This is a genomic window from Acidovorax sp. Root568, assembly GCF_001427445.1.
GTDB classification, from domain to species: domain Bacteria; phylum Pseudomonadota; class Gammaproteobacteria; order Burkholderiales; family Burkholderiaceae_C; genus Acidovorax; species Acidovorax delafieldii.
Map to the genome: position 1 here is coordinate 1 of NZ_LMGP01000002.1, position 190,065 is coordinate 190,065.

The 190,065-nt window shown below is 65.1% G+C and carries 162 protein-coding genes; 73 read left to right on the forward strand and 89 right to left on the reverse strand.

The annotated features are described in order from the left end of the window. Positions 1-121: 121 nt before the first annotated feature. From ASD75_RS03435 to surE, 23 genes are all read right to left on the reverse strand, one after another. Positions 122-646 (reverse strand): phosphoribosyltransferase, encoded by a 525-nt coding sequence (locus ASD75_RS03435; RefSeq protein WP_056062011.1) that lies wholly within the window; start codon positions 644-646, stop codon positions 122-124. A 57-nt stretch (positions 647-703) separates the two neighbouring features. Beyond that, the gene (locus ASD75_RS03440; RefSeq protein WP_056743262.1) at positions 704-2,080 is read right to left on the reverse strand and encodes an adenylosuccinate synthase; all 1,377 of its coding nucleotides are present in this window, start codon (positions 2,078-2,080) and stop codon (positions 704-706) included. 27 nt (positions 2,081-2,107) lie between these two features. After that, positions 2,108-3,256: an ATP phosphoribosyltransferase regulatory subunit gene (locus ASD75_RS03445; RefSeq protein WP_056743265.1), complete on the reverse strand. Its 1,149-nt coding sequence runs from the start codon at positions 3,254-3,256 to the stop codon at positions 2,108-2,110. Positions 3,257-3,346: 90 nt separating this feature from the next. Beyond that, positions 3,347-3,529, reverse strand: coding sequence for a DUF2065 domain-containing protein (locus tag ASD75_RS03450; protein ID WP_056062002.1), 183 nt, complete (start codon positions 3,527-3,529; stop codon positions 3,347-3,349). 27 nt (positions 3,530-3,556) lie between these two features. Continuing rightward, complete coding sequence (hflC, locus tag ASD75_RS03455) at positions 3,557-4,465, reverse strand: protease modulator HflC (RefSeq protein WP_056061999.1); 909 nt, start codon at positions 4,463-4,465, stop codon at positions 3,557-3,559. Positions 4,466-4,474: 9 nt separating this feature from the next. Beyond that, the gene (gene hflK / locus ASD75_RS03460; protein ID WP_056743267.1) at positions 4,475-5,845 is read right to left on the reverse strand and encodes an FtsH protease activity modulator HflK; all 1,371 of its coding nucleotides are present in this window, start codon (positions 5,843-5,845) and stop codon (positions 4,475-4,477) included. 53 nt (positions 5,846-5,898) lie between these two features. Further along, entirely contained in the window at positions 5,899-7,044 is a 1,146-nt protein-coding gene (gene hflX, locus ASD75_RS03465; protein WP_200947555.1) for a GTPase HflX, read from the reverse strand. Positions 7,045-7,137: 93 nt separating this feature from the next. Further along, on the reverse strand, positions 7,138-7,392 hold the full coding sequence (gene hfq, locus ASD75_RS03470) for an RNA chaperone Hfq (RefSeq protein ID WP_056743269.1): 255 nt from the start codon (positions 7,390-7,392) through the stop codon (positions 7,138-7,140). 105 nt (positions 7,393-7,497) lie between these two features. Next, complete coding sequence (gene der / locus ASD75_RS03475; protein WP_056062205.1) at positions 7,498-8,841, reverse strand: ribosome biogenesis GTPase Der; 1,344 nt, start codon at positions 8,839-8,841, stop codon at positions 7,498-7,500. A 13-nt stretch (positions 8,842-8,854) separates the two neighbouring features. After that, the gene (gene bamB, locus ASD75_RS23055; protein ID WP_082564873.1) at positions 8,855-10,018 is read right to left on the reverse strand and encodes an outer membrane protein assembly factor BamB; all 1,164 of its coding nucleotides are present in this window, start codon (positions 10,016-10,018) and stop codon (positions 8,855-8,857) included. Positions 10,019-10,020: 2 nt separating this feature from the next. Then, positions 10,021-10,719: a tetratricopeptide repeat protein gene (locus ASD75_RS03480; RefSeq protein ID WP_056743271.1), complete on the reverse strand. Its 699-nt coding sequence runs from the start codon at positions 10,717-10,719 to the stop codon at positions 10,021-10,023. Between the two features lie 14 nt (positions 10,720-10,733). After that, the gene (gene hisS / locus ASD75_RS03485; RefSeq protein ID WP_056061987.1) at positions 10,734-11,996 is read right to left on the reverse strand and encodes a histidine--tRNA ligase; all 1,263 of its coding nucleotides are present in this window, start codon (positions 11,994-11,996) and stop codon (positions 10,734-10,736) included. A 152-nt stretch (positions 11,997-12,148) separates the two neighbouring features. Then, positions 12,149-13,429, reverse strand: a complete 1,281-nt coding sequence (gene ispG, locus ASD75_RS03490) for a flavodoxin-dependent (E)-4-hydroxy-3-methylbut-2-enyl-diphosphate synthase (RefSeq protein ID WP_056061984.1) — start codon at positions 13,427-13,429, stop codon at positions 12,149-12,151. Further along, positions 13,429-14,364, reverse strand: coding sequence for a RodZ domain-containing protein (locus tag ASD75_RS23060; protein ID WP_082564874.1), 936 nt, complete (start codon positions 14,362-14,364; stop codon positions 13,429-13,431). Before ASD75_RS23060 ends, ispG begins: the two co-directional genes overlap by 1 nt. Beyond that, on the reverse strand, positions 14,357-15,190 hold the full coding sequence (gene pilW, locus ASD75_RS03500; protein WP_056061981.1) for a type IV pilus biogenesis/stability protein PilW: 834 nt from the start codon (positions 15,188-15,190) through the stop codon (positions 14,357-14,359). The genes ASD75_RS23060 and pilW overlap by 8 nt, the downstream gene beginning before the upstream one ends. 33 nt (positions 15,191-15,223) lie before the next feature. Beyond that, positions 15,224-16,336 carry a 23S rRNA (adenine(2503)-C(2))-methyltransferase RlmN gene (rlmN, locus tag ASD75_RS03505; protein WP_056743275.1) on the reverse strand — a complete coding sequence of 371 codons (1,113 nt, stop codon included), beginning with the start codon at positions 16,334-16,336 and terminating at the stop codon, positions 15,224-15,226. Positions 16,337-16,426: 90 nt separating this feature from the next. After that, positions 16,427-16,852, reverse strand: a complete 426-nt coding sequence (ndk, locus tag ASD75_RS03510; RefSeq protein WP_008905954.1) for a nucleoside-diphosphate kinase — start codon at positions 16,850-16,852, stop codon at positions 16,427-16,429. A gap of 89 nt (positions 16,853-16,941) precedes the next feature. Then, complete coding sequence (locus ASD75_RS03515; protein ID WP_056743277.1) at positions 16,942-18,510, reverse strand: pseudouridine synthase; 1,569 nt, start codon at positions 18,508-18,510, stop codon at positions 16,942-16,944. Then, positions 18,510-19,259: an SMC-Scp complex subunit ScpB gene (gene scpB, locus ASD75_RS03520; RefSeq protein ID WP_056743279.1), complete on the reverse strand. Its 750-nt coding sequence runs from the start codon at positions 19,257-19,259 to the stop codon at positions 18,510-18,512. The genes ASD75_RS03515 and scpB overlap by 1 nt, the downstream gene beginning before the upstream one ends. A gap of 147 nt (positions 19,260-19,406) precedes the next feature. Next, positions 19,407-20,450 (reverse strand): RluA family pseudouridine synthase, encoded by a 1,044-nt coding sequence (locus ASD75_RS03525; protein ID WP_056743281.1) that lies wholly within the window; start codon positions 20,448-20,450, stop codon positions 19,407-19,409. Positions 20,451-20,455: 5 nt separating this feature from the next. Then, positions 20,456-21,382, reverse strand: coding sequence for a peptidoglycan DD-metalloendopeptidase family protein (locus tag ASD75_RS03530; protein ID WP_056743284.1), 927 nt, complete (start codon positions 21,380-21,382; stop codon positions 20,456-20,458). Between the two features lie 12 nt (positions 21,383-21,394). Beyond that, the gene (locus tag ASD75_RS03535) at positions 21,395-22,177 is read right to left on the reverse strand and encodes a protein-L-isoaspartate(D-aspartate) O-methyltransferase (RefSeq protein WP_056743286.1); all 783 of its coding nucleotides are present in this window, start codon (positions 22,175-22,177) and stop codon (positions 21,395-21,397) included. After that, positions 22,177-22,965 carry a 5'/3'-nucleotidase SurE gene (surE, locus tag ASD75_RS03540; protein WP_056743288.1) on the reverse strand — a complete coding sequence of 263 codons (789 nt, stop codon included), beginning with the start codon at positions 22,963-22,965 and terminating at the stop codon, positions 22,177-22,179. The genes ASD75_RS03535 and surE overlap by 1 nt, the downstream gene beginning before the upstream one ends. 169 nt (positions 22,966-23,134) lie before the next feature. On the opposite strand from surE, the gene ASD75_RS03545 reads away from it, so the two are divergent. The 11 genes from ASD75_RS03545 to ASD75_RS03595 all read left to right on the forward strand — a co-directional run bounded on the left by ASD75_RS03545 (position 23,135) and on the right by ASD75_RS03595 (position 38,119). Then, positions 23,135-24,109 (forward strand): NADPH:quinone oxidoreductase family protein, encoded by a 975-nt coding sequence (locus ASD75_RS03545; RefSeq protein WP_056743289.1) that lies wholly within the window; start codon positions 23,135-23,137, stop codon positions 24,107-24,109. A 158-nt stretch (positions 24,110-24,267) separates the two neighbouring features. Further along, positions 24,268-25,803, forward strand: coding sequence for a diguanylate cyclase (locus ASD75_RS03550; protein WP_056061952.1), 1,536 nt, complete (start codon positions 24,268-24,270; stop codon positions 25,801-25,803). Between the two features lie 142 nt (positions 25,804-25,945). After that, positions 25,946-27,529 carry an alkaline phosphatase gene (locus ASD75_RS03555; RefSeq protein WP_056743291.1) on the forward strand — a complete coding sequence of 528 codons (1,584 nt, stop codon included), beginning with the start codon at positions 25,946-25,948 and terminating at the stop codon, positions 27,527-27,529. Between the two features lie 274 nt (positions 27,530-27,803). Next, complete coding sequence (locus ASD75_RS03560; protein ID WP_056743294.1) at positions 27,804-29,651, forward strand: gamma-glutamyltransferase family protein; 1,848 nt, start codon at positions 27,804-27,806, stop codon at positions 29,649-29,651. A 103-nt stretch (positions 29,652-29,754) separates the two neighbouring features. Beyond that, complete coding sequence (locus ASD75_RS03565; RefSeq protein WP_056743296.1) at positions 29,755-30,783, forward strand: LysR substrate-binding domain-containing protein; 1,029 nt, start codon at positions 29,755-29,757, stop codon at positions 30,781-30,783. Then, a complete protein-coding gene (locus tag ASD75_RS03570; protein ID WP_162251075.1) occupies positions 30,780-31,295 on the forward strand; it encodes a GrpB family protein in 516 nt (171 codons plus the stop codon). Before ASD75_RS03565 ends, ASD75_RS03570 begins: the two co-directional genes overlap by 4 nt. A gap of 51 nt (positions 31,296-31,346) precedes the next feature. Continuing rightward, positions 31,347-31,784 (forward strand): DUF1801 domain-containing protein, encoded by a 438-nt coding sequence (locus ASD75_RS03575; RefSeq protein WP_056743298.1) that lies wholly within the window; start codon positions 31,347-31,349, stop codon positions 31,782-31,784. A gap of 197 nt (positions 31,785-31,981) precedes the next feature. Continuing rightward, a complete protein-coding gene (locus ASD75_RS03580; protein ID WP_200947556.1) occupies positions 31,982-33,550 on the forward strand; it encodes an AMP-binding protein in 1,569 nt (522 codons plus the stop codon). A gap of 170 nt (positions 33,551-33,720) precedes the next feature. Beyond that, a complete protein-coding gene (locus tag ASD75_RS03585; RefSeq protein ID WP_056743300.1) occupies positions 33,721-34,947 on the forward strand; it encodes an acyl-CoA dehydrogenase family protein in 1,227 nt (408 codons plus the stop codon). A gap of 62 nt (positions 34,948-35,009) precedes the next feature. Beyond that, the gene (locus tag ASD75_RS03590; protein WP_056743302.1) at positions 35,010-36,002 is read left to right on the forward strand and encodes a tripartite tricarboxylate transporter substrate binding protein; all 993 of its coding nucleotides are present in this window, start codon (positions 35,010-35,012) and stop codon (positions 36,000-36,002) included. A gap of 143 nt (positions 36,003-36,145) precedes the next feature. Further along, the gene (locus ASD75_RS03595) at positions 36,146-38,119 is read left to right on the forward strand and encodes an alkyl/aryl-sulfatase (RefSeq protein ID WP_056743304.1); all 1,974 of its coding nucleotides are present in this window, start codon (positions 36,146-36,148) and stop codon (positions 38,117-38,119) included. Positions 38,120-38,218: 99 nt separating this feature from the next. Here the strand turns inward: ASD75_RS03595 and ASD75_RS03600 are convergent, their stop codons facing one another. The 4 genes from ASD75_RS03600 to ASD75_RS03615 all read right to left on the reverse strand — a co-directional run bounded on the left by ASD75_RS03600 (position 38,219) and on the right by ASD75_RS03615 (position 42,604). Further along, entirely contained in the window at positions 38,219-40,168 is a 1,950-nt protein-coding gene (locus ASD75_RS03600) for a diguanylate cyclase domain-containing protein (RefSeq protein ID WP_056743306.1), read from the reverse strand. A gap of 79 nt (positions 40,169-40,247) precedes the next feature. Beyond that, positions 40,248-41,003 carry a sulfite exporter TauE/SafE family protein gene (locus ASD75_RS03605; RefSeq protein ID WP_056743307.1) on the reverse strand — a complete coding sequence of 252 codons (756 nt, stop codon included), beginning with the start codon at positions 41,001-41,003 and terminating at the stop codon, positions 40,248-40,250. 183 nt (positions 41,004-41,186) lie between these two features. Beyond that, positions 41,187-41,816, reverse strand: a complete 630-nt coding sequence (locus ASD75_RS03610) for a pyridoxamine 5'-phosphate oxidase family protein (RefSeq protein ID WP_056743484.1) — start codon at positions 41,814-41,816, stop codon at positions 41,187-41,189. 221 nt (positions 41,817-42,037) lie between these two features. Next, complete coding sequence (locus tag ASD75_RS03615) at positions 42,038-42,604, reverse strand: carboxymuconolactone decarboxylase family protein (protein ID WP_056743485.1); 567 nt, start codon at positions 42,602-42,604, stop codon at positions 42,038-42,040. Positions 42,605-42,735: 131 nt separating this feature from the next. Between ASD75_RS03615 and ASD75_RS03620 the strand changes: the two genes are divergently transcribed. Further along, a complete protein-coding gene (locus ASD75_RS03620; protein WP_056743309.1) occupies positions 42,736-43,629 on the forward strand; it encodes an AraC family transcriptional regulator in 894 nt (297 codons plus the stop codon). Positions 43,630-43,791: 162 nt separating this feature from the next. Here the strand turns inward: ASD75_RS03620 and ASD75_RS03625 are convergent, their stop codons facing one another. From ASD75_RS03625 to ASD75_RS03635, 3 genes are all read right to left on the reverse strand, one after another. After that, positions 43,792-45,438, reverse strand: a complete 1,647-nt coding sequence (locus ASD75_RS03625; protein ID WP_056743311.1) for an acyl-CoA synthetase — start codon at positions 45,436-45,438, stop codon at positions 43,792-43,794. A 102-nt stretch (positions 45,439-45,540) separates the two neighbouring features. Beyond that, entirely contained in the window at positions 45,541-47,208 is a 1,668-nt protein-coding gene (locus tag ASD75_RS24230) for a diguanylate cyclase domain-containing protein (RefSeq protein ID WP_304439937.1), read from the reverse strand. A 3-nt stretch (positions 47,209-47,211) separates the two neighbouring features. Further along, positions 47,212-48,246: a PotD/PotF family extracellular solute-binding protein gene (locus ASD75_RS03635; RefSeq protein ID WP_056062189.1), complete on the reverse strand. Its 1,035-nt coding sequence runs from the start codon at positions 48,244-48,246 to the stop codon at positions 47,212-47,214. A gap of 127 nt (positions 48,247-48,373) precedes the next feature. Here ASD75_RS03635 and dnaG point away from each other — a divergent pair, with 127 nt between their 5' ends. From dnaG to ASD75_RS03655, 4 genes are all read left to right on the forward strand, one after another. Further along, the gene (gene dnaG / locus ASD75_RS03640; RefSeq protein WP_056743313.1) at positions 48,374-50,431 is read left to right on the forward strand and encodes a DNA primase; all 2,058 of its coding nucleotides are present in this window, start codon (positions 48,374-48,376) and stop codon (positions 50,429-50,431) included. A gap of 267 nt (positions 50,432-50,698) precedes the next feature. After that, a complete protein-coding gene (gene rpoD, locus ASD75_RS03645) occupies positions 50,699-53,077 on the forward strand; it encodes an RNA polymerase sigma factor RpoD (protein WP_056061911.1) in 2,379 nt (792 codons plus the stop codon). A gap of 335 nt (positions 53,078-53,412) precedes the next feature. Continuing rightward, positions 53,413-54,441, forward strand: a complete 1,029-nt coding sequence (locus ASD75_RS03650; protein WP_056743315.1) for a tripartite tricarboxylate transporter substrate binding protein — start codon at positions 53,413-53,415, stop codon at positions 54,439-54,441. 77 nt (positions 54,442-54,518) lie between these two features. Then, complete coding sequence (locus ASD75_RS03655; RefSeq protein WP_056743317.1) at positions 54,519-56,102, forward strand: methyl-accepting chemotaxis protein; 1,584 nt, start codon at positions 54,519-54,521, stop codon at positions 56,100-56,102. Between the two features lie 203 nt (positions 56,103-56,305). On the opposite strand, the gene ASD75_RS03660 is transcribed toward ASD75_RS03655, so the two are convergent. From ASD75_RS03660 to ASD75_RS03670, 3 genes are all read right to left on the reverse strand, one after another. Further along, entirely contained in the window at positions 56,306-57,316 is a 1,011-nt protein-coding gene (locus ASD75_RS03660; protein WP_056743489.1) for a tripartite tricarboxylate transporter substrate binding protein, read from the reverse strand. A 105-nt stretch (positions 57,317-57,421) separates the two neighbouring features. Continuing rightward, the gene (locus ASD75_RS03665) at positions 57,422-58,636 is read right to left on the reverse strand and encodes a CaiB/BaiF CoA-transferase family protein (RefSeq protein WP_056743319.1); all 1,215 of its coding nucleotides are present in this window, start codon (positions 58,634-58,636) and stop codon (positions 57,422-57,424) included. A gap of 23 nt (positions 58,637-58,659) precedes the next feature. Next, the gene (locus tag ASD75_RS03670; RefSeq protein ID WP_200947557.1) at positions 58,660-59,637 is read right to left on the reverse strand and encodes a hydroxymethylglutaryl-CoA lyase; all 978 of its coding nucleotides are present in this window, start codon (positions 59,635-59,637) and stop codon (positions 58,660-58,662) included. Between the two features lie 118 nt (positions 59,638-59,755). Here ASD75_RS03670 and ASD75_RS03675 point away from each other — a divergent pair, with 118 nt between their 5' ends. From ASD75_RS03675 to ASD75_RS03685, 3 genes are all read left to right on the forward strand, one after another. Continuing rightward, a complete protein-coding gene (locus tag ASD75_RS03675) occupies positions 59,756-60,658 on the forward strand; it encodes a LysR family transcriptional regulator (protein ID WP_056743321.1) in 903 nt (300 codons plus the stop codon). A gap of 205 nt (positions 60,659-60,863) precedes the next feature. Beyond that, a complete protein-coding gene (locus ASD75_RS03680) occupies positions 60,864-61,172 on the forward strand; it encodes a helix-turn-helix domain-containing protein (protein ID WP_015013381.1) in 309 nt (102 codons plus the stop codon). Between the two features lie 155 nt (positions 61,173-61,327). Then, positions 61,328-61,687, forward strand: coding sequence for an FKBP-type peptidyl-prolyl cis-trans isomerase (locus ASD75_RS03685; RefSeq protein ID WP_056061897.1), 360 nt, complete (start codon positions 61,328-61,330; stop codon positions 61,685-61,687). A gap of 143 nt (positions 61,688-61,830) precedes the next feature. Here ASD75_RS03685 and ASD75_RS03690 read toward each other — a convergent pair whose 3' ends face one another. The 4 genes from ASD75_RS03690 to ppsA form a co-directional block, all read right to left on the reverse strand. Then, the gene (locus ASD75_RS03690) at positions 61,831-62,355 is read right to left on the reverse strand and encodes a hypothetical protein (protein WP_056061895.1); all 525 of its coding nucleotides are present in this window, start codon (positions 62,353-62,355) and stop codon (positions 61,831-61,833) included. Positions 62,356-62,479: 124 nt separating this feature from the next. Next, positions 62,480-64,576 (reverse strand): VC_2705 family sodium/solute symporter, encoded by a 2,097-nt coding sequence (locus ASD75_RS03695; protein WP_056743323.1) that lies wholly within the window; start codon positions 64,574-64,576, stop codon positions 62,480-62,482. Continuing rightward, on the reverse strand, positions 64,569-64,913 hold the full coding sequence (locus tag ASD75_RS03700; protein WP_056061890.1) for a DUF4212 domain-containing protein: 345 nt from the start codon (positions 64,911-64,913) through the stop codon (positions 64,569-64,571). Before ASD75_RS03700 ends, ASD75_RS03695 begins: the two co-directional genes overlap by 8 nt. A 67-nt stretch (positions 64,914-64,980) precedes the next feature. Further along, a complete protein-coding gene (gene ppsA, locus ASD75_RS03705) occupies positions 64,981-67,371 on the reverse strand; it encodes a phosphoenolpyruvate synthase (RefSeq protein WP_056061886.1) in 2,391 nt (796 codons plus the stop codon). A 264-nt stretch (positions 67,372-67,635) separates the two neighbouring features. On the opposite strand from ppsA, the gene ASD75_RS03710 reads away from it, so the two are divergent. Continuing rightward, positions 67,636-68,457: a pyruvate, water dikinase regulatory protein gene (locus ASD75_RS03710; RefSeq protein WP_056743325.1), complete on the forward strand. Its 822-nt coding sequence runs from the start codon at positions 67,636-67,638 to the stop codon at positions 68,455-68,457. Positions 68,458-68,628: 171 nt separating this feature from the next. On the opposite strand, the gene ASD75_RS03715 is transcribed toward ASD75_RS03710, so the two are convergent. After that, positions 68,629-69,558 carry a LysR family transcriptional regulator gene (locus ASD75_RS03715; protein ID WP_056743327.1) on the reverse strand — a complete coding sequence of 310 codons (930 nt, stop codon included), beginning with the start codon at positions 69,556-69,558 and terminating at the stop codon, positions 68,629-68,631. Between the two features lie 109 nt (positions 69,559-69,667). On the opposite strand from ASD75_RS03715, the gene ASD75_RS03720 reads away from it, so the two are divergent. Further along, on the forward strand, positions 69,668-70,654 hold the full coding sequence (locus tag ASD75_RS03720; RefSeq protein WP_056743330.1) for a 2Fe-2S iron-sulfur cluster-binding protein: 987 nt from the start codon (positions 69,668-69,670) through the stop codon (positions 70,652-70,654). Positions 70,655-70,832: 178 nt separating this feature from the next. Here the strand turns inward: ASD75_RS03720 and maiA are convergent, their stop codons facing one another. From maiA to ASD75_RS03760, 8 genes are all read right to left on the reverse strand, one after another. Next, positions 70,833-71,471: a maleylacetoacetate isomerase gene (maiA, locus tag ASD75_RS03725; protein ID WP_056743332.1), complete on the reverse strand. Its 639-nt coding sequence runs from the start codon at positions 71,469-71,471 to the stop codon at positions 70,833-70,835. A gap of 26 nt (positions 71,472-71,497) precedes the next feature. Further along, positions 71,498-72,499, reverse strand: a complete 1,002-nt coding sequence (locus ASD75_RS03730) for a tripartite tricarboxylate transporter substrate binding protein (RefSeq protein WP_056743334.1) — start codon at positions 72,497-72,499, stop codon at positions 71,498-71,500. A gap of 53 nt (positions 72,500-72,552) precedes the next feature. Then, the gene (locus ASD75_RS03735) at positions 72,553-73,677 is read right to left on the reverse strand and encodes a cupin domain-containing protein (protein WP_056743336.1); all 1,125 of its coding nucleotides are present in this window, start codon (positions 73,675-73,677) and stop codon (positions 72,553-72,555) included. Between the two features lie 31 nt (positions 73,678-73,708). Then, positions 73,709-74,425: a fumarylacetoacetate hydrolase family protein gene (locus ASD75_RS03740; protein ID WP_056743338.1), complete on the reverse strand. Its 717-nt coding sequence runs from the start codon at positions 74,423-74,425 to the stop codon at positions 73,709-73,711. Between the two features lie 90 nt (positions 74,426-74,515). Next, entirely contained in the window at positions 74,516-75,811 is a 1,296-nt protein-coding gene (locus ASD75_RS03745) for an NAD(P)/FAD-dependent oxidoreductase (protein ID WP_082564875.1), read from the reverse strand. A 20-nt stretch (positions 75,812-75,831) separates the two neighbouring features. Then, complete coding sequence (locus tag ASD75_RS03750) at positions 75,832-76,155, reverse strand: non-heme iron oxygenase ferredoxin subunit (protein WP_082564876.1); 324 nt, start codon at positions 76,153-76,155, stop codon at positions 75,832-75,834. A gap of 9 nt (positions 76,156-76,164) precedes the next feature. Beyond that, positions 76,165-76,638, reverse strand: coding sequence for an aromatic-ring-hydroxylating dioxygenase subunit beta (locus tag ASD75_RS03755; RefSeq protein WP_056743342.1), 474 nt, complete (start codon positions 76,636-76,638; stop codon positions 76,165-76,167). 2 nt (positions 76,639-76,640) lie between these two features. Next, complete coding sequence (locus tag ASD75_RS03760) at positions 76,641-77,966, reverse strand: aromatic ring-hydroxylating dioxygenase subunit alpha (RefSeq protein WP_056743344.1); 1,326 nt, start codon at positions 77,964-77,966, stop codon at positions 76,641-76,643. Between the two features lie 397 nt (positions 77,967-78,363). On the opposite strand from ASD75_RS03760, the gene ASD75_RS03765 reads away from it, so the two are divergent. Both ASD75_RS03765 and ASD75_RS03770 read left to right on the forward strand, forming a co-directional pair. Beyond that, positions 78,364-79,911, forward strand: a complete 1,548-nt coding sequence (locus tag ASD75_RS03765) for an ATP-dependent endonuclease (RefSeq protein WP_235511532.1) — start codon at positions 78,364-78,366, stop codon at positions 79,909-79,911. Beyond that, positions 79,896-80,927: an AAA family ATPase gene (locus ASD75_RS03770; protein WP_056743348.1), complete on the forward strand. Its 1,032-nt coding sequence runs from the start codon at positions 79,896-79,898 to the stop codon at positions 80,925-80,927. Before ASD75_RS03765 ends, ASD75_RS03770 begins: the two co-directional genes overlap by 16 nt. Before the next feature lie 326 nt (positions 80,928-81,253). Here ASD75_RS03770 and ASD75_RS03775 read toward each other — a convergent pair whose 3' ends face one another. The 7 genes from ASD75_RS03775 to ahpC form a co-directional block, all read right to left on the reverse strand. Beyond that, a complete protein-coding gene (locus ASD75_RS03775) occupies positions 81,254-81,652 on the reverse strand; it encodes a hypothetical protein (protein ID WP_056743350.1) in 399 nt (132 codons plus the stop codon). A gap of 72 nt (positions 81,653-81,724) precedes the next feature. Next, a complete protein-coding gene (locus ASD75_RS03780) occupies positions 81,725-84,844 on the reverse strand; it encodes an efflux RND transporter permease subunit (protein ID WP_056743351.1) in 3,120 nt (1,039 codons plus the stop codon). 12 nt (positions 84,845-84,856) lie between these two features. Then, complete coding sequence (locus tag ASD75_RS03785; RefSeq protein ID WP_056743353.1) at positions 84,857-85,978, reverse strand: efflux RND transporter periplasmic adaptor subunit; 1,122 nt, start codon at positions 85,976-85,978, stop codon at positions 84,857-84,859. Then, positions 85,975-86,547, reverse strand: a complete 573-nt coding sequence (locus ASD75_RS03790; RefSeq protein ID WP_056743355.1) for a hypothetical protein — start codon at positions 86,545-86,547, stop codon at positions 85,975-85,977. The genes ASD75_RS03785 and ASD75_RS03790 overlap by 4 nt, the downstream gene beginning before the upstream one ends. Positions 86,548-86,583: 36 nt before the next feature. Next, positions 86,584-87,867 (reverse strand): TolC family protein, encoded by a 1,284-nt coding sequence (locus tag ASD75_RS03795; protein ID WP_056743358.1) that lies wholly within the window; start codon positions 87,865-87,867, stop codon positions 86,584-86,586. A 721-nt stretch (positions 87,868-88,588) separates the two neighbouring features. Continuing rightward, entirely contained in the window at positions 88,589-90,202 is a 1,614-nt protein-coding gene (gene ahpF, locus ASD75_RS03800; protein ID WP_056743360.1) for an alkyl hydroperoxide reductase subunit F, read from the reverse strand. 320 nt (positions 90,203-90,522) lie between these two features. Then, on the reverse strand, positions 90,523-91,098 hold the full coding sequence (gene ahpC, locus ASD75_RS03805) for an alkyl hydroperoxide reductase subunit C (protein WP_056061816.1): 576 nt from the start codon (positions 91,096-91,098) through the stop codon (positions 90,523-90,525). A 284-nt stretch (positions 91,099-91,382) separates the two neighbouring features. Between ahpC and bfr the strand changes: the two genes are divergently transcribed. The 5 genes from bfr (at position 91,383) to ASD75_RS03830 (ending at position 97,119) form a co-directional block, all read left to right on the forward strand. Then, positions 91,383-91,859 carry a bacterioferritin gene (gene bfr / locus ASD75_RS03810; protein ID WP_056743362.1) on the forward strand — a complete coding sequence of 159 codons (477 nt, stop codon included), beginning with the start codon at positions 91,383-91,385 and terminating at the stop codon, positions 91,857-91,859. A gap of 426 nt (positions 91,860-92,285) precedes the next feature. Continuing rightward, positions 92,286-92,594 carry a hypothetical protein gene (locus tag ASD75_RS03815; RefSeq protein ID WP_056743364.1) on the forward strand — a complete coding sequence of 103 codons (309 nt, stop codon included), beginning with the start codon at positions 92,286-92,288 and terminating at the stop codon, positions 92,592-92,594. Continuing rightward, positions 92,591-94,429, forward strand: coding sequence for a PepSY domain-containing protein (locus tag ASD75_RS03820; RefSeq protein ID WP_056743366.1), 1,839 nt, complete (start codon positions 92,591-92,593; stop codon positions 94,427-94,429). Before ASD75_RS03815 ends, ASD75_RS03820 begins: the two co-directional genes overlap by 4 nt. Positions 94,430-94,434: 5 nt before the next feature. After that, positions 94,435-94,767: a DUF3325 domain-containing protein gene (locus tag ASD75_RS03825; protein ID WP_056743494.1), complete on the forward strand. Its 333-nt coding sequence runs from the start codon at positions 94,435-94,437 to the stop codon at positions 94,765-94,767. 177 nt (positions 94,768-94,944) lie between these two features. After that, positions 94,945-97,119, forward strand: a complete 2,175-nt coding sequence (locus tag ASD75_RS03830) for a TonB-dependent siderophore receptor (protein WP_156400940.1) — start codon at positions 94,945-94,947, stop codon at positions 97,117-97,119. 183 nt (positions 97,120-97,302) lie between these two features. On the opposite strand, the gene ASD75_RS03835 is transcribed toward ASD75_RS03830, so the two are convergent. After that, positions 97,303-97,905, reverse strand: a complete 603-nt coding sequence (locus ASD75_RS03835; protein ID WP_056061799.1) for a hypothetical protein — start codon at positions 97,903-97,905, stop codon at positions 97,303-97,305. 51 nt (positions 97,906-97,956) lie between these two features. Continuing rightward, positions 97,957-99,582, reverse strand: a complete 1,626-nt coding sequence (locus ASD75_RS03840) for a methyl-accepting chemotaxis protein (protein WP_056743368.1) — start codon at positions 99,580-99,582, stop codon at positions 97,957-97,959. 372 nt (positions 99,583-99,954) lie between these two features. Between ASD75_RS03840 and ASD75_RS03845 the strand changes: the two genes are divergently transcribed. The 8 genes from ASD75_RS03845 (at position 99,955) to ASD75_RS23080 (ending at position 108,882) form a co-directional block, all read left to right on the forward strand. Continuing rightward, positions 99,955-101,157, forward strand: a complete 1,203-nt coding sequence (locus ASD75_RS03845) for a PepSY domain-containing protein (RefSeq protein ID WP_056743370.1) — start codon at positions 99,955-99,957, stop codon at positions 101,155-101,157. Continuing rightward, positions 101,154-101,378, forward strand: coding sequence for a hypothetical protein (locus tag ASD75_RS03850; RefSeq protein ID WP_056743372.1), 225 nt, complete (start codon positions 101,154-101,156; stop codon positions 101,376-101,378). Before ASD75_RS03845 ends, ASD75_RS03850 begins: the two co-directional genes overlap by 4 nt. 260 nt (positions 101,379-101,638) lie before the next feature. Further along, on the forward strand, positions 101,639-102,388 hold the full coding sequence (locus tag ASD75_RS03855) for a TonB-dependent receptor (RefSeq protein ID WP_056743374.1): 750 nt from the start codon (positions 101,639-101,641) through the stop codon (positions 102,386-102,388). A 78-nt stretch (positions 102,389-102,466) separates the two neighbouring features. After that, entirely contained in the window at positions 102,467-104,650 is a 2,184-nt protein-coding gene (locus ASD75_RS03860) for a TonB-dependent siderophore receptor (protein ID WP_056743376.1), read from the forward strand. A gap of 449 nt (positions 104,651-105,099) precedes the next feature. Next, the gene (locus ASD75_RS03865) at positions 105,100-106,068 is read left to right on the forward strand and encodes a porin (RefSeq protein ID WP_056061777.1); all 969 of its coding nucleotides are present in this window, start codon (positions 105,100-105,102) and stop codon (positions 106,066-106,068) included. Between the two features lie 344 nt (positions 106,069-106,412). Then, positions 106,413-107,264: a glycosyltransferase family A protein gene (locus ASD75_RS23070; RefSeq protein ID WP_082564879.1), complete on the forward strand. Its 852-nt coding sequence runs from the start codon at positions 106,413-106,415 to the stop codon at positions 107,262-107,264. Continuing rightward, positions 107,236-107,661, forward strand: a complete 426-nt coding sequence (locus ASD75_RS24260; protein ID WP_082564880.1) for an FdtA/QdtA family cupin domain-containing protein — start codon at positions 107,236-107,238, stop codon at positions 107,659-107,661. Before ASD75_RS23070 ends, ASD75_RS24260 begins: the two co-directional genes overlap by 29 nt. A 6-nt stretch (positions 107,662-107,667) precedes the next feature. Next, the gene (locus tag ASD75_RS23080; protein WP_082564881.1) at positions 107,668-108,882 is read left to right on the forward strand and encodes an FAD-dependent oxidoreductase; all 1,215 of its coding nucleotides are present in this window, start codon (positions 107,668-107,670) and stop codon (positions 108,880-108,882) included. Between the two features lie 1,031 nt (positions 108,883-109,913). Here the strand turns inward: ASD75_RS23080 and ASD75_RS03870 are convergent. Continuing rightward, positions 109,914-111,350 (reverse strand): NAD-dependent succinate-semialdehyde dehydrogenase, encoded by a 1,437-nt coding sequence (locus tag ASD75_RS03870; RefSeq protein WP_056743379.1) that lies wholly within the window; start codon positions 111,348-111,350, stop codon positions 109,914-109,916. A gap of 88 nt (positions 111,351-111,438) precedes the next feature. Here ASD75_RS03870 and ASD75_RS03875 point away from each other — a divergent pair, with 88 nt between their 5' ends. Continuing rightward, a complete protein-coding gene (locus ASD75_RS03875) occupies positions 111,439-112,611 on the forward strand; it encodes a pyridoxal phosphate-dependent aminotransferase (protein WP_056743386.1) in 1,173 nt (390 codons plus the stop codon). A gap of 908 nt (positions 112,612-113,519) precedes the next feature. On the opposite strand, the gene ASD75_RS03880 is transcribed toward ASD75_RS03875, so the two are convergent. The 4 genes from ASD75_RS03880 to ASD75_RS03895 all read right to left on the reverse strand — a co-directional run bounded on the left by ASD75_RS03880 (position 113,520) and on the right by ASD75_RS03895 (position 121,003). After that, entirely contained in the window at positions 113,520-115,016 is a 1,497-nt protein-coding gene (locus ASD75_RS03880) for an efflux transporter outer membrane subunit (RefSeq protein WP_056743388.1), read from the reverse strand. 109 nt (positions 115,017-115,125) lie between these two features. Next, a complete protein-coding gene (locus ASD75_RS03885; protein WP_056743389.1) occupies positions 115,126-118,359 on the reverse strand; it encodes an efflux RND transporter permease subunit in 3,234 nt (1,077 codons plus the stop codon). A gap of 28 nt (positions 118,360-118,387) precedes the next feature. Continuing rightward, positions 118,388-119,650, reverse strand: coding sequence for an efflux RND transporter periplasmic adaptor subunit (locus ASD75_RS03890; protein WP_056743391.1), 1,263 nt, complete (start codon positions 119,648-119,650; stop codon positions 118,388-118,390). 471 nt (positions 119,651-120,121) lie between these two features. Continuing rightward, complete coding sequence (locus ASD75_RS03895) at positions 120,122-121,003, reverse strand: alpha/beta hydrolase (protein WP_200947558.1); 882 nt, start codon at positions 121,001-121,003, stop codon at positions 120,122-120,124. Between the two features lie 192 nt (positions 121,004-121,195). Between ASD75_RS03895 and ASD75_RS03900 the strand changes: the two genes are divergently transcribed. The 3 genes from ASD75_RS03900 (at position 121,196) to ASD75_RS03910 (ending at position 123,009) form a co-directional block, all read left to right on the forward strand. Then, entirely contained in the window at positions 121,196-122,113 is a 918-nt protein-coding gene (locus ASD75_RS03900) for a LysR family transcriptional regulator (protein ID WP_056743393.1), read from the forward strand. A gap of 108 nt (positions 122,114-122,221) precedes the next feature. Beyond that, positions 122,222-122,503: a VF530 family DNA-binding protein gene (locus tag ASD75_RS03905; RefSeq protein WP_056061753.1), complete on the forward strand. Its 282-nt coding sequence runs from the start codon at positions 122,222-122,224 to the stop codon at positions 122,501-122,503. A gap of 29 nt (positions 122,504-122,532) precedes the next feature. Continuing rightward, positions 122,533-123,009: a hypothetical protein gene (locus tag ASD75_RS03910; RefSeq protein WP_056743395.1), complete on the forward strand. Its 477-nt coding sequence runs from the start codon at positions 122,533-122,535 to the stop codon at positions 123,007-123,009. On the opposite strand, the gene ASD75_RS03915 is transcribed toward ASD75_RS03910, so the two are convergent. The 4 genes from ASD75_RS03915 to ASD75_RS03925 all read right to left on the reverse strand — a co-directional run bounded on the left by ASD75_RS03915 (position 122,975) and on the right by ASD75_RS03925 (position 128,277). After that, positions 122,975-123,934: an alpha-E domain-containing protein gene (locus ASD75_RS03915; RefSeq protein WP_055400923.1), complete on the reverse strand. Its 960-nt coding sequence runs from the start codon at positions 123,932-123,934 to the stop codon at positions 122,975-122,977. The two genes, ASD75_RS03910 and ASD75_RS03915, sit on opposite strands and share 35 nt — an antisense overlap. Next, on the reverse strand, positions 123,928-124,074 hold the full coding sequence (locus ASD75_RS23090) for an alpha-E domain-containing protein (RefSeq protein WP_082564882.1): 147 nt from the start codon (positions 124,072-124,074) through the stop codon (positions 123,928-123,930). The genes ASD75_RS03915 and ASD75_RS23090 overlap by 7 nt, the downstream gene beginning before the upstream one ends. Positions 124,075-124,076: 2 nt before the next feature. Further along, on the reverse strand, positions 124,077-125,624 hold the full coding sequence (locus tag ASD75_RS03920) for a circularly permuted type 2 ATP-grasp protein (protein WP_056743396.1): 1,548 nt from the start codon (positions 125,622-125,624) through the stop codon (positions 124,077-124,079). 85 nt (positions 125,625-125,709) lie between these two features. Then, positions 125,710-128,277: a DNA internalization-related competence protein ComEC/Rec2 gene (locus ASD75_RS03925; protein WP_082564883.1), complete on the reverse strand. Its 2,568-nt coding sequence runs from the start codon at positions 128,275-128,277 to the stop codon at positions 125,710-125,712. Positions 128,278-128,413: 136 nt separating this feature from the next. On the opposite strand from ASD75_RS03925, the gene ASD75_RS03930 reads away from it, so the two are divergent. After that, positions 128,414-128,872, forward strand: coding sequence for a RidA family protein (locus tag ASD75_RS03930; RefSeq protein WP_056743398.1), 459 nt, complete (start codon positions 128,414-128,416; stop codon positions 128,870-128,872). Between the two features lie 119 nt (positions 128,873-128,991). Here ASD75_RS03930 and ASD75_RS03935 read toward each other — a convergent pair whose 3' ends face one another. From ASD75_RS03935 to ASD75_RS03950, 4 genes are all read right to left on the reverse strand, one after another. Continuing rightward, positions 128,992-130,782, reverse strand: coding sequence for a methyl-accepting chemotaxis protein (locus tag ASD75_RS03935; protein WP_056743400.1), 1,791 nt, complete (start codon positions 130,780-130,782; stop codon positions 128,992-128,994). Positions 130,783-131,075: 293 nt separating this feature from the next. Continuing rightward, complete coding sequence (gene parC / locus ASD75_RS03940) at positions 131,076-133,433, reverse strand: DNA topoisomerase IV subunit A (protein WP_056743402.1); 2,358 nt, start codon at positions 133,431-133,433, stop codon at positions 131,076-131,078. After that, positions 133,430-134,278 carry a lytic transglycosylase domain-containing protein gene (locus ASD75_RS03945; protein ID WP_056743404.1) on the reverse strand — a complete coding sequence of 283 codons (849 nt, stop codon included), beginning with the start codon at positions 134,276-134,278 and terminating at the stop codon, positions 133,430-133,432. The genes parC and ASD75_RS03945 overlap by 4 nt, the downstream gene beginning before the upstream one ends. A 25-nt stretch (positions 134,279-134,303) precedes the next feature. Continuing rightward, positions 134,304-136,286, reverse strand: a complete 1,983-nt coding sequence (locus ASD75_RS03950) for a DNA topoisomerase IV subunit B (RefSeq protein WP_056061737.1) — start codon at positions 136,284-136,286, stop codon at positions 134,304-134,306. A gap of 158 nt (positions 136,287-136,444) precedes the next feature. Between ASD75_RS03950 and ASD75_RS03955 the strand changes: the two genes are divergently transcribed. The 6 genes from ASD75_RS03955 to ASD75_RS03975 all read left to right on the forward strand — a co-directional run bounded on the left by ASD75_RS03955 (position 136,445) and on the right by ASD75_RS03975 (position 141,434). After that, entirely contained in the window at positions 136,445-137,662 is a 1,218-nt protein-coding gene (locus tag ASD75_RS03955) for an MFS transporter (protein WP_056743406.1), read from the forward strand. A 19-nt stretch (positions 137,663-137,681) separates the two neighbouring features. Next, positions 137,682-137,837 carry a hypothetical protein gene (locus ASD75_RS23890; protein WP_165836555.1) on the forward strand — a complete coding sequence of 52 codons (156 nt, stop codon included), beginning with the start codon at positions 137,682-137,684 and terminating at the stop codon, positions 137,835-137,837. Between the two features lie 81 nt (positions 137,838-137,918). Next, positions 137,919-138,473, forward strand: coding sequence for a bifunctional 2-polyprenyl-6-hydroxyphenol methylase/3-demethylubiquinol 3-O-methyltransferase UbiG (locus ASD75_RS03960; protein WP_056743407.1), 555 nt, complete (start codon positions 137,919-137,921; stop codon positions 138,471-138,473). Between the two features lie 30 nt (positions 138,474-138,503). Further along, positions 138,504-139,400, forward strand: a complete 897-nt coding sequence (gene dapA, locus ASD75_RS03965) for a 4-hydroxy-tetrahydrodipicolinate synthase (RefSeq protein WP_056743408.1) — start codon at positions 138,504-138,506, stop codon at positions 139,398-139,400. A 47-nt stretch (positions 139,401-139,447) separates the two neighbouring features. Then, a complete protein-coding gene (bamC, locus tag ASD75_RS03970; RefSeq protein WP_082564884.1) occupies positions 139,448-140,545 on the forward strand; it encodes an outer membrane protein assembly factor BamC in 1,098 nt (365 codons plus the stop codon). A gap of 106 nt (positions 140,546-140,651) precedes the next feature. Further along, positions 140,652-141,434 (forward strand): MBL fold metallo-hydrolase, encoded by a 783-nt coding sequence (locus ASD75_RS03975; RefSeq protein ID WP_056743409.1) that lies wholly within the window; start codon positions 140,652-140,654, stop codon positions 141,432-141,434. Between the two features lie 123 nt (positions 141,435-141,557). On the opposite strand, the gene ASD75_RS03980 is transcribed toward ASD75_RS03975, so the two are convergent. From ASD75_RS03980 to ASD75_RS03990, 3 genes are all read right to left on the reverse strand, one after another. Continuing rightward, complete coding sequence (locus tag ASD75_RS03980) at positions 141,558-141,833, reverse strand: hypothetical protein (RefSeq protein WP_082522412.1); 276 nt, start codon at positions 141,831-141,833, stop codon at positions 141,558-141,560. 251 nt (positions 141,834-142,084) lie between these two features. Beyond that, positions 142,085-142,606, reverse strand: a complete 522-nt coding sequence (locus ASD75_RS03985) for a hypothetical protein (protein ID WP_056743414.1) — start codon at positions 142,604-142,606, stop codon at positions 142,085-142,087. Positions 142,607-142,625: 19 nt separating this feature from the next. Then, positions 142,626-143,750: a cupin domain-containing protein gene (locus ASD75_RS03990; RefSeq protein ID WP_056743416.1), complete on the reverse strand. Its 1,125-nt coding sequence runs from the start codon at positions 143,748-143,750 to the stop codon at positions 142,626-142,628. Positions 143,751-143,804: 54 nt separating this feature from the next. Here ASD75_RS03990 and ASD75_RS03995 point away from each other — a divergent pair, with 54 nt between their 5' ends. Further along, a complete protein-coding gene (locus tag ASD75_RS03995; RefSeq protein WP_056061714.1) occupies positions 143,805-144,329 on the forward strand; it encodes a peptidylprolyl isomerase in 525 nt (174 codons plus the stop codon). 70 nt (positions 144,330-144,399) lie between these two features. Here the strand turns inward: ASD75_RS03995 and ASD75_RS04000 are convergent, their stop codons facing one another. The 4 genes from ASD75_RS04000 to coaBC all read right to left on the reverse strand — a co-directional run bounded on the left by ASD75_RS04000 (position 144,400) and on the right by coaBC (position 147,304). Continuing rightward, entirely contained in the window at positions 144,400-144,900 is a 501-nt protein-coding gene (locus tag ASD75_RS04000) for a glycine zipper 2TM domain-containing protein (protein WP_056061711.1), read from the reverse strand. Positions 144,901-145,112: 212 nt separating this feature from the next. Next, positions 145,113-145,559, reverse strand: a complete 447-nt coding sequence (gene dut, locus ASD75_RS04005; RefSeq protein ID WP_015013334.1) for a dUTP diphosphatase — start codon at positions 145,557-145,559, stop codon at positions 145,113-145,115. Next, the gene (locus ASD75_RS24010) at positions 145,556-146,056 is read right to left on the reverse strand and encodes a hypothetical protein (protein ID WP_235511534.1); all 501 of its coding nucleotides are present in this window, start codon (positions 146,054-146,056) and stop codon (positions 145,556-145,558) included. The genes dut and ASD75_RS24010 overlap by 4 nt, the downstream gene beginning before the upstream one ends. Before the next feature lie 24 nt (positions 146,057-146,080). Continuing rightward, positions 146,081-147,304 (reverse strand): bifunctional phosphopantothenoylcysteine decarboxylase/phosphopantothenate--cysteine ligase CoaBC, encoded by a 1,224-nt coding sequence (gene coaBC / locus ASD75_RS04015; RefSeq protein WP_056743418.1) that lies wholly within the window; start codon positions 147,302-147,304, stop codon positions 146,081-146,083. Between the two features lie 91 nt (positions 147,305-147,395). On the opposite strand from coaBC, the gene ASD75_RS04020 reads away from it, so the two are divergent. From ASD75_RS04020 to ASD75_RS04045, 6 genes are all read left to right on the forward strand, one after another. Further along, positions 147,396-149,054, forward strand: a complete 1,659-nt coding sequence (locus ASD75_RS04020) for a CTP synthase (RefSeq protein WP_056743420.1) — start codon at positions 147,396-147,398, stop codon at positions 149,052-149,054. 12 nt (positions 149,055-149,066) lie between these two features. Beyond that, positions 149,067-149,924 carry a 3-deoxy-8-phosphooctulonate synthase gene (gene kdsA, locus ASD75_RS04025; RefSeq protein WP_056743422.1) on the forward strand — a complete coding sequence of 286 codons (858 nt, stop codon included), beginning with the start codon at positions 149,067-149,069 and terminating at the stop codon, positions 149,922-149,924. A 3-nt stretch (positions 149,925-149,927) separates the two neighbouring features. After that, positions 149,928-150,218: a DUF1330 domain-containing protein gene (locus ASD75_RS04030; RefSeq protein ID WP_056743424.1), complete on the forward strand. Its 291-nt coding sequence runs from the start codon at positions 149,928-149,930 to the stop codon at positions 150,216-150,218. Between the two features lie 99 nt (positions 150,219-150,317). Then, on the forward strand, positions 150,318-151,604 hold the full coding sequence (eno, locus tag ASD75_RS04035; RefSeq protein ID WP_056061696.1) for a phosphopyruvate hydratase: 1,287 nt from the start codon (positions 150,318-150,320) through the stop codon (positions 151,602-151,604). 34 nt (positions 151,605-151,638) lie between these two features. Further along, on the forward strand, positions 151,639-151,917 hold the full coding sequence (locus ASD75_RS04040; protein ID WP_056061693.1) for a septum formation initiator family protein: 279 nt from the start codon (positions 151,639-151,641) through the stop codon (positions 151,915-151,917). A gap of 123 nt (positions 151,918-152,040) precedes the next feature. Further along, the gene (locus tag ASD75_RS04045) at positions 152,041-152,559 is read left to right on the forward strand and encodes a hypothetical protein (RefSeq protein ID WP_056743426.1); all 519 of its coding nucleotides are present in this window, start codon (positions 152,041-152,043) and stop codon (positions 152,557-152,559) included. Here ASD75_RS04045 and ASD75_RS04050 read toward each other — a convergent pair. The 3 genes from ASD75_RS04050 to ASD75_RS04060 all read right to left on the reverse strand — a co-directional run bounded on the left by ASD75_RS04050 (position 152,540) and on the right by ASD75_RS04060 (position 154,776). Further along, a complete protein-coding gene (locus tag ASD75_RS04050; protein ID WP_056743428.1) occupies positions 152,540-153,010 on the reverse strand; it encodes a CZB domain-containing protein in 471 nt (156 codons plus the stop codon). The two genes, ASD75_RS04045 and ASD75_RS04050, sit on opposite strands and share 20 nt — an antisense overlap. Before the next feature lie 198 nt (positions 153,011-153,208). Continuing rightward, positions 153,209-154,201 (reverse strand): Hsp33 family molecular chaperone HslO, encoded by a 993-nt coding sequence (locus ASD75_RS04055; RefSeq protein ID WP_056743430.1) that lies wholly within the window; start codon positions 154,199-154,201, stop codon positions 153,209-153,211. Between the two features lie 50 nt (positions 154,202-154,251). After that, positions 154,252-154,776: a gamma carbonic anhydrase family protein gene (locus ASD75_RS04060; protein ID WP_056061680.1), complete on the reverse strand. Its 525-nt coding sequence runs from the start codon at positions 154,774-154,776 to the stop codon at positions 154,252-154,254. A gap of 113 nt (positions 154,777-154,889) precedes the next feature. On the opposite strand from ASD75_RS04060, the gene ASD75_RS04065 reads away from it, so the two are divergent. The 3 genes from ASD75_RS04065 (at position 154,890) to ASD75_RS04075 (ending at position 158,462) form a co-directional block, all read left to right on the forward strand. Then, positions 154,890-155,693: a ferritin-like domain-containing protein gene (locus ASD75_RS04065; RefSeq protein ID WP_056743431.1), complete on the forward strand. Its 804-nt coding sequence runs from the start codon at positions 154,890-154,892 to the stop codon at positions 155,691-155,693. 121 nt (positions 155,694-155,814) lie between these two features. Continuing rightward, positions 155,815-157,080 (forward strand): EAL and HDOD domain-containing protein, encoded by a 1,266-nt coding sequence (locus tag ASD75_RS04070; protein ID WP_056061672.1) that lies wholly within the window; start codon positions 155,815-155,817, stop codon positions 157,078-157,080. 101 nt (positions 157,081-157,181) lie between these two features. Continuing rightward, on the forward strand, positions 157,182-158,462 hold the full coding sequence (locus ASD75_RS04075) for an EAL and HDOD domain-containing protein (RefSeq protein WP_056061670.1): 1,281 nt from the start codon (positions 157,182-157,184) through the stop codon (positions 158,460-158,462). Positions 158,463-158,545: 83 nt separating this feature from the next. Here the strand turns inward: ASD75_RS04075 and ASD75_RS04080 are convergent, their stop codons facing one another. From ASD75_RS04080 to ASD75_RS04095, 4 genes are all read right to left on the reverse strand, one after another. Further along, positions 158,546-159,529 (reverse strand): tripartite tricarboxylate transporter substrate binding protein, encoded by a 984-nt coding sequence (locus ASD75_RS04080; RefSeq protein WP_056743434.1) that lies wholly within the window; start codon positions 159,527-159,529, stop codon positions 158,546-158,548. A gap of 50 nt (positions 159,530-159,579) precedes the next feature. Beyond that, on the reverse strand, positions 159,580-160,542 hold the full coding sequence (locus tag ASD75_RS04085; protein WP_056743435.1) for a tripartite tricarboxylate transporter substrate binding protein: 963 nt from the start codon (positions 160,540-160,542) through the stop codon (positions 159,580-159,582). A gap of 75 nt (positions 160,543-160,617) precedes the next feature. Continuing rightward, positions 160,618-161,517 carry a site-specific tyrosine recombinase XerD gene (gene xerD / locus ASD75_RS04090; RefSeq protein WP_056743437.1) on the reverse strand — a complete coding sequence of 300 codons (900 nt, stop codon included), beginning with the start codon at positions 161,515-161,517 and terminating at the stop codon, positions 160,618-160,620. 88 nt (positions 161,518-161,605) lie between these two features. Beyond that, on the reverse strand, positions 161,606-162,571 hold the full coding sequence (locus ASD75_RS04095) for a tripartite tricarboxylate transporter substrate binding protein BugE (RefSeq protein ID WP_056743439.1): 966 nt from the start codon (positions 162,569-162,571) through the stop codon (positions 161,606-161,608). Positions 162,572-162,758: 187 nt separating this feature from the next. On the opposite strand from ASD75_RS04095, the gene ASD75_RS04100 reads away from it, so the two are divergent. Beyond that, on the forward strand, positions 162,759-163,664 hold the full coding sequence (locus ASD75_RS04100) for an AEC family transporter (RefSeq protein WP_056061656.1): 906 nt from the start codon (positions 162,759-162,761) through the stop codon (positions 163,662-163,664). After that, on the forward strand, positions 163,661-164,308 hold the full coding sequence (locus ASD75_RS04105; protein ID WP_056743441.1) for a GDSL-type esterase/lipase family protein: 648 nt from the start codon (positions 163,661-163,663) through the stop codon (positions 164,306-164,308). Before ASD75_RS04100 ends, ASD75_RS04105 begins: the two co-directional genes overlap by 4 nt. 90 nt (positions 164,309-164,398) lie before the next feature. Here the strand turns inward: ASD75_RS04105 and queG are convergent, their stop codons facing one another. Next, positions 164,399-165,448, reverse strand: coding sequence for a tRNA epoxyqueuosine(34) reductase QueG (gene queG, locus ASD75_RS04110; protein ID WP_056743443.1), 1,050 nt, complete (start codon positions 165,446-165,448; stop codon positions 164,399-164,401). Between the two features lie 12 nt (positions 165,449-165,460). On the opposite strand from queG, the gene tsaE reads away from it, so the two are divergent. From tsaE to ASD75_RS04125, 3 genes are all read left to right on the forward strand, one after another. Next, positions 165,461-165,991: a tRNA (adenosine(37)-N6)-threonylcarbamoyltransferase complex ATPase subunit type 1 TsaE gene (gene tsaE / locus ASD75_RS04115; RefSeq protein WP_056743446.1), complete on the forward strand. Its 531-nt coding sequence runs from the start codon at positions 165,461-165,463 to the stop codon at positions 165,989-165,991. A gap of 6 nt (positions 165,992-165,997) precedes the next feature. Continuing rightward, positions 165,998-167,437, forward strand: coding sequence for an N-acetylmuramoyl-L-alanine amidase (locus tag ASD75_RS04120; RefSeq protein WP_056743447.1), 1,440 nt, complete (start codon positions 165,998-166,000; stop codon positions 167,435-167,437). Between the two features lie 119 nt (positions 167,438-167,556). Further along, positions 167,557-167,898: a cupin domain-containing protein gene (locus ASD75_RS04125; protein WP_056743449.1), complete on the forward strand. Its 342-nt coding sequence runs from the start codon at positions 167,557-167,559 to the stop codon at positions 167,896-167,898. Positions 167,899-167,980: 82 nt separating this feature from the next. Here the strand turns inward: ASD75_RS04125 and ASD75_RS04130 are convergent, their stop codons facing one another. Further along, positions 167,981-169,561: a methyl-accepting chemotaxis protein gene (locus ASD75_RS04130; protein WP_056743451.1), complete on the reverse strand. Its 1,581-nt coding sequence runs from the start codon at positions 169,559-169,561 to the stop codon at positions 167,981-167,983. A gap of 245 nt (positions 169,562-169,806) precedes the next feature. Between ASD75_RS04130 and ASD75_RS04135 the strand changes: the two genes are divergently transcribed. Further along, on the forward strand, positions 169,807-170,046 hold the full coding sequence (locus tag ASD75_RS04135; protein WP_056061634.1) for a glycine zipper 2TM domain-containing protein: 240 nt from the start codon (positions 169,807-169,809) through the stop codon (positions 170,044-170,046). Between the two features lie 113 nt (positions 170,047-170,159). Here ASD75_RS04135 and ASD75_RS04140 read toward each other — a convergent pair whose 3' ends face one another. Then, positions 170,160-170,807 carry a DedA family protein gene (locus tag ASD75_RS04140; protein WP_056061629.1) on the reverse strand — a complete coding sequence of 216 codons (648 nt, stop codon included), beginning with the start codon at positions 170,805-170,807 and terminating at the stop codon, positions 170,160-170,162. A 108-nt stretch (positions 170,808-170,915) separates the two neighbouring features. On the opposite strand from ASD75_RS04140, the gene mutL reads away from it, so the two are divergent. Together mutL and ASD75_RS04150 are read left to right on the forward strand one after the other, a co-directional pair. Beyond that, positions 170,916-172,991 carry a DNA mismatch repair endonuclease MutL gene (gene mutL / locus ASD75_RS04145; protein WP_056743453.1) on the forward strand — a complete coding sequence of 692 codons (2,076 nt, stop codon included), beginning with the start codon at positions 170,916-170,918 and terminating at the stop codon, positions 172,989-172,991. 67 nt (positions 172,992-173,058) lie between these two features. After that, complete coding sequence (locus tag ASD75_RS04150; protein WP_056743455.1) at positions 173,059-173,745, forward strand: hypothetical protein; 687 nt, start codon at positions 173,059-173,061, stop codon at positions 173,743-173,745. Positions 173,746-173,835: 90 nt separating this feature from the next. On the opposite strand, the gene ASD75_RS04155 is transcribed toward ASD75_RS04150, so the two are convergent. Further along, positions 173,836-175,710 (reverse strand): hypothetical protein, encoded by a 1,875-nt coding sequence (locus ASD75_RS04155; protein ID WP_156400941.1) that lies wholly within the window; start codon positions 175,708-175,710, stop codon positions 173,836-173,838. Between the two features lie 382 nt (positions 175,711-176,092). On the opposite strand from ASD75_RS04155, the gene ASD75_RS04160 reads away from it, so the two are divergent. Then, positions 176,093-176,845 carry a methyltransferase domain-containing protein gene (locus ASD75_RS04160; protein ID WP_056743458.1) on the forward strand — a complete coding sequence of 251 codons (753 nt, stop codon included), beginning with the start codon at positions 176,093-176,095 and terminating at the stop codon, positions 176,843-176,845. A 118-nt stretch (positions 176,846-176,963) separates the two neighbouring features. Here ASD75_RS04160 and ASD75_RS04165 read toward each other — a convergent pair whose 3' ends face one another. Beyond that, entirely contained in the window at positions 176,964-178,127 is a 1,164-nt protein-coding gene (locus ASD75_RS04165; protein ID WP_056743461.1) for a glycerophosphodiester phosphodiesterase, read from the reverse strand. Positions 178,128-178,403: 276 nt separating this feature from the next. Here ASD75_RS04165 and gdhA point away from each other — a divergent pair, with 276 nt between their 5' ends. The 3 genes from gdhA (at position 178,404) to ASD75_RS04180 (ending at position 181,974) form a co-directional block, all read left to right on the forward strand. Next, on the forward strand, positions 178,404-179,747 hold the full coding sequence (gene gdhA, locus ASD75_RS04170) for an NADP-specific glutamate dehydrogenase (RefSeq protein WP_056743462.1): 1,344 nt from the start codon (positions 178,404-178,406) through the stop codon (positions 179,745-179,747). A 152-nt stretch (positions 179,748-179,899) separates the two neighbouring features. Further along, a complete protein-coding gene (locus ASD75_RS04175; RefSeq protein WP_056743464.1) occupies positions 179,900-181,033 on the forward strand; it encodes a PilT/PilU family type 4a pilus ATPase in 1,134 nt (377 codons plus the stop codon). Positions 181,034-181,140: 107 nt separating this feature from the next. Then, on the forward strand, positions 181,141-181,974 hold the full coding sequence (locus ASD75_RS04180; protein WP_056743467.1) for an alpha/beta hydrolase: 834 nt from the start codon (positions 181,141-181,143) through the stop codon (positions 181,972-181,974). Positions 181,975-182,011: 37 nt separating this feature from the next. Here ASD75_RS04180 and ASD75_RS04185 read toward each other — a convergent pair whose 3' ends face one another. Continuing rightward, positions 182,012-183,394, reverse strand: coding sequence for a serine hydrolase (locus ASD75_RS04185; protein ID WP_235511535.1), 1,383 nt, complete (start codon positions 183,392-183,394; stop codon positions 182,012-182,014). A 248-nt stretch (positions 183,395-183,642) separates the two neighbouring features. On the opposite strand from ASD75_RS04185, the gene ASD75_RS04190 reads away from it, so the two are divergent. From ASD75_RS04190 to ASD75_RS04200, 3 genes are read left to right on the forward strand one after another with little or no spacing between them, the layout of a single operon-like run. Then, positions 183,643-184,884: a multidrug effflux MFS transporter gene (locus ASD75_RS04190; RefSeq protein WP_056743469.1), complete on the forward strand. Its 1,242-nt coding sequence runs from the start codon at positions 183,643-183,645 to the stop codon at positions 184,882-184,884. Continuing rightward, positions 184,871-185,872, forward strand: coding sequence for a tRNA (adenosine(37)-N6)-dimethylallyltransferase MiaA (gene miaA, locus ASD75_RS04195; RefSeq protein WP_056743508.1), 1,002 nt, complete (start codon positions 184,871-184,873; stop codon positions 185,870-185,872). Before ASD75_RS04190 ends, miaA begins: the two co-directional genes overlap by 14 nt. Continuing rightward, positions 185,869-186,519: an ABC transporter ATP-binding protein gene (locus ASD75_RS04200; RefSeq protein ID WP_056743471.1), complete on the forward strand. Its 651-nt coding sequence runs from the start codon at positions 185,869-185,871 to the stop codon at positions 186,517-186,519. Before miaA ends, ASD75_RS04200 begins: the two co-directional genes overlap by 4 nt. Positions 186,520-186,555: 36 nt before the next feature. Here the strand turns inward: ASD75_RS04200 and ASD75_RS04205 are convergent, their stop codons facing one another. Continuing rightward, entirely contained in the window at positions 186,556-186,984 is a 429-nt protein-coding gene (locus ASD75_RS04205; RefSeq protein WP_056743473.1) for an Hsp20/alpha crystallin family protein, read from the reverse strand. 159 nt (positions 186,985-187,143) lie between these two features. On the opposite strand from ASD75_RS04205, the gene ASD75_RS04210 reads away from it, so the two are divergent. Then, entirely contained in the window at positions 187,144-189,819 is a 2,676-nt protein-coding gene (locus ASD75_RS04210) for an FtsX-like permease family protein (protein WP_056743475.1), read from the forward strand. Positions 189,820-190,065: the final 246 nt, after the last annotated feature.

Below are 190,065 nucleotides of genomic sequence, written 5' to 3' on the forward strand. Positions count from 1 at the left end.
TCATCCGCCGCAGCACCTAAGCACCACCACAAACCACCCCATCAACCCCAACACTTTTGCGCTCAGGTCTCAGTAGCGAAGCCCTCGACTATAGCACGACTTTCAGGGCCGGCAAGAAAAATCAGACTCGCCACTTTTCTAGCAGCTTCTCCGGACTCAGGCTGTCGTAGCCCTCAAAGGGCTGATGGATCCAAGGATTGCTCGGCAAAAACTCCACGGAGTAATCTGGAGAAAACGTCGATAGACCCTTCGTCCAGATCACGGCGCTACGTAGCTCGGTGATGGGCGCGTAGTTGGTCTTAAGCATGTTGATCACCGCGTGCAAGGTGTGCCCTGAATCAGCCAGATCATCGACCAAGAGCACGCGCCCTGCAATTTCACCCTTGGGCGTGGTGATAAAGCGTGCAATATCAAGATGTCCTTGCACCGTTCCTGCCTCGGCACGGTAGGAGCTCGTGGACATGATCGCTAACGGCTTATCAAAGATACGACTGAGAATGTCACCTGGGCGCAACCCACCGCGAGCGAGACAGAGGATGGTGTCGAACGCCCAACCCGACTGATGAACTTTCAGCGCCAACTTTTCGATGAGGCTGTGGTACTCGTCATAGCTGACATAGAGGTGTTTTCCGTCTTCGGTCAACATAGTGGATGATTCCTGAACAATTGGCGTTTACTTGATGGCAGCAGGGCAAACTACAGGTCAGACAGCGACATAAGGATGGCGCATCATGATCGTATGGTCGCGATCAGGACTGGTTGAGATCATGTCGATCGGAACCCCTGTCACTTCTTCGATGCGCTCAAGATAGCGGCGCGCACTTTCGGGTAGTTTGTCGTACTCGGTCACCCCGACGGTGGAATCACTCCAGCCAGGGAGCGTTTCATAAATTGGCGTGCACCGAGCGATGTCCTCTGCGCCCATGGGAAGCAAATCAATACGCTGACCGTCGAGCTCGTAACCCGTGCACAGCAACAACTCGTTCAACCCGTCCAGCACATCCAGCTTGGTGATGCAAAGGCCAGTAAGACCATTGACTTGGGCGCTGCGCTTCAACAAAGCTGCATCAAACCAGCCACAGCGACGGCTACGCCCCGTTGTCACTCCCTTTTCAGCGCCCACCGTACTCATGTGATAACCTGGCGTACCAGGCACTTCCCAATCCAACTCTGTAGGGAAAGGCCCGCCACCCACGCGGGTGCAATACGCCTTGGTGATACCGAGGATGTAATGAAGCATGCCCGGCCCCACGCCAGATCCTGCAGCAGCATTCCCCGCCACGCAGTTACTGGAGGTGACATACGGGTATGTGCCATGGTCTACATCCAGCAGGGTCCCTTGAGCGCCCTCAAACAGAAGGTTCGCACCCGCGCGATTCGCCTCATTCAGCTCACGCGACACATCAGCCATCATGGGCTTCAGCAACTCTGCATGGCGCATGGCTTCGGCGTACACGACATCAAACTGCACCTTACCATCCTGGATGTATGGCTTCAGCGCATCGCCAAAAACGAACTTTGCAGAGCCCAGGTACGTGGTCAATACATGGTTATGCAAATCCAGCAATTCGCGCAGCTTGGAAGCAAATCGCTCGGGGTACTTCAAGTCCTGTACGCGCAAGGCACGGCGGGCAATCTTGTCCTCGTAAGCTGGACCAATGCCACGGCCGGTGGTACCAATCTTCTCAGCCCCCCCCTGCTCTCGGGCCGCCTCACGCGCAACGTCAATTGCCGCGTGGAAAGGCAGGATCAGCGGGCATGCCTCACTGATACGCAGGCGCGAACGAACCTCGACACCGGCTTTCTCAAGCCCCTCAATTTCCTCAAACAACTTCGCTGCAGAAAGTACCACGCCATTGCCGATGTAGCACTTGACCCCAGGGCGCATGATGCCGCTCGGGATCAAATGCAGCGCCGTCTTCACACCATTGATCACCAGTGTGTGGCCAGCGTTGTGCCCCCCCTGGAAACGCACAACCCCTTGAGCGCTCTCCGTCAGCCAATCGACCAACTTGCCTTTGCCTTCGTCGCCCCACTGGGTACCGACCACCACTACGTTGCGACCTTTGGTTGCTTTCATCTCAAACCCAATTCAAATGACAATTGCTCAAACAGCCTGCACGACCCAACGGCCCGCAACCTGAACCAGTTCACGATCACAGTGGAACTCATCCACCTCACTCTCGTGCCCTGGCAAAACACACACCACTGTTTCCCCTGCGGACCGAAGCTCTCCAATCGCTGCATTCACATCCGCAGCCTCGCCCCAGGGAGCACGAATGGCAGCCTTCAGCGCAAGGGGTGGCACCACGCCAACCACCTGCTTGATGTCCAAACTAAATCCCGCCGCAGGACGATTTCGGCCAAACACTGCCCCCACCTCGTCGTACCGGCCGCCGCGCACCAGGGCATCGCTGGCACCGGGCGCATAGATCGCGAAGCGCGCACCGCTGTAGTAGGCATATCCACGCAAATCAGCCAAGTCGAAAGTGACAGAGGCTCCGTCAAGACGCGACGCCAACCACTTCAAATTTGATAGCACTTGAGACACACCAGAAATGCGCTTCAGCGCATTTTCAGCCTCAGCCAGAACAGCAGAGTCTCCATATAGCTGGACAAGAGCGAGAAGGCCTTGCCGAGACTCCTCAGGAAAGCCACGCGTCAAGACTGTCAACTCTCCCGCATCCTTGGCCGCCAAAGCAGAATGAATGCCGCTGAGCAGGTGCGGGCTCACGCTCACACCAGCCAACAGGCTGCGGACGATGCGCACGTCCGCAAGATCAATGGTTGTGTCGCGTACATTGGCAACTCGCAAACACTCCCGAGCTAACTGCAAAGCCTCAAGGTCGGCCTCCAGCCCGGTATGCCCATAGATTTCGGCACCAAACTGAAGAGGCTCGCGGGTGGCATGCGGGCGGTCAGGACGCGTGTGCAACACAGGACCACAGTAGCAAAGACGTGTCACACCTTTGCGATTGAGCAAATGCGCATCAATGCGAGCAACCTGCGGAGTCGTATCAGCTCGCAGCCCCATGGAACGACCAGATAGCTGGTCCACCAGTTTGAAGGTTTGCAGATCCAGCGCTTCGCCAGTGCCCGTAAGGAGAGATTCCAGATGCTCCAACAGCGGGGGCATCACTAACTCGTAACCATAACAGCGGGCTGTATCAAGCAGCCCGCGACGCAATTCTTCGATGTGCCGCGCTTCAGACGGCAAGACATCGGCAATGTGATCCGGAAGGACCCAAGCAGACATGGAGAAAAGGGGAGGCTGTTAAAACCGTGATTCTACCGGGACCGGGCGAGACTCCCCAAGGAATCTCCCAGTCGAGGGGTGTGACAGCGTTCAGAAACAAAGCATCAGAAGACCCGCAGCAAGGGCCAACAATGCGAAAAAGCGTATTTGGCCATCCTGCAATTGAGCGATCTGCGCAACCGTACGTTTCCAGACCTGGGGGGACAAAAAAGGCAAAAAACCCTCAATTACCAGGACCAAGGCAAATGCCGTCCAAAGACTGTCCCACATCATTCACCTCTCACAACCAGCGCCACTTGTTTACTTGCGTGGAGCAACAGGCGCCGATGCAGACGCTGAGCCGCGAAAGACCTTGAAGAAGTCAGAGGACGATGGGTCCAGCACCATCACATCGCTTTTCTTATTGAAACTGCCCTTGTACGCCTCGAGACTGCGATAAAACTGGGCAAATTGAGGATCTTTGCCAAACGCTTCGGCGTAGATGCGGGCCGCTTCCGCATCGCCCTCACCTTTCAGCTTTTGAGCATCCCGATAGGCATTGGCGATTGTGATCTCGCGCTGACGATCTGCGTCTGCACGAATCTTTTCGCCTTCTGCAGCACCTGTAGAGCGCAACTCATTGGCCACGCGCTTTCGCTCCGCTTCCATGCGCCGGTACACAGATTCAGTGATGGCTTCCACGTAATCAACACGGGTAATACGCACATCAACCACATCAACCCCCCAGGGCTTGGAACCACGCACTGTCTCCAAGACTTCGCGCTTGACATCAGCCATCAGCGCTTCGCGTTTGAGTGAGAGCAGCTCTTTCACCGTGCGCTTGTTGATTTCCTCCTGGAAAGCATTGCGAACCACCCGATTGAGCTGCATGGCACCCGCCGTCTCGTCCAGCCCAACGTTGCGAATGTACTCAGTGGGCTCGGAAATGCGCCAGCGCACATACCAGTCGATAACGACACGCTGCTTTTCAGCAGTCAACATGGGCTCGGTGTCCGTGCTGTCCAAGGTCAGCAAACGCTTGTCTATGTAGGTGACGTTCTGAAATGGAGGAGGCAGCTTGAAATTGAGGCCAGGCTCCGTGATCACTTCTTTGATCTGACCCAGCGCATACAACACTCCAAACTGCCGCTGGTCCACAACAAAAAGCATGGAGCTCATGAGAGCAAGCACCACCAGAAGGGTAGATGCAATAAAACCGACTCTGTTCACGAACTACTCCTAGCGGGATTCACGTTCACGGGTGCGGCTGGTGTCGCGCGCGCGAGCGTCATTCGAAAAGGTTGGTGCGGGTGTTGCTGGTGACACCGCTGGAGGCGAGCTGGTGGCCGCAGGGGTATCCAGCGCTCCGGACCCGCTTGCTACCCCTTGCATAATTTTGTCGAGCGGCAGGTACAGCAAATTGGAGCCTTGACGCGACTCCACCAGCACCTTGGTCACGTTGCCATAAATCTGCTGCATCGTGTCCAGATACATACGATCACGGGTTACCTGCGGAGCCTTCTGGTACTCCGCCAAAATAGAAGCAAACCGTTGCGAGTCACCTTGAGCCTGTGCAACGATCCTCGCCTTGTACGCAGCAGCCTCCTCGTTCAGACGAGAGGCAGAGCCCACGGCGCGTGGAATCACATCATTCGCGTAAGCCTGTGCCTCGTTTTTGGCACGCTCGCGCTCCTGTCCAGCTTTGAGGACATCATCAAAGGAGGACTGCACCTGCTCAGGCGGCCGCACACCGCCCTGCTGCAAATTGATGCCAACAACTTCGACGCCAACTTTGTAACGGTCCAATATGGTCTGCATGAGCGCGCGAACGCGAGGCGCAATCTGATCCCGCTCTTCAGCCAATGCCGTGTCCATGCGCATCTTGCCCACCACCTCGCGAACGGCGGTCTCCGCCGCTTGAACCACAGCATCTGAGGGATTCTTGCTTTCGAAAAGCCATGCCCTGGCATCGCTCAGGCGATACTGAACAGCAAACTTGATCTCCACGATGTTTTCGTCTTCGGTCAGCATCGCGGACTCTCTCAAGCCCGTGCTTTTGATGACCGTGTCCCTCCCCACATCAGCGGAGCGAATTTGCGTCACAAAAACGAGCTCATGACGCTCAATTGGGTAAGGCAAGCGCCAGTTAAAACCAGCACCCACTGTGCTTTTGTACTTGCCGAATTGCGTAATGACGGCTTGCTGGCCTTCTTGCACTATGAAGAAACCTGTGCCCATCCAGATCACGAACGCAATGCCAGCAATCAAGCCAACACCCACACCGGCGCTTTTCATATCAGGTTGAAAGCCACCGCCAGCCCCTCCTCCCGGGCCACGGCCAGAACCATTCTTTCCCCCGAACAGACTGCCAAGCTTGCGATTAAGGTCACGCCAGAGCTCGTCGAGATCAGGCGGCTGCTGGCCATTGCTTGGCCGCTGATCCCCACCCCTCTGACCTGCGGGTGACGCTGCAGGTCGATCCTCAGGGCGCACGTTACCGTCCTCCGACTTATCATCCCCGCGACCCCAGCGTGGATCGTTCAGATTGAACATGCCCCGAATACGGTCCGGCAATGAAGCCCAGCGTAGGGTGCGAGTATGAAAATTCATGCGCAAAATCTCTGGTTCTCTGATGGCGTCATTCGATCATGCATTGTGCCCAATCAGGGCAACACATCCGGCAATTCAAGGGCGTCTGCTGGGGTCATATCCTCACGCGTAGCCAGCAACCTATCGGCCAAAGCGCGGCGCAGATCATCAAGACCTTCTCCAGATCGAGCACTTACGAACAGACGGGAAAGCGACTGCCCCCCCACTTCGTATTGGTCTACCAGCAGGGAGGGGCGTCGCTCTTCAGGCAATGCGTCAAGCTTGTTGAACACCAGTATCTGCGGAATATCCGATGCACCAATTTCCATCAACACCCGCTCCACCTGCGCCATCTGCTCCGGGAAATCCGGGTTGGAAGCATCCACCACATGAAGCAGCAGATCTGCATCGACAGCCTCTTGCAGCGTAGCCTGAAAGGCATCCACCAATCCGTGAGGGAGATCCCGGATAAAGCCCACCGTATCGGACAGAGAAACAGATCGCGCCGCATCTGCCAGATACAACTGGCGTGTTGTAGTGTCTAGCGTGGCAAAAAGTTGATCCGCTGCATACGCTCGCGCTTTAACCAGAGCATTAAAAAGCGTGGACTTACCCGCGTTGGTGTATCCAACAAGCGAAATATTGAAGGTATCGCGCCTCTCGCGCTGGCGCCGCTGCGTGGAGCGCTGACGCTTGACCTTGATCAAGCGCTCTCTGGTGCGCTTGATCGCGTCACCAATCATCCGTCGATCCAGCTCGATCTGCTTTTCACCCGGACCGCCCCGGGCACCGATACCGCCAGTCTGGCGCTCCAGGTGAGACCAGCGCCGCACCAGCCGTGTACTCACATACTGCAGCTTGGCGAGCTCAACCTGAAGCTTGCCTTCGTGGCTTCGCGCACGTTGCGCAAAGATCTCCAGAATCAACAGCGTGCGGTCATTGACTGGAAGCTCGATATGACGTTCCAGATTACGCTGCTGCGCGGGGCTGAGTGATTGGTCAAACAGCACCTCCACTGCCCCATGCATCTGGGCCAAGGTGCGAATTTCATCCGCTTTGCCAGAGCCAATAAAGAGTGCCGCGTCCGGCGCTTTCCGCTTGCAAGTAATGCGAGCAACAGGCCGTAAACCCGCCGTCTGGGCGAGCAGTCCCAACTCTTCCAACTCAGCATCGAAGTGAGGGAGACCAAAATCAACGCCCACCAGCAACACCGGCGTCATAGCGGACGAGGATGCAGAAGCCGAACTCAAAGCCAACCACCCTCTCCCTGCTCTACCTCGCTCAGAAAGCGAGCCCCGCTACCAGACAACAACTCAAGAGTTGCTGTTGTCAGCATCAGGGGTTTCTGAGGTAGAGAAATTGACCGCCCGACCTGGAACGATCGTAGAAATCGCGTGTTTGTAAACCATCTGCGTCACAGTATTGCGCAGCAACACCACATACTGGTCGAAAGACTCGATTTGCCCCTGCAGCTTGATCCCGTTGACCAAATAGATGGACACTGGAACATGCTCCCGACGCAATGCGTTAAGGAAGGGGTCTTGCAAAAGCTGGCCTTTATTGCTCACGATATTCTCCGTGTTCAAGTGTTGTTGTAAACCAGCACCTTACCACAGCCAGACGCACGCTCTGGCTTTAACACACATGGCCCCTCGACTGAAGAGCCTTTGTCGTCAGGCCTCGTCTTTGTCCGCAAAAGGATTGTGCGAGGTTTTCATCTCAATGCGCAAAGGGGTCCCCACAAGATCAAACTCCTTGCGGAAGCGCCCTTCCAAGAATCGCTTGTAAGCATCAGTCACGTGCTCCAGCGAGTTACCATGGATCACGATCACGGGCGGATTCATGCCGCCTTGGTGCGCATACCGCATTTTGGGGCGGAACATCCCCGCCCTCTTGGGGCTTTGGAACTGAACTGCCTCCAGCAACAGTCGGGTGAGTACTGGCGTGGACATCTTGCAGGTGGCCGCCCGGTGGGCCTGGGCAATAGATGTCCATAGAGGGCCAAGCCCCTGACGCTTCTTCGCAGAAATGAAGTGCAACGAAGCAAACTTCAGAAACGCTAGCCGCGTCTCAATGGAGCGCTCTAAGAGTTGCCGTTGGTAGTCATCCACAGCATCCCATTTGTTCACCGCCAGAACCACAGCGCGGCCACTCTCCAGAATATAGCCCGCGATATGGGCATCCTGGTCCGTTACCCCCTGGGTGGCATCGAGCAATAACAGCACCACATTTGCGGACTCGATGGCTTGGAGCGTTTTCACTACCGAGAATTTTTCGATAGCCTCAAACACCTTCCCTTTGCGGCGCAGTCCTGCAGTATCCACCAGCTCAAAGCGCTGGCCATTGCGCTCAAAAGGCACAGTGATGGCATCGCGGGTCGTGCCGGGCATATCAAATGCCACCAGTCGCTCTTCGCCAAGCCACGTGTTGATCAGGGTGGACTTACCCACGTTAGGGCGCCCCGCCACGGCAAGCTTGATTACGCCCTTGTCCAACGCCGTATCCGAATCGTCAGGCTCAGGCAGATTGAGCGGCTCCAGCGCAATGTCAACCAAACTGCGTATGCCCTGCCCGTGCGCCGCAGACACAGGATAAACCTCGCCCAGCCCCAGCTCATAGAACTCCGCTAGTTGGACGCCCTGGAGCATGCCCTCCGCTTTGTTGGCGACGAGCACGCAAGGCTTGCCCAAGCGACGCAAGTAATTGGCAATGTCGTGGTCTTGCGCGGAAACACCTGCACGGGCATCCACCACAAAAATCACCACGTCCGCCTCTGCGACGGCCTGCTGCGTTTGTTTGGCCATCTCGCGGTAGATGCCGCTGGAAGCGTCGGGTTCGAAGCCACCGGTATCAATGACGATGTACTCGTGTTTTCCCTGCTTGCCGTTACCGTAGTGCCGGTCACGCGTAAGTCCCGCAAAGTCAGCGACGATAGCGTCACGCGACTTGGTCAGACGGTTGAAGAGCGTGGACTTGCCGACATTCGGACGCCCCACGAGGGCGATAACTGGCTTCATTGAATAAGACCGATCAATCTGGACGGAATCCGTAAATGCCGCCATTGCGGGTAACAACCACCAGGGTATCTGCAGCCACGACTGGGGCAGCAGCGATGGCAGACCCATCTGTCGCCAGCCTGTTCAGGGGCGAACCATCTGTACGGGACAGCAAATGCACCAAACCCGAGTCGTCACCGACGACTACCGAGCGTCCTAGAAGCAGTGGCGCCGTGAGTTTGCGGTATTTAAGTCGATCGATACCCCACAAGCGTGAACCGTCCGCGCGGCGCCACGCGACAAGAGTGCCATTGCTCTCAGAACCAAAAATGGCCTCTGCATCGCCGTGAACGCCTTCTGCTCCGCTAGCAGGCTGCGTCCAGACGGTCGTTCCCCTTGCCGTGTTCACACAACCCACAGCAGCTTGAAAGGATCGAGCGCACACTGTTTCGCCCACACGGCTGGTGCGCCCCACCAACTCGACAAGGCGCTCCACGTCATTGGTGCCCCGTGCGCTGGCAATGGGGGTCTCCCATCGCACACTGCCATTGTCAGGATTCAATCCGACCAAACGGCCTGACAACCCCACCACCAGCGTGTCACCCACAGCGGTCAAGACACCAGCCTGGCGCAATATCAAAGGCTCCCCGGGGCGCTGCTGGGCCCAGAGACGACGGCCTGTCGACAGATCAAAGGCAGACACGGATCGATCTGCCGACAACACGAAAACACGACCGCCTGCAACCAGAGGTGGTGTGAATACCTGAGCAGCGAGCGTCTCACGCCAGCGCTCACGCCCCCCATCAATAACGATCAGTGCATTGTTACGCGAGACCACCGCCGCGAACTTGCCATCGCTACCCACAGCTGCCGACAGAGGTTCAGCCAGCGCTGCTCGCCAGATATCCCCCCCCGTACGCGCATCCAGGGCTGCCACCGCACCATCAGCTGACGCGACGGTCACCACATTGCCAGCAACATGGACCTCCAATGGCAATCCAGCCACATTGCCAAGGCGCGCAGTCCATGCTTGCCGCACGCCCAGAACGGCCACATTGGCTCCGAGGTCGGCAGGCACAGGCTTAGACTTGTCGGCGCTCCACAAAGAACAACCGGCCAACGTGGCAGCCACTAGTGCTACCACCAGACCGCGCACAAAAAATTGGTGCCCTGACCTTGCGTTGATAGGCGACGACATGGTTATTTGGACTCCGCAGGTGTTGCGGTTGAAGAGACAGCAGAAGCCACATTCACACCTTGCAGCGAGACACCCAGCGCGTTCAGCTTGATTTCCACCAAACGGCGGTACTCAACACTGTCTTCGAACCCCTTATATGCCTTGGTGTACTCAGCAATCGCGTCCTGACGCTTGTCCTGGAGCATCAGGACGTCACCCTTGCGGTCCGCCACAACAGAGGAGAATTCCGGCGCGAAACTGCTGGATAGTTGCTTGAGTGCTTCGTCATAGTTCTTTTGATCCATGAGCACACCAGCCAATCGCAACTTGGCCAAGGCCTTGAGGCCCTCGTCTGACGATTGTTCTGCAACCCACATAAGCGCCTCTTTGGCGCCTTCGACATTACCAGTGCCCTGCATGGCCTTGGCGAGGGTCAAGCCTGCCTGCCCAGCTTGGACAGTCCCTGCATATTTAGACTTCAGATCGGCAAAAGCTTGTTCCATGCGGACGTTATCGGCAGACCGCGCAGCCACATCCACAGCATCAAACAACGCAGCCGCCTGGGTGGCCTGCCGGGTTTGCCAGTACTGGTAACCGTTCCAAGCAGCCGCTGCACCTGCAACGACAATGACCACGGAGCTGATCAACGTGCCCCAGGTGTTCCAAAAATGCTTGAGCTGGTCTAGCTGCTCTTGTTCTTCAAGGTCGAGATGATTTGCCATGGAATGTGATTGGGTTAGCGGGTGGATTGTAGGGTGGCCGACCATTGCGCGACCAAGTCCAGCGGGCGCTCGGTTTGCTCACCTGCGCCATCACGCAAGGCTTTGACAGTCACCATGCCACGAGACAGCTCATCATCGCCAAACACCAGCGCGTGCATTGCACCACTGGCATCAGCCTTCTTGAATTGCGATTTCATACTGCCCATGCCCTCCAGCGAAGGGGCCGCGTGCATCTGGACACGAACACCATGTTGGCGCAATTGCTCGACAGTAGCCACAGCCCGAGGTAACGCGGCCGCCGAAGGGACAATGGCATAGACGTCCGGAACCAGCAAAGGGGTGGCACTTTGCTGCTCCTTGAGCAACTCCAGTACCCTTTCGACCCCCAACGCCCAACCCACCGCCGGTGCGGCCTTGCCACCGATTTGTTCGATCAAGTAGTCGTAGCGCCCCCCACCGCAGATCGTGCCCTGCGAGCCCAACTGATCCGTCACAAACTCGAACACAGTGAGGTTGTAGTAGTCCATGCCACGCACCAGGCGAGGATTGACAGTCCAAGCTATCCCGTTGGCATCAAGAATGGCCTTGACGGCATTGAAATGAGCCAAAGACTCCTGACCCAGAAAGTCAATCAAACGAGGCGCTGCTTCCACCAGCGACTGCATCGCGGGATTCTTGGTGTCGAGGATACGCAGAGGGTTGCTGTGCAGCCGCCGACGCGCCTCCTCGTCAAGAGCATCGACGTGCTGTTCCAGATACGCGATCAATGCAGCACGGTGAGCCTTGCGCTCGTCCGGCTGCCCCAAACTGTTGAGTTCGAGACGCACATTCTGCAGGCCAAGGTCGCGCCACAGGGCACTCGCCAGAAGAATCAACTCGGCATCGACCTCGGCACCCGGAAACCCCAGTGCCTCGGCGCCGATCTGGTGAAACTGGCGGTAGCGTCCGCGTTGGGGACGCTCATGACGAAACATGGGGCCCATGTAGTACAGGCGCTTACCGCCGTCGTACAACATGGAGTGCTCTGCAACCGCACGCACCACACCAGCTGTCGCTTCGGGGCGAAGCGTCAGCTGCTCCCCATTGAGACGGTCCTCAAACGAGTACATCTCTTTCTCGACAATGTCGGTGACCTCGCCCAATCCACGTACAAACAACGGTGTGGGTTCGACAATGGGTGTGCGGATATTGCGATAGGCGTAGCGCGCCATCAGGTCGCGCACCTTAGCCTCCAGCCACTCCCAGCGGGCAGATTCCGGAGGCAGGATGTCGTTCATGCCCTTCACCGCAACCAGCTTCTCTGGTTTGGACGAGGGACTGCTTTTTTCGTTACTCACAGCGCTTCTTTTCTATGTCTGGCGGAAATTTACATAAGCTGGACAGACCACCTCCCGAGGCTTTACGGTGCGGGTGGCTGCAGCACTACCGGTCAAGCAGCAGACACCCCGGCGCCAAAACGCTTTTCGATGTACTGCTCGACGATGCGATGGAATTCATTGGCGATATCGTCACCGCGCAGGGTCATTGCCTTCTCGCCATCAATGAAGACAGGGGCGGCAGGCGCCTCACCCGTCCCCGGCAGACTGATTCCAATGTCTGCGTGCTTGCTTTCACCCGGGCCATTGACGATGCAGCCCATAACTGCAACCCGTAGCGATTCCACACCCGGATAACGCACGCGCCACACAGGCATTTGCGCACGCAGGAAATCGTCGATTTGCTTGGCCAGGTCCTGAAAGGTGGTGCTGGTGGTACGGCCACATCCCGGGCAAGCGGTAACGCTGGGCACAAAAACCCGCATGCCCAAGGCCTGCAAGATTTCGGATGCCACAACCACCTCTTGGGTACGCGCCTCGCCGGGCTGGGGTGTCAACGACACACGAATCGTGTCGCCAATACCCTCTTGCAGCAGCACAGACAATGCGGCCGCCGAAGCAACCGTTCCCTTGGTTCCCATACCGGCTTCGGTGAGACCCAGGTGCAAAGCGTAGTCGCAACGGCGTGCCAACTCGCGGTACACCGAAATCAGATCCTGCACTCCGCTGACTTTGCACGACAAGATGATCTGGTTGCCGTCCATCCCCATGGCCTCTGCACGACGTGCAGATTCAATGGCCGATGTGATGAGGGCCTCGTACATGACCTGACGAGCCTCCCATGGATTGCTGCGGCGGCTGTTCGTATCCATCAGCTCAGCCAGCAACTCCTGATCGAGACTGCCCCAGTTGACACCGATGCGCACAGCCTTGTTCCAGCGCATGGCAGCCTCGATCATTTGACCAAATTGCTTATCGCGCTTGTCACCTTTGCCCACATTGCCAGGGTTGATTCGGTACTTGGACAAAGCCTGGGCGCAGTCCGGAAACTCGGTGAGCAGGCGGTGTCCGTTGTAGTGAAAATCGCCCACCAAGGGAACGTTCTCACCCATGCGATCCAGTTGCTCTCGGATGTACGGTACCGCTGCAGCAGCTTCTGGCGTATTAACGGTGATGCGGACAAACTCCGACCCCGCCTGAGCGAGCTCCTTGACCTGAATCGCGGTCCCAATGGCATCGACGGTGTCGGTGTTGGTCATGGACTGCACGCGCACGGGAGCATCCCCCCCCACGGTCACCACACGCGAACCCCAGACAACTTTCGCTTGGCGCGAACGTCTAGGTAAGGGCGAAGCAATCGCCACCGGCCCAAAATCAATCGGGGAGTTTTCCACTATTTCACCTCGAAACGCGCCACGTTTTCACGGGCGACTGCCGTCAGATCAAACGGCTTTCCTCGAACAATCACTTCCGTCGCGTCAGCGCGACCGACAATCACCGCCAGGGGCGTGGGTGCCGACACCGATACCGACTCTCCCGCCGCCAGATTGCGTTGCAACGCCAGTGCACCATTGGCATCGCGAACTTGCACCCATGACGCACCGCGCGCGCGCAGCACCAGGAGACCGGAGGGAGCATCTGCCGCGCCATCAGCGGCCGAAACAGCGCCCGCAGACACGCCACTGCCAGCGGCAGCAGGCGCTGGAGGTGCAGCGGAAGGTGGCGCAGCAGACACAGGCACCGAAGCCGCCGAAGCAGCGGCGGGCGATGCAGAAATAGATGCATCGGCGGGGCGCTCCAACGTTGGTGGCACCACTGCAGGTGCAGGCTCGGAGGCATTGGCCGGCAAAGCATCTGGCACCGCAACGGGCACTGGATCGGAAGAATCCCCTGGCGTGGAATGCCGAGGGACAAAGAACAAAACCACAGCTCCCACCAACAGTGCAAGAACGACCAACACCACCGAACGCGAGCCGGAACCTGAACCCGCGAATGACGCCGAAGAGGACGACGAAGATTTGCCGGCACTACCCTTCACAGGTGCATTGATACCCGCGCTGTCCACAGACAGACGAGGACTTTGACTTTGGGGAAGCAAAGACAAAATGGGCGCTGGGTCAATTTTGAGGGTACGGCAAACACTCGAAGCCAGCGCGCGCACAAATACGGTGTCAGGCAGCACTGTGTAGTTATCTGCCTCCAGGGCTTCCAACTTGCTGACGGGTACTTTCAACGCAACCGCCAGGGCTGCGATGTGCATGCCTGCCGCCTGCCGGGCCTCCTTGAGCAAGCCGCCCGCCGTCACTCCGCTCTCCACCACCTCACTCATTGAAAGCCCCACGTTCGTATGCACCCAGCTCCCTGGAATCCGGGAAGCGCTTGCGCAACTGAGCAGCCAGTTGCCTCATTGCCACGGTGTCGCCCAAAGCCCGCTCCACCTTGATGCCCAGCCACAACGATTCAGAGTTGGCGAAATCGCTGTTGTTGAGCCGTCGAATGTAAAACTGCGCACGCGACAACTCGTTGCGCCGCAGCAAGAGCGCTGCGAGGTGATAACCGACCACCGGATTCGCAGCATCGAATTCATAGGCCTTCAAGAAAGACTGTTCCGCTTCGGGAAACTGTCCCGCCCCTGACTGGCACAGGCCACGGGCCATCCACGTTTTGCCACGCGCTGTATAGGCGGGGTTGGCAATGGCTCGGACAAAATATTGGTCGGCCTCCACGTACTTTTGCTGCTGGCACATCAGCCAGCCATAGTTGTGCAGTACGTTGGAGTCATTTGCCCTTAGCGACAAGGCACGGCGGAAACTGTCTTCGGCCTGTGCATAGTCACTCAGGCGCATGTAAATCAGGCCACGAAGATTGAAAGCATCGGCATAAGAAGGATCTGCAGCCAGCGACTGCTTGACTTCATCCAGTGCGACCGCCGTTTGCCCCAATTCAAAATAGTTGGAGGCCAACTCCAGCCGGATGCGAGCGCGGCGCCGCGACTCAGGCTCATCGGACGGAGTCACCAAGCCTGCATCGGCGTCACTGACTGCAGACGATGCGTTTGTTGCACACCCCTGGAGCGCCCATATGCAAACCACCGCACTGCATGCCGTGAGTGTCCAGCGGCCAATATGCTGCCAGCGTCCAACCATTCCCGCCATGTAGAGCCTCCTTGAAGTTTGCCAACTGCCTGATCAAGTCACCGGTTTGAGCACGATTGTGCGCTGCTTTGCCATGCGTTCTGCGGCCCGGGTACGATCTTTGACATCCCCAGCCAATTGACCGCACGCCGCGTCAATGTCATCACCGCGCGTCTTGCGCACCGTGGTGATAATGCCCGCGTCACTGAGTATCTTGGCAAAGGCCTGCACCTGATTTTGCGGGGACCGCAACAGCCCTGATGCGGGAAACGGATTAAAAGGAATCAGATTGAACTTGCAGCGAATACCACTGCGCTTGACCAACTCGATCAGTTGGCGCGCATGCTCCGTCTGGTCATTGACACCATCAAGCATGCAGTATTCGAACGTGATGAAGTCACGGGGTGCATGCGCCAAATAGCGGTTGCAAGCGTCCAGCAACTCCTCGATCGGATACTTGCGATTGAGCGGAACCAGGTTGTCGCGCAGGGGGTCATTGGGTGCGTGCAGCGACACCGCCAATGCCACGGGACAGTCTTGCGCAAGGCGGTCCATCATGGGCACGACGCCCGATGTAGACACCGTCACGCGGCGGCGCGACAGGCCATACCCGTGATCGTCCAGCATTACTTTGAGCGCAGGTACTAATGCCGAATAGTTTTGCAGCGGCTCCCCCATGCCCATCATGACCACATTCGAGATCACACGGTCTTCAGTCTGCAAGCGCTTGCGCAGGGAGTGCTCTGCAAACCACAGCTGGGCGACGATCTCACCCGTCGTCAGATTGCGACTGAAACCCTGATGGCCTGTAGAACAGAAGCGGCAACCGACAGCGCAGCCCGCCTGCGATGACACACAGAGGGTTCCACGATCATCCTCCGGGATGAACACGGCCTCCACCGCGTTGCCATCACCCACATCAAACAGCCACTTCACAGTGCCGTCCGAGGACACATGCTCTGAAACAACGGGCAGTGACTCGACCTGCGCGCAGCCCTTGAGCTTGTCACGCAAGGCCTTGGCCAAGTCGCTCATGGCGTCGAAATCGCTGGCACCGCGCTGATGAATCCAACGAAACAGCTGGGTGGCGCGGAAGCGCTTTTCCCCCAGCCGCTCGCAAAACGCCGCCAGACCGTCGAGGTCGAATTCCAGCAGATTCGTGCTCATGGTGCCAAACCCACTGGAGACCAGGCATAGCTACCCCCATGACACTGGACTCCCACCAAGGTGGGTGCGGGCATGGGGAGCATCACCATCTCAGCGCGAGTAGATATTCAGGCCGGGGAAGAAGAATGCCACTTCGGCCTGTGCGGTTTCAGCGGCGTCGGAGCCGTGCACAGCGTTAGCGTCGATGCTGTCAGCGAAGTCGGCGCGGATGGTGCCAGCTTCTGCCTTCTTGGGGTCGGTTGCGCCCATGAGTTCACGGTTCTTGAGGATGGCGTTCTCGCCTTCCAAGGCCTGGATCATCACAGGGCCGGAGATCATGAAGTCCACCAGGTCCTTGAAGAAAGGACGCTCTTTGTGCACTGCATAGAACTGCTCGGCTTCCAGGCGCGACAGGTGGGCCATGCGGGCTGCCACGACCTTGAGGCCGGCAGCTTCAAAACGAGCGTATATCTGACCGATGACGTTCTTGGCCACTGCGTCGGGCTTAATGATGGAGAGAGTGCGTTCGATTGCCATGTTGATTTCCTGAATGGTTGTTGCTGTGATTCGTTTGTCCACCGGACAAAGCCCTCGATTCTAACCGGGGAGCGTGAAGGCAGGAGCACTCAGCGCCCACCACCTCCGCGCCGGGGACCGCCGCCACCGGGGCGTCGTTTGTCCTGGCGGTGGCGCGAGAGGCTGTCCATGCCGATGTAGCCCACCGACGTTTTCATCGGATCGGGCTGTGCCGAGCCCCCACGCTGGCGATCTCCCCCTGCAGCGTTGTTGCCACGGGCAGGGCCCTGGCCGCCATCGCGGCGCGGTTTCTGGCCACGGGGGCCACCAGGGGCGGCTGGCTGCGACATGTCCCGACGCGAGCCATCACCGCGTGGTCCACCACGGCCACGGTTGCGCGGCTTGCCATTGCGCCCGCCAGCACCAGCCCCTTCAGGACGTCCCTCAACAGGCTCGGGGTGCCCAGCACCTGCGGCCTGAACCAGTGCGCGGATATCACTCTCGTCCAGTTCCAGCCAGGCTCCGCGCTTGAGGCCGCGCGGCAGCACCATGGCACCGTAGCGGATGCGGATCAGGCGACTGACCGCATGACCCACCGATTCGAGCATGCGGCGTACTTCACGGTTGCGGCCTTCGGAGATGGTGACCCGGTACCAGCAGTTGGAACCCTCTCCACCACCGTCCTCGATGGAGCCAAACGATGCCATGCCGTCATCCAGGCGCACGCCATCCAGCAGTTTTTGTTTTTCCTCGTTGCTCAGAGCACCCAGCACCCGAACGGCGTACTCGCGCTCCAACCCAAAGCGTGGATGCATCAATTTGTTCGCCAGCTCGCCCGAGCTGGTGAACAGCAAGAGCCCCTCCGTGTTCAAGTCCAGGCGTCCTACCGACTGCCACTTGCCCTGCATGAGCCGGGGCAGCTTGCGAAAGACGGTGGGTCGATTCTGGGGATCGTCATGGGTCACGACCTCGCCCACAGGTTTGTGATATGCGATTACGCGCGCCGGAGGGGGGTCGATGCGATAGCGGATCGGCTTGCCGTTGACCTTGACATGATCGCCAAACTGAATGCGCTGTCCGATGTGAGCAGGTTCGTTGTTGACCGAGATCCGCCCCTCCAGGATCAATTGCTCCATCTCCAGCCGCGATCCCAGCCCTGCCTGGGCCAGCACCTTGTGCAGTTTAGGTGTCTCGACCTGCGGCAGCAGCACCCGCTTCTGCGGCACCGCGTCTGCGGAGGCATCTTCTTCGTCGAAACGACCGGAGACTACATCCTCAAACTGATAGCCCTCCACGACAGGGGCAGCTCTGCGCTTGTCGCGCCCTGCCCCATCAGGACGCTGAGGCCGTTCACGAGATTCGCCACGAGGGGGCCTCCCTGCCTGCCGAGTATTGCCCTCGCCGTCGGCTGCCGATACGACCGCCTCAGGAGATATCGAGTCCATGACGACCGCCTGCACCTGGGCCACAGGCACCTCTGGCGCCGCAGCCTCCGACACAGGCACCGAAGTACCGACCTGCATCGCCACCACAGCTTCAGGCACCGCTTCCTCGGCAAGGACAGCTTCCGCCTTTTTGCGAGGAGCCCGCTTGGCAGCCGGCTTTTTGGCAGCGGGCACCGTATCAGCAGCATTCAACCCATGCACTTCGGCCGGATTTTCGGAGGTCGATTCGTTCATCAAGTATTTCCCTGGATACCACCCGGGGTATCAGCATGGTCGTCGTGGAGATCAGTCTCCACATTCTGAAAAAAATCATCCACGGGCCGCTTACCACCCGTATCAGTCACAGCCTCCACAGACTCCACTGGCTCTTGCCCACCGAATTCGTGCGGCAAAACCGCCAGCAGATCAGGCTCACCCCCGATGGCTCCCTGGGCGGCGGCAGCCATGGCTTCCAACACATTCGCATTGCCTGTCGGGTCATCGAGCACCGGCAGTTGGTCCAGAGACTGCAGGCCCATATCGTCCAGAAACTGGCGGGTCGTGGCGAACAACGCCGGGCGCCCCACCGTTTCGCGGTGGCCAATGACCTCCACCCAACCCCGGTCTTCCAACTGTTTGATGATCAGGCTGTTGACCGTCACACCCCGAATGTCCTCGATATCCCCGCGCGTGACCGGTTGCCGGTAGGCAATGATGGCCAGGGTTTCCATGGTGGCCCGGGTGTAGCGCGGCGGTTTTTCGGGATGCAGACGGTCCAGGTATTCACGCATTTCAGGACGGCTCTGGAAGCGCCATCCCGTTGCCACATGTACCAACTCCACCCCACGCTGCGCCCAATCAAGCTGCAGTTCCTGCAACAGCACCTTGAGGGTGTCGGACCCCAGCGCGTCGTTGAACAACACCCGCAGCTCGCGCACGGGCACGGGCTGCTGCGCGCAGATCAACGCAGTTTCGAGGACCCTTTTGGCATCCACCGTGTTCATGGTTCAGCGATTCCTGGAAAAGTGCCACGCGTTGCAACGGGTGTCACATCAACAGCAGGGGCAATCATTGGTGCACCGCGCAATGGCGCTGGTGCGTTGGTAGAGCCCGGCGGGATTCCGGCTGCGGGCTAGGGCCGTCACGGCCGTTCAGGGCGCATTGTAGCCCAGGCCCCATTCTGACAGCGCCCGGCGCATATCGTCGGGTACAGGGGCACGGAACTCCAGAGGATCCCCCGTCACCGGATGCGCAAAAGCCAACCGGTAGGCGTGCAGGGCCTGGCGTTGCAAGGCCCCGACCGGCGCGCCACCGTACAAGGCATCGCCCACCAAAGGATGGCGCAGAGACGCCATGTGCACGCGAATCTGGTGCGTGCGCCCGGTGTGCAAGGTGCACTGCACCCAGCAACCACGCTCGCTTCCCTCCAGACACAGGAAATCCGTGCGGGCGGTTTTGCCAGGGTGTACCGCCAAGTCCACCACCGCCATGCGCAGGCGATTGCGAGGGTCCCGCCCGATGGGGGCATCCACCGAGCGGGTCGCCCCCCCCGTCCAGGCACCATGCGCCATGGCCACGTACTGGCGCTTGACCTTGCGCTCGGCAATCAGCGCCACCAGGGCGTCCATGGTCGCACGGTCCCGGGCGACCACCATAAGACCGCTGGTGTCCTTGTCCAGGCGGTGAACGATACCAGCCCGTGGCACCCGCAGTGCCTTGTCGTCGCGGGCCAGCAGGCCGTTGAGCAGGGTGCCGCTCCAGTTGCCTGGCGCAGGGTGCACAACCAAGCCTGCGGGCTTGTTCACCACCAGCAAGTGCTCGTCTTCGTACACCACATCAATCGCCATGGGCTCAGGCCGGAAGGCCTGGCTTTGGAGGGTGGGCCGCATCTCCAGCACCACCAGGTCACCAGCCTTGACCCGCGCGGCTGCCTTGAGAGCAGGCTTGCCATTGAGGCTGACCAGCCCCTGGGCCAGCAATTGCTGAAGATAGCTGCGGGAGAACTCGGGAACCAGCTCCACCAGCGCACGGTCCAGCCGCTCGGCGTGCTGGCCTGGGCCCATCTGCAACGAGCGCAGCTCGCTGTCCGCGTCGGCCAGGGCTTCCGATTCATCGGCCAGCAGCAGGGAATCGCCCTCCTGCGCTGTCGTCGCCTCAGACGCTTCGGGACCACCGCCCGGCGAGTGATCCGCCATCGGACTCAACGGGATGGCAGATAGCGTATGGGATCGACCGGCTTGCCCTGCCGGCGGATTTCAAAGTGCAGCTTGACGCGGTCTGCGTCGGTGTTGCCCATCTCGGCGATCTTCTGGCCCTTGCGCACCGCCTGGTCTTCCTTGACCAACAGGGTCTGGTTGTGTGCGTAAGCGGTGAGGAACGTGTTGTTGTGCTTCAGGATGACCAGGTTGCCATAGCCGCGCAGACCGGCACCGGCATAGACCACACGGCCATCCGCCGCCGCCAGTACCGGGTCACCTGCCTTGCCGGCAATGTCGAAGCCCTTGTTGCGTGCCTCGTCAAACCCGGCAATCAGCGAACCCGATGCAGGCCAGATGAACGCCAACTCATCCTCGCCCGCTGGCGCTGCCGCAGGTGCCGGCGTGGCTGGCGCCACCGCCACCACCGTGCCCGACGCAGCAGAGGCAGCAGGCTTGGTGCCGCTGGCGGCCGATGCAGGAGCCGCAGCGGGCGTGCTGGCTGGAGCGACGGAGGATGATGTGACCGGGCGTGTCACCACCCCGCTCTCAGAGGCCACAACCGCCGGGGCAGCGGACGGAGGAAGCACGCGCAGCACCTGACCGACTTCGATCAGGTTGGCGTTTTCCAGATTGTTCCAGCGGGCAATGTCTTTCCAGCTTTGCCCAGACTCCAGGCCGATGCGAATCAGGGTATCCCCAGGCTTGACCGTGTAGTAACCCGGCTTGCCGGCGTTTTCCGCACCAGGCAGAGGCTTGATGGGGGTACCCACCACCACGCCCGGCTGTGCTGCGGGCGCTGGGGCAGAAGACGACGAAGAGGTGCCCCGATCTTCCACAGGAGCCTTGTTCATGCGGGTGCCACAGCCGGAGAGCACCAGCCCCGCCATTGCCACGGTAAAACCCACCACAAGACCACGCGATACGAACATAAGCAATTCCCTTTACGCAATCCCCGATTTTAGGGGGACAAAATGCACGGGTTCGAGCACGTTTTGTTTCAATCCGTGCGGGGTTTTGTCGATCACCAGCAACATTTGCTGCCCGCCCGTCAGTGCCATGGGTGCCACCAGACGCCCCCCCACGGCCAATTGATCACACCAGGCCAGGGGCACAGCATCGCCCCCGGCTGCGGCAATGATGGCCGCGTACGGAGCACCTTTGGCATAGCCGAGCATGCCGTCGCCAAACAGCAGGTGCACGTTGGCCAGGCGGAACGGCCGCAAGTTGTCGCGCGCCTTGTCGTGCAGGCCACGCAGGCGCTCCAGCGTGTACACCTCGCGGGCCAGCAGGCTCAGCACTGCAGCCTGGTAGCCGCAGCCCGTCCCAATTTCCAGCACACGCCCCAGCCCGCCATGGCGGGCGCTCTCTGCGCCCAGCAGCAGCTCACACATGCGAGCCACCACGCTGGGCTTGGAGATGGTCTGGCCCAAGCCTATCGGCAGGCTGGTGTCTTCGTAGGCCTGGTTGACCAGGGCACTGTCCACAAACCGGTGGCGCTCCACAGCGCCCATGGCCTGCAGCACAGGGGCCAACGTGATGCCGCCCGCCGCCAGTTTTTGCACCATCCGCGCCCTGACGGCCGACGAATCCAGCCCCACTCCGGCAGGTGTCGCGGCCACCGCCGGCTTCCGCTGTGCGGGGGAAGACGGCGCTACCGCCGGCTTGCCCATAGCGGGGTTACCGGACACCGGCAGCTTGGCCGGAAACCCCGGGCGGCGCTGCATCACGCCCCGGGGGCGGCAGCCGCCCCCGCCGCCAAACGGGCGGCGGTCTGCGCCCAGTAGCCGAGGTTGTCGTGATCGGTCAGATCCACCTTGAGGGGCGTGATGGACACATGGCCCTGGGCCGTGGCATGAAAGTCCGTGCCTTCTGCATCGTCCTTGGCAGCACCGGCACCGCCGATCCAGTACATGGCTTCGCCCCGGGGGCTTTCCTGCACGATGACCCGTTCCGCCGCATGGCGGCGCCCCAGGCGGCACAGCTTGGCCGGGCGCAAGGCCTCCAGCGGCATGTTGGGGATGTTCACATTGAGCAGCCACGGGGTTTCGTTGACCAGTTGCTGCGCACGCATCTGCGCCACCAGTTCACGCGCCTTGGCCGCAGCAGCCTCCAGCTCGGCCCAGCCCTTGTCCACTTGTGAAAAAGCGATGGCCGGAACGCCAAAAAGATATCCCTCCATGGCAGCACCCACCGTGCCGGAATAGATCGTGTCGTCGCCCATGTTGGCGCCATTGTTGATGCCCGATACCACCAGGTCGGGCCGGTAGCCCAGCAAGCCAGTCAGAGCGATGTGCACGCAGTCTGCCGGGGTGCCGTTCACATAGCGAAAACCATTCGCCGCCTTGTGCACATACAGCGGTGAATGCAGTGTCAGCGCGTTGGACTTGGCACTGTTGTTATGTTCTGGCGCAACGACCTCCACCTCGACCCCTTCGAGGGTCTTGAGCGCATCATGCAGCGCGACGATGCCGGGGGCCTGGAAGCCGTCGTCATTGGAAATCAGGATCTTCATGGTCTGAGTAGGGGTTGCAACGGATTGTAGGTGGGCAGGCCATTGCTGCGCCCGAGGGCGCCAGAGAAGCCGCCGCCGCAGCCCGTCGCTCGTGGGACATCCGGCACGCCAGCGCCCCACCTATCATGCGGGCCATCATTGACAAGACCGACTGACAGGAGACTTCCCCATGCATGCCTGGCTTTGCACCAACCCCACCGGCGTCGAGGCACTTGCCTGGACGGAGCTGCCCACCCCCACCCCCAAGGCGGGCGAGGTGCTCATCGAGATCAAGGCCGCCAGCCTGAACTTCCCCGACCTGCTGATCGTGCAGAACAAGTACCAGATGAAGCCGCCGCTGCCCTTTGTGCCCGGCTCGGAATACGCTGGCGTGGTGGCTGCCGTAGGCGAAGGCGTCACGCACCTCAAGGTCGGCCAGAACGTGGCCTGCCTGTCGGGCACCGGCGGCTTTGGCACCCACACCATTGCCCCCGCAGCCCTGTGCATGCCGTTGCCAGACGGCTTTTCGCATGTCGATGCAGCCGCTTTCATCATGATCTACGCCACGTCGCACCATGCGCTGGTGGACCGCGCACAGCTCAAGGCGGGCGAGACCGTGCTGGTGTTGGGCGCTGCCGGGGGCGTGGGCACGGCCGCCATCCAGATCGCCAAGGCCATGGGCGCACGTGTGATTGCCGCCGCATCCAGCGACGAAAAGTGCGCGCTGTGCACGTCCATCGGAGCCGACGCGACCATCAACTACAGCAAGGACAACCTGCGCGAGGCCATCAAGACCCTCACGGACGGCAAGGGCCCCGACGTGATCTATGACCCCGTGGGCGGCGACTTTGCCGAGCCCGCGTTCCGCTCCATCGCCTGGCGCGGCCGCTATCTGGTGGTCGGGTTTGCGTCCGGCCCCATCCCGGCCCTGCCGTTCAACCTGGCGCTGCTCAAGGGCGCGTCCATCGTCGGCGTGTTCTGGGGCGACTTTGCCAAGCGCGAACCCAAGGCCAACGCCGCCATGATGGGCGAGCTGGCACAGTGGTATGCCCAGGGCAAGATCAAACCCGTGATCGACCGCACCATGCCCATGGCCGAGCTGCCCGCCGCCTACGCCCACATGGGCTCGCGCGGGGTGATGGGCAAGCTGGTCATGGTGAACTGACGGCCAGCCGCCCCCTTTGGAACGTGTGGGCAGATCTCGCAAGGGGTCCTCCCCATGTTCCTGGCTGGCATACCCGTGTGGCCCGGTGTGCCAGCACGCACAGCGCCTTGCCTGTGTCACACTTGTGCATTCCAGCCTCCTGACACTGGTGCCCGCCCATGGCCGACCGACCACCTTCCGAGATCGCGCGCGAGACGCTCAAACAACTGGCCGCTCGCCGACTGGCCCCCACGCCAGACAACTACCTCGCGATCTACGATGAAATAGCGGGCATCCGCAGCCCGCAGCCTTTCCCCGAGGGACCGCTGAGCAGCATCCAGCGTGTGCTGCCCGGCCAGACACCTGCGCAAAAACGCCTGCTGGGCCAGTTCGAACGCGCCATCATCACCAAGGACTGGACATCGCTGCAAAGCGTGATGGTGGGTTACGCCAACCTGGGTTTGCACCCGGCCACTGCCTCCAAACCCATCGAGGTGGCCGATGCGCCCACCGCACTGGGCGAACTGCCCGCCGAGTTTGCCGAAGCCCTGGCCCGCCTCATCGACAACACCCTGCCCGCCCTGGGTGACGACGATCCCCGCGTCATCGACATGGCGCAGCAGCTCATCACCTTTCTGCGCGAACCCACGCCCCTGGTGACCACCGCGCAGCTCATGCTGGGCAACTTCAGCTACCGCCTGTCGTTCGCCACCGAAGAACAAGCCTCCATCCGCGCGAGCCTGCTCGAGCTGCTGCACATGATCTTCGAGAACATCGCCGTGCTCAGCGTGGACGACCGCTGGCTGCAGGGCCAGGCCGAGGCGCTGATGAGTGCCTCGACCCCGCCCCTGACGCTGCGGCGGCTGGACGATGTGCAGCGCCGGCTCAAGGACGTGATCTTCAAGCAGACCGAAGCCAAGGCGCGGTCGCTGGAGGCGCAAGAGCAGATGAAGGAAATGCTGGCCACCTTCATCGAGCGGCTGGCGCGCATCACCGCATCCAGCACCAGCTACCAGGGCACCATGGAGCGCTGCGCGGACCTGATCGGCAAGGCCAGCACGCTGCAAGAGATTGCCCCGGTGCTGCAGGAGGTGATGAGCGCCACCCGCGCCATGGCGCTCGACAGCCGCGTGACCCACGATGAGCTGCAGGACCTGCGCGAGCGAACCGAGGCCAAGCGCGCCGAGGTCGCCAAGCTGCAGGAAGAACTGGACCGCGCCAGCGCCCAGGCCCGCCACGACCCGCTGACCGGCAGCCTCAACCGCAAGGGCCTGGACGAGGCCGTGGAACGCGAGATCGCCCGCGCCCGCCGCCTGGGCTCGTCCCTGTGCCTGGCGCTGCTGGACGTGGACAACTTCAAGACCATCAACGACCGGCTGGGCCACGCGGGGGGCGACGCTGCCCTGGTGCACCTGGCGCAGGTCACGCGCGAGGTCATGCGGCCGCAGGACTTGCTGGCACGGTACGGCGGCGAAGAGTTCGTGATCGTGCTGCCCGACACCACCGTCGAAGCCGGCGTGGCGGCCATGACCCGCTTGCAGCGCGAACTGACCACGCGCTTCTTCTTGCAAGGCACCGAGAAGGTGCTCATCACCTTCAGCGCGGGCGTGGCCCAGTTGGTCGAGAGCGAGAGCGCCACCGACGCCATCGTGCGGGCCGACCAGGCGATGTATCTGGCCAAGCGCTCGGGCAAGAACCGGGTGATGGCGGCGTGACCACCTCCCCCCTGTGTCGCCTTCGGCGCCATCCCCCCAGAGGGGGACGCCACCAGCGCCACGGGGCGGCCCTTGTGCGGCGGCCACTGGTCTGGGTTGCGTCAGTTTCTGAGCACGGCGCCCGACGCAAAGGGCAGCTGAATTGACATCCGAGCAAAGACGGCAGTTCCTGCGCAACGCAGCCCTGGCTGCCTCCGTCGCCACCCTCCCCCGCTGGGCCTGGAGCAATCCGCCCGCGCTGCAAAACAACCCCTTTGCCCTCGGCGTCGCCAGTGGTGACCCGGCGCCTGATGGCGTGGTGCTCTGGACGCGGCTCTTGCTCGTCGATCCAGCGCAGATCCTGAGCACCCACACCGTGCGGTGGGAGGTGGCGCACGACGCTGGGTTTGCCCAGATCGTGCAAAAGGGCGAGGCCACTGCGCTGCCCGCGCTGGGCCACAGCGTGCATGTGGAGCTGCAAGGCCTGCAACCCGCACGCTGGTACCACTACCGCTTCATGCTGGGCGACGCGGTGAGCGCCACGGGCCGCACGCGCACCGCGCCTGCGGTGGGCGACATGCCCGGGGCGCTGCGGGTGGCGTTTGCCTCGTGCCAGCGCTGGGAGCATGGGCACTACGCGGCGTGGCGCCATCTGGCCGCCGACCAGCCGGACCTGGTGCTGTTCCTGGGCGACTACATCTACGAATACGCCACACCCAAAACCACCACCGATCTGGCGCGCACCCACAGCCTGCGCCACGCCACCACGCTGGCCGACTACCGCGACCGCTACGCCCTGCACAAGAGCGACCCGGCCCTGCAGCTGGCCCACGCCGCCTGCCCGTGGGCCGTGACTTGGGACGACCACGAGGTGCAAAACGACTATGCCGCCGAGGCAAGCCGTGGCGAGAGCCCGGGCAGCGCCGCCTTTCTGGCCCAGCGCAGTGCGGCCTGGCAGGCGTTTTACGAGAATATGCCGCTGCGCACGACCAGCCTCCGGGGCCCCGCGTCCGCCACCGGCTGGGACACGCTGCAGATCTACCGCCGCCTGCGCTGGGGCCGACTGGCGCACATCCACCTGCTCGACAGCCGCCAGTACCGCAGCTGGCAGGCCTGCCGCACGCCCGAGGCCAGCAGCGCACCCGCCGTGCGCCCCGCCGACTGCGCAGAGCTGGCCCAGCCACAGCGCAGCCTGCTGGGCAGCGCGCAAGAGCGCTGGCTGGACGCGGGCCTGGCCGCCGACACGGCCAGCGCACAGGCCACACGCTGGAGCGTGATCGCACAGCAGACGCTGTTCTCGCCGCGCCACTACCCCTCTGGCACGGTGCCCACCGACGCCTGGGACGGCTACCCCGCCGCACGCCAGCGCCTGCTGCAATCGGTGACCCGGCACACGCCGCGCAACACGGTGCTGCTGGGCGGAGACATCCACCAGAACTACGTCTGCCGCGTGCATGGCGATGCCGCGCGCGCCGACTCGGCCGTGGTGGCCAGCGAGTTCTGTGGCACGTCCATCAGTTCGCGGTCGGGCACCACGCAGGCCAAGGTGGACGCCATCGTCCGCCACAACCCGCATGTGCTGCTGGCACGCTGCGACCAGCGCGGCTACGGCCTGGCCGACATCACCCCCACGCGCTGGTCCACCACGCTGCGTGTGGTGGACGACCCGCTGCGCGCTGACAGCGGCGCCTCCACGCTCGCCCGGTTTGTGGTGGAAGACGGCCGCGCAGGGCCCCAGGCGGCCTGAGGCGACCTGGGAAGGCGTGAGCCGACCCGCCGGGCAGGCAAGCCTCTGGTCGTTGCGCCCCGCCAGGGCCCAGGGATGGCCTGTGAACCGCCGCTGACGGTCGGTAACAACTATCTTTTTGATAGCTGCTCAGGCATATTGCACTAGCGCTACCGCCGCAAAACACCTTCAATCGGTGCACAAACCCCAGGGGCAGCCTCCTGCGCGCCCTCGCAGGCTGCAGCAAGGCCCCTTACCATGGCCGCTTCGCTGCTTGCACCCACAGGAGACCCGCATGACACCCACTGCCCTGCCTGCCACGTCGCACCTGCGCCGCCCGTTCAGTCGCAACCTGCTGGCCCCTGCGGCCCTCGCCACCCTGATGGCCCTGACAGGTTGCGCCGGTGCTCCCTCCCAGTTCGCCTACACCGTGCCCGCCCAGCCCGAGGGTTCGTCCGGCTACACCGAAAAACCGGGCTGGGCCACGGAGAAGTTTGCCGTGGCCGCTGCCAACCCGCTGGCCACCGATGCGGGCTACCAGATCCTCAAGGCCGGCGGCTCGGCCGTCGATGCGGCCATAGCCGTGCAGATGGTGCTGACGCTGGTGGAGCCCCAGTCCAGCGGCATCGGCGGCGGCGCCTTCCTGCTGCACAGCAACGGCAAGCTGGTGGAGGCCTACGATGGCCGCGAAACCGCGCCCGCTGCCGCCGATGAAAAGCTCTTCCTGGGTGCCGACGGCAAGCCCGTGCCCTTCTACGACGGTGTGGTGGGCGGCCGCTCGGTGGGTGTGCCCGGCACAGTGCGCATGCTGGAGATGGCGCACAAGCAGCACGGCAAGCTGCCCTGGGCCACGCTGTTCCAGCCCGCCATCACGCTGGCCGAGGGCGGCTTCAAGGTCAGCGCAAGGCTCAACACCCTGGTGAAGGCCGACGCCCACCTCAAGAAGGACCCCGTGGCCGCCGCCTACTTCTACAAGGCCGACGGCGACGCGCGCGATGTGGGCGTGAACCTGCGCAACCCCGAGCTGGCCGCTGTGCTGCGCAAGATTGCCGCTGAAGGCAGCAAGGCCCTGCACGAAGGCGAGGTCGCCCAGGCCATCGTGGACAAGGTGCAAAAGCACCCCACCAACCCCGGCAAGCTCAGCCTGGCCGACCTGGCTGGCTACCAGCCCAAGAAGCGCGAGGCGCTGTGCCACGACTACCAGGTGGCCAGCAAGGACTACCGCGTGTGCGGCTTTCCCCCCCCCAGCTCCGGGGCCATCGCCATCGGGCAGATCCTGGGCATCCTCAAGAACACCGACGCCGCCGCCAAGCCGCTGCAGGACGGCATCCCCTCGGCCGACTGGCTGCACCTGTACACCGAAGCCGCCCGCCTGGCCTTTGCCGACCGCGCGCAGTACGTGGGCGACCCCGACTTCGTGCAGCCCCCCGCCGGCAGCTGGAGCAGCCTGCTCGCCCCGGCCTACCTGGCCGAGCGTGCCAAGCTCATCGGCGCGCAGAGCATGAAGGTGGCGCAGCCCGGCAACCCCGGCGCTGTGAAGACCAGCTATGCGCCCATGCCCGACCAGCCCGAGTACGGCACCAGCCACATCAGCATCGTCGACGCGTTCGGCAATGCGGTGGCCATGACGACCACCATCGAAGACCAGTTCGGCGCGCGGCAGATGGTCAAAGGGTTTTTGCTCAACAACGAGCTCACCGACTTCAGCTTTGCCCCCGCCGACGCCCAAGGCCAGCCCATTGCCAACCGCGTGCAACCTGGCAAGCGCCCGCGCTCGTCCATGGCACCCACGCTGGTGTTCGACAAGGCCACGGGCGAGCTCTTGATGAGCGGCGGCAGCCCCGGCGGCGCGGCCATCATCCACTACACCGCCAAGACGCTCTACGGCGTGCTCAACTGGGGCCTGATGCCCCAGCAGGCCATCAACCTGCCCAACTTCGGCTCGATGAACGGCCCCACGCTGCTGGAAGAAAAACGCTTCCCACCCCCCACCGTCGAGGCCCTGCGCGCCCGCGGTGCCGAGGTGCGCGAGATGAACATGACGAGCGGCCTGCAAGCCATCACGCGCGGCCAGGCGCATGGCAAGAAGCTGTGGATGGGCGGGGCCGATCCACGCCGCGAGGGCGTGGTGATGGGCGACTGAGAGCCAGCCCTGCGCGGCCCAACATGGGGCTGCGCGCCGAGTGCGCAGCCGCCTGGGCGGGCATGGCGCGCGCCAAGGACGGACCCCGCTACAGTCTTGCCCCATGGATCTCCGAAGCCTGCGCTACTTCATCGCCGTGGTCGAGGCCGGCAGCCTCTCGCGGGCGGCGGGCAGCCTCTACATTGCGCAGCCCGCCCTCACCGCCCAGATCAAGAAGCTGGAGTCCGAGCTGGGCGCGCAGCTGCTGGAACGCTCGCACGCGGGCGTCACGCCCACACAGGCTGGCGTGCAGCTCTACCAGGACGCAAGGCGGCTTTTGAGCGACGCCTCGGCCATGCGGGAGCGCATCCAGCGCCTGCCGCAGGGGCCGGAGGGATCGGTCACGATTGCCGTGCCGTTTCTGCTGTCATCGCTGCTCATGGGCCCGTTGCTGGCGCACCTGAAGGACACGCACCCGCGTATTCGGGTGTTCGTGCTCGACGACCTCAGCCTCATGGTCAGGAAAGCCATGCTGGACCGGCGTGCGGACATCGGCGTTCTGGTCGACGCCGCGCAGGTGGAGGGCCTGCACTGCCGTCCCCTGGTGCGCGAGGCCATGTACTTTTGCGGGCACGACCCCGGCGGCACGGTGCGTGCGCTGCTGCGGCCAGTGCCTGACGCAGCAGCCACGGCCAAAGCGCCTGCTGCGCGCCGGGCTGGCGCGCGTGCCACGGCAGCGCGCGCCGCCAGCCCCACCATGCGCCCCACCATCGACTTTGCCGATGCGGCCGCACAGCCCCTGGTGCTGCAGTCGCGCCGCTACACCATCCGCCAGCGGGTCGAAGAAGCCGCCGCCGCGCGCGGTGTGGCCCTGAACATCGCCCACGAACACGACTCCGCGCGGGTGATCCGCTCGCTGTATGCGTGCGGGGGCGGCTTCACCTTCACCCCTGCCTGCGCGCTGGGGGATGCCCCTGCCTCCGGCACCGACTGGATGGTGGCCCGCGTGGTCAACCCGGAGATAACGCGCAGCTACACCCTGGCCACCGCTGCGGACCGCGAGGTGGACGGGGTGATGCAGGTGGTGATGGACGCGCTGGAGGCCGTGGTGCAGAAGCTGGTGGCATCGGGCAGGTGGGAGGCCGCAGCGTGACCCGAGTCACCGCAGTGACCTTGCTCGAATCCGCGCAGTACCAGGACGACGCCGCAGCCACGTTTGCCGCGGTGGCCGCCCAGGTGGCTGCAATCGTGCCGCAGGCGCGCATCGAACACATCGGCGCCTCGTCCATTCCCGGTGCAGTCTCCAAGGGTGACCTCGATATCTGCGTGCTGGTGCCGCCGCAAGACCATGCACCGGGCGTGGCAGCGCTCGAGGCCGCAGGCTGCAGCGCCAAGGCCGACACCCTGCGCGCGCCCGATCTTTGCATGCTGCTGTGGCCCGGCGCCACGATGGACGTTGCACTGCAGGTGGTGGCCTGCGGCTCGCCGTTCGAATGCTCTCTGCACTTTCGCGATGCCTTGCGCGCCGACCCCGCCCTGGTGGCAGAGTACAACCGGCTCAAGCAACGATTCGCATCTGAGGGGATGGACCGCTACCGCGAGGAGAAGGCTCGCTTCATCGCGCAGGTGCTGCAGGCGGCGGGCAAGCCCCTGGCCGCAGGCTGATTCCATCGTTATTCAGCGGCCTTGCCACACACGCACCAGGAGACATTGCCCATGGCATCCAAAACCACTGCATCGTCCCAACCCGCCTCCACCCTCATCGATCAGCGCATCGCAGACCTGTCCGACTGGCGCGGCCCGGTGCTGGCACGCATGCGTGCGCTCATTCATGAGGCCGCCCCCGGCGTGGTGGAAGAGTGGAAGTGGATGGGAACGCCCGTATGGTCGCTGGGCGGCATCCTCTGCACCGGCGAGAGCTACAAGGCCGCAGTGAAGCTCACCTTTTTGAAGGGCGCCGCGCTGCCGGACCCGGCGCGGCTATTTAACGCCAGCCTGGATGGCAATGCGCGGCGCGCCATCGACATCCACGAGGGCGACGTGGTGGATGCAGAGGCGTTCAAGTCGCTCATCCGCGCGGCAGTGTCACTCAACGCCGCCAAGCCCGCCAGATCCTCCGCAAAAAAGCCCGCCACCCGCACGAAGGCGGCATAACGCTGTCGCAGCCGCGCACGCAGCGTGTGCGGAAGGCACGCTACGGCAAGGGCATCAATTTCAGTGATGCCTGCCCATCAGCAATCGGTATTTCCCTGATACCCCGTCTTCTGGAACAGTGACCCCATGCCCCGCGCTCGACGGGGCCAGTGTTTCAGGAGACAGCCATTACCACCTCGCCCCCCATTCCCCCGCGCGTGGTCGCCAACGTCGGCGCCCTCGTGGCGCGCAGCGCCCGTGCCCATGCCCGCCGCATGGCGGTCAAGAGCCCCGCACGCAGCATCACTTATGCCGATCTGGAGCAGCGCACCAACCGCCTGGCCAACGCCTTGCTGGGCCTGGGCCTGCAGCGCGGTGACCGCGTGGGCATCTACCTGCCCAACTGCGTCGAGGTCGTCGAGATCGAGATCGCCTGCTACAAGGCCGGGCTGATCAAGGCGCCGTTCAACGCCCGGCTCTCGCCCACCGAGGTCGGCGCCATTGCCGCCAACAGCGGTGCGGCGCTGATCGTGACCACTGCCGAGCGCGCCGAGACCATCCGCCCGCATGTGGCGCAATGCATGCCCGCCGCCATGCCCCGGCTGCTGCTGACCGACGATGCGGGCCCCGCAGGGTATGAAGCGGCACTGGCCCAGGCCAGCGACACGTTCACCCCGGTGGTCGTGTGCGAGGACGAAGTCGCCGTGCTGCACTACACCTCGGGCTCGTCCGGCGTGCTCAAGGCGGCTATGCAGACCTTCGGCAACCGCCTTGCGCAGCTGCGCAAGTTCCTCACGCGTTCGGACGGGCAGCAGCCCGGCCACATCCTGGGGCTGGTGGGCCCGATCACCCACGCATCGGGCATGCAGATGGTGCCGGCACTGTGCCAGGGGGTCACCATCCGCCTGTTCAACGGCTTCGAGCCCCCGCGCTTCATCGCCGACATGCGGGCCGACCGCGTGACCCACACCTTCATGGTGCCCACCATGATCAACATGCTGCTGACCGAGCTGGAGGGCCATTACCGCCCCCTGCCCGACCTGCTGCGCCTGGGCTACGGCGCCGCCCCCATGGCGCCCGCGCGCATCCTGCAGGCCATGGACGTGTTCGGGCCCATCCTGCAGCAAGGTTACGGCGCGGGCGAGACGACCTCGGGCGTGTGTGGCCTGTCGGTGGAAGACCATCTGTTTGCCCGCGCGGCGCGGCAAGAGCGGCTGGCATCGTGCGGACGGCCGTTTCTGGAATGCGATGTGCAGATCCTGGGCGACGACGGCCAGCCCGTGGCCACCGGCGAGATCGGCGAGATCGTGGTGCGTGGCGACGACATTTTTGCGGGCTACTGGCGCGCCCCCGAGCTGACGGCCGAGGTGCTGAAGGACGGCGCGTACCACACGGGCGACCTGGCGCGCATGGATGACGAGGGCTACGTCTACATCGTGGACCGCAAGAAAGACATGGTGATCAGCGGCGGGTTCAACGTGTACCCGTCGGAGGTCGAGGCCGTGCTGTACCAGCACGACGCCATTGCGGACGCCTGCGTGTTCGCCGTGCCCGATGACAAATGGGGCGAGGCCGTGGCCGCGCACGTGGTGCTCAAGCCCGGTCGTGCGGCCGGTGCCGACACCACCGCTGCGATCGACGCGTTCTGCGCCCAGCACCTGGGCGGGTTCAAGCGGCCCCGGCGCATCGAGTTCGTCACCACCCTGCCCAAGAACCCGAACGGCAAGGTGATGCGCCGCGCCGTGCAGGCCCCGTACTGGGAAGGGCGTGGGCGGATGGTGAACTAGGTACATCCCCCTGAGCGGCTTTGCCACCTCCCTCTTCTCTCTTGGCGCTGCGCGCTGCGGGAAGGGGGACGACGCCCTCGCTGCGGGGCGGCCCTTGCTCGGCGTCTCTCGCCTGGGCCTGCGCCAGTTTCCAGAGCCCGCTGTCACAGCCAACGACAAGGAATCCTGACATGAACAACGACATCACATCCCCCCTACCCGCGCCGCTGTTTCCCGGCATGCCTTTTGAAGGCTCGCCACAAGCGGCCGAACTGATTGCGCGCATCAACGAGTTTCTGTATGGCGAGCTGGCGGCGCTGGCGCGCGAGCATGGCATCGACCACGAGAACGCGCCCGACAAGGCCTTGCTGCAGCAGGTGTGGAAACGCTCGCACGCTTTAGGCTTTTACGGCATGACGCTGCCGCAGAAGATGGGCGGCCTGGGCCTGTCCACGCTGGACCATGTGCTGGTCAAAGAAGCCATCTACGCCAGCGGCTCGCCGTTCGCTCCCCATGTGTTTGGCGAGCTGAGTGGCCCGCCACGCGTGGGCGCACTGGCGCGCATGGCCACGCCGCACCAGATGCAGCAGTTCATCCTGCCGGTCGCGCGTGCCGAAATGGCCATCTGCTTCGCACTGACCGAGGCCGAGGCTGGATCGGACGCTGGCAACGTGCAGACACGCGCCGTGCGCGAGGGCGACGACTACGTGATCACGGGCACCAAGCGCTTCATCTCGGGCTCGCCGTTTGCCGACTACGCAGTGCTGATGGCGTCCACCGCCACACACGACGACCCCGATCCGAAAAAGCGCGAGGTCACGGCCTTCTTTGTGGACCTGCATGCGCCCGGCGTGCGCGTGGAGTCGGGCTACAAGACCATGGCGGGACAGACGAGCACTGGCAACATCGTGCTGGAGGGCACGCGCGTACCCGCCGCCAACCTGATCGGTGAGGCCGGGCGTGGCCTGGCGCTGGCGCTGGGCCGCATCAGCGTGAACCGGCTGCTGCACTGCCCGGCCATGCTGGGCCTGGCGCAGGTGGCGCTGCGCGATGCACGCGACTACGCGCAGCAGCGCCACCAGTTCGGCCGCGCCATCGGGCAGTTCCAGGCCATCCAGCACATGCTGGCCGATATGGCGACCGACTGGGCTGCCGCACGCGGACTGATGCTGGCCACAGCCCGCGCGATTGATGCAGGCGCCGAGCCCCGCGCCGAGTCGTCCATGGCCAAGCTGTTCTGCTCGGAGGCTGCCTTTCGCATCGCCGACCGCGCGGTGCAGATCCACGGCGGCGAGGGCATCGTGCAGGGCCGGCGCGTGGAGTTCCTGTTCCGCATGCTGCGCATGTACCGCGTGCTCACCGGCACGAGCGAGATCCAGCGCAACACCATCGCGAAAGAACTCATGGCATCCCCCTGAGCGGCTGCGCCGCCCACAGCGCGCCAAAACAACCCTCACAGAAAATGACACGGAGACAAGACATGACGAATCAACCCATCCCCCACCTGCGCCGCCGCGTACTGCTCGCTGCTGGCCTGCTGTCACTGCTGGCCAGTACATCCGCCATGGCCGCCGAGCCGTGGCCCGCGCGCCCCATCAAGTGGGTGGTGCCCTACCTCGCCGGCACGGGCCCGGACACCACGGCCCGCATCGTGGCCGAAGCGGTGTCGAAGGAGCTGGGCCAGCCCGTGGTCATCGAAAACAAAGGCGGCGCAGGCGGCAACCTGGGCGCACGCCAGGCGGCCAAGGCCGCGCCCGACGGCTACACATGGGTCTACGCCGGGTCGCCCATGGCGGCCAGCATGCGCATGTACAAGCAGCCGGGCTACGACGTCCTCAAGGACTTTCGCCATGTGATCGGCCTGACGAGTTCAGACACGGTGGTCATCGTCCACGCGCAAAGCGACATCCGCAGCCTGGCCGACCTGCTGGCGCGCCTGCGTGCGCAGCCCGGCAAGCTGGACTACGCGTCGGGCGGTGTCGGCACGCCCTCGCACCTGGGGGTGGAGATGGTGCTCAGCGTCAGCCAAGCGCAGGCCACGCATGTGCCGTACAAGGGCGCATCAGAAATCGTCAACGCGGTGCTGGGCCAGCAGGTCACCTTTGGAGCACCCATCACCGCCGTGGCGTACTCGAACATCGTGGCTGGCAAGCTGCGCGCACTGGCCGTGACAGGGCCCGCACGCAATCCCAAGCTGCCCAGCGTGCCCACGCTGGCCGAGGCGGGCCTGCCCGGGGTGGAGCTGACCTCGTGGGGCGGCGTCTCCGTGCCCACCGGCACGCCCGATGCCATCGTGTCCCGCGTGCGCGCCGCGTTCGAAGCCGCCCTGCGCCAACCCGCCGTGGTGACCGCGCTCGAAGAGCAAGGCGGCATGGTCAACCCGCAAGACGGCGATACCTTCACACGGGCCTTCGGCAAGGAAATCGGCTTCACCGAGGCGATGATGAAACGCATCAGGCTGGAGCCGATGTGATGGCGCGAAGGGGTGAACGCGCCCACGTGCGCGGGCCCTACCCGTCCGTACCAGGCAACGCATTACTTCAATTTTGATAGCTGCCAACGCATATAAATTGTGCGCTTGAGGCTTTTTTCATCTCAAAAGGGTTCCAAAACCCCATGCGAAACCTCCCAACGCTTGCGGTACTCGCCTTGCCACTCCTGCTGGGCCTGGCACCTGCAACCTTTGCGCAGGTGGCCGATGTCCGGCAGGACGCAACCGCCGCCACGCGTGCGCGCCAGGCCGCATCCCTGGGCACACTGGACGTGAACGCGCCCGCCAGCTTCGAGGACGCGCGCCGGGGCCTGATCGTCACGCCCAGCGGCCAGGTGCGCAACGCGCAGGGCCAGGTGGTGTGGGACTTTGATGCGCTGCAGTTTGCGCAGGGCGAGGCCCCCGCCACCGTGCACCCCAGCCTGTGGCGCCATGCGCGCCTGAACCAGACCCCCGGCCTGTACCAGGTGCGTGAGGGCATCTGGCAGCTGCGTGGCTTCGACCTGGCCAACCTCACGCTCATCCAGGGCCGCACGGGCTGGATCGTGGTGGACCCGCTCACCACGCAGGAGACGGCGGCGGCCGCCCTCGCCTTCGCGCGCCAGCACCTGGGCGCGCAGCCGGTGTCGGGCCTGGTATTCACGCACAGCCATGTGGACCACTTCGGCGGCGCATTGGGCGTGCTGACCGCGCAGGACGCCAAGGCACGCAGCGTGCCCATCGTGGCACCGGTGGGCTTCATGGAGGAGGCGACCAGCGAGAATCTGCTGCTCGGCCCAGCGATGTCGCGCCGCGCGGGCTTCATGTATGGCAGCCAGTTGCCACGCGATGCGCGCGGCGTGGTGGACAACGGCCTGGGCATGGCCGTGGCGGTCGGGCGCATCGGCATCCTGCCGCCCACCGTGCTCATCGACCAGCCCACGCAGGCGCTCGACATTGATGGCGTGCGCTTCGTGTTCCACAACGTGCCAGGCTCCGAAGCCCCGGCCGAGATGGTGTTCGAGCTGCCCGACCTGCGCGCGTTCGGTGCGGCAGAACTGGTCTCGCAGACACTGCACAACCTCTACACCCTGCGCGGCGCCAAGGTGCGCGACGCGCTGGCGTGGTCGCGCTACATCGACAGCGCCAGTGCGCACGCACGCCGTGCAGATGTGGTCTTCCTGCAGCACGGCTGGCCCGTGTGGGGCCGCGAGCGCATCGACACCTTCTTGACCACGCAGCGCGACACCTACCGCTACCTGCACGACCAGACGGTGCGCCTGCTCAACGCCGGGCTGACACCCGGCGAGATCGCCGAGGCCGTGCAACTGCCCTCCACGCTGGCGGCGCAGTGGGCATCGCGCGGGTACTACGGCACCGTCAAACACAACGTGCGCGCGGTGGCGCAGTTCTACCTGGGTTGGTTCGACGCGCACCCCGCCACACTCGACCCGCTGCCACCCGTGCAGGCCGCGCGCCGCTACGTGGCCCTGGCAGGCGGCGCGGACGCTGCGGTGGTCGCCGCGCGCCAGGCCTTTGACGCGGGCGACTACCGCTGGGCGGCCGAGCTGCTGCGCCATGTGCTGCTGGCGGACAGCAACAACGCAGCGGCCAAAGACCTGATGGCGCGCAGCTTTGAGCAGATGGGCTACGCCGCTGAATCCGCGCCCTGGCGCAACTTCTACCTGACCGGCGCGCAGGAACTGCGGCATGGCACTGCACCGCGCAACGCTTCAGGCCCGCGCGCTGCGGTGGCCGACATGCTCATGCAGACTCCCATCCCGCAGTTCCTCGATGCAATGGCCGCCTCGCTCAACGGCCCGAGCGCGGACGGCGTGCGCCTGTCCGTGGCACTGCGCTTTACCGACACCGAAGAAAACCATGGTCTGTGGATTGAGAACGCGGTGCTGCACCACCGCCCGGGCACACCACCCTGGCCCGCCGACGCCACGCTGCTGCTCACCAAACCCTCCTTCCTGCGCCTGATGAACGGCCAGGCCACACCGCAGGAGCTGGCCGGCTCTGGCGCGCTGCGCATGGAAGGCGATGCGCAGGCCCTGCGGCAGCTGATGGGCATGCTGGACAAGCCGGTGCGTGACTTTCCGATCATGACGCGGTGATTCGAATGAAACAGGCCGCTAGCGCCTATAGATAATTCGCTCAATGCTCCCAAATGAGGAGCAAGACGCCAGAGCCATCCCTCGATGGCTGGCTCCTCATCAGCCCGGTGGACATGCGACACCGCCATCGGCCAGCGGGCTCAGTGCGGTGTCGATGCTGAAGCGGTTCTTGCCCGCCTGCTTGGCCGCATACATCGCAGCATCGGCCTGGGCGAGCAGCGCATCGGCATCGGTGCCATGGCGCGGGTAGAGCGCCGCGCCCACGCTGGCCGAGATGTGCGCAACAGCCCCCTCCAGCACAAAAGGCTGCTCCATCGCAGACAGCACCTTGCTGGCCACGACCTCGCAGTGGTCTGCCCGCTCGATGGTGGCCAGCACGATGCCGAACTCGTCGCCGCCCAGGCGCGCCACGGTGTCTTCGGCGCGCACGCAGTCTTCCAGCCGCCGAGCCACCTGCTGCAGAAGCAGGTCGCCTGCTGCATGGCCCCACTGGTCGTTGACGGACTTGAACCCGTCCAGGTCCACATACAGCACAGCAGCGTGCCGCCCGTGGCGCCGGGCCGTTTCGAGCACACGCGCCAATCGGTCGTGGAACATCACGCGGTTGGACAGGCCCGTGAGCGCATCGTGCAGCACATCGTGCGACAGGCGCATCTCCAGCTCCTTGCGCGCGCTGATGTCCTGCGTCACCACCACCAGAAAGTCCGGATGACCCTGGGCGTCCTTGACGAGGCCCAGCGCTTCGTACACCCACAACAGTCCGCCGTCCTTGCGCCGGTAGGCCTTTTCCATCTCGGGGGAGAACACGGGCGAGTGTGCCACCAGGCGCCGCGCCAGAAAGCGGCGCAGGGCTTCACGCTCGCCCTCGTCGCTCAGCGCAAACAGGTCGCGCTGGCGCAGCTCCTCCAGCGAATAGCCCAGCATGCGGCAGAACTTGTCGTTGGCACGCAGGATGCGGCCTTCGGGCGTGATGTGGGCGATGCCGGTGGCCGCCTGGTGGAAGGTGGCGCGGAACAAGCCTTCGCTGGACGCCAGGGCATCGGCCACGGCCCGCTGGCGCGCCAGCACCACAATGAGCAGCGCGCCAAAACACAGCAGCGCCACGCTGGCAGCCGCAGCCAGAACAAGGTAGTCAACGCGCCGCTGCATCACCGGCGCCAGCACCTCGTCGGAGGTCGACCCCACCGTCACCATCAACGGGTAGCCCGCCATGCTGCGGTAGCTGAGGATGCGCGGTACACCGTCCACCGCGCCGTTCTCATCGATCAGTTCGCCTTCAGGGTCTTGCGCGCGGAGCTGAAACCAAGGCAGCCCCCGCGCATCGGCGCCAAAGCTGATCTTGCCCCCGGCTTTGCGGCCGCGCACCACGCCGTCCAGCCCTGTCAGCTCCAGCAGCCCCTGTGCGCCCAGGTCGGCCTGGCGGTAAAAGTCGGGGAAGTTCGTCGGGTCCACCGACATCACCACCACACCACCAAAGCGGCCTCCCTCGCTCACGATGCGCAGCGCCATCGGAATGCGCCACTGCCCCGACACACGGCCCAGCACAGGCTCGCTCACAAACAGGTCATCGCGATCGCTGGCACGCAGCGCCTTGAAAAAGGCGCGGTCGCTGTAGTTGACGGCCCCGGTCTCCTGGCTGCTGCTGACGATGTCGCCCTGCTCGTTCACCACGCTGATGATGGTGAACATGGGCTCGCGGATCACCCCCCGCTCCACCCAGTCGCGCAGGTCGATGTCGGTGCCCTGCTGCAGGTACTGCTCGCGCACAAAGGCGGCGACCTGCTCGGCCGCCTTGAGGGTGCGGAACACCTGCTGCTCGAAGGCGATGGCCAGGTTGGCATTGGACTGCATGGCGGAGGCCACGGCCTGCTCGCGCTCGAACGCCACACGCTGCAGCGTGACCAGCCACAAGCCCGCCACGGCAACGATGCAGCCCAGCGCAATCGCCAGGCTCAGCGGCGTGACAAGGCGATAGCGGCGACGCGGGGCCCCGGCCTCAAGACGGTCGTCCGCGTCCGGTGGCCGCGTGGTGTCATCTTTTTGCTCCATGCCCCTCGAAATGTAGCGGGGCATGTGCGGCAAGTCGACAACAGGATGGCCACCGGGCGCGGCCCACGCAAATGGAACCCTACGCGAGCCGCGCCAGCACCTTGGGCAGGCTGGCCACCAGCATCGCCACGCCCGACAAGGTCAACATGCCCAGCACGATCTGCCGGAACCGCGCATCGCTGATACCGTGGTACAGCCGCGCTCCCAGCAGCACGGGCACCAGCATGGCGGGCACCACAATGGCCAGCAGCGGCAGCGCCTCGCGGGTGACCAGGCCGGTGGCCAGGTAGGTGATGAAGGTCACCAGCAGCATGGCCAGGTTGAAGTTCTGGATGATGGCGCGCTGCACGTCCTTGTCCAGACCGCGCAAGGTGCACCACAGGGTGGGCAGCACGCCGGTGAAGCCGCCCAGGCCGCCCATCACGCCGCCCGCCATGCCCACCAGCGCGTCGGCCACGCGCCCGCCGCGCGTGATGCGGGGCAACTGCTTGGCCATCAGCATCGCCGGGCACCACAGCACCAGCAGCGTGCCCAGGATGACCTTGAACGCGTCCATGTCCAGCCGGGGCAATACGGCCACGCCAATGGGGATGCCCACCAGGCCACCCAGCACAAAGGGCAGCAGGCGCACCCGGTCAAACCCCCGGCGCACCGTGGCCGCCGCCACCAGCTGGCCGGTGAGCGCGCCGCACACCGCCAGCAGCGCGGCCAGGCGGGGCTCCAGCGTCCAGGCCCAGAACGACATGGCGACCATGCCAAAACCAAAACCCGACAGCCCCTGCACAAACCCGGCGGCCACTGCGCCCAGGGCCACGATCAACAGCACGGAATCCATGTCTCCCCCTCACTTGGTGTGAACGTGCGCGTGAGTAGGCTTCACGCCCCACGGAGCTCCACGCTCCTCACGCATCTGCGCGTTCAGCCGGTGAGCCCATGAAGCGCAAGCCCTGCGCGCCCAGCCGCCATTGTGTGCGCTGGCAGCAGGGGCAACGCTGTGGCGACGGATCGCGGTGCCGGTTCAATACAGGGTGGCCTGCTGGCGCGCTGGCAGTTCGCGGTCGTAGGCAGCGCCGTCAAATGCGCCCTGTGTGATGGACGCCAGGATGGCGCCCGGGGTGGGCACTGGGCGCGGGGTGCCGGGCGGCACGGCATGCCACAGGCGCGAGCGCTGGATGGCGCGCGCGCACTGGAAGTACACCGCCTGCACATCGACCACGATCACACACTTTGGCGGCTGGCCGTTGACCACGAAACGCGCCAGCAGGTCGGGCGCGACGCTGATGCGCGCGTGGCCGTTGACGCGCAGCGTCTCGCCCACGCCGGGGATGAGGAACAGCAGCGCCACGCGCGGGTCGGCCACGATGTTGCGCAAGCTGTCGGCGCGGTTGTTGCCACGGCGCTCGGGCAGCAGCAGGGTTTTGTCGTCCAGCAGCTGCACAAAGCCGGCGGGGTCGCCGCGCGGCGAGGCATCCAGCCCGCCGGGGCCGGTGGTGGCCAGCACGGCAAAGGGCGACGCCGCGATCATGGCGCGGTAGGCGGGGTGCACATACGGCAGCTCTTTGTGGACGGAGGCATCGCTCAGCGTGCCCAGCAGGGCCTCCAGGCGTGGCAGGGTGTCGATGGCGTGCTCGTCGCGGGCGGGGGTCATGGGGGCGGCTTCCTTCGGGTGGGTGGGCAAGGGAGCGGCCATGGTGCAGCAGGCCTGCCGCGCTGACAAACGACTTTGCAGCCGGTCATGCGTGCAAAAAATGCACGCATGGGTCTTCGCGAAGGACTGCCTGCGATGGCTTCGCCACAGGACCGCGCCAGCAGCAGCAACAGAAGCGGCGCACATCCAGCCCACCGGCCAGACGCGCGCCGCCCCCTCGTTCAACGCGCCGGGCGCAGCTTGACGCCGGGGAAGTCCACCGGCACGGCCAGCGCCACGTTCACATAGTTGGTGAACAGGTTGAGCGCCACATGGGCCACGATCTCGACGATTTGCTCGTCGTTCACGCCCTGGTCGCGCAGGGCCTGCACATCGGTCGCATCGACCTGGCCGCGTTCGTTGACCAGTTGCAGCACAAAGCGCAGCACGGCCGCTGTGCGCGGGTCGGCTGACTCGCCCGCCTGCGCGGCGGCCAGGGCCTCGCCACTCACGCCTGCCTTGCGGCCCAGTGCGGTGTGGGCGGCCAGGCAGTAGTCGCAGGCATTGCGGTTGGCCACGGCCACGGCGATCTGCTCACCCAGGGCGGCGCCGATCACGCCGCCTCCCAAGGCGCCAAACGCACCCCACATGCTTTGCAGCGCAGCGGGCGAGTTGGCCACGGCGCGGAACATGTTGGGCGTGGCGCCAAAGGCTCCGTGGACCTGGTCGAGCACGGCGCGCACAGTGCCGGTGGCGGCGGTGCGGTCGACGAGGGGGACGCGGGCGACGGAAGAAGAAGTAGCGGACATGGTGTGTTCCTTGGAGGTCATGAAGGGTTGGTGAGAACTTGTGCCTGTTCTCGGCACCCCTGCAGTGTCCGGCGTAAGCGTGCACCATTTGGCACATAAAATCCATTATTAATACCCAATCATCCAAAACCATGCCACCAAGCGTTCCTACACCCGCGCAGGCCTCCACCCCGCTCGACCGGTTGTCGCCGCTGCTGGAGCGGTTTCGGGTGCGGGCCCACCTGTTCCACAACGGGCCGCTGTGTGGCGTGACGCACTTTGCGGCGGCGCCGGGCCGGGGCTTTTTGCATGTGCTGCGCCGGGGCGAGATGGTGGTCACGCACCAGCCCCAGGCCGGCCCGCCCGAGCGGCTTCAGGTGTGCGAGCCCAGCCTGCTGTTCTATGCCCGGCCGCTGGAACACTTTTTTCACAACGCGCCCACCGAGGGCTCGGACTTCACCTGCGCCGCGCTGGACTTCGACGGCGGCGCCAGCCACCCGCTGGCCCGCGCCCTGCCCCCGCTGGTGGTGCTGCCGCTGGGCGCGGTGGACGGGCTGCAGCAGTCGCTGGACCTGCTGTTTGCCGAAACCGACCGCCTGCGCTGCGGCCACCGCGTGCTGGCCGACCGCCTGTTTGAAGTGGTGCTGCTGCAGTTGCTGCGCTGGCTGCTGGACCACCCGGAGCAGGCGCAGATGCCCCCCGGCCTGCTGACGGGCCTGGCCGACCCGCAACTGTCGCGCACGCTCACGGCCCTGCACGAGGCCCCTGGCGAGCCGTGGAGCCTGGCGCAGATGGCGCAGCAGGCGGGCATGTCGCGCAGCGCGTTTGCCGCCCGCTTCAAGGCCGTGGTGGGGGACACGCCAGCCGACTACCTGGCGCACTGGCGGCTCACGCTGGCGCAGGCGCATTTGCGTGCGGGCCGGTCGCTCAAGTCCATCGCCCATGAACTGGGCTATGCCAACCCCTCGGCGCTGTCGCGCGTGTTTGCGCAAAAGCTGGGGGTGTCAGCGCGGGACTGGCGGGAGGCGGTGGACGAAGGGCGTTGACACCCAGCCCAGGCAGCGCCGCAGGGGCACCCAGGAGCCCCCGGCCCTGGTTTTCAAGCCAAAAGCGGCGGATGCGCTAGTGGAATATGCGCAAGCAGCTATTAATTACATAGCAAATAGCCACCCACCGCGCGCGCCCTCCACGAGGCGGGTCACGCCTTCTCAGACGTTGATGGCCGCTGCCGACCCGGCCTGCTTGCGCAGCTCAAACTTCTGGATCTTGCCGGTGCTGGTCTTGGGCAGCTCCCCAAACACCACGGCGCGTGGCACCTTGAAGCCGGCCAGGTGCTTCTTGCAGTGCGCCACGATGTCTTCGGGCGTGGTCTGCGCTCCGGCCTTCAGCTCGACAAACGCGCAGGGCGTCTCGCCCCACTTGGGGTCGGGCTTGGCCACCACGGCAGCGGCCAGCACGTCGGGGTGGCGGTAGAGCACGTCTTCGACCTCGATGGACGAGATGTTCTCGCCACCCGAGATGATGATGTCCTTGCTGCGGTCCTTGATCTTGATGTAGCCGTCGGGGTACTGCACGGCCAGGTCGCCGCTGTGGAACCAGCCGCCCGCAAAGGCCTCGTCGGTGGCCTTGGGGTTCTTGAGGTAGCCCTTCATGGCGATGTTGCCCTTGAACATGATCTCGCCCATGGTTTCGCCGTCCTGCGGCACGGGTTGCATGGTCTCGGGGTCGAGCACGCGCACGTCGCGCTCCAGGTGGTAGCGCACGCCCTGGCGGGCGTTGAGGCGGGCGCGCTCGCCGATGTCCAGGGCATCCCAGGCCTCGTGTTTGGCGCACACTGTGGCCGGGCCGTACACCTCGGTCAGGCCGTACACATGGGTCAGATCAAACCCCATTTTTTCCATGCCTTCGATCATCGACGCTGGTGGCGCTGCGCCCGCCACCATGGCCTTGACGCCGGATGGCACACCCGCCTTCATCGCCTCGGGCGCGTTGACCAGCAGCCCGTGCACGATGGGCGCACCGCAGTAATGCGTGACGCCGTGCGTGCGAATGGCGTCGAAGATGGCCTGCGCGTCCACCCGGCGCAGGCACACGTTGACACCCGCACGCGCCGCAACGGTCCAGGGAAAGCACCAGCCGTTGCAGTGGAACATGGGCAGCGTCCACAGGTACACCGCGTGTTTGGGCATGTCCCACTCCAGCACGTTGCTGATGGCGTTGGTGGCGGCGCCCCGGTGGTGGTAGACCACGCCCTTGGGGTTGCCCGTGGTGCCGCTGGTGTAGTTCAGCGCAATCGCATCCCACTCGTCGGCGGGCAGGCTCCAGGCAAAGGCCGCATCGCCGCTGGCCACAAAGGCTTCGTAGTCGGTGCCTCCCAGGCTTTGAACGGCGGGGCCATAAAGCGCGTCCTGCACCTCGATCACGCGGATGGGCGTGGTGCCCGTGCGCAGGGCCAGTGCCTTGGCCATGGTGCCGGTGAACTCCGGGTCCACGATCACGGCCTTGGCCTCGCCGTGGTCGAGCATGAAGGCGATGGCCTCCGGGTCGAGCCGGGTGTTGAGGGTGTTGAGCACCGCGCCCGCCATGGGCACGCCAAAGTGCGCCTCCACCATCGGCGGCGTGTTGGGCAGCATCACGGCCACGGTGTCGTTCTTGCCGATGCCGGCCTGGGTCAGCGCGCTGGCCAGCTGGCGGCAGCGCGCGTAGGTCTGGGCCCAGGTCTGGCGCAGCGTGCCGTGCACGATGGCCAGGCGGTCGGGGTAGACCTCGGCCGTGCGTTCGATGAACGACAGGGGCGACAGGGCGGCAAAGTTGGCTTCGTTGCGGGGCAGGTGCTGGTCAAAGATGGAGGTCATGGGTCGGGGCAAGAAGGTGAACTACACACAGCCTAGCGCCGCAGGCTGACACGAAAGCAACACGGGCCGGCGCAGGCGCGGTGTGGACTGCGGTGCGCAGCCTCACAGCCTTCGCTTGTGGCTCTGCTTGATGCGGTACATGGCCGCGTCGGCGCTGGCCATGAGTGTGCGCGCATCCTGCGCGTCGCGGGGAAACAGGCTCAGGCCGATGCTGGCGCGCACGGCCAGGGGCTCGCCGTCGATGTCCAGCGGTGGCTCGAACGCGTGCTGCAGCTTGGTCACGATCTGCAGCGCAGCCTCTTCGGAATCCACGTTTTCGCACAGCACCGTGAACTCGTCCCCGGCGAGCCGGGCCACGGTGTCCACCTGGCGCACAGCGCCGACGATGGTGCGGGCCACCGCCTGCAGCACCAGGTCGCCCACGGCATGCCCGCGCGTGTCATTGATGGCCTTGAAGTCGTCCAGATCCACGAACAGCAGGGCACAGCTGCGGCCGCTGCGGCGCGACAGCTCCAGCACCTGGGCCAGGCGCTGCTCGAACATGCGGCGGTTGGGCAGGCCGGTGAGTGCGTCGTGGTGCGCCAGGTGGGCCATGGCGTCACGGCTCAGGTTCAGTTCGGCCAGCTGGCGGCTGATCTGCTGCTCCATGTCCTGGAAGCTGCGGGCCAGCTCGCCCACCTCGTCGCCCCGGTGCACCGGCAGCGCGCCGTGGGCCTCCCCGCGTGAAAACGCCTGCGCCGCCTTCACCATGGCCTGCAGCGGCTGGGTCACCAGGCGCGATACCCCGGCCGCCAGGGCCACACCCACCACGCTGAGCACCAGCAGGATCTTGAGGATGCTGCGGCCCAGGTCCAGCACCTCGCCCTGCACCACGGCCAGCGGCTGCGAGAGCCCTACGACCATGAAACGCCCCTCGTCCGCGTTGCCAAAGGGCATGCGCACAAAGGCAAAGACGCGCGCCTCCTCGTCGTCGGTGCCGGACTGGCTGAGTACCGCCTCTTCGGCACGGCCATCGACGAGCGCGGCCACCTGCGGGAACGACTCCTGGATCAGGATGCGCTGGCCCCGGTCAAAGCCGAAGGTCTGCGTGGCATCCGGATGCACCAGAAAGTCACCCCAGCGGTTGCTCAGATAAAACCCGTAAGGGGTCGGCAGCGCCGCGTTGAAGTTGTGCAGGAACGGCGCGGCCGCCACCCGCACCACCACCACGCCCCGCAGCTGGCCCCCCTGCACCACAGGCGACGCCATGTTGAACACGGGCACGGCCGCCTCCTGCGCGGCGTCTTCATGGTTGATGCCGAACTCGGACACATACACCTCCCCATCGGGCAGGCTGAGGGCCTCGAACACAAACGGAAAGTGCGACTTCTCCTGCAGCTGGTCATCGGGCACGCGCACCAGCTTGTCGCCCTGGCGGTCGATGCGCACCAGCTCCAGCCCGTAGTCGCTGGCGCTGATGAAGCGGATCTGCAAATAGGCGGGATGGGCCTGCAGGTTGGCCTTGAACAGGTCGGCCAGCCGTCCCTGGTCTTGTTCGACGGCAGCGGCGTCGGCCAGAAAGGCCGTGTCGCGCGCCACCGTGCCAAAGCCCGCCTGCATGTGGCGCGCCAGCACCTGCGTGGTGGCCAGCAGCGAGCGCTCGGCCCGCCCCTGCAGGCGTTCGCGGCTCGAGTCAAAGGTGTAGTAGCCCGCCAGAATGGCCGCGAACACACTGAACGAGGCCAGCAGGGCCCCCAGCCTCAGCGCGATGCTCCATTTCACGCGTGCCATCGGTCAGAACCGGTTGGGTCGATCGCCCGACACGATGCGTTGCCAGAGGCGGGCGCGCAGGGCTTCGTCTTCCACCGGCTCCAGCCACACGATGGGGCCCATGGTCCCCCCGGGCACATCACCCGCCAGCGCTGGTGGCTCGTCCAGGGTGTTGGCCAGCCCTTGGCGCCGCGTGAACTCGCGGCTCACGGCCGGGTCGAGCATGTAGTTGATCCACTCGGCAGCCAGCGCCACCTGGGTGGAGCGGCGGGTGATGGCCCAGCAGTCCAGCCAGGCGAGCGCGCCCTCCTTGGGCACCACGTAGCCCACATCCAGCCCCGCATCGCGCAGCTGCTTGAGCTGCTGCTGGCCGTAGTTGGCGTGCATTACCGCCACCTTGTGCTTGCGAAACAGCTCCACCGACTCCTCGGGCAGGCTGTAGAACGACCGCACATTGCGCCGCAGGGCCACCAGGTCCTTGGCCAGCGGGCTGAAACGGGCGGGGTCGATGCGAAAAGGCGGCAGGCCCCGGCGCATGGCGGCCAGCGAAAACCCGTGGCTGCTGCCGTCAAACGCCAGCACCTTGCCCTGCCAGCGCGGGTCCCACAGCACGGCGATCGACTGCGGTGGCGTGCTGAACTGCTGGCGGTCGTACACCAGCCCCATCTCGGAGTAGGTGAAGGGCATGGCATAGACCTCGCCCCGCCAGCCAATGCCCGAGATGGTGTGCAGCTGGCGAAACCGGGGCAGCTGCCCTGCGGTGTTGCGAATGTTGCCGAGCGGCAACGGCGCGAGCTTGTCATGGAGGATCAGCCGCGCAATCTCCGCCGTGTTGGCAGCCACCAGGTCAAAACCCGGCCCGTCGGTGCTGTCCATCTTGGCACGCAAGACGTCGTCCGACGCCACGATGGTGATCTCCACCTTGACCCCATGGCGCTTCTCGAACACTGCGACAAAGTCCGGGTCGGCATAACCCGGCCAGGCCAGCACCCTGAGGACCGTCGCGGCCTGCGAGGCCCCCGGCAGCCATGCGAGCCCCGCCAGCGCGAACAGCAGCACGGGCAGGCTGGCGCGCCACCCGTGCAGCGCCCTACCCGCCAACGCCCACCCACATGCCGCGAACCCCATGCCAAAAGCCTTTCCAGCAATAACTGGTTACAAAGAGTTTACGCGGACAATAGGGCGCGTGACGATCCCTCAGTCTTTCATTCAGGAACTGCTCACCCGTGTGGACGTGGTGGACATCGTGGGGCGCTACGTCCAGCTGAAAAAAGGTGGCGCCAATTTCATGGGGCTGTGCCCCTTTCACGGAGAGAAGTCTCCCTCTTTCAGCGTCAGCCCCGCCAAGCAGTTCTATCACTGCTTTGGCTGCGGCAAGAACGGCAATGCCATCAGCTTTCTGATGGACCACGCGGGCATGGGGTTTGTCGAGGCCGTCCAGGACCTGGCCCAGAGCGTGGGCCTGCAGGTGCCCGATGACGACATCTCCCCGCAAGAAAAGGAACGTGCCGCCGCGGCGCGCCAAAAGCAGGCCACGCTGAACGAGGTGCTGGAGAAAGCCGCGGACGCCTACCGCCGCCACCTGCGCGAGTCGCAGCGCGCCATTGGCTACTTCAAGGGCCGGGGCGTCTCGGGCGCGGTGGCCAAGCGCTATGGCCTGGGCTACGCCCCCGAGGGCTGGCGCAGCCTGGCCAGCGTGTTCCCGAGCTACGACGACCCGCTGTTGGAAGAAAGCGGCCTGGTCATCGTCAACGACGAAGATGGCGGCAAGCGCTACGACCGGTTCCGCGACCGGGTGATGTTCCCCATCCGCAACGTCAAAGGGGAATACATCGGCTTTGGCGGCCGGGTGCTGGGCGACGACAAGCCCAAGTACCTCAACTCCCCCGAAACCCCGGTGTTCCACAAGGGGCGCGAGCTGTACGGCCTGTTCGAGGCCCGCACGCCCATCCGGGAGGCGGGCTACGCGCTGGTCACCGAGGGCTATATGGACGTGGTGGCCCTGGCGCAGCTGGGTTTTCCGAATGCGGTGGCCACACTGGGCACGGCGTGCACGCCAGAGCATGTGCAAAAGCTGCTGCGGTTTACCGACGCGGTGGTGTTCAGCTTTGACGGCGACAACGCCGGGCGGCGCGCCGCGCGCAAGGCCCTGGACGGCGCCCTGCCCCACGCTACCGACACGCGCAGCATCAAGTTTCTGTTCCTGCCCGCAGAGCACGACCCGGACAGCTTCATCCGCGACCATGGCACCGACGCCTTTGCGCGCCACGTGAGCGACGCCATGCCGCTGAGCCGCTTCCTGGTCGAATCGGCCAGCGAGGGCTGCGATCTGGCCACCGCCGAAGGACGTGCCCACATGGCCAGCAATGCACGCCCGCTGTGGACGGCGCTGCCCGACGGCGTGCTCAAGCGCCAGCTGCTGGGCGAGCTGGCCGAGCTGACCCAGCTCAATGCCCGCGACCTGTCCGACCTGTGGGGCCAGGCCGCCGCCCGCGACGGCCTGCGCGCTGCACACAATGCCCCCCCGCAGCGCCACCCGCCCCGTACCGCCCCCGATGACGCCCCCAGTTGGGATGCCCCGCCCGACACCGATGGCTGGCAACCCCACAGCGAGTCGACAGGCACGGCCTACGACCCCGGGTACGGCAGTTACGGGAACCAGGGAGGCTACGGAGGCCAAAATGGCTATGGCAGCGGCGGCAAGCCCCCGTTCCGCAAGGGGGGCGACTGGAAAAGCGGCGGGGGCTGGAAAAAACGCGACAAGGACGCTCCCTGGCCGCCCCAGCCCCGTTTGCCCCGCACGCCGGCCATGGGCCGGGCGGACCATGCGGCGCGGCTGCTGCTGTCTCACATGGCGTTTCTGGAAGAGCTGACGCACGAGGACCACACCACACTGGCGGCCCAGCCTGCGCCCCATGGGCCACTGTTTGCGTGGCTGGAGGCGCAGTTCCACGAACATGGCCCCCTGGCCTGGGCCGTGCTGCGCGAAAGCCTGCGCGATCACGAGTGCGAAGAGCTGGCCGTCAAGGTGATGACCGGCTCGCATGCGCAGACCGAGGGCGAACTGCACGAATTGCGGCTGGAGCTGCGCGACCTGCTCACCCGCATGCAGATCGAAGACATCAAGGAGCAGCAAAAAGTGCTGGTGCTGCAGGTGGCACAAGACCCCTCTGCCCTGGAGCGCTACCGGGCGCTGGCCGAAAAGCGCAAGGAACTGGAGCAAATAGCGCCAAAAACCACTTGAATAGGGTCTGGGCGGTATAATATAAGGTTAGTTATTGGCAAGAGCGACAGCAGCACCTCCGAGCCGGGCCACCGTGACAAACGCGCACCTATGCGCTGATGGGCCCACTTATCGCAAGGACTGCACACCAAATGATCGCCCAGACATCTTGCCGCTGAGGGTGTCCCCTCCAGGCGCAAAGCCCTCGTTGCTTTGCGTTGCCACCCGCGCCGGGATCTGAGGCGCTTGCGTTTTCTTTGTGTCCGTTTTTGATTCTGAGGTTGCTCCATGCCCGCTCAAAAGTCCGCGAAGTCGCCCAAGTCTGCCTCAGGCACCGCCGCAAAGGCTGTCTCCAAAACCGCGGCCAAAGCGCCGGCCAAGGCGGCCCCCAAAAAGGCCGCTGCCGCCGCGCCCGCCCCGGTCGCCAAGAAAGTGAAAACTGTGCCCGTGAAAAGTACCGCCGAGCTGATCAAAGCTGCCGATGAGTTGCTGAAGAAGAAACCTGCCCGCGCCAAGGCCGTCGCCGCAGCCGCCGACGACGAAGAAGCACCCAAGAAAAAGCCTGGCCGCCCCGCCAAGGCCGCTGGTGCTGCCGAAGCCAAGGCCCCCGCCAAGCGTGGCCGCAAGCCCAAGGCAGCCGCCGGTGGCGATGAGAGCGTGGACGATACCGACCTGTCGGACATCGAGGCCGATCTCGAAGGCGAGATCGAAGAGACCCCCGAGGCAGCCGCCACGGTCGAGAAGGTCAAGCCCCTGCGCATGAAGATCAGCAAGGCCAAGGAACGCGCCTTGATGAAGGAATTCGGCCTGGACGAAACCGTCCTGTCCGAAGAGGACATGCAAAAGCGCCGCCAGCGCCTGAAGGCCCTGATCAAGCTGGGCAAGACCCGCGGCTACCTCACGCACGTGGAAATCAACGACCACTTGCCCGACAAGCTGGTCGATGCCGAAACCCTCGAAGCCGTCATCACCACCCTGAACGACCTGGGCGTGGCGGTGTACGAGCAGACGCCCGATGCCGAAGCGCTGATCATCACGGACAACGCTCCCGCTGGCGCCACCGAGGAAGAAGCCGAAGAAGCCGCCGAAGCCGCGCTGTCCACCGTGGACTCGGAATTCGGCCGTACCACCGACCCCGTGCGCATGTACATGCGCGAAATGGGCACCGTGGAGCTGCTGACCCGCGAAGGCGAAATCGAAATCGCCAAGCGCATCGAAGGCGGCCTGATGGCCATGATGGAGGCGATCAGCGCATCGCCCGCCACCATCGCCGAGATCCTCAACATGGGCGAGGAGATCCGCGAGGGCAAGGTCGTCATCTCGACCATCGTGGACGGCTTCTCCAACCCCAACGAGGCCGACGACTATGTGGCCGAAGAAGACTTCGACGAGTTCGACGAGGCCGATGACGACGACGGCAAGGGCGGCTCCAAGGCGCTGACCAAGAAGCTGGAAGAACTCAAGAAGCAGGCACTGGAGCGCTTCGACAAGCTGCGCGAGCTGTTCGAAAAAGTGCACAAGGTCTACGACAAGGAAGGCTACGGCACGCCCGCCTATGTCAAAGCACAAGCCGCTTTGTCGGCCGAGCTGATGACCATCCGCTTCACCGCCAAGACCATCGAGAAGCTGTGCGACATGGTGCGCGGCCAGGTGGACGACGTGCGCAAGAAGGAACGCGAGCTGCGCCGCATCATCGTGGACAAGTGCGGCATGCCCCAGGAGACCTTCATCAAGGACTTCCCGCCCAACCTGCTGAACCTGCAATGGGTCGAGAAGCAGGCCACCGCCGGCAAGCCCTGGTCGGCCGTGATCGCGCGCAACATCCCGCCCATCCAGGACCTGCAGCAAAAGCTGATCGACCTGCAGTCGCGCGTGGTCGTGCCGTTGGCCGAGCTCAAAGGCATCAACAAGCGCATGAACGAAGGTGAAGCCACCTCGCGCGATGCCAAGAAGGAAATGATCGAGGCCAACCTGCGCCTCGTGATCTCGATCGCCAAGAAGTACACCAACCGTGGCCTCCAATTCCTCGACTTGATCCAGGAAGGCAACATCGGCCTGATGAAGGCGGTGGACAAGTTCGAATACCGCCGGGGCTACAAGTTCTCGACGTACGCCACCTGGTGGATTCGCCAGGCCATCACCCGCTCGATCGCCGACCAGGCGCGCACCATCCGTATCCCGGTGCACATGATCGAGACGATCAACAAGATGAACCGCATCAGCCGCCAGCACTTGCAAGAGTTTGGTTTCGAGCCCGATGCGTCCATCCTGGCGGCCAAGATGGAGATCCCCGAGGACAAGATCCGCAAGATCATGAAGATCGCCAAGGAGCCGATCTCCATGGAAACGCCGATCGGCGACGACGACGACAGCCACCTGGGCGACTTCATCGAGGACGGTGCCAACACCGCGCCTATCGAAGCCGCCATGCAGGCCGGCCTGCGCGACGTGGTCAAGGACATCCTGGACGGCCTCACGCCGCGCGAAGCCAAGGTGCTGCGCATGCGCTTCGGTATCGAGATGACCAGCGACCACACGCTGGAAGAAGTGGGCAAGCAATTCGACGTGACCCGCGAGCGCATTCGCCAAATAGAAGCCAAGGCGCTGCGCAAGCTCAAGCACCCCAGCCGCTCTGACAAGCTGCGCAGCTTCATCGACTCGCTGTAAGCCTCGCGACCCAGCCTTTACTGGATCCAACGCCCTGCCCCGCACCTGCGGCGCAGGGCGTTTTTCATGGTGCGCTGATCGGCGCACCGCTCTGCACGGGGCCATAAACCCCGTGTTTACCCTGATGCCAGCGACAGCAGACTGACAGCTTGGCTGGCGACCATTGCGCGCAGCCCAGGTGGTGCGCAGGTCCCTTCCCTGTGCATGCCGCCACAGGCTGACTGCGTTGCTTCGGCGTGGCAACGCGCAAGCAACCCAGTCAGGGCGCTCCCGCAGCGGCCTGAGATCTGGTTCCCGACGCCCTTCCTGCCTTCCCTCTTGTCAAAGGACTTTCCATGTCTGCAGCCATCGACCGCCGCCGTGCCCTTGCCCAATCCGTTGCGACCGCCCTGGCCTGGACTGCGCTCGGCCCCTCCGCCTGGGCGCAGAGCGCTGCGACAGCAGCCCGTCCTGCCCCTGCAGCCGCCAAGCCTGCCAAGCTGGCGGGCGCCGTGCGCATCGTGATCCCTGCCAATGCCGGTGGCGGCTGGGACCAGACAGGCCGAGCCCTCGGAGCAGCCATGGTCGCAGCCGGCGCTGCGGACCAGGTGGAATACGAAAACATCGGTGGCAAGGGCGGCACCATCGGCCTGGCCAAATACGCCGAAAAGTACAGCAACGACCCCAACACGCTGCTGATGGGTGGCATGGTGATGGTGGGCGCAGTTGCGCTGCAAAAGCCTGCAGTGGACATGACACAGATCCAGCCCCTGGCGCGACTCACCAGCGACTACCTGGTGGCCGCAGTGGCCGCCAACTCGCCCATCAAGACCACCAAGGACCTCGCCGATGCGCTGCGCGCCGACCTCAAGACCGTGCCGATTGCCGGCGGTTCGGCCGGTGGTGTGGACCACATCTATGCAGGCGTGCTGGCCCGCGCCGCCAAGGCCAACCCGGAGGGGCTGGTCTACAAGCCCTTCCCTGGCGGTGCCGAGGTGGTCGAGGCCGTGCTGTCGGGCAACGCGGCCCTGGGTTTGTCGGGCTACAGCGAGTTCAACGATGCCATTGCCAGCGGCAAGCTGCGCGCCGTGGGCGTGTCGTCGCGCCGCAGCGTCTTTGGCCTGCCGTCGTTCCGCGAACAAGGGCTGGATGCCGTGATGGCGAACTGGCGCGGTGTGTTCACCGGCAAGGGCGTGTCCGCCGCACGCACGGCGGAGATGCTGGCCGCCGTCGAGGCCGCCACCCGCCACGAATCCTGGCTGCGCACGCTCAAGCAGAACCGGTGGGAACCCTCTTGGCTCACCGGCAAGGATTTGGCAGAGTTCATGGAACTGGACCTCACAACCGCCCGCGTGATGGTGTACCTGCTCAAGCTGAAGGCCTGAGAAGGTCTGAACACCCCCGCCGCAAGCGCCTCTGAGCACCAGCCGACCGGCCCGCTGCAGAACCTTTGGAGCCTCTGATGAAAATGTCCAACTACTCCATCGGCGCACGCATGGCCACGGCCCTGGGCCTGGTGCTGGCCCTGCTGCTGGGGGCCGCGCTGTTCGGCATTGCGGCTCTGTACCAAACGCTCGGCACCTACGACACCACGGTGCAACAGCGCGTAGCGCAGGAGCGCGCCGTGAGCCGCATGGAAAGCGAGTTCAAGACCCAGGTGCTGGAGTGGAAGAACACCCTGCTGCGGGGCGAGGACTCGCGCAAGCGCGAGTTGCACTGGAACGCCTTCCAGGCCAGTGAAAAACGGGTGGCCGATGCGGCCAAGGCGCTGGAGCCCCAGCTGACCGACGCGCAGGAAAAGGCGGCGCTGCAAAAGTTCACCCAGGCCCACGCCCAGATGGCGCAGGGCTACCGCAAGGGCTTTGAGGTGTTCCAGTCGCTGGGCTTTGTGCCCTCGGCGGGTGATGCGGACGTGGCCGACATCGACCAGGGCCCGGCCAAGCTGCTCACCGAGCTGAGCCAGCAGGTGGCCGCCAGCAGTGCGGCCATCGCCCAGGAGGCTGCGCAGGACGCCCGGCGCGCACTGTTCAGCAGCCTGGTGGCACTTGCACTGGTCACGGCGCTGGGCGCCTGCGCGGGCTGGCTGCTCACCCGCTCGGTGGTGCGCCCCCTGGGAGTGGCAGTGTCGGTAGCGCACAAGGTGGCGGCGGGCGATCTCACCACCCGCATCGAGGTGGAGGGCAAGGATGAACCTGCGCGCCTGCTGGAGGCGTTGCGCGCCATGCAGGACAACCTGGAAAACGTGGTCTCTGGCGTGCGCAGCAATGCCGAGGGCGTGGCCAGCGCCAGTGCCGAAATTGCGCAGGGCAATGCCGACCTGAGCATGCGCACCGAAGAGCAGGCATCGTCGCTGGACGAAACCACCTCGTCGATGCAGCAGCTGCAATCCACGGTGCAGCAGAACGCCTCCAACGCCCAGCGCGCGAACGAGCTGGCGCGCAACGGCGCCACTGTGGCGCAGCGGGGGGGTGACGTGGTCACGCAGATGGTGGAGGTGGTGCAGGGCATCCAGGACAGCTCGCGCCGCATTGCCGACATCATTGGCGTCATCGACGGCATCGCATTCCAGACCAACATCCTCGCGCTCAATGCCGCCGTCGAGGCCGCGCGCGCCGGTGAACAGGGCCGGGGCTTTGCCGTGGTGGCCAGCGAGGTGCGCAACCTCGCCACCCGCAGCGCCAGCGCCGCACGGGAGATCAAGCAGCTCATCCAGACCAGCGTGGAGCGCGTGCAGGCCGGCTCGGATCTGGCGCGCAATGCAGGCACCACCATGGCCGAGGTGGTGTCGTCCATCCAGGGTGTGAGCGCGCTGATGGAAGAGATCAGCCAGGCCAGCGCCGCACAGACCAGCGACATGCTGCGCGTGACGCAGGCCATCGTGCGCATGGACGAGGCGACACAGCAGAACGCCGCCCTGGTCGAAGAAAGCGCCGCTGCCGCAGGCAGCCTGAGCGGGCAAGCGCAGCAACTGGTGGAGGCCGTGGAGGTGTTCCGCCTGCGCAACGCCCATCCCGCCCACCCCGCGCTCCCCGCGCCGCGCGCCTGACGCGGGTTGCCGCAAGGCAGTTGTGCATCACGCCGCCCCCGCGATGGCACCGCAGCCCTGCGGGCGCAGGGCCACGGCGGCCATGCAAATGCTATCAATAAGATAGCTGCTCAGGCATATTGCACTAGCGCAATCGCCCGAAAACCCTCAAAGCCTGCCTGTTGCTGCGCGAAAACACGCTGCAGGCAGACCCCTGCGCTGCGTCAGTCGATCTTCACGTTCGCGTTCTTCACCACCTGCGCCATGCGCACTGCTTCGCTGCGGAAGAAGGCGGCGGCCGGCTCGGGCGGCGTGAGCTTGATCTCGTAGCCCTGCGCAATCAGCGCATCACGGGCCTCGGGCATCTCCATGGCGGCCTTGAAGCCGCTGTACAGCCGCGCCAGCTCGGCCTTGGGCAGGCCCGCAGGCGCCACAGGGGCGATCCACCCGTCCAGCTCATAGCCCGGCAGGCCTTGCTCGGCCATGGTGGGTACGCCCGGCAGTGCCGCCACGCGGGTGGCCGTGGTCACCCCCAGGGCCCGCAAGGCGCCTGCCTTGATGTGCGCAGCCGCCGGTGCCACGGCCACCACCCCCAGCTGCACCTGCCCGCCCAGGATGTCGTTCATCAGCGGGCCCATGCCCCGGTAGGGGATGTGCTTGATGTCGATCTTGGCCTGGTCCACGAACATGGCCGCGCCCAGGTGCAGGATGGTGCCGTTGCCCGACGAGCCATAATTGAGCACGCCGGGTTTGGACTTGGCCAGCGCGATCAGCTCCTGCACCGTCTTGGCGGGCACCGCAGGGTGCGCGACCAGCACAAACGGCGTGGCACCCAGGATGGTGATGGGGGTGATGTCGGCCAGCGAGTCGAACGGAATGTTCTTGTACACGCTGGGGTTGACCACGTGGTTGTTGGACACCACGCCGATCACCGAGCCGTCCTTGGGTGCGCGCACGATTTGCGTGGTGCCGGTGATGCCACCCGCGCCCGGCAGGTTCTCGATGACCACCGGCTGGCCCAGCGCCTTGGCCAGGCTGGTGCTGATGGCGCGGATGGCGCCGTCGGCCCCCGAGCCCGCCGACAGCGGCAGGATCACGCGCAGCGGCTTGCCGTCACCCTGGGCACGCGCCATGCGGGGCAGGCCCCAGGCTGCGGCGCCCAGCGCGGCCGCGCCGGTGGCCAGCGCCTGGCGGCGCGTGAGCACGCCATGGCGGGCGGGCGCGATGCGGTCCATGTCAAAAGCAGGGGTGGGCTGGGGCACGGTTGTCTCCGGTAGTGGGGTTGGAATCCGGGGCCTGCGGTCTGCGCCGCGTGGGTTGCCCCGGTCGTCAAGGAAAAATCAGGCAATGGCCCCGGTGGCCTGCAGCGCGGTCACTTCATCGGCCGTGTAGCCCAGACCCTGCAGCAGCTCGGCCGTGTGCTGGCCCAGGCGCGGCGGGTCGCAGCGCACATCGAGCCGCTGGCCGTCCATGCGCAGCGGCATCAGCGTGATCTGCGCGGTCTGCCCGGCACGTTCGCCATCGGGCAGCGTGATGTCGGCGAGGCCCCCCGTGGCTTGCAGGTGCGGGTCGTCAAACAGTTCTTCGGGCCGGCGGATGGGTGCAAACGGCAGGCCGTGGCGTTCGAAGATCGCGGCCAGTTCATCGGCCGTGTGCTGCGCCAGCCGCTCGCGCAGCACCGGCATCAGCGTGGGGCGGGCGCGCACGCGGTCGTTGTTGGTGGCCAGGCCGGTGTCGGCCTTCAGATCGGCATAGCCCATGGCGTCGCAGAAGGTCTGCCACTGCGCATCGCTCACGGCGGCCAAAAAGATCTGCCCGCCGTCCTTCACGCTGAACACGTCGTACACGGCCCAGGACGAGATGCGGTCGGGCATGGGCGCGGCCGGTTTTCCGGTGACGGCGTACTGCATCATGTGCTGGCCGACCAGGAACACGTTGTTCTCGAACAGGGCCGAGTCCACCTCCTGCCCGCGCCCGGTGATGCCGCGCTGCATCAGCGCCGCCATCGCACCGATCGCGCCGAACATGCCGCCCATGATGTCGTTCACGCTGCTGCCCGCGCGCAGCGGGTCGCCGGGGCGGCCGGTCATGTAGGCCAGGCCGCCCATCATCTGCACTACCTCGTCCAGCGCCGTGCGGTGCTCGTACGGGCCGGGCAAGAAGCCGGTGTGGTTGACGTAGATGAGGCGCGGGTTGACCTGGCTCAGCGCGGCATAGTCCAGGCCGTATTTGGTCATCACGCCGGGCTTGAAGTTTTGCGCCACCACGTCGGCCGATGCGGCCAGCTTGCGCGCCACCGCCAGGCCCTCGGGGCTGCGCAGGTCGAGCGCAATGCTCTTCTTGTTGCGGTTGAACATGGGGAAGAAGCCCGCGCCCGCGCCCAGCAGGTGGCGGGTGCGGTCGCCGTCCACCGGCTCGACCTTGATGACCTCGGCACCCAGGTCGGCCAGCACCATGCCGCAGGTGGGGCCCATGACCATGTGGGTGAACTCCACCACGCGCAGGCCTTCCAGCGGCAGGCGGGGGGACGAGAGAGGGGCGGATGTGTCGTGCATGTTCAGAGCGTTCAGAAAGGGGTTCAGGCCGTTGCTGCTTCACGCAGCACGGCGGGTGCGGCATTCTGCGGCAGCCCGGCCTGCCAGAGGGTGCCATGCAGGGTCTCGCCCGCCAGCCATCCGGCCACGCGCTGGCGCAGCGCGAGCAGCGCAGTCACATCGATGCCGGTGGCGATGCCCATGCGCTCCAGCATGAACACCAGGTCTTCGGTGGTGACATTGCCGCTGGCGCCCGGCGCGTGCGGGCAGCCGCCGATGCCCGCCAGGCAGGCATCAAAGCGCGTGATGCCTGCCTGCCAGGCGGCATACACATTGGCCAGGCCCATGCCGCGCGTGTCGTGGAAGTGCGCGCAGGCCAGGCGGTCGCCCACCAGCGCCCGCGCTTTGCCAAACAGGCGGGCGACCGCAGCCGGGTCGGCATAGCCCACGGTGTCGGCCAGGCTCACGCGGTCGGCGCCCGCATCCAGCAGCGCCTGCATCAGGCGCAGCACTTCGCTCTCAGCCACCTCGCCCTGTAGGGTGCAGCCAAAGGCCGTGCCCACACCACCTTCGATCAAGGTGCGGCTGCCGCTCGCGTCGCGCAGTGATCGGATACGCGCGACCTCGGCCACCACCTCGTCGGGGGTCTTGCGCAGGTTGGCCAGGCTGTGGGCGTGGCTGGCGGACAGGGGCACGATCATCAGGTCGGCACCCTGCTCCAGCGCGCGCTCGGCGCCTTTGATGTTGGGCACCAGCACTGAGGCCACCAGGCCGGGCAACGTTTTGGCGTGGGCCAGGACCTCGGCCGTGTCGGCCAGCTGGGGCAGCAGCCGGGCGGGCACAAAGGAGCCCACCTCGATCTCGCGCTGGCCGGCGGCGTAGGCAGCGTTGATCCATTCGATCTTGCGCGCGGTGGACACCACCGTGGCGATGCTTTGCAGGCCGTCGCGCAGGCCGACTTCGCGGACGATGGCGCGGGCCACCGGGGGCTGCAGGTCGGATGGGATCGGTGAGGTGTGCACGGGATGTCTCTTTCGGATGGGTCTGGACAAGATTCTAAAAATTCCCGAATGAATCAGAAAATACATCTCGCAAGCCGTAACATTCCCAAACGGAATATCACAGCCCTGGAGGTTTGCCATGCGCGACCTGGACTTGCAGACCCTGCGCCTCTTTGCCGCCGTGTGCGAACAGCGCAGCATTGCGCGTGTGGCCGAGCAGGAGTCCATCGTGGGCTCGGCCATCAGCAAGCGGCTGACGCAGCTGGAAGACACGGTGGGCACACCGCTGCTGCTGCGCAAGCGCCGGGGCGTGGTGCCAACGCCTGCCGGCGAGACCCTGCTGGAGCATGCCCGCACCATGCTGGCCAGCGTAGGGCAGATCGAGCGCGACATGGCGGCCTACGCCACCGGCACCCGGGGCCATGTGCGCATGCTGGTCACCGCCTCGGTCATGGCCGAGTCGCTGGCCGACGATGTGGCGGCCTTTCTGCAAGACCCGGCACACCGCAACATCCAGATCAGCCTGGAGGAACGCGTGAGCCCGGACGTGGTGCAAGGCGTGCGCGACGGCAGCGCCTCCATCGGCATCTGCTGGGACGCAGCCGACCTGTCGGGCCTGGAAACCAGCGCCTACCGCAGCGATCACCTGGCTGTGGTGGCACACGAGTCGCACCCCGTGGCCCAGCTGCAGAGCGTGCGGTTTGCCGACGTGCTGGAGCACGAATTCGTCAGCATGCCCGCGCTCAGTGCAGTGCAGGTGCTGCTGGCGCGTGCCGCTGCGGTGGAGGGAAAAATGCTGGCCCACCGCGTGCTGGTGTCCAACTTTGACGCCGCCCTGCGGGTGGTGCGCGCCAACCTCGCCATCAGCGTGGTGCCGCGCGAAGTGGCCCAGCCGTTTGCCCAGTTGGCACCGGTGCGCATCGTCCCGCTGAGCGACCCCTGGGCCCAGCGGCGCTTTGCAATCTGCTACCGCAGCGCCCAGTGGCTGCCCCCCGCGGCCCAGTTGCTGGTCGCGCATCTGGCGGGGCTGGGGCGCAGCTGACAGGGGCCGAAAACCGTGGCCCTGTCGCAACAGTTTGATACGCAACATTGTATTTTTCGCCACTAGCGCATGTGTGCTGTGCGTTCTGAGCTACTAAACTTGTAGCAAAATGGGTTCCGCGCTATAGTCTCAGCGCATCAGCGGGCCCGGTTGACGGCCACCCGCACTGAATCCAGATCCAACACTTGCGCGAGGAGAAGCGTCCATGAGCTCCAAAGAAAATGCTTCCATCAACCAGCTTTTCGAGAAACTTGAATGCCGCTATGCGCTGCGCGTGCTGTGGGCCCTGAAGGACGGCCACCCCCAGACGTTCCGCCTGCTGCAGGACAGCGTGGGTGGCATCACCCCCAACACGCTCAACACCCGCATCAAAGAGCTGCGCGAAGCCGGTTTTGTGGACCATGGCAGCGACGGCTACACCGTCACCCCCTCGGGCGCTGACCTGCTCAAGCGCCTGTCGGACGTGCAGGCCTTTGCCACCCGCTGGGTCGCAGGCCGCGCCAAGAAGGCCTGAGCCCTCTTCCCTCCCCCTGCTCGCCCTGCCCCGCAGGGAAAAGCCCCGCCGGACCTCCGCGCGGGGCTTTCGTTAAAATAGGGATCAAAATAGCTTCAAGCGCAATCAAAACATGCGCCTGAAGCTATATTTTTAATAGCAAACAAGGAACTCCCATGGCACTGACCACCACTGCATCCGGCCTGCAATACGAAGACACCACCGTGGGCGAAGGCGCCGAAGCCACCAAGGGCCAGAACGTGTCGGTGCACTACACCGGCTGGCTGTACAACAACGGTGAGCAAGGTGCCAAGTTCGACTCCAGCCGCGACCGCAACGACCCTTTTGAATTTGCACTGGGCGCCGGTATGGTCATCAAGGGCTGGGACGAAGGCGTACAGGGCATGAAGATCGGCGGCCAGCGCACGCTGATCATCCCCGCCGCCCTGGGCTACGGTGCGCGCGGTGCGGGCGGCGTGATCCCCCCGAACGCCACGCTCAAGTTCGACGTGGAACTGCTCAAGGTGGGCCGCTGATCTCAGCCCCCTTCCGGTCCACATCGGCAAAACAGAAGCGGCCCTCGGGCCGCTTTTTTCATGCCCGCGCATCTTGCAAACGGGCTGTGGCTGGGGAGCCCTCAGGCTCCTATCCATCAAGACCAGTCCGGAACCCCGGGGCCTCAATCAAACAGCGCCTTGTCCAGCCGCTCAAACTTGGCATCACCCACCGCTTCCCGGATTTTGGGGGCCAGTGCCGCCAGGTCTTCAAAACTGCCTGCGCCCTCCACCGCGAGGTTCAAGCGAAACCCGCGCAAGCCCAGCGCCGCCGTCAGCTCCGTGGCGATGGGATACGCCGCCTGGTAGCGCTCCATGGGCGAACGCCCCGAGCCTTCGACGGGCGACGCCACCGTGCCCAGATCGGTGGCGGGAGCTTCTGCCAGCGTGGCGGAGGCAAGGGGTGCACCGGCAGCAACGGAGCCTACGACTGCGGCAGTCATCTGCCCACCCACCGGCGCCAACAGCCCCTGGGCGATCATGGCCTGCACATCGTCCTGCGTGATGCCCATGGCCGCCGTGGCCGCCAAAATCTCCCCCGTGGTGCGCTTGCCGTCAAAAAGAATGAAGGCCGAGCGCTGGCGCGAGCTCAAGCTGCCGTGACGGTCCTTGAGTGCTTCCTGGCCTGCGGGGGTTTTGACGAGAACCATGAGTCTCCTAGTAGTGAGCAGTCGCGGGGGACGCCGCAAGGCTATCACCTGCGAACCAGAATCCCATGTTTTGGCACCTCTGCAAATCGGGGTTTACACATAACCCCCACGCGGCGCCAACCCCTCACATCTCCGAGCGAATGCGTGGCAGCGGAGGTGCAGGCCGGGTGATCCAGCTGACCACCAAGGTAACGAGCAGGCCACAGGGCACACCAAACACCCCGGCCGAAATGGGCTGGATGCCGAACCACAACCCATCGGCCAGTAGCCAGCGCGGCAGCGCCTGCATGGCGGGCACATGCGACAGCATGTAGTACACCGTGATGGCCAGCCCGCCCAGCATGCCCGCCACTGCGCCTTGCCGCGTGGTGCCCCGCCAGAAGATGCCCAGCACCATCACCGGCACAAACGCCGACGCCGCCAGCGAGAAAGACGCCGACACCATGGGCAGGATTTCAGACGGCTTGAGCGCCGCCACAAACGCTGCCGACAAGGCCACGGCGAGCAGCGTGAACTTGGTCAGGATCACCCGCTGCTCGGGCGACGCCTGGCGGCGCGTGTCCTGAAAATACAGGTCGCGCACGAGCGCATTGCTGATCGTGAGCAGCAAGCCGTCGGCCGTGGACAGCGCCGCTGCCAGGCCCCCTGCCGCCACCAGGCCCGACACTACATACGGCAGCCCACCCAGTTCGGGCGTGGCCAGCATGATGAGGTCGGCCCCCAGCCGGATCTCGCCAAACTGGATCAGGCCATCGCCGTTCACGTCTTCGACCGACAGCAGCGAGCTGTCCACCCGCGCCCATTGGGCCATCCAGGTGGGCAGGGCCTCGAAACTGCTGCCCACCAGGTTCTGCATGACCTCGAACTTCACCAGCACCGCCAGCGCGGGCGCACTGAGGTACAGCAGTGCAATGAAAAACAGCGACCAGCCCACCGACGCACGGGCCGCAGACACCGTGGGCGATGTGTAGTAGCGGGTCAACAGGTGGGGCAGCCCGGCGGTGCCCACCATCAGGCAGAACATCAGCGCCAGAAAATTACGGCGCGTGAGCTCGTAGTCGCGTTGCTCCTCGGGAGTGCCGTGGGGGTCGCCGGCATAGGCCTGGCTGTGGGGCGGCAGCCCGCCCAGGGGGCGCGCGCGCTCGTAGTTCTCGCGCATTTCGCGGGTCCAGCGCTCGCGGGCAGCTGCCGCATCGCGGGGCAGCGCCGCCAGCTCGCGGCTGGCGGAGACGATCAGGCCCACATCAGCATTCTGCGCACGCAGGGCCCGGATGCGCTCACGACCCTTTTCGCGTTCCCGCTCCAGGGCCGCATCCACATCCTGCAGGCGCGCTTCGAAGTCCTTGGCGCGCTGCAGGTAAGCCTGCACCACTTGGTGTTCGGCCGGGGAGTCGAGCAGCTGTGCCTCCAGGTCGGCAATCTTGCTGATCTGCGCGCCATATACCAATGGCGCCAACGGGTTGCCCAGCTGCTTGTACGCCAGCCACGACACCGGGATCATGAACGCCAGCAGCAGCACGACATACTGCGCCACCTGCGTCCAGGTGATGGCCCGCATGCCGCCCAGGAATGAGCACAACAACACCCCGCCCAGGCCCAGCATGATGCCGATCTCGAACTGCACGCCGGTGAGGCGCGACGCAATCAGCCCCACGCCGTAGATCTGCGCCACCACGTAAGTGAACGAGCACAACACGGCCGCCAGTGCGGCAATGACACGCGGCCAGCGCCCGCCAAAACGCACGTGGAAAAAGTCGGGCACGGTGTACAGGCCCATGGCGCGCAGGTGTGGGGCGATGAGCATGGCCACCAGGCAAAAGCCCCCCGTCCACCCCAGCAGATAAGCCAGGCCACCGGCCTGCCCCGGCGTGCCCGAAAAGCCCTGCAGGTACAGCGCGCCCGACAGACTGATGAACGAGGCCGCACTCATCCAGTCGGCCGCCGTCGCCATGCCGTTGTACATGGGCGGAATGCGCCGCCCTGCCACGTAGTAGTCCTCGGGGTCCGTCGTGCGGCCGTACACGCCGATGCCGGCGTACACCATGACGGTGAGAAACAGAAAAATCGGGCCGATCCAGTGGCGCGACAGCCCCTGGTGTTCAGCCCAGGTCATCAGTGCCAGAAAGCCCAGCACCCCCGCCACGTAAAGCGCCAGAATACGGTGCAGCCGCCACAGATAGGCGCGGTCCGCCTCGGCGCTGCCTGGCTTGCGCTCAGCCATGGGCGCGGTCTTCTGCGGGAGGGGCGGAAAGCTCCAATGCCTCGCGTTGCTGCTGGTCCTGCCGCTCAAAGTGGTTCATGGCCCAGCCGTAGGCGACCACGATGGCGATGAACACCAGCACAGCGCCCTGCGCCGCAATCCAGTAGCCCAGAGGCCAGCCCCCCACCACCAGTACCTGCAGGTCCCGGGCGAAGTAGGTGGCCCCAAAAGACACCAGGGCCCACAGCAGGAGCAAACCTGCTTTGAGCCACAGGTGGCGCACGTCGTGCAAGTCGGGGGGAAACGGCCCCGCCATCTCGGCGTCGGCGGGGCGGGTAGCGGGCTGCTGCAACGGCATCACTGGCGCGGCATCACGGACGCGATGGCGGGTGGTGCAGTTGGCACATGGCAGCCCGGTCGGTGCGTCAGCCTGCCAGTTGCTGCCAGGTGGCAATCACGCTGTCGGGGTTGAGCGAAATCGACGAGATGCCCTCCTTGGCCAGCCACTGCGCAAAGTCAGGGTGGTCGCTGGGGCCCTGACCGCAGATGCCGATGTACTTGCCCTGGGCCAGGCAGGCCTTGATGGCCTGGTGGATCAGTGCCTCGACAGCCGGGTCACGCTCGTCGAAGTCCTGCGCCAGCAGCTCCAGGCCCGAGTCACGGTCCAGGCCCAAGGTGAGCTGGGTCAGGTCGTTGGAGCCGATGGAGAAGCCGTCGAAGAACTCCAGGAAACGCTCGGCCAGGATGGCGTTGCTGGGCACCTCGCACATCATGATGACCTTGAGGTCGTCCTTGCCACGCTGCAGGCCATGGCTGGCCAGCAGCTTGGTCACGCGCTCGGCCTGGCCCAGCGTGCGCACAAAGGGCACCATCACCTGCACGTTGGTCAGGCCCATGTCGTTGCGCACGCGCTTCAACGCCTCGCACTCCATGGCAAAGGCTTCGCCGAAGTCTTCGCTGATGTAGCGGGCGGCACCACGGAAGCCGAGCATCGGGTTTTCTTCCTCGGGCTCGTAGCGGCTGCCGCCGATCAGCTTGCGGTACTCGTTGGACTTGAAGTCAGACAAGCGCACGATGACGGGCTTGGGCCAGAAGGCGGCGGCAATGGTGGCCACGCCTTCAGCGACCTTGTCCACGTAGAACGCGCGGGGCGACGCATGGCCACGGGCCACGGATTCCACGGCCTTCTTCAGGTCGGCATCGATCTGGGGATAGTCCAGGATCGCCTTGGGGTGCACACCAATGTTGTTGTTGATGATGAACTCGAGCCGCGCCAGGCCAACGCCTTCGTTGGGCAGCTGGGCAAAATCAAACGCCAGCTGGGGGTTGCCCACGTTCATCATGATCTTGGTCTTGATGGGAGGCATCGCGCCGCGCTGCACTTCGGTGACTTCGGTTTCGAGCAGGCCGTCGTAGATCTTGCCCGTGTCGCCCTCGGAGCAGCTCACCGTGACCAGCGTGCCATCCTTCAGACGCTCGGTCGCGTCGCCGCAGCCCACGACGGCCGGAATGCCCAGCTCGCGCGCAATGATGGCGGCGTGGCACGTGCGGCCACCCCGGTTGGTGACGATGGCGCTGGCGCGCTTCATCACGGGCTCCCAGTTGGGGTCCGTCATGTCGGTGACCAGCACATCGCCCGGCTGGACCTTGTCCATCTCAGAAATGTTGTGCACCAGGCGCACGGGGCCGGTGCCAATCTTCTGGCCGATGGCGCGGCCCTCGGCCAGCACGGTGCCCTGGCCCTTGAGCTTGTAGCGCAGCTCGGCCTGGCCCTTGGCCTGGCTCTTCACGGTTTCAGGCCGTGCCTGCAGGATGTAGAGCTGGCCGTCGGTGCCGTCCTTGCCCCACTCGATGTCCATGGGGCGGCCGTAGTGCTGCTCGATCACCAGCGCGTAGCGGGCCAGTTGCTCCACATCGGCGTCGGTCAGCGAGTAGCGGTTGCGCTGCTCGGTGGGCACATCAATGGTCTTGACCAGCTTGCCGCTGGCGGCCTTTTCCTCAGGCGTGGAGAACACCATCTGGATCAGCTTGCTGCCCAGGTTGCGGCGGATCAGCGCCTTCTTGCCTGCCTGGAGCATGGGCTTGTGCACGTAGAACTCGTCGGGGTTCACGGCGCCCTGCACCACCGTCTCGCCAAGGCCGTAGCTGCTGGTGATAAAGACTACGTCCTCAAAGCCGGATTCGGTGTCGATGGTGAACATCACGCCGGCGGCGCCGAGGTCGGAGCGCACCATGCGCTGCACACCGGCCGACAGGGCCACCACATCGTGCTCGAAGCCCTTGTGCACACGGTAGGAAATGGCGCGGTCGTTGTACAGCGACGCAAACACTTCCTTCATCTTGTGCATGACTTCGTCGATGCCCACCACGTTCAGGAAGGTTTCTTGCTGGCCTGCAAACGAAGCGTCGGGCAAATCCTCGGCCGTGGCCGACGAGCGCACGGCAAATGAGGCGGCGGGGTTGCCTGCGCTCAGCTTGGCAAATTCATCAGCAATGGCCTTTTGCAGGTCGGCTGGGAAGGGCTGGGCCTCAACCATGGCGCGAATCTCGGCACCGACCTGTGCGAGGGCGCGCACGTCCTCGGTATCCAGGCTCTTGAGCTTGGCGCTGATGCGGTCGGCCAGGCCGTCGTAGGCCAGGAACTCGCGGAACGCGTGGGCGGTGGTGGCAAAGCCCGTGGGCACGCGCACACCCTGCGGCAGCTGGGAGATCATCTCGCCGAGGCTGGCGTTTTTACCGCCAACTGCCTCGACATCGGTCATTCTCAGGTTTTCAAACGGTACGACCAGGGCGGTCGGGCTGAAAAGTGCAGACATGGGAAAGCTCCAGAAGTTGAAACCGGGTCTGCGCGCCTGCCCCCTGAGAGCGATGGGCGAGCGGCCATGCACAGGCTGCAGCTTTGTCGTTGTGGTTGTAGGCCGACGGTGTGCATGGTGAGAATTGGATAATTGTGACAATTGTAGGCCCGCGCATCTGGCAACGGGCTGACGCTTTCACGCGACTGACGCAAAACGGGGAATTGCCACTTCTTTGTGGTGTCCACCCGGCTGGCGCAAGCCGCATCCAAAAAAAGGGGCTCCATGCACTCGCGCACCGTATTTTTTGTCTCTGACGGCACCGGCATCACCGCCGAAACCTTCGGCAACGCCATCCTGGCCCAGTTCGAGATGAAGCCGCGCCATGTGCGCCTGCCCTTCATCGACACGGTGGACAAGGCCCACCAGGCCGTGCGGCAGATCAACCACACCGGAGAAGTCGAGGGCAAAAAGCCCATCGTCTTCACCACGCTGGTCAACATGGACGTGCTCAAGGTCATCCAGGACGGCTGCAAGGGCATGCTGCTGGACATGTTTGGCACCTTCGTCCACCCGCTGGAGGAAGAGCTGGGCATCAAGTCGCACCACCGCGTGGGGCGCTTCAGCGACGTGAGCCGCAGCAAGGAGTACACGGACCGCATTGAAGCCATCAACTTCAGCCTGGCCCATGACGACGGCCAGAGCAACCGCGACCTGGCAGGTGCCGACGTGATCCTGGTGGGCGTGAGCCGCAGCGGCAAAACGCCCACCAGCCTGTACCTGGCCATGCAATGTGGCCTGAAAGCCGCCAACTACCCGCTGATCCCCGAGGACTTCGAACGCCGCCAACTGCCCCCTGCCCTGGTGCCGTTTCGCAGCAAGATCTTTGGCCTGACCATCAGCCCCGACCGCCTGGCCGAGATCCGCGCCGAGCGCCGCCCCAATTCGCGCTATGCCAGTCTGGAGAACTGCCGCATGGAGGTCTCCGAAGCCGAGGCCATGATGCGCCGCGCAGGCATCCGGTGGTTGTCCACCACCACCAAGTCGATTGAAGAGATTGCGACGACCATCCTGCAGGAGATTCGGCCGGAGAGGCTGGTGTATTGAGCAGCGTTGCATGGCAAGTACGACCCAACCTCCCTCGGGGGCCATGGCGGATTCATGCAAAAACAGGCTCTACCGCCCTACTGAAAAGCGCAACAAGCTATAAATAACATAGCATTGTTCTCACAGGACCGGCGGTGCAGTCTGGCTTGCGCCGCAAGCCCCGCCCGCAGATCACGGCAGACCACCTCCTGCGGGGCCATCGCCCCCAAACAATTCAAACACCATGCTGCGCATCCATTGGTTCACCGGCTCGCGGTGCACCTTGGCATGCCAGAACACGCTGATGGGCGCGTCAGGCAGTTTGACGGGGTGCGTGCGCAGCACCAGGCCAAAGGGCTCGACCAGCTTGAGCGCCAGCCGCTCGGGCACCGTCGCCACCAGCGCCGTGCTTTGGAGGATGTGGCCCACGCTCACAAAGTGCGGCACGCTCAGCCGCACCAGGCGGTCGATGCCAGCCTTCTGGATCAGCTCGTCCACCTTGCCGTGCCCCGTCCCTGCAGACACGATCACCAGGTGCTCTGCCGCCTTGTAGTCCGACAGCAGCAGCTTGGGCCGGTCCAGCGCGTGGCCCTTTCGGAACAGACACACATAACGCTGGCGGAACAAGCGCCGCTGGAAAAACCCCGCTTTCAGCTGCGGCAGCAGGCCAATGGCCAGGTCCACCTTGCCAGCCTCCATGTCTTCGCGCAGATGGGCTGCGTTGTTGCGCACGGTGTTCAGCGTGACGCCCGGCGCCTCCCGCCCCAGGCGCTCCAGCAGCGCGGGCAGGAAGACGATCTCGCCAATGTCTGTCATGCCGATGGTGATGGTGCGCTTGAGCGTTGCGGGCGTGAACTGTGTGCGCTGGTTCAGCCCGCTGTGGATCATGCCCAGCGCATAGCCCACGGATTCGCCCAATTGCTCGGCAAACGGCGTGGGCACCATGCCGCCCGAGGTGCGCAAGAAAAGCTCGTCGCCAAAAATGCGCCGTAGCTTGGCCAGCGCATTGCTCACGGCAGGCTGCGTCAGCCCCAGGTTGTCAGCCACCTTCGACACGCGCCGTTCGACCATGAGTTGCTGAAACAGCACCAGCAGGTTCAGGTCGATATCCGATAGCTCCATCGCCACTCCATCAGCTCGGGTGATATGAAGTGGCGATGGTATTGCAGCCAGTGATTCGCAGGCGCTTTCGTGGGCACAATGGGCTGGATGAAATCGAACGCCGCCCGCCATGGACATCCTCGTTCAGCCGCTTAACCGCGTGATCCGCGCCGAACCCGGCGTGAACCTGCTTGACGCCCTGCGCGCGGCGCAGGTTCCGATGTCGTATTCGTGCCTTTCTGGCCGCTGCGGCATCTGCCGCTGCCGGGTGCTGTCTGGTGAGGTGCTCGATGGCGGGCGCGAGCAGCAGCGTCCGCTGGACGGCGTGGACGGTGCCGTGCTGGCCTGCCAGACCTATGTGACCGAGCCCTGCACCATCGAAGTGCCCGCCCCCGGCGAAGCCGTGGTGCACCGTGCGCGCGTGGCCAAGGCCACCGTGGTGGCCATCGAGCCGCTGGCGGTAGACATCCGGCGCCTGCTGCTCAAGGTGGCAAAACCGATTGCGTTTTCTCCAGGTCAGTACGTGCAGTTGGGTTTCACGCCGACGCATGTGCGCCCCTACTCCATGGCAAACCTGCCGGGCGAACAGTTGCTGGAGTTCCACATACAGCTCATGCCCCAGGGCCGGGTCAGCGGCTACATCGCCGGGCAGCTGAAGGTGGGGGACAAAGTCAAGGTCAGTGGGCCGCTGGGCGCGGCGTATTTGCGCCAGCAGCACACGGGGCCCATGCTGTGCGTGGCTGGGGGCACCGGGCTGGCGTCGGTGCTGTCGGTGGTGCGCGGCGCGGTGGCTGCGGGCATGCGCAACCCCATTCACCTGTACTTCGGCCTGCGCTCGCCGCGCGAGCTGTATGGCCTGGCATGGCTGGACCATTTGCGCAGCGTGCACCCTGCCCTGCGGGTGCATGTGGTGGTGGCATCAGGCGCCGACCCTGCCACGCAGCGGCGCGGGCTGGTGACCCAGGCCATCGAGCAGGACCACGCCAGCATGCAAGGCTGGCAGGCGTATCTGTGCGGATCGCCGCCGATGGTGGAGACCACCACACTGTTGGCGCTGGGCAAAGGCCTGGAGGCAGCCCACCTCCATGCCGAGGCTTTTTACCTGCAGGGCGACTGATTCCGTCTCCAAATCATCCGTGTCGTTGTTGCTTCGCCTTGCCGTGCTACAGCACTGTCTGCGGCTTCGCGCCTAGACACGAATGATCTGGAAACGGAATGAGGTTCTTGGAGTCGTCTGAATCCACTTGAACCGCTCACTCAGTGCGGTCGAAGCGCCGCGAGGGGCTTCGACAAGCTCAGCCCGCATCCGGCTGCGCGCTGGGCGCCGCCTTGCGGAACGCTTCCAGCTGCGCGCAGGCTGTGTCCACCGCCTGCACCAGCGGCCAGCGCGACAAGTCCACCTTGAAGCGGCGCGCGCTCTCCACCTGCGGAACCAGGTACACATCGGCCAGCGTGGGGGTGCTGCCAAAGCAGAAATCACCGCGCTGCGGGTCCTTCGACAGCAGCGCCTCAATGGCATCAAAGCCCGCGCTGATCCAGGTGCCGCACCAGTCGTTCACGGCAGCCTCGTCGGCACCAAAGCGATGGCGCAGCGCCTCCAGAATGCGGCGGTTGTTGACGGGATGGATGTCGCAGCCCACGATGGCCGCCAGGGCGCGCACCTGGGCGCGATCGCCTGCATCGCCGGGCAGCAGCGGTGGGGTGGGATAGCGCTCTTCGAGCCACTCGATGATGGCGGGCGACTGGATCATCAGGCGCTCGTCGGCCTCCAGCACGGGCACGAACTGCTGCGGGTTGATCGCCTTGAAGGCATCGCCCAGATGCTCTTCGCGCCGCAAATCGACCGCAATCTGCTCGTAGGCCAGCCCCTTGAGGTTGAGCGCAATGCGCAAGCGGTGGGATGTTCCGCTGCGGAAGAAGGAATAGAGCTTCATGGTCAGTCTCTGTGTCAGTCCCTGTGTCAGTCCAGGGCAATCTTGGCGCGCTTGACGACTTCACCGAACGTGCGCGAATCGCGTTCGATAGCCTTGGTGAGTTCGGCGGGCGGGCCGATGTAGGGCTCAAACCCGAAGGTCGCCAGGCGCTCCTTGACCTCTGAAGTGGCCAGCACCTTGCCCACGTCGGCATTGATCTTCTCGATGGCTGCCTTCGGCGTGCCAGCAGGCGCGAACAGGCCCACCCAGGTCTTCACTTCAAACCCGGCCGGGCCGCCCGCTTCGCCCATGGTTGGAATGTCGGTGAAGCCCGCCAGACGCTGGGGTGCGGCCAGCGCCAGAAATTTCACCTTCTTGGCCTGGAACATCGGCCCGGCCGTCGCTGCCGTGCCAAACGCCCACTTGATGTCGCCCGTGGCCACAGAGGTGTAGACGCTGCCCATTTCCTTGTACGGCACATGCATCATCTTCGTGCCCGTTGCCGCCTCCAGACTCGCCGCGCCCACATGAGCCACGCTGCCGATGCCCCAGGAGCCGTAGGTGATGTCGCCCGGCGCCGCCTTGGCCGCCTTGATCAAATCGCCCACATCCTTCCAGGGCGAGTTGGCCGCCACCACCACAAAGAAGTTCGTGAAATACACCGGAGCGACGGGCTCGAAATCTTTGGTCGGGTCATAGGGCAGTTGCTTGAACACATGCGGCTGCAGGGCCATGTGCGTGTTGTCCACCTGCAGCAGCGTGTAGCCATCTGGCGCAGCGCGCTTGGCATCGCCGATGGCGATGAAACCGTTGGCACCCGGCTTGTTGTCAATGACGAGTTGCTGCCCCCAATTGCGCGACAAGCGCTCGCTGAGGATGCGCATCACCGCATCGGGGCCGCTGCCGGGCGAATACGGCGCGACGGAGCGGATGGGCTTGGCAGGAAAGGTCTGCGCCACGGCGTTGGGCACGCTCGCGCCGGCCACAAGGGCCAGCGCGCAAAGCGCCAGAGCGGGTCTCAAAATCTGTGAACGAATGGCGGTCAGCATGGGGGGTGTCTCCTTGGTTTTATGAAAGCCGAATCCGGCTGGTGAGTGATGGATCAAACAGTGACTTGCACACGGTGGCTGTGCAGCGCCTCAAAAATCGGTGCGTCGCTGAAGCGGAACAGGTCGAGCGCGCCAGCGGCCGATGCCTGGGCCGAGAACGGCTGCCACGACGGCACCACAAACAAGTCGCCCCGCGCCACCTGCCAGGTGCGTTCACCCACCGTGACGGTGCCACTGCCGTCAAACACCTGGAACACCGACGACCCCACCTCGCGGTGCACCCGCGTCGCGTCGCCCGCGCGCACACGGTGCATTTCGGTCCGCATCGTGGGCAACACATCGGCGCCGGTGGTGGGGTTGGTAAAGCGCACTGCTGCATGCCCGGGGCTCAGGGTGCCCGCCTGGCCTTCGTCTTCCAGCGCGAGCTGATCGGCCAGCGCACGGTCGGTGTCCACCCAGCGGTAGGCCAGCAGGGGCGTGGCGGGCTGGGCCTGCACCATCGATACCGGGCGCAGGCCCGGGTGGCCCCACAGCCTTTCGGAATAAGAACGCTCGGCGGTGGTGCGCTCGGCGGGCGGGAGCTTCTCGCGTCCCACTTCGAAGAACTGGCTCTCGGTGTAGTACGAGAACGGAATGTCCAAGCCGTCGATCCAGGCCATGGGCTCGGTGGCAGCGTTGTGGTGGGCATGCCAGTTCCAGCCGGCCTGGGGCAGAAAGTCGCCCCGCGACATGCGCACGGCATCGCCATTCACCACGGTCCAGACGCCCTCGCCTTCCACCACAAAGCGAAACGCGTGCTGCGTGTGCCGGTGCTCGGGGGCGTCTTCGCCGGGCATCAGGTACTGAATGGCGGCCCACAGCGTGGGCGTGGCAAAGGGGCGCCCACCCAGCGCCGGGTTGGCCAGCGCAATCGCACGGCGCTCGCCGCCACGGCCCACGGGCACGATGGCGCCCGCCTGTGCGGCCAGGGCTTTCAAGCGGTCCCAGCGCCACAGATGGGGCACGGCCTTTGATTGGGGCTGTCGGGGCATCAGGTCGCCGATCTGCGTCCACAGCGGCACCAGCAGCTCTTGCTCAAAGCCCCGGTACAGCTGCTCCAGCTCGGGCGTCGGATCGGGCTGGCCCTTGCCCGCAACGGCGTGCAGCCGTACGGGGGACGGCGTGAGGTCGGTGGTCATGGTGGGGTTGTCTCCTGGATGTGGTTTTTTCTTATTCCGCCGGGCCAACGTGGAGCACGATGCTGCCCACGCCTTCAATGTGGCCGTCGATGCGGTCGCCTGCCAGCACGGGGCCTACGCCCTCGGGCGTGCCGGTAAAGATCAGGTCACCCGGCTGCAGGTGGTAGAACTTGGACAGGTCGGCAATCAGCTCGGTGATGTTCCAGATCAGCTTGGACAGGTCGGACTTCTGGCGCACCGTGCCATTGACCGACAGCTCCAGGTTGCCCTGGCCCAGCACCACCTCGGGCAGGGGCACGATCTCGGAGACCACGGAGGACTGCTCCACATCCTTGCCCAGGTCCCAAGGCCGGCCCTTGTCCCGCGCCACCAGTTGAAGGTCGCGGCGCGTCATGTCCAGGCCGCAGGCATATCCGTAGATGAGGCGGTGCGCATCGGCCTCGCTCACACGAAAACCGGGCGCACCAATGGCCAGCACCAGTTCCATTTCGTGGTGGTAGTTCTGTGTGCCGGGTGGGTAGGCCACGGTCGCGCCAGACTCGACCAGCGTGGACGGTGCCTTGGTGAAGTAGAACGGCACCTCCACCGCCTTGTCCACCGGGCGCCCCATCTCAACCGCATGCGCGTGGTAGTTGCGGCCCACAAAGAACAGCCGGTGGATGGGCAGGCGCTCGCTGCGGCCACGCACAGGCAGCGAATAGACGGGGGGCGGGGTCCAGAGGTAAGTGGCTGACGTGGTTGCGGTCATCGGTGGTTTCCTTAGCGGGTTGTCGTGTTCGGTTTCTTGTGGGCTTGGGTGGGGTTGCATGCCTCGGTGCTGCGCGGCATCAAGCTGGGTTCACAGCTTTGCCATCGGCGTGTTCAGGTCGGCCAGCCGCTCGGCATCCACCGGCTTGCGCTGCTCGATCAGCCTGCGGGCAAAGCGCAGGTCGCGCGCTGCGTTGGCCCCTACGGCGGCCTGCACCACATCGCCCGCCAGGTAAAACAACACAAAGCTGCCGCTGGCCGGGTCGCCGCGCTGCACCACGCGGTGCGCAGGCGTGGGCATGCCGTAGATCTGCAGGTTCATGCCGTACTGGTCGGACCAGAACCATGGCAGCGGCTGGTAGTCCACGGCCTGGCCCAGGGCGGAGCGCGCAGCGGCCATGCCCTGCTCCTGCGCGTTCTGCCACGACTCCAGCCGCAGGCTGCGGCCCGCCCAGGGGTTGGGTGCCACGGCCACATCGCCTGCGGCCAGGATGTGTGGGTCAGACGTGCGGCATTGGGCATCGACCAGCACGCCACCTTCGCAAGCCAGGCCCGCCTCGCGCGCCAGCTTGTCGTTGGGCACCAGGCCCACGCCCAGCACGATGGTGTCGCACGCCAGCGCGCTGCCATCGGCCAGCAAGACTTCCAAGCGGCCATCTGAGCCATCCGCACCCTCTGCAGCGCGGGCAAAGCCCCGCACCCCCGCGCCCAGCAGCACACGCACACCCTGGGCGCGGTGCAGCGCCAGCAGATACGCCGACACCTCGGCGGGCACGGTGCGTTCACACAAGCGGCTTTGCGTCTCCACCACCGCCACTTCCGCGCCCTGCTGGCGTGCGGTGGCTGCCACCTCCAGGCCGATCCAGCCACCGCCCACCACCACCACGCTGCGGCCAGGCCGAAGGGCCGGGGCCAGCGCCTGCGCATCTTCAATGGTGCGCAGCGTGTGCAGCGGCACCTGGTCAGCGCCCTGCACGGCAAGCCGCCGGGCGCCCCCCCCGGTGCACAGGATGAGCTTGTCGTAGGGCTGCACCGTGCCATCGGACAGCAGCACCTGCTTGGCAGCGCGGTCAATGCGGCGCACCTGCACACCGGGCCGCCATTGCACCGCCAGGGCGTCAAAGGCCTCGGGCTTCATGAGGCGCGTGCTCTCCGGCGCTGCTGCGCCCGACAGCACCGCCTTCGACAGCGGTGGCCGTTCGTGCGGCGGATGGGCTTCGTCACCGACCAGCACCACGCGGCCCGCAAAGCCTTCGCTGCGCAGCGCCTGCGCTGCCCAGCCGCCCGCCTGGCCCGCACCGACGATCACGATGGTGTGGGACGAGTGGGCGTTTACGCCTTCATGCGGCAATGCAGCGGCCTCGACCTCAGGTCGTTCGGCAGTCATGGGGGGGCTCCTTGAGAGGTTCAGTCCAGGGCCAGCCACACGCGGCCGCCCTCGATCTTCACGGGGTAGCTGCGCAGCGGCTCGGTCACCGGCGCACAGGTGGGCTGGCCTGATCGCACATCAAACTTGCCCTGGTGCAGCGGGCATTCGATCTCGTGCCCTTCCAGAAACCCATCGCACAGGCGCGCATGGCCGTGGGTGCAGATGTTGTCAGTGGCAAACACCTCGCCGCCCACGCCATACAACGCAATGTCGCGCCCGGCCACGGCCAGGCCGATCACGTCATCCTGCGGCACATCGTCCTGCGCGGCGGCGTCAATCCAGTTCGTTGTCATCGTCGTCATGGCGGCTCCTCAGATGGGGTAGATCAGCGAGTTGGGGATCATCTCGCTGTCGTAAACGACGAGGCGCGACGCGAACTTCAGGCCCTCGGGCGTGGGCACCACTTCATCGAGCGTGCGCCCCACGTTGAACACCGTCGATTCCTTCGACAGCCGCGTGCGCAGCACCGCATAGTTGGCCTCGCAGTGGATGCGGCAATCTGCATCCACCTTGTGCACCAGCGGCGCGCCCACCACATGGCGCTGGTAGTAGGGGTCGTGAAACAGCGTCTCGCGGATGCCGTAGACGCGGTCTTTCAGCATGCCCTTGCTGTCAAACGCCAGCGTGGCCAGCGGGAACCCGCGCTCGTGGTTCTCGCGCGGCTGCAGCTTGTACACACAGTGGTCGATAAAAAATTCAGGCCACGCCTCCCAGTCTGCCGCGTCGAGTGCGCGGGCGTAGCGGGCGTAGAGCTGGTTCAGTTCGAAGTAGGTCTGGAAGTCCATGGTCAAGCCTCCGCCTCCATCACCTTGCGCCAGTATTCGTACATGCCCCGGATCAGCGTCTCAGTCACCATGTGGTCCGTGTTGCCCACATCGCGCCCGCCCAGCTCGGCCAGCGTGCGGTGCGCGGGCTTGGTCTCAAAGCCTTCTTGCGACCACTCGATCACCTCGCCATCGTCCGCCGACACAAAGCCCGCCGGGCCGAACAGATTGGCCTGGCGCAGGCGGCGCTGGGTCATCTCCTCGCTGTCGTCCTCAAAGCCAAAGTGCGTCCACACAAAATCAAACGCCCCCTTGCCATCCGGCTGGATGTGGCGCGTGGACACGCTGTTGACCTGCTGCTGAAAGATCACGCTGGGGAACACGGTCATCATCACCGCCGTGGGCACAGATGCCGGTGCGTTGGGCACCGCTGCATCACCACTGCTCGCAGCCGGGGGTGGCCCCGCCCACCAGTCCTCCTGCGCAATGTCCAAAAAGCGCGGGTCATTCAGCGACATGCTGGCCTTGAAGCTGGACACCTGCGTCACATCCGCCGCCTTGCCCGCCGCGCCACGGGTCGAGACCATGGCCGCGTGGCGGTGCTGCGCGTCCATCAGCAGTTGCGACTTGTTGTCGGCGCGCCAGAGCCCAAAGGTAACGAACCAGGTGTGCAGCAGGCCGGGGTGGTACGGGTCCTTGATGTTCTCTTGCATCAGCTTCCAGTTGCCCGGAATGCGCTGGCGGTTGTAGCCCAGGATGGTGAGCTTGCGGCCATTGAACAGCCGGTCAAAGTAGCCCAGGATGGTGGGGCCCAAGAATTCCTCCAGCGGCTCCACGCTGCGGTCGAACGACGCAAACACCACGCCGCCACGGGTCGCCACCTTGAGCTTGGTCAGCCCATGCTCGGCCGGATTGAAGTCCGCAGGCATGCCGCCATTGACCTTGCCATCCTGCTTCACGCCGCGCCGAAACGGCACACCCTGCAAGTCACCCGACAGGGTGTAGTTCCACTGGTGGTACGGGCAGGTCAGGCTCTCCCGGTTGCCATGCCGCTCACGGCAAAACGCCATGCCCCGATGGGCGCAGACGTTTTCCACCACATGGATTGAAGCATCCTTGTCGCGCACCAGCAGCACCGAGCGCTCGCCAATCACCGTGCGCTTGAAATCCCCCGCGTTGGGAATCTCTGCCTCCAGACCAACATAACACCAGTGCCCGTTGTAGAACAAACGGTCCAGCTCCTTGCGGTACAGCGCCTCATCCGTATAGGCCTGAAAAGGAATGCGGCTGGTGCGATCCGTCTCCCAGCGGATCTGCTGCGGGAACACGGTCACGGGGCATTCATGCATGGGCGTCTCCTTTGTTTTTTGTCATCGCCAATCAATCGGTCGATCCATCAATCCATCAATCTTTCGGGGCCAGTGCGGATGCACCCAGCGCCTGGGGACCGATCATTCGCGCTGCAGCAATATCAGTCAATGGAACGCTGGTGATGTTTCACATCACCAGAGTGAATATTGCTTTGACTGCAGCGCAGGAGATTGCTGCGCCATGTAGCGGTGCTAGGCGCGCTCGACCACGCTGCATGCGGGTGGCATGAGGGGGTCAAATAGGAGTGGGTACGATGTGGGTTGTGTCGGTCTGTGCGGTTCCGGTAGCGCACTAATCACAGTGGCATTGCAGGAGTTGCCGGTTTGAATCGGTACTGAATGGGAGGAAAAGAGCGTGGGAACAATACGGCGGTTGGTGCTCAAGAATTTCAAGCGTTTCAAGACGTTGGAACTCGAATTCGATCCTGAACTGAACATCCTGGTTGGCGGCAACGAAGCCGGCAAGAGTTCGGTGTTGCAGGCCATAGACATAGCACTGAGCGCCAGTCGAAGCAAGGTCGAGACCATTGGGCTCGAAGCGCTGTTCAACGCCGACTGCATCACCGAGTTCCTCGCAAGCACGAGGCGGATCGCCGACCTACCCGAGCTACTGATAGAGATCTATTTCGATGACCTACCAGGCCGCCACGACCTGGATGGACGGAACAACAGCAAGGGTACAGACCACCTCGGCATCAAGATGGTTTGCAAGCCTGTCGATGAGTACACGAAGGAGATCCAGGCCATCCTCGCGGAGAAGCACGATAACTTCCCCTTCGAGTACTACAGCGTGCATTTCCTGACGTTCACGGATGAGGCTGTCTTTCCACATAAGAAGCCGCTGCAGCACCTGCTGATCGACAGCTCACTGATCAACAACGAGCATGCCACGCGCGAGTACACGCGCTCGATGTATGCCGCGCATGCGAGCGTTGCCCAGCGCAACCTACACGGCTTCGAATACCGAAAAGCGAAGGCCAAGTTCAAAGATGAGGCCTTCAAGACAATGAACGACGGGCTGGATGCCTACAAGTTCGACGTCAGGACCAGCCCGAAGGCCAACGTCGAAACCGACATCATCATCACCGAGGATGACATCCCGGTGGACAGCAAAGGCAAAGGCCGCCAGTGCTTCATCAAGACTGAGTTCGCTCTGCGCAACCGGGAGCACGCGCTTCATGTGCTTCTGTTGGAGGAGCCAGAGAATCATCTAAGCCAGGTGCATATGCGCAAGTTGATTGAGCGCATCCGCGCCTCTGTCAAGAAGCAGCTTTTTGTCGCTACGCACAGCAGCTTCATAGCCACGCGGCTGAATCTCCGGAAGGTCCTTATCTTGAGCGACGAGAATCCATCTCGACCGGCTAGCCTTAAGGATCTCAGCCCAGGAACCGCCGAGTTCTTCATGAAGGCGCCCGACAACAACGTACTGGAGCTGGCGCTATGCAAGAAGGCGATCCTGGTCGAGGGGGACGCGGAGTTCATCCTGATGGATGCTCTCTACAAGATCAGCGCACCTGGGTGCAGCCTGGACGCTGACGAAATCCATGTAATCTCAGTCGATGGCACTAGCTTCAAGCGCTACCTCGAACTTGCCAAGCTGCTGGGCATCAAGGTGGCGGCGATCCGCGATAACGACAAGGACTATGCAGCCAACTGCGTTGCGAACTACGCGGACCACGTTTCGGCATCCATCCTGGTCTTTGCGGACCCCGACAACGCCCGTCACACCTTCGAGGTCTGCATGTATCTAGACAATCAGACTGCCTGTGAGGAACTATTCGCGGCGGGCCGTAAGACGCTGAGCGTCGAGGACTACATGCTGAAGAACAAGACCGACGCTGCGTTCCAGCTGCTGGAGAAGAAAGGTGTGGCGCTGACAGCCCCTGGCTACATCCAGCAGGCGGTGGCATGGATAAGAGCGTAGTCTTTGCTGTTGCCGGGTCAGGCAAGACCACCCGGCTGGTCTCTGCGCTGGACGAGGTGCGGCGCTTCCTGATGGTCACGTATACCGACGCCAACTACGAAAACCTTCGTGCCAAGGTCATCGAGCGCTTCGGCTACCTGCCGCCCAACATTGAGATATATACCTACTTCAGGTTCCTGCACAGCTTCTGCTATCGACCGTTCCTGCGCTCCAAGAAGGAAACACGCGGCCTCACCTTCAACCCACCCGACCGGTTTCCGGCCTACCCCTTGACCGATGACCGGCGTTACATATCGCCTAGCAGGTGGCTCTACGCAAACCGCCTCGCCAAGTTCATCGAACAGTCCGGCCTAGTTGATGCTGTGGTTGACCGTATCGAGAAGTACTTCGATGTCTTCTTCGTGGACGAGGTCCAGGACTTCGGCGGAAATGACTTCAACTTCCTATTGGCAATCAGCGCGGCCCAGGTGGACATGAGCTTCGTCGGCGACTTCCACCAGCACACCTTCGACACGAGCCGCGACGGCGCCGTCAATGCCAACCTGCATGAGAACTACGATAAATACAAGAAGAAGTTCGAGCAGGCTCGACTAAAAGTCGATACAGACAGCCTCAAAAGCAGTCGCCGCTGCAGCAAGAGCGTCTGTGACTTCATCACGGAGAAGATCGGGATCGAAATCCATTCGCATGACCAACGGACCAGTGTTGTGCGGTTCGAGGATGACCCTGCAGCGGTTGCAGCCCTCTACCGTGATCCCGGCATAGTCAAGCTCTTCTACAGGGAACACCAAAAGTACGGCTGCTTCTCCCAAAACTGGGGCGCCTCCAAAGGCATGGACAGCTATGAGGACGTGTGCGTGGTCCTGAATCCTGGCAACGTGAAGGCCTGGAACTCCGGCAGCTTTCGGGACATCAATCCGGAGACGCGCAATAAGCTGTACGTCGCCTGTTCCCGCGCAAGGGGCAATCTGACGTTCGTACCCGAATCTCTATTGAAGACCTACAAGCGCTCCTGAGTCTTGCCGCTCCGCGCACGGGCAGAGGGCGCCTCGGGCGCTGTACTTCATCCGTCGCGACGGCGACTATCGGCTGGGAATGTCTGACCGGTCAGCTGGGATCGGGCTGAATAACTATCAATTTGATAGCTAATAGCGCTTGATAGACAGGCGGTAGAGCCCAATTTTCTTCAATTTTCAGCACACCGCACCACTGAAACCACGCACGCACCTATCTCGCCGGTGCTCAAGGCGCACTGCCACTGAGATAGACAACACACCGCCACGCCAACAAAAGCCAGCGCGGCGGCGCGTCGAGCACAACGCTTGCCCTCTTTGGCAGCGGCTTACTTCACCGCAAACCGCACATTCGCCGCCTTCTTGCCCGGCAGTGTCACCAGCGCCACCACCTTGGTGCCCGGCGCCACCTTGAAGATGCCTTTGGTTTCGAGCCTGCCCTCGCCTGCCGGTACAAGCACAGCCTCAGATTTCTCGGTGCCGTTGAGCAGGGTGAGCTTGGCGCTCACGTCCTCGGTCTTGGCGGGTTTGCCGTGGTCGCGCAGGTGCAGGGTGATGGTGTCGGGCTTGGCGACGAGTTCGTAGTCCATGTCGTTGGCCTCGGCCACGATGCCGCCGTGTTGGGGCTTGTGGTCGTGGCCTGCGCCGTGGTCGCCAGCGGCATGGACGGCGGTGGTGGCCACAGCTGCGAGGACCAGGGCGGCGAAAAGTTGGCGGGTGGTTTTCATGAGAGTCCTTTCAAAGGGTGAATGAAAAAGCAAACGAACAAACAAAGAGAACAAATACAAAACAAGAAAAGCTCAGAACGCCTCGGCGTTCTTGTCGTCCAGCAGGCGTTCGGCGTCTTTGCGGCCAAACAGCCAGAACAGGGCCGGGGTGAGGAAGGTGTCGAGCAGCGTGGAGCTGATGAGGCCACTGAAGATCACCACCGCCACCGGGTGCAGGATCTCGGTGCCGGGGCGCTCGGCCTCCAGCAGCAGCGGGGCCAAAGCAAAGGCGGTGACCAGGGCGGTCATCAGCACGGGGCTCAGGCGCTCTAGCGAGCCGCGCACGATCATGGCGGTGTCAAAGCGCTCGCCTTCCACGCGCATCAGGTTGAGGTAGTGGCTCACCTTCAGGATGCCGTTGCGCACCGAGATGCCCGCCAGCGTGATGAAGCCGATCAGCGCCGCCACCGACAGCGGCTGGCCCGACACCCACAGCCCCAGCACCGCGCCCACCAGCGCCAGCGGGATGTTGGCCATGATGAGTGCCGACAGCGTGGCCGAGCGGTAGCGCGTGTACAGCACCACAAACATCAGCACCAGCGAGACGATGGCCAGCAGGCCCACCAGGCGGCTGGCTTCTTCCTGCGCCTGGAACTGCCCGCCCAGGGTGATGAAGTAGCCCTCGGGCAGGCGGGTGTCGCCCACGGCCTGGCGGATGTCGGCCACCACGTCGGACAGCGCCCTGCCCTGCGCGTTGGCCGAGAGCACGATGCGGCGCTTGCCATCGTCGCGGCTGATCTGGTTGGGGCCGTCGCCTTCTTCGATGGTGGCCAGGCGCGACAGGGGCACGGGGCCACGGGGCGTGTCGATCAGCACGCGCGCCAGGCCGTCGATGGAGCGTGCGCTGTCGGGCAGGCGCACCACCAGCGCAAAGCGGCGGCTGCCTTCCACCACCTGGGCCACTTTCTCGCCCTCTACCAGCGTCTGCAGCGCGGCCAAAACCTGGGGCGCAGGCACGCCCATTTGCGCAGTGGCGGCGTAGTCCACGCGCACGGTGATCTGCGGCGCCAGCACCTGCTTTTCCACCTCCAGGTCGGCCAGGCCGGGGATGCCCGCCAGCCGTGCGCGCAGGGCTTCCGCCTGGCCGCGCAGGGTGTCCAGGTCGTCGCCAAAGAGCTTGATGGCGATCTGCGAGCGCACGCCCGAGAGCATGTGGTCGATGCGGTGCGAGATGGGCTGGCCGATGGCGATGGCCGCAGGCAGGTGCGCGAGGCGGCTGCGGATGTCGGCCTGCACCTCGGCCATGCTGCGCTTGAGCTCGGCCGCAGGCAGCAGGCCCACGTCCAGCTCGCTCACGTGCACGCCTTCGGCATGCTCGTCCAGCTCGGCGCGGCCACTGCGCCGGCCCACGTGCGTGACCTCGGGCACCTGGCGCACCAGCACCTCGGCCTGGCGGGCCAGCGCGCTCGATTCGGCCAGCGTGACGCCGGGGTTGAGCCGCATGCCGATGAGCAGCGTGCCTTCGTTGAACGGGGGCAGGAAGGTGGTGGGGAAGAACGGCACCGCCGCTGCCGACAGCGCCACCGCCACCGCGCTCACGGCCAGGGCTGCACGCGGCCGCGCCAGCACAGCCGAGAGCCCGTTGCGGTAGCGCGCTTTGAGCCAGGCCACCACGCGGGTGTCGCCATGGTCCAGGTTCTTCATGCGCGGCAGCAAGTAGAACGCCAGCACCGGCGTGACGGTGACCGACACCAAGAGCGATGCCAGCGTGGACACGATGAACGCAATGCCCAGCGGCACAAACAGCCGCCCCTCGATGCCCGGCAGTGCAAACAGCGGCAAGAACACCAGCACGATGATGGCCGTGGCGTAGAGGATGCCGGAGCGCACTTCCATCGACGCGAGCTTGACCACCTCGATGGGGTGCAGGCGGTGGTGGGGGTGCTTGGCGCGGTCCATCTTCAGGCGGCGCAGCACGTTTTCCACATCGACCACCGCGTCGTCCACCAGCCCGCCAATGGCAATGGCCAGGCCGCCCAGCGTCATGGTGTTGATCGACAGGCCGAAATACTTGAACACCAGTGCCGTGATGAAGATGGATACCGGGATGGCCGTGAGCGCAATCACCGTGGGCCGGAGCGTGCCCAGGAACACGAACAGGATTACCGCCACAAACACCGAGGCGCCCATGAGCTTGCCCTGCAGCGTGGTGACCGAGGCCTCGATGAAGCTTGCCTGGCGGAAGGTGACGCGCGGCGCCTCCATGCCTGCGGGCAGAGAGTTCTTCAGGTCCACCAGCGCGGCCTCAATGCTGCGCGTGAGGCCGATGGTGTCGGCCGTGGGCTGCTTCTGGATGCCCAGGATGACGGCGCCCTGCCCTTCAAAGCCTGCATCGCCCCGCTTGGTGGCGGCGGCAAAGGTGGCATCGGCCACCTGGCGCAGCAGCACGCTCTGGCCGTTTTTGGCGGTGAGGGCCAGGTTCTGCAGGTCTTCGAGCCGCGAGGTGCGGCCCAGGTGGCGGATGAGGTATTCGCGCCCGCCCAGCTCCAGAAACCCGCCCGAGGTGTTGGCCGCAAAGCCCTTGAGCGCGCCCGTGAGCTGGTCGTGCGTGATGCCCAGCGCCGCCATGCGCGCCGTGTCGGGCAGCACCTGGAACTGGCGCACCTCGCCACCAATGGGGATGACCTGCGCCACGCCAGGGATGGCCATGAGGCGCGGGCGCAGCACCCAGTCGGCGTACTCGCGCACGGCCATGGGGGTGGTCTTGGCCGCGTCGATGGGGATGGCCACCTGCATGATCTCGCCCATGATGGAGCTGATGGGCCCCATGCGCGGCGTGATGCCGGTGGGCAGGCCTTCTTCCATGGACGACAGGCGTTCGGACACCATCTGGCGCGCGCGGTAGATCTCGGTGCTCCAGTCAAAGGTGACGTAGATGAACGACAGGCCCGCACTGGAGGTGGAGCGCACGCTCTCCACACCGGGCAGGCCGTTCATCGTGGTCTCCAGCGGGAAGGTGATGAGCTGCTCCACCTCTTCGGCGGCCATGCCGCCGGCCTCGGTCATGAGGGTGACGGTGGGTTTGTTGAGGTCAGGGAACACGTCCACCGGCGTGCGCGAGAGCGTGAAGGCGCCGTAGGCCATGAGCACGGCGGCGGCGATGAGCACCAGCAGCCGGTTGACCAGGCTGTTTTCGAGAAGCCACTTGAACATTGCGGTGGCTCCTTAGCGGACCTGGTTGATGAGCGTGGCGCCCTGCGTGGCCACGCGGTCGCCGGGCTGGAGGCCCGAGGTCACGGCCACCGAGGTGCCATCCAGCGGCACAGCAGTGACCACCCGTGGCGCAAAACGCTCGGGCGACTCCTTGACCCAGACGATGGTCTGGTTGGCCGGGTTGCGCAGCAACGCTGCGGCGGGCACTTGCACGCCATCGACCTTGTCGGTGGACTGCACGAACACGCGCACCGGCTGGCCCAGGGCCAAGTTGCCAAGCGCAGACGAGTCGCCCGCAAACTGCAGCGGCTGCGCCTGATCACGCAGGCTGCGCGCCGCGCCCACAAAGCGCAGCGGCACGCGCTGCCCGCCCACGGCCAGCGTGGCACCGGCCACGCTCTGGGCCTGTGCCGGGTCGTAAGCCAGGGCCTCGATGCGCATGCGCGATGGGTCTACCACCTCGAACACCAGTTCGCGCGCATCCACCACCTGCCCCGCCACGGCATTGGCCGAAGCGATCACGCCCGACACCGGGGCCACGAGCGCATCGCGTGTGGCCAGGCCCGCGCCCACGGCGCCCAGGCGTTGGGTGAGGCTCTGCAGCTCGCTCTCGGCCGCCTCGATGTCCTTGCGCGGCACGGTGTCTGCCAGCTCTGCCAAGCGCGCCACGCGCCGTCCAGCCAGGTCGCGGGCGGCGCGCAGCTCGGCCTGCTGGGCCAGTTGGTTGGAGCGCTCGATGGCGCCCGCCGTGGGCACCACATAGGCCAGCACCTCACCCTTGCGCACCGCCTGGCCCACGCCAGGCAGGCCCTTGGGCCCGGCCTCCAGTCGGCCTGCCAGCACGGCCTGCACCTTGCCACCCGCGTTGGGGTCCATCACCACGGTGCCTGCCAGTTCAAAGGCCTTAGCGTGCTGCCCGGTGGCTGCCACCAGAGTGCGCACGCCCAGTTGGCGCTGTGCGGGTTTGGGCAGAAACACGCTGCCATCGGGCTGGCGGCTGGGGCCGTTGCCGGTGGGCGCGGGTGGCGCGTCGCCATGGTCGTGGCCGGGGCCTGCCAGGGCTGGCAGGGGTGCGCTGAGCGTGGCGGCCATGAGCAGGGCAAGCAAGGAAGGCATGGGGTGGAAGCGCTTCATGCTGCACCTCCCACGCGTTGCTTGTTGCCAATGCGGGCAGCACGGCCCCGGCGCAAAACCCACACACCGACCAGCGCCAGCAGCACGGCGGCCACGGCGCCTGCGATCAGCACAGTGCGGCGGGCCAGGCCTGCGGGTGCGGCATCGGTGTGGGCGGCGGGGTGGAGGTCGATCTCGCCTGCGAGCAGGTCAGTGTCAGTGCCTGCGGCCACGGTGACTGTGACGGGGCTCACACCCTCGGCCAGCGGGGCGGCCAGGGTGGCCTGGAACTCGCCCTCGGCCACGCGGGTGACGGGCACGCTGGTGCCCGCAATGTCCAGCTCCAGCCGGGCGTCTTTCACGGGGCTGTTGTCGCCCGCGTGGTCCAGGTAGAGCGCGATTTTTTGCCCGTCGAGCACGCCCACCAGTTCAAACAGGTCCGAGGTGGCGGCAAAGCGCAGCAGGGCCGTGCCCGCTGCGGCAGCGGGGGCTTCGCCATGGTCGTGGCCAGCACCGGCCAGCGCTGTCGGCGGTAGCAAGCCCAGCAGCAGGGCCAGGCCCAGTGTGGAGAAAGCGGAAGAGAGTGTCATGGTCGTCTTAAAAATTGGTCGGGATTCACAGGGAGTTCATTGCGGCAGCAGGCCCAGGGCCTGGCGCAGATGGGAGATGGCGGCGGCCGCATCGATGCGGGCGCGGGCCAGCTGGCGTTCGGCCTGGGCGGCCTCCAGCTCCACACGCAGGCGTGTGGGGCCGTCGGCTTCGCCCAGGCGGAAGGCCTTGTCGACAAAGCCGCGTGTGCCCTGCGCCAGGGCCGCGTGCCGTGCCAGCGCATCCCGCTGGGCCTGGGTGGCTTTCACACGGGCCATGGCGGCGGCGATGTCGGCGGCCAGGCGCCTCTGCTCCACGGCAGCACGCGCCTCGGCATCGATGGCATCGGCGCGTGCTGTAGCCTGCTTTGCCTGCGCACGGTCGCCCCCGCCCAGGGGTATGCGCAGGCCCACGGTGAAGGTCTGCTGGTAGCGATCGCCCGCCTGCTCACGCCCGCGCGTGGCGGCCACGGTCAGCTCGGGGTTGGCGCGGGTTTGCACGGCGGCCAGGTCGGCCGCGCGGCGGGCCACCTCGGCCTGGTCCTGCCAGTCGGCCGCCGCAGGGTGCTGGGCAGCGGCTGCCGTGGCATCGGGCACGGGGGGCTCGGGCTCTGCCCCGTCCGCCAGCGCCATGGTGGGCGCGGCCTGCACACCCCAGGCGGCCAGTGCGGCCTGCGCTGAGTCCCGTGCGCCCTGGGCCTCGGCCATGGCGGCTTCGGCCTGGGCCACGGCGCCGTCGGCCTGCGCCTGGTCGGCACGCGACAGGTCGCCCACACGCACGCGGCGCGCTACGTCGGCAGCCAAGCGCTGCGCGTTCAGCAGCCGGTCTTGCGCCAGGGCCCCGTCAGCCTGCGCGCGCTGCGCCGCCCACCACGCTTCGCGCACGGTGGCGGCCAGTTGCAGCTGCGCGGCGCGCTGGCGGCTGCCCAGCGCCTGCGCTTCCGCATCGGCCAGCGCGGCCTTGCGGGCGCGCTCGCCGGGCAGCCACAGCGGCAGGGCCAGGCCCACTTCGGCTTCGCGGCTGCCCTGGTTGCTGCCGGGGCGGTCGGTTTTGGTGGACAGCTCCAGCGCCACGGGCTCGGCCGTCCAGGCTTCCGCCGCGCTGCGTGTGGCCTGCGCGGCCTCGCGCCGCAAAGCTGCTGACTGCGCTTCGGGCTCGCGCTGCCAGGCCTGCTCGAACAGGGCCTGGAGTGTGAGCGGCGCCGTGCCGGGGTGGGCTGTCAGGGTCTGGGCCTGCGTGGCACTGCCCAGCAGTGCCACGCCCAGCGCCATAGCCGCTACGGCGGCGGCGGGCGCATGGTGTCGTCGTTTCGTTGATTGCATCCGATTCCTCTGCAGTGGCCAGGGGCCACAGGTTGAAATCGGCGAGGCGTGATGGGAAGAAGAGCCGATCAGCAGCGTGCGCAGGCGTCAGCGCACGCGTCGCGACAGCCTCAAAAGGCAGCTCTTCAACACCATCAACAAAATGGAAACGGGACAGCCCAGAGCCCCCGCCTCGCCGCTCAGGCGAGGAAGGGCCAATTGGGGCGTTCGGGGCGTGAAAGCGGCGCTGGCGGCCAGGTTGATGCAGCCTGGCCCGGCGGGCGTGCCGCAGTCACCACGAGGGCGTGGTCACCGGGACTGTGCGCGAGACCGCTGCCCGCGCCATGGCAGGCGTGACAGTCCATGTCCGCCGGGGTGGCACTGGATGTCTTGGCTGGATGGACAGGAGACTCATCGGCCACATGATCGTGCGCATGGTGGCCAAAGTGCGAGGCTTGCGGCGCCGTTTCATGCCCGCAATAAGGCGAAGCAGCCGCCCAGATGGACTGGAGCGGCATGAACACCAACAGGAAGAGCAACAGCAATCGGCGCATGGGCAGCCGGATTCTAGGGAGGTTTGTAGAACCCCTACAAAAACAGCGGATCGCCCAGACCGGGTTGAAGGACTTTGCGTGGTTGAGTGGCAAAAGGCCCAAGGCCTGAATCCGCAGCTGGATTCACGCTTCGGGCCGCCCTGCCTGCAGGGACGAGGGCAGCATCTGCCCCCATCCCCTGCACGACATCAAGCAGCAACGGCCTCGGGCTGCGCTGCCTGCGCCTTGGCCCCTTCGGCCACCACTGGCATGCGGATCAGGTGGTCAAAGGCGCTCAGCGCTGCCTTGGAGCCATCGCCCGCTGCAATCACGATCTGCTTGAAAGGCACGGTGGTGCAATCGCCCGCCGCAAACACGCCGGGGATGTTGGTGCGACCGTGCGAATCGACAATGATTTCGCCGAAGCGCGACAGCTCCACCGTGCCTTTGAGCCATTCGGTATTGGGCACCAGGCCGATCTGCACGAACACGCCTTCCAACTGAACGGTGTGTTCCACGTTGGTCGCGCGGTCCTTGTACTTGAGGCCATTGACCTTGCCATCGGCACCGGTGATTTCGGTCGTCTGCGCGTTGGTGTGGATGGTCACGTTGGACAGGCTCTTGAGCTTGTTGACCAGCACGGCGTCGGCCTTGAGCTGGTCGGCAAACTCGATGAGCGTGACGTGGGCCACCACGCCAGCAAGGTCAATCGCGGCTTCGACACCACTGTTACCGCCGCCGATCACCGACACGCGCTTGCCCTTGAACAGCGGGCCATCGCAGTGCGGGCAGTAGGCCACGCCCTTGTTCTTGTACTCGGCTTCGCCGGGCACGTTCACGTTGCGCCAGCGGGCGCCGGTGGACAGGATCACCGTCTTGGCCTTGAGCGAACCGCCGTTGGCCAGCTGCACTTCGATCAAACCACCGGGCTGCGCGGCGGGGATGAGCTTGTCGGCGCGCTGCAGGTTCATGATGTCCACGCCATAGGCGCGGGTGTGGGCTTCGAGCGCGGCGGCGAACTTGGGGCCATCGGTTTCGAGTACCGAGATATAGTTCTCGATGGCCAGCGTGTCATTCACCTGGCCGCCAAAACGCTCGGCCGCCACGCCGGTGCGGATGCCCTTGCGGGCGGCATACACGGCGGCAGCCGCGCCAGCGGGGCCACCGCCGACGATGAGCACGTCGTACGGATCCTTGGCGCTGAGCTTGGCGGCTTCGCGGGCGGCAGAGCCGGTGTCGAGCTTGGCGACGATCTCTTCGATGGTCATCCGGCCCGAGCCGAACACCTGGCCGTTCAGGAACACCATGGGCACGGCCATGATTTCGCGGTCGTTCACTTCCTGCTGGAAGGCTCCGCCTTCGATCACGGTGGTCTTGACCTTGGGGTTGACGATGGCCATGAGCGACAACGCCTGCACCACGTCCGGGCAGTTGTGGCAGGTCAGGCTCATGTAGACCTCGAAGTTGAAGTCTCCATCCAGCGCTTTGATGGAGTCGATCACATCCTGCTCGACCTTGGGTGGGTGGCCGCCCGTCCACAACAGGGCCAGTACCAGCGAGGTGAATTCATGGCCCAAGGGCAGGCCGGCAAAGCGCAGGCTGTTGGCGGCGCCCACGCGCTGCAGGCTGAAGGATGGCTTGCGTGCATCGTTGCCGTCGGTGCGCAGGGTGATCTTGTCGCTGCGCAGGGATTGGATGGTCGTCAGCAGCTCGCGCATGTCGCGCCCCGTCTCGCTGTCGTCCAGGGAAGCCACCAGCTCAAACGGCTGCTGCACGCGCTCCAGGTAGGCGGCGAGTTGGGTCTTGAGTTGTTCGTCGAGCATGGTGGTGTCCTTTGAAATTCGAGTTGTGGTGTCTGAGAGGTTGACGCCACAAAGGCTGCAGTTCAAGCCTGATTGTCAACGTCCGGGCGTAAAAAAGCCGGACGGCACGGCGCACAGGCGCCATGACGCTGTCCGGCTTCAGAGGCCGAGAAAAGCGGCTAGAAGGTGGGAAGGGGCCCGGCGTGCCAGAGCGGGCCGCACAAACGTGCTCCGTCTAGGCGCAAAGCGCAGGCATAGCTTGGGCTATGGCGAGCATTTGCAACGACGAGGGTGCGCGTTTTTGCGGGACGAGCGGGCATGGCGGGCTCTTTCACACCTTCTTAAATCTTGCCAACCAGGTCCAGCGAAGGCGTCAGCGTCTTGGCGCCTTCCTTCCACTTGGCGGGGCAGACTTGGCCAGGGTTGGCGGCGGTGAACTGGGCAGCCTTGAGCTTGCGCAGGGTTTCCGACACGTCACGTGCGATTTCGTTGGAGTGAATTTCCATGGTCTTGATCACGCCATCGGGGTTGATCACGAACGTGCCACGCAGTGCCAGACCTTCTTCAGGAATGTGCACGCCGAAAGCGTTGGTCAGCTGGTGCGTTGGGTCGCCGACCAGGGGGAACTTGGCCTTGCCCACGGCGTCGGACGTTTCGTGCCACACCTTGTGCGAGAAGTGGGTGTCGGTGGTCACGATGTAAACCTCGGCACCGGCCTTTTGGAATTCAGCGTAGTTGTCGGCAGCGTCTTCGATTTCGGTGGGGCAGTTGAAGGTGAAGGCTGCAGGCATGAAGATCAGCACGGACCACTTGCCCTTGAGGGACTGCTCGGTCACTTCGATGAATTCCCCCTTGCCGCCACGGTTGACAAAAGCGGTGGTCTTGAAGGGCTGAACTTGCGTATTGATCAGGGACATTGCTGTTTCCTTTGTGGTTGGTTGACTGAACAGGACTGAAGTTTAGGCATTTCCAAGCCATCAATCCAATTAATTGATTACATCGAATCAATTGCCAATTACTATACAACGCCCTGTGCGACCTCCCGGTGACAACCCTGGTGCGCCGCGGGGCACACAAGATGTGAACGCGAACGCCTCTCAGCATCACACGCAGCCCGCGCGCCGCAGCAGGGGCTTGCCTTGCGCTGCTGGATGCGGGTCACGACAATCAGCGCCGAATCCACACATTACAAGGAGTCCCCATGAAAGGTGACGCACAGGTCATTGACCATCTGCAGGCCCAGCTCAAGAACGAACTCACCGCCATCAACCAGTACTTCCTGCACTACCGCATGCTCAAGCACTGGGGCTTCGACAAGCTGGCGAAGAAGGAGTATTCGGAATCCATCGGTGAGATGAAGCATGCCGACTGGCTTATGGACCGCATCTTCACGCTGGACGGCCTGCCCAACCTGCAGGACCTGGCCAAGATCCAAGTTGGCGAAGATGTGCCAGAGATCCTGGCCTGCGACCTGCGCGCCGAACAAGGTGCCCAAGCCACCATCAAGGAGGGTATCGCCCACTGCGAAAGCGTGCGTGACTATGTATCGCGCGACCTGCTGCAAAAGATCCTGGACGACACCGAGGAGCACATCGACTTCCTCGAAACCCAGATCGACCTGATCGGCAAGGTGGGCCTGCAGAACTACCTGCAGTCGCAGATGGGCGATGTGGAGTAAGGCCACGGATCGCCAGATCGGTCCACGAAAGCGGGCAGAAAAATCAAAACGGGCTTCGGCCCGTTTTTTTGTGCCCGCGCTCTGCAGCTTTGAAAATATTTCTCCCGGACAGCAATGCCCCCTGCGATCACGGGTTGTTGCAAGTGCACATCAACGGAAGAAAATTCCCGCAACACAAATGCGAATGCTTCTCAACAAAAGTAGAATGTCAGCCTACCACCAGCGGCCGGGTTCAGTGACACCCTGATTCCCGAGCCCGCCAGCAAGCCAGTCAGCCCGGCTCCAGCCGCCCGTTGCAGCCAGCGTTTGTGCGTTTTGTACCCACACACCTGTCTGGAGCTCTTTGCTGATGCCGCACCGTACGACCCGCCCCTGCCTTGCGGGGCCCTTGCCCACATACACCCCCGGGTCTCCCCGGGCCCTGCCATGAAGGCCACCCGCGTCAATGGACGCTACCGGCTGGCCATCACCTCCCGCGCCGTGGCGGCGATAGGGGGCGGCTACGCGCTAGCGGCAGGCTTCTCGGCGGCGCTGTCGCTCCTGCTTGCGCAATGCATGCCCCGCGTGGAGGCTGTGCTCACGGCCACCATGCTCTCGTGGGTGGTGTATGCCACCGCTGCTGGCTGGGCTTTTTACACACGCACCGCCTGGGGCGCCTGGGGTGGCACGCTGCTGCCCGCACTGGTGCTGGGCGCCTGCGCCACGGCACCGCATTGGATGAAGGCCGTCGCATGACCAGCCGCACACTCCCCTCCCGTCCACCGGCAGAACGTGCCCCTGCAGCCACCGCGGCCAGCACTGCGTCTGAAGCAGCACGCTCAGCCAAGAAGCCCAAGGCGCCCAACGACCGCGAGGGATTCCGCCAGGCCATGTCTTGGCTGCACACCTGGGCCGGATTGATCCTGGGCTGGCTGCTGTTTGCAATCTTCCTGACCGGCACGCTGTCGTTCTTCAAGAACGAGTTCAACCTGTGGATGCGCCCCGAGATGCATGGACTGCAGCCGGTGGATGCCACCGATCCGCAGGTGGCGCAAAAAGCCCTGGACGCGCTGGTACGCCGGGTGCCCAACGTCACGCAGTGGATCATGCACCTGCCCGACGACCGCGACCCTGCGGTCAACATCCTGTGGCGCGACACGGGCAATGGCCGCTTCGAGACGCTGCGCATGAACCCGCAGACCGGCGAGGCCATCGACGCGCGCCAGACCATGGGCGGCGACTTCTTCTACCGCTTCCACTTCGAGCTGCGCACCGCGCAGAAGGGGCGCTGGACCCGCGAAGGCCGCTGGGTGGTGGGCGTGGCCACCATGCTGATGTTTGTGGCGCTGATCTCGGGGGTGATCACGCACCGCCGCATTTTCAAGGACTTCTTCACCTTCCGCCCCACCAAGGGCGGCCAGCGCGCCTGGCTGGACGCACACAACGTCAGCGGTGTACTGGTGCTGCCGTTCTACCTGATGATCACCTTCAGCGGACTGATGATCTTCCACACGCTCTACATGCCTGCAGGCATTGCCACCGCCTACAAGGGCGAGAACGGCGTGGACTCCAACACGTACTTTGCCGACCTGCAGGGCGAGAAAGCCGAAAGCCGCCCCCGGCGCAGACCGGGCGACAACGTAGAGCCCCTGCCCGCTATTGCACTGCCGTCCATCCTGACCGAAGCGCGCACCCGCTGGGATGGCGGGCGCATCGGCAGCCTGCAGGCACGCCGCGACGCCAAGGGCCGCGCCGTGGTCGAAGTCACCCGCCACGAAGGCGACCGCTTGCAATACCGGCCACCGCGCCTGCTGTTTGATGCCACCACCGGCCAGTGGCTGGACCAGGCCGATGCCACCGGCCCCGCCGTCAAGACCTACGGCGTGTTGTACGGCCTGCACATGGCGCGGTTTGCCGACATCGGCCTGCGCTGGGCGCTGTTTGGCTTTGGCCTGCTGGGCAGCCTGATGATCGCCACCGGCATGGTGCTGTGGTCGGTCAAGCGCAGCGCCAAGTCGCAGACGCAGGCCAGCCGCACAGGGATCGCCGCCAATAAAGACAACAGGGCGGTCGTCGCACCCACCAAGGCGCCGTTTGGCGAGCGCCTGGTGGCAGCCATCAACATTGCCACGCTGGCGGGCCTGCCGCTGGCCTGCGGCGTGTACATCGCATCCAACCGCCTGGTCCCGCTGAATGCAGAGGGCCGGGCCGATGTGGAACTGGCCTGGTTCTTCAGCGCCTGGGGCCTGGCCCTGGTGTGGGCGCTGGCCTGCGCCGTGGTGCGGCCCAGCCGCATGGGCTGGTCGGTGCCGCTGGGCGCAGCGGGGCTGGTGTGGGCGTTGCTTCCGGTCATCAACGCCCTGACCACCCACACCCACCTGGGCGTCACGCTGCCTGCGGGCGAATGGGTGTGGGCCAGCATGGACCTGGCGTTCCTGACCACCGGACTGGTGCTGGGCTGGCTGTCGTGGCGGCTGCGCCCGGGCCGTGCCCCCAAGGACAAAGCCGCTGAGGCCAAAACACCGCGCACTGCCCCGGCGGCCGCATTGCCTGCGGCCACCGATGTGTCTGTTTCAACGTCGGGGGCTTGAACACCATGTCCGCATTTCTGCTGTGTTTTGCGGCCTGGTCGGCGATGGCGCTGGGCATGGACCGCCACCATGAAGACGCCACAGGCCGTGAAGGTGCGGCCCACCGCCTGCAACAACTGCGCCGCGCGGGTTGGCTGTTGCTGCTGCTGTCGCTGTGGCTGGCCGCACACCCGGCCGATGGCGTGCCTGTCTCGCTCGGCGTGACCGCATGGGCCGTGGCCCTGTCAGTAGCTGCCGTGGCCGTGACAGCCACTGTGACCTGGCAGCCCCGGCGCACACCGCTGCTGGCGGGGTTGGCCCTGCTGGCAGGCCTCGCCGCCTGGGCCGGGGGGCGGTGAGCGGAAAGGATGCGACGGCCCCGCTGGCTCGTCGCACTTTCTGATCCGCCTCTCACCCTTGCATTTTTTCATCCCGCTCTCTGCGCCCCTCCCAGCCACCGGCCCCATGGGCCCGCGCCAGGCCTAGTGCCTGCGGAGCCGTTTTCAACCGCGTTGCGCACACACCAAGGACAAACCATGCACGCACCTTTCCGCCGCCCCTTTCGCCACCCCCAGGCCCTGCACCCGCTGGCCGCCGCCGTCCTGGCCGCGTTCTGCAGCACTGCGCTGGCGCAGGCCACACCACCCGCTGCGCCCACCCAGACGCTGGGCGAGGTCACCGTGCAATCCACCAGTGGCGATGACGGCTATTCGCCCGCCGTCAGCTCCTCGGCCACCAAGGGCAGCGCGCCGCTGCGCGATGTGCCCCAAGCCGTGAACGTGGTGCCCGAGCAGCTCATGCGCGACCAGGGTGCGCGGTCAATGGAAGACGTGCTGCGCAACGTACCCGGCGTGGCCATGAGCCACGGCGACGGCCAGCGTGACCAGGTGGTGATACGCGGCTTCACCGCCATTGCCGACCAGTTCGTGGATGGGGTGCGCGACGATGCGCTGTACTTCCGCGACCTGGCCGACATCGAGCGCGTGGAGGTGCTCAAGGGCCCCGCCGCCGTGCTGTACGGGCGCGGCTCCTCGGGCGGCCTGATCAACCGCGTGACCAAGAAACCCAAGTTCGGCGAGACATCGGGCGAGGCTTCTCTGGGCCTGGGCAGCTACGCCTTTCGCCGCGCCACGGCCGATGTGAATGTAGGCATCAGCGACACCGCTGCCTTCCGCATCAACGCCGCCGTCGAAGACTCAGGCAGCTACCGCGACCAGCAGTTCATCAAGCGCCACAACTTCGCGCCGTCGCTCGCGCTCAAGCTCGCGGCGCAGACCGACCTGCTGCTGCAGTACACCAACGCCCGCGACAAGCGCCTGACGGACTTCGGCATTCCCGCACTCAACGGCCGTCCAGTGAACGTGCCCGCCAGCACCTACTACGGCTCCAGCAACGCCGCGCAAGACGACACCACCACCAGCACCATGCAATCGCTGGCGGCCACCCTCAACCACCGCTTCAACGACGACTGGTCGGTGCGCAATGTGGCACGCGCATACGACTACACGCTGGACCGCTACAACACCCTGCCCGGCGGCACCACCAACCCGGTGAACCTGACCGTGGGCCGCACACGCTCGTTCATCCTGCGCGACGAAAGCGGCCTGTTCAACCAGACCGACGTGACCTGGCGCAACCAGCTCGGGGGCCTGAAGCAGGAGTGGCTGATGGGCATGGAACTAGGCCGGCAGAAGAAGCGCGCGGAGTCCGTGTCGGGCGGAGCAGACCGCGTCTCCATCTTCAACCCCGCAGGCGTAGCCGCTCCGGTGATACCTGTCGCCAGCTACACCGCCGACAGCGCCATCCCCAGCCACACCACCCAAGACACAGCGGCGCTGTACTGGCAGAACCAGATCACGCTGGCCCCGCAGTGGAAGGCGCTGGTGGGTGCGCGCTACGACGTGTTCAAGCAGCAGACCGAGTTTGATCGCAAGCTCTCCGCGTTGTCGCGCACTGACAAGAAGTTCAGCCCCCGCGCAGGCCTGGTCTGGCAGCCCAGCGACGCCGTGTCGTACTACGTGTCGTACAGCAAGTCGTTCCAGCCTTCGGCAGAGACTTTTGCACTGGCCGCCAACAACACCGCCAACGAACCAGAGATCACGCAGAACAAGGAAATCGGCGTGAAGCTCGACCTGCTCGATGGCCGCATGAACGTGACGGGCGCGCTCTTCAACCTGGAGCGCACCAACATCAAGAACACCGACCCCACCAACCCCTCGCGCCAGATCAACGTGGGCACGCAACGCACCAACGGCCTGGAGCTGACCGCCAACGGCCGCCTGCCCGGCCGCTGGGATGTAAGCGCCGGCTACGCCTGGCTGGATGGCCGCATGACGAAATCACTGGCCACCACCACCTCCACCCAGTTGCCCACCGCCGCCATTGCCGCCCAGGGCAAAGTGCCTGCGCTCACTCCCCGCAATTCCGCCTTCCTGTGGGCCATGAAGGACCTGGGCCACGGCCTGCGCGTGGGTGGCGGCGTGAACTACGTGGGCGCCCGCTTCACCTCGCTGACCAACCTGGTCACCCTGCCCGGTTACACGACGCTGGACGCCGCCCTGCAGTACACGCTGGGCCAGTGGGATGTGGACGTGAACATCAAGAACCTGGCCAACCGCAAGTACTACGTGTCAGCCCACGGCAGCAACGACAACCTGATCTTGCCCGGATCTCCGCGCGCGGTGCAGGTCACACTGCGCTCGCACTTCTGACAAGGGCGAAAAGCGCACGCGTCTCAGTCAATCGACCGGTCGCCGCAACTTGCCACAGCCGGACCAAAGATGCTGCTGACGCCCTACCAAAGGTCTTTAGCCGCTATCTAAAAGATAGCCAAAGTCGCTTTAGCAGCATCGCACTGACGCACTGAGCGAAGCGTGCAATGGGGTCGATGGCGTTCAGTTCATGCTCCAGGTTCCGTCATAGAGCTCGGCCCTCAGACCCAGCTCCATGATCTGTGCAGTCAGGGTGCGTACCGAATGTCTGGCCTTGTCGCCTTCCGGGTCATTGGTTTGCGTTGACTGCGCAGCCCGGAAGGGGCGACCGACGTTGCGTCCCCACACACCGCGCCAGCGCGCCATGTTGGTTGTTTCCAGCGACACTGCATTCAAAGACTCGATGTAGATGTATCCGGTGGTCATCACTTCCTGGATGCTCTCGCGTTCGGCAGCGCTTGGGCTTGTGATTTGTTCGCTTTGCAACGCCACCATCACAACGCCGATCAACCGTGTCAATGACGCGGACGTCTGCACCGAGAGATCCACCAGTCGATGGACCTGATCGTTAAGACCGGCATCGCACCCCGCTCGGTTCGCGCCGAACCTGTCTACAGAAACGATGGCCAGTGTGCCGGACATGGCCGTCAGCATGTGGGATGCCAATGCGAACAGGTTCACGATGCCCAGCGGGCCTTTGCGCTGCTCAGGGCTTTCCACCTTCGGCAAATAGTCAAACTGCCGCGCGAAGAGCTCTTGGATGAGGCGTGGGGACTCTTCAGTCATTGCCGACTTTCGGGCCTTGGAGGCGGATTGGGCCAGTACGGGCGCAGCGGGTCAGGCTGCATAGCCAAGACTGGGCCGCCGCTCGTGGCTGACCGAGGCAGTGCCCGACCGCTCTTCGAGCTTGAAGATTTGCACCGCCCGCGTCAGCTGCTGGGCCTGCATGTCCAGACTCTGGGCGGCCGCCGCGCTTTCTTCGACGAGCGCTGCGTTCTGCTGTGTGACCTGATCCATCTGATTCACAGCTTGGCCGATCTGAGACACGCCGGAGCTCTGCTCAGAGATGGCAGCGCTGATCTGCCCCACAACCTCCGTCACACGCTGGATGGCGCCCACCACCTCGTCCATGGTCTGGCCCGCCTGATCCACCAGCTGGGTACCGGCAACCACCTTTTCCACGCTTTCGCTGATCAATGCCTTGATCTCCTTGGCGGCCGTGGCACTGCGCTGCGCAAGGTTGCGCACCTCAGTGGCCACCACGGCAAACCCGCGCCCTTGTTCACCCGCTCGCGCGGCCTCAACAGCAGCGTTCAGCGCCAGGATGTTCGTTTGAAAGGCAATGCCGTCAATCACGCCGATGATGTCGGAAATCCTGCGTGAGCTGTCGTTGATACCCCGCATGGTGTCCACTACCTGCGATACCACTTTGCCGCCCTGGGTGGCCACGGTGGTTGCGTTCATGGCCAACTGGTCTGCCACCTTGGCGTTCTCTGCGTTGTTAAGGACCGTGGTGCTGAACTGCTCCATGGTGGCGGCCGTCTGCTGCAGGGCGCTGGCCTGCTCTTCGGTACGGTGGCTCAGGTCGATATTTCCACGTGCAATTTCCGAAGTGCCCATGGCGATCGAATCCGAAGCACCGCGCACCTTGGCAACGATGTCCGCCAGGTTCTGCTGCATCGCGCTCAGAGAAGCCAGCACGCTTCCCTGGATGGCACTGTCGGCCCCATCCATTTTCGACAGATCCCCGTCCGCCACGCGGCGTGCTGCATCGCTGAGCACATCGGGCTCGGCCCCCAGCGCACGGGACAGGCTGCGTGTGATCAGGTAGCCGGAGATCAGAGCCACCAATGCTGCCATCAAAGCAAGGGCCACCAAGTAGGTGCGCTGCGCGGCCATGTCCGACTCAGATTGCTGCACAAGCTGGCCTGATCGCTCGTCGGTGACAGCCTGGTATTCATTGGTCTTGGAGACCAGCGCGGCCAGCAGAGGGCGGCACTTCTCGTTGATCATGGTGATGGCCTCATCCCGCTGGCCATTCAGCGCCAGGTCCACGATCTTCAAAGCCACAGGGCTGTAGGCGTGTTCGATCTTGTCGATGTCGTCCACAAGCGCCTTGATGTGCGCCGGCACATGGCCTGCCACCGCCATTTCTTTCAATCGAGCCAACCGGTCCTGAACATCAGCATGGGCTTTGCTCACCGCGAGCTTCTCAGCAGCGCGTTCTGATTCCGAGGTGACTATCACCAGGTTACGCGCCGCAATGGCACGCCGGTTGACGGCCGACTGCACGTCTTTCGCCAGATGGGCGCGGGCATTGATGCCGGTGACGTAGTCGTGGAACAGGTCCTTCTGCTTTGTCATGTCATAGATGGCAATCCCAGCCACCAGCAGGATCAGGGTCACCATCAGGCCGAAGGCCAGACTCAGTTTTCTACGGACGGTCATTCGGTTGCGGTTCATGGCATATCACCTTGTTCATTGATGCGGCTCAATTTTTGATGAATTTATCATTTTCGTCAATTTATTTTTATCAATTCAATGACGCCATAGCCATACAAAAGTCAAATTCGCAAAATCACAGCATCTGATCGGGAATCATTCGCATTTACGGGATAAAATTTGGCTACCGCAAGCCAAAGCCCTTTCTCTCGGCTGCAGCCAGCTCCCTCCGTCATCAGATGCATTCGGGTTGCCTGGCTTGAAACACTCCTTTCTCTCTGATCCTTCCGGCATGGCCGGCGCTTTGCGTCTGGCTCTTCAGTGCGTGCGTGCGCAGCGCTTTGAAACTCAAAGCCCTTGCGGTAGCAAATCGCTCAACAAGGTTCTCATCCCATGCTGAGCCCCACCGCCCTGCGCCGCTGGAGCTGGACCCACAAATGGTCCAGCCTGGTGTGCACCGTCTTCATGCTGCTGCTGTGCATCACCGGCCTGCCGCTGATCTTTCACCACGAAATCGGCCACCTGCTGGGCACCGAGGTCGAGGCGCCAGCCATGCCCGCCAACACGCCGCGCGCGAGCCTGGACCAGGTGTTGGCCACGGCAAAAGCGCTGCACCCGGATCGTGTGGTGCAGTTCGCGTCGCATGCGGAGGACGATGACAACGTCTGGTTCGTCACGCTCACGCCCACCCCGGCGCCCACCGATGACTTCCGCTCAGTGGCGGTGGATGCCCGCACGGCCCAGGTGCTGGCGCAGCCACGGTTTGACGAAGGCTTCATGTACGTGATGTTCAAGCTGCATGTGGACCTGTTCGCGGGGCTGCCGGGCAAGCTGTTTCTGGGCTTCATGGGCTTGCTGCTGCTGGTGGCCATCGTCACCGGCGTGGTGTTGTATGCGCCGTTCATGCGCAAGCTGGCGTTTGGTGAGGTGCGGCGGGATCGGTCCACGCGGGTGAAGTGGCTCGACCTGCACAACCTGCTGGGCATCGTCACGCTGGTGTGGGCGTTTGTGGTGGGTGGCACGGGCATGATCAACACGTGGGCCGACCTGCTCGTCAAGTACTGGCAGTACGACCAGCTCTCAGTGCTGCTCAAGCCGTATGAGGGCCAGCCCATCGTGCCCGCTGCCGAGCGGGGGCCGCTGCAGCAAGCGCTGGAGGTGGCGCAGGCCCAGGCGCCGGGCACCAAGCTGTCGTTCATTGCGTTCCCGGGCACGGCGTTTTCCAGCCCGCACCACAACACGTTTTTCCTGCGCGGCAACGAGCCGCTCACCTCGCGCCTGCTCAAGCCCGTGCTGGTGGATGCGCGCACGGCGCAGGTCACTGCAGCGCCCCAGCTGCCGTGGTACCTGACGGCGCTGCTGGTCTCGCAACCGCTGCACTTTGGCGACTACGGTGGCATGCCGATGAAGATCCTCTGGGCGCTGCTCGACGTTGCCACCATCGTGGTGCTGGGCAGCGGGTTGTACCTGTGGCTGTGCAAGGGCATGCAGGCCGCAAGCCCCGCAACACCAACCGTGGGCAGCGCCACCGCTCACTTGGCTGGCGGCGCATTGCCCACATCGGGCGCCGCGCGCTCCACCGAGGGGGCCGCATGAAAAAGCACCGCCCTTTCTGGGCCCTGTGGGGCGGGCCCATCGTGATGGGTGTGCTCACCACCACCGGGCTGCTCACGGCCCTGGTGTCCGACACCTGGGGCGACTGGTGGTCGTGGGTGGCGCTGGGCATCCCCGTGGGGGTGATGGGCTGGTACGGCCGGCCGCGTGCGCCGGTGCCGACTCCCCCAGCAAAGAACCCGCGCGCGAGCGCGGCGTTGTGAGCGTTTTCCGGCGGCTGTCATGACGACCTCATGGCGGTCGCTGAAGCGGGCCCCACGGCCCACCGATCTGCGCTGTCGTCCGGTGTGAGCCGGGCGCTGCAACGTTCAGATCAAAAAGCCACCCAGCGCTTATCCCAAAAGCGCAGGCAGCTACCAAAAAGTGAGCTTTGTTGCATCCACCCGGGGGGTGGTGCGGCGGGCTGCGCGCTGCGTTTTTTTGGCGGCGTTCCCGAATCCCAAACCAAAGAGAGGAAATATCCATGTCTTGTGCTCCCACCTTACCACGCCCTTGGCTGGCTGCCGCGCTGACCATCGCCAGCGTGACCGCACTGGCCCCTGTCCACGCGCATCAGGTGTGGCTGGAAAACGCCGGGGGTCAGGCGCGCCTGCACTTCGGGGAGTTCAACGAGAACCTGCGCGAGACATCGCCCGGCCGGCTGGACCAGTTCAAGGGTGTGCCCGTGCTCGAGCAGCAACGCACGGGCGCCGCCGCCCAGCGTGTGGAAGGCCACCTGGGCAAGGATGCTTTTGTCTACCCCGCCGCCGGCACGCCCGACACCCTGTTTGCCACCGCCACCTACCCGCTGATCGACCGCAGCAAGCGCAACCTGCCCGCGATGGTCTGGCAGCCCTCGGCCCGCTGGGTGGCCAGCCTGGCCAAGCCCGTGGCCCCCGCCGCCCCGCTGGATCTGGTGCCCACCGGCAAGCCCGGTGAGCTGAAAGTGGTCTATCAGGGCGCACCGCTGCCCAAGGCCAAGGTGCAGCTGGCCGCACCCTCGGGCTGGACGCGCGAGGCCGAGGCCGGTGAAGACGGCACAGTGACCTTCGTCACCCCCTGGAAGGGCCAGTACGTGGCCGAGGTGAAGCACAGCGACAAGACGCCGGGTGAGGCACATGGCGCGCCGTACGGCGAAGCCAGCTACGTGACCACGCTGAGCTTTGTGCTGGCCGACGGCATGCCGTCGCCGTCCCTGCCCCCAGCGGCCACTCCCGCCCCTGCTGGACGCTGAGCGGCGCCCATTTCAAGCCAAAAAGGCCGCTTGCGCTAGTCGAATATGCCCAAGTAGCTATCCAATTAATAGCAAATCATGCATCCTTCCGCATCCAATTCGCGCGCATGCCGCGCGCCGCGCACCGCGGTGGCACAGGCCGCCCTGCTGCTGCTGTGCAGCGCCGCTGCCCATGCACAAACCGCTCCGCCCCCCACGGCCGAGACCACGCTGGCCCCTGTCACCGTCTCTTCGGGCGCGGGGCAGGAGAACCCCACCGCGCCCGTCACCGGCTTTGTGGCCCAGCGTGCACTCAGCGCCACCAAGACCGACACCCCACTCATCGAAACCCCGCAGGCCATCAGCGTGATCACCCGCGACCAGATGGAAGCCCAGGGCGTTCAGACGCTGCGGCAGGTGACGGCATACACCGCGGGCGCGGTGTCCAACTATTTCGACAGCCGCGTGGACAGCTTTGCCGCACGCGGCGGCACGGTGAGCCAGTACCAGGACGGCCTGCTGCGCACCTACGGCACCTACAACACCAGCCGGCCAGACCCGTACACGCTGGAGCGCGTGGAGTTTCTGCGCGGCCCCACCTCCGTGCTGTACGGCCAGGGCAGCGTGGGCGGCGTGCTCAACCTGACCAGCAAACGCCCGCAGGCCGATACCCTCCGCGAGGTGCAGGTACAGCTGGGCAACAACGCACGCAAGCAGATCGCCGCCGACCTGACGGGTGCACTCGACCAGGACGGCCAGTGGCTCTACCGCCTGATGGCCGTGGGCCGCGACAGCGGTACGCAGGTGGACCATGTGGACGACAACCGCGTGGTGTTTGCGCCATCGCTCACCTGGAAGCCCAATGCCGACACGTCGCTGACGCTGCAGGCGCTGCACCAGAAGGACCAAAGCGGCTCGCTCATTGGCTTCTTCCCGTGGCAAGGCACGCAGCTGCCCAGCCAGTACGGACAGATTCCGCGCAACACCTTCATCAGCGAGCCGGGCTGGGACGCGTACGACACCAGCAACAACTCCTGGGGCTACCTGTTCAGCCACCGTCTGAACAGCGACTGGACAGTGCGCCAGAACCTGCGCCGCACCGTGAGCGAGGTGGACTACCGCACCATCTACACCAGCTTCACCGCCAACGCTGGGACCGGCCGCCCTGCGCGCCCCGTGTTCAACAGCGACAACCGCACGCTGGTGCGCGATGCAGTGTGGAACCTCAACACCGGCCGCATGCTGCTCATCGACACGCAGCTCGAAGGCAAGCTGCAGGCGGGCAATACTGCGCACACAGTTCTCGCAGGCCTGGACGTGCAGCGCAACCACACCGGCCAGCAGGCCTGGCGCGCGGTGGCGTCGTCCATCGACGTGTACAACCCGGTGTACGGCAACTTCACGCCGCCCACTGCGGCGCAGCTGGTGCGCCAGCCCAGCGTGGTGCAAAAGCAGTTGGGGTTCTACGCGCAAGACCAGATCCAATGGGGCCGCTGGACGGCCACGCTGGGCCTGCGCCACGACAGTGCGCAGACCGATACCGAAGGCCGCCCTGCCGCTGCAGTGGACGACAAGGCCTGGACCAAACGCGCAGGCGTCACGTACCAGATGGATGGCGGCTGGGCGCCGTATGTGGGCTACTCCGAATCGTTCCAGCCCCTGGGTGGGCTCGACGCGTACGGCACCCCCTACAAACCCCAGCGCGGTGAACAGTGGGAGGCCGGCGTGAAGTGGCAGCCGCCGGGCCAGGGCATCAGTGCGTTTGCCGCCGTGTACACCCTGCGCGAGAAGAACCGCAAGACCACCGACCCCGGCAACCCGCTCAACAGCCTGCAGATCGGCGAAGTAAAGGTCAACGGTTTCGAGGCGGAGGTGCAGGCCAGCCTGGCACGCCAGTGGGACTTCACGGTGGGCTACGCCTTCACCGACGCCCAGATCAGCCGCAGCAACGCAGGCGACCAGGGCCAGCCCGTGGCCAGCGTGCCCCGGCACACCGCGTCGGCCTGGCTGAGCCACCGCTTTGCAGCGCAGGGACGTGGCGGCTGGGTGGTGGGCGCGGGCGTGCGCTACACCGGCTCGCAATGGAGCGGCACCAGCGCCATCAGCACCCCTGCCGCCACCCTGGCCGATGCCATGCTGGCCTACGACGCTGGCGACTGGCGCGTGGCCTTCAACGTGGTCAACCTGACCGACAAGGTGCACATCACCCAGTGCCTGGCACGCGGGGATTGTTTCTACGGACAGGCGCGCACCTACACGCTGACCTCGACCTACCGGTTCTAGGGGCCCGTTGACGATCCCTCAAGGGGTCGTCGCCCACTCCACAAACCCCACCAGCCGCCCTGCAGCGCCTGCAATCCTCGCGGCCCTTGCAGCGCCTTCACGGCGGCAGCAGCCCGGGCACTGCGGCACGCCGATGGCAGCCCACGTGGGGCTTGCGCTGCATTCGCGACCTTGAGGGGGGGGTGCCGGGCTACGCCCCGGGTCGGTTCTGGCGTGCACTACCAGAACCATGTTGCGCCGCAACGACATTTGGATGACAAAAAGGTGTTTACCCCGCTGGCGGCCAATCACGGCGGCCAGTAGCATCCCCTTCCGTTGCAAAGTGCAACGATCACATCACCACAGGCACCAAACTTGCTTGTAGCGGCGGCCCGAAGGCATCACCCCTGTGCGTTTTTGGCCGGTGATTATTTGTCATCAAACAAAATTTGATTTAAGGAACCTCGCGAATGAAAACATTGAACCGCTGCGCCCTCGCCGCGCTGGCCCTGGTGGGTACGTCTGCTGCCTTTGCACAGAGCAGCGTCACCCTGTACGGCCGGGTCAACACCAGCTTTGAACACCAAAAAGACGGCGATGTCTCCAAGACCGGCCTGTTCAACAACTCCTCCCGCTTTGGCTTCAAGGGCCAGGAAGACCTCGGCGGCGGCCTGATGGCTGGCTTCCAGCTCGAAAGCGGCTTTGACTCCAGCTCCGGCGCTTCCGACTCGCGCGGCATTTTTGCCCGCCAGAGCGAAGTGAACCTGTCCGGCGGCTTCGGCATGGTTCGCCTGGGCAACTTCACGTCCGAGTCGTACTACGCCACGGCCGACTTCATCAGCAACCACAACCACGACACCGGCTCGTCGGCTGACGCCCTGTACGCCTACCCCGCCCGCGACATCAACAAGATCGCTTACCGCACCCCCAGCCTGGGCGGCGCAACGTTCGAAGCCGGCTGGGCCCAGCACGAGCAGCCCAGCGGCACCGGCGGCAAGAACAGCATGGACCTGGCTGCCAACTACGAAATCGGCAAGCTGGGCCTGGGCGCTGGTTACTCCAAGCTGGGCGACCAGAACCAGTTCGCAGTGCGCGCTTCGTACTCCACCGGTCCCTTCGTGATGGGCGCCTACGTGCAACGCGACAAGAACGTGTTCATCGCCAACGGCGGCAACCGCACCAACCTGCGCCTGTCGGCCGCCTACATCATGGGTGTGTCCGAGTTTCACGTGAACGTGGGCCGTGCCGGCAACTACTCCAACGTGTCCAACAGCGCCGCCACCCAGTACACGCTGGGCTACAACTACAACCTGAGCAAGCGCACCAAGATCTACACGTACTACACCCGCATCAACAACAGCCAGGCTGCCACCTACGGCGTGTCGGCTCCGGGTAACGACTTCAGCTCCTTCGCCGTGGGCGTGCGCCACAACTTCTGATGGCCCCCCACACGCTGCTGCCCTGACTGGTGGGAGGGCAGACAAACAGCCAATTACCCCGCACTTCTTTGGAGTGCGGGGTTTTTTTCTTGCGCAATCAACGCCTTGCGCATCCAATCCACCGAGCGTTTCCGTGCCAGCCCTGCATGCCCAATGCGGTTACAGATAGACACGCCGTGCGGGTTTGAACTGGTATCTTCCCAGCAGTCGGCGCAGTACTTGCTTGCACGAAAAATACCTTCGTGTATGGGAAAAAATTTTCACGACAGAGCAAGGAAAGCGCTCGACCATGCGGGCCTTCCGGCTCCTGCTGCGCTGGCAATAAAAATCACTTTCTCAATCATATGGACTCCCATAAAAAGCCATCGAAGGTCACCGCACTGGTTCCCGCATGGCAATCCGCAGGCTTTATTCAGGCGACTCTTGACTGTCTGTCGGCCCAAACCTATGCCCCTCTTGAGATCATTATCTCAGTGGACAAATGCGATGACTCGACCTATGAAATCTGTGCAGCCCATGCCCACAATGACCCACGCTTCAGGGTGATACGACAGCAGGAACGGCTGAGGTATGTAGGCAATTGCAATTTTTTACTCAACCAAGCCAACTCAGATTATGTTTTGTTTGCATTTCACGATGATATATTAAATTCAGCTTATATCGAGAAGCTGGTCAACATACTTGACAGCCGGCCAGAAGTTGTATTGAGCTATTCCGACGTTCTCTTGACTAACACCGACGAATCTCAAGAGCAGTGGATATTTGAAGAGATTGAAGGCGTGCACGACCCCGTACAGAGAGGATTCATCATGATGCGGGGAGACAACAAATGGTGGGTACCAAATCGAGGTTTATTCCGTTTGGAGCCTGCACGTCGAATTCAGGGACTCAAGTCCCACCGGGCGGGTGAATTTTCGGCAGACTGGCCATGGTTGTTTCACATGAGCCTGCTCGGTGAGTTCGCACGAATACCAGAAACCCTATGCTACAAGTACTACAAACCTGACAGCCTTTCTCGAAGCTGGAAATTCTCTCAACGGCAATTTTTTGAGGTTCATGCAGCAATAATGCGAGAAATCTGGATCTCAGACCTAACCAGCGAACAGAAACTCACCTTGACCGGTCCGATGGCGAGATGGCTCCTCCAAAACAGGCCGGACTTAGAAAGTGAGGAAAATCATAAATACCAGCGCTGACTTTTCGCATCACTCTTGGTTTGAGGGGCGCGCCCGCTTGATTGATCTTCCCGTTCATACTGATGAACGCGGCAATTTACTGCCAATCGATTTCGACGATCTTCCTTTCCGGCCTCGCCGGGTATTCACGGTAACAAACGTACCCGCCGGAGCCATACGCGGCGAGCACGGCCACCGAACGGGGCAGCAATTATTGATCTGCCTTCAAGGGAAAATTGAACTCGTGCTAAGAACAGGGCCAGAAGAAGTAAATACCGCGCTGATACCTACAGGGCCAGGCCTGCTCCTAGGCAGTGGAGTGTGGTGCCGCCAGACATACGTTGCATCGGACTCTGTACTCTTGGTAATGGCCAGTGAGAAATATGATCCCGCGTCATATGTGAATAACTGGAATTAAACAAACATGAAAAAACCGTTACGCATTGCGGTACTCGGAGCAGGGATAATGGGCTGCTCCACCGCGATCTTTCTCGCCCGCAAAGGATTTCACGTATCCATATTTGACAAAGAAAAACATCCTTTCAGTGCGGCAAGTCGATGGAACGAAGGAAAGATCCATCTGGGATTTATCTACAGTGCGGATCCATCTTTACGCACCGCAAGCCATGTCATTCCTGGAGGGCTCAATTTTCGCCCTCTGATCGAAGAATTGGTCGGCACTTCACTTGCTCCAGCCATCACAAGCGAAGACGACCTGTATTTGTGCCATCGCGATTCAGTAACATCGGCATCAGAAATGATGACGTACATGGAGAAAGTTGTTGAACGGGTGCGAGCGCATCCCGATGCAAAACGGTATTTAGCTGATGTATCCGATTGCAGGGTTCAACGACTGAACTCCTCCCAACTTGCCAACTTGACATCTTCTCCAGACATTGTTGCGGGGTTTCGCGCCCCAGAGCGCTCTGTAGAGACCAATTGGGTGGCCGAAAAATTCATATCCGCTTTGGTGGAAGAGAAACTCATTGAGCCTTTGATGGGGGTCCGTATTACAGCCGCCCACCCCACGGGAGACAGCGCCGAAGGTACCTGGAGCATAGAAACATCTGAAGGCTCGTTTGGCCCTTATGACTATGTGATCAACTCGCTCTGGCAGGGCCGCATGGCGATAGACCAGACCGCTGGAATAGAACCGACGGGGACTTGGTCGAATCGATACCGCCAGTCGCTATTCGTACGCACACGAGCAACAGTAAACACACCTTGTGCCGTTATTGCCACGGGGCCTTTCGGAGACATCAAAAATTACAATGGACGTGATTTTTATCTCTCTTGGTATCCCGATGGTTTGCGGGTAGATAGTTCAGACGTCTTGCCACCGGATATCAAAGAGTCGGCCGTTTCCGATTCGCAGGCACTGAAGGATTCCATCTTCAAAAATCTGGAGTCATTGTTGCCGTGGGCAGCACAGATTCGCGAACAAGCCGAATACATTTATCTGGAAGGTGGCTGGGTTTTTGCTGCTGGCCAGGGTTTGCTCTCGGATCCGAAATCCACGCTTCATCGCCGATCAGACTATGGCATCACACGACATGGCCGCTATTTTTCAGTAGACACTGGAAAATACTCCACAGCACCTTTTCTTGCAAAATCACTCGCTCACAGCCTTGCTGAATAAATAGTCAGCACTCAAAATCTCTTTTGGTGTGACCTCCCGGGCATACGATTGCAACCAGGTGCTCTAGGCATCTGGTGTTCACGCCATCCATGAGTAGATACCGCGATATCCGGTATGCAACAGCCCTAGCTGGCGTTTTGCGCGCTTTCAGTCTCGGGCAAAACCGCCAGCAGGCACGTGGTTTTCGACGATTTGAGTGGCTTGTATATCGACCGGGCCGAAGTCCCCCACACGGTGTTGACAGGTGTCAGGCACCAGCGACGGTTCACCACACAGGTGCTTTGAATCACGGCGCGCTCTGGCCCGCGTCCGGCCATCAGCGCCCCATTGCAAACACTGTACGGTGCGCACGAAACGCACCAGGCATCTCGACGCCCGCCAAACCGCCCCAGCTGCCGCAGCCCGCCCGTCAGGCCCCAGAGCGACACGCACCAGCCGTCACACCCCTCCGACACTAAGAACCTGATCAAAGTCTTTTTGGAGTTGCACAAGTACTTGCCCGAAGGGTTGGAGTGGAATCGGGCGATTGGAAGCCTCGGCTGCTTGCATGGTCAGCCCTGCGGTGTAGGGTTCTTCCTGGCCGGCGGACTTCTGTGGTAATGCTGCCTTGCACTGGTAGCGGGTGCCTGCCTGCAGCGCAAACACCGGCGCGCCGGTATGGCAGTGCCGCACCAGTTGCGGCAGGGTGCGCGGGGTTCTCAAAATGCGCCCACACCGGGCCATCGTCCGGGGACAGCCAGGTACAGAACAGTCCGGGCCGCTGGCTGGAGCCTTCCTTGTCCATGCCAGCCCAGGTGGGGCATACGCAGGCTGGGGCCAAGATGAGGGCAAGGTAGCGCGTGGAGAACATGGGCTAGGCTCTCCTGAAAGCAGTGCGCGCTGGCACACCGCTACCCATGCCGTGTGCCAGCGCGGCACCATTGCGCCGCCCCAGCGCAGTCTTCAGAAAGCAGAAAGGCCCCCGATGCCCATGGCGTCGGGGGCCTGTGACCAACGCACTAAGAACCTGCTCAAAAGCGCGATGGTCGCACTCACACGTTCATGATCGACACCAGACGCGTGTTCAGGTGCGCCTCGATGGCCTCGGGGCCACCCTCGGAGCCATAGCCGGAATCCTTCAGGCCACCAAACGGCAGCTCGGCCGCAGGTGCGGCGGCCTGGTTGACCCAGAGCATGCCCACTTCCAGGCGCTGGGCCAGCAAATGCGCGTTCTTGAGCGACGAAGTGAAGGCGTAACCCGCCAGGCCGAACGGCAGGCGGTTGGCTTCGGCAATGGCGTCTTCGATCTTCTCGAACCCGCGAATAGCGGCCACAGGGCCGAAGGGCTCTTCGTTCACGATGCGGGCCGACAGGGGCACGTCGTTCAGCACGGTGGGCTGGAAGAAGTTGCCTTCGCTGCCAATGCGCTCGCCACCCGTCACCACCTTGGCGCCCTGCTGCACGGCGTCGGCCATCAGGTCGGCCATGGCGGTGATGCGGCGGGGGTTGGCCAGCGGGCCCATCTGCGTGCCGGCCGTGAGGCCATCGCCCACCTTCAGGCCCTGCGCGTACTTGGCGAAGGCAGCCACGAAGTCGGCACGGATGCTCTCGTGCACCAGATAGCGGGTGGGCGAAATGCAGACCTGCCCTGCGTTGCGGAACTTGGCACCGCTGCCGATCTTGATGGCGAGTTCGAGGTCGGCGTCTTCGGCCACGATGACCGGGGCGTGGCCGCCCAGTTCCATCGTCACGCGCTTCATGTGCTTGCCCGCCAGCGCGGCCAGCTGCTTGCCCACGGGCGTGGAGCCGGTGAACGTGACCTTGCGGATGATGGGGTGCGGGATCAGGTAGCTGGAGATTTCAGCCGGGTCGCCATAGACCAGGCCCACCGTGCCTGCGGGCACGCCGGCATCGGCAAACGCGCGGATCAGCTCGGCCGGGCTGGCGGGGGTTTCCTCAGGCGCCTTCACCAGGATGGAGCAGCCTGCGCCCAGGGCAGCGGCCAGCTTGCGCACGACCTGGTTGATGGGAAAGTTCCAGGGCGTGAACGCGGCCACAGGGCCCACCGGGTCCTTCAGCACCATCTGCGTGGCCTTGAGGTTGCGCGAGGGCACGATGCGGCCGTACACACGCAGCGATTCGTCGGCAAACCATTCGATGATATCGGCGGATGCCATGGTTTCGACCTTGGCTTCTGCCAGGGGCTTGCCCTGCTCTTGCACCATGATGGCGGCTATTGATTCGGCGCGCTCGCGCATCAGGGCCGCTGCGCGGCGCATGGTCTTGGCGCGCTCTGCGGCAGGCATGTCACGCCAGGCTTCAAAGCCCTTTTGTGCGGCGTCCAGCGCGCGGTCCAGATCGACCTTGGTGGCATGGGCCACGCGGCCGATTTCCTTGCCCGTGGCGGGGTTGAACACGGCAAGGGTCTTGCCTTCGGCGGCGTCTTGCCACTGGCCTGCGATGAAGAGCTGGGTGTTGGGATAGGTCATGAGCGTTGGTTGGTCAGCCAAGGTGGTGAAAAAATCAAAAAAACGACTATACGCCTGCGATGATGGCTGTGTATTTCAAGGAGATTGCATGCGAGAAGTAGTCCAAAGCCTCGAAGAGTCGCGCATCCGCGAAGTGGCCAACGAGGGCCTGGGGCGCAGCGATGTGCTGAAGTTCTGGTTTGGCGAGAGCGACGAGATGACGCCGGATTTCATCCGCGACGCGGCTATTGCGTCGCTGCAAAAGGGCGAGACCTTTTATGCCCACAACCTGGGCCTGCCCGAACTGCGCCATGCGGTTGCGGGCTACATGCACGGCCTGCACCCGCAGCAGCACACCGATGCGTGGTTCGACCGCATCGCAGTGACGTCCGGCGGCGTGAACGGCCTGATGGTGGCTGTACAGGCACTGGTGGACGCGGGCGACGAGGTGGTGTTGGTCACGCCCGTGTGGCCCAACCTGGTGGCGCAGCCGCGCATTCTGGGGGCGCAGGTGCGCACCGTGCCGCTGGTGGCCGACGTGCACGGCGCATGGCGCCTGGACATGGACGCGCTGCTGGCCGCCATCACACCCGGCACGCGCCTGCTGGTCGTCAACGCCCCCAACAACCCCACGGGCTGGACGCTGACGCGTGAAGAGCAAGCCACCATCCTGGCGCACTGCCGCCGCACGGGCACGTGGATTTTGGCGGACGAGGTGTACGAGCGGCTGTACTACGCGGGCGACACGGCCAATGGCGCTGCCCCGAGCTTTCTGGACGTGGCTGAGCCCGAGGACCGGCTGCTCGTGACGCACAGCTTTTCCAAGAGCTTTTTGATGACCGGCTGGCGCCTTGGGTGGCTGGTGTTGCCGCCGTCACTGACGCACGCGGTGGGCAAGCTGATCGAGTTCAACACCTCGTGCGCGCCGGTGTTTGTGCAGCGCGGAGCCACGGTGGCGCTGCAGCGCACGGAGGAGGTGACGCCCGCCCTGGTGAACCATCTACGCAACTGCCGCGACACGCTGGTGCCGCTGCTGGCCGAGGTGCCGGGAGTGTCGGTGGCCACGCCACGTGGGGGCATGTATGCGTTCTTCCACATCCACGGGCATGACGAGTGTTTGCCGCTGGCCAAGCGGTTGGTGCGGGAGGCGGGGCTGGGGTTGGCTCCCGGCAGCGCGTTTGGGGGAGAGGCGTCGGGGTGGTTGCGGTGGTGTTTTGCGAGTCAGGATCTGGGGAGGTTGGAGGAAGGGGTGGGGAGGTTGAGGGGGTGGTTGAAGGAGTGATCTGGGGTTTTTGAGCCTTTTTGGCCGCAGGCGCTAGTGGGATATGCGGTGGTAGCTATTGATTTTGCAGTGTCTGGTTGTTGTGCTGATGGGGCCACGTGCCTGGGTTGAGGGCGGAGGCCGGGAATCGCCCGGCAGGCGAGGTACTTTTCTTTGCTTCGCCAAAGAAAAGTGCCCAAAAGAAAGGCGACCCCGCTGTCTGCGTCCCCTGCGCTGACGCTACGGGGAAACCTGCGGTGCTCGGGTTTGGCGGGGTCTCGCTCAACTCGCGCCGCTACGCGTCGCTCAGACACACGCGAGCCCTGATCCGCCAAACCCTGCGCTCCTCGGCGCATCCAGAGGGGCCAGGGGAGCAGAACATCCACACGGGCCTTTGCTGCGCTCGGCCCCGGATCGCGGGCGCAAGCGCCACGCGCTGCGCAGCCCGGGCCGAGCGCAGCAATGGCCCGAATGGATGTCCGGCTGTTCGGTTGTCTGGATGTTCGGCTGTCCACCCCCTGCTGGCTGCGCCTGCGGCGGGGCGGTTGCGGGGTGAGCATGGGCGTCGGAGCGCCCATGCCTCGTGCACTGACTCGCCGTGGCTGTCTGAGCGGCGCGCGCAGCGCAAAGCGAGTTCCACGGCGCACCCCGCAACCGCCCCGCCGCAGGTTTGCCCCGGAGCGAAGCGCAGGGGTCGCAGACTCGGGGTCGCCTTTTCTTTGGTGACTTTCTTTTGGCGAAGCAAAAGAAAGTTACTCGCTCGCCGGGCGACTCCCGGCTCCCGCCCTCAAGCCAGGCATGCGGTCAAATCAACGCACCGCAGCGTAGGCACACGCAGTTCAAAAGAGAAACAAGCAAGCAGCACACTACAAAAAGAATAGCTACCTAGGCATGTTCCACTAGCGCAAGCAGCCCAAACCGCTCAAAAACTACTGCGGCGCAGCCGCCACTTTCACCACAGGCTGATCCCCCCACCCTCCCCCAAGCGCCCGAATCAACCCCACCGTCGCCACATACTGCGCCGTCCGCACCTGCAACTCCTGCCGCCGATTGCGCAACTCGCTGCGGCGCGCGTCCAGCAATTCGAGCTGGCTCACCAAGCCATTGCGATACCGCACATCCGACAACTGCGTCGCCCGCCGCGCGGCCGTCACCGCCCGCCCCTGCGCCTCGGCTTGGCCGGAGAGCAGGCGCAGCGAGGTCAGCTGATCCTCCACGTCACGAAACGCATTGAGCACCTGCCCCCGGTGGTCCGCCAGCGCAGCCTCCAGACGTGCCTTGGCGCCTTCGATCTGCGCATCGCGCTGGCCGCCGTCAAAGATCGGCAGCGACAGCAAGGCGCTCACGCCCCAGGCACGAGCGGACCACTTGAACAGGTCACCCAGTTCGGGCGACGCATGCCCCGCATTGCCCGTGAGCGTGACGGCCGGGAACCACGCCTTCTGCGCCACGCCCACGCGCGCTTGCGCGGCCAGCACGGAGGCTTGTGCGGCTGACACATCGGGCCGGCGCGCCAGCACCGTGCCGGGCACGCCAGGCGGGATGACCGGCAACGCGGCATCGCCCGTCGCGGGCGGCAGCACAAAGCCGCTGGCCACCTCGCCGGCCAGCACAGCCAGCGCGTTGGTCAGCAAGGCTTGCTGGCGCTGCAAGGCCAGGGCATCAGACTCGGTGGCCGCCACCTCGGTCTGCACACGGGCCACGTCCAGCTCGGCCACATCGCCGGCTTGCAAGCGGCGCTGCGTCAAGCGCAGGGTGTCCTGGTAGGCGGCCAAGCTCTCTTGCACCAGCACCTGCTCGGCCTGCACGGCGCGCAGCTGCAGGTAGGTTTGCGCCACATCGGCCTGCACCATGAGGCGCGTGCTCTGCAGCAAGGCCTCGCGCGTGTCGGCGTCGAGGCGTGCGGCGTCGCTGGTTTGCGAGAGGCGGCCGAACAGGTCCAGCTCGTACGAGGCATTGAGCCCCGCCGTGCCCAACGTGGCAGGTGCTGCGCTGCCCGTGGTGGCAGCGCCTGCCTGGCGCGTCACACCGGCCGAGGCGCCCACTTGCACCGAGCGCGCGGCATCGGCAGAGCGCAGCAGCGAGCGCGCCTCGGCCAGCCGCGCGGCCGCCTGCTGGATGCTGGTGTTGGCCGTGCCCGCGCGCAATACCAGGTCGGCCAGCACCGGGTCTTGAAAGCCCAGCCACCACTCGCCGCGTGGCTGCGCCTCGGCGGGGGCGGCCACCGTCCAGGGGGCCGTGGGCAGCGCGTCGCCCCCTGCCGTGAAGCTGGCGGGCACGGGCACACCCGCATGCGGCGCAGGGGCCACGGGCTGCGTCATGCAACCAGCCAGCACCAGGGCGGCGGCCAGGGGCGCCAGCAGGCTGCGCTTGCGCGCTGCGAGGGCACCGTCGGTGGAGTTTTTCTTCAATAGCAAATCGGTCATGGTTGGTCTCCTGCCCCGCCCGATGCACCCGTTGCAGTCGGCAGCGGGTGCACCGTGGAGCGCGCATCTAGGGCCACAAAGGTCGTTGTTGTCACCGTGGTCAAAAGCATCATTCGTGCTCCTTGCGTGGCGCAGCCAGCACGGGGTGCGCGGTGCCACCGGTGCCAGTGTTGTGCGATATAGGCGCCACATGCGCGCCATGCTCCACCAGCGGGCGGTTGCCAGCCAGTTTGCGCAGCAACACGTAGAACACGGGCGTGAGGAACAGGCCGAAGGCCGTCACACCAATCATCCCGGCGAACACCGCCACGCCCATGGCGCTGCGCATCTCCGCACCCGCTCCGGTGGACAGCACCAGGGGCAGCACACCCATCACAAAGGCCAGCGAGGTCATCAGGATGGGGCGCAGCCGCAGGCGGCTGGCCTCGATGGCGGCCTGCACGGGCGTGCGCCCGGCAAACTCCAGCTCGCGCGCAAACTCCACGATCAGGATCGCGTTCTTGGCCGACAGCCCCACCAGCACAATGAGCCCGATCTGCGTGAACACGTTGTTGTCGCCGTTGCTCAGCCACACCCCGGTCATGGCCGCCAGGATGCCCATGGGCACGATCAGGATGATGGCAATCGGCAGCGTGAGGCTTTCGTACTGCGCGGCCAGCACCAGGAACACCAGCAGGATGGCCAGCGGGAACACCAGCACGGCGGAGTTGCCGGCCAGGATCTCCTGGTAGGTCAGCTCGGTCCATTCGAACGTGATGCCCTGGGGCAGCGTCTCCTTGGCGATGCGCTCGATGGCCGCCTGCGCCTGACCTGACGAATAACCAGGCGCGGGGCCGCCGTTCACATCAGCAGCCAAGTAGCCGTTGTAGCGCATGGCGCGTTCGGGGCCGAAGCTGGGCTCCATCTTCATCAGCGCCGACAGCGGCACCATCTCGCCGGTGGCAGAGCGCACCTTGAGCAGGCCCACGTCTTCAGCCCGCGCGCGGTAGGCCGCATCGGCCTGCACGCGCACGCTGTAGGTGCGGCCAAACTGGTTGAAGTCGTTGGCGTAGAGGCTGCCCAGGTAGATCTGCAGCGTGTCGAAGATGTCCGTCACGGGCACGCCGAGCTGGCGTGCCTTGGTGCGGTCGATGTTGGCGTACAGCTGCGGCACGTTGACCTGCCAGCTGGTGAACAACCCCGCCAGCTCGGGCGTCTGGTAGGCCTTGGCCATGAAGGCCTTCACCGCGTTGTCCATGGCTTCATAGCCCAGCGAGGCACGGTCTTCGATCTGCAGCTTGAAGCCGCCCGTGGTGCCTAGGCCCGCCACCGGGGGTGGCGGGAACATGGCGATGAACGCGTCCTGGATGCTGCCAAACGCCTGGTTCAGCTGGCCTGCCACCGCACCGCCGCTCTGGTCGGCACGGGTGCGCTCGGCAAAGGGCTTGAGCGTGGCGAACACGATGCCGGAGTTGGAGCTGTTGGTGAAGCCATTGATCGACAGGCCGGGGAAGGCAATCGCGTCTTCGACGTTCGGGTTCTCCTTCATGATCTCGCCCATGCGGCGGATCACGTTCTCGGTGCGGTCCAGCGTGGCGCCGTCGGGCAGCTGCGCAAAACCGATCAGATACTGCTTGTCCTGCGCGGGCACGAAGCCGCCGGGCACGATCTTGAACAGGCCGACTGTGGCGCCCACCAGCGCGAGGTAGATCACAAACATCAGCGCCTTGCGGCCGATGACGCGCTTGACGCCACCGCTGTAGGCCTCCGAGCCGCGATGGAACAGGCGATTGAAGCCGCGGAACAGGCCGCCGAACACCTTGTCCATACCGCGCGTAAGCGCGTCCTTGGGCTCGTCGTGGCCCTTGAGCAGCAGTGCTGACAGCGCGGGCGACAGGGTCAGCGAGTTGATGGCCGAGATCACCGTGGAGATCGCGATCGTCACCGCAAACTGGCGATAGAACTGGCCCGTGAGCCCGCTGATGAAGGCCAGCGGCACGAACACGGCCACGAGTACCAGCGCGATGGCAATGATGGGGCCGGAGACTTCGCGCATGGCGCGGTAAGTGGCCTCGCGCGGGGTCAGGCCCGCCTCGATGTTGCGCTCGACGTTCTCCACCACCACGATGGCATCGTCCACCACGATGCCGATGGCCAACACCAGTCCGAACAGGGAGAGCGCGTTGATCGAGAAGCCCAGCAGGTGCAGCACGGCAAACGTACCCACCACCGACACTGGCACAGCCAGCAGCGGGATGATGGACGCGCGCCAGGTCTGCAGGAACAGGATCACCACCAGCACCACCAGGGCGATGGCTTCGAGCAGCGTGTGGATCACGGATTTGATCGAGGCACGCACGAACTGCGTGGGGTCGTACGCAATCCGGTACTCCACGCCTTCGGGCATGTTCTTCTGGATCTCGTCCATGGTGGCGCGCACGTTGGCCGAGATGTCGAGCGCGTTGGAGCCCGGCGCCTGGAACACGCCCATGCCCACGGCAGGGTCGTTGTTGAGCAGCGAGCGCAGCGAGTAGTCGGCCGCGCCCAGCTCCAGGCGGGCGATGTCGCGCAGGCGTGTCACCGCACCATCCGCACCGGTCTTGACGATGATGTCGCCGAACTCTTCTTCGGTCTGCAGGCGGCCCTGCGCGTTGATGGACAGTTGCAGGTCCACGCCGGGCAGGCCGGGCGATGCGCCCACCACACCTGCAGCGGCTTGCACGTTCTGGCCGCGGATGGCGGCCACCACGTCGCTGGCCGAGAGGCCGCGCTGCGCCACCTTTTGCGGGTCGAGCCACACACGCATGGAGTAGTCGCCACCGCCGAATATCTGCACCTGGCCCACGCCCTGGATGCGCGCAAGGCGGTCCTTCACGTTGAGCACAGCGTAGTTGCGCAGGTAGTCGATGTCGTAGCGGTTGTTGGGCGAGACCAGGTGGACCACCATGGTCAGGTCCGGCGCGCTCTTGACGGTGGTGACGCCCAGGCGGCGCACTTCCTCGGGCAGGCGCGGCTCGGCCTGCGAGACGCGGTTTTGCACCAGCTGCTGGGCCTTGTCGGGGTCGGTACCGAGGGCAAAGGTCACGGTCAGCGTCATCACGCCGTCGGTGGTGGCCTGGCTGCCCATGTAGAGCATGCCTTCCACGCCGTTGATGGACTCCTCCAGCGGCGTGGCCACGGTCTCGGCGATCACTTTGGGGTTCGCGCCCGGGTACTGTGCGCGCACCACCACGGAGGGCGGCGCGACTTCAGGGTATTCGGAGATGGGCAGACCGCGCAATGCGATGAGCCCCCCGAGGAAGATGAGCACCGACAGCACCCCGGCAAAGATGGGGCGGTCGATGAAAAAACGGGACAGGTTCATGGATGCAAATTCCTGGTGTCCAGCGCGCTCAGGCGGCTGGCGACTTGGCGGCGTTCTTGGCTTCCTTGCGATCACCCGCAATCTCGGCCTTGGCGGTCATGGGCACAGGCTGTGGCGCCACCACGGCGCCGGGGCGCGCGCGCTGCAGGCCGTTGACGACGATGTTCTCGCCCGCCTTGAGGCCCGAGGTCACCACGCGCAGGCCGTCAATCGGCGCGCCCAGGGTGACCTCGCGGTACTCGGCCTTGTTCCCCTCGCCCACCACCATCACGAACTTCTTGTTCTGGTCGGTGCCCACGGCACGCTCGTTGATGAGCAGCGCCTGGGTGTTGCGGGCCTGGCCCATGCGGATGCGGGCGAACTGGCCGGGGATGAGCGAGCCTTCTTCGTTGTCGAACACGGCGCGCACGCGCACGGTGCCGCTCTTGGCATCGACCTGGTTGTCGATGAGCTGCAAACGACCGGCGTGCGGCGTGCCGCCCGTGGTGCCCGTGCCCATCTGGACAGGGATGCGCTCGATGAGCTGGCGGGCGCTATTGCCGCGCTGGCCGCTTTGCAGGTCGGCCAGGGCCTTCACCACGATCTGCTCATCGGTGTCGAAGCTCGCGTAGATGGGGCTGACCGACACCAGCGTGGTCAGCACCGGGGCGCCCGCGCCGGCCGCCACCAAGTTGCCCACGGTGACTTCGATGCGGCCCACACGGCCCGCCACCGGTGCGCGCACCTGGGTGTAGCCCAGGTTCAGCTTCGCGGTCTGCAGCGCGGCCTGGGCGGCGCGCAGGTTGGCATCGGCCTCGCGCTGGGCGTTCAGGCGCTCGTCATGCTCGCGCTGGGCAATGGCTTTTTCTTCGAGCAGGCGCGTGGCGCGCTCCAGTTCACTGCGGGTGTACGACAGGCGGGCCTGCGCAGCGACCACCTGGGCTTCGGCGCGGTCCACCTCCGCAGCGTAGGGGGCTGGGTCCACCGTGACCAGCAGGTCGCCCTGCTTGACCAGCGAGCCTTCGCGGAAGTGCACGGCCTGCACGGCGCCCGAGACGCGGGGGCGAACATCCACGCGCTGCACGGCTTCGAGCCGGCCAGAGAACTCGTCCCACAGGGCGATGTCTTTTTGCACCACGGTGGCGATCGAGACCGGCATGGCAGGAGGTGCTGCGGGGGCGCTGTCTGCCTGCGCCACGGGTGCCTGAAACACCAGAACAGCAGCCGCCACGGTGGCCGTCACGGCCGTGGCAAGGGTGGCCAGACCCAGGGGGCGGCGCTGGGAGAACTTGGAGAAGGATGGGAAGTTCATGGTCACTTTCGATCAGTAGGTGTGCCCTTGTGGAGCACGCTGTGAAACTTGTCTGCCGTGCGCTGGCGCCTGTGGGCTGCGCTCGGCAGGGGTCAATGCAAAGGGGGCGGAATGCAGTCTCGGCAATGACACGGTGGAAAGGTCAATACCCCGGCGACAAACACCGGGGCGGCCTGCGTGCCACCGTCAAAAGACGGTGCGGCCAGGTGCGCTGTGACAGCGGCCGCAGGCCAACGGGATCAGGGGTGCATGCATGGTGTGTTCTTTCCTCCGTGTCGTTTGAATGGGTAACGTGGGCTCTAGGACATGCGGTGCGGGCAACGCCGGGCAAGCGCTTCCCCTCCGGCACGCCAGGCCGGAAATCAAGATGTAAAAAGGGAATGGGGCTCGCGCCGAGCCCGCGTTTCTCTGCCTCCACCCGGGTGGAGGTCAGCGGCTGTCAGGGATGTGAGAAGGTGTCAGGGGCCGTCGTCAGGACGGCACCGGACTTCGCGTGGAGGCAAAGAACTGCCGGAACTGCTCCTGCGCACCCGCCGCACACGGACATTCATGCGGGCCGGTCTGCAGCAGGGCATCGGGCCACTGCGGGTTCTTGGAGAACACGTGGCGCGTGACCGGCAGGCCGGCAGCCTCCAGCCGTGCCGCGTAGGCCAGCGCCTCGTCGTGCATGGGGTCGGTGTCGCCCACCAGGATCAGCGTGGGGGGCAGCCCCGCCAAGCGCTGCGCACCGGCAGGCACCGCATAGGGGTGCTCGGCATCGCGCGGGCAGCGCAGAAAGTTGCGCCAGCCCTCGGTCCACTTGCAGCCCGTGGAATCCCCCGTGGCCTCGCGCAGCGACGCGGTGCCCACACAGGGGTCCAGCATGGGTGACAGCAGGATCTGCCCGGCCAGCGGGGGGTGAGACTGGTCACGCGCCATCAGTGCCACGGCCGCCGCCAGGTTGCCACCGGCCTCCTCGCCCGCCAGGTACACGGCGACGCCCTGCCCGCCGAGCTTGGTGCGGTGCTTGTGCACCCACTTGAGCACACCGTAACCCGTGTCCACCGGCTGTGGAAAGGGCGTGAGCGGATACGCGACCGACACCACCACTGCCCCGGCACTCTCCAGCAGAGAAGCCACCGTGCAGCCGTTGTCCAGATCGCCCGACATGAAGGCCCCGCCGTGGAAGTGCACGACCACCGGTGACGCCTGGCCGGTCTTCTTGCGGCCGTACATGCGCACTTCCACGTCCTGCCCCTGGGCCACCTCAATGGTGGAATCGGTGCAGACGGACGCAGCCACCCCGGACGCCTTGGCGGGCGCCGCAGCGGGCTGCGTGGGCAAAGAGGATGAAGACGGGCGGTCGGGCTGCATGGCAGGTACCCAGTGGGTAGGTGGATAGGTGGAAGGTCGGTTGACGATGGATGAAATGTAGTGGGTTGGGCCTTTCTGATAAACAGGTCAAACACCACCGCACTGTTTCCAAAAGCTCAACAATCAAACCGGGGCGCCCGTGTGAGAATTCCTCAGCACCCAATCTGGGTGCTGATGACTCAAGGAGAAGCCATGGACCAGATACAGGCCATGCGCATATTCGTGCGGGTGGTGGAGGCCGGCACGTTTACCCGGGCAGCGGATTCGCTGAGCCTGCCCAAAGCCACGGTGACCAAGCATGTGCAGGCGCTGGAGGAGCGGCTGCGCGTGAAGCTGCTCAACCGCACCACCCGCCGCGTGACCGTGACACCCGACGGCGCGGCCTATTACGACCGCACGGTGCGGCTGCTGACCGACCTGGACGACATCGAGGCCAGCATGACCAACGCGCGCGCCAACCCGCGCGGGCGGCTGCGCATCGACGTGGGTACGTCGGTGGCCCAGTTGCTCATCATTCCGCAACTGGCGGAGTTTCATGCCCGCTACCCGGACATCCAGGTGGACCTGGGTGTGAGCGACCGCACGGTGGATCTGATCGGGGACAACGTGGACTGCGTGATCCGGGGGGGCGAGCTGAGCGACCAGTCACTGGTGGCGCGCCGCATTGGCAACCTGGAGTTCATCAGCGTCGCCGCACCCGCCTACCTGGAGCGCAAGGGCACACCCACGCACCCGCTGGAGATCGAGGAGAAACATGCCAGCGTGATCTACTTCTCGCCCCAAAGCGGGCGGCACTATCCGCTGGAGTTTCGCCGGGGAGATGAGTCCATCGACATCACCGGCCCCTACCAGCTGAGCGTGAACGAGGCCAACGCCTACGTGACCTCCATCGTGGCGGGGCTGGGTATTGGCCAGATCACCAGCTGGCAAGCCCAGCGCTACCTCGCCAGCGGAGCCTTGGTGCAACTGCTGCCCGACTGGACCCAACCCCTGCTGCCCGTGTATGTGGTGTACCCGCCCAACCGCCACCTGAGCGCCAAGGTGCGCGCGTTTGTGGACTGGGCGGCCGAGCTGTTCCAGCGCGAGGCCCATCTGCAGCGCAAAGTCTGACGCCCCCTGAATCGGTTCTGTGGTGGCGGTGGTGGGGTTCACTCCCCATGCACACGACAGGATTGCTCTCAGGGCGTGTTCACGCTCCCAGTCTGTATGCTTGGAGCCATGAGCACTCCAGAGACCCCGCCACCCGCCCCGCCGGCCAACAAGCCCACCCAGCCGCGCAACCCCCTGCACGGCGTGACACTCGAAGCCATGGTGGTGGGCCTGGCCGACTACTTTGGCTGGGATGAGCTGGGGCGGCAGATTCCCATCCGCTGCTTCCAGATCGACCCCAGCGTGGGCTCCAGCCTCAAGTTCCTGCGCAAGACCCCCTGGGCACGCGAGAAGGTCGAAAGCCTCTACCTCTTCATGCTGCGGGACCAGCGGCGCAACGCGCAAGAATGACCAGCGATGCGCGCAGCCATACCGCAACAATGCCCAATAAAGCGGCGCATTCGGCACAGCTGAGCGCGCGGTATCGCAACTTTCTGGTACCGCTGCTGGCGCTGGGCGCCATGGGTGGTTTCAACGCGCTGCTGGTGGCCCGGTCTGGAGCCGGTGATGCAGGCTGGTGGCCGGTGGCCTGGCTGGCCACCGTGTTCCTGGGGGTGTTCTTCAGTGCAGCCTTCATGGCCATGGCGGGCCGCCGCAAGCTGCCGGTGGCCTACGGCATCGCGGTGGGCACGCTGGTGGGCCTGGGGCTTACCGCCTGTGGCGTACTGCAGGCCCACCTGCACACACCATGGGGTGCAACCCTGCCCGCCTGGTTAGCGTGGTTCAGCAGCCCCCAGGCAAGGGCCTGGCTGGGCGCTCCCTGGGCACCGCTCATTCCCTACGCAGCAGGGCTGGCCTGGCATGGCGCCGCCCTGCTGGTTTTCAATCGCCGGACGTCACCAGAAAATCGCGGCTGATGCCGCCACCCAGGTCGTTCACCCGGTCCAGGAACTGCGTGAGGAAAGCGTGCAGCCCGGTCGCCAGGATTTCGTCGATGCGGCCGTACTGCAGGTCGGCCAGCAGGCGCCCTGCCCTGCGGCTGGTCTCGGCGGACTGCCCGTTGGCCAGCACCGCCAGGTTGTCCACCACCTCCCGCAGGCACGCGTGCAGCGAGCGCGGCATGTCGCGGCTCAGGATCAGCAGGTCGGCCACGCGGCCCGGCGTGATCACGTCGCGGTAGACCTTGCGGTACACCTCGAACGCCGACACGCTGCGCAAGATGGCGCTCCAGTGGTAGAAGTCGCTTTCCTGGTTGCGGTCACTGGGGCGGCCAAAGAAGTCGTTCTTGACCGCGTGGAACTTCACATCCAGCAGGCGCGCGGTGTTGTCCGCGCGCTCCAGAAAGGTGCCCATGCGCAAGAAGTGAAACGCCTCGTCCTGCAGCATGGTGCCCAGCACCACGCCGCGTGAGAGGTGCGAGCGGTACTTCACCCATTCAAAGAACTGGCCTGGGTCGCGCTCAAAGGCGCCGCCTTCCAGTTGCCGGTGCAGTTCCAGCCAGGTCTGGTTCTGCGTTTCCCACACCTCGGTGGTGAGCGCACCGCGCACGGCCCGCGCGTTCTCGCGTGCGGCGCGCAGGCACGACAGGATGGACGACGGGTTGTTGCCGTCGTGCACCATGAACTCCAGCACGTTGGCGGGCGTCACTTCACCATGCTTGGCGGTGTAGGCAGGGATCAGCTCGCTGATGGACAGCAGGCCCTCCCAGCCTTTTTGCGCCACATCGGCAGCCTGGGGCAACAGGGAGGTCTCATAGCTCACATTGAGCATTCTTGCTGTGTTCTCTGCCCGCTCTGTATATCGGGACATCCAGAACAGATGATCGGCAGTGCGACTTAGCATTTTTCCTCCCCGGGCAGAGAACCCCGCGCGTGCTGCGCACGCTGGCTGTGTTGTGGTGAAACCCCGCTTTCGGCGGCGTTTTCAGCCCGCTCGGTGTAGCGGGACATCCAGAACAGATGGTCGGCGGTGCGGCTCAGCATGTTCACAGGCTCCCTTGCGATTGACTTTGCGACTGACCTTGTCCCTGCGATTGCGATTGCGATTGCGACTGGGATTGCACGGCCTTGGGTTGCGCTGCGGGCGTACCCTCTCCCAGCACCCAGGTGTCCTTGGTGCCGCCGCCCTGCGACGAATTCACCACCAGCGAGCCCTCTTGCAGCGCCACGCGCGTGAGGCCGCCGGCGGCCATCTGCACCTCGCGACCGCTGAGCACAAAGGGGCGCAGGTCGATGTGGCGCGGGGCAATGCCGCTTTCCACATAGGTGGGGCAGCTTGACAGGCTGAGCGTGGGCTGCGCGATGTAGCCCGCCGGGTTGGCCAGCAGCGCGCGGCGAAAATCCTCGATCTCGGCCTGCGTAGCGGCAGGGCCGATGAGCATGCCGTAGCCGCCCGCGCCGTGCACCTCCTTCACCACCAGGTCCTTGAGGTTGGCCAGCACGTGCTGCAGGTCGTCCTGCTTGCGGCACATCCAGGTGGGCACGTTCTTCAGGATGGGCTCCTCGCCCAGGTAGAAGCGGATCATCTCCGGCACATAGGGGTAGACGGACTTGTCGTCCGCCACGCCCGTGCCCACAGCGTTGCAGATGCCTACGTTGCCCGCGCGGTAAGCCTCCATGAGGCCGTAGCAGCCCAGGGTGGAATTGCGGCGGAAGACTTGGGGGTCGAGGAAGTCATCGTCCACGCGGCGATAGATCACGTCCACCCGCTGCAGGCCGCGTGTGGTGCGCATGTACACGAACTTGTCCTTGACCACCAGGTCCTGGCCCTCCACCAGCTCCACCCCCATCTGCTGGGCCAGGAAGGCGTGCTCGAAGTACGCACTGTTGTGCATGCCGGGCGTGAGTACCACCACCGTGGGCTCATCCGCCGTGGCGGGGGCGCTGGCGCGCAGGGTTTCGAGCAGCATGTCGGGGTAGTGGGCCACCGGCGCCACCTTGTGCAGGCTGAACAGCTCGGGGAACAGCCGCATCATCATCTTGCGGTTTTCGAGCATGTAGCTCACACCGCTGGGCACGCGCAGGTTGTCTTCGAGCACGTAGTACTCACCATTGCCCTGGGCATCGGGGGCGCGCACGATGTCGATGCCTGCGATGTGCGCGTAAATGTCTTGCGGCACATGCACGCCGGCCATCTCGGGGCGGTATTGCGCGTTGTTCAGGATGAGGTCGGCGGGCACGATGCCGGCGCGGATGATGTCCTGGCCGTGGTAGACGTCGTGGATGAAACGGTTGAGCGCCGTGACACGCTGCACCAGCCCCTGCTGCATGCTGGCCCACTCGTGGGCCGGAATGATGCGGGGGATCAGGTCGAACGGGATCAACCGCTCGTTGCCTGCGCCGCCTTCATCCTTGGCGCCGTAGACGGCGAAGGTGATGCCCACGCGCCGGAAGATCATCTCGGCTTCGGCCCTGCGGGCCTGCATCACGTCAGGGGGCTGTTTGCTCAACCACTGCGCATAGCGCTTGTAGTGTTCCCGCACGTCGCTGCCATCAAACGGCAGCATGGCGTACATCTCGTCAAATTTCTGCATGAACGGGCCTCCTGCGATCAGGATAGCAAGTTGTGAGCCCACCCCCGCCCAACACCCCTGGCGGCGCTGCGCCATCGGCCCCGAATCAGTCGTCCCGTGGCACCATGCGGTGCTGCCAGTAGCGCTCGCCGGTGTCGCGTTCGCAGGCCACCTGCCCAGGCTGCGACGAGGACCAGCGGGCGGCCCCGCAGCGCGACGATTCCACCACCGCAATCTGGCGCGCACGGTAGCGCTGCAGCACATCCGGCGCCGGATGACCGAAGCGGTTGCGATAACCAGCCTGCACCAAAGCGGTGCGCGGCTGGACAGCTTCCAGAAAAGCCGCCGACGACGAGGTCTTGCTGCCGTGGTGCGGCACCAGCAACAGGTCGGCCCGCAAGGGCGCGCTGCGCGCCAGCAAGGCTTGCTCCTGCGGTGCCTCGATGTCGCCCACCAGCAGGGCCGTCCCGCCCTCGGGCCCGGCGGCCGTGATGCGCAGCACGCAGCTGAGTGCATTGGGACGCGGGGCCTTGGCCGCCACAGGGGCGTCGTCACCGGGCAGCGGATGCAGCACCTCGAAAGCCACGCCATCCCACTCCCAGCGCTGGCCTGCCAGGCAGGGCCTGCTGGGGCGCAAGCGCTGCAGGGCATGCTCGGCTTCGATGGAGCCTGTCAGTTCAGCGCCCGGCTGCTGGGCCAGCACGGCCGCTGCACCGCCCGTGTGGTCGGCATCGCGGTGGCTGAGCATGAGCACATCCACCTGCTCCCCCAGCGCCCGCAGCAGCGGCACCAGCACGCGGTGGCCCGCATCGCTCTCGCGGCTGAAGCGCGGCCCTGCGTCATACAGCAGGGTGTGCGTGGCCGTGCGCACCAGCACGGCATTCCCCTGGCCGATGTCGGCGGCCAGCAGCTCCAACTGCCCCGCGACCGGCCGCTCCGGCTGCCACCACAACACCGGCAGCAGCAGGGGCAACGCCAGCAAACGCAGGCGCCAGGGCAGGCGCATGGCCAAGAGCGCGCCCCCTGCCACCGCCGCCACACCCGCCCACAGCGGCGCGGCAGGCAAAAACACAGCGGCCCAGGGCCACTGCGCCAGCCACTGCAGCAACGCGGTGAACGGCTGCAGGCTGAGGGCCGCCGCACTCCACAGCGGCGCCCACAACACGCCCCCCAGCGCCAGCGGCGTGACCACCAGCGTCACCCAGGGGATGGCCACCAGGTTGGCGACGAAACCCACCAGCGACACCTGGCCAAACAGCAGCAAGCCCAGGGGCGTGAGCGCCAGCGTGACCACCCACTGCTCGCGCACCAATGCATAAAAATGGCCTGTAGCGCTAGTGCTACTTGCCCCTGTAGCTATTGGATTAGTAGCAAACAGAACGCCCACTGCCACAAAGCTCAGCCAGAAACCTGCCTGTGCCAGCGCCCAGGGGTCCAGCACCACCACGGCCCCACAGGCCAGCAGCCACACCTGGGGCCAGGGCCAGCGGCGCCCGCTCAGCTGCAGCAGCCCCACGATGGCCAGCATGGTCACCGTGCGCTGCGCGGGCACGCCCCAGCCGCTGAACAGGGCGTAGGCCGTGGCCAGCAGCACACCCGACACCAGTGCGGCGGATTGCGCAGGCACCGCCAGGCTCAACCGGGGAGAGCGCCGCCACAACGCCCGCACCACCAGCGCCGCCAGCCAGGCGAACAGCGTGATGTGGAGACCCGAAATGCTCATGAGGTGGGCCACCCCGGTGGCACGGAACACATCCCAGTCTGCACGGTCAATGGCACGCTGGTCGCCGGTGACCAGCGCCGCCACCACGCCCGCCGTGCGCGTGCGGGTGGGGTCGGCGATGTCATTGCCCGAGCCATCCTGCCCGAATACCAGGCGCTCCAGGATGGCGTCCCGTACGCGCTGGCGCAGCTGCTCCACCGGGTACTGCCAGGTGGCGGCCACACGCACCGGCGGCTCATCCTTGGGGCCCGCGCGCACGTAGCCCGTGGCCTGCAGGCCCTGCTCCCACATCCACAGTTCGTAGTCAAAGCCATGCGGGTTGCGCAGGCCATGGGGCGCCTTCAGGCGCACGGTGATCTGCCACCGCTCGCCCGCACGCACCGGGGCGGGCTGGCGCTGCAGGTCCAGCACCTCGCCCGCACCGCCGAAAGCGCCGCCATACCAGGCCACATCCACCAGGGGCGGCAAAGACACCGGCGCGCCTTGCAGCGTCGCTCCCTCCACCACCATGCGCCAGCGGGTGCCCGCCTCGTTGATCTGCGGCATGGCGGCCACCACGCCGGTGATGCGCAGGTCCTTGCCCTCCAACGCTGCCGGCAATGCCTGCGCCTGGTAGGCCACGGCCCGCAGGCCGGTGCCTCCCGCCATGGCCAGTGCCCCCGCCAGCAACATCAGCCAGGGCGCCATGGCGATGGCACTGCGAGCCCAGCGAAGCCCTGGGCGCCGCCGCGCAGCCGCCACCGCACCACCGCCCAGCAGCAGGCCAGCCGCCAGCATCCAGCCATAGGCCGCAGCAGACCACAGCGCGGGCTGCTGCAGCTGCAGCACAGCCCCGGCCACCACGCCCAGCAACACAGCGGGCAGCAGCCACGGACGCGGGGGCAATGGCCCCTCCACACCCCGGTCTGTGGCGGACAGCGGCGTGGCATTAGAGGCGCTTATGGCGGACATGCGCTGATGCTAATGCGCCGCCAGGGCCTGCCACGTCGGCGCGAGGGTGGGGTGCTGTGTAACACTTACCGCGCTCGGCGGCCTGCGCACCAGACCGCTCTCGTCTATCCACCCACACTTCCTAACGAGGACCACCATGAGCGTTTACGACAAGCTGAAAGAACTCAACATCACCCTGCCCCCCGTGTCGGTGCCTGCCGCCGCCTACGTGCCCTATGTGCAGACGGGCAACCTGGTGTTCCTGAGCGGCCACATCGCTCGCAAGGACGGCAAGCCCTGGGCTGCACAGTTCGGCCGCGACATCGGTACCGAAGAAGGCAAGCAGGCTGCGCGTGCTGTGGCCATCGACCTGATGGGCACGCTGCAGGCAGCCTGCGGCGGCGACCTGAGCCGTGTCAAACGCATCGTCAAGGTCATGAGCCTGGTGAACTCCACGGGCGACTTCACCGAGCAGCACCTGGTGACCAATGGCGCCAGCGAACTGCTGGGCCAGGTGTTTGGCGAGAAGGGCGTGCACGCCCGCAGCGCCTTCGGCGTGGCTCAGATCCCCATGGGCGCGTGCGTGGAGATTGAACTGATCGCCGAACTGGCCTGACAGACCGCGCGCCCCAGCAAAAAACCCATGGCATCACTGCCATGGGTTTTTTGTTGCCCGTGCAGCGCAGGAGCCCGCCGCCTGGGCCTGCGGCAGCCGGGGGCACCCACCTGAGCGTGTCAGAAAGATTCCCAGTCCTCTTCCGCCCCGGCCGTAGCACCGTGCTTGGCACCTTGCTTCACGCCTGGCGATGATGCAGGCGATTTCGCCAGTGCCGCCGGGGCACTCGCAGTGCTGATGCGGGCTGCAGGGGCACCGCCCGCAGTGGCGGGCGCTGCGGGCTTGTGGCGGGTGGCTGGCATGGTGGTTGTCGCCTTGGCCGCGCCGCGCGCGACCCCAATGGCGGCCTGCGCAGGCCCGTAGCTGGCGGCGTTGACCTTGAACATGGATACCTCGCGCGCCAGGTGATCGGCCTGCTCACGCAGGCTTTGTGCTGCCGCAGCGCTTTCTTCCACCAGGGCGGCGTTCTGCTGGGTCATCTGGTCGAGGTTGCTGATCGCCTTGTTGACCTGCGACACCCCCGCGCTCTGCTCGGACGATGCGGCGGTGATCTCGCCGATCATGTCGGTCACGCGCTGCACCGACTGCACGATGTCGGTCATGGTCGTGCCCGCATCGGACACCAGGCGCGAGCCGGTCTCCACCTTCTCCACCGACGCGCTGATGAGCTGCTTGATCTCCTTGGCCGCCTCGGCACTGCGCTGGGCCAGGCTGCGCACCTCACTGGCCACCACGGCAAAGCCACGGCCTTGCTCGCCGGCCCGCGCGGCCTCCACCGCCGCATTGAGCGCCAGGATGTTGGTCTGGAACGCAATGCCGTCGATCACGCCAATGATGTCTGCGATCTTCTTGCTGCTGTGGTTGATGTCCTCCATGGTGGCCACCACCTGGGTCACCACCTCGCCGCCACGGCGCGCCACGCCGGTGGCACCCGCTGCCAGGCTGCTGGCCTGCTGGGCGCTGCCCGCGCTTTGCTGGATGGTGCTGGTGAACTCTTCCATCGCGGCAGCGGTCTCCTGCAGGTTGCTGGAGGTCTGCTCGGTGCGGGCCGACAGGTCCTGGTTGCCGGTCGCGATCTCTGCGCTGGCGATGGCAATGCTGTCCGTGCTTTGGCGCACCTGGTGCACCATGCGCCCCAGCGCGTTGCTCATGGCATAGAGCGAGCGCAACAGATCGCCAAATTCGTCGCTGCGCGTGACAGCCTCCTGCAGGCTCAGGTCGCCACCCGCAATGCGCTCGGCCAGTCCATTGGCCTGGGCCAAGGGCCGCTGGATGCTGCCAATCAGGTAATACGCCCCCACGATGATGGCCAGCAGCAGCAAGCCCACGGCCACCGCGGCGATCTTGACGGTGAGCATGCGTTCGGCCGCCATCGCCACCTGCGTCTCTGCGGCGTTCTTCTGCAGTTGGGCCACAAACTCGCGCAGAGCAGCGAGGTAGGCCGCCACGGAGGGGTTGTACTTCTGGTTGATCAGCGTCACGGCCTGATCTTGCTGACCGTCACTCTTGAGCTTGCGGGCCTCGCCACGCAGATCGATCATGGTCTTGCGGGCGGCCGCAATCTTGTTCATCTGGGCCTTGTCGGCGTCGGACAAGGCCATGGATTCGAGCGACTTTTGCACCTCGCTGATCTGGGCCGACGTGGCCGCAATGACGTCCTTGAACTCGGCTTCCACCGCTGGGTCGTTGCTCACGATCAGCGCCTGGGTGCGCGCTGCATTGGTTTCGGTCAACCCCGACCAGCGCAGTGCAGCCTGCACCCGCGCCTCCATGTCCTTGCTCACTGCATCGGCCTGGGCTTGCACTTTTGCCGAGCGGTAGGCCGCAAACCCCACCACGGCGACCAGCATGACCACGATCAGAATCACAGCCAGCCACAGCTTGTGGGCCATCCTCAATTGTTTAGGCATGGAGGTCTCCTGGAGTGTGCTTGTCACGAGATGTTGCTCGCTTTCCGACAATTGCACAAACCAGGAGCGGCCGCATGAGGGTCATCCCCAAGCACGATCGGAGGTGCCGCCAAAGGCACCGGGTGCGGCAAACCCGTTTCGAGCACCCCGCTCCACTGGCAGCGGCGACGATTGAAGCGGCAAAAAAACGCAGCGATACGGCCCCGGCCGAGCGCTGCGCCGCAGGCAATGCTGCAGTACGGGTGTGGCTGCAGGACGCGGCAACAACGCCGGAGGCGTCGTGTGAGCTGTCCTTACTCGACGCGCGTCACTGCCTGGGGCCTGAAGCCCAGGTCTGCTGCCTTGCCCTTGCGGCCGCGCGCGGCACGGGCGTTGTTCAGGCTGCGGATCTCCAGCGTCTCATCACGCTGCTTGCCGCCCCGGCCCACGCCATCGAGGCGAATGCTGCGCGTGTAGGCCGCCGCGCCTGCGAGCTGGTCCTTGTCTTCCAGGTCGATCAGCATCAGCCCCCGGCCGCCATTGGCCATGGTTTTCAGCTCGGTAATCTCGAAGGTCAGGATGCGCCCGCCCGTGGACGCGCAGGCCACGTGCGTGGCCGGCAGCACCGGTTTGCTGCCCGTGGTGCCCGCAGCGTGCGACGGCACACACACGGTTTCGCCCTCGCCCAGGGTGAGGAAGGCCTTGCCGCCCTTTTGGCGCGAGACCATGTTTTCCACCGCCGCCAGAAAGCCGTAGCCGCCCGAGTTGGACAACAGCAGCGTGGCGTTGGCTGGCCCCGCAAAGTAGTGCAGCAGTTGCGTGCCCGATTCCAGCTCGATGAGCGTGGTCACCGGCTGGCCGTCGCCACGCGCACCGGGCAGCAGCGACACGGCCACCGAGTAAACGCGGCCGTTGCTGCCAAAGGCCAGCAGGGTATCCACCGTGCGGCACTCAAACGTGCCGTACAGCCCATCACCTGCCTTGAAGGCAAAGCTGGCGGCCTCATGGCCATGGCCGGTGCGGGCGCGCACCCAGCCTTTTTGCGAGACGACCACGGTCACAGGCTCGTCCACCACCTTCACCTCGGCCACGGCCTTTTTCTCGGCCTGGATGAGGGTGCGGCGTGCGTCGGCAAAGGTCTTGGCGTCCGCCTCGATCTCCTTGACCATGGTGCGGCGCAGCGAGCCGAGGTTGTTCAGGATGTCTTCGAGCTTGCCCTGGCTTTCGCGCAGTTCTTTCAGCTCTTGTTCGATCTTGATGGCTTCGAGCCGTGCGAGCTGGCGCAGGCGGATTTCGAGGATGTCCTCGGCCTGCCGGTCGCTGAGGTTGAAGCGCGCGATGAGCGCGGCCTTGGGCTCCTCGGCCGCACGGATGATCGCGATCACCTCGTCGATGTTGAGCAGCACGGTCTGCCGCCCTTCGAGGATGTGGATGCGGTCCAGCACCTTGTCCAGCCGGTGCTGGCTTCGGCGGGTGATGGTGGTCTGGCGGAAGGCAATCCACTCTTCCAGCATCACACGCAGCGACTTCTGCACGGGCTTGCCATCGAGCCCCACCATGGTGAGGTTGATGGGGGCCGAGGTTTCCAGGCTGGTGTGAGCCAACAGGGCGGTGATCAGCTCCTGCTGCGGGGTCTTGCCCGTCTTGGGCTCGAACACCAGGCGCACGGGCGCGTCTTTGCTCGATTCGTCGCGCACCACATCCAGCACCGCCAGCATGCTGGCCTTGAGCTGGGTCTGGTCTTGCGAGAGCGCCTTTTTGCCGGCCTTGACCTTGGGGTTGGTGATTTCCTCGATCTCTTCGAGCACCTTTTGCGTGCTCACGCCGGGCGGCAACTCGTTCACCACCAGCTGCCACTGGCCACGCGCCATGTCTTCGATCTTCCAGCGCGCGCGCACCTTGAGGCTGCCACGGCCGGTGCGGTAGGCATCGGCAATGTCGCCCGCGCTGCTGATGATCTGGCCGCCGCCGGGGTAGTCCGGGCCGGGCACCAGAGCGAGCAGGTCTTCCTGGCTCAGCGAGGGCGTCTTGATGAGCGCAATGCAGGCATCTGCAATCTCGCGCAGGTTGTGGCTGGGGATTTCGGTGGCCAGGCCTACGGCAATGCCGCTGGCGCCGTTGAGCAACGCGAACGGCAAGCGCGCAGGCAACTGGCGCGGCTCCTCCGTGCTGCCGTCGTAGTTGGGCATGAAATCGACCGTGCCTTCGTCGATCTCATCCAGCAGCAGGCTGGTGATGCGCGACAGGCGGGCCTCGGTGTAGCGCATGGCCGCAGCGCCGTCGCCGTCGCGGCTGCCGAAGTTGCCCTGGCCGTCGATCAGCGGGTAGCGCTGGGCAAAGTCCTGCGCCATGCGCACCAGCGCATCGTAGGCCGACTGGTCACCGTGCGGGTGGAAGCGGCCCAGCACATCGCCCACCACGCGGGCGCTCTTGACCGGCTTGGCGGCCGTGTTGCGCGTGGGGCCGCTGTAGCCCAGGCCCATGCGGTCCATCGAATACAGAATGCGCCGCTGCACGGGCTTGAGGCCGTCGCACACGTCGGGCAGCGCGCGGCCCTTGACGACCGACAGTGCGTACTCCAGGTAGGCACGCTGGGCATAGCCCGCCAGGCCCAGGGAGTCGCCCCCGTCATCGCCTGCGGTGGTGAAATCGAGAGTGGGTTGGTCGCTCATTCGTTGGGTACAGTTTCTGGATTCACGTTCTGGGGAGCGGTGGGTGTCTGCGCCACGCGGGTGGGCGGCAGGTTGCCCCGGTTCTGCGCGCCGCCCGACAGCTCCATGCGCACGCGACCGGGCAGCGCACGCTGGGCCAGCACCGGCGCCGGGGGCTTGAGCTGGGCATACAGGCCCAGCACGGTGCGCACGTAGTTCTGGGTTTCCCTGAAGGCCGGTATCTGGTTGCCCGCCTTTTGCACCGCGCCTTCGCCGGCGTTGTAGGCGGCCACGGCCAGGTCCATGCGGCCAGGGAACAGGTCCAGCAGGTAGCGCAGGTAACGGGTGCCGGTGGGCACGTTCACGGCGGGGTCGGCGAGCTTTTGCTCGACCGAGCGCTTCTTGTCCGCATTCACACCAAAACGGCTTGCCGTGGCGGGCATGACCTGCATCAGGCCCACGGCGCCTTTGGGCGACACGGCGGCGGCGTCAAAGCCGGATTCGGTGGCGATCACGGCCTGCAGCAGCTCGTAGTCCACACCATGTTGGCTGGACGCAGCGCGCAGGTGGTGCTCGACGCGCTTGTAGTCGGGCGCAATGTCAAAAAACGCCAGCAGGCGCGCACCCGCTGCGGGCAGCGCATAGGGCATAGGCGATGCGTTGGCCGGTGCATCCCGCGTGGAGTCGAAGTCGTTGCCCCGAAAAAACAGCTGGTAGCGCGCATCGACCTGCTCGGATGCAAAGTGCGTCACGCCGCGCTCATCCACATGCGCCCACAGGTCTGCGTGGGCCGTTTGCTGCAAAAAACAGAGCAAACAACCCAATAAGTACCAGCGCATGACGCCATTCTTGTTTGGATTCCTCATGGCAGACCTGTCGGACAGCCCTCGGTCAGATATCGATCTCCACCGCGTCGCCATGCAGCTCCATGAGCTCGCGGCGCGCGGCGGCCTCGCCCTTGCCCATGAGCTTGGTGATGAGGCCTTCGGTGGCGGCAAAGTCCACATCCCCCAGCTGCACGGGCAGCAGGCGGCGGGTGTCGGGATTGAGGGTGGTTTCCCACAGCTGCTCGGCGTTCATTTCGCCCAGGCCCTTGAAGCGGCTGATCTGGCACTTCTCGCGTGCCACACCATCCTTGGCGCATTTGTCGAGGATGGCCGTCAGCTCCCCATCGTCCAGCGCATACATCTTGGCCGCAGGCTTCTTGCCGCGCGCAGGCACATCCACGCGAAACAGCGGTGGGCGCGCCACGTAGATATGGCCGGTCTCGATGAGCTTGGGGAAGTGGCGGAAGAACAGCGTGAGCAGCAGCACCTGGATGTGCGAGCCGTCCACGTCGGCATCAGACAGGATGCAGATCTTGCCGTAGCGCAGACCGCTCAGGTCCGGCGTGTCGTTGGGGCCATGCGGGTCCACGCCAATCGCTACCGAGATGTCGTGGATTTCGTTGTTGGCAAACAGGCGGTCGCGCTCCACCTCCCAGGTGTTGAGCACCTTGCCGCGCAGCGGCAGGATGGCCTGGCTTTCCTTGTCGCGGCCCATCTTGGCGCTGCCACCGGCCGAATCGCCCTCCACCAGGAAGACCTCGTTGTGGGCGATGTCGCGGCTTTCGCAGTCGGTGAGCTTGCCCGGCAGCACAGCCACGCCCGAGCCCTTGCGTTTTTCAACCTTCTGTCCGGCCTTCTGGCGCGTCTGCGCGGCCTTGATGGCCAGCTCGGCCAGCTTCTTGCCGTAATCAACGTGCTGGTTCAACCACAGCTCCAACGCCGGGCGTACGAAGCCGCTGACCAGGCGCACGGCGTCGCGCGAGTTCAGGCGCTCCTTGATCTGGCCCTGGAACTGCGGGTCGAGCACCTTGGCCGAGAGCACATAGCTGGCGCGCGCAAACACGTCCTCGGGCAGCAGCTTCACGCCCTTGGGCAACAGGCTGTGCAGCTCGATAAAGCTCTTGACCGCGTTGAACAGGCCGTCGCGCAGGCCACTTTCGTGGGTGCCACCCGCGCTGGTGGGGATCAGGTTGACATAGCTCTCGCGCATGGGCTGGCCGTCTTCGGTAAAGGCCACCGCCCAGGCCGCCCCTTCGCCCTCGGCAAAGCTCTCGTTGCCGCTGTCGGCAAAACCCTCGCCTTCAAACAGCGGGATGACCGGGTCGCCGGTGAGCGTCTGCATCAGGTAGTCCCGCAGGCCGCCCTTGTACTGCCAGGTCTGCGTGTCGCGGGTTTTTTCGTTGACCAGTTGCACCGTCACGCCGGGCATGAGCACGGCCTTGCTGCGCAGCAGATGGGTCAGCTCGCCCATGGGCAGGGCACTGGATTCGAAATACTTGGCGTCGGGCCACACGCGCACCGAGGTGCCCTGCTTGCGCTCGCCCGCCTCCAGCGGGCGGGCGACCAAAGGCTCGATCACGTCGCCAGCGGAGAACACCAGGCGCGCCGCCTTGCCTTCGCGGTAGCTGGTGGCCTCCAGCCGGGTGGCCAGGGCGTTGGTGACCGACACGCCCACGCCGTGCAGGCCGCCCGAGAAGCTGTAGGCACCGCCCTTGCCTTTGTCGAACTTGCCACCCGCATGCAGGCGGGTGAAGACCAGCTCGATCACCGGCGCGTTTTCTTCCGGGTGCAGGCCAAACGGGATGCCCCGGCCGTCGTCCTCCACACTGACCGAGCCATCGGCGTGCAGCGTGACGCGGATCTTCTTGCCGTGGCCGGCGAGGGCCTCGTCGGCGGCGTTGTCCAGCACCTCCTGGATGATGTGCAGGGGGTTGTCGGTGCGGGTGTACATGCCCGGGCGCTGCTTGACGGGCTCCAGGCCCTTGAGCACGCGGATTGAGCCTTCGGAGTATTCGCTCGCGGAAACAGAAGAGGGTTTGGCTGCCATGGGGCGGATTGTAGTGCGGCACCGCAGCAATAGCTGGATAAATAACCAGCCCTTCAAACCGCTGCGCCAAGCGCTGCATTTTCTGCCGCCCCCACCGCCAACTGTATTGGTCGCGGGTGTATCAGCGCGTTTCGCCCAATCTGGCTACATTCCTGCGCATGCATATGAATCCTCCCAAACTATCCATGTTCCAGGTGCTGGCGTGCGGCGCGGCCATCGTGACCCTGTCCATGGGCACCCGCCACGGGTTCGGGCTGTGGCTTCTGCCCATCACCCAGGAAATGGGCTGGACGCGCCAGTCGTTCGCCCTGGCCATCGCCATCCAGAACCTGTCCTGGGGCGTGATCGGGATTTTTGCGGGCATGGCGGCCGACCGGTTTGGGGCCTTCCGCGTGCTGCTCGGCGGTGCAGCCCTGTATGCCCTGGGCCTGGCGGGCATGGCGCTGTCGCCCACGCCCACGCTGTTTGCGCTGACGGCCGGTGTGCTGATTGGCGCGGCGCAGGCGGGCACCACCTATGCGGTGATCTATGGTGTGCTGGGGCGGCAGATTGCGCCCGAAAAACGCTCATGGGCCATGGGCGTGGCAGCGGCGGCGGGTTCGTTCGGGCAGTTCCTGATGGTGCCGGTCGAAGGCTGGCTGATTGCAGGCCTGGGCTGGCAGCAGGCCTTGCTGGTGCTGTCGATGGCGGTGCTGCTGATCGTGCCGCTGGCCTTTGGCCTGCGGGAGCCGGGCTTCAAGGGTGCGGCCCCGGTCATGCGCGAGCAGACCATTGCGCAGGCGCTGGGCGAGGCCTTCCGCTACCCCAGCTTCAACCTGCTGATGGCCGGTTACTTTGTGTGCGGCTTTCAGGTGGTGTTCATTGGCGTGCACATGCCCAGCTACCTCAAGGACCATGGCCTGTCGCCCCAGGTGGCCAGCTATGCGCTGGCGCTGATCGGGCTGTTCAACGTGTTCGGCACCTACATCGCGGGCACGCTGGGCCAGCGCATGCCCAAGCGCCACATCCTTGCCTTCATTTACTTCGCCCGCGCGGTGGCAATCAGCATCTTCTTGCTGGTGCCGCTGTCGCCGCTGTCGGTGTACGTGTTCTCGGCAGTGATGGGCGCGCTGTGGCTATCCACCGTGCCCCCCACCAATGCCACCATCGCGCAGATCTTCGGCGTGCAGCATTTGTCGATGCTGGGCGGCTTTGTGTTCTTCAGCCACCAGATCGGCAGCTTCCTGGGCGTCTGGCTGGGCGGCTATCTGTATGACGCCACCGGCAGCTACGATATCGTGTGGTACATCGCGATCGGCCTGGGCATTTTTGCCGGACTGGTGAACCTGCCAGTCAAGGAAAGCCCGATCGCGCGCAACAGCCCCCAACCCGCCTGACCCGTTTGCCCCCCCCCGCATGAGCGACACCACCCCGCCCCGCAAACCCGCGCCGCGTGCCCTGCGCTGGCTGGGCGGTGCCGTGGCCGTGCTGCTGTGCCTGGTGGTGTTTGGTTTGTACACCGTGCCCGAATTCATGGTGCTGCTGGCCGACCAGATGTGGGCGTGTTTTTGACACCCTTGGCGGGATTTTCAAGCGGTTTTGGCCGCAAGCGCTAGTGAATCATGCGCAGGTAGCTATCATTTTTATAGTTTCATGCACGGTACAGAAGTCCCTTCGGAATGGGTGCGGCGCTGGAGCCACCTGATCGCCCCCCACAGCACCGTGCTGGACGTCGCCTGCGGCGCAGGGCGCCACCTGCGCCATCTGCGGGAACTGGGGCACACGGTGGTCGGCGTGGACCGGTCCGCCGAGGCGCTGGCCGCCTGCGAAGGGCTGGGCGAGCTGGTGCAGGCTGACATCGAAAACGGCCCCTGGCCTTTTGCAGGCCGCCAGTTTGGTGGCGTGATCGTCACCAACTACCTGTGGCGCCCCTTGTTGTCCACCATCGTGGCCAGCGTGGCGCCGGGCGGGGTGCTGGTCTACGAAACCTTTGCCCAGGGCAACGAAACAGTAGGGCGCCCGGCGCGGGCGGAGTTCCTGCTCGCGCACGGCGAACTGCTGCAGGCATGCCAGGACCTGCGCGTGGTGGCTTATGAGGACGGCTTCATCGACGAACCAGCGCGTTTCGTGCAACGCATCACGGCCGTACGGGAACTCCCGCAGGCGGGTGGACCCTCACGACATCTTTTGTCTACCGGGGCTAGTTAGAATGCCCTTTTACCGTTTACCACTGCGGACATGACTTCTTCTTCCGTGCCACTCACCGGCAGCATCGTCGCCCTCGTCACTCCCATGCACGAGGACGGTAGCGTGGACTACCCCACCTTGCGCAAACTGATCGACTGGCACATCGCCGAAGGCACCGATTGCATCGGCGTGGTGGGCACCACGGGCGAGTCCCCCACGGTGAACGTGGAAGAACACTGCGAAATCATCCGCGTGGCCGTGGAACAGTCCGCCAAGCGCGTGCCCATCATGGCCGGCTGCGGCGCCAACTCCACCGCCGAAGCCATTGAGCTGGCCAAGTTCGCGCGCGGCGTGGGTGCCGACAGCCAGCTGCAGGTCGTGCCCTACTACAACAAGCCCACCCAAGAGGGCCAGTACCAGCACTTCAAGGCGATTGCAGAAGCCACGGGCGACCTGCCCATCGTGCTGTACAACGTGCCCGGCCGCTCGGTGGCCGATATGCAGCACGACACCGTCCTGCGCCTGGCCCAGGTGCCCGGCGTGATCGGCATCAAGGAAGCCACCGGCAACATCGAGCGTGCCCAGTGGCTCATCCGTGACGTGCCCAAGGGCTTTGGCGTGTACTCGGGCGACGACCCGACCGCCGTCGCCCTGATGCTGTGTGGCGGCCACGGCAACATCAGCGTGACGGCCAACGTGGCCCCGCGCCTGATGCACGAGCTGTGCGTGGCGGCACTGGCCGGCAACGTGCAACGCGCCATGCAGATCCAGTTTCAGCTGATGCCGGTGCACAAGCACCTGTTTGTCGAAGCCAACCCCATCCCGGTCAAGTGGGCCATGTCCCGCATGGGCCTGTGTGGTGGCACCATGCGCCTGCCCATGACGCCCCTGGCCAGCGGCAACGAGGCTGTGGTCGAGTCGGCACTGCGCACCAGCGGCCTGATCTAATCCGGGCTTTGCGCCCGCTCTCAGAGACACTTCCCAAGGATTTCCGCGTGAAAGCTGCTACCACCCGCCTGAGCCTGCTGGCTCTTGTCATGGCCCTGTCCGCCTGCTCCACCAGCATTTTGGAGGGCGACAAGATCGACTACAAGAGCGCCGCCAAGGGCTCGTCACTGGAAGTCCCCCCGGACCTCACCCAGCTGTCACGCGACTCGCGCTACGCCATGCCAGGTGGCTCGGTGTCTGCCGCTGCCATGCAGGCAGGCCAGGCAGCGCAGCCGTCGGGCAACGCCAATGCGGCGGCCCTGTCGCTGGGCGACGTGCGGATCGAACGAGACGGCAGCCAGCGCTGGCTGGTGGTCAACCGCCCCGCCGACAAGCTGTGGGAGCCCGTGCGCGACTTCTGGCTGGAAAGCGGCTTCACGCTGGCCCAGTCCGAGACCAACGTTGGCATCATGGAAACCGACTGGGCAGAGAACCGCGCCAAACTGCCCCAGGATTTCATCCGATCCACCATCGGCAAGCTGATGGAGTCCCTGTACTCGACCGGCGAACGGGACAAGTTCCGCACCCGGCTGGAACGCAATGCCAATGGCAGTACCGAGATCTACATCACCCACCGCGGGATGGTCGAGGTCTATGGCAACGTCACCAAGGACAGCACCGTCTGGCAGCCCCGCCCGTCCGACCCGGAACTCGAAACCGAATTCCTGCGCCGCCTGATGGTCAAGCTGGGCGTCAGCCAGGAGCAATCCAAGGCAGTGGCCGCAGCACCCGCGGCGCGTGCCCAGGCCGCCCGCATGGCCACGGTCAACAATATGCCGGTGGTCCAGCTGGACGAGGGCTTTGACCGGTCCTGGCGCCGGGTGGGCCTGGCCCTGGACCGCACCGGCTTCACCGTGGAAGACCGCAACCGCAATGAGGGCACGTACTTCGTGCGCTACGTGGCTCCAGACACCGTGAAGAAAGAGCCTGGCTTCTTCAGCAAGCTGTTCAGCTCCACCTCCGCAACACCTCCGCTCAAGTACCGCATTGTGGTGCGCAGCCAGGGTGAGTCGACCACCGTGTCGGTGCTCAATGAGGCTGGTGCCCCCGAGTCCTCGGCCAACGCCGAGCGCATCGTGCGCGTGATTGCTGACGATCTGAAATAAAAGCCGGCCGCAGGCCGCCACCCACACCTCTGGAGCCCCCTCCGCCTTCTGGTGGACGGTGGCTCTGGTTTTTTGAGCCGCCACAAACCCACCCTCTCGCTCCGCCATGCTTCGATTCAAGAACCTGGGCAGCGGCAGCACCGGCAATGCCACGGTCGTCGAAGGCCGCAGTGGCAGCCAGGTTCGCCGCCTCCTGATCGACTGCGGGCTCGGCATCCGGCAGCTGCAAGCCCGTCTGGCGCAAGCGCAGTTGCAGGTGGAAGACCTGGACGCTCTCTTCATCACCCACGAACACTCGGACCACATCGGCTGTGCCCAGACCGTGGCGCTGCGTTTTCGCATTCCCGTGTGTATGAGCGAGGGCACATACGCGGCCCTCGGTGCGCCAGACTTGGACGGCTTGCTGCGGGTGGCGCACGACATGGAAGCGATTGACATGGGCGCGTTCGAAGCCCGCCCCTTCACCGTGCCCCACGATGCCCGGGAGCCGCTGCAGCTGCGGTGCTCCGACGGCGCCGCACACCTGGGCGTGCTGACCGACCTGGGCCACGCCAGCCCCCATGTGCTGCAGCAGCTGCAGGGATGCCACGCCCTGTTGATCGAGGCCAATCACGACCCCGACATGCTGGCCGCGTCCCGCTACCCGCCCTTCCTGAAACGCCGCGTAGGCGGGCTGTACGGCCACCTGGCCAACCCGGCGACGGCGGAGATCTTGCGTGCGGTGCAGCACGACAGCCTGCGGTGCGTAGTGGCAGCGCACCTGAGTGCGCAAAACAACCTCCCCGCACTCGCCCGCCAATCGCTCGCCGCCGCGCTGGGTTGGGCGGACGAGGAGATCCAGGTCGCCAGCTCCACCGAAGGCACTGATTGGCTCGACGTCAACCCTTGATGGCCCGGACCGGGCGTCCATAAATGTCTCACCCTGGCGAAGGGCATAAAAAAAGCCCCGGACCTTGCGGTGCGGGGCCGTGGCACAGGCCGACCTTGGGGTCAGCCCAGAGCCTGCAGCAATTTACTTGGCTGCGGAAGCGCCGGTAGCGGCGGTGGCAGCAGCGTCAGCAGCAGCCTTGGCAGCGTCAGCGGCAGGAGCAGAAGCGTCAGCAGCAGGTGCAGCGGCGGCAGGAGCAGCAGCGTCGGAAGCGGCAGGTGCTGCTGGCTCGGCGGCGGGAGCAGGTGCTGCGGCAGGAGCTTCCACAGGAGCGGGTGCTGGAGCGGGTTCTTCCTTCTTGCCACAAGCGGCGAGTGCAGCAGCAGCGATCAGGGCGGCCAGAACGAGAGAGTTCTTCATTTCGATTTTCCTATTTGGACAGACAGAATCTTGAAAAGCCACGGCGTCAGGCTTCCTGAGCCCATGCACGCATTGGCACAATGCACTTGGTTGCACCTTTTTGGGCACAGCCGCAGATTATATTGGTATTTAGTCAATACTGACTAACACTGACGAAAGCTTTACGCCAGCTTGACTTTGCGCAGTATCCCCCCGGGCGCGACTGCCGCGTGGCGCCATGCCAACGGGCGCTCCCCAAAGTGGGGCAAAGGCTACAGACCCAGTGTGGTGGAGGGAAAGCCGGGTGCGCTCTTGCTGCGCACCCATTCGTTGAGTGTCTCGTGCAGTAGCACCCGGCGATCGGCCTCGCTGCCGGTTACCCCCACGCAGCGCTCAGGATCGAGCCGGTGCAGCACCCATTGCGGCGACCACAGCGCGCTGGGCAGGTCCAGCGGGTCGGCGGCCGGGCTGCGACGGCAGGTGATGATGTGGTCCCAGGTACCGCGCCAGCGCACAAAGCGGGCATGGCGGCGGATCACGTCGTCGTAGCTGCAGGCCAGCATGGTGAAGCGCCTGCCGCTGCGGGCCCAGTCCTGCAAGCACTCGACCACAGCACGCTCGCCCAAGGGCCAGTCATGAAAGTGGGCATCGCTGATGAAAATCTCTTGCCAGCCGTCCCGCGCCGCCGTTGCAATGGCGTCGCGCACCAGTTGCCGAAACGCCTCACGCCCGCTGAATCGCCCACTGGGCAAGTCACGCAAAGGCTCGGCGGAGGGGGTTGCTGTGTCGTTCATCACTGGCTCCTGGTCAGTCTCAGCCGGCCCAGGCATGGGCCCAGCCCGCATCGCACCACGACGAAAGCAGCTCCAGCGCGTCGTCGCTGGCCCGTGCCAGATCGCGTGCCGACAGTTGGCGCTCATCGGCCAGGCGCCGCATCAGTGTGGCGTCGCGCCCCGCTGCGCGGTAGCTTTCGCCATTGATGAAGATGTGCTGTGTGTCGTACATCATGCGGCTCTTACGGTCCAGCCGCACCCCTTCCAGCATCACCTTGGGGTCACCAGGCTCAAACCACACGCTGGGCTTAGGCTCGGTCAGGTACTCGCCCAGCGCGCGTTCCAACACCAGGGGCTGAGCCAGCGCGCGCGACAGCGCCTCACGCGCAAAGTCCTGCAGCCCGGAAGGAATATGCGCCGGCTGCGCCACCGCGTCCTGTCCCGCATCACGGTACAGCAACGGGTGGTCATCCTCCCCGGCATCTTCCGCCAGACGCACCAGCAGCTCTTGCGCCAGCTCGGCGCGGGCCGGTGCGCGAAAACCGATGGAGTAGGTCATGCACTCGCCTTCGGCAATCCCGTCGTGGGCATAACGCGGGGGCAGGTACAGCATGTCACCCGGCTCCAGCACAAACTCCTCCTCAGGCTCGAACTGGGCCAGCACCTTCAAGGGAATGCCGTCGCGCAGCGACAGATCCTTTTGGCGCCCGATGCGCCAGCGCCGCTTACCGTGCGCCTGCAGCAAAAAGACGTCATAACTGTCGAAATGGGGCCCTACGCCACCGCCGTTGCTGGCGTAGCTGATCATGAGATCATCCAGCCGCGCCTCGGGCACAAAACGGAACTGCTGCATCAGCGCATGCACCGCGTCGTTGTGCAGATCGACGCCCTGTACGAGCAGTGTCCAGTCGGGCCGCTGCAACGCAGGTAGCGCACGGCGGTTGAAGGGCCCGTGGCGCAGCTTCCAGGCGCCTTTGATCTGTTGCACCAGGCGGGACTCCACACCCTCCTGCCCGGCCAGCGCAAACAGCTCGGCCCGCAGCACCGGCGGCGCAAACTGCGGGATGGCTTGGCGCACCAGCAAGGGCTTCTTCTGCCAGTGGCGGCGCATGAATTGGGCGGGAGTGAGGCCGCCGAGCAGGGCCAAGGGTTGCTGAATGTCCATGGGGAAAGTGTTGCCCTTTTGCGGGGCCGTTGGTCAAACTGCGACAATTCTCCTATGGAAATTACCCAACAATGTGTGGTCGCACTGACCTGGACCCTGAAAGACACCCTGGGCGAAGAACTCGACGTACTCGACGAACCCGTGGAGTTTCTGGTGGGCGGTGATGATCTCCTGCCCCGTATCGAAGAGGCCCTGCAAGGCCACGGCCCGGGTGCCACGCTTGCACTGCACCTCGAACCCGAGGACGCTTTCGGTGACTTCAATGACCAATTGCTGTTTCTGGAACCCCGCGCCCTCTTCCCCGCCGAGATCGAAGAAGGGATGACGTTTGACGGCATGGCCCTGCCCGAGGGCTGCAACCCCGACGCCCCCCGCACGGCCCTCTACACCGTGGCCGAGATCTATCCCGAGCATATCGTGCTCGACGGCAATCACCCGCTGGCGGGCATCGCACTGCGCCTGCAACTGACGGTGCAGGCCGTGCGCGAAGCCACCGAAGAAGAAATCGGACGTGGCACGGCCGGAACCGGCTTCTTCCGCGTCCAGCCCCAGGCGCCAGGCAGCTCGTTGCTGCACTAAGTCCTACCAAAAGCACAACGGGCGCCCCGAGGAAACTCGGAGCGCCCGCTTGTGAGGGCAGTGCGTCAGGTCACATGCGCGAAATCTGACCGTTGTACAAACGCACGCGATCACCGATGCGCAGGTCACCCGGGCTGCTCACGTCATACACGCGATACCCCCCCTGGTCCAGCTGCACGGACAACCGGTATCCCTGCACATATTCCTGGTTGTTGCGCCCCTCGATGGCGTTGCCAGCCACCGCGCCACCCAACACGCCTACAGCGGTGGCTGCAGCACGACCCGTGCCCTTACCCACCTGGTTGCCCAGAACGCCGCCCACCACCGCGCCCAGAACGGCACCAGTGCCGGTGGTCTGGCCTTGGCTGCGGCCCTGCAGGACCTCGATGTTGGACACGCGACCATATTCGGTGCCTGCCTGATTCTGCGGATAGGCAGGAGCCGTCTGGTAGCCACTCGAATAACCGCCGGAGTATTGCGGAGCAGGTGCCGGGCGGCTGTGGCCGCAAGCAGCCAGCGAAGCAGCCAGAACCACGGTGCCCACAAGGGCGAGGGGACGGGTGAATTGCATGTTCAATCTCCAGAAGTTGTTGGGGCAGGCACTGAAAAATCTCCGACGACCCAGAGCTCAATGCCCATGTACCGATTGGAACAACGCCTGAGGATGCCGCGGCGTAGACAAGGGGCCATCGCCATGTCGGTAACAGACCCATCGAAACGTAAGCGGCGTCTTACAACCCGGCCACTCACCCATCACGCGCTCGGAGCCCCGAGCGGTCCACCTCAGGACTTGCCTGTGGATCCGTAGCCCCCCTCACCCCGCTGCGTGGCCGCAAACTCGGTGACGACGTTGAACTGGGCCTGCACCACCGGAACAATCACCAATTGGGCCAGCCGCTCCATGGGCTCCAGCGTAAACGCCACATTGCTGCGGTTCCATGCGCTCACCATGAGCTGCCCTTGGTAGTCACTGTCGATCAACCCCACCAGATTGCCGAGCACGATGCCATGTTTGTGCCCCAAGCCCGAGCGCGGCAAGATCAGTGCGGCATAGCCCGGGTCTTGCAGGTAGATCGCAATACCCGTAGGCACCAGTTGCCAGGCGTTGGGCTGCAGGGTCAGCGGCGCATCCAGGCAGGCACGCAGGTCCAGCCCAGCGCTACCGGGTGTGGCGTATGTGGGCAATTGGTCCGCCATGCGCGGATCGAGAATCTTCACATCTATCTTCACGGTTTCTTCTTTCCTGTTCCTATTCCTGTGCCACTGCGCTGCTCCGCCATTTGTCGCAGGCGATCTTGCAACGACTCCATCCCTGCACGCCCACCCGGGGCCTGCGCGCCCCCAGCCTGCGCGGCCGATTGCATCAGCCAACCCAGTCCCCACCACACCGCGCCCATGACCACCAAGCCTGGCAGCGAGCCCTGACCAAGCAGGAACAGCGCAATGCCATGCAACACCATCATTACCAGCAACACCGATCGCACCATGCGCAGTACGCCCGCCAGCGGCTGCATCAGCTGCAGCACATCGGGCGGCAGGACCTGAGGCAGGGAAGTCGCTGGCGCACTGGCCTTGGATGACTGAACGGCACCGTTGGTAGCGGCTGCACTTGCCTGTGCCGCTCGGGCCTTTTGCAAAGGCGCCTGGGCTGTCAGCCGTTCCACATAAGCCGCAAAGTCGCCATCGGGTGGCGTGTCCCAATCAGGCTTGGTGGCACCAGTTGTCATCACACCTCCCCACGGTGGTGGTCGTCAAGAACGCAAAGGTGGCAAACGCGCGGCGATCTCAGCGATAAGCTGCTGCGCCAGCACACGCTTGGACGCGCGGGGTAACTCGCGGTGGCCCTGCGCGTCCACCAGCAGCAGGGCGTTGTCGTCCTGCCCAAAGGTAGCGGGGCCAATATTGCCCACCAGCAAGGGGACGCCCTTGCGCGTCCTTTTGGCTGTGGCATGGGCCAGCAGGTCATGGCTTTCGGCGGCAAAACCCACGCAGAAAAGATCCCCTTCCAGCGCATGCGGCGACCGGGCTAAGGTGGCCAGAATGTCGGGGTTCTCGACGAACTCCAGCGACGGGGACTGGCCCGAGCCGTCTTTCTTGATCTTTTGGTCGGACTGGTGGGCAGGGCGCCAGTCGGCCACGGCGGCCGTGGCAACAAACACCGAGGCGGCCTGGACATGCCGCTCCACGGCCGCCAGCATCTCCTGGGCGGACTGCACATTGACACGCCGCACGCCGCGTGGCGTGGGCACATGCACCGGCCCTGCGACCAGGGTGACATCGGCACCCGCCTCACGCGCCGCCCGGGCCACGGCAAAGCCCATCTTTCCGCTCGACAGGTTGGTGATGCCACGCACCGGGTCAATGGCTTCAAACGTGGGCCCCGCCGTGACGAGTACCGACCGGCCCACAAGGGTCTTGGGCGCGAAAAAAGCGATCAGCTCGTCCAGCAGCTCCAGCGGCTCCAGCATGCGGCCGTCACCCGTCTCGCCACAGGCCTGGTCACCATTGCCCACGCCCAGCACCACTGCACCGTCCTGCGCCACCTGGGCCAGATTGCGCTGCGTGGCCGGGTGCGCCCACATTTCGCGGTTCATCGCAGGGGCCAGCAACAGAGGCACGCGCTGGGCGGGACGCGCCAGGCACAGCAGGCTGAGCAACTCGTCCGCCCTGCCCTGCACCAGGCGCGCAATGAAGTCCGCGCTGCAAGGCGCGATCAGGATGGCATCCGCCTCGCGGCTAAGGTTGATGTGGGGCATGTTGTTGGGCTCGCGCGCATCCCATTGCGAGCCGTACACCGTGCGGCCAGACAGCGCCTGCATGGTGACCGGGGTGATGAACTGCTCTGCCGCCTCGGTCATCACCACCTGCACGGTGGCGCCCTCCTTGATGAGCTGGCGGCACAGATCGGCTGCCTTGTAGCAAGCCACGCCCCCACTCAGACCCAGAACAATGTGTTTGCCAGCAAGCTCATTCATGGCGCGAATTTAGCAGACGGGGGTGACCCTGCCCCCGGGGGTGTCGCCGGGGTGCCATCTATAATCCCAATTTCCCACCACCAAAAAAGACATGACCAAATTTGTCTTCGTCACCGGCGGTGTGGTGTCTTCCCTCGGTAAGGGAATCGCCTCAGCCTCCCTTGCCGCGATCCTCGAATCGCGGGGACTCAAAGTCACCCTCATCAAGCTTGACCCCTACATCAACGTAGACCCGGGCACCATGTCGCCGTTCCAGCACGGCGAGGTGTTCGTGACCGATGACGGCGCAGAAACCGACCTGGATCTGGGCCACTATGAGCGTTTCATCGAAACGCGCATGAAGAAAACCAATAACTTCACGACGGGCAAGATTTATCAGTCCGTGCTGGAGAAGGAACGCCGTGGCGACTACTTGGGCAAGACCGTGCAGGTCATTCCCCATGTCACCAACGAAATCCAGGAATTCATCAAGCGCGGCGCCGGCATTGGCACGCCCGATGCCGTGGATGTGGCCATCGTCGAAATCGGCGGCACCGTGGGCGACATCGAATCGCTGCCGTTCCTGGAAGCCGTGCGCCAGATGAGCCTGCGCATGGGGCCCAACAACGCGGCCTTCGTGCACCTGACCTATCTGCCCTGGATCGCGGCAGCGGGCGAGCTCAAGACCAAGCCCACCCAGCACACGGTGCAGAAGCTGCGCGAGATCGGTATCCAGGCCGACGCTCTGCTGTGCCGCGCCGACCGCCGCATTCCTGAGGAAGAGCGCGCCAAGATCTCGCTGTTCACCAACGTGCCCGAATGGGGCGTGATCAGCATGTGGGACGTGGACACCATCTACAAGGTGCCGCGCATGCTGCACGAGCAGGGCCTCGATGGCCTGATCTGCGACAAGCTGCGCCTGAACACCCCGCCCACCAGCCTCAAGCGCTGGGACGATCTGGTGCATGAGACCGAACACCCCCAGGGCGAAGTCACCATCGCCATGGTGGGCAAGTATGTGGACCTGTCGGACAGCTACAAGTCGGTCAACGAAGCCCTGCGCCACGCCGGCATGCGCAACCATGTGCGCGTGAAGATCGACCATGTCGATTCCGAGACCATCGACAGCGCCGATGCAGCCGCCAAGCTCGCCAAATACGACGCCATTCTGGTGCCCGGCGGCTTCGGCCAGCGTGGTGTGGAAGGCAAGATCGCCACGGCCCAGTTTGCCCGCGAGCGCAAGGTGCCCTACCTGGGCATCTGCCTGGGGATGCAGGTGGCCACCATCGAATACGCGCGCCACGTGGCAGGCCTGGCCCACGCCAACAGCACCGAGTTCGACCCCACCACGCCCCACCCCGTGATCGCCCTGATCACCGAGTGGAAGGACGCGGACGGCACCATCAAGAAACGCGACGAAAACTCCGATCTGGGCGGCACCATGCGCCTGGGCGCGCAAAGCTCGGACGTGGCCAAGGACACACTGGCCCACAGCATCTACGGCGATGTGGTGACCGAGCGCCACCGCCACCGCTACGAAGCCAACGTGAACTACCTGGACCAGTTGCGCAAGGCGGGCCTGGTGATCTCGGCGCTGACCCAGCGTGAAGAACTCACCGAAATCGTGGAGCTGCCACAAACCGTGCACCCCTGGTTCATCGGCGTGCAGTTCCACCCCGAGTTCAAGTCCACGCCCTGGAACGGCCACCCGCTGTTCAATGCCTTCATCAAGGCGGCCGTGGAACACCAGCAAGCCGCGAAAAAAGCCTAAGGGGACCTCACCATGCAGCTGTGCGGATTCAACGTCGGCCTGGACCAGCGCTTTTTCCTGATCGCTGGCACCTGTTCCATCGAAGGCCTGGAGATGTCGCTCGATGTCGCAGGCCAGCTCAAGGAAGCCTGCGCGCCGCTGGGCATTCCGCTGATCTACAAAGGCTCGTTCGACAAGGCCAACCGCTCGTCGGGCACCAGCAAGCGTGGTGTGGGGCTGGAGGCCGGCCTGAAGATCCTCGATGAAGTGCGCCGCCAGCTGCAGCTGCCCATCCTGACCGACGTGCACGACACCTCGCACGTGGCCGAGGTGGCCAGCGTGGTAGATGTGCTGCAGACGCCTGCCTTCCTGTGCCGCCAGACGGACTTCATCCGCGCCGTGGCACAAAGCGGCAAGCCGGTCAACATCAAGAAGGGCCAGTTCCTGGCGCCCTGGGACATGAAGAACGTCATCGACAAGGCCCGGTCTGCAGCGGCCGAAGTCGGCCTGTCGGAAGACCGGTTTCTGGCCTGCGAGCGCGGCGTGAGCTTTGGCTACAACAACCTCGTGGCCGACATGACCAGCCTGGCCGAGATGCGCAACTCCGGCGCACCCGTGGTGTTTGACGTGACCCACTCGGTGCAAAAGCCCGGCGGCCTGGGCGCCGTGAGCGGTGGTGCGCGCGACATGGTGCCCGTGCTGGCGCGTGCCGGCGTGGCTGTGGGCGTGGCGGGCCTGTTCATGGAAACCCACCCCCGCCCCGCCGAGGCCTGGTCGGACGGCCCCAACGCCGTACCGCTCAAGCACATGAAGGCGCTGCTGGAGACCTTGGTGGCCCTGGACGATGTCACCAAGAAAAACGGATTCCTCGAAAACAACTTTGGAGCTTGAGACATGAGCAGTGGTTACGTCATCGCATCCGTCACCGTCACCAACCCCACGCAGTATGACGAGTACCGCAAGTGGAGCACCCTGGCCATGCAAGCCCACGGCGCTGAAGTCTGCGTGCGTGGCGGCAAGGTCGAAGTGCTGGAGGGCGACTGGAACCCCGGTCGTACCGTGATCCTCAAGTTCCCGAGCTTTGCAGCCGCTCGCGCCTTCTACGACACGCCCGAGTACCAGAAAGCCAAGGCCGCCCGCGAAGGCGCCGCCGTCATGCGCATGGTGTGTGTCGAAGGCGTCTGAGCGCACACACCCAAATCGCTCACCAATTAATAGCTGCTAGCGCTTATACAGAAGGCGCTAGAGACTGATTTGATTTAAAACTTCTGCAAAAGGAAAACCATGAGTGCCATCGTTGACATCGTCGGTCGCGAGATTCTGGACAGCCGCGGCAACCCCACCGTCGAATGCGACGTGTTGCTCGAATCGGGCGTGATGGGCCGGGCCGCCGTGCCATCGGGCGCCTCCACGGGCAGCCGCGAAGCCATTGAAATGCGCGACGGCGACAAGGGCCGCTACCTGGGCAAGGGCGTGCTCAAGGCCGTGGAATACATCAACACCGAGATCAGCGAAGCCGTGCTGGGCTTGGATGCCTCCGAGCAGGCCTTCCTGGACAAGACCCTGATCGACCTCGATGGCACCGAGAACAAGAGCCGCCTGGGCGCCAACGCCATGCTGGCCGTGTCCATGGCCGTGGCCCGCGCCGCCGCCGAAGAGTCTGGCCTGCCCCTGTACCGCTACCTGGGCGGCATGGGCAGCGTGCAACTGCCCGTGCCCATGATGAACGTGATCAACGGCGGCGCACACGCCAACAACAGCCTGGACCTGCAGGAGTTCATGATCATCCCGGTGGGCGCGCCCACGTTCCGCGAAGCCGTGCGCTGGGGCGCCGAAGTGTTCCACGCGCTCAAGAAGATCCTGCACGACAAGGGCATCAGCACCGCCGTGGGCGACGAAGGCGGCTTTGCCCCCAGCGTGGAAAACCACGAAGCAGCCATCCGTCTGATCCTGCAAGCCATTGAAGCTGCGGGCTACACGGCGGGCGATCAGATCGCCCTGGGCCTGGACTGCGCTGCGAGCGAGTTCTACAAGGACGGCCACTATGTGCTGGAAGGCGAAGGCGGCCTCAAGCTCACCGCCCAGCAGTGGACGGACATGCTGGCGGCCTGGGTGGACAAGTACCCGATCATCAGCATCGAAGACGGCATGCACGAAGGCGACTGGGACGGCTGGAAACACCTGACCGAACGCCTGGGCGACAAGGTGCAGCTGGTGGGTGACGACCTGTTCGTGACCAACACCAAGATCCTGAAGGAAGGCATCGACAAGCGCATCGCCAACTCGATCCTGATCAAGATCAACCAGATCGGCACGCTGACCGAGACCTTCGCTGCCATCGAGATGGCCAAGCGCGCCGGCTACACCGCCGTGATCTCGCACCGCTCGGGCGAGACCGAAGACAGCACCATTGCCGACATCGCCGTGGGCACCAATGCGGGCCAGATCAAGACCGGCTCGCTGTCGCGCTCGGACCGCATCGCCAAGTACAACCAGCTGCTGCGCATTGAGGAAGATCTGGGCGAGATCGCACAGTACCCTGGCCGCGCTGCGTTCTACAACCTGCGCTGAGCCCCTGGCAGCCCTCGCCTGAGCGAGCCCTCCATTGGTCTCCCGCATCGTCCCCGTCATCCTGCTGGCCTTGCTGGCAGCGCTGCACGCCCAGCTCTGGCTGGGGCGGGGCAGTGTGCCGCGCGTCAATGCGATGCAGCGGCAGATTGATGTGCAGAAGGCGGCCAATGAACAGGCCCGCCAGGCGAATGCGCGGCTGACCTCGGAGGTGCACGACCTCAAGGAAGGCCTCGATATGGTGGAAGAAAAGGCGCGCAGCGAGCTAGGCATGGTCAAGCCCAACGAGGTGTACGTGCAGTTCACACCCCGCTGACCTGCCGTGCGGGGTCACTCAGCCGCCTTGGACCACCCCGCACCGTCCACACCCACAACGCAGCCATTGACCAAGGCCTGCGCTTCATTCACCCCCGTGCGGCAGTCCCCACCCCCCACTCCCTTGATTGCCCTGCTGGGCGCGCCCTACACGGGCGTGGAGGCGTTGGCACAGGCGCTGCAGCAGCAGATCACTCCCAGCACGGTGCGTATCGCCCTGCACCACCCGCACCTGGCCCACACCCCGCCCACGCCGCAGGCAGACTCCGGCGCGGTGGCATTGACCCTGCTGATGGGTCTCGACCAGCCCTGCCCTGCCGAGGAACGGACTGCGCAGGAGGCCTGCGATACCCGGCTGCGTGCGGCCCTGGCGGCTGCGGCGATCCCCTACCGCGTGGTGTACGGAACGGGCGAGCAGCGCACTCGCAATGCGCTTATTGCTATACAAAATATAGCGCCAAAAGCATATTCCACTAGCGCAAGGGCCGCATGGGACACTGAAAATACGCCCAGAGCAGCCCGGCTACGCGCCTGGAACTGCGAAAAGTGCAGCGACCCGGCTTGTGAGCATCGACTGTTCACGGCGCTCGTTGAGCAGCGGGATACGACACCGCCGCAAGCCATCACGCCAGACCGCGCTTGAGTTCCTTGAGAAGCAACACCACCTGGCTGGAACCATAGCGGTAACCACCGTTGAGCACCTGCACAGCCCGGTCCCATTCGCCCTGCTGGGCCAGTTCCACCAGGGTGGCCGCCTGCTCATGAAAGTATTGGTAGCGCGCCACCAGCAGCGGATAGGCCGGCTGGTCGCCCAGCAGCTCGCCGCCTACGCCGTGCAACCAGCGACCCAGCGCACTGTGGTCAGCGCGGCGCACCAGCGCCGGGTCCAGCCCGGCGGAGGTGCGGCCCTCCAGGTAGTCCATCAGGCGGTCTTTCCAGCGCTCGTGGGCATTGATGGCGGCGTCGATGTCCAGCGCGGCGAGCAGGGTATCGGCACGCCGCGAGTCGGGTGCCGCCGCGCTGTCGTACAGCGCCAGCGGAGGCGTAGCCGGGCTGGCCCGGCGGCCCCCCAGAACACGGCGAAGAAACTGCATGACACCCCTCGTTCATTTCCTGCGCGACCGGATGTGATCGCTTGAACGCACACAGGCCTTGCGATCGGACCTTGTGCGCCGGCCCCTCGCAGCGGCAGGCGCTGCTGCAGGGTGACCCAGGAATCTTAGGCGGGGATGGCGGGGGCGATTGTCAACGATGGTCAGCCGACCACCGCGCCCGATGGAGGCTGCAGACGGCTACTGGATGCCTGTGGGCCCCGGGGGCTGAGCAGCGGCGGGCGAGACAAAAATCTGCGCAGCATCCACGGCATCAAACCGGTACTGCTGGCCGCAGAACTCGCAACCCACTTCGATGTCATCGCGCTCGGCGAGGATGCTCTCGGCCTCTTCAGCGCCCAGGTTGCGCAGCATGTTGCTCACGCGCTCGCGGCTGCAGGTACAGGCAAAACGCGGGCCGCTGGCGCCCTGCTGGGGTTCAAAGCGCAGCAACTTTTCTTCCCAGAACAGGCGGCGCAGGATGGTGTCCACATCCAGCGTCAGCAGTTCTTCGCGGGTCAGGCTGGCAGCCAGGTGGGCGATGCGGTTGTAGTCCTCGTTGTGGCCGATCTGGTCTTCGTTCTCGCGGTGCGAGAGGCCCGCAGCCAGGTTGCCCTCGCCCTTGATGGGCATGCGCTGGATCAGCAGGCCTGCGGCCACCTGGTCGTTGGCGCCCAGCACCAGGATGGTGTCGAGCTGCTCGGACTGCAGCATGTAGTGCTGCAGCACGTCCGACAGACGCTCCAGCTTTTCGTGGTGGTCGCCGTGCAGAGGCACCACGCCCTGGTAGGGCTGCTGACCGGGGTGGCGGTCCTTGGGGTCCAGGGTGATGGCGCAGCGGCCACCGCCGCCCACATTGACCATCTGGCTCAGCTTCGCGTCCGGCAGCACCTCGCCATTCACGGTGGCTGTAGCGCGCAGGCTCAGGTCCGACTGCACCTCGGCCACGGCCAGCTTGACGGGACCATCCCCAAACACCTGCAGCACCAGTGCACCGTTGAACTTGATGTTGGACTGCATCAGCACGCCGGCGGCCGCCATCTCGCCCAGCAGCTCGCTCACGGGGGCGGGATAGGCGCCGGTGGCGGTGTTGCCCGCCCGGCGTTTCAGGATCTCGGTCCAGGCATCGGTAAGGCGCACGATCATGCCGCGCACGGGCAGACCATCGAAAAGAAACTTGTGGAGTTCAGACACGCAGGGATTCCAGGAGAAAAAAAGCAGCAGAGAGCGCCAGTGGGCGGCGTTCAGCCGATCTTGTGCAGGCCGTGTTGGAAGCGGCGCGCATTGTCGATGTAGTGCTGGGCGCTCTGGCGCAGGCCTTCGATCTGCTCAGGGGTGAGTTCACGCACGGCCTTGGCCGGGCTGCCGATGATCATGGAGCCATCGGGAAACTCCTTGCCCTCGGTGACCAGCGCACCCGCGCCCACCAGGCAGTTCTTGCCGATCTTGGCGCCGTTGAGCACCACAGCGCCAATGCCGATCAGCGATTCGTCGCCGATGGTGCAGCCGTGCAGCATGACCTGGTGGCCCACCGTCACCCGCTCGCCCACCACCAGGGGCTTGCCGATGTCGGCGTGCAGCACGCTCGCGTCCTGGATGTTGGAGCCTGCGCCGATGGTGATGCTCTCGGTGTCGCCGCGCACCACGGTGCCGAACCACACGCTGGCGTCTTCACCCAGCACCACATTGCCCATCACCTGCGCGCTGTCGGCCACCCAGGCCGACGCCGCCACTTGGGGAGCCACACCGTCGAGTTCGTAAATTGCCATGCACCCACTCCGCTGAAACAAAAGAAGCGGCACGCCATGGCGCGCCCCGAGAGGTCGCCAATCGTTACAAAGCGCAAGCCTTGGTGCCGATGGCAAGGCCTAGAATTGTAAGGATGGAGCTTCGCCACCGTGCACTGCAGGTCTTGTGCCTGGCAGACCCCGAACAAAAAGCGGCTGCAGCGCTAGACCTGTATACCCAGGCAGCTACGCTTTCGATAGCAGATACTGCCCCTGCGGCCCCCACCGACCCGGACGCCCTGCCCGGCCGTCCCGAGCGCCCCGAACTGCTGCGCCACACCCAGGTGGCCCGCCGCTCGCCCGCCACCCCCGAGGGCCGGGCCATCCTCATCCACGCCATCGCCCACATCGAGTTCAACGCCATCAACCTGGCGCTAGACGCCGTGTGGCGCTTTGACGGTATGCCCCGCACCTACTACCAGGACTGGATGCGCGTGGCGGCCGAAGAGGCCAAGCACTTCAGGCTGCTGCGCGACCACCTGCGCAGCCAAGGTCACGACTATGGGGACTTCCCGGCCCACCAGGGGCTGTGGACCATGTGCGAGAAAACCCGGCACGACGTGCTGGCCCGCATGGCCCTGGTGCCTCGCACGCTGGAAGCCCGGGGGCTCGATGCCACGCCGCAGATCCAGGCCAAGCTGCGCCAGGTGGGCACGCCCGACGCCCTGGCCGCCGTTGCCATCCTGGACGTGATCCTGCACGACGAGGTGGGGCATGTCGCCATCGGCAACCACTGGTACCGCTGGCTGTGCGAGCGCGCGGGCCAGAACCCGGAAACCCTCTACGGCACGCTGGTGCAGCGGTACGAAGCCCCCCGCCTGAAGCCACCGTTCAATGAGTCGGCGCGACGCAGCGCCGGTTTCAGCGACGCCGAGCTGCGCTGGCTGCAGCAGGCCTGACTGGCGAGCCATGGCAAAGAGCCTGCTGACGATCTGAGGGGAATACGATGGCTCCTACAATTCTTGGCGATGCCCCCAGCGGGCCAGCGCACCCTCTTTCAAGAACACCAAGCCCACACCCATGACCCAAGCCTTCACCCCTGGCACACCGCCCGCGCCACCGCCGGGCAACCAATCGTCGGTCGCCATGATTGCGCGCCAAGCCATCGTGAACGCACAACAGGTGGTGGTGGGCTACGAGCTGTTCAACCGCTCGCGCAGCGGCGCCGCCCACACGGCCGCCACCGACGTGATCCTGGTGTTCACCGCCCTGTCGCACGCCGGCACCGAGGAGCTGGTGGGCAAGAAGCTGATCTTCGTCAACTGCACCCATGAAAGCCTGTCGGGCGGCCACCTGGAGCTGGTGGACCCCGACAAGGTGGTGCTGGAGATTCCGCCCCTGGGCCATGCGGCCGCCGAGGAGGTCGCTACGCGCCTGCCCATCCTGACCGAGCTGCGCGACCGGGGCTTTCACCTGGCCTTCAACCACACGGTGCTGCAGTCGGCGTACGCGCCGTGGCTGCCGCTGGCGGACTACATCAAGCTGGACCTGTCGGTGCTGGCGCCCGACCAGCTCGCGGTGCTGATCAGCTACGCGGGCCGCCACTGCAAGGCCGAACTGATCGCCGAGAAGGTGGAGACGGCCCAGCAGTACGACATGGTGTCCAGCCAGGGGGTGCAGCTGTTCCAGGGCTACTGGTTTGCCCGCCCTGCCCTGGTCGAGACCAAGCTGCTCACGCCGTCGCAGGCCAGCATCATCGAGCTGATCAACCAGGTGCGCAAACAGGCCAGCACCGACGAGATCGAAGAGGTGCTCAAGAAGGATGCGGGCCTGGCCTTCAACCTGATGCGCCTCATCAACTCCGCCGGCTTTGGCCTGTCGCGCGAGATCACCTCCTTCCGCCAGGCCGTGATGCTCATGGGCCTGAAAAAGCTGTTCCGCTGGGCGGCGCTGCTGCTGACCGCGTCGCGCAACAACGGCACGCCGTCGTCGGTGGGCCACACCGCCGTGGTGCGCGGGCGCCTGATGGAGCTGCTGGCACTGGAGACACTGCCCCCCGAGGAAGCCGACCAGGCCTTTGTGGTGGGTATCTTCTCGTTGCTGGATGTGATGCTCTCCATGCCCATGGAGTCGGCCATTGGCCTGCTCAACGTTCCCGAACCCGTGGCGGCCGCGCTGCTGCGGCGCGAAGGCTTCCTGGGTGACCTGCTGACCCTGGCCGAGGCCTGCGAGTCCAGCGACGACGCCGTGTTTGACCGCGCTGCCGGCCTGCTGCACCTGACCAGCCAGCAGATCAACTTTGCCCACCTGCAGGCGCTGGCCTGGGCCGACCACATCAGCGACTGACAGGTACCGCCGCCACGCTGGCGGCCCCTGGTCAGACTTTGGTTCTCTGCCAACGCCCGGCGGTCTAGAATGATCGTCAGCCCTTCATTTCAGTGGACCCCATGTCGAGCACACCCGAACAAGACACCCCGGACGCCGCAGCGCCTGTGGTCGATCCCGTGGACGAGAACCTTGCCATCATTGCGCGCCAGGCCATCGTGGACGAAAGCCGCGCGGTCTATGGCTACGAGCTGTTCGACCGCTCCACCGCGTCCGACTCACACACCGCCGCCAGCGATGCAGCCCTGCTGTTCAATGCCCTGTCCTACGCGGGCACCGAGGCCCTGGTCGGCAAGAAGACGGTGTTCATCAACTGCACGCATGACAGCCTCTCGGGCGGCCACCTGGAGCTGATCCACCCCGAAAAGGTGGTGCTGGAGGTGCCACCGCTGCCCGACAGCGCCACCCCCGAAGAAATCGAAGGCCGCGTGCCCACGCTGGAGGCGTTGCGCACACGTGGCTTTCGCCTCGCGTTTGACCAGCAGGCCCTCAAGCGCGCCTACACCAGCTGGCTGCCGATGGCGGCGTTCATCAAGCTGGACATGCAGGCCTTCAAGCCCGAGCTGGCGGCCCCCCTGGTCAAATTTGCCACCACCCACAGCAAGGCCACGCTGGTGGCCGAAAAGGTCGAAACGGCTGCGCAATACGAGCTGATGCGCGATCTGGGCGTCAAGCTGTTCCAGGGCTACTGGTTTGCGCATCCCTCGCTGGTCAAGGCCACCACCATCCGCCCCTCGCAGGCCACCATCATTCAGCTCATCAACCTCGTGCGCAAACAGGCCAGCACGGCGGAGATCGAAGACCTGCTCAAGAAAGACCCCACCCTGTCTTTCAACCTGCTGCGTTTCATCAACTCGTCGGGTTTTGGCCTGTCGTGCGAGATCACCTCGTTCCGCCATGCGGTGATGATCCTGGGGCTGAAAAAGCTGTTCCGCTGGGCGGCCCTCTTGATGACCACCTCGCGTGCGGGTGGTGCACCACCGGCCGTGGGCCAGACCGCCGTGGTGCGCGGCCGCCTGATGGAGCTGCTGGCTGCCGAGCTGCTGCCGCCCGAAGAATGCGACAACGCCTTCGTCGTGGGCGTGTTCTCGCTGCTGGACACCATGCTGGGCGTGCCGCTCGAAAAGGCGCTGGAGTCCGTGGCCCTGCCCGAACCCGTGATGGATGCCCTGCTGCGTGGCACCGGCGTGTTTGCCCCGTTCCTGGAGCTGACCAAGGCCTGCGAAAGCGGCGATGAAGTGGCCTTTGCCAAGAACGCCGATGCGCTGCACCTGTCCAACCGCCAGGTGAACTGGGCCCACCTGCAGGCGCTGACCTGGGCCGAGAGCCTGAACGAAGAATAGTCCCGGCCTTCCCCTTAAAAGCCCACAGGCCCTGCCTTGACAGGGCCTGTGGCGTTTCTGGAGCTCAACCCCCCTGCACACGGTCAGTTGCCCTGAATTCCTGCCGCGCGGATGATGCGCGCGTTATTTTCGGACTCCAGCGCAATCTGGCGCGCGAACTCGGCCGTGGTGCCACCCGTGGGCACGTTGTCAGTGGCATCGAGCTTGGCGCGAATGTCTGGCAGGGCCAACGCCTTGTTCACCTCGGTATTGATGCGTGTGATGACCGTCTTGGGCGTCTGGGCCGGGGCATAGAGGCCAAACAAGGACGAGAGGTTGGCCGCTGGCTGACCCAGCTCGGCCAGTGTGGGCACCTGGGGCAGCGAATCCAGCCGCGCCGGAGCCCCCACCGCCAGCGGCTTGAGCTTGCCCGCCTGGATGTGCTGCAGCACCGCTGGGCCGGCATTGGTCGATAGCACCTCAAACTGCCCGCCCAGCGCGTCATTCATCTGCTGCCCGCCGCCTTTGTATGGGATGTGCGTGATCTGCACCTGCGCCACCGACTGGATCTGCTCCAGCATGGTGTGCCCCAGCGACGCCTGCCCCGACGTGGCCCAGCGCACCGTGCCGGGCTGGGCCCGCGCGCGGGCAATCAGGTCCTTGAAGTCGGTCGCCCGGCTCGCGGGCGTGCCCAGCAGCAACACCGGCGAATACATCACGCTGACCACTGGCGCGATGTCCTTTTGCGGATCGAAGGGGGACTTGCCCAGGTGCGGGTTGAGCGCCAGGGGACTGACCGCTGCAAAGCCCAATGTGTAGCCGTCCGGCGCGGCTTTGGCCACCGCGTCCACGCCCAGGCTGCCACTGGCGCCCGCCTTGTTTTCAATGACCACAGGGGTGCCCAGCTGCACCGCCAGCTTGTCGGCCAGCGCGCGGGCGATGTTGTCGCTCACGCCCCCTGCCGGGTAGGCCACGATGATGCGGATGGGTTTGGCGGGCCACGCCTGGGCCGAAGCCACGACGGGAGAGACCACCAGGGCGACAGCAGCAGCGGCCACCCACTGGCGGCGAGAAAAAAGCAGATTCATGGTGAGAGCCAATGGTGAGGAGTTCGATGGGCGGCCGTCAGGGCAGCCCGTCAATCCAGTTCGAGCTTGCGCTCGCGGATCAGCTTGGCCCACTTGTCGTTCTCGCCCTTCACAAAGCCGAAGAATTCCGTGGGCCCCAGGGAATGTACCTCCGAACCAGTGGACGCGAACTTGGCCTTCACCTCCGCTTGTGCCAGCACCTTGGCCAGTTCGGCCGCCAGCTTGTCCACCACCTCCTTGGGCATGCCTGCGGGGCCCACCAGCCCCTGGAAGCCGACGGATTCCATGCCGCCGAGCCCAAGTTCAGCGACCGTTGGCACGTCGGGCAACTGCGGGTCGCGGCGCGGGCCCGTCACTGCCAGCGCCTTCAGCTTGCCGCCTTTGACCTGCGGCAGCAGCACCGGCCCTGCATCGATCAGCAACTGCGTCTGTCCGCCGATCAAGTCCTGCACAGCCGGGGCGCTGCCTTTGTAGGGCACATGCGTCACATCCAGCCCGGTCGCCTGGTTCATCAGCTCGCCATTCAGGTGGGTGGAGGTGCCCGCACCGCCCGATGCGAAGTTCACCTTGCCAGCGTTGGCCTTGGCCCATGCCACCCATTCCTTGAGGTCCTTGGCAGGGTGGTCCAGCCGGGTGACCGCGATGTAGCTGCCCTGGCTGATCTGGCCGATGTAGCTGAATTGCTTGAGCGGGTCGTATGGCATCTTGCGCTGCAAGTACGGTGCGATAGCGAACGGGCCGGTATTGGCCAGCAGCAACGTATAGCCATCGGGCGCGGCCCGGGTCAGCTCGGTCGCCGCCAGCATGCCGCCGGCACCGGGCTTGTAGTCCACCACAATCTGCTGCTTGAGAAGCTCCTGCAGCGGCACCTGCACGGTGCGCGCGGCAAAGTCGATGCCGCCGCCCGGCGGGTACCCCACGATGAGGCGGATGGGCTTGGCTGTGGGCCAGGCCTGCGCCATGGCCAGGGTGGCAGCCCCCAGCAGCAGTGCGCTGGTGATGAGTTTTTTCATGCAATGTCTCCTTGTTGTGGTGTGGGAAAACCGGTCTGGCGCGCCGCTCAGCCCACGCCAGTGTGGTGTTGCACGCTATCCACGGGGGTGATGCTGCGCGTGCAGGGACTTGAGCCGCTCGCGCGCCACGTGGGTGTAGATGGTGGTGGTGGAGATATCCGCATGGCCCAGCAACAGCTGCACCACGCGCAGGTCGGCGCCGTGGTTGAGCAGGTGCGTGGCAAACGCGTGGCGCAGCGTGTGGGGCGACAACGGCACCGTGATGCCCGCCACCTGCGCCCACTTCTTCACAATGACCCAGAACATCACGCGCGTCATGCCGCTGCCGCGCTGGGTGACGAACAGGTCGTCGGTCTGCTGCCCGCCCAGGATGGCGCCGCGGGCCTCGTTCAGATAGCGCTCCAGCCAGGCACGCGCCTCTTCGCCAAACGGCACCAGGCGCTCCTTGCTGCCCTTGCCCATCACCCGCAGCACGCCTTCGTTCAGGCCGACCTGGTAGGTCTTGAGCGTGACCAGCTCGGTCACGCGCAGGCCGCTGGCGTACATCAGCTCCAGCATGGTGCGGTCGCGCAGGCCCAGAGGGTTGCCCAGGTCGGGCGCGTTCAGCAGCGCCTCCACCTGCGCCTGCGACAGGGTCTTGGGCACACGCAGCGGCTGGCGCGCCGCCTGCAGCCGCACCGTGGGGTCGGCAGTGATGCGCCGCTCGCGCAGCGCCCAGTGAAAGTAGCGGCGTAACACCGTGAGGCGCCGGTTGGCCGAAGTGGCGCGGGTCTGCGCATGGCGGGCGGCAAAGTAGGCCTGCAGGTGGTGTTCGGCCGTGTCGTCCAGCGCCAGGGCGGGCTGCTGGTCGGCCAGCCACTGCGCATACAGCGTCAGGTCGCGCCGGTAGGCGGCCAGCGTGTTGCGCGACAGGCCATCTTCCAGCCACAGGGCGTCCACAAAGGTGTCGATGGCGTTCAGACTGGGAGCAAGCATCCAAAAACCATAGCATGCATCGCGGGCATTCGACTCCACGGGCACAAAAAAGCCGCCCGAAGGCGGCTGGGGACGGAGGCGGTGGCTTTTATTCCAGCGTCAGCTTCTGCTTGACGACCACATCCTTGTAGACCGCGAACTCGGCCTTGATCTGCTCGGCAAACTGCTCGGGCGTGTTGCCGATCACGAGCGAGCCCGTGTCTTCGATGCGCTTCTTCACGGCCGGGTCTTCCAGGGCCTTGCGCACACCGGCGTTGATCTTGTCCACCACATCCTTGGGCAGGCCCTTGGGGCCCACGATGCCGTAGTAGGCCATGCGGTTCACCGGCTCCAGGCCCAGTTCCTTGAAGGTGGGCGTGTTGGGCAGGGCCGCTACGCGCTGGGGCGCTGCAACGACGATGGGCACCAGACGGTTTTCCTTGATGAAAGGCAGCGCCGAGGGCAGGTTGTCAAAAATCATGGGCACCTGGCCGGCCACGGTGTCGTTCAGGGCCGGGCCCGCGCCGCGGTAGGGGATGTGGGTCACAAAGGTGCCCGAGAGGTTCTTGTACAGCTCCATCTGCAGGTGGCCGATGCCGCCCGTGCCAGACGACGAGTACGAATACTTGCCAGGCGACTTCTTGAGTTCCGCCACAAACGCCTTGTAGTCCTTGGCCGGGAAGCTGGGGTTCACCGCAATGATGTTGGGGGTGGCCGCAATGTTGATGATGGGCGAGAAGTCCGTCAGCGGGTTGTACGGCGTCTTGGGGTTGATGGCGGGGTTGGCTGCGGTGGTGGACACGGTGGCCACGCCCAGCGTGTAGCCGTCGGCCGTGGCGCGGGCGAGTTCGGCCGCACCCACAATGCCGCCGCCACCGGCCTTGTTGTCCACGATCACGCTTTGGCCAAGCACGCGGCCCAGGGGCTCGGCGATCACGCGCGCAATGATGTCGGTGGTGCCACCGGGTGCAAAGGGCACAACCAGCCGGATCACCTTGTTGGGGTAGCCTTGTGCGGCAGCCGATCCAGCTGCGGCAGCCAGTACGGTCAGCGCAAGCCATTGACGACGATGCATGGAAATCTCCTTCGTGCGGGGTAACAACAAACAGCGCAGATGGTATGCCCAACGCACGCCAAACCGCCCTGCGGATTCCACATAAGGGCTAACCCTAGAAACAAAGTGGGGGTGGGTAGTCCCCCTGCCCCATTCAGCCTGCCGGGAGCCCCCGTGCGGCTTGCCATGCATCAAGTATTCTCGGTGTGTGAACTACGCCCAACTCCTGCTCCCCGACTTTTCACTCATCTTCCTGGGCTACCTGATCTGCCGGTACACCGCCCTGAACCGCTCGGTCTGGCAGCCGGTGGAGAGCCTGGTGTACTACCTGCTATTCCCGGTGCTGCTGTTCCAGTCCATCGTCAAAAGCCCGATGGATATTGGCGCTGCGTCGGGGCTGATCGGCGCGGGCATGCTGTCGGGCGTGATCGGCATCGCGCTGGCCTACAGCCTGCCGCACTGGCCCTGGGTGGGCAAGCACATCGACGTGCGCGACCATGCGGCCAGCGCGCAGGTGGCGTTCCGCTTCAACTCCTTCATTGGCCTGGCGATTGCCGAGCGGCTGGCAGGCACCCAGGGCCTGTTGATGATTGCCGTGCTGATCGGCGTGTGTGTGCCGCTGTTCAACGTGGCGGCCGTGTGGCCCATGGCCCGGCACGGGCAGCACAGCTTTGCGCGCGAGCTGTTGCGCAACCCGCTGATCATCGCCACCGCCTCGGGGCTGGTGGCCAATCTGCTGGGCTTTCAGATCCCCGAATGGGCAGTGCCCACGGTCAGCCGCATCAGCGCTGCGTCGCTCGCGCTGGGCCTGATGGCGGCCGGGGCGGGGCTGCAGTTTGGTCTGCTCACGCGGGGCAAGACACTGAGCGTGTCGGTGCTGGCCATCCGCCACCTGGTGCAGCCGCTCGTGGCGTTTGGCATGGCCCGCATGTTCGGGCTCGATGCCGTGCAGACCACCGTGCTGCTGGCGTTTGCAGCCCTGCCCACGGCATCGACCTGCTATGTGCTGGCGGCGCGCATGGGCTACAACGGGCCGTATGTGGCGGGGCTGGTCACGCTGTCCACCTTGCTGGGCATCGTGAGCCTGCCGTTTGCACTGGGGGTGCTGCGATGAGCCGGGGTCTGAACCGCAGGCGGCTGCTGGGCGCCAGCCTGGCCACCGCGTTCGGCCTGGTCGCCTGCGGCCGCAAACCTGCGCGTGCCCAGGCCGTCCCGGCAGGCGCCACGGTCCTGGCGCTGGGCGACTCGCTCACGTCGGGCGTGGGAGCCTCGGCCGACACCGCCTACCCCGCCGAACTGGCGCGCCTGACGGGCTGGAAGGTGGTCAACGGCGGTGTGTCGGGCGACACCTCGGCCCAGGCGCTTGCGCGACTGCCGGGCCTGTTGCAACAGCACCAGCCCGCGCTGGTCATCGTGGGCATTGGCGGCAATGACTTTTTGCGGCGCCAGAGTGCTGCCACCGCGCGCACCAACATCTTGCGCATCTGCACCGAGGCACGGGCCAGCGGCGCCCAGGTGCTGCTGGTGGCTGTGCCGGAACTGTCGCTCATGGCCGCTGCCGGCCGCCTGAGCGACCACCCGCTGTACGAAGAGATTGCCGAAGAGCTGAAGATCCCGCTGCATGCCAAAGGCTGGTCGAGCGTGCTGGCGCAAGAGCGGTTGCGGTCGGACCAGATCCACGCCAACGCTGCCGGATATGCGGAGTTCGCCCAGGGGCTGGTGGGCACTTTGCGGCAGACGGGGCTGCTGGTGCAGTGAGGACCCGGAGCAACGGCGACCACTCCTATTTTGATAGCGACCAAGGCATATTGCACTAGCGCTACCAGGCTATTTCTTCCAAAAACACCCTCAAGCAGCGTCAAGAGCCCAGCCCACATGCTCCCGCACCAGCGCGCTGGCATCCTCGGCCCGCGACTGCAGCGCAGCGCGCAACGCCCCATCGCCCGTAGCACGCAGCGCATTGCCCAGCGCCACGGCCACATTGCGCAGCCAGCGCTCGTGGCCGATGCGGCGGATGGGGCCGCCCTCGGTCATGCGCAAAAAGGTGGCTTCGTCCCACGCAAACAGGTGCGCCAGCTGCTGGCCCGACAGGCCCTTGCGCTCGTCAAAATCCGGCAGGCGGCTGACCTGCGCAAACTTGTTCCAGGGGCAAATCAGCTGGCAGTCGTCGCAGCCATAGATGCGGTTGCCCATCAGCGGGCGCAGCTCCACAGGGATGGGCCCGGCGTGTTCGATGGTGAGGTACGAGATGCAGCGCCGCGCGTCAACGCGGTGCGGCGCGACGATGGCCTGTGTGGGGCAGATGTCGATGCACGCGCTGCAGCTGCCGCAGTGTGGGGTGACGGGCTCGCTCTGGGGCAGCGCAATGTCCACATAAATCTCGCCCAGAAAGAACATGGACCCCGCCTCGCGGTTGAGCACCAGCGTGTGCTTGCCGCGCCACCCCTGGCCGCTGCGCGCAGCCAGTTCGGCCTCCAGCACCGGCGCGGAGTCGGTGAACACGCGGTGGCCAAACGGGCCGATGGCCTCGGCGATGCGGTCGCTGAGCTTTTGCAGCCGGGCGCGCAGCACCTTGTGGTAGTCCCGGCCCCGGGCGTAGACGGAGACGATGCCCTCGTGCGGGCGCTGCAGGCGTGAGAGTTCGGCCGCCTGCCAGCCCCCGGGCGCATCCCTGGCCGTATCGCGCGGCAAATAATCCATGCGCGCCGTGATCACACTCACGGTGCCGGGCACCAGCTCGGCCGGGCGCGCGCGCTTCATGCCATGGGATGCCATGTAATGCATGTCACCATGGAACCCCTGCTCCAGCCAGGCCGCAAGACCCGGCTCGGCCGCAGACAAGTCCACCCCCGCCACGCCGATTTGGGAAAATCCCAGCTCGCGGGCCCACTCCTGCATTTGAGGAACGAGTTGACTGTTGCACCACATACCGGCCAGATTGTAGAAAGCGGCACCGATGCTGCGGCCACCCCCCCTGCAGAAACCACGCGCCATTTCACCTGGCACAGCGAGGAAGACACCGCCGCCTTTGCCCAGCGCCTGGCCACCCAGCCCCTGCTGGCCAACGCCTTCGTGACCCTGCACGGCGACCTGGGCGCGGGCAAGACCACCCTGGTGCGCCACCTGCTGCGCGCGCTGGGCGTGCAGGGCCGCATCAAGAGCCCCACTTACGCTGTTGTGGAGCCCCACGAGGCGCCGGGTCTCTCGATCTGGCACTTCGACTTCTACCGTTTTGACGATCCGCGCGAGTGGGAAGACGCCGGTTTCAGGGACATTTTTGCCAACCCCGGTCTCAAGGTGGCAGAATGGCCGGAAAAGGCCGCAGCGCTTACCCCGCTTGCAGACCTTGCTATCCACATTGAAGCAATGGATGACACCGAAAGGAAGGTCACGCTGCATGCCCCCACCGCCACGGGGCGCAGCCTGCTGCAAGCTCTCTGAGACACCGTGAACGAACCCACCCTGCCCGACCGCCACGCCGCTTCCCAGCCATCGCGCCGTGCCGTGCTGCGCGCCAGCAGCCTGGTGCTGCTGCTGGGCGCACAGCAGATTGCACGCGGCGCCACCATCGTGGCCGTGCGCGTCTGGCCCGCACCCGAATACTCGCGGGTGACCATCGAGTCCGATGGCGCGCTGGTGGCCAAGCAGTTCTTCGTGACCTCGCCGCCGCGCCTGGCGGTGGACATCGAGGGCATCGACCTGAGCCCCGAGCTGCGCGAACTGGTGGCCAAGGTCAAACCCGACGACCCCAACATCGCGGGCATCCGCGTGGGCCAGAACGCACCGGGGGTGGTGCGCCTGGTGGTGGACCTCAAGCAGCCCGCCATGCCGCAGGTGTTCACCCTGCCACCCGTCGCCGCCTACCGCCACCGGCTGGTGTTTGACCTGTACCCCGCGGCGCCTGTGGACCCGCTGGAGGCACTGATTGCCGAGCGCCTGCGCGATGCCAGCGGCCCGGCCGCCACACCTGCGCCATCGCCCGCACCCGCCACAGCCCGCGCCGCAGAGCACGACCCGCTGGGCGACCTGATCGCGCAACGCGCCAATGGCCCCGCGCAGTCCGGCACCACAGCCCAGCCGCCCGTGGTGGCCGCAGCACCCGCGCCCAGCGCCGCCCCTGCCGCGCCCTCACGACCTGGCAACCGCCCCACAGCCACCGAGACAGACCGCATCATCATCGTGGCACTCGACCCCGGCCACGGGGGCGAAGACCCCGGCGCCATCGGCCCCTCCGGCACCCGCGAAAAAGACGTGGTGCTGCGCGTGGCCCATCTGCTGCGCGACCGCATCAACGCCACCACCGTGGGTGGCAACCCCATGCGCGCCTACCTCACGCGCGACGGCGACTACTTTGTGCCCCTGGGCACCCGCGTGCAAAAAGCCCGGCGCGTGCAGGCCGACCTGTTCGTCTCCATCCATGCCGACGCCTTCACCACGCCCGAGGCGCGCGGCGCCAGCGTGTTTGCGCTGAGCCAGGGCGGGGCCTCCAGCACGGCCGCCCGCTGGCTGGCCAACAAGGAGAACCAGGCCGACCTGGTGGGCGGCATCAACGTGCAGTCCAAGGACCAGCATGTGCAGCGCGCGCTGCTGGACATGAGCACCACCGCGCAGATCAACGACAGCCTGAAGCTGGGCACCGTGCTGCTGGGCGAGATCGGCAACGTGGGCAAGCTGCACAAACCGCGCGTGGAGCAGGCGGGCTTTGCCGTGCTCAAGGCGCCCGACATCCCGAGCGTGCTGGTCGAAACCGCCTTCATCAGCAACCCCGAAGAAGAAAAGCGCCTGCGCAGCAGCGCCTACCAGGAGCAGCTGGCCGACGCGCTAATGCGCGGCATCACGCGCTACTTCGCCAAGAACCCGCCACTGGCGCGCAGCCGGTCGGTGTAGGCAGGCAGGGACATCGCGCGCGGGACGGCCAGCCCACCTTGCGCGCACTGCCAACTGCAGGCACAGTAGCCTGCATCGGCCGGGCGCGCACCGCGCCTTGGCCAGCAAGGAGAACTGCCATGGCCCTGCCCCACGCCCAATCTGGTCAGATCGTCAGCGTGCGTCCCCTGGGAGCACGACTGACCGACACCGTCACCACCGCCGTCCTCAAAGCCGGCCAGCTCGAAGTCATGCGGGTGGTCCTGCCCGTGGGCAAATCCATGAAAGAACACCAGACGCCCGGCGAGGCCACCGTGCAGTGCATCGAGGGCGTGGTGGAGTTTGCGAGCGAGCTGGGCGTGCAGCAATTGCATCCCGGCGACTTTGTGCACCTGGCACCGCGCGCGCTGCATTCGCTCAAGGCGGTAGAACATGCCTCATTGCTGGTGACGATGTGCCTCAAGCCTGCGGAGAAAACCTGAGGCCTCTTTGGCTGCGTTGGCTTCTTTGCACTCCGGGCCCCGAAGGCCTGAGGGGGTAAAGACCGTGCGGCGCTGAAGGCGGTCAGCGCCCCAGCCGGAACACGCTCACGATCTCTGACAACCGCGCCGCCTGGTGCTTGAGGCTGTCGGCCGCCGCAGCGCTCTGCTCCACCAGGGCCGCATTCTGCTGGGTGACCTGGTCTAGCTGCATCACCGCCTCGCCCACCTGGCTGATGCCGATGGTCTGCTCGCCCGTGGCGCTGGAGATCTCGCCAATCAGGTCGCTCACCCGCTGCACCTGGGCGACGATATCTTCCATACTCTGCCCGGCGTTGCTCACCAGCTGGGTGCCGTTCTCCACCTTCTCCACACTGGCACTGATCAGGGCCTTGATCTCCTTGGCCGCCTCGGCGCTGCGCTGGGCCAGGCTGCGCACCTCGCTGGCCACCACGGCAAAGCCACGGCCCTGTTCACCGGCGCGTGCGGCCTCCACCGCCGCGTTCAGCGCCAGGATGTTGGTCTGGAACGCGATGCCATCAATCACGCTGATGATGTCGGTGATCTTGCGGGACGCGGCCGAGATGTCCTGCATGGTGGTCACCACCTGGCCCACCACCTCGCCGCCCTTGACCGCCGCCTGCGATGCCGAGCCGGCCAGCGTGGCCGCCTTGCGCGCGGTGTCGGCGTTGTTCTTCACGGTGCTGGTGATCTCTTCCATGGAGGCGGCCGTTTCCTCCAGGTTGCTGGCCTGTTCCTCGGTGCGCTGGCTCAGGTCGGCATTGCCCATGGCGATCTCGCTGGAGCCCGTGGCAATGCTGTCGCTGCTGTGCCGCACGTCGCCCACGATGCGCACCAGCGAGGTCTGCATGCCCTGCATGGCACGCATCATCTCGGCCACCTCACCACGCCCTTGCACCTCGATGGGTTGGGACAGGTCACCCTCGCCAATGCGCTGCGCCACCGCGCTCACCGCCCCCAGGGAGCGGCGGATGCGCTGCACCACCACCCACGACAGCACCACGAGCAGCGCCAGCCCTGCCACACCCGCCACCAGCACGGTCATGCGGTAGGACTGGATAAGCTCTGCCGCCTCGGCCGCCTGCTCGGCCGAGCGGCGCACCTGGTAATCCACCATCTTGTCGGCCACGGCGTTGTATTTGTCCAGCACTGGCGCAAACGTGCCCAGCGCATAGGCGCGCGCCTGGGCCATGTCACCCGCCTTTTTCAGCTCCAGCGACTTGTCGCGCGACTCCAGGTACGACTTGCGGATGGTGGCCAGCTCTTCCTGGATGCGCAGGCCCTCCGGGCTGTTTTCCAGCTCGGTATAGCGCTTTTGCACCTTGCTGGTGTCGGCGGTGGTGGCGGCCACTGCCTCCTTGAAATAGTTCTGGAGGTCATCGCCCTCGGTCTGAGCGATGGAGAACACACGCGTGGAATTGACGGCGATGTTGCTGCGCCAGCGCAGCGCCAGTTGCAGTCGCTCCACCTGCTCGGTGGCCAGCTGATCCACGGTAGCCCCCAGGCGCTGCACACGCACCAGGCTCAGCGCCAGGACGACCACCAGCGCCAGCACCGCCACGCCCACAATCAACCCGATCTGCTGCGCCACCGTCAGCTGGGTGCCCACGCCGCCCCGGCCGGCTTGCTGGATGTGCTGGGTCATCGCGTGTCCTTGTGTAAGTTTTGTATGACAAGGAAATGATCTGCCTGCGCAACCCGGTTGGCAACAGCGACAGGCGCAGGGAAACCCTTAGTTCCTCCTGTGCCGCCTGTCCTACACCCAGCACCCTTGCCTGCCTACAGCCACCGCGCGGCCGGGCAGCGACAGTAGAGGCACAGGTCGAGCTTCAGCCGCTACCGCGGTTTGGGGACCACGGCCTGACTCCACAACCATCAAGGAATCTCGCCATGAACATCCGTCACATTCTTCTTGCGACTACCTGCACTGCGGCCCTGGCACTGGGTGGTTGTGCATCCAACCCCACCAACGCCCAGGTCGGCACTGGCGTCGGCGCCGTGGTCGGCGGCGTTGCCGGTAACGCCATCTTCGGCGGCCCTGTGGGCACCATCGGCGGTGCCGCTGCCGGCGCCCTCATCGGCCATGAAGTGGGCGAAGACCGCGACCAACGCCGCCCTTACCGCCGTTAAGCCTCTGGGACTTCCCTCCCCGCCCAGAGCGCTGATCTGGGCATAAAAAGAGCGACAGGCGCATGTAAAACATGCGCCTGTCGCTCTTTTATTTGTAGCAAATTCGCAGTCTGTCAGGCTGTGCGGGCCTGGCGCCCGGCGCGCCAGGCGCCAAAGATGGCGATCAGGCCCGGCACAAAAATCATCGCCCAGATGATCTTGTCCAGGTTCTCCTTGACCCACGCAAAGTTGCCGAAGAAGTACCCGGCCGTGGCAATGCCCAGCACCCACAGCAGCGCCCCGCCCACGTTGTAGGCGGTGAACTTGGCGCGATTCATTTCCGCCACGCCCGCCACGAAGGGCGCAAACGTGCGGATGAAGGGCATGAAACGCGCAATCACGATGGTGATGCCACCGTAGCGCTCGTAAAACTCATGCGCCTGGTTGAACGCCCGGCGGTTGAACCAGCGCGAATCCTCCCACTGGAACACCTTGGGGCCAAAGTAGCGGCCGATGGAGTAGTTGCACTGGTCGCCCAAGATGGCCGCCGCCAGCAGCACCGCGCACGCCAGCGGAAAGCTCATCATGCCGGCACCACACAGCGCGCCCACGATGAACAGCAGCGAGTCGCCCGGCAAAAAAGGCATCACCACCAGGCCTGTTTCGACAAACACAATGGCAAACAGCAGGGCGTACACCCACATGCCATAGGCCTGCACAAACGCCTCCAGATACTTGTCCACATGCAGGATGAAGTCGATGAGAAAAGTGACAAGTTCCATAAAAAGACGGGCCCGGGCGCGGCGCGGAAAAAAGGTGGGCGCATTATCCCCATCACACCCCACCCCAGCCCGATACCCCTGCGCAGCCCCCGCCCTAAAATCCGGTGGGTGAACGACACCACCCCCTTCCTCGCAGCGGCGCAGCCCGCCTCCAGCACCCCCACCGCCACGCGCCGCCCCATCCGAGATCTGCCCGATGAACTCATCAGCCAGATTGCTGCGGGTGAAGTGGTGGAGCGCCCCGCTTCGGTGGTGCGCGAGCTGGTGGACAACGCGCTCGATGCGGGTGCTACGCAGATCACCGTGCGCCTGTCGGCCGGTGGCGTGCGGCTGATCACCGTGGAGGACGATGGCGGCGGCATCCCGCAAGAAGAGCTGCCCGTAGCCCTGCGCCGCCACGCCACCAGCAAGATCACCAACCTGAACGACCTGGAGACCGTGGCCACCATGGGCTTTCGGGGCGAGGCACTGGCAGCGATTGCGTCGGTGTCGGAGATGGCCCTGCTCTCCCGCCCGGCCGCGCAGGCCAGCGCCTTCTTGCTGGATGCCCGCAGTGGTGAGCTGCGCCCCGCCGCGCGCAGCACCGGCACCACGGTGGAGGTGAAGGAACTGTTCTTCTCCACCCCCGCGCGCCGCAAGTTCTTGAAGACCGACGCCACCGAGCTGGCGCACTGCATTGAATCGGTGCGCCGCCACGCACTGGCGCGGCCCGATGTGGGCTTTGCCATCTGGCACGAAGGCAAGCTGGTGGAGCAGTGGCGCGCGACCTTCGTGCCCGGCCAGGATGCCCATGACGCGCTAGCCCGCCGCCTGTCGGACGTGCTGGGCGAAGACTTCGTCACCCAGTCGGTCGCCGTGCAGCACCGCGTGGGCCCGGTCACCGTCACCGGCCGCGCAGGCCTGCCCGACGCGGCGCGCTCGCGGCCCGACCACCAGTATTGCTACGTCAACGGCCGCTTCGTGCGCGACAAGGTCCTCACGCACGCGGCCCGCAGCGCCTACGAGGACGTGCTGCACGGCCACAAGCAGCCCATTTATGCGCTGTATGTCGAGATCGACCCGGCGCGTGTGGACGTGAACGTGCACCCCACCAAGATCGAGGTGCGCTTTCGCGACAGCCGCGAGGTGCACCAGGCCGTGCGCCATGCGGTGGAAAACGCGCTGGCTGCGCCACGGGCTGCCGCATTGGCAGCGGCTGCGGCGGCACCCAACCCCTCCGCAGCCGGTGATGGGGAGCATTTCAAGCCCCAGACGCCCCAAGCGCCGGTGTGGAATGCCCAGGCCGCTATCAAATTTGAAGAACGTGGTCACCGTGTGGAAGACCTGCAGGCTCTGTGGGGGTCGCGCAGTGCGACGCCTGCCGGCCCCGTGGCAGACCCCGCATCGGGCGAGGCCGTGGGCGGTTTGTGGGCGCCCTCAGCCCAGGCAGATGCGCCCGCAGCATGGGCAACGCCTGCCGCATCCCATGCATCTGACACGCCCTGGGACGGTGCGCCCTCCGCACAGACGGCCGCTCCGGTTGCAGGCACCCCCACCGAGCCCCCGGCCAGCAACCCACCCACGGCCTGGCCTGTGGGCCGCGATGGCAACGAAACCGCCTGGCCCCTGGGCAAGGCCGTGGCCCAGTTGCACGGCGTGTACATCCTGGCCGAAAATGCCCAGGGCATGGTGGTGGTGGACATGCATGCCGCCCACGAGCGCATCGTCTACGAACGCCTGAAGGCCCAGGTGGACAGCGGCGCGCGCATTGCCAGCCAACCCTTGCTGATCCCCGCCACCTTCGCCGCCACGCCGCAGGAAGTCGCCACGGCCGAAGAGTCTGCCGACGTGCTGGCCACGCTAGGCCTGGAGGTGGTGCCCTTCTCGCCCAAGACGCTGGCCGTGCGCGCCGTGCCCACCACGTTGGCGCAGGGCGACCCGGTGGAGCTGGCCCGCAGCGTGCTGGCCGAGCTGGCCGCCCACGACGCCACCACCGTGGTGCAACGCGCCCGCAATGAAATCCTGGGCACCATGGCCTGCCACGGTGCCGTGCGGGCCAACCGCAAGCTCACCATCGACGAGATGAACGCCCTGCTGCGCCAGATGGAAACCACCGACCGCTCCGACCAGTGCAACCACGGCCGCCCCACCTGGCGGCAGCTGAGCATGAAGGAGCTGGATGCGCTGTTCCTGCGCGGACGGTAGCGGCGGGCACCTCCCCGCCCGCGACATAGCCAGAGCCTTTTTCTCCAGCCATTGCCCACCGCCCTCCATGACCCAGCACCGCTACCACCGTACCACCCACGCCACCGCATCGCGCATGCTGGCAGCCACCACCACCCTGTGCGTGGCCTGGTCCGCCCACGCCGGGCGCCCTCTGTCCGTGGACGATGCAGGCGTTGACGAGGTGGGCCATGGTCACGTCGAAGTGTGGTGGGAGGGCCAGCGCGGCCAGCCTGGCACGGTGTACATGGCCCCTGCCTTCACCCCCATGGCAGGACTGGAGCTGGGCGCCGTGCTGGCGCGTGACCGCAACGAACGCCACACCTTGCAAGGCGTGCAGGCCAAGTGGCTGTGGAGCCCCGCGCAAGAGCAGGGCTGCAACGCAGGCAGCAGTGCCGGTGTCGTGCACCGGCGCCAGAGTACCGGGCAAAGCGCGGGCAGCGTGGTGGCGCTCAACCTCATCGGCACATGCGCCGCGACCTGGGGCGTGGTCAACGCCAACCTGGGCAGCCAGCGCGAGCGCGGCCAGTCCTGGCGCGCCACCTGGGGCGCCTCGGTGGAACGCAGCTGGGGTGCCATCACGCCGCACCTGGAGGCCTTTGACACCCAAGGCAGCGCCCCCGCCTTTCAGACGGGTGCACGGTGGGAGTGGGCGCCTGGCAAGCAGCTCGACGCTACCGTGGGCCGCCAGCAAGGTCGCACCTTGTTGAGCCTGGGGTTTGCGCTGGGGTTCTGACCCGACGCAGCGCCGCATAAAACCGCAGCTACTGCCGCCCCGCCCAGCATCCTCTTGCCCCCACCGGCAAAGAGCAGGGGGACAAGCCGCTCAGGGCAAGGCGCGCGCCGCTGCGGACACGTCGCATTGCAGCGCTACCGGAGGCGTCGCCACGGTAATGGAAGCACCTGGCCACGCCGGCAGCAAGGACCACTCCAGCGTGTAGTAGTTGCTGCCCATGTACCTGAAGTGCTCGGCGCGCGGCGGCACACTGGAGCTGGCCTGCACCAAGGACCAGCCCTCCGGCGGGGGTAGCACCGTCTCGTCGGTGCATCGCAGGGCCACGCGGAGCACGGCAGGCCCCGGTGCACTGATCTGTAGCGCAATACCCTCGCGGTGCGTGGCTGGCGCAAACGTCATGTAGTCCAGCCGTTCTTCGGTAAAGACATTGCCACCTTCGCGGCCGTTGACGCGCAAAGGCAGCGGCGCGAAGGCATACACCGCCGCACCGGGCAGCGCGGCCACGGGCGCAAGCCCTTGGGTAAATGCCGACTGCACCGCCTGGGCCTGGGGTTCGATCAGGTATTGCGTGACCAAAGCGCCCCCCGCAGCGGCCTGGCACCTGGCGTCGAACTGGCGGTTCGTCATATCGCGCACCAGCATCCAGTACAGGCCCCGAAGCTGGCTCTGACAAAGGGCTTCGGATTCCACATAGTCCTGCATGGCGCGCAGGTACCTGAAGCTGAAGGATGGCGCCCAGCGCTGTGGCCCCCCGATGCGCGGAAAGAACGACACGTTGGCCCCGAGGTCCAGCTTGCCCAGCGCCTCAAACTGCCGGTACAGCGCCCATTGCCCGCCCAACGCCATAGCGCCAACGGCGGCCATCACCGCAAGCCAGGCCGCCGCGCTGCGAGCCCAGCGCGCACTGGCGCCAGCCCAGCCGTAGGCCGCCAACAAAGCCATCCAGGGCTGGATCACGTCCAGGTACCAGAACGCGCCAAAGGGCAGCAGCAGCATGGCCATACCCCACCACACCAGCACCGCCGCAGCCACCCAGCGCATGGAGGAAGACCGGGCGGCCCGAACCAGCCCCAGCAACACTCCCACCAGCAACACTCCCAGCAGCACAGCGGCGGCGGCGGCCACCATGGGCAAGGCAGGCTCAATGCCCGCGACCATGTGGTAGGGCATGGCCAGTGCATCCCACCATTTGCCCGGACTCACCAGCCGGCCAGCGAGCGCCGGCCAGCCCGCCTCGGACGGTGGCGGCGGAGCCGCCACCACACGCTCGATGCTCCACGGCTTGGCCCACAACGCCCACCAGGCCGTCAGGACCAGCACCACGCCGATGCCAGCCCAAGTGCCGCGCTGGCGCAGCACGGATGGATGAACCACTGCAAACAGTCCCATGACCACCGCCAGCAAAGCCGCCGAGGGGTGAACCTGCAGCAGTACGAACATCGCCAGCACCAGCGCAAACCAACCTGTGTCCGGCCGGTGCAAGGCACGTACCCACAGCGCCAGTACCAGGCTGGACAGCCCCATCACCAGCGCCGGATTCCAGGCACTGTGGGTGTATACGCTGCCAAAGATGGGCATGCACAGCGCTACATAGGCCAACGCAACGCGGCTTCCCAGGTGCGTGCGGAGCATGGTCCATGCCCAGCCGATGCAGGCCACGTTGAAGAACCCGAAGGCGGCAAAGATGCTGACCTCGCTGTCCACCACCAGCAGGGGCAGGCCCAGCAGGTAATAAAACCCCGGGGGAAGAAAAAACCGACCGTTGAACGGGGTGCTGCTCTGGGGCCACTGGCCGCGGTGCAACCACTGGCGCACTGTGTCCACGTCGCGAATCTGGTCGGGGCCATGGAAAGTGAGGTCGCAGTAATACAGCTGCAGGAAACCGAATCCCAGCAACAGCAGCACGGCCAACCAGTCGCAGGGCTGTGCGCGCTGCACCGGGGAGGAAGCAGAGGGTGCGGTCATGGAAGAGAAAATCGACTTGGTGGGCTGACGCCGCAGCTGACGTGCCGGGAACGCGCTGGCGGAAATATGGGCGAACAACCTGAAAATGCGAAGTCCCGCATAAGGCGCGCCAAATCGGGAAGAATACAACGCAAAACTCGGCGATAGCGCCAGCCCCCTGCAGCAGCGTTGGTCTTATGCAAATGGGTCCCACGCATTGGCTGCCAGGGACTACCTCACTGAACACACGAAAAATCTCGATCTTGAAAACTGCAATCACATCCCTCATCCGCAGATTGGTAGGCACGCCGGGCCTTGACAGCCGGCTAGCAAGTATTGAACTGGCTCTTCAACAAAAAAAGAAGTACCCGTAGCACCCGCAGCACGTTCGCTCTGCGGATCCATGACCGAGGTGCGCAAAACCGTTGCAGACAATTTCATTGCGGGCCACGGGTTGGAAATCGGTGCCTTCGCTTCGCCCCTGCCAGTGCCCGACGCGGCTCGCGTAACTTATGTGGACAAATACAACCTGGAAGACTTGGACGCGAATCACAAGGTTGCTGGCTTATCGCTGGGGGATTTTGGGGTCGATCTGAGCACCGTGATCCGCCCGGACATCGTGGACGATGGCGAATGCCTTGCGAAAGTGGGGGACTACTCACAGGACTTCGTGATTGCCAACCATGTCCTGGAGCATTTTGAAGATCCGATAAGGGGCTTTCGCAACATGCTCAGAGTGTTGAAACACGGAGGCATCCTGTATTTGAGCCTGCCCGAAATGCGGCATAGCTTTGACAGCGTCCGACAACCCACGCCCTTTGAGCACCTTCAACGAGACTATGAGGAGGGGCCTGCCTGGTCGCGGGATTCGGCCTATGCCGAGTTTGCAAAGATCTTTGCGGCCAACGGAATGGACAAAGGGCTTTTCCCACGCCACAGCGGCGCGGCGCTAAAGCAGTTCGAAAATGAAGTAGCCCAGGAATTGAATGCAGCCGACTACAGCATTCACTTTCACGCCTGGACCATGGAGGGCATGGTGGACATGTTCTCCAGGATCAAGCCCCTGTACCGCCTCGCTTACGAGACACGGCTGATTCTGAAAAACAAGGAAGAAGTGATCTTCATCTTTGAAAAAGCGGTGCCTCATATTGCGTAGATTTCAGGCACAGGCTCTTTCATTCTTTCGCCGCCCATAAAAGAAAGCGCCTCTCGGCGCTTTCCTGCGGGTAGCTCTTGGGGATTGCAGCCGGGCGGTGCGCCCCCGGGCGAGGGTGTCACTGATCCCGCGCAGCCTTGGCGGTGTCGGTAAAGTCGCTGAACACGCCGTCCACACCCAGGTTGAAGAACAACTTGTACTCGGCCTTGGGGTCGCCCTTGAAGTCCGAGGCCAGGCGCTTGGCTTCGTTGCGGAAGGTGTAGGCGTGCACGAAAAGGCCTTCGGCGTGGGCGTTCTTCACCACGTCGGTGGGCGCCATCATCACGCGGTCGCGCTCGTCGATCTTGCCGTCGCCATTCAGGTCGTCGGGCTTGCCGTCCTTGTTGGCATCCACTTGCTTGGAGGGGATCAGGTACGGCTTCCAGGGGCCAATGCCGTCGGCATAGGTCTTGACTTCCTTGAGGCCTGCGGGGGTCAGCAGGCTGGCGAAGGTGCGCGAGTCACCGGCCACGGCAAAGTCATAGGGCTTGTCGTATGGGGCCACCAGCGACATGGTGCCATCGGGGTTCACATCGTCTGCGTCCACCAGCTGCACCAGGCGCACCTGGGTCTTGGTGCGCAGGTACTTGAGGTTGGAAACCTCGAACGACTGGATGATGACGGGCGAGCTCTTGGAGGTGTAGCCGTACTTGGCCAGGATGGCCAGCAGGCGGTCTTCCAGCGGCAGGCCTTGCTTGACGTGGTAGGTGGGGTGCTTGGTTTCGGGGTACACGCCCACGGTGCGGCCCGCCTTGGCGCCTTCGGTCTTGGCCAGGTCCAGCACTTCTTCAAAAGTGGGGATCTGGAACTTGCCGTTGTACGACTGGTCGCGGTCGGACAGGGGCTGGATGGCGCGCAGGGTCTTGAGTTCGGCCAGGGTGAAGTCGGTGACAAACCAGCCTTCTTCCTCTACGCCATCGACCACTTTCTTGGTCTTGCGGCTGGCGAATTCGGGGCGGGTGGAGACATCGGTGGTGCCGGTGATGTTGGGCTCGTGGCGGGCGACCAGCACACCATCCTTGGTGGCCACCAGATCGGGCTCGATGAAGTCGGCGCCCATGTCGATGGCCAGCTTGTAGCCTTCCAGCGTGTGGTCGGGCCGGTAGCCCGCCGTGCCCCGGTGGCCGATCACCAGGGGCTTGTCGCCGTTCAGGGTGGGGTACGGATAGTTGTCGCTGCCGCCGCAGGCTGCCAGCGTGGCCACCATGGCCAGCGCGCCCCATTTCACACCAGGGATGTGCATGCTCTTCTCCTCACTATGTTGTTGGTAGAACCGCCGAACTGTGGGGTCGGCATGTGACAAGACCATGACGTCCTTTTGGCAAACGCATGACGGTCGCACCACACATCAACCGCACCAATATGTGGCGAATATCTCGGCCACATTCCCCACCATTGTGCATAGGCATCGGCATGAACGTATAACTTTTGAACATAATTCGATGTTGCAGTGCGCCAAACCGGTGCGTTAGCGATCTTTGACGTTGTTGACCTTTTGATGCTGAAAGCCTTTTGAACCATGAAACACGCGACCGCCGAGAGCTTCCTTTCCCACGTGGCGCTCCGCAACCCCGGCCAGCCGGAATTCCTGCAAGCCGTCACCGAAGTGATGGAAAGCCTCTGGCCGTTCATCGCGCAGCACCCGCGCTATGCCGAGCATGGTCTGCTGGAGCGGCTGGTGGAGCCCGAGCGCATCGTGATGTTCCGTGTGTCCTGGGTGGACGACCATGGCGGCGTGCAGGTCAACCGGGGCTACCGCATCCAGCACAGCATGGCGATTGGCCCGTACAAAGGCGGCCTGCGTTTTCATCCGTCAGTCAACCTGTCGGTGCTCAAGTTCCTGGCGTTTGAGCAGACCTTCAAGAACGCACTGACCACGCTGCCCATGGGTGGTGGCAAGGGCGGTTCCGACTTCGACCCCAAGGGCAAGAGCCCTGGCGAAGTCATGCGCTTTTGCCAGGCGTTCGTGACCGAGCTGTACCGCCATGTGGGCCCCGACACCGATGTGCCCGCCGGCGACATCGGCGTGGGCGGCCGCGAGGTGGGCTTCATGGCGGGTATGTACAAAAAGCTGGCCAACAACGCGGCCAGCGTGTTCACCGGCAAGGGCCTGTCGTTCGGCGGCTCGCTGATCCGCCCTGAAGCCACAGGCTACGGCACGGTGTACTTTGCGCAGGAAATGCTCAAGACCCGAGGCCGTTCGTTCGACGGCCTGCGCGTGTCGGTGTCCGGCTCGGGCAACGTGGCGCAATACGCCGTGCAAAAGGCGATGGAGCTGGGCGCCAAGGTGGTGACGGTGTCGGACTCCAGCGGCACCGTGGTGGACGAGGATGGCTTCACCCCCGAAAAGCTCGCCATCCTGATGGATGTGAAGAACCACCTCTACGGCCGCGTGAGCGACTACGCCGCCCGCACGGGTGTGAAGTTTGAAGCCGGTGTCCGCCCCTGGCATGTGAAGGTGGACGTGGCCCTGCCCTGCGCCACGCAAAACGAGCTGGACGAGAACGACGCGAAAACGCTGATCCAGAACGGCGTGCTCTGCGTGGCCGAGGGCGCCAACATGCCCTCGACCATCGAGGCCGCCAAGGCCTTTGAGGCCGCAGGCGCGCTGTACGCCCCCGGCAAGGCCAGCAACGCAGGCGGCGTGGCCACATCCGGCCTGGAGATGAGCCAGAACGCCGCCCGCCTGTCCTGGCCCCGCGAGGAGGTGGACGCCCGACTGCTGCAGATCATGCAGGGCATCCACGCAGCCTGCCTGCACTACGGCAAGCGCGCCGATGGCAGCGTGAGCTACATCGACGGCGCCAACATCGCCGGCTTTGTGAAGGTGGCCGACGCCATGCTGGCGCAGGGCGTGGTGTAAGGGGAAGGGCCGGGCCTTGGAACGTGTTTGCGTTCCAAGATCCTGTTCACGCAGCAAATCACTGGGGCTTCGTCCCCTTTGTTTTTGGCGCGCAGCGCAGTGCAGGCTATGCTGCACTTGAAAACCAATACGCACACTTTCGGGAGTCCGCCGTGGAAATCTTCAGCTTCTTGAACGTCATGGTCGAAAAGGGAGGCTCGGACCTCTTTTTCAGTGTCGGTGCGCCGGTCAATCTCAAGATCGAAGGGGTCACACACCCGTTGAAGATGCCCGCCTTGTTGCCCGGCCAGGTCAAGCAGCTGGCCTGCGCGGTGATGAACGAAAAGCAGATCGGCGAGTTCGAGGCCAAGCAGGAGATGAACCTGTCGATCTCGGCGGAGAACCTGGGGCGCTTTCGGGTCAATGTATTCGTGCAGCGCGGCGAAACTGGCATGGTGGTGCGCTACATCAAGAACAAGATCCCGCCGCTGGCCGCGCTGGGCCTGCCCCCGGTGCTGGAAAAGCTGGTGCTGCGCAAGCGCGGCCTGGTGCTGGTGACCGGGGCCACGGGCTCGGGCAAATCGACCACGCTGGCGTCGATGATCAACTACCGTAACGAGAACGTCACGGGCCACATCCTCACCATCGAAGACCCGCTGGAGTTTTTGCACGCGCACAAGCGCTCGGTGGTGGACCAGCGCGAGGTGGGCATCGACACGCAGTCGTACGAAGAGGCCCTGAAGAACGCGCTGCGCGAGGCGCCGGACGTGATCATGATCGGCGAGATCCGCGACCGCAACACCATGAAGCAGGCCATTGCCTATGCCGAGACCGGCCACCTGTGCCTGTCCACGCTGCACGCCAACAACGCCAACCAGGCCATGGAGCGGGTCATCAATTTCTTCCCCGAAGACGCCCACCACCAGCTGCTGATGGACCTGAGCCTGAACCTGGCCGGCGTGATCTCGCAGCGCCTGATCCCCGGCCTGCACGAAAAGCTGGTGCCTGCGGTGGAGGTCATGCTCAACTCGCCCTACATCGCCGACCTGATCGCCAAGGGCGAGTTTTCGGGCATCAAGGAGGCCATGGGCCACAGCACCGAGATAGGCATGTGCACCTTTGACCAGGCGCTGTACCAGCTCTACACCGACGGCCGTATCTCGTTGGACGAGGCCCTGCACAACGCGGACTCGCGCACCGACCTGGCGCTGCGCGTGCGCCTGGCGGCCGGCGTGACCACGCAGGATGCAGGAGAGCTTTCCATCGATACCTCCTCGCCCATGCAGTCGGCCTCGCGGCTGTCGTGAACGGCGTGCTAGCGCCAGGGGTATCGTCTGCTCTACCACTGCAAGCCACCGGCTCCCGTGCTTGATCCTCACCGAACTTTTGTACCTGCGCCAGAATCAGTCGGACGATGAAACGAATCCCTCTTCTTGCATCCCTGGGGCTGGTGGTGGCCGTGAGCGTGGGTTGCGCCACCCTTGACGCCAAGCAGCGCGAATGGATCTTCCAGCCCAGCGACCGCAGCTGGGGCGGCGCGCCGTCCACCGAAGGCATGCAGGACGTCTGGATCGAGTTCGCCTCCGACGCCAGCGGCAAGGCCGAGCGCCTGCACGGGCTGTGGCTGCCCCACACCCAGGCCGGCGCGCCGGTGCTGCTGTACCTGCACGGCGCGCGCTGGAACGTGGCGGGCTCGTCAGGCCGCATCCGGCGCATGCAGGAGCTGGGCTTTTCGGTGCTGGCCATCGACTACCGGGGCTTTGGGCGCAGCAGCGCAGGCCTGCCTTCCGAGGCCACCGCGGCCGAGGACGCCCGCGCCGCCTGGAACTGGCTGGCCGAGCAGCACCCGGACAAGCCGCGCTACATCTTCGGCCACTCGCTGGGCGGCGCCATTGCGATCGATCTGGCGCGCCAGGTGCCGGATGAAAAGGGCACCATCGTCGAAGGCACCTTCACCAGCATCCCCGACGTGGTCAGCACCTTCAAGTGGGGCTGGCTGCCGGTGTCGCCCCTTATCACTCAGCGGTTCGAATCCATCCGCAAGGTGGCCGAGATCGGCTCGCCGCTGCTGGTGGTGCATGGCAGCGACGACAGCCTGATCCGCCCCACGCTGGGCCGCCAGCTGTACGAGGCAGCGCGGGAGCCCAAGCAGTTTGTGCTGGTAGAGGGCGGCTCGCACCACAACACCAACTCTGTGGGCCAACGACAGTACCGCGAGGCCGTGGCCTCGCTGTTTCACCTGAAGTAAGCGCAGCGGCTCGCCGCGACGAGTCAGCCGCGCTGTCTCAGCGGCGCACCGCCTGCGCCAGTGCCGCCCAGGCCTTGAGAGTGAGCGGGTGGGTAAAGCCTGCCCCCGCCACGGGGTGCGACGACAGTTTGATCACCACCATCTCGGCAGCCGGGTTCACATGGATGAACTGGCCGTGGATGCCGGCGGCCTCATAAGCCCCATCGGCGTTGTGCAGCACCCACCACTGGTTGCGGTAGCTGTAGCCCGGCCGAAAGGCCATGCCCCCCATCTTGAACTTCTCTCGGTCGCCGCCCTTGGCGGTGTCGTCGATCACGGCCTTGTCAAAAATCTTCTGGCCGTTGAAGCTGCCGCCCAGGCGCAGCATCTCGCCAAACCGCGCCAGGTCGCGCGCCGTGGCGTTGAGGCCTGCGCCCTGCAGGGGCGTGCCCACGCTGTCCACCATCACATGGGCGTCTTCCTCGGTGCCCAGCTTTTGCCAGATGTTGTCGCTCATGAGCTCGGCCCAGTGTTTGCCGGTAGCGCGCGACACGATCCAGCCCAGCACCTCAGAATGCACGGTGCGGTATACAAAACCTGCGCCGTGTTCGCCTTCCTTCTTGAGCGTCTTGAGGAAGTCGTAGACATTGGTCGGCCCCTGGTAACCGGGCGGACGCGGCAGCAGGCCGCTGGACCAGCTGTAGCCAAAAATCTCGGTGGTGGGGTCGGTGTAGACCTCGCGGAAGCGCACGGCGCCCGTCATGTCCATCACATCGCGCACCTTCATGTCGCCCCAGGCCGATTCGGCCAGCTCCGGCACGTACTTGGTCACCAGCGCCTCGGGGTCGATCTTGCCCTCGTGCGCCAGCTGCGCCGCCATGAGCCCGGTGAACGACTTGGTGACCGAGAACAGCAGATGCGGCGAGTAGGGCTTCATCTGGTTGTCGTAGCGCTCGTACACCACGCGGCCCTTGTGCATCACCACCAGTGCATCGGTGTAGGTGCGGGTGAACCATTGGTCCACCGTGATGGGCTGGCCCTTGTCGTCATCGAATGCCACTGCGCCCAATGGTCGCGGGTCGACCGGTAACGCAGATGGTGCGGCACCGCCCCGGCGGATATTGCGTGTGGGCTGCAGCTCGCGCAGGTGCTGCACGGCCCAGCGCAGCTGCGGGTATTTGTACGAGTTGCTCAGGTCCACACGCTGCGCCCCTTCGGGTGGAAAGGTGCTCATGTAGCCCAGCTTGTCCAGCGTCACGGTCTCGGGCGCCGGTAGCGCTGGGGCCTGCGCCTGGGCTGGGGCCGCAAAGGCAACACCCAATGCCGCCGCAGCGCAGGCTGCCCGCCACAGCGCGGCGGGGAATTCGCCAGAACGCCGGGGCTGCGCAGGATGCGCAGGGTGAGCGGTTTGCGCCGCAGAGGCGCTGTGAGTCTTGTCCATGGCTTGTCTCCTTGTGGTGTTATGTTGTGTTGTGTTGCTTGGTGCAGCATCCGGGCGAAGCGTCCCTCAGAACAGCGTCCAAGGCATGACGGGCTGCCAGCCACCGCCCACCATGGTGCTGCGCCCCGCGCAAGGCAGGATGTCACCCGCGCGACCTTTGTCATACATAAATTTGCGCAAGTTCTCACCGCCTGGGTCCACCGCCCTGCCTGCGGCGAGCCCACCCCTTCTGGTACGCTCAGACAGATATGTCTGCCCCCTCCGCCACCGCAGCGTCTGCGGCCGCCCCTGCCTCTGTCCAACCCGGCCTGGCCATTCTGGTGCTGGCCCTGTTGCTGTCCATCCAGCCCGTCACCACCGACCTGTACTTGCCCGCGCTGCCCGCGCTCACCCGCAGCCTGGGTGCGCCCATGGCGGCGGCGCAGCTCACGCTCAGCGGGCTGCTGCTGGCGTTTGGTTGTTCGCAGATGGTGTGGGGTCCTCTGTCTGACCGCTTTGGCCGCCGCCCCATCCTGCTGGCGGGCCTGACCATCTACACCGTGGCCTCGCTGGGCAGTGCCTTTGCGCCGACCATGGGTCTGCTCATTCTGTGGCGCATCGCCCAGGGGGCTGCCATGGGGGCCGTGGTGATGTGCGCGCGCGCCATCGTGCGCGACCTGTACACCCCGCTGGAGGGCGCCCGCGCCATGTCCAAGGCGCTTACTGGGCTGGGTATCGTGGCCTGCATCTGCGCGCCCATGGGTGGCCTGCTGAGCGAATGGCTGGGCTGGCGTGCTGCACTGCTGGCACTCACGGTGTACGCCGTGGTCACGCTGGCGCTGGTGGCCTTGCGCTTGCCCGAGACCCTGGCCCACCGCAACCCCCAAGCGCTGCAGCCCCGTGCGCTGGTGGGCACCTGGCAACAGGTGTTGCGCAGCCCCACCTTCTGGGCGTTTTCGCTGCAGACCACGGCCACCTATGGCGGGCTGTTCACCTTTCTGGCGTCGTCCTCGTTCGTCTACATCGACGTGCTGGGCCTCACGCGCACCATGTATGGCTGGGTCATGGCGTCTGCCTGCGTGGCCTACTTCGCAGGCACCTTCGTGTGCCGCGCTCTGCTGGCACGGTTTGGCCTGCAGCGCACGGTGGCCATTGCCGGGGCCTTGAGCGCCAGCGGCGGCACGCTGATGGCGCTGGTGGCCTGGATGGGCTGGCACCACCCCTGGGCACTGACGCTACCGTTCTACCTGTTCATGGTGGCGCACGGCATCCACCAGCCCTGCGGGCAAAGTGGCGCCGTAGGACCTTTCCCCAAGGCGGCAGGCGTCGCATCCGCACTCAACGGTTTCATGATGATGCTGGCGGCCTTTGCCATTGGCGGCTGGCTGGGCCTGCGGCTCGATGGCACGGTGTGGCCTCTGGTTAAGGGGATCTGGTTCTGGTCGGTGGTGCTGGCCGTGATCTCGTGGACGCTGGTGCAGAAGTTTGGAGCGCCCCGTGAGCACGCCTGACACCCTCCCCACCATCGCTCTGGCGGGCCCCACGGCGTCGGGCAAGACCGCCGGCGCACTGGCGCTGGCCGCCGTGCTGGGCAAACAGGGCCGGCCGGTCGAGATCATCAGCGTGGACTCGGCCCTGGTGTACCGGGGCATGGACATTGGCACCGCCAAGCCCACGCCCGACGAGCGCGCCGCCGTGCCGCACCACCTCATCGACATCCGCGATCCGCTGCAGGCCTACAGCGCCGCCGAGTTTGTGCAGGACGCCACCCGGCTCATCGTCGAGATCCGCGCGCGCGGCGCACTGCCATTGCTGGTGGGCGGCACCATGCTGTACTTCAAGGCCCTGTTTGATGGCATTGACGACATGCCCGCCGCCGACCCCGAGGTGCGCGCCAAGATCGAAGCCCAGGCGGCCGAGCAGGGCTGGCCTGCCCTGCATGCCGAGCTGGCGCGTGTGGACCCAGTGACGGCCGCGCGCCTGGCCCCCGGCGACAGCCAGCGCATTCAACGTGCGCTGGAGGTTTGGCATGTCTCGGGCCAGCCGTTGTCGAGCTTTCACACTATCAAAAAAGTAGCAGACAACACAAACAACACCGGCGCCAGTGCGCTTTTTTCCTTAGAACCCGACAACCGGGCCTGGCTGCATGAGCGCATCGCCCAGCGTTTCGACACCATGCTGGCCGGAGGATTCATTGATGAGGTGGCGGCCCTGCGCGCACGCGGCGACCTGCACCCCGACCTGCCCTCCATGCGCTGCGTAGGCTACCGGCAGGTGTGGGAAGAACTCGACTTCCAGGCCAGCCGTCCTGCGGGCACCCCGTTGAACACGGCCTTCCTGCGCGAACGCGGCATTGCCGCCACACGGCAACTGGCCAAGCGCCAGATCACCTGGCTGCGCAGCATGCCGCAGCGCCACGCCATCGCCTGCGACCAGCCCCATGCCGTGGCCACGCTGGTGCAGGCCGTGCTGCAGCGCCTGGAGCAGCCCACGCCATGACGCTGCTGCGTGTGGAGAACCTGGGCAAGCACTACGGCAGCACGCCGGTGTTCGCCAACGTGCAGGTCGCCGTGGCACCCGGCGAGTTTGTGGCCATCGTGGGCGATTCGGGCGTGGGCAAGTCCACCCTGCTCAACTGCCTGGCGGGGCTGGATACCTGGGACACCGGCAGCATCACCCACGGCACCACCGACCTGGGCCAGCTCGACGACACCGCCCGTGCGCTGTGGCGCCGTGCGCATGTGGGCTTTGTGTTCCAGGCCTTCCACGTGCTGCCGCACCTGGACGTGGCACAGAACGTGGCCCTGCCGCTGATGCTGCTGGGCCAAACCGACGCGGCCCGGGTGCAGCACATGCTGGCCGCTGTGGGCCTGGAGGCCTTCAGCGCACGGCTGCCGCAGCAGCTCAGCGGCGGCCAACTGCAGCGCGTGGCCATCGCCCGCGCACTGGTACACCGCCCCGCCCTGCTGCTGGCCGACGAGCCCACCGGCAACCTCGACCCCACCACCGCCACGCGCGTGATGGACCTGCTGCTGGCGCAGACACGCGAGCACGGCGCATCGCTGGTGCTGGTCACCCATTCCGACGCTGCTGCGGCGCGGGCCGACCGCGTGCTGCGCCTCACGGCCAGCGGCATCGCCGGTTAGGCAGATCCCCATTGCAGCCAAAGCGGCTGCGGGCTCTTACTCGATGTTCAGCCGCTGCGCCGCCTTGTTCACCTTCTTGGGCAGGTTCAGCGTCAGCACGCCGTTGTCGTACTTGGCCTTGGCCTGCGCGGCGTCCACATCGGCGGGCAGCTGGAAGCTGCGGGCCACAGCGCCAAAGTAGCGCTCGCTGCGCAGCACCTTTTCGCCCTCACGCTTTTCATCGTGCTGGCGCACCTCGGCGCGCAGGCTCACCACATTGCCTTCGAGCGAGACATGGATGTCCTCCTTGGCCACGCCGGGCACCTCGGCCTGCACCGTGTAGCCACCTTCGGTTTCCTTCACATCCACCTTGATCTGGCTGGGCGAAGGCAGGTTGTCGCCATGCAGCGGGCGCACGTAAAAGCCGGGGGCAATGTCCTTGAAAAAGTCGTCAAACAGACTGCCACGGGTCACGAGAGAGTTCATGGTTTTGGCTCCTGAAAAGGGGTTGAAACAGACAACTGAGCCAGCACAGGAGGGCGGGCCCTGACACCAAGATAGGCCTGCGGTATCGCGGCTTCAAGGGGGTTGAAATGCAAGGTTGATGTGCGTCAAAAACCCAGGCTCCCAACGCCTGCGGCCACAATGCAGTACATGCTCGCCCTGCTCTGCACCTTCTCCTGGCAAGACCTGCGCCATCACCCCTGGCGCAGCTCAGCAGCGGTGGCGGCCGTGATGCTGGGTGTGGCACTGGCGTTTGCGGTGCATGTGATCAATGCGTCGGCGCTGGACGAGTTCTCGCAGGCCGTGCGCGCCGTCAACGGTCAGCCCGACCTGGAGCTGCGCGCCATGCAAGGCAGCCTGCCCGAGGCGCTGTACGAACGCCTGGCCACCGACCCGCAAGTGGCCCGAGCCAGCCCGCTGCTGGAGCTGTCGGCCGTAGCGCAGGCAGCTACAACAGCGGGCGCCAAAGACCAGTCCCTTCGCACGCCCATCCGCGTGCTGGGCGCCGATGCACTTCTGCTGCCCACCATGGCCCCAGCGCTGGTGCCACGCCCCTGGGACAGCGCCGACCGGTTTGCCCTCTTCGCACCCGCCACGGTGTTCCTCAACACGGCCGCGCTGCAGGTGCTGGGGCTTTCTGCCGCCGCTCCAGCACCATCGTCGCCCCTGCCCCGCCTTACGCTGCAGGTGGGTTTGCAACAGGCGCTCACGGTGCAGGTGGCGGGCACCGTGACCGCCGGCGGCGCGCCGCTGGCCGTGATGGACATTGGCGCTGCGCAAGATCTGTTTGGCCGCGCGGGCGCACTCACCCGCATCGACCTGCAACTGCAGCCCGGCACCGACCGCACTGCGTGGGAAGCCACACTGCGCGCGCAGCCCGGCTGGCCTGCCAACCTGGTGCTGGCGCAGCCCGGCGATGCCACCCAGCGCATCAGCAACCTGTCGCGCGCCTACCGGGTCAACCTGACGGTGCTGGCGCTGGTGGCACTGTTCACCGGGGCGTTTCTGGTGTTCTCGGTGCTGGCCCTCAGCGTGGCGCAGCGCGGGCCGCAGTTTGCGCTGCTGGCCGTGCTGGGCGCCACACCGCGCCAGCGGCTGGCACTGGTGCTGGCAGAGTCGGCAGCGCTGGGCCTGCTGGGCAGCGTGCTGGGCATAACGCTGGGCACCGCGCTGGCGGCCACAGCGCTGAAACTGCTGGGCGGCGACCTGGGCGGTGGCTACTTTGCGGGCGTGCGGCCCGCGCTGCAATGGAGCGCCCCCGCCGCCCTGGTGTACAGCGCACTGGGCGTGGCGGCCGCCTTGGCGGGTGGCTGGTGGCCCGCACGCGCCGCGCAGACCCTGCCCCCGGCCCAGACCCTGAAGGGCCTTGGCGCCGCAGCCAGCCAGGCGGACAAGGGCACTGTTGGTATCGTTTTGATAGCTGCCGGGGCAATTTTGACTATCGCTCCACCCGTATTTGGCATTCCACTGGCCGCGTACGTCGCCATTGCCCTGCTACTGGTGGGTGGCATCGCCCTGTTGCCCTGGGGCATGGCGCGGTTGCTGGCATGGCTGCAGCCCCTGGCCGCACGCCATGCGCTGCCACTGCTGGCGCTGGAGCGCGCGCGGCGCATGCGGGGCAGCGCTGCCATCGCGGTGGGCGGCGTGGTCGCATCCCTCAGCCTGGCCGTTGCGCTGACGGTGATGGTGTCCAGCTTTCGCGGCTCGGTCACACAGTGGCTGGACGCGGTGCTGCCGTCGCCGCTGTACGTACGCTCGGCCATCGGTGGAGGCGGCACGGGCGGCGGTGAGGCCGCGTTGCTACCTGCAGGCTTTGCAGAAGCGGTGGGCCAGTTGCCAGGACTTGACCGCGTGCAGCCCCTGCGCGCCAGCCCGCTGCAGCTGTCCCCCACCCTGCCCTCGCTCACGGTGCTGAGCCGCCCCTTGGGCGATGACCCGGCCCAGACCCTGCCCCTGGTGGGCGAGGCCCTGCCGGTGCCCCCCGGCCGCACCGGCGTGTACATCAGCGAGGCCGTGGTGGACCTGTACGGCCTGCGCCCCGGCATGGAGTGGCCTGCATTTTCCAAGGCTCTTAGCCCCCAAGCGTTAGAGAATCATGCGCCAACAGCTATCTTTTACATAGCAGGCATCTGGCGGGACTACGCCCGGCAAACCGGCGCCGTGGTGATGGACCGCGCGGTGTGGCTGCGCCTGACCGGCGACGCCCGCACCAGCGACCTGGCCCTGTGGCCCAGCGAGGACACCGATGTGTCTGCCTTGCAGGCGTCCATCCGCGCAGTCGCTGCGACCCAAGCCGGCCGCCAGCCCTCCACTGCGACGGGCGCCACCACGGGCGACGGCAACGAGGCCCTGGTGGAATTCAGCTCCGCCGCCACCATCCGCGAACGCTCGCTGCGCATCTTCGACCGCAGCTTTGCCGTCACCTACTGGCTGCAGGCCGTCGCCATCGGCATCGGGCTGTTCGGCGTGGCCGCCAGCTTCAGCGCCCAGGTGCTGGCACGGCGCAAGGAGTTTGGCCTGCTCGCCCACCTGGGCCTCACGCGGCGCCAGATCCTGACCGTGGTGGCGGGCGAAGGGGCCGCGTGGACGGCGGTGGGTGCAGCGGCGGGCGTGCTGCTGGGGCTGGCCGTGTCCGTGGTGCTGGTGCACGTGGTCAACCCGCAGAGTTTTCACTGGACGATGGATTTGGCGGTGCCGGGTTGGAGGTTGCTGGGGCTGTGTGCTGCCGTTGTTGTGTCGGGCACGGTCACCGCATGGCTGGCGGGCCGGGCGGCGGCGGGAAGGGATGCGGTGATGGCGGTGAAAGAGGACTGGTGACACACCACTTGTGATCATTCAATAGCGCCGTTAAAAATTGTTTGCAATCTCGGAAGATTTTGATAATCATCCTTTGAAATGCCAGCGCAAGCGACATAGAAGCGCAGGTGGCGGCAAGGCGTGACCAGCGTTGTCCGCCACGCCCCGGGCACAGTCACGTGGCAATGCAAGACTGAGCTGCCGCGTACATAACGTACATAAGAGTAAGAGGGAAATCCATGAAATCAGTATTCCGGCATATGGCCG

Coding starts and splice junctions, on each gene's coding strand:
- ahpC (WP_056061816.1), bottom strand. CDS start 91,098: ATGTCCCTGATCAATACGCAAGTTCAGCCCTTCAAGACCACCGCTTTT.
- ASD75_RS03745 (WP_082564875.1), bottom strand. CDS start 75,811: ATGACTGCCGAACGACCTGAGGTCGAGGCCGCTGCATTGCCGCATGAA.
- ASD75_RS03685 (WP_056061897.1), top strand. CDS start 61,328: ATGGCACTGACCACCACTGCATCCGGCCTGCAATACGAAGACACCACC.
- ASD75_RS04075 (WP_056061670.1), top strand. CDS start 157,182: ATGTCGAGCACACCCGAACAAGACACCCCGGACGCCGCAGCGCCTGTG.
- ASD75_RS03770 (WP_056743348.1), top strand. CDS start 79,896: ATGGATAAGAGCGTAGTCTTTGCTGTTGCCGGGTCAGGCAAGACCACC.
- ASD75_RS04205 (WP_056743473.1), bottom strand. CDS start 186,984: ATGAACTCTCTCGTGACCCGTGGCAGTCTGTTTGACGACTTTTTCAAG.
- ASD75_RS03665 (WP_056743319.1), bottom strand. CDS start 58,636: ATGCACGACACATCCGCCCCTCTCTCGTCCCCCCGCCTGCCGCTGGAA.
- ASD75_RS03990 (WP_056743416.1), bottom strand. CDS start 143,750: ATGGACATTCAGCAACCCTTGGCCCTGCTCGGCGGCCTCACTCCCGCC.
- ASD75_RS04180 (WP_056743467.1), top strand. CDS start 181,141: ATGAAACGAATCCCTCTTCTTGCATCCCTGGGGCTGGTGGTGGCCGTG.
- ASD75_RS03775 (WP_056743350.1), bottom strand. CDS start 81,652: ATGAAAACCACCCGCCAACTTTTCGCCGCCCTGGTCCTCGCAGCTGTG.
- ASD75_RS03525 (WP_056743281.1), bottom strand. CDS start 20,450: ATGGCGGATCACTCGCCGGGCGGTGGTCCCGAAGCGTCTGAGGCGACG.
- ASD75_RS03865 (WP_056061777.1), top strand. CDS start 105,100: ATGAAAACATTGAACCGCTGCGCCCTCGCCGCGCTGGCCCTGGTGGGT.
- ASD75_RS03875 (WP_056743386.1), top strand. CDS start 111,439: ATGCGAGAAGTAGTCCAAAGCCTCGAAGAGTCGCGCATCCGCGAAGTG.
- ASD75_RS04000 (WP_056061711.1), bottom strand. CDS start 144,900: ATGCAATTCACCCGTCCCCTCGCCCTTGTGGGCACCGTGGTTCTGGCT.
- ASD75_RS03855 (WP_056743374.1), top strand. CDS start 101,639: ATGTCTTGTGCTCCCACCTTACCACGCCCTTGGCTGGCTGCCGCGCTG.
- ASD75_RS24010 (WP_235511534.1), bottom strand. CDS start 146,056: ATGACAACTGGTGCCACCAAGCCTGATTGGGACACGCCACCCGATGGC.
- ASD75_RS03625 (WP_056743311.1), bottom strand. CDS start 45,438: ATGACCTCCATCTTTGACCAGCACCTGCCCCGCAACGAAGCCAACTTT.
- ASD75_RS03515 (WP_056743277.1), bottom strand. CDS start 18,510: ATGAACGAATCGACCTCCGAAAATCCGGCCGAAGTGCATGGGTTGAAT.
- ASD75_RS03690 (WP_056061895.1), bottom strand. CDS start 62,355: ATGGTTCTCGTCAAAACCCCCGCAGGCCAGGAAGCACTCAAGGACCGT.
- ASD75_RS04150 (WP_056743455.1), top strand. CDS start 173,059: ATGACCCAGCACCGCTACCACCGTACCACCCACGCCACCGCATCGCGC.
- ASD75_RS03785 (WP_056743353.1), bottom strand. CDS start 85,978: ATGAAGCGCTTCCACCCCATGCCTTCCTTGCTTGCCCTGCTCATGGCC.
- ASD75_RS04125 (WP_056743449.1), top strand. CDS start 167,557: ATGGCCCTGCCCCACGCCCAATCTGGTCAGATCGTCAGCGTGCGTCCC.
- ASD75_RS04030 (WP_056743424.1), top strand. CDS start 149,928: ATGAGCAGTGGTTACGTCATCGCATCCGTCACCGTCACCAACCCCACG.
- ASD75_RS03960 (WP_056743407.1), top strand. CDS start 137,919: ATGCACGGTACAGAAGTCCCTTCGGAATGGGTGCGGCGCTGGAGCCAC.
- ASD75_RS03445 (WP_056743265.1), bottom strand. CDS start 3,256: ATGTCTGCTTGGGTCCTTCCGGATCACATTGCCGATGTCTTGCCGTCT.
- ASD75_RS23890 (WP_165836555.1), top strand. CDS start 137,682: ATGAGCGACACCACCCCGCCCCGCAAACCCGCGCCGCGTGCCCTGCGC.
- ASD75_RS04060 (WP_056061680.1), bottom strand. CDS start 154,776: ATGGCAATTTACGAACTCGACGGTGTGGCTCCCCAAGTGGCGGCGTCG.
- ASD75_RS03700 (WP_056061890.1), bottom strand. CDS start 64,913: ATGCCGTTGCAGCAGCCCGCTACCCGCCCCGCCGACGCCGAGATGGCG.
- ASD75_RS03615 (WP_056743485.1), bottom strand. CDS start 42,604: ATGTCCGCTACTTCTTCTTCCGTCGCCCGCGTCCCCCTCGTCGACCGC.
- ASD75_RS03955 (WP_056743406.1), top strand. CDS start 136,445: ATGCATATGAATCCTCCCAAACTATCCATGTTCCAGGTGCTGGCGTGC.
- ASD75_RS03590 (WP_056743302.1), top strand. CDS start 35,010: ATGACGAATCAACCCATCCCCCACCTGCGCCGCCGCGTACTGCTCGCT.
- ASD75_RS03750 (WP_082564876.1), bottom strand. CDS start 76,155: ATGACGACGATGACAACGAACTGGATTGACGCCGCCGCGCAGGACGAT.
- bfr (WP_056743362.1), top strand. CDS start 91,383: ATGAAAGGTGACGCACAGGTCATTGACCATCTGCAGGCCCAGCTCAAG.
- ASD75_RS03980 (WP_082522412.1), bottom strand. CDS start 141,833: ATGAAGAACTCTCTCGTTCTGGCCGCCCTGATCGCTGCTGCTGCACTC.
- ASD75_RS03695 (WP_056743323.1), bottom strand. CDS start 64,576: ATGGCTGAGCGCAAGCCAGGCAGCGCCGAGGCGGACCGCGCCTATCTG.
- ASD75_RS04185 (WP_235511535.1), bottom strand. CDS start 183,394: ATGGACAAGACTCACAGCGCCTCTGCGGCGCAAACCGCTCACCCTGCG.
- surE (WP_056743288.1), bottom strand. CDS start 22,965: ATGAAGATCCTGATTTCCAATGACGACGGCTTCCAGGCCCCCGGCATC.
- ASD75_RS03795 (WP_056743358.1), bottom strand. CDS start 87,867: ATGCAATCAACGAAACGACGACACCATGCGCCCGCCGCCGCCGTAGCG.
- ASD75_RS04130 (WP_056743451.1), bottom strand. CDS start 169,561: ATGACCCAGCACATCCAGCAAGCCGGCCGGGGCGGCGTGGGCACCCAG.
- ASD75_RS03900 (WP_056743393.1), top strand. CDS start 121,196: ATGGACCAGATACAGGCCATGCGCATATTCGTGCGGGTGGTGGAGGCC.
- ASD75_RS04200 (WP_056743471.1), top strand. CDS start 185,869: ATGACGCTGCTGCGTGTGGAGAACCTGGGCAAGCACTACGGCAGCACG.
- ASD75_RS03915 (WP_055400923.1), bottom strand. CDS start 123,934: ATGCTAAGTCGCACTGCCGATCATCTGTTCTGGATGTCCCGATATACA.
- ASD75_RS03610 (WP_056743484.1), bottom strand. CDS start 41,816: ATGACCCCCGCCCGCGACGAGCACGCCATCGACACCCTGCCACGCCTG.
- hflX (WP_200947555.1), bottom strand. CDS start 7,044: ATGACGCCGGTGTTGCTGGTGGGCGTTGATTTTGGTCTCCCTCACTTC.
- ASD75_RS03735 (WP_056743336.1), bottom strand. CDS start 73,677: ATGACCACCGACCTCACGCCGTCCCCCGTACGGCTGCACGCCGTTGCG.
- ASD75_RS04070 (WP_056061672.1), top strand. CDS start 155,815: ATGACCCAAGCCTTCACCCCTGGCACACCGCCCGCGCCACCGCCGGGC.
- ASD75_RS03835 (WP_056061799.1), bottom strand. CDS start 97,905: ATGACTGAAGAGTCCCCACGCCTCATCCAAGAGCTCTTCGCGCGGCAG.
- ASD75_RS03720 (WP_056743330.1), top strand. CDS start 69,668: ATGGACATCCTCGTTCAGCCGCTTAACCGCGTGATCCGCGCCGAACCC.
- ASD75_RS04155 (WP_156400941.1), bottom strand. CDS start 175,710: ATGACCGCACCCTCTGCTTCCTCCCCGGTGCAGCGCGCACAGCCCTGC.
- hflK (WP_056743267.1), bottom strand. CDS start 5,845: ATGAATTTTCATACTCGCACCCTACGCTGGGCTTCATTGCCGGACCGT.
- ASD75_RS04050 (WP_056743428.1), bottom strand. CDS start 153,010: ATGCAGTTTCTTCGCCGTGTTCTGGGGGGCCGCCGGGCCAGCCCGGCT.
- ASD75_RS03530 (WP_056743284.1), bottom strand. CDS start 21,382: ATGTTCGTATCGCGTGGTCTTGTGGTGGGTTTTACCGTGGCAATGGCG.
- maiA (WP_056743332.1), bottom strand. CDS start 71,471: ATGAAGCTCTATTCCTTCTTCCGCAGCGGAACATCCCACCGCTTGCGC.
- ASD75_RS03740 (WP_056743338.1), bottom strand. CDS start 74,425: ATGACCGCAACCACGTCAGCCACTTACCTCTGGACCCCGCCCCCCGTC.
- ASD75_RS04105 (WP_056743441.1), top strand. CDS start 163,661: ATGAGCCGGGGTCTGAACCGCAGGCGGCTGCTGGGCGCCAGCCTGGCC.
- ASD75_RS03910 (WP_056743395.1), top strand. CDS start 122,533: ATGCCCAATAAAGCGGCGCATTCGGCACAGCTGAGCGCGCGGTATCGC.
- ASD75_RS03870 (WP_056743379.1), bottom strand. CDS start 111,350: ATGACCTATCCCAACACCCAGCTCTTCATCGCAGGCCAGTGGCAAGAC.
- ASD75_RS03850 (WP_056743372.1), top strand. CDS start 101,154: ATGAAAAAGCACCGCCCTTTCTGGGCCCTGTGGGGCGGGCCCATCGTG.
- ASD75_RS03560 (WP_056743294.1), top strand. CDS start 27,804: ATGACACCCACTGCCCTGCCTGCCACGTCGCACCTGCGCCGCCCGTTC.
- ASD75_RS04160 (WP_056743458.1), top strand. CDS start 176,093: ATGACCGAGGTGCGCAAAACCGTTGCAGACAATTTCATTGCGGGCCAC.
- ASD75_RS03755 (WP_056743342.1), bottom strand. CDS start 76,638: ATGGACTTCCAGACCTACTTCGAACTGAACCAGCTCTACGCCCGCTAC.
- ASD75_RS04095 (WP_056743439.1), bottom strand. CDS start 162,571: ATGCATCGTCGTCAATGGCTTGCGCTGACCGTACTGGCTGCCGCAGCT.
- ASD75_RS03790 (WP_056743355.1), bottom strand. CDS start 86,547: ATGACACTCTCTTCCGCTTTCTCCACACTGGGCCTGGCCCTGCTGCTG.
- dapA (WP_056743408.1), top strand. CDS start 138,504: ATGACTTCTTCTTCCGTGCCACTCACCGGCAGCATCGTCGCCCTCGTC.
- coaBC (WP_056743418.1), bottom strand. CDS start 147,304: ATGAATGAGCTTGCTGGCAAACACATTGTTCTGGGTCTGAGTGGGGGC.
- ASD75_RS03820 (WP_056743366.1), top strand. CDS start 92,591: ATGACCAGCCGCACACTCCCCTCCCGTCCACCGGCAGAACGTGCCCCT.
- ASD75_RS03885 (WP_056743389.1), bottom strand. CDS start 118,359: ATGAACCTGTCCCGTTTTTTCATCGACCGCCCCATCTTTGCCGGGGTG.
- ASD75_RS03830 (WP_156400940.1), top strand. CDS start 94,945: ATGCACGCACCTTTCCGCCGCCCCTTTCGCCACCCCCAGGCCCTGCAC.
- ASD75_RS03660 (WP_056743489.1), bottom strand. CDS start 57,316: ATGGACCGCATCGCGCCCGCCCGCCATGGCGTGCTCACGCGCCGCCAG.
- ASD75_RS04165 (WP_056743461.1), bottom strand. CDS start 178,127: ATGCACATCCCTGGTGTGAAATGGGGCGCGCTGGCCATGGTGGCCACG.
- ASD75_RS03895 (WP_200947558.1), bottom strand. CDS start 121,003: ATGCAGCCCGACCGCCCGTCTTCATCCTCTTTGCCCACGCAGCCCGCT.
- ASD75_RS03565 (WP_056743296.1), top strand. CDS start 29,755: ATGGATCTCCGAAGCCTGCGCTACTTCATCGCCGTGGTCGAGGCCGGC.
- rpoD (WP_056061911.1), top strand. CDS start 50,699: ATGCCCGCTCAAAAGTCCGCGAAGTCGCCCAAGTCTGCCTCAGGCACC.
- ASD75_RS03450 (WP_056062002.1), bottom strand. CDS start 3,529: ATGATGTGGGACAGTCTTTGGACGGCATTTGCCTTGGTCCTGGTAATT.
- ASD75_RS03680 (WP_015013381.1), top strand. CDS start 60,864: ATGAGCTCCAAAGAAAATGCTTCCATCAACCAGCTTTTCGAGAAACTT.
- kdsA (WP_056743422.1), top strand. CDS start 149,067: ATGCAGCTGTGCGGATTCAACGTCGGCCTGGACCAGCGCTTTTTCCTG.
- ASD75_RS23080 (WP_082564881.1), top strand. CDS start 107,668: ATGAAAAAACCGTTACGCATTGCGGTACTCGGAGCAGGGATAATGGGC.
- scpB (WP_056743279.1), bottom strand. CDS start 19,259: ATGAACACGGTGGATGCCAAAAGGGTCCTCGAAACTGCGTTGATCTGC.
- ASD75_RS03710 (WP_056743325.1), top strand. CDS start 67,636: ATGCACTCGCGCACCGTATTTTTTGTCTCTGACGGCACCGGCATCACC.
- ASD75_RS03535 (WP_056743286.1), bottom strand. CDS start 22,177: ATGCAGCGCCGCCCGGGGTTTCCGGCCAAGCTGCCGGTGTCCGGTAAC.
- ASD75_RS23090 (WP_082564882.1), bottom strand. CDS start 124,074: ATGCTGAGCCGCACCGCCGACCATCTGTTCTGGATGTCCCGCTACACC.
- ASD75_RS03975 (WP_056743409.1), top strand. CDS start 140,652: ATGCTTCGATTCAAGAACCTGGGCAGCGGCAGCACCGGCAATGCCACG.
- ASD75_RS03550 (WP_056061952.1), top strand. CDS start 24,268: ATGGCCGACCGACCACCTTCCGAGATCGCGCGCGAGACGCTCAAACAA.
- ASD75_RS03880 (WP_056743388.1), bottom strand. CDS start 115,016: ATGACCGATTTGCTATTGAAGAAAAACTCCACCGACGGTGCCCTCGCA.
- ASD75_RS03620 (WP_056743309.1), top strand. CDS start 42,736: ATGCCACCAAGCGTTCCTACACCCGCGCAGGCCTCCACCCCGCTCGAC.
- ASD75_RS03905 (WP_056061753.1), top strand. CDS start 122,222: ATGAGCACTCCAGAGACCCCGCCACCCGCCCCGCCGGCCAACAAGCCC.
- ASD75_RS04085 (WP_056743435.1), bottom strand. CDS start 160,542: ATGAAAAAACTCATCACCAGCGCACTGCTGCTGGGGGCTGCCACCCTG.
- ASD75_RS03845 (WP_056743370.1), top strand. CDS start 99,955: ATGCTGAGCCCCACCGCCCTGCGCCGCTGGAGCTGGACCCACAAATGG.
- ASD75_RS03595 (WP_056743304.1), top strand. CDS start 36,146: ATGCGAAACCTCCCAACGCTTGCGGTACTCGCCTTGCCACTCCTGCTG.
- ASD75_RS04135 (WP_056061634.1), top strand. CDS start 169,807: ATGAACATCCGTCACATTCTTCTTGCGACTACCTGCACTGCGGCCCTG.
- ASD75_RS03730 (WP_056743334.1), bottom strand. CDS start 72,499: ATGCTGACCGCCATTCGTTCACAGATTTTGAGACCCGCTCTGGCGCTT.
- ASD75_RS03715 (WP_056743327.1), bottom strand. CDS start 69,558: ATGGAGCTATCGGATATCGACCTGAACCTGCTGGTGCTGTTTCAGCAA.
- ASD75_RS03950 (WP_056061737.1), bottom strand. CDS start 136,286: ATGGCAGCCAAACCCTCTTCTGTTTCCGCGAGCGAATACTCCGAAGGC.
- gdhA (WP_056743462.1), top strand. CDS start 178,404: ATGAAACACGCGACCGCCGAGAGCTTCCTTTCCCACGTGGCGCTCCGC.
- ASD75_RS03945 (WP_056743404.1), bottom strand. CDS start 134,278: ATGAGGAATCCAAACAAGAATGGCGTCATGCGCTGGTACTTATTGGGT.
- bamB (WP_082564873.1), bottom strand. CDS start 10,018: ATGTCGTCGCCTATCAACGCAAGGTCAGGGCACCAATTTTTTGTGCGC.
- ASD75_RS03600 (WP_056743306.1), bottom strand. CDS start 40,168: ATGGAGCAAAAAGATGACACCACGCGGCCACCGGACGCGGACGACCGT.
- eno (WP_056061696.1), top strand. CDS start 150,318: ATGAGTGCCATCGTTGACATCGTCGGTCGCGAGATTCTGGACAGCCGC.
- ndk (WP_008905954.1), bottom strand. CDS start 16,852: ATGGCAATCGAACGCACTCTCTCCATCATTAAGCCCGACGCAGTGGCC.
- ASD75_RS03860 (WP_056743376.1), top strand. CDS start 102,467: ATGCATCCTTCCGCATCCAATTCGCGCGCATGCCGCGCGCCGCGCACC.
- ASD75_RS04080 (WP_056743434.1), bottom strand. CDS start 159,529: ATGAATCTGCTTTTTTCTCGCCGCCAGTGGGTGGCCGCTGCTGCTGTC.
- ASD75_RS23070 (WP_082564879.1), top strand. CDS start 106,413: ATGGACTCCCATAAAAAGCCATCGAAGGTCACCGCACTGGTTCCCGCA.
- ASD75_RS03545 (WP_056743289.1), top strand. CDS start 23,135: ATGCATGCCTGGCTTTGCACCAACCCCACCGGCGTCGAGGCACTTGCC.
- ASD75_RS03925 (WP_082564883.1), bottom strand. CDS start 128,277: ATGTCCGCCATAAGCGCCTCTAATGCCACGCCGCTGTCCGCCACAGAC.
- ASD75_RS03650 (WP_056743315.1), top strand. CDS start 53,413: ATGTCTGCAGCCATCGACCGCCGCCGTGCCCTTGCCCAATCCGTTGCG.
- ASD75_RS03930 (WP_056743398.1), top strand. CDS start 128,414: ATGAGCGTTTACGACAAGCTGAAAGAACTCAACATCACCCTGCCCCCC.
- ASD75_RS03575 (WP_056743298.1), top strand. CDS start 31,347: ATGGCATCCAAAACCACTGCATCGTCCCAACCCGCCTCCACCCTCATC.
- ASD75_RS03920 (WP_056743396.1), bottom strand. CDS start 125,624: ATGCAGAAATTTGACGAGATGTACGCCATGCTGCCGTTTGATGGCAGC.
- ASD75_RS03780 (WP_056743351.1), bottom strand. CDS start 84,844: ATGTTCAAGTGGCTTCTCGAAAACAGCCTGGTCAACCGGCTGCTGGTG.
- ASD75_RS24230 (WP_304439937.1), bottom strand. CDS start 47,208: ATGGCACGCGTGAAATGGAGCATCGCGCTGAGGCTGGGGGCCCTGCTG.
- ASD75_RS03815 (WP_056743364.1), top strand. CDS start 92,286: ATGAAGGCCACCCGCGTCAATGGACGCTACCGGCTGGCCATCACCTCC.
- ASD75_RS03935 (WP_056743400.1), bottom strand. CDS start 130,782: ATGCCTAAACAATTGAGGATGGCCCACAAGCTGTGGCTGGCTGTGATT.
- ASD75_RS04210 (WP_056743475.1), top strand. CDS start 187,144: ATGCAGTACATGCTCGCCCTGCTCTGCACCTTCTCCTGGCAAGACCTG.
- ASD75_RS04065 (WP_056743431.1), top strand. CDS start 154,890: ATGGAGCTTCGCCACCGTGCACTGCAGGTCTTGTGCCTGGCAGACCCC.
- ASD75_RS03440 (WP_056743262.1), bottom strand. CDS start 2,080: ATGAAAGCAACCAAAGGTCGCAACGTAGTGGTGGTCGGTACCCAGTGG.
- ASD75_RS03435 (WP_056062011.1), bottom strand. CDS start 646: ATGTTGACCGAAGACGGAAAACACCTCTATGTCAGCTATGACGAGTAC.
- ASD75_RS03760 (WP_056743344.1), bottom strand. CDS start 77,966: ATGCATGAATGCCCCGTGACCGTGTTCCCGCAGCAGATCCGCTGGGAG.
- ASD75_RS03995 (WP_056061714.1), top strand. CDS start 143,805: ATGGAAATTACCCAACAATGTGTGGTCGCACTGACCTGGACCCTGAAA.
- ASD75_RS03655 (WP_056743317.1), top strand. CDS start 54,519: ATGAAAATGTCCAACTACTCCATCGGCGCACGCATGGCCACGGCCCTG.
- ASD75_RS23060 (WP_082564874.1), bottom strand. CDS start 14,364: ATGAGTGAGGTGGTGGAGAGCGGAGTGACGGCGGGCGGCTTGCTCAAG.
- ASD75_RS03480 (WP_056743271.1), bottom strand. CDS start 10,719: ATGGCAAATCATCTCGACCTTGAAGAACAAGAGCAGCTAGACCAGCTC.
- xerD (WP_056743437.1), bottom strand. CDS start 161,517: ATGCTTGCTCCCAGTCTGAACGCCATCGACACCTTTGTGGACGCCCTG.
- queG (WP_056743443.1), bottom strand. CDS start 165,448: ATGCAGGAGTGGGCCCGCGAGCTGGGATTTTCCCAAATCGGCGTGGCG.
- parC (WP_056743402.1), bottom strand. CDS start 133,433: ATGAGCGACCAACCCACTCTCGATTTCACCACCGCAGGCGATGACGGG.
- ASD75_RS04020 (WP_056743420.1), top strand. CDS start 147,396: ATGACCAAATTTGTCTTCGTCACCGGCGGTGTGGTGTCTTCCCTCGGT.
- ASD75_RS03825 (WP_056743494.1), top strand. CDS start 94,435: ATGTCCGCATTTCTGCTGTGTTTTGCGGCCTGGTCGGCGATGGCGCTG.
- pilW (WP_056061981.1), bottom strand. CDS start 15,190: ATGGCGGGAATGGTTGGACGCTGGCAGCATATTGGCCGCTGGACACTC.
- hisS (WP_056061987.1), bottom strand. CDS start 11,996: ATGAACGACATCCTGCCTCCGGAATCTGCCCGCTGGGAGTGGCTGGAG.
- ASD75_RS03585 (WP_056743300.1), top strand. CDS start 33,721: ATGAACAACGACATCACATCCCCCCTACCCGCGCCGCTGTTTCCCGGC.
- rlmN (WP_056743275.1), bottom strand. CDS start 16,336: ATGAGCACGAATCTGCTGGAATTCGACCTCGACGGTCTGGCGGCGTTT.
- ASD75_RS03675 (WP_056743321.1), top strand. CDS start 59,756: ATGCGCGACCTGGACTTGCAGACCCTGCGCCTCTTTGCCGCCGTGTGC.
- der (WP_056062205.1), bottom strand. CDS start 8,841: ATGAAGCCAGTTATCGCCCTCGTGGGGCGTCCGAATGTCGGCAAGTCC.
- ASD75_RS03840 (WP_056743368.1), bottom strand. CDS start 99,582: ATGAACCGCAACCGAATGACCGTCCGTAGAAAACTGAGTCTGGCCTTC.
- ASD75_RS04140 (WP_056061629.1), bottom strand. CDS start 170,807: ATGGAACTTGTCACTTTTCTCATCGACTTCATCCTGCATGTGGACAAG.
- ASD75_RS03890 (WP_056743391.1), bottom strand. CDS start 119,650: ATGAACTTCCCATCCTTCTCCAAGTTCTCCCAGCGCCGCCCCCTGGGT.
- ahpF (WP_056743360.1), bottom strand. CDS start 90,202: ATGCTCGACGAACAACTCAAGACCCAACTCGCCGCCTACCTGGAGCGC.
- ppsA (WP_056061886.1), bottom strand. CDS start 67,371: ATGTCTGCACTTTTCAGCCCGACCGCCCTGGTCGTACCGTTTGAAAAC.
- ASD75_RS03985 (WP_056743414.1), bottom strand. CDS start 142,606: ATGAACGACACAGCAACCCCCTCCGCCGAGCCTTTGCGTGACTTGCCC.
- ASD75_RS03605 (WP_056743307.1), bottom strand. CDS start 41,003: ATGGATTCCGTGCTGTTGATCGTGGCCCTGGGCGCAGTGGCCGCCGGG.
- ASD75_RS04190 (WP_056743469.1), top strand. CDS start 183,643: ATGTCTGCCCCCTCCGCCACCGCAGCGTCTGCGGCCGCCCCTGCCTCT.